Source organism: Streptomyces sp. NBC_01261 (assembly GCF_036226385.1).
Taxonomy (GTDB): domain Bacteria; phylum Actinomycetota; class Actinomycetes; order Streptomycetales; family Streptomycetaceae; genus Streptomyces.
Genome location: NZ_CP108463.1, coordinates 5662038 through 5892723 on the forward strand (window position 1 = coordinate 5662038; position 230686 = coordinate 5892723).

Genomic DNA, 230686 nt, shown 5'->3' on the forward strand with positions numbered 1-230686 from the left:
GCCCGTCACCCCGGAGGCGCGCGGCGCCCATCTGATGTCCCGGTTCGCCCCGCGCGCGTTGCGGGCGATGGCCCGCCTGGAGCCGCCGCTGTGACCTCCGCGCACGAACACCACGCGATCGCCCCGCGCCGGGTCGCCTTCGACTGGACGCGCACGCCTCTGCACTGGATCCCGGACGAGCCGACCGCCACCCACCTCATCAACGTGCTGCATCTGCTGCTGCCGGCGGGGGAGCGGTGGTTCGTGAAGGTCTTCAAGGAGAGCCTGCCGCTGATCAGGGACCCCGAACTCCTCGCGGACGTCAAGGGGTTCATGGGCCAGGAGGCCACCCACAGCGTCCAGCACGCGCACGTGCTGGACCATCTCGCGGCCCAGCGGCTCGACACCACGGACTTCACCCGGCACGTCGACTTCCTCTTCGAACGGCTCCTCGGCGCACGCCCGCCGCTCGGCGCGCCGGTACCGGAGCGGGAGTGGCTGCGCTTCCGGCTCGCGGTCGTCGCGGCGATCGAACAGTTCACGGCGGTACTGGGCGACTGGATCCTGACCGCGGAGGGCCTCGACCGGGCCGGCGCCGACGAGATCATGCTCGACCTGCTGCGCTGGCACGGCGCCGAGGAGGTCGAACACCGAGCGGTCGCCTACGACATGTTCCAGCACTGCGGCGGCCACGGCCTCCCCCGCTACGCCCGCCGCCTCGCCGGCATGGCGGTCACGGCTCCCGTGATGCTCTCCCTGTGGGCCTGGGGCACGGCCTACTTGATACGCCACGACCCCCAACTCGCCCGCCGCGTCCGCTACTCGCTCGCCGAACACAACAGGGCCGTACGCAAAGGCCTGTTGCCCACCTGGCGCTCACTCGGCGCGGCCGTCCCCCGCTACCTGCGCCGCTCCTACCATCCGTCCCGGGAGGGGTCGTTGAACCGGGCGGTGGAGTACCTGCGGAGGTCACCGGCGGCACGGGCGGGGGTTGCGTGAGGTCGGGGACGGGTGGGGCCAGGTCCGGTTCAGGCTCCGGCTCCCGCTCCGCTTCAAGTCCCGCCCCCAACCCCGCCCAGAACCCCGGCCCCGTCCCCAACCCCGGCCCCCGCGAAGCCGCCTACCGCATAGAAGACCTCGCGCATCTCAGCGGCGCCACCGTCCGGACCATCCGCGCCTACCAGGACCGCGGTCTGCTCCCCCGGCCCGAGCGGCGGGGCCGGGCCAACGTGTACGCCGACGTCCATCTCGCCCGGCTCCGGCAGATCGCGGACCTGCTCGACCGCGGCTACGGCCTGGCGTCCATCAAGGAGTTGCTTGACGCCTGGGACACGGGCCGGGGGCTGGGCGGGGTGCTCGGGCTGGCCGCCGAGGTGGACGGGCCGTGGACCGACGAGCAGGCGGTGCGGATCTCCCGTGCCGAGCTGGAGCGGCGCTTCGGCGGCAGCCCGGACGACGCGGCCGTCGCCGAGGCCGTCGAACTCGGCGTGCTGGAGCCGGTCCCCGGAGACCCTGACTCCTTCCTCGTGCCGAGCCCCCAAGAGCTGGCGGTGGCCGTCGAGTTGTACGCCTCCGGGGTCCCACTGCCCGCGATCTCCTCCCACCTGCGGGAGTTGAGGGTCCAGGTCGAGCACATCGCCGCCCGTTTCCTGGAGTTCACCACCGAGCACGTCTTCGCCCGCTACCTCGACGGTTCGCACCGTCCGACCGACGCGGACGCGACCGAAGCGGCCTCGCTCGTACGACGACTGCGGCCCCTCGCGCAGCAGACGGTGGACGCCGAACTCGCCCGGGCGATGCGGCTGTTCGCCAACCGGTCGCTTCGCCGACACCTCGGCGCCGCCGAGTCGTCGCGGCCCGTGTCCTCGTCACGTTCCGTGGCCGTGCCTGAGACGACAATGCGGGCCGTGGAGGGGTTGGTCGGGCCGGAGAAGGCGGGCGAGTTCATCGCGCTGGCGGCCGAACGGGAGCTGCGGGCAAGGGCGTTGGATGCGCTCATGCCAAATGGTGTACCCCCAGGCGATCTTGACGAACAGGGGTGACATGACAGGGAGTTGTCCACAGAAACGCCAATTCCCCTGTGGATAACTACAGTTGGTTGTGGATCAAACATCGGCCGCAAAATAAAGTGCGTGATCCACGTCTCTCCCGTCATGCTGACCGGATGGATGAAAGACGCACCGTGAAGGTGTCGAAGTACCTCTCCAAGCATCTGCGCCACCAGCCCGAGCGGATCGGGCTCACCCTCGACGAGGCCGGCTGGGTCGAGATCGACACGCTGATCGCCGCCTGCGCCGCACACGGGTTCCGGTTCGACCGCGCGGAACTCGACCACGTGGTGGCCACGAACGACAAACGCCGCTTCGCGATCGAGGGCACCCGTATCCGCGCCAGCCAGGGCCACAGCATCGAGGTCGACCTCGGACTGCCCCCGGCCACCCCTCCGCCGTACCTCTTCCACGGCACGGTCGCCCGCAACCTGGACGCGATCCGGGCCGAGGGGCTCCGGCCCATGAACCGCCACGCCGTCCACCTCTCCGCCGACCGGGAGACCGCGACCCGCGTCGGCGCCCGCCGCGGCCGCCCCGTCGTGCTCTCCGTGGACGCGGGCGCGATGCACAAGGACGGCCATGTCTTCCGGGTCAGCGAGAACGGGGTCTGGCTCACCGAGTCCGTACCCGTGCGGTATCTGCGGTTCCCCGCCCCTCACTGACCCCGCACGGCCCGAGGAGTACCGCCCCGGTAGGGCCCCGGCCGCGCCACCCCCGGCATGATCAGCGATATGGACCACTTCCCCAGCACCGAGGCCGCCGTCACCGCCCTCCGCGCCATCGCGTCCGAGTACGCGCGGGAGATCGAGGTCACCCATGACATCGGCGCCGACCAGACCTCCCGCCGCACCTCCGCGGGCTTCGGCGTCACCACGGACCCGGACGGTTCACTCCCGCACGAGGCCTTCGCCGAGTTCGGCGGACTGCCCCGGGTGAGCGTGCGGCTCTATCCCGAGGACGACGCGCTGATCACGATCGAGGGAATCGACTGCCCCGACATCGCCCGCGACGACGTCCCCGCCTTCCTCCGCTCCGTCTTCGACGGCCACGCCCACGTCAAGGCCCGCCGTTTCCCGCCCAGTTGCAACCTGGTCGTCCCGCTGCCCGGCGACCGGACGCACAAGGAGTGGATCTCGATGATCGCGCTCACGCCGTGGCTGAACAGCCGCATACGGTGACGGTTTCACGTGAAACACGGACAGCCGCATAGCCTGGGAATCATGAGCCTGCGCCTGAGCACCGTGATCCTCCCGTACCGCCGCTGGAACGAGGGGAGCCGCGAATCCTGGCAGCGCGCGGAGCAGCTCGGCTTCCACACCGGCTTCACCTACGACCACCTGTCCTGGCGCACCTTCCGGGACGGCCCGTGGTTCGGTGCCGTACCGACGCTGACCGCCGCCGCGGCCGTGACCGAGCGGATGCGTCTGGGCACCCTCGTCACCTCGCCGAACTTCCGGCACCCGGTGACCCTCGCCAAGGAACTCATCTCGCTTGACGACGTCTCCGACGGGCGGGTCACCCTGGGCATCGGCGCGGGCGGCACCGGCTTCGACGCCACCGCGCTCGGCCAGGAGTCGTGGACCCCGCGTGAGCGTGCCGACCGGTTCGGGGAGTTCGTTCCGCTGCTGGACCGGCTGCTCACCGAGGACTCGGTGTCGTACAAGGGCGACTTCTACTCGGCGCACGAGGCGCGCAACATCCCGGGGTGTGTCCAGCGGCCCCGGCTGCCCTTCGCGGTGGCGGCCACCGGACCTCGTGGGCTGAAGCTCGCCGCCCGGTACGGACAGGCGTGGGTGACCACCGGCGACCCAAAACTGTTCGAGAACGGCACCCCTGAGCAGTCGGTTCACGCCATTCGCGGCCAGGTCGACAAGCTGGCCGACGCCTGCGCCGCGATCGGCCGGGACGCGGCCGGGATCGACAAGATCCTGCTCACCGGGTTCACCCCGGACCGCGGCCGTCCGCTGGAGTCCCTCGGCGCCTTCGTCGATTTCGCGGGCCGGCACCAGGAACTGGGCTTCACCGACCTCGTGATCCACTGGCCCATCCCGGACTCCGACTTCGCCGCGGACGAGAAGATCTTCGAGCAGATCGCCATGGAGGCTCCGACACAGCTCCGCTGAGTCCGGCACTGCGGCTCGGCCGGGATCGGGGAGTGCAACGCCCCTGGTAGGGGCGTTAACCACTCACCTGTGCACTCTCCCGCACAGTCGTGCGGACATATGCGGGAGAATGGCCCGGTGACCTCAGCTACTCGACAGCCCGAGACCCCGGCCTCCGCCGTCCCGCCACGGCTGATCGCCACCGACCTGGACGGCACCCTGCTGCGCGACGACAAGTCGGTGTCCCCCCGCACGGTGGCGGCCCTGGCGGCAGCCGAGGAGGCGGGTGTCGAGGTCTTCTTCGTCACCGGCCGCCCGGCCCGCTGGATGGACGTCGTCAGCGACCACGTCCACGGCCACGGCCTGGCGATCTGCGGCAACGGCGCCGCCGTGGTCGACCTGCACGGCGGCCCCGGCGCCCACCGCTTCGTGAAGGTCCGCGAACTGGCCCGGGAGAACGCCCTCGACGCCGTACGCCTGGTGCGCGAGGCGGCGCCCGGGACGGTGTACGCGATCGAGCAGACGTACGGCTTCTACCAGGAGCAGGCGTATCCGAAGCTGCACATGGAGATACCCGACAGCCTCGCCACCGCCGAGAAGCTCCTCGCGCCGGACGCCCCGGGGGCCGACGAGCCGGTGCTGAAGATCCTCGCGTTCCACCCCGAGCTGGACCCGGACGTCTTCCTGAACCTCGCCCGCCTCGCCCTCGGCGACCGCGCGAACGTCACCCGCTCCAGCCCCAGCGCCCTGCTGGAGATCAGCGGGCCCGGCGTCTCCAAGGCCAGCACCCTCGCCCTGTGCTGTGCGGAGCGCGGTATCGCGCCCGAGGAGGTCGTCGCCTTCGGGGACATGCCGAACGACGTCGAGATGCTCACCTGGGCGGGACAGTCGTACGCGATGGGAAACGCGCACCCCGACGTGCTCGCGGCGGCCTCCGGGCGGACCGTCGACAACAACGAGGACGGTGTGGCGGTCGTGATCGAGCGGATGCTGGCCGAGCGACACCTGCTCTAGCCGACGGAGACTCCCCGCTGGGCGAGCCAGGGCAGCGGATCGACCGCGGATCCCATGTCCGGGGTGACCCGTACCTCGAAGTGCAGATGTGGGCCGGTGGAGTTGCCGGTCGTGCCGGACTGGGCGATCCACTGGCCGGTGGTGACGCGGTCCCCCTGGTCGACGGTGACGGCGGCGAGGTGGGCGTACTGCGTGCAGTAGCCGCCCGGGTGCTCGATGACGATCTCGATGCCGAAGGCGCCCCCGCAGGAGACCCGCACCACGCGGCCCGCCCCGGCCGCCCGGACCGGCGTGCCGATGGGGACCGCGAAGTCCTGGCCGGTGTGGCGGTTCGCCCAGCGGGAGCCGCCGCTGCCGAAGCCCGCGGACAGTTCGGCGGTCTCCACCGGCGCGACCCACGGGCCGGTGACCCGGTTCGGCGGCTGGTCGAGGCGGACGGCGCCCCGGCAACTGCCCGCCGCGACCGAGGCGTCCGCCTGGCCCTGCAGCTGGCCGCGCGCCTCTTCGAGTCTCCGCTGGATGTCCTGCTTCAGGTCGGCGAGTTCGGCGTTCCGCTTCTCCAGCGTCCGCCACGCCGACGCGGCCTTCGCCTCGTCACCGGCGAGCCGCACCTCGGCCCGGTGACTCCTGCCGATCGCGTTGCCCACGGCCAGATCCGCCTGGGAGAAGACGTGCTGATCGCGCATCAGATCCTCGGGGCTGTCCGCGAGGATGATCCGGGCCGCCATCGGGACACCACCGCCGCTGCGGTACTGGGCACGGGCGATCCGGCCCAGGTCCTCGTGCAGCCGGGCGATCTCCCGCCGTTCGCGCTCCAGTTGACCCTCGACCCGCTGGGCGCGGACCCGTTGCGCGTCGGCCGCCTGCCGCCCCGCCTCGTACCGCTGCGCCGCGACGGCCGCGTCCAGGTACAGCCGCGCCACCTCCGCGCCGGCACCGGCGGCGGTGTGGGTGTCGTCGTCGCCGGGGCGGGCCGCCAGCACGGCGAGCGCGCACAGCAGCACCGGAACGAGCAGCGGATGACGGCGAGATGAGCGCATGTCAGCGATCGTGACCCGCGCGACCGACGAGGGCCCTGTTCAAGTCGTACGCATGGGGGACGCGTTGCTGCGAACGGCTCAGCGGGAACCATGGCGGGCGGGTGTCTGACCGGGCTCAGCGGAAGCCATACCGGACGGGTGTCCGACAGGGCTCAGCAGAAGCCGAACCAGACAGAGTCCCGCCAGAGCCCAGCAGAAGCCGAACCCGACATCCCGACCGGAGCCCAACGGAAGCCGAACCCGACAGGATCCCGCCGGAGTCCAGCGGAAGCCGCACCGGACACAGTCCCGTCCGGGGCTCAGTGGGGCGCCTGCCACACCACCGTCGTGCCGCCGCCGTCCTCGCCGATGCCCGGCCCGTACCAGCTGTCGCCGCCCAGGGATTCGGCCCGCCGCTTGAGGTTCTGCAGGCCGCTGCGGCGCCCGCCCGCCGGGATGCCGACGCCGTCGTCCGCGACGGTGAGCCGTACGCCGGGCCGACCGTCCGGCAGGGTCGCGGTCGCGTCGACGACGACCTCGATGCGCGCCGCCTCCGCGTGCCGGAACGCGTTGGAGAGGGCCTCGCGCAGGGCGGCGATGAGGTTCTTGCCGGTGAGGTCGCCGACCGTCGTGTCGACCGCGCCGACGAAACGGTGCCCGGGCTTGAAACCGAGCGGCACGGCCGCCATGTTGATCTCCCGCAGCACCCGCGTACGCAGCCCGGAGGGCGCCTCGGCGGGGCCCTGCTGGAGCGCGAAGATCGCGGTGCGGATCTCCTGGATGGTGACGTCGAGTTCGTCGACGGCGTTGGCCACGCCGTGCCGCACCTCGGGGACGAGCGACCCGCGCTGGGCGCTCTCCAGCATCATCCCGGTGGCGAACAGCCGTTGGATGACCAGGTCGTGCAGGTCACGGGCGATCCGGTCGCGGTCCTCGTACACCGCGAGCCGCTCCCGGTCGCGCTGCGTCTCGGCCATCATCAGCGCGAGCGCGGCCTGCGAGGCGAACTGGATCGCGAGGGTGCGCTCAGTCTCCGTGAACGGCCGCTCGCCCTGCGCGCGCGGCGTGACCAGGGCCCCCAGGACGCGCCCGCCGCTCTGCAGGGGCAGCGCCATGATCGGCCCGTACTCACGCGCGAGGGCGCTGAGCATCCGGGGATCGGTGGCCGCGTCCGCCACGAACACCGGCCGTCCGTCGAGGAGTTGCGCGATGACCTCGCTGTCCGGCGCGACGACCCTGCCTAGCTGGTCCGACGGCTGCTCCGAGGACACGGCGACGATCTCCATGCCGCCCTCGGCCGCGGGCAGCAGCACGATCCCGGCCGCCGAACCGGACAGCCGACGGGCGCGTTCCGCGACGACCTGCAACGCGTCCTCGGCGTCCCCGCCGGACAGCAGCGCGGTCGTGACGGCCACCGACCCGTCGATCCACCGCTCGCGCTGCTTGGCGGCCTCGTACAACCGGGCGTTGCCGATCGCGATACCGGCCTCGGTCGCCAGCACCCGGACCATGTTGACGTCGTAGTCGTTGAAGAGGTCCCCGCCGCGCTTCTCGCCCAGATAGAGGGTGCCGAAGACCTCTCCCGAGACGCGGATGGGAACGCCGAGAAAGCCGCGCATCCGTGGGTGGTGGTCGGGGAATCCCCAGGACCGCGGGTCCTCGGTCACATCCACCAACCGCACCGGCGCCGACTCCCGGACGAGCGCGCCGAGCAACCCCTTGTGCCCGTCGGGGAACCGCCCGATGCGCCGCGCGGTCCCCGCGTCGACCCCGTGGAAGACGAAGTCGGCGAGCGCGTCGCCGTCCTCGTCGACGACGCCGATCCCCGCGTACCGGGCGTCCGTCAGCGTGGCCGCCGCCTCGCAGATCCGCTCCAGCGTGGAGTGCAGTTCGAGCCCGCTCCCCACGGAACGCATCGCCTCCAGCAACTGCGGCACGCGCACGGCCAGTTCGGCCGAGAGTCCCGGGGAGGGCGGCGGCGGGGGATCAGGACGCGGGGCGGCTGACATACCCCGAGCCTAATTAGTACTCTTTATCCCGGAAAGTCGAGCGGTTCGACCACTGGACCCCTAACCAGCCGCCACCAACAGCTCCGACGCCGCCTCCCGCTCCGCCATCCCCCGCAACGGCCCCTCCACCGAGGCCAGTCCGGCGTACGGTCCCCGCTGCACGACCCGTCCCTCGTCCAGCACGATCACCTCGTCCACGTCCTCCAGGCCCGCGAGCCGGTGCGTGATGAGCAGTGTCGTACGGCCTTCCGTGGCGGCCAGGAGATCGGCGGTGAGCGCGTCGGCGGTCGCCAGGTCCAGGTGTTCGGCGGGCTCGTCGAGCACGAGCACCGGGAAGTCGGCGAGCAGCGCGCGAGCGAGCGCGAGCCGCTGCCGCTGTCCGCCGGAGAGCCGGGCCCCGTGCTCACCGACGAGGGTGTCGAGGCCGTCGGGCAGCCCGTCGGCCCAGTCGAGCAGCCGGGCACGCTCCAGCGCGGCCCGTAGTTCGTCCTCGGTCGCTTCCTTCTTCGCGAGGAGCAGGTTCTCGCGCACCGAGCTGTCGAAGAGGTGCGCGTCCTGCGCACACAGCCCGACGAGCCGTCGTACGTCGTCGCCGTCCAGGGCGTACGCGTCCACGCCGGCCAGCGTGTACGAACCCGCGTCCGCGTCCAGGAAGCGCAGCAGCACCTGCGCCAGCGTCGTCTTGCCGGACCCGGAGGTGCCGACGACGGCGACCCGGCGGCCCTTCTCCAGCGTCAGGTCGAGCCCGGCGAGCGCGTCCCGGTCCTGCCCGGTGTGCCGGGCGGCCAGTCCCTGTACGACGAGCGGGAAGGGTGTCGCGGGTGCCTGGCGGGGCCGCTCCGGTTCCCATACGGGCTCGGGGGCGTCCAGCACCTCGTAGACGCGCTCGGCGCTCTTGCGGACCCGCTGCCGGTACTGCACGGCGAGGGGCAGTCCGAGGACGGCCTCGAAGGCGGCGAGCGGGGTGAGAACGACGACGGCCGTGAGGACACCGCTGAGTCGTCCGGCGGCGACGGCCTGGGCGGCCACGAGTGCGGTGGCGGCGACGGTCAGGCCGGAGATCAGCGCGGTGAGGCCGTCGCCGAGCGCGGTGGCGGTGGCGGCGCGGGAGGCGATCCGGGTGAGGGTGCCGTCGGCCCGCTTGGCCTCGGCGGTGCGGGCGGGCAGCGCGCCGGCGACCGTCAACTCCGCGGTGCCGGTGAGCAGTTCGGTCACGCGGGTGGCGAGCACTCCGCGGGCGGGGGCCAGTCGCCGTTCGGCACGGCGGGCCACGGCACCGGTCACGAGGGGGACGCCGACGCCGGCCGCGAGGAGGCCGACCGCGAGGGCGGCACCGGCCTCGGGGAGCAGCCAGGCCGTGAAGCCGACCGTCGTGGCGGATACGGTGACCGCGACCCCGGCGGGCAGCAGCCAGCGCAGCCAGTAGTCCTGGAGCGCGTCCACGTCGGCGACGAGCCGGGACAGCAGATCGCCGCGCCGGGTGTCGCGCAGCCCGGCGGGCGCCAGCCGTTCAAGGCGCCGGTAGACGGCGACCCGGGTGTCGGCCAGCATCCGCAGCACCGCGTCGTGCGACACGAGCCGCTCCGCGTACCGGAACACGGCCCGCCCGATCCCGAAGGTCCGGGTCGCGGTCACGGCCACCATCAGGTACAGCACGGGCGGCTGCTGCGAGGCCCGCGAGATCAGCCATCCCGAGGTGCCCATGAGCCCGACGGCACTGCCCAGCGCGAGACTTCCGAGCAGCAGCGCCAGGGCGAGACGCCCACGCCGGGCACCGGACATGGCACGGACCCGGGCGAGGACGCCACCCGTGTGGGCCGCGAGCCGTGTCTCGGGCTCGTCGGGAGCTACGGAACCCACCGACGCCTCCGACGAGACCGGGTTCGTATCGGCGAGTGTCGGCGCGGCCTGCCCGTGGATCGCGGCCACGCCCTCCGTCACCCGCACCACCCGGTCCGCGACCGCCAGCAGGGCCGGTCGGTGCACCACGAGCAGGACCGTCCGCCCCACCGCCAGCCGCCGTACCGCCTCGACCACTTCGGCCTCGGTCGCTCCGTCCAGCGCGGCCGTGGGTTCGTCGAGGAGCAGGACGGGCCGGTCGGCGAGGAAGGCCCGGGCGAGGGCGAGCCGTTGCCGCTGCCCGGCGGACAGCCCGGCCCCGTCCTCGCCGAGCGCGCTCCTGATGCCCTCGGGCAGCGCGTCCACGAAGTCCAGGGCGCCGGCATCGGCCAACGCCCGCCGTACGGCGGTGTCGTCGGCGTCGGGGCGGGCCAGCCGTACGTTCTCGGCGATCGTCCCGGCGTACAGCTGCGGCCGTTGCGGCACCCAGGCGATCCGCGCCCGCCACCGTTCCAGGTCGACGTCGGTGAGATCGACTCCCCCGACGCGCACCCGGCCCTCGGTGGGCCGTACGAACCCCAACAGGGCGTTCAGCAAAGTGGACTTGCCCGAGCCGCTCGGGCCGACGAGGGCGACCGTCTCTCCGGGGTCCACGGTGAAGGACGTCTCCGATACGGCGTCGGCGGACCGCCCGGGGTACCGGACCGTCACGTCCTCGAAGGCCAGGGCGTCCGACGGCACTTCGGTGGTGCCTGAGGCCGGTACCGGTGTCTCCAGTACCGAGAAGATCTCCTCGGCTGCGGCGAGGCCCTCCGCCGCCGCGTGGTACTGCGCGCCCACCTGACGCAGCGGCAGGTACGCCTCGGGTGCCAGGACGAGGACGACGAGACCGATGTAGAGGTCCATGTCGCCGTGGACGAGGCGCATGCCGATGGTCACGGCGACGAGGGCCACGGAGAGCGTGGCGAGGAGTTCCAGGGCGAAGGAGGAGACGAAGGCGATCCGCAGGGTCCGCATGGTCGCCTGCCGGTACTCGCCGGTGATGCGCCGGATCGAGTCGGCCTGCGCCTTGGCCCGGCCGAACACCTTCAGGGTCGGCAGCCCCGCGACCACGTCCAGGAAGTGCCCGGAGAGCCGCGACAGCAACTGCCACTGGCGGTCCATCCGGGACTGGGTGGCCCAGCCGATCATCACCATGAAGAGCGGGATGAGCGGCAGCGTGCCGACGATGATCGCCGCCGACACCCAGTCTTCGGTGACGATCCGCGCCAGCACCGCCACCGGAACGACGATCGCGAGGCCCAACTGCGGGAGGTAGCGAGAGAAGTAGTCGTCGAGGGCGTCGACACCTCGGGTGGCGAGGGCGACCAGCGAACCGGTCCGCTGCCCGCTCAGCCAGCCCGGGCCCAGGTCCACGGACCGCTCCAGCAGCCGTCGCCGTAGCTCCGACTTCACGGCGGCGCTGGCGCGGTGGGCGGCGAGTTCGGTGAGCCAGGAGACGAGGGCGCGGCCGACGGCGACCGACGCCAACAACAGCAGGGGAGTGCCGAGTTCACCGACGGACATCCGGTGCTGGAAGGCACCGACCACGACCTCGGCGATGAGCATCGCCTGCGCGATGACCAACAGCGCCCCGACGGCACCCAGGCCGACGACCGCCATCAGGAAGAGGCGAGTGGCGCGGGCGTACCGGAGCAGTCGCGGGTCGATTGGTTTCACGTGAAACACACCCTCTTCTCGGGAGGTCCCGGCTTCTCAGTGGGTCCCAACGGGGCATGTTTCACGTGAAACATGCCCCAAGTCGGACTCAATGCTCGAACTAGGAGCGCAGAGTCAGTGCGCGGCTTCGGCGATGTGCTGCGTGCCGATCCGCTTGCGGAACACCCAGTACGTCCAGCTCTGGTAGAGCAGCACGATCGGCGTGGCGATCCCCGCGCACCAGGTCATGATCTTCAGGGTGTACGGGCTCGACGAGGCGTTGGTGACCGTGAGGTTCCAGTCCGGGTTGAGCGAGGACGGCATGACGTTCGGGAAGAGCGACAGGAAGAGCATCGCGACGGCGACCACGATGGTGAGGCCGGAGAACGCGAACGACCAGCCCTCACGCCCGAGTTGGATCGCCCCCAGCGCCGCGACCAGCGCGACGACGGCCACGACCAGCGCGACCAGACTCTTGCCGTCACCACTGTCGACCTGAGTCCAGATGAGGAAGGCCAGCGCCAACAGGGCGGTGACTAGGCCGACTTGGAGGGCCAGCTTCCGCGCCCGCACCCGGATGTCCCCGACGGTCTTGAGTGCCGTGAACACCGCGCCGTGGAAGGTGAAGAGCGTCAGCGTGACCAGGCCGCCGAGGATGGCGTACGGGTTGAGCAGGTCCCAGAAGGTGCCGACGTACTCGAAGTTCTTGTCGATCTTCACGCCGTGCACGATGTTGCCGAAAGCCACGCCCCACAGGAACGCGGGGAGCAGCGAGGTCCAGAAGATCGCCGTCTCCCAGTTGCGCTGCCAGTTCTCCTCGGGCCGCTTCGCGCGGTACTCGAAGGCGACGCCCCGGACGATCAGACAGACCAGGATGATCAGCAGGGCGAGGTAGAAGCCGGAGAAGAGGGTGGCGTACCACTCGGGGAAGGCGGCGAAGGTCGCGCCGCCGGCGGTGAGCAGCCAGACCTCGTTGCCGTCCCAGACCGGGCCGATCGTGTTGATCAGGACCCGCTTCTCGGTGCGGTCGCGGGCGAGCAGCTTGGTGAGGATGCCGACCCCGAAGTCGAAGCCCTCCAGGAAGAAGTAGCCGGTCCACAGGACGGCGATGAGGACGAACCAGACGTCGTGCAGTTCCATGACTGTTGCAGCTCCCTCGGCCTAGTACGAGAAGGCCATCGGCTTGTCGGCGTCCTGGGAGTCGCCGCCGATCTTCGTGGGCGGGTTGAGGTCGGCCTCGGTGAGTTCGGGCGGGCCGGCCTTGACGTACTTCGCGAGCAGCTTGACCTCGATGACGGCGAGGACGGCGTAGAGCGAGGTAAAGACGATCATCGAGGTGAGGACCTCGCCCTGGGAGACGCTGGGGGAGACCGCGTCACGGGTCTGGAAGAGGCCGTAGACGACCCAGGGTTGGCGGCCCATCTCGGTGAAGATCCAGCCCCAGGAGTTGGCGATGAGAGGGAAGCCGAGGGTCCAGATCGACACGAGCCAGTAGAGCTTGGTGAGTTTCGGGCCGAGGGCCTTCTTCTTGAAGAGGACGACGTTCGGCACTTCGTCCTCGGCGACCCGCAGATGCTGGGGCAGCATGAACTTCTTACGGGTCAGCCAGAGTCCGGCCAGGCCGATGGCGAAGGACGCCATGCCGAAGCCGATCATCCAGCGGAACGCCCAGAAGGTGACGGGGATGATGGGCCGGTAGTCACCGGGACCGTACTTGGCCTGCTCGGCCTTGTTGGTGTCGTTGATGCCGGGGACGTACGAGCTGAAGTCGTCGTCGGCGAGGAAGGACAGTATCCCGGGGATCGACAGCTCGACGCTGTTGTGACCCTTGCTGACGTCGCCGTAGGCGAAGATCGAGAACGGCGCGGAGTCCTGGCCGTCCCACAGCGCCTCGGCGGACGCCATCTTCATCGGCTGCTGCTTGAACATGACCTTGCCGAGGGTGTCGCCGCTGACGGCGGTGAGCAGACCGGCGATGGCGACGGTGATCAGGCCCAGCCGCAGCGAGCTCTTCATCACCGCGATGTGCTTCTTGCGGAACAGGTGGAAGGCAGCGATGCCGACCATGAACGCGCCACCGGTCAGGAACGACGCGGAGAGCGTGTGGAAGGCCTGCGCGAGTGCGGTGTTCTGGGTCAGCACGTGCCAGAAGTCGGTGAGTTCGGCACGGCCCTTCGCCTTGTTGATCCGGTAGCCGACGGGGTGCTGCATCCACGAGTTGGCCGCGAGGATGAAGTACGCCGACAGGATCGTGCCGATCGAGACCATCCAGATGCAGGCCAGGTGGATCCGTTTGGGCAGCTTGTCCCAGCCGAAGATCCACAGCCCGATGAAGGTGGACTCGAAGAAGAACGCGATCAGCGCCTCGAAGGCGAGCGGGGCCCCGAAGATGTCACCGACGAACCGCGAGTAGGCGGACCAGTTCATGCCGAACTGGAACTCCTGCACGATGCCCGTGACGACACCCATGGCGATGTTGATCAGGAAGAGCTTGCCCCAGAACTTGGTGGCCCTGAGGTACTTCTCCTTCTCCGTACGCACCCACGCGGTCTGCAGCCCGGCCGTGAGAGCGGCGAGCGAGATCGTCAGGGGGACGAACAGGAAGTGGTAGACGGTGGTGATGCCGAACTGCCATCGCGCCAGTGTCTCCGGCGCCAGAGCCAATTCCACGTCGTCAGTCTCCTTACGTCGCCGTGGTACAGCGGCAGTTTGCCCCTTTTGTCGCACACATCATGGGACGAACCGGGACACGCTTGTGAACGCGTTCACATTCACAAGCTATTATGACGTACGGATTTTCGACAGAGGAAGGGGGGTCCCACTCGGAGGCCCATTACGGAGGGGGGTCCCCTTGAGGCAACCCCCCTGACGTCACTCGTTACGAACCCTCACTTCGGCAGGCGTGACGAACCACACCGCCGGCGAATGCCGGAGCGGCTCCGCGGCGACGGCTAGAGCTCCTTGCGGAACCCCTCCGCCACCTTCAGGAAGATGTCGTTGCCCTCGGTCTCCCCGATCGTGATCCGCACGCCCTCGCCCGCGAACGGCCGCACCACCACGCCCGCCTGGTCGCAGGCCGCCGCGAAGTCGAGCGTGCGCTCCCCCAGCCGTAGCCACACGAAGTTGGCCTGGGTCTCCGGGACCGTCCAGCCCTGGGCGCGCAGCGTGCCGGCCACCCGGGTGCGCTCGCCGACCAACGAGCCGACGCGGCCGAGCAGTTCGTCCTCGGCGCGCAGCGAGGCGACCGCCGCGTCCTGCGCGAGCTGGCTCACGCCGAAGGGCACGGCCGTCTTGCGCAGCGCCGCCGCCACCGGCTCGTGGGCGATCGCGAAACCGACCCGCAGCCCGGCGAGGCCGTAGGCCTTGGAGAAGGTCCGCAGGACGCAGACGTTCGGCCGGTCGCGGTAGAGCTGGACGCCGTCCGGCACATTCATGTCGCGGATGAACTCGCGGTAGGCCTCGTCCAGTACGACCAGCACGTCGCCGGGCACCCGGTCCAGGAAGCGCTCCAGCTCGGCCCGCCGTACGACCGTGCCCGTCGGGTTGTTGGGGTTGCAGACGAAGATCAGCCGGGTGCGCTCGGTGACGGCGTCGGCCATCGCGTCCAGGTCGTGCACGTCGCCCGGGGTCAGCGGCACCTGCACGGCCGTGGCGCCGCTGACCCGCGTGATGATCGGGTACGCCTCGAAGGAGCGCCAGGCGTACATGACCTCGTCGCCGGGCCCGGCGGTCGCCTGGATCAGCTGCTGGGCGACGCCGACCGAGCCGGTGCCGGTGGCCAGGTGGGAGACGGGGACGCCGAACCGTTCCGCCAGCTCGTTCATCAGGCCGGTGCACGCCATGTCGGGGTACCGGTTGAAGTTCAGGGCCGCCGCGGTGACGCTCTCCATCACGCCGGGCAGCGGGGGGTACGGGTTCTCGTTGGAGGACAGCTTGTAGGCCACCGGACCGTCCGCCGAGGCAGGCTTGCCCGGCTTGTAGGTGGGGATACCCTCCAGCTCGGCGCGCAGCTTCGGGCTCGTCTCGCTCACCGCAGTCCTCCTTGTGACCACCACCGGCACCACCGGCTATCAATACTGCTCACCTTATGAGGATTCGCCGCCGGGGCGAACAGGTCCGGCGCGGGTGAGCGGTCACCGGCGTACGGGGAACGCGTCATCGGCGTACGGGTGAGGAACCATCGGCGTCCGTGTGAGCGACCTCGCGGATCCGCGCGAGCAGTCGCCGGGTGTCTGCGTGAACAGTCGCCGGGTGCCCGTCAGGAGTCCGTCCGGATCGCCCCACGTGTCACATCCGCATCAGGGGCAACACCGTACGAAGGCGTACGAACCGGGGGCGCGCTGTACATATATCTATGCGCCGGTAGCTCGCGCCGTGGCGCGCATCCCTCGTGCAGGTGAGTTGAGACCTCTTCGAAACATGGGGGGCTTGGCAGGCCCATGCGCGCCGACAAGTCACGTAATGCCATCGCATCGTTTAACTGACTTTGTTTCTAAGGTAGTTGACGCCTTTTGACCTTGCAGAAACGTGCCTGTCAACGCGTGCATATGCGTCCGCACTACCCCACCGCATGAGCCCTACTATCGGCTCGCCATGACAGCAGCAGGGAAGCACCAGGTGAGCCGCGCGGAAACCTCTCGTCGAGGAAGCCGGCCGGGCCGGGCGGGAATCAGAGACGTGGCCGCCGCGGCCGGAGTCTCCATCACGACCGTCTCCGACGCCCTCAACGGCAAGGGCCGGCTCCCGGACGCCACCCGACGCCATGTCCGCGAAGTCGCCGACCGGCTGGGCTATCGGCCCTCAGCGGCGGCTCGCACACTCCGTACCGGCAAGTCCGGCCTCATCGGCCTGACCGTGACGACGTACGGGGATGAACCTTTCACCTTCACCGAGTTCGCGTACTTCGCCGAGATGGCGCGGGCCGCCACCTCGGCCGCGCTAGCCCGCGGCTACGCCCTCGTGATCCTCCCCGCGACCTCGCGCCACGACGTGTGGTCGAACGTCGCCCTGGACGGCACGGTCGTCATCGACCCGTCCGACCAGGACCCGGTGGTCAGCGAGCTCGTCCGGCAGGGTTTACCGGTCGTCTCCGACGGCCGCCCGGCCGGCTCGCTCCCGGTGACCGCCTGGGTCGACAACGATCACGAGGCCGCGGTCCTGGGCATCCTGGACCACCTGGCCGATGCCGGCGCCCGCCGGATCGGCCTGCTCACGGGCACGAGCACGGACACGTACACGCACCTCTCGACGACGGCATACCTGCGTTGGTGCGAGCGGGTGGGCCAGGATCCGGTGTACGAGTCCTATCCGGCGCACGATCCGTGCGCGGGGGCCGTCGCCGCCGACCGGTTGCTCGCCCGACCCGACCGGCCCGACGCGGTCTACGGCCTGTTCGACCCCAACGGCACGGATCTGCTGGCGGCGGCCCGTCGCTACGGCATGCGGGTGCCGGAGGATCTGCTGCTCGTGTGCTGCAGCGAGTCCACGGTGTACGCGAACACCGAGCCGCCGGTCACCACGCTGTCGCTGAAGCCGCGGCGGATCGGTACGGCGGTGGTGCAGCTCCTCATCGACGCGATCGAGGGGGTCGAGTCCGACCTGCCGATCGAGCAGGTGATACCGACGGAACTGATCGTGCGGACGTCGTCCCAGCGACGCCCGCCGAGGACGACGGTGAGTCCGCCTCGGTCGCCTGAGGGGAAGTAGGGGGGCCGGGGTTACCCCGGGGGCAGGGGCTGTGCTGGCGCCGGTGTCGGTGTCGGTGCTGTTCCGGTGGGTGCGGGATTCGGGGGCCCGGAGTTCCGTCGGGGGCAGGGTGAGGGTGGGGTCGGTGCCGTCCAGGTGGGTGTGGGCTCGGGCCGGGCGACGGTGACGGGGTGAGGGTGTCCTGGGTTGCGTCGGGAGCCGTGGTCGGACGGAAGCGGGGGCCGCCGGGTTCGCTTCGGGCACGGTGACGGGATGACGGGGTACCGGGCGGGCTCGGGGGTTGGTGGCGGTCGGGGCGGTGCCTGGGCTTCCCCAGGGTGGCGTGGTCGAGCAGGCGGAAGCGGGGCCGGGTGCGCTCCGGGGTCCGTGGACGGGCGCGGACGGGGGCTGAGTTGCTCCGGTCGCTGTGGACGAGTGGGCGTAGTAGCGGTGCCCGTAGACGGGCGGAAGCGAGACCGGACTTGCTCCGGGTGCCCGTGAAGTTCGGTGCCCACGCGCCCGTCCAGTTCCGCGTCGGGCGCCCGGCGTCGAGACCCGCCTCGGGCGCCGTCGCAAGCGGAACGGGGTCGGGACTCCCACCCGCCGCCCCGGTCCGGCCGAGGCAGGACCCGGAGTACGCGCACCGGGTGCCCCGAGCGCGGCCGAAGCGGTACCGTCAGGCGCCATGGGGCTGGCCGGAGCGCTACCGGGGGCTCCCCTCGGCCCGCAGCCCGCAGGACCCCCTCAAGTGCCCGCGGCGGGCCGAACGGCGCCGGGACTCCACCCGGCGCCGGGCCGGGGCCGACAGGGCGGGCGGTGAGGCATGCGCCCTCCCGGGCAGGGCTGGCGGCGGGGCCCGTACCGGCGCCGGGCAATCGGTCAGTACCGGGGCGGGACTGACGGTCGTACCGAAGCTGGCAGGGCGGACTGCGGAACCGGCACCTTGGCGGGCAGGGCGCTGTGGGTACCGGCAACGGAACGGGCGCCCGTCAGAGCGCTGGGCGCGCGGTCGACACCGGTGCCTGGACCGACGGTCCGGCGATGAGACCGGCAGCGCGGCGGGCAGTGCGCATACCGACCACCGCCAAAGCACAGGCACCCCAAACCCCGCGCCCCGCGCCCCGCGCCCCGCGCCCCGCACCCGCACCCGCACCCGCACCCGCACCAACCCGATATCGGCACCGAGTCAGGCAACCGGTACCACGGCCAAACAACCGACCACCAACCACGCCGGACAGGCAGCCCCCGCCGCCCCGGATCAGCCGGCCCCCACCAGCCCCACCCAAGCAACCCACACCGCCTGCCCCGAACAAACCCCGCCCCACCAACCCCACACAAGCGCCCCGCAAAGCCCAGTACCCCGCAGAGCCCCTACTCGCCCCACGCACCCGCAGCCGCCGACGAACCGGGAGCGGGTCGTGGCGGTACGGCGCAGCCCGCCGCGTACCCGGCACCAACCCGTTCAACTGCGACAACACCAGAGGGGCGCAACAAGCGACGGGCTCGCCGTACCGCCACGACCCCGACCCCACCCACACACCTGCGGGCGACCCCACCCCGACCCGCCCTCACCCACACACCCGCGGGCGACCCCACCCCGACCCGACGCCCCATCACCCCGCCCAAGCGATCGCCCCCGCCCCCAACCAGCCAGACCCCCACCACCCCCGACCCCCGCACCCCCACGCACCCCACCGCAACGAACAACCACCAACGATTTCCAGCCGCCCAACGGCGCGAACCAACCCCCGCCCACCCCCCGTCAAGCAGAAGGCCACCAGCCGAACCCCTGCCCAATCGGGGCGAAAGCCGCGGTGGGCCGGAGTCCTGGTCCGATTCAGCACCCCTGGGTCATCACATGGCGCGATCCGCATTCCTATGATGGGCCCACGACACCGCGGGCCGCTGCGACCAGGCAGTCCGACGCGGTGCAGCTGCGGCGCGATGGTGGAGGGGTCGATGACTCAGGGGGCCGGTCAGGGACCCGAGACGGAGCGGACGGCGACGTTGCGCGACTTCCGGGTACCCGCGTACGTCCACGAGACCGGTCCGTACGCCGACAGCGCGCAGCCAGGCGAGACCGTACGACCCGACGAGGAGGCCTTTGACGAGGCCTTCGACGAGGTCTATCCGCAGGGCTACACACCCACGCAGCGCGATCTGCCCGTCATCCGTCGGGGTGACACGGTTCAGGTCGCGGTGGACCCGGCGTCGGCGGCCGTCCCGCAGCAGACGGAGGGCCCCGGTCCGCTGTTCGTCGTAGGGGACGTACACGGCTACCTGGACGAACTGGTGGCCGCCCTGCGGGAGAAGGGCCTGATCGACGCGGCCGGCAGCTGGTGCGCGGGCGCCGCGCGGCTCTGGTTCCTCGGCGACTTCACCGATCGCGGACCCGACGGCATCGGCGTCATCGACCTCGTTATGCGACTGTCCGCCGAGGCCGCCGCGGCCGGCGGCTACTGCAAGGCGCTCATGGGCAACCACGAGCTGCTCCTGCTCGGCGCGAAGCGGTTCGGCGACACCCCCGTCAACTCCGGCGCGGGCACCGCCACCTTCCAGGCGGCCTGGCTGCTCAACGGCGGCCAGAAGACCGACATGGACCGCCTCCAGGACGTCCACCTGCAGTGGATGGCCCGCCTGGACGCCATGGAGCAGGTCGACGGCCACCTGCTCGTCCACTCCGACACCACCGCCTACCTCGACTACGGCGACTCGATCGAGGCGGTCAACGACAACGTCCGCGAGACCCTCACGCGCAACGACGCTGACGAGGTCTGGGACGTGTTCCGCAAGCTCACCAAGCGCTTCTCCTTCCGCGACGAGGGCGGCGCCGAGCATGTCCGTTCCCTGCTCGACATGTACGGCGGGACCCGGATCGTCCACGGCCACAGCCCGATTCCCTATCTCCTGGGCGACGTAGGGTCCGAGGACGGCGAGGACAGCGCGGGTCCCGTGGTCGAGGGACCGCACGTCTACGCCGAGGGACTGGCCATCGCGATGGACGGCGGCGTGACCATGGCCGGAAAACTGCTGGTCCAGCAACTGCCCCTGGATATCTGAGCGTTTATCGGGCAGTCGTCCCCTCCGGAGGACCGGCGGACGACAGCGCTGGCCAGGGGCCAATTTCTGGAAACCCCCTGTCACCGTGTGCCGTCGCCGCTCTACCATCGGCTTATCCGTAGCAGGCTCCCCTCCGTTTCTGCCCGACGGCTCGTTGGCATGCGAGCCCCAAGCCCTACGGAGCATCGGGGGATGCACATGAACAGCGTTCCGCAGCACCTGCACAGCGAGGACCGCCAGGAGTACGAGCGGATCCTCGACGAGGCGCTGCGCTCCGCCCCTACCCGCCCGGAACTGGCCGCTGTCGGCAAGCGGCTCAACCCCGAACAGCTGCGCACCATGGCGCTGAACGCCACCGCGCTCATCACGGCGGCCGCGGCGACCGAGTACCAGCACTATGTGAAGGTCCGCGAGGAACTGCGCCGGCCGGCGTCGTCCACCCCCTCGGCCGTCCACGAGACCGACTCCGCGGAGCCGGGCGGCGTGGGCGCGATGGGGCTCGCCACCACCCTGGGGGAGGCGGCCGAGGGTGCGGGCGCCATCGCCGTCGCCGCCGTCCTCACCCCCGTCCTCGCCGGCACGGCCGCGGCGATATTCCTGCTCGTGGGCTACATCCTCAAGATGCTCAGCCCCGAACCGGCGTTCGCCAAGACCATGCTCACCGCCGGCTGGGTGTTCGGCGCCATGACGGCCGCGGCGATCCTCGTCGCCGCCGTCGGCCTGCTGCTCACCGCCCTGCGCAACAGGCCCTCGCTCGACACCGGCCCCTACGGCGAGTCGGGCGGCGAAGTGGCCCGCGCCAGGGATGCCTGGCACGACGCCCTCCTGGAACGCGGCATCCTGCCGTTCCTCCAGGAGGCGCTCGCGGCGCCGAGCACGGCGACACTCCGCCGTACGACACCCCCGGCCCCGAGTCGCATGCCGAACCTCGGCTACGACAGCCCGGGCTTCTCCAGCCCGGACGACGGCCCGGAGCCGGGTCACCGCCCGAGCTTCTCCAGCCCGGACTTCAGCAGCCCGGACTTCGGGGGGCCCGAGCACCAGCCGGACTAGCCCCTCGGCTTGCGCCCCCAGCCAGGGGAGCGCAAGCCGAACGCCCGGTCACCGGGTGACCAGGTCACAGGGGCGGCCGAGTGCTGGGCGCCTCGAACGGCAAGTCCCCCAGGACACCCCGTCGGTAGGCCCTGCCGGGACTCCTCTCAGGACGCCTTCTCGGAGAGATCGATGACCGCGATGCTCTCGGCCTGCGCGACAGCCAGCCGCCGGCCGTCCGGGTGCAGGGCCGCGACGGGCGTCGGGATGTGGGTGATCCCGTAACTCCCCTCCCTGCTCGGCACCTCCACAGCCGGCCACTCCGCCATCGACGCCCCCGTCGTGACATCGATCAGCCGCGGATGCCCGTACAGCGAGACGAGCGTGTCACCCCGTGGGATCAGCGTGCCGATGCAGAAGTCGACCTTGTTGCGATGCACCCACCGCTTCCCGGAGAGCGACCACACGCCCAACTGCCGTTTGCCCAGGTCGTCGGTCTCCGCGCTCTGCTCCTCGTCGGCGAACTCCTCCCCGGTCGCCACCGCCACGCGGTCACCATCGAGCCAGCAGGCCGAGATCACCTCGGAACTGTTGCCCGGGTTGAAGGACGGCACGCCACGGCCGTCGAGCACGGCGGGGTCCCTCAACGCCCGGTCCAGGTCGAAGACTTCGACGATCCCGTACGGATGCCACACCCAGCCCGCCGACAAGAGATGAGTCCCGCCCGGAGACACCGCCAGCCGCGAGTGGAGGACGTCGTTCTGCGTACGGTCGCCGACCGTGAGCCGTTCGCCCGTTTCCGCGTCCTCGATCTCAAGCAGGTCGTACTGGTCCGGGCAGTGCACCAGTACCTCACGGCCGTCCGGCAGCACCCCGAGGGCGACCGGATAGTCGAAGTCCTCGGCGTAGTCGTCATTGCGCTCCAGCTCACGGACCGGCCGGTCGCCCTCCAGCAACAGTGCCCCGGTGCCCCGCTCGTCGTAGACCACGGTGAAGCGGCCGGACGGAGAGCTGACGCTCCGGTCGAAGGAATACCCATGATCGTCCGCGACCTGGCGCTCCACCCCATCGGGCCCCCACCGCCGACCACCCACGACATCGACCAGATCATCGCCGTCCCACGCCAGCGACTGCGCCTCGTCCGTCACCTGCAGAAGAATCACGGTCCCCATCCCCCAGTCTCCCAACCCACAACCCACAACCCAGCATCCCCCGGAGCGGTTCCACTCCACGGACGAATCTACGGGCGGGGGCAAACCCGTAGGCCGTAGGGGGGCCAGGTGCACCCCCCATCCGGAGGACAGTCCCATCCCCTCGCGCCGACAGATCCGGTTGGCTGGTGATCGTCACCGACCAGGAACCGAACACCGGGGGATACGACCATGCAGATGCCGTCGTCGAAGAAGACCGCCGCAACCGTGCTGACAGCAGCGCTCCTCGCCCTGGCCTCACCCCTGGCAGCGACCGCCGCCACCAGCGGACAGAACGCATCGACGCACACCTACAGCGAGGCCACGCTCCAGCACGACCTCGCAGCCGTACGAAAGGCCGGCGGCGGTGACGTGAACGTGCTGGCCAGGGTCGACGGCCCGAACGGCGCCCCGCTCATGGCCCGCATCGGCACCCGCACGGCCGACTCAACGGCCCCGATCCCCTGGAACGCGCACTTCCGCGTGGCCAGTACGACGAAGACCTTCGTGGCGACCGTCGTCCTCCAACTCGTCGCGGAGAAGCGCCTGTCGCTCGACGACACCGTCGAACACTGGCTGCCCGGAGTCGTCGCCGGCAACGGCAACGACGGCAGCCGCGTCACCGTCCGCGACCTCCTCCGCCAGACCAGCGGCCTGTACGACTACATCGACGACCCGGAGATCCAGGACGCGCTGATCAACCACTTCGACGAGAACCGCTACGACACCACCCCCACGGCCGACCTGGTCGCGGTGGCGATGAAGCACCGGCCGGTGTTCGTACCCCGGCCGGGCGGGCCCGCCCGGTGGGCGTACTCCAACACCAACTACCTGCTGGCCGGGATGATCGCCGAGAAGGCCGGCGGCGCGAGCTGGCAGGACCTGGTCGCGCACCGGATCATCGCGAAGCTCGGCCTGCGGAACACCTCCATTCCCGGGCTCAACCCGTTCCTGCCCGACCCCCATGTGAACGCGTATCTGACGATCGCCGACGGCAAGCGTCTCGACGTCACCGAGCACAGCTACCAGCACACCGCGGACTCCGGCGTGGTGAGCACCACCGCCGACCTGAACACCTTCTTCCGCGCCCTGGCCGACGGCCGGTTGCTGCCCGCCGAGCAGTGGCGCGAGATGCGGCAGACGGTCCAGCGCACCGACGACCCGGAGGACGTGGCCGAGATGCCCGAGGGCACCTACGGCCTCGGCCTCCGCAAGATCCCGCTGACCTGCGGCGGTTTCTACTACACGCACGAGGGCGACGGCCCTGGCGTCAACACCCGCCCCGCGGTGAGCGCGGACGGCCGGCGCGCGGTGACGGTCTCCATCACGACCACCACCGCATCCCCGGACCTGACCGCCCTCAACCGCGCGACAGGCACCCTCGTCGACCACGCCTTGTGCGAGAAGCCCGCCAAGAACTGACCGAGAGCCGAGCGGGAGCTGAGCAAGACCCGACCGAGAGCCGGGCCGGTCGCCGTCAGTCGGCGATCGGCAGGTACACCCGGTTGCCCGCCGCGGCGAACTCCTTCGACTTCTGCTCCATCCCGACCTCGATCTCCTCCCGACTCCCGCCGTGCTCACGCCGGATGTCGTGGGAGATCTTCATCGAGGACTTGATCAAACCGGACAAGTCAGCGTCGAGATCGTGGCTTGTGGGACGAGGAGTTCTCCATCTAGTCTCTGCCCCTCATTTCACGCCTCTGGGGGGTACATGCCAACGGCGAAACAGCTGACAAGAACACCGAGCGTCATCATGTTCGGGGCACTGCTGGCAGGATCGTTGTGTGTGAGCGCCTGCGGGACGGATCGGGAGTCGAGTGCCTCTGCCGGGACTCCGCGGGCAAACGCCTCCGTCCCGAAGACCGGGCGTCCCCTGAGCGTGAGCGAACTCAAGACCCTCACCTTCCGGGAGGGAGAGGTGCCCCAGGCGTACGAGGGTGCGATCCCCGTCCTCGACCGTAAGTCAAAGACCAGCCGCTCGACGTTCCCTCCGGTCTCGGACCCGGCATGCGAGCAGGTCTTGGACATCACCAACGCCGAGGGCGCGTCCTCTGTCGTGGATCAGATCTTCAATTGGAAGGACAACGTCCTCCCCGGCGGATCGACCCTCGCCGCATACAAGGGAGCGGAAGCACAAGCCACCTTCAACCGACTCGGCGAGGGACTCACAGCGTGCAGAACTTTCACTGGGACCAGCTATGCCGGCAAGTACCGATCGACGCTGGCAGTCGAGAGTTCACCTCGTGTCGGAGACAAGGCCGTGCGGTACAGACTTGAGTCTCCGATGGACGACGGCCGTGTCCGCCACGATGACCACGTGGTGGTCCAGGTGGGCAGCGCCATCGCATTATTCACCGCGACAGAAATCGACAAACAGGCAGCCTTCCCACCCGATCTGATCGCAAAGCAGGTCAAGCGCCTGCAGAACGCTCAACGGCAGTGAGCAGGAGGCGGTGCTCCGGGTGCGCCACACTGTGGAGCACCGCCCTCTCCCATCGTCAGTCGGCCATCGGCAAGTACACCCGGTTCCCGCTCGCCGCGAACTCCTTCGATTTCTGCAGCATCCCCTCAGCGACCTCCTCAGCCGTCGCCCCCGCAGCCGCCGTACCGCCGAACTGCGCTGTGATGCTTTGGCTAATCTTCATCGAGCAGAACTTCGGCCCGCACATGGAGCAGAAGTGCGCCGTCTTGGCCGGCTCCGCCGGAAGCGTCTCGTCGTGGAACTCCCGTGCCGTGTCCGGGTCGAGGGCCAGGTTGAACTGGTCCTCCCAGCGGAACTCGAAGCGGGCGTCGGACAGCGCGTCGTCCCATTCCTGCGCACCGGGGTGTCCCTTGGCGAGGTCGGCTGCGTGGGCGGCGATCTTGTAGGTGATGACGCCGGTCTTGACGTCGTCACGATTGGGCAGGCCCAAGTGCTCCTTGGGAGTGACATAGCAGAGCATGGCCGTGCCCCACCAGGCGATCATCGCGGCACCGATGCCGGAGGTGATGTGGTCGTACGCGGGCGCGACGTCCGTCGTCAGCGGGCCGAGCGTATAGAACGGAGCTTCATCACAGATCTCCTGCTGAAGGTCGATGTTCTCCTTGATCTTGTGCATCGGGACATGTCCCGGGCCCTCGATCATGGTCTGTACGTTGAAACGCTTCGCGATCGTGTTGAGTTCCCCGAGCGTCCGCAACTCCGCGAACTGCGCCTCGTCGTTGGCGTCCGCGATCGACCCCGGCCGCAGGCCGTCGCCGAGCGAGTACGTGACGTCGTAGGCGGCGAGGATCTCGCACAGCTCCTCGAAGTTCTCGTAGAGGAACGATTCCTTGTGGTGCGCGAGGCACCAGGCCGCCATGATCGAGCCGCCGCGCGAGACGATGCCGGTCTTGCGGTTCGCCGTGAGCGGTACGAACGGCAGCCGCACGCCCGCGTGGACGGTCATGTAGTCCACGCCCTGCTCGGCCTGTTCGACGACCGTGTCCTTGTAGATCTCCCAGGTCAGCTCCTCGGCACGGCCGTCGACCTTTTCGAGCGCCTGGTAGAGCGGCACCGTGCCGATGGGGACGGGGGAGTTGCGCAGCACCCACTCACGCGTGGTGTGGATATTGCGGCCGGTGGACAGGTCCATGACCGTGTCGGCGCCCCAATGGGTCGCCCAGGTCATCTTCTCGACCTCCTCCTCGATGGAGGAAGTGACCGCGGAATTGCCGATGTTGGCGTTGACCTTCACCAGGAACCGCTTGCCGATGATCATCGGCTCGATCTCCGGATGGTTCACATTGGCCGGCAGCACCGCCCGCCCGGCCGCGATCTCCTCCCGGACCACCTCGGGCGAAACCTTCTCCCGTACGGCCACGAACTCCATCTCCGGCGTGATCTCACCCCGTCGCGCGTAGGCGAGTTGCGTGACCGCCGTGCCGTCCCGCCCGCGCCGCGGCTGACGCGGCCGCCCGGGGAACACCGCGTCGAGGTTGCGCAGTCCACCGCGCGGTGATGTGTGCTTGATCCCGTCGTCCTCGGGACGGACGGGACGGCCCGCGTACTCCTCGGTGTCGCCGCGGGCGATGATCCAGTTCTCCCGCAGCGGCGCCAGGCCCCTGCGGACGTCGGTGTCGACGAGCGGATCGGTGTACGGGCCGGAGGTGTCGTACAGCGTCACCGACTGCCCGTTGGTGAGGTGCACCTGACGAACCGGCACCCGAAGATCGGGGCGTGAGCCCGCAACGTACCCCTTGTGCCAGCCGATGGACTGCTCGGCCTCCGTCGGTCCTCCGGCCGCCGTGGGCTGCTCGGTCCGCGCGAACTCCTCGCCCGGAATGGGCTGTTCGTCCTGGCTGAAGGCAGACGTGTGTGCGTCCTTGTTGGTCATGAGACCTACTCCCTACGCCGGCATTACCCGGTAACAGGTTCGGCGGTCGACGCAGCGGCTTCCGTCAGTCGATGTTTCATGTGAAACATCACTCGATTCAGGTGACGTTTCACGTGAAACAGCGCAAAGACGAAGGTCAGCGCCCTCTCAGCCCGGTGCTCCGAGCTCCCGCGTGTGCAAAGGTGACTCCACGCTAGCGTCATAAGTGGCGCGGTGAACAGTGGGCCTCCGGCGTTCTTGCGATGATCGGGCGGTGACCACCACACAGCAGCCCCCGTACCCGCCGACCGGGCCGCCGCATGGCCACGACCACGGGCCCGGCGACGACCACGGCTCGGGTGGGGACGGTGGACACGGCCCGGGTGGCGACGGCGGGCACAGTTCCGGGGCAGGCGGTGGAGGACACGGTCACTCGCACAGCCATGGCCCCGCGGCCCCCGTCTCCCGGCATCTGCGGAAGGTCATCGCGGCGATCCTGATCCCGTTCACAGTGGCGGTCGTGGTCGGCATGGTGGTGCTCTGGCCCGGCGGCGCCCCGTCGCACAAACGCACCGGGGTCGGTTTCGACCGGCAGACACAGCAGGCGACGGTCACCAAGGTCATCAGCGTGAGCTGCGCCTCGGTGAACGCCTCGGGTGGGGGCTCGACCGGCGACACCTCCACCGCCGAGGGCTCCTCTGCGGCACAGGAGGCGGCCGGCACCTGCAAGAAGGCCACGGTCACGGTCTCCACCGGCAAGGACAAGGGCCGTACGTTCACGGAGATCGTGCAGCCCGACCAGTCACGGCAGTTGCATCAGGGCGAGAAGGTCGTGGTCGCGTACGAACCCTCCGCGCCCAGGGACCTGCAGTACTCCGTCACCGATGTGAACCGTAAGTTCCCGATGGCACTGCTCGCCGGTATCTTCGCGCTGGCCGTCGTGGTGGTGGGCCGACTGCGCGGTGTCATGGCGCTGGTCGCACTGGCCATCAGCTTCATGATCCTGAACTTCTTCATCCTGCCCGCGATCCTGCACGGCTCGAACCCGCTGATCGTGGCGGTGGTCGGATCGAGCGCCATCATGCTCATCGCCCTGTACATGTGCCACGGGCTGTCGGCCCGAACATCGGTGGCGGTGCTCGGCACCCTGATGTCGCTGGTGCTGATCGGCGTCCTGGGCTCGGTGTTCATCGGCTGGGCCGCGCTGACCGGCAACACGGACGACAACACGGGCCTGATCCACGGGCTGTACCCGTCGATCGACATGAGCGGTCTGCTGCTCGCCGGCGTCATCATCGGTTCGCTCGGCGTGCTCGACGATGTGACGGTCACCCAGACATCGGCGGTCTGGGAGCTGCACGAGGCCAACCCCGCGATGGGCTGGCGCGGGCTGTACCGCGCCGGCATCCGCATCGGTCGCGACCACATCGCCTCCGTCGTCAACACGCTCGTCCTCGCCTACGCGGGCGCCGCCCTGCCCCTGTTGCTGCTCTTCTCCATCGCACAGAGCAGCGTGGGCGCGGTCGCCAACAGCGAGTTGGTCGCCGAGGAGATCGTGCGCACGCTGGTGGGTTCCATCGGCCTGGTCGCCTCGGTACCGGTCACCACGGCCCTCGCGGCCCTGGTGGTCTCGGCGGACCGACCGGGGCGCGAGGCGGGTGCGGCTGGATCGGGCTCGGCTGCGACAGCCGCGTCGGCCATGGAGACGCCGAGTGCCAAGCCCGCACCGGTGCGCGGCGGGAAGGGCCGGCGCCGCAAGCACTGAGACGTCGCAGGCGCTGATTGATTCACCGCAGGCACTGCGGCGGGCGGCGAGAACCGCCCCAGGGAGCCACGCAGAAGCGTTACTGCGGATCCCCGGACCGGCAGGACTTCAACCTCGACCGGGACCTTCAGAACTCCACAGGGCCCTTCAAGGCTCCCGGCGCTGTCAGTGGCTTCACGGCCCGTGCGGCTTCAGAGCCCGTGGCGAAGCGTTACGCCAACTCCCGACCCCGCCGCCGGCAGAACATCTCACCCCGCGCTCTGCTCCTCCGCCAGGATGCGGTCGAGCGCCTCGTCGAGGTGGGTGTCGAAGTCCGCGAGGGCACCCTCCTGACCGAGCGGAACCAGCCGGTCGGTGCGGTCGAGGAACGCCACGAGCGGCGCCGCGCCGGTGCGGAACAGCGCCTGGTCGCTGCCCACCTGAAGCCGGATCAGCACCTCGCCCAGCGTCTCGGGGTCGACGGGCTCGATCCGCACGTCGCCCTCCCCGCACGCCATGCCCACCCCGTCGATCAGCAGCTCCCGGCCGAAGGTCCAGGTCACCGGTGCGTCCCCCGGCAAATGGAAGGTCAGCCGCACGGCGTACGGATCGCACGTCTCGTAGCCCAGCTCGACCGGGATACGGAAGGAGAGCTCCTCGGAAACGAGGAAGCTCATCATGACCTCTGCCTGTACGGACTCGCGCATCGCCTATCCCGTCAACTGCCGTCGCTTGGCTGGGAATGATCCCCGTGACACTGAAGGAATATTGCTTAACGTACACGTTAGATCACAAGGAGTAAGTTTTCAGATACTGATAGAGAGCGCGAGCGACCCCAGAAGCCTGCCGACCTCGGTCTGCAACTGCCGTGCCGCGCCCGGCAGTCGGTCGGCCTGATGCGCGGGCAGGGACAGGGCCATCGTGGCGGCCGTTGCGCCGAGCGTGATCGGAATCGCCGCGCACACCGTCCCCAGCGCGTACTCCTGACGCTCCACCACCAGCTCCGTCCGCCGCATCCGGTCCAGGCGCCGCACCAGGGCATGACCGTCGCGCACGGTGTACGGGGTGAGGGACCGCACAGGGTAGCGGTCGAGGTGGTCGCGGCGGACGTCCTCGTCCAACTGGGCCAGCAGACACTGCCCGATCGCGTGCGCGTGCCCCGTCTCACGGAAGTCCGCCCACTCCTCGACCGCCGGACTGCCGGAGGTGTCGGAGACACACAGGACCTCGATCTCGCCGTCGCGGTACATCGCGTAGTAGACCGGTGCGCCGATCAAATCCCGCCACTGCGCCAACGCGTCGACGATCGTGCTGCGACGTTTCTCCTGCGCCCCGCTGCTGCTCAGCCGCTCGGCCGCCTCCCCGAGGAAGAACAGCCCCTTGTCTCGCCGGAGATATCCCTCGTGCACGAGGGTGCGCAGCAGGTGGTACGCCGTGGGAAGGGCGAGGCCGGTCTCGCGGGCCAACTGCTTGGCGGGGGCGCCGTGTTCGTGCCCGGCGACGGACTCCAGCAGGCGCATCGCCCGCTGGACGGAGCCGATGAGGGTGGCGGCGGACTGCTGCGGGCCGTCGGCCGTCGCGGAGCGCCGCCGGTCAGAGGCTGCGGCGAAGGGCTGCTGGTCGGTGGCCCTCGCGGAACGCTGCCGCGGCGGAGTCGGCACCGGGCGCTGCTGTACCACCGGCCTTGGCTGTGACACCGGGCGCAACGGTGGCACCGGCCCCGACCGTTCCACCGAACCCGGCTGAGCCACCGCACCGGACCGTTCCACCGGACCTGGCTGCGCCACCGGCCGCAGTTGTGCGGGGACCGCCACCGAACGCGGCCATGTGGGCGCGACGGGCAGGGTGGGGCGTGCATGTGGTTCTACGGGTGCGGTGTCAACCGTGGCCAAGGGTCACTCCCGGAGCGCGAGGGGGCAGCCCGTGCGGGGAACACGGGGAGGGGGTGCGCCGCCCGCGGGGTTCGTCCCCGCGTCGAATTCCGGACTTTAACCGCCCGTCACCGCCCGCAGACGGCCTGTCCGGGAAACTTCCCCCACCCGAGGGAACCGGTGATTCCTGTTACCGATCACCGGTCGCCCCCGCGGGACATCACCAGTCGCTGCGTGAGGAGGAACTCGACGTGAACTTCCGCACGACGTAGACCAGTCCGCCCACCAGGGCCACGAAGACCAGTGCCTTGAAGAGCAGTCCGATGACAAAGCCCACGACGGTCGCTATCAGCCCGCCGAACACGACCAGGGCGATGACCGGCACCGCGACCCACTTCACCCACCACGGCAGTCCCGCGAAGATCTCTCGCATTGTCCTCGTCCTGTACCTCTCCGCCCGTCGCTCGCACCGGGTCCGGTCTGTGTCCGGTACTCCCGTACCGGATCTCTGATGTCCTGCTCTCGATGCTAGGGCGGGCGAAGACGAAACGGGGGCCTCGCATCCCTTGTCCTCCCCTGACCGTTCCCCTAGGGAACCCTGAGACGCGGGTCAGGCTTCGGGTGGAGAGTCAGGCCTCCGGGGGCGAGAACACCACCAGCACCCGCAGGTCCTCGCTGATGTGGTGGAACTTGTGGGCCACCCCGGCCGGCACATACACGACGCTGCCGCGCGCCACCTGGGTGGTCTCCATGCCGACGGTGATCGCGGCCCGGCCGCTCACCACGAAATACACCTCGTCCTGGTTGTGCGGCTGCTGCCGGTCGTGCTCACCGGAGTCGAGCGCGTACAGGCCGACCGACATGTTCTTCTCGCGCAGGAACTGCAGGTACGCACCGTCGTTGGCGGCGCGCTCCGCCTCCAGTTCATCCAACCGGAATGCCTTCATCGCCCTCGTCCACGCTCGGAGTCGATCTCTTCTGTCACGATCAGACACATGAAGAATTTTCTAGTCAAGACGATCGCCAACGCGGGTGCCCTGGCGGTCGCCGTATGGCTGCTCGACAAGATCACCCTGACCGGTGACAGCACCTTCAAGAAGGTCTGGACGCTGCTCCTCGTCGCCCTGGTCTTCGGCCTGGTGAACTTCCTGGTCAAGCCGATCGTCAAGCTGCTGACCTTCCCACTGTTCATCCTGACCCTCGGCCTGATCACCCTGGTGGTCAACGCGCTGATGCTGATGCTCACTTCATGGCTGGCCGACAAGCTCGACCTGAGTTTCCATGTCGACGGCTTCTGGACCGCCGTCCTGGGCGGCCTCATCATCTCGGTCGTCTCCTGGGCGCTCAACGTCGTCCTGCCCGAAGGGGACTGAGCGCGCGATGACGTACCGCGTCAGCTTCGTCTGCACCGGCAACATCTGCCGTTCGCCGATGGCCGAATCGGTCTTCCGCGCGCGGGTGGCGGAGGCCGGGCTCGACGGCCTGGTCGAGGTCGACAGCGCGGGCACGGACGGCTGGCACGAGGGCGACGGCGCCGACCCGCGCGCCGTCGCCGTCCTGGAGGAGCACGGCTACGGCACCGACCACGTAGCCCGCCGCTTCCAGGCCTCCTGGTTCGCCCGCCTGGACCTCGTCATCGCCCTCGACTCCGGCCACCGCAAGACCCTGCGCCGCCTCGCCCCCACCGAGCAGGACGCCCAGAAGGTCCACCTGCTCCGCTCCTACGATCCCGACGCCGCCGACGACCTCGACGTACCGGACCCGTACTACGGGGGCCTGGACGGCTTCGAGGAGTGTCTTGAGATGGTGGAGGCGGCGAGCGACGGTCTGCTCGCCGTGGTGCGGAACGAAGTGGAGGGACGAGCGGTATGAGTGATTCCGCTGCAGACAAGGGCATAGGAGACGGCACGCGGGCGGTGCGGGCCGGTCTGCCCGAGCCGGTCAAGTACGAACCGACGCTCCCCGGGCCGGTGTTCGCCGCGCACTTCCATCTCCCGGGCGAGGCGACGGGCCCGTACAAGTACGGCCGCGACGAGAACCCCACCTGGACCCACCTGGAGCACGCGATCGGCGAGCTGGAGGCGCCCGGGCAGGACGGCGTCGAGACGCTCGTGTTCGCCTCCGGCATGGCCGCCATCTCGTCGGTGCTCTTCTCGCAGCTGCGTGCGGGCGACGCGGTCGTCCTGCCCGACGACGGCTATCAGGTACTGCCCCTGGTGCGCGAGCAGTTGGAGGCGTACGGCATCGAGGTGCGCACCGCGCCGACCGGCGGGGACGCCCAGCTCGACCTCCTCGACGGCGCCAAGCTGCTGTGGCTGGAGACGCCGTCGAACCCCGGGCTCGACGTGTGCGACGTACGACGGCTCGCGAAGGCGGCACAGGCGCGTGGCGCCCTCGTGGCCGTCGACAACACCCTCGCCTCGCCCCTGGGGCAGCGCCCGCTGGAGCTCGGCGCCGACTTCGCCGTGGCGAGCGGTACGAAGCAGCTCACCGGGCACGGGGACGTCCTCCTCGGTTACGTCGCCGGGACCGACGCCGCTGCGATGGCCGCCGTACGGCGCTGGCGCAAGGTCGTCGGCGCGATCCCCGGGCCCATGGAGGCCTGGCTCGCGCACCGCTCGATCGCCACGCTCCAGTTGCGCGTCGACCGACAGAACGCCACCGCGCTGGTCCTCGCCCAGGCCCTGCGCGAACGGGCCGACGTGACGGGGCTGCGCTATCCGGGGCTGCCCGACGACCCTTCGTACAAGATCGCCTCGCAGCAGATGAGGCGCTACGGGTGTGTGGTTTCGTTCACGCTGCCCACGCGCGCGCGTGCCGAGCGTTTCCTCGACGCGCTGCGGCTCGTGGACGACGCGACGAGCTTCGGCGGGGTGCGGTCCACCGCGGAACGGCGGGGCCGCTGGGGCGGGGACGCGGTACCGGAGGGCTTCGTTCGCCTTTCGGTCGGCGCCGAGGACCCCGAGGACCTGGTGGCCGATGTGCTGCGTGCGCTGGACGAGTCGGCGCGGTGACCGCTCTACGTACCGTCGGCCGGTGTCCGGCTACGCACGGCGGACGGTCCGAGCCTCCCCCCTCGTGGCTCGGACCGTCCTCGGTTCTCCGCGCGAAGAACCGCGCGCACAAGGCTAGTTGACTCTGTGTCAGTGTCCAATCACAGTAGCGACAGAGGCCTATCGACTTATTTATAGTTGGGCCCTGCCCAGGGCCGGAGGAAGGGTGGGGAAAGGAGAGTGCGTGCCATGGATCTGGCCTTGCTGCGCACCTTCGTGACCGTGCACCGGGCCGGCTCCTTCACCCGCGCCGCGGCTCTGCTCGGCCTCTCCCAGCCGGCGGTGACGTCCCAGATCCGCACCCTGGAACGGCAGTTGGGCCGCCCCCTGTTCCTGCGCCAGGCCCGTGGAGTCACCCCCACGACCATGGGCGACGAACTCGCGCACAAGGCCGCGCCCCATCTCGACGCCCTCGTGGAGATAGCCGAGACCGGGCCCGACAACGACGCCTCGCTGCGCACCCTGCATCTCGCCGGTCCCCCCGAGTTCACCGCCGAACGGGCGCTGCCCGCGCTCACAGAGCTGACCGGCGACGACGGCCAGGGCTTCGCGCTGCGCGCGTCCTTCGGGAACGCCGAGGAGACCCTGGAGGGACTGGCCGCCGGACATCATGATCTGGCCATCAGCACGGCCCGTCCGCGAGGTGCTCTGCTCACCGCGACAACCCTCTGCGACGAGGAGCACGTCCTGGTCGCCGCCCCGCACCGGGCCGATCAGATCTGCTCCGCGAAACTCGGCCCCAAGGACCCGCCCGTCCCTGACGACCTCCCCGTGATCGAGGTCCACGAGTCGCTGCCGTTCGTCTCCCGGTACTGGGCCTCCGTCTTCGACTCCCGCCCGGCCGCCCCGGGCACCGTGATCGTGCCGGACCTCCGCGCGGTCCTCGCCTGCGCGATCGCGGGCGCCGGGCTCGCGGTACTGCCCCGCTATCTGTGCGCCCTGGCGCTGAAACGCGGCGAGGTCGTCCCGCTTTACGAACCCGCGGTTCCGCCGCTGCGGACGTATTTCCTGGTGGTCCGCACCGGCACTCTCGCGATGCCGCACGTCGCCCGCGCCCACGAGTGGCTCCATCGTGCCGCCGCTCACTGGGGCTGACCAGGCACTTTGTCGCGGTTCCGCGGCGAACCCGCTGGTTCCACGTGAAACATCACGCTCCGAACCGTCAAGGTGACGTCTTGCGATGTTTCACGTGGAACCAGCCGGGCCACATTTCTCCCATGACCGTCCGACCCGTGGTCAAGCGCACCGCACGTGCCGTTCTCCTCGACGGCGACGCCCTGATCCTGATCAAGCGCACCAAGCCAGGTGTCGATCCCTACTGGGTCACGCCCGGTGGCGGGGTCGAACCCGAGGACACCACCGTCGTCGACGCCCTGCATCGGGAGGTGTACGAGGAGCTCGGCGCCAAGATCACCGACGTGGTGCCCTGCTTCGTGGACACCGTCGAGCACATCGGCGCGGACGCGGCCTCGACCGGCGTGAAGGTGCAGCACTTCTTCGTCTGCCACCTGGAGTCCATGGACCCGGCGCTGCGCCACGGCCCCGAAGTGGACGAGCCCCTCGGCGAGTACGAGATCGTCAGAGTGCCGTTCAACCGCGTCGGCATCGCGTCCGTCCACCTCGTGCCCCTGTCCCTGCGGCACTACCTGGACGGCAACATCGAAGGAGTCCTCGCGATGCACGCTCCCGACCTGGGCTGACACCTCCGGCACCGGGTCAGTCCCCGGCGGCCACCAGTTCCTCTACCGAGTCGTGCCGTATGCGCTCCGTCGGGATGCCGGCGTCCCGCAGGGCGTGGACACCGCTGCGGATCATTCCGGGCGGGCCCGAGACGTAGGCGTCGTACTCGTTCCACGGACCGTACGTGCGTATGGCGTCCGGGAGTTGGAGGTTTCCCTGCCGGTCGACGATCGGCCGGACCGTGAGCCACGGATGCGACTGCTGGAGCCGGAGCATCGTGTCGATGTCATAGAGGTCGTGGTCGGTGCGGGCGCCGTAGAACACCTCCACCGGTCGCCGCTCGCCGCGTTCGGCGACGTCCTCGACCAGTGCCTTGATCGGCGCTATGCCGGTGCCGCCGCCGACGCAGAGCAGTCCGCTGTCGGTGGTGTGGTCCACGGTCATCGAGCCGGTCGGCGGGCCGAGGCGGATGACGTCGCCGGGTCGGGCACGGTGCACCAGCGCGTTCGAGACCCAGCCCGCCGGGACGGCTTTCACATGGAAGGTCAGCAGCCCGTCCGAGCGGGGCGCCGAGGCGAAGGAGTAGTGCCGCCAGATCCGCGGCCACCAGGGTGTCTCCAGGCTCGTGTACTGCCCGGCGAGGAAGGGATAGGGCTGGTCCGGGCGGAGGGTGACGACGGCGATGTCCCGGGTCCTGAGGTCATGGGTGACGACCTCCGCGTGCCACCAGGCCGGGGCCCGCAGTTCGTCCGCGGCGGCCGCGTCGATCATGACCTGCGAGATCGTCGTGTACGCCCGTACCCAGGCCGCCTCCGTCTCGGCGTCCCAGACGGCCGAGGCGTACTTGTTCAGCGCACCGATGAGGCACTCACCGACGGCCGGGTAGTGCTCGGGCCGGGTGCCGTACTTGCGGTGCCCGCGGCCGAGGTTCTGCAGATACGCGACGAGGACCTCGGTGTTGTCGATGTGCTCGGCGGCGGTCAGCAGCGCCTTGAGCAACCGGTCCCGTTGGGTGTCCATCGCCGCCGGGAACAGCGACCGCAGATCGGGGTGGCGCACGAAGAGCAGCGCGTAGAAGTACGAGGTGACCTTGTTGGCCACGGGGCCGACTTCGGCCATCGTCCGGCGGATGAGTACGGCGTCCGGCGAGGCCTTCTCGGTGGCGGGGCCGGACGAACGCTGGGCGGGCACGCGTACCGGGGCGGGTGCCGAGGCAGCGGCGGCCCGGGCAGGCTCGGCGGCGGCTTGAGCGGGTGCGGCGGGCTGTGGTGCGGGAGGCGGGGGTGCTGCCAACACGGGGGCGGGAGCCATGGGCTGGGCGGGAGTTGAGAACTGGGCAGGGGACGAGGACTGCGGGGCGGTCACGGCCGCCGGTATTCGCTGCTGTGCGGGCGCCACGTCCCGCTGAGCGGCGTGGCCGTCCGCATGGGACGCGGCACCCTCACCCCTCGGAGCCAGCGGGGCGGGTGGCACCGCTGAGGCCGGTGGCGGGGCCGCTGAAGTCGGCGGAGCCGATGGAGCCATTGGGGCCGGCGGAGTCGTTGGGGCCGAACTCGCCGTGGGCGGAAGGTCTTTGCTCCCCGCCGCCGCACCCCTGCGGACCGGACGCAGCACGGCCGGACGCCGTCCCGCCGTCGTCCGACGCTCTTCGCCCGGAGGCACCTCCGGCTGCTTGCGCGGAGTGAACCAGCCGCCTCCGCCCGACGGGCCGTTGTCGGCCGACGGGGTGGTCGGAGCGTCCATGGTGTGCCTCGCCTCGAACATCTTTCGGTCGGTCTGCGCGCTTCCTCAGCCGGAAGCTGCCTGCTTCCGCGCGGACGGCTTACTTCTCCCCGTTCGGTCAAGCTGCCGATACAGCCATATCCAACCCACATTCCCACTGCGTACGGACAAGTATGGCGAGAGTGTGACATTGCCCGCAGTACTCTCACGCGGAGCCCAGCGCCGGACTGGAACCGGAGTCGACCCTACCGGGCCGTGCTCCGCGCACAAATGTCGCCTCGTTCCCCCGCGAACAGAGGGACGAGCGAACCATCGATTCCCTCAACTACCGGGCGCCGCGCACCAATTCGTAGGCATCCCACAGATCCCGCCCCTCATAGGAGTGGGTCGCAAGGCCCGACAGATGCTGATCCGCGTTGACCGCGACGGAGAGGGGCACGACACCGAACAGGTCCTTGTCCGACATCGAGTCGCCGTACGCGACGCAGTCCGCCCGCGTCACCCCGAATTCCTCACACAGTCGATCCGCGATCACCACCTTGGCAGCGGAGTTGAGGACTCCGGCCAGGTCCATGGACGGCGCGGTGAACGGCACGGCGGGAAACAGCGATCCGTGTGCCGCGTGGGCACCCCAGCCCGTGAGCCGTTCCACAAAGAAGGAAGGCGAGAGCGATACGACGGCGCAGTATTCGCCGGCGCTCCTGATCTCGGCCCAGACCTCACGGATCCGCGCCAGCCAAGGGGCCTCTTCGAAGGCTGCCGCCACATGCGCCTCGGTGAGATCCGCCCACAGCGTGTATACCCGGGTCGCATACTCCGGCGGTCCGATCAGCCCGGTCGAGATCGCCTGCTCAAGTTCCACCGTCTCGGATTCCAGGCCGAGTTGACGGGAGATCTCCAGGGGCGCGCTGGTTCCGTGCAGCAAAGTGCCGTCGAGGTCGAAGAGATGAAGTCTCGCCATGAACCACGAGGTTAGTGGGCGGAACTGTGACACCTTCCGCGAGGCTGCCGGATGCTGGCCGTTCGCCGGTGTTTCACGTGAAACATCCGGCTTCAGTGGGTGCGTTGTGCCGCTGATCACGACATGGCCAAAAGCACGTACGTCTCATCGGAAACAGGTGGACGCCGACAACGCACGTCAGACAGCCTGACCTGCGTGCCGACTCCTTCCCTCGCCGCTCTGCCCATCCGCCGGCTGACGCTCCGCGATCGTCTCGCCTGCGCCGACTTGTCCGAGGACCGGGGGTGGCCACGCGAGGAACACAAGTGGGGCTTTCTCCTGAGTGCCGGGAAGGGCTATGGCATCGACGCCCCCGAGGGCGGACTCCTAGCGGCATGCGTCACCACGGAGTACGGCCCGCAGGACCGCCCGGATCTGGTTGCCATCGGCATGGTCCTCGTCGCCGAGCGGTACGCCCGTCAGGGCGTCGGACGCCGCCTGATGCGCCACCTCATGTCAGAGATGGCCACCACACCACTGACTCTGTTCGCAACCCCGTACGGCCGCCCGCTCTACGAAGAACTCGGCTTCAAGGCGACCGGCCGGGCCGAGACGCTGCGCGGCCACTTCACATCTGCCGGACCTGAGTCCCCGATCGCCACCCGCGCGGCCACGGCCGGAGACCTCACCGGCATCCTGCGCCTCGACGAGGCGGTGTTCGGTACCGATCGCACGCCCCTCATCACCCGACTGCCCGCCTTCTCCGACCAGTTGCGGGTCGCGGAGGGGAACGGCCGGATCATCGGCTACGCGGCCGCCTGGCCCAACATGGACACCCAGGTCGTCGGCCCACTGATCGCACAGGACACGGAGACGGCGAAGGCCCTCCTCGCCTCCCTCGCCGTCCGCACCGACCGTCCCCTGCGCACCGACATCGACGTACGCCACGAAGACCTGCTGTCCTGGGCGAAGGAACACGGCCTCGTCTCCTCCGCCTTCAACTCCGTGATGACGTACGGCATCGCGGAACTGCCCGGCGACTGGACACGCCGCTTCGCCCCTCTGACGGTCGCAGCCGTCTGACGGTCTCCGGACACACAGAACGCCGGTTCCCGACCTACCTCGTCGAGAACCGGCGTTTCCATCCCCTGCAGACGTCAGACAAGCGCCTCTACGGCGGCCTGGGCGAAGCCGTGGTCCTGCGCGGGCGCGCCGCCACCGACCCCGATCGCTCCGATCAGCCGGCCGTCACGGTGGACCGGGATACCGCCCGCGATGAACAGCAGCGGCCGGTCGAGCGCGGTGGGCAGGGTGTGGAAGAGGCCTCCGGGCTGGACGGCGTCGACGAGGTCGGCGGTGGGCGCGTTCAACTGCAGCGCGGTGTACGCCTTGCGGGTGCTGGTCTCCCCGGAGATCAGCACGGCCCGGTCGTCCCGCCGGAAGGCGAGCAGATGGCCGCCCGCGTCCAGCACGGTGATGCTCACGGTGACCCCGGCGGCCTCCGCGGCGCGGCGGGCTTCGGCGACGAGCGCTTCGGCGTCCTGGATGGTCAGCGGGGCTACGGCGGTGATGGTGCTCATCAGTGTTTCTCCTTGCGGGTGTTGCTGTTCTGATGGTGGTCGGACAGCCGAGGTCGGCTGGTGGTCGGGTGGCCAAGGCCGGCGGGGATGCGCGGGGACGGCCCTGGCCCCGCGTCTCCCTGCTCCGGCCGGGCGGGGTCAGTGGTGGACGGCGGCCCGCTGCCCGTTCGGCGTACCGGCCGCGACGACGGCGCCGCGAGCGCTGGTGCGGCGCTCCAGGGCGGCCGAGAGGATCGCGAGGACCAGGGCGGCCGCGGCGAGGACGGCGCCGACCCAGTTCGGGGCGGTGTAACCGAAGCCGGCCGCGATGACGATGCCGCCGAGCCAGGCGGACAGCGCGTTGCCGAGGTTGAAGGCGCCGATGTTCACGGCCGAGGCCAGCGTCGGGGCGCCGTGTGCCTGGTCGAGGACCCGCTTCTGCAGTGGCGGCACGGTGGCGAAGCCCAGGGCGCCGATGAGGGCGATGGTGACGGCTGCCGCGATCTTGTTGTGCGCGGTGACCGTGAAGAGCGCGAGCACGACGGCCAGGGAGCTCAGCGAGACGTACAGCATGGGCATCAGGGCACGGTCGGCGAACCTGCCGCCGACGAGGTTGCCGCCGACCATGCCGAGGCCGAAGAGGACTAGCAGCCAGGTGACGGAGCCGTCGGCGAAGCCGGCGACGTGGGTCATCATCGGTGCGATGTAGGTGATGGCCGCGAAGACGCCGCCGAAGCCGAGGACGGTCATCGCCATGGCGAGCAGGACCTGGGTGTTCTTGAAGGCGGCCAGTTCATGCCGGAGCCGTACGCCCTCGGGCTTGGGCAGGTCGGGCACGAGCTTGGCGATACCGGCCAGGCCGATCACACCGAGGCCCGCGACGATGGTGAAGGTGACGCGCCAGCCGATGGACTGCCCGACGAGGGTGCCCAGCGGGACGCCGACGACGTTGGCGACGGTCAGTCCGGTGAACATCATCGCGATGGCTCCGGCCTTCTTGTCCGGGGCGACCAACTCGGCCGCGACGACCGAGCCGATACCGAAGAAGGCACCGTGGGCGAGCGAGGCGACCACGCGGCCGATCAGCATCACCGAGAAGCTGGGGGCGACGGCGGAGAGCAGGTTACCGACGATGAACAGGCCCATCAGCAGCATCAGCATCCGCTTGCGGGGGACCTTGGTGCCGAGCACGGTCATCAGCGGGGCGCCGATCACCACACCCAGCGCGTAACCGGTGACCAGCAGTCCCGCGGTGGGGATGGAGACCCCGAAGTCACCCGCGACCTGGGGCAGCAGGCCCATGATCACGAACTCGGTCGTTCCGATTCCGAAGGCCCCGATCGCGAGGGCCAGAAGCGCGAGAGGCATGTGGAGGTACCCTTCCCAGAAGATTGCAGGAGCTCTTTGCCTGCGTTCACAATAGTTGCAGACGCGGGCTATATGCAAGCGCGGACTATTTCATCTGTGCTCTATCCTGGGTTCAGCCGCTCCGGGACGGAGGAAACGCCAATGACAGCGACGGACCCCGCACTCACCGCCCTTGCCCAGGGCTGGTGCGCCCTCTCCTTGTTGCACGGAAGGATCGAGGCGCACATCGAGCGCGCCCTGCAGGCCAAGCACGACCTGAGCATGCGTGAGTACTCCCTGCTCGACGTGCTCAGCCGGCAGCACGACGGTGACGGAGGCCATCTGCAGATGCGGCAGGTCGCCGACGCGGTCGTCCTCAGCCAGAGCGCCACCACTCGCCTGGTCACCCGGCTGGAGAACCGAGGCCTGCTCGCGCGGTACCTGTGCCCGACCGACCGTCGGGGCATCTACACGAACGTCTCCGAGGCCGGCCTCGCGCTGCTCGAAGAGGCCCGCCCGACCAACGACACCGCCCTGCGCGAGGCACTCGACGCGGCGGCCACGAACCCCGAACTGGCGCCACTGGTCCGGGTCGTGGAGTCGATGAACGTGCCCGCTTAGGGGTCCGCCCCGCGTCCGCGCACCTCTGCCTAGGGTGTGGTCATGGGAGATCTTGAAATACGAGCCGCGGTCACCGAGGACGTCCCCGCCATCGTCGGCATGCTTGCCGACGACCCCCTGGGTTCCCAACGCGAGTCCCCGGACGACCTGACGCCCTACCTGGCCGCGCTGGACCGTCTGACCACCGACCCGAACCAGCACCTCGTCGTCGCCGTCCGCGAGGGCCGCGTCGTCGGCACCCTCCAGCTCACGGTCATTCCGGGGCTGTCCCGCAAGGGCGCCACACGCTCGATCATCGAGGCCGTACGCGTCCACGCGGACGAGCGGGGCAGCGGCCTGGGCACACAGCTCATCGAGTGGGCGATCGCCGAATCACGCCGCCAGGACTGCCAGTTGGTCCAGCTGACTTCCGATGTCACCCGCACCGACGCCCACCGGTTCTACGAACGCCTCGGATTCACCGCCTCACACGTGGGCTTCAAGCTCCCCCTCTGAAGAGACCTCTCCTCTGGAAGAGACCCCTCTTCCGAAGAGAGAACGAAACGTCCGTCCCGGCCGACAGCGGGAGGCGTCGTGTTTCACGTGAAACACGACGCCTCCCCGCCTACGGCGGCTAGCGGATCCCCCGCCATCCCTCCGGGTCCACCCCACCCGGCACGGAAGCGCTGTCGTCGTACGGCTGACGCGTGAAGACGAACGATCCGAGGTCCAGGTGGCTCAGGGACCCGTCCGGGCGTCGTACGGGCCGCAGGAGCTCTCCGGCGTAGTAACCCTCCAGCCCGGTCCAGGTGCCGTCACCGTTGGCCCGGAACCGCGAGCGGCGGCCGTTGCCGCCCAGCGGCTCCAGCGAGGCCCCTCCGTCGGCCGTCAGGCGCAGGGCGAACCCGTGCGTCCCCCAGTACCACTGCCCCGCCAACTCAAGCGCGGCAGTGTCGACTTCGGGCATCGGGCGCCATGGTTCAGGAATCCTCGGCTCGGCCTCGGCGACGATGCGGACGAGATCGGCTGCCACCGATGCCAGCAGCGGCCCGGAGGTGCAGTTGGCCAGTACCACCGCCGAGACGTCGTCCGTGAGGCTGATGGTGAGGCTCGCCAGGAAGCCGGGCAGCGATCCCCCGTGGCCGATGAGCAGCCGGCCGTCGCGACGCTGGACCTGCAGGCCAAGACCGTACGCGGAGCCGTCCACGACGTCGGAGGCCTCCGGCGGTGCCGCGGGGGTCCGCATCTCCCGCACGGACTCCGCACTCAGTACGCGATCGTCTCCATCGGCGAGGAACACGGCGAACCGCGCCAAGTCTCCGGTGGTGGACCAGAGTTGACCGGCCGACGCCATAAGGCCAAGGTCCTCGGATGGTTCCGGCAACATCACATCGGCCCAGGGATGCACCGCCCAGCCACCCGCGTGTGGTGCCTGCGGCTGAGCACTCGTACGGTCGAGGTCCAGGGGTTCGAGCACTTCCCGCCGGAGTACGTCCTCCCACGGAGCGCCCCGCAACTGCTCGACGAGCGCACCCAACACCGAATAGCCGGGATTCGAATAGTGGAACCGACGGCCGACCGGATGCAACGAGGGCTGCTCACCCAGCACATCACGGAGTTCAGGACGCAGAGAACCCGGCGTCCGCTCCCACCAGGGCGCGGGTGACTCCGCCGCCAACCCGCTTGTGTGCGCGAGAAGTTGGGCGATGGTCGCCTCCCCCGCGCCGGTGCCGGGCAGATGCTTCTCCAGCGGGTCACCGAGGTCGAGGGCGCCCTCGTCGCGCAGCCGCAGGACCAGGACGGCAGTGAAGGTCTTGGTGATCGAGCCGATCCTGTACTGCACGTTCTCGTCCGGGCCGTGTCCGTCCACCGAGGTCCGCGCGCCGTGCCACACCGCCCGCCCGCCGCGCACCACCGTCGCGACCAACGACGGCGCCCGCCCCTCGGCCTGGGCCACGGCGATCCGATGCAACAGCGCCCGGCGGGTACCGGGGAGCAAGTCGTCCTGAGATGTCGTCATGCCCCCAGTCCATCCGGCGGGACGGCCGTACGTCGAGCACATTTCTCGGGACACGGCACCGGGTCTGCCCCCTATAGCCGCCCGGTCAGGTCTGCGCCATGTCCACGAAGCGCGAGTAGTGGCCCTGGAAGGCGACGGTGATCGTCGCCGTCGGGCCGTTACGGTGCTTGCCCACGATGATGTCGGCCTCGCCAGCGCGCGGCGACTCCTTCTCGTAGGCGTCCTCGCGGTGCAGCAGGATGACCATGTCGGCGTCCTGCTCGATGGATCCGGACTCACGCAGGTCGGACACCATCGGCTTCTTGTCCGTGCGCTGCTCGGGACCACGGTTCAGCTGCGAGAGCGCGATCACCGGGACCTCCAGCTCCTTCGCCAGGAGCTTGAGGTTTCGGGACATGTCCGAGACCTCCTGCTGACGGCTCTCCTGTCGCTTGGAGCCACCGGCCTGCATCAGCTGCAGATAGTCGATGATCACCAGCTTGATGTCGCTGCGCTGCTTGAGCCGACGGCACTTCGCGCGGATCTCCATCATCGACAGGTTCGGGGAGTCGTCGATGTAGAGCGGTGCGGACGACACCTCGGGCATCCGGCGTGCCAGCCGCGTCCAGTCCTCGTCGGTCATGGTGCCGGACCGCATGTGGTGCAGGGCGACCCGCGCCTCGGCGGACAACAGGCGCATCGCGATCTCGTTGCGCCCCATTTCGAGGGAGAAGATGACGCTCGGGAGGTTGTTCTTGATCGACGCCGCGCGAGCGAAGTCGAGCGCGAGTGTGGACTTACCCATGGCGGGACGGGCCGCGATGACGATCATCTGGCCCGGGTGCAGACCGTTGGTGAGCGAGTCGAGGTCGGTGAACCCGGTGGGCACACCCGTCATCTCGCCGCTGCGTGAGCCGATCGCCTCGATCTCGTCGAGCGCACCCTCCATGATGTCGCCGAGCGGAAGGTAGTCCTCGCTGGTCCGCTGCTCGGTGACCGCGTAGATCTCGGCCTGGGCCCGGTTGACGATCTCGTCGACGTCGTCGTCGGCCGCGTATCCCATCTGGGTGATGCGGGTGCCGGCCTCGACCAGGCGGCGCAGGACGGCGCGCTCGTGGACGATCTCCGCGTAGTACTCCGCGTTCGCCGCCGTCGGAACGGTCTGGACGAGCGTGTGCAGATACGATGCGCCGCCGACCTTGTTGATCTCACCGCGCTTGGTGAGTTCGGCGGCGATGGTGATCGGGTCGGCCGGCTCGCCCTTGGCGTAGACGTCGAGGATCGCCTGGTAGATCGTCTCGTGTGCGGGCTTGTAGAAGTCGTGGCCCTTGAGGACCTCGACCACGTCGGCGATGGCGTCCTTGGACAGGAGCATGCCACCGAGCACGGACTGCTCGGCATCGAGATCCTGCGGCGGCACGCGCTCGAAGGCCGAACCCGCGCCTTCCCACTCGCCGCCCTCCCTGCCACGGTCGTGCTGTTCGTCCCGGCCGCGGCCTCCGTCACCTCGTCGTCGGGAAGCGGGCAGACGATCACTGGGACCGCTCTCGGCCCACGGGTCGTCCAAGGGCTCGGAAATACTCACCGAGCCACCTCCTCCCGTCCGTCGAGCGGACCTCGCCGTGCCCCTTATTTCTACGGCACGGCACTGACAAATGAAGCGCCCAACTCCGGTACGGGCGCGTCGGTTTTGTGATGGTTCTCGGTCCGACGGACGGGGCGGGTACCGGTCCACCGTAGGCCTCTGGGCACCGTCAGCCAATCTGGTTATCCACAGGCCATGTGGACGACGGCCCGGATGCTGTGGAGAACCTGCCAAAACCTGTGCACGACCCGGTGGACAGCCCTGTGAACAAGCCCTCGCCACTTCCGCCGTAACTAATCTGACCTGCGCCTTTCCCATCCACCGGCTGTGCAGGAGAAAAACTTTCCACATCGGAACAAGATCGCTTCGAACAGTGCGCGAGAGGACACGAGGCGAGATCAGAGGTAAGGGTCACAAAGCAATTGCATCTCTTACCTGTGGACGATTAGATTAGTGCTCATGACACAGGCTCCCGCGGCCACCAGGGCCACCCGACGACAGCACGACCGAGAGATCGTCATGCTGGCCGTCCCGGCCTTCGGCGCACTCGTCGCCGAGCCCCTCTTCGTCATGGCCGACAGCGCGATCGTCGGCCATCTCGGCACGGCACAACTAGCCGGACTCGGCGTCGCATCCGCCCTCCTGACGACAGCGGTGAGCGTCTTCGTCTTCCTCGCCTACGCCACCACCGCGGCCGTCGCCCGACGCGTCGGCGCGGGTGACCTCCAAGCCGCCATCCGCCAGGGCATGGACGGCATCTGGCTCGCTCTGCTGATCGGCGCCACCGTCATAGCCGTCGTCCTCCCCTCGGCACCCGCCCTCGTCGGCCTCTTCGGCGCCTCGGACACCGCCGCCCCCTACGCGACGACCTATCTGCGGATCTCCTCCCTCGGCATCCCGGCCATGCTGATCGTCCTCGCCGCCACCGGAGTCCTCCGCGGACTGCAGAACACCAAGACACCGCTCTACGTCGCCGTCTCAGGCTTCGTCGCCAACGGCGTCCTCAACGTAGGGCTCGTCTACGGCGCCGACCTCGGCATCGCCGGTTCCGCCTGGGGCACCGTCATCGCCCAGTGGGGCATGGCCGGCGTGTATCTCGTCGTGGTCGTCCGCGGAGCCCGCCGGCACGGCGCCTCCCTCAGTCCGGACGCCGCAGGGATACGGGCCTCGGCCCAGGCCGGCGCACCTCTCCTCGTGCGCACGCTCTCCCTGAGAGCGATTCTCCTGATCGCCACGGCCGTCGCGGCCCGCCTCGGGGACGCCGACGTCGCCGCGCACCAGATCATCCTGTCCCTGTGGTCTCTGCTGGCCTTCGCGCTCGACGCCATCGCGATCGCGGGCCAGGCCATCATCGGCCGCTACCTCGGCGCGGACGATCCCACGGGCGCCCGCGCCGCCTGCCGTCGCATGGTGCAGTGGGGGATCGCCGTCGGAGTGGTGCTCGGTCTCCTGGTGATCCTTTCCCGCCCGCTCTTCCTTCCACTGTTCACCAGCGACCCCACCGTCAAGGACACTGCCCTGCCTGCCTTGATGATGGTGGCGCTCTCCCAGCCGATCTGCGGCGTCGTCTTCGTCCTGGACGGGGTGCTGATGGGCGCGGGAGACGGGCCGTATCTCGCCGGGGCGATGGTGGTGACCTTGGCCGTCTTCGCTCCAGTGGCCCTGCTCGTACCGGTCCTCGGCGCCGGACTGACCGCGATCTGGGGAGCGATGACCCTGATGATGACGGTGCGGATGCTGACGCTTCTCCTGCGGGCCCGTTCGGGGCGCTGGGTCGTCACGGGCGCGACCCGCTGACCGTTTCACGTGAAACACCGGTTTCACGTGAAACACCGCCTGCCACATCGTCACGTTTCACGTGAAACATGGGTGCCGGAGCGGCGTCCCTCAATCCGGCACACCGGCCCGACGTCCCGCCCTCCCGGACACAGCAGAGGGGCCGCACCCGTACGGGTGCGGCCCCTCTCTCAGCTGTGCCGAGTGCAGCGATCAGGCTGCGATGACCTCGATGTTGACCTTGGCGGCAACCTCGGGGTGCAGACGCACGGACGTCTCGTGGGCGCCCAGGGTCTTGATCGGGGCAGAAAGCTCGATACGACGCTTGTCGACCTCGGGGCCACCGGAAGCCTTGATCGCCGAAGCGATGTCGGCCGGGGTGACGGAACCGAAGAGACGACCGGCGTCGCCGGAGCGGACGGCCAGACGGACCTTGACGCCTTCGAGCCGGGCCTTCACGGAGTTGGCCTGCTCGATGGTCTGGATCTCGTGGATCTTGCGAGCACGACGGATCTGCTCGACGTCCTTCTCGCCACCCTTGGTCCAGCGGATAGCGAACTTCCGCGGGATCAGGTAGTTGCGAGCGTAACCGTCCTTGACGTCGACGACGTCACCCGCGGCACCGAGGCCGGAGACCTCGTGGGTGAGGATGATCTTCATTAGTCGGTCACCCTTCCCTTATCGCGCGGTGGAGGTGTAGGGCAGCAGTGCCATCTCACGGCTGTTCTTCACAGCCGTGGCGACGTCACGCTGGTGCTGCGTGCAGTTGCCGGTCACCCGGCGGGCACGGATCTTGCCGCGGTCGGAAATGAACTTCCGCAGCATGTTCGTGTCCTTGTAGTCCACGTACTGGACCTTGTCCTTGCAGAATGCGCAGACCTTCTTCTTCGGCTTGCGCACAGGCGGCTTCGCCATGGTGTATCTCCTGTGTGATCAAGAAGTGTGGGTACGACCCACCCTCGGCCCGAGGGCCTAGAAGGGGGGTTCGTCCGAGTAGCCGCCGCCACCGCCGCCACCGCTGGCGCCGCCGGAGTTTCCACCCCAGCCGCCGCCACCGCCGCCGCCCTGGTTTCCACCGGCAGGAGCGCTGGTGGCCCACGGGTCCTCGGCGGGAGCGCCGCCGGCCGGCTGACCGCCGCCGGAGTTTCCACCCCAGCCGCCGCCACCCTGGCCACCGCCACCGCCACTGCCGCCGCCGAAACCGCCGCCCTGGCCACCGCGAGCGCCACCGGCGGTCTTGGTGACCTTGGCCGTGGCACTGCGCAGGCTGGCGCCGACTTCTTCGACGTCCAGTTCGTAGACCGTGCGCTTGACGCCCTCACGGTCCTCGTAGGACCGCTGCTTCAGCCGGCCCTGCACGATGACGCGCATGCCTCGCTGGAGCGATTCGGCGACGTTCTCCGCCGCCTGACGCCAGACCGAGCAGGTGAGGAAGAGGCTTTCGCCGTCCTTCCACTCGTTCGTCTGGCGGTCGAAGGTGCGGGGAGTGGACGCGACACGGAACTTCGCGACCGCCGCACCGGACGGGGTGAAGCGCAGCTCGGGGTCGTCGACAAGATTGCCGACGACCGTGATGACGGTCTCGCCTGCCATGGGGGAACCTCTCGGCGGGTTTGCTGCTGGCTGCTTGGTGCTGCTACTCGAATCCCGAGATCAGCTGAGCTGGATGCTCAGTGGGTCTCGGGGCGGAGGACCTTGGTCCGGAGGACCGACTCGTTCAGGTTCATCTGGCGGTCGAGCTCCTTGACGACCGCAGGCTCGGCCTGCAGGTCGATGACCGAGTAGATGCCCTCGGGCTTCTTCTTGATCTCGTACGAGAGACGACGACGGCCCCAGGTGTCGACCTTTTCGACCTTTCCGTTGCCCTCACGGACGACGGAGAGGAAGTTCTCGATCAGGGGGGAGACAGCGCGCTCCTCCAGATCGGGGTCGAGGATGACCATCACTTCGTAGTGACGCATGTGGAACCCACCTCCTTTGGACTCAGCGGCCACGGTCGATCCGTGGCAGGAGGGTTGTGATGCGTAAGCAACAGTGTGTGCCAGTAAAACAGCCGCCACTGACATCGGATGCCCCTTGTGGGGATTCCGGGTCGTGACATGGGCAGACACCAGTGCAGAGGGTACAGAGTACCCGCACACCGGCTTCCGGTTGAAATCCGGTGGCGGAGAGCGTCAATCTGTACACATCGGGTGCGTCCGGCGCGACGATGCGCCGCCTTCCGCAGGAGGTGCCACATGGCACAGGCATTGCGACCCAACACCGCCGGTTCTCTCTTCGCCACCGACGGCAAGCCTCATCCGCTCCAGGACACGCTGCTCGCGGTGACCCTGGTGCTCGGGCTGACCGCGTTCATCACGGGCTTCTTCCACAACCTGCATCTGCTCAGCTCCTGGGCCGGTCTGGTGGGGATCCTCACCGGCGCGTACGGGCAGTGGATCTCCGAGACGACGAGGGAGCGCTTCGGCCTGATCCTGGGTCTCGGTGCCGCGGGCGTCGGATTCTTCCTCGGCATGGCGCACGGCGGCCTGTTCGGCGGCGTCATCAACTGAGGAGCCGGAGTCCGCGGTCCGAACTCCGGGTAAAACAGCACGGAACGCCTTGGCGGCCAACAGGCCGAGGCGAAGGTTGCATACGCCCAGTCGGGGCGCTCGTAAGGCGCAGTAGGCTTCGGCGCGAGAGCCGGAGCCCCTGTACCCATGGGGACACCCCAGCCCGAGGAGCGCCCCGAATGAGCCTGACCCTGAGGACCATCAGCCGTGAGCAGCATCTGGCATTCATCCAGAGCCTGCCCTCGGCGAGCCACATGCAGGTCCCGGCCTGGGCTGACGTGAAGGCGGAGTGGCGCTCCGAGAGCCTCGGCTGGATCGACGAGAAGACCGGCGAGCTGGTCGGCGCGGGCCTGGTCCTCTACCGCCAACTCCCGAAGATCAAGCGGTACTTGGCCTATCTGCCCGAGGGCCCGGTCATCAACTGGTTCGCGCCGAATCTGGACGACTGGCTCCAGCCGATGCTGGCCCACCTCAAGCACCAGGGCGCCTTCTCGGTGAAGATGGGCCCGCCGGTCATCATCCGGCGCTGGGAGGCCGTCTCCATCAAGGCCGGCATCCAGAACCCCGATGTGAAGCGACTGCGGGACATCGAGGCCGACTTCATCGAACCGCGCGCCTTCGAGGTGGCCGACAAGCTGCGCCGCATGGGCTGGCAGCAGGGTGAGGACGGCGGCGCCGGCTTCGGCGACGTCCAACCGCGCTACGTCTACCAGGTGCCGCTGGCGAACCGTTCTCTCGAAGAGGTCCACAAGAACTTCAACCAGCTGTGGCGCCGCAACATCAAGAAGGCCGAGAAGGCCGGTGTCGAGGTCGTCCAGGGCGGTTACCACGACCTTGAGGAATGGCAGCGGCTGTACGAGATCACCGCGGTGCGCGACCACTTCCGGCCCCGCCCGCTGTCGTACTTCCAGCGCATGTGGACGGCCCTCAACACCGAGGATCCCAACCGGATGCGGCTGTACTTCGCCCGGCACGACGGGGTGAACCTGTCGGCGGCGACAATGCTCGTGGTCGGCGGGCACGTCTGGTACTCCTACGGCGCCTCCGACAACATCGGGCGTGAGGTCCGGCCCTCGAACGCGATGCAGTGGCGGATGCTGCGCGACGCCTACGCGCTCGGCGCCACCGTCTACGACCTGCGCGGCATCTCCGACTCGCTGGACGAGACCGATCACCTCTTCGGTCTGATCCAGTTCAAGGTGGGCACCGGCGGGCAGGCCGCCGAGTACCTCGGCGAGTGGGACTTCCCGCTCAACAAGCTGCTCCACAAGGCGCTCGACATCTACATGTCGCGCCGCTGACCTCACGGTCCTCGCTTCGATAACGTCGACAGCTTCCATACTTCTGATACACCGCAGCCACCCGAAAGGTTCCAGGTCCGGTCATGGCGCTCACGCTCTACGTCGACACCGCGCGCTGGCGGGCGCATCACAAGCACGTTGCCGGGCAGTTCCCGGGGCTCGTCCCGGTCTGCAAGGGCAACGGCTACGGCTTCGGGCACGAGCGGCTGGCGGAGGAGGCGACGCGGCTCGGCGCGGACGTCCTCGCCGTCGGCACGACGTACGAGGCCGCCCGGATCAAGGACTGGTTCGGCGGTGACCTGCTGGTGCTGACGCCGTACCGCCGCGGCGAGGAGCCCGTTCCGCTGCCGGACCGGGTGATCCGCTCGGTGTCGTCCATCGACGGCGTGTACGGCCTCGTGGGCGCCCGTGTGGTCATCGAGGTGATGTCCTCGATGAAGCGCCACGGCGTGAGCGAGCAGGAACTGCCGCAGCTGCACTCCGCCATAGAGAACGTGCGCCTGGAGGGCTTCGCCATCCACCTCCCGCTGGACCGCACCGACGGCTCGGACGCCGTCGAGGAGGTCATCGGTTGGATGGACCGCCTGCGGGCCGCCCGGCTGCCGTTGCACACGATGTTCGTCAGCCACCTCAAGGCCGAGGAACTCGCCCGGCTGCAGCAGCAGTTCCCGCAGACCCACTTCCGGGCCCGTATCGGCACCCGGCTGTGGCTCGGGGACCACGAGGCGACTCAGTACCGCGGTGCGGTCCTGGACGTCACCCGGGTCTCCAAGGGCGACCGCTTCGGCTACCGGCAGCAGAAGGCGGCCTCGGACGGCTATCTGGTGGTCGTGGCGGGCGGTACGTCGCACGGGGTGGGCCTGGAGGCCCCCAAGGCGCTGCACGGCGTCATGCCGCGGGCCAAGGGCGTCGCCCGCGCCGGCCTCGCCACGGTCAACCGGAACCTTGCTCCGTTCGTCTGGGACGGCAAGCAGCGCTGGTTCGCCGAGCCGCCGCACATGCAGGTCTCGATCCTGTTCGTACCGGTGGAGGCGGCCGAGCCGAAGGTGGGCGAGGAACTGGTGGCCCATCTGCGGCACACCACCACGCAGTTCGACCGCATCGTGGATCGCTGAGCCCTTCTGAACAGCCGAAAGGCCGTACACGGAACCTTCCTGTGTACGGCCTTTCGCTTGGTCGCTCCGTGTCCGGTCGACGACTGTTCGCTCAGAGCGAACGGTCGGCCGGCTCCTCGCTGCCCCACTCCACCTGCGGTCCGTCGAAGGGTGCGGCGTGCCGCCCGGGACGGGCCGCGGCCCCGAAGACGAAGACGTCCTCCGCCCTGTCGAGCACCCCGCCCGAGGGGTCGTCGTCGCCCGCCAGGCGCACCACGTCCCGCTCCGGCATGAGGATGTCGCGCACGATCACGGCGCACAGGTAGAGCGTGCCCAGGATGTGCAGGCCGATGGCCCAGTGGTAGCCGTCGGTCGGCAGGCCCTTGTGGGCGTCTCCGCTGGTCGTGTACGCGAGGTAGAACCAGATCCCCAGGAAGTACGCCACCTCGCACGCCTGCCAGATCAGGAAGTCCCGCCACTTCGGCCGGGCGAGCACCGCCAGGGGAACCAGCCACAGCACGTACTGCGGCGAGTAGACCTTGTTGGTCACGATGAACGCCGCGACGATCAGGAAGGCCAGCTGGGCGAAGCGCGGCCGGCGCGGAGCGGTCATCGTGAGCGCCGCGATGCCCGCGCAGCAGAGCAGCATCAGCAGCGTGGCGAAGGTGTTGACGGTGTCGGTGCTGAGCGGGTCGCTGGAGTTCTGGGCGAGGATCAGCCAGAAGGACCCGAAGTCGACGCCCCGTTCCTGACTGAACGTGTAGAACTTCGACCAGCCGTCGAAGGCGAAGAGCATCACCGGCAGGTTGACCGCCAGCCAGGCGACGGCAGTTCCTCCGAGCGCCTTCCCGAAGTCCCGCCACTTGCCCGCGCGCCAGCAGAGCAGGAACAGCGGGCCGAGGAGGAAGACGGGATACAGCTTGGCGGCCGTGGCAAGGCCCAACAGGACGCCGAACGCGAGGGAACGGCCCCGCGACCACATCAGCATCGCCGCGGCCGTCAGAGCGACCGCCAGCAGGTCCCAGTTGATGGTGGCGGTCAGTGCGAAAGCGGGTGCCAGGGCGACCAGCAGACCGTCCCAGGGCCGACGAGCGTGCGTACGGCTGACGCAGACGACGATGATGGCCGCGCAGACCATCAGCATTCCGGCGTTGACCATCCAGTACCACTGTTCCTGGTGCTGGATGCTGCCGCTGCCCGGCGTGAGCCAGGCGGCCACCTCCATGAACACGCCGGTCAGCACCGGGTATTCGAGGTACTGCATGTCACCGGGCAGCTTGTCGAAGTACGGCACGAGCCCGTCGGCGAAACCGCGGCCCTGATACAGGTGCGGGATGTCCGAGTAGCACGCGTGTGTGTACTGCGAGCTGGCCCCGAAGAACCAACCGCTGTTGTAGCAGGGCGCCTTCTGGACCAGGCCAAGGGCGAACATGCCGATCGCCACCAGCGCGACGACCCGTACGGGAGTCCACCAGGACATCCCCAGGAGAGCGCGCCGGCCGATGGGGCCACCGATCAGTTCACTCCCGGCGGCGGCGACCTCGTCGTCCTTGGTCGGCCGTACCGGATCCGGCTCGTGCACGCTCGTGGGCGTCAGTTCTGCACTGGGCATGGGGCACATCCTGCCGTACGGACCTGGGTGTACGCCGAGGGCCGCCGCACCTCGTGGATGCGGCGGCCCTCGTTTCACGTGAAACATCCGGTGAAGGGCGTTTCACGTGAAACACCCTTCATGAGCGATATGGCAGCTAGCCGGTTGCGCCTCCGAAGATGCCCCCGTTGTCGCCACCTCTACTGGTGCCACTGGATTCCGTAGCAGTGGCCGTGTCCGTCGGAGTGGACGTCACCCCTCCGTCGGTGCCACCGTCGTCGCTGCACTGCCAGCTGAACCGGCAGGACTCGGTGGCCGAAGGTGTCGAACTCGGCGTCTCGCTGGGCGTCTCGCTCGGTGTCTCGCTGGGCGTCTCACTCGGCGTCACGACAGGCGTCGGAGTGGGAGTCGGGGCCTCGTCCTCGTTCGACACCTTGTCGATCTTGGTCGCGTCCGGGAAGCCGAGGTCTGACTTGCCCTTCAACGCGCCTTCCATGTACTCGGTCCAGATCGACGTCGGAATGTCACCACCGTGGATGGACGCCACCCCTGCCGTGCCGTTCATGGAGAGCAGTTCGGCGTCCTTGGGGTTCTCCCTGAACATCGCGATCGATGTCGAGAGCTGCTGGGTGTAGCCGACGAACCAGGCCGACTTGTTGCTGTCGGTGGTACCGGTCTTGCCGGCCGCAGCACGGCCCAGAGCCTTCGCGCTCTTGGCCGTACCGTTCTGGATGACGTTCTCCAGCGTGTTCGTGACGTTGTTCGCCACGTTCTCCGGAATCGCCTGCTTCGCGACCGGCTTGGCGAAGCCGGACACCGGCTGTCCGTCCTGCTTGACGGCGGTCACCGAGTACGGGTCCGCCTGCTTTCCCGAGGCGGCGAACGTCGCGTAGGCGTCGGCCATACGGATCGCACTGGGAGTCGACGTACCGATGGCGAAGGACGCGTTGAGATCTCTCGCCATACTGTCGCCCAGGATGCCCGCAGACTTGGCGACATCCCGCACCTTCGTCATCCCGACGTCCATACCGAGCTGCACGTACGGCGTGTTGATGGACTGCTCCATCGCCTTGCGCAGCGTGATGTAGCCCCAGGGATAGTTGCTCTCGTTGTTCTGGTAGAAGATCGAGCCGTCCTTGTTCAGGACGTTCGTACCGTCCTGGTTCTGGACCTTGAGATGGTCGTCGCCGTTGTACTTGCTGAGCGGCGAGATACCGACGCCGTCGGTCTTGTACGTGCCGTACTCCATGGCGGCGGCGAGCACGAACGGCTTCCAGGTAGAACCCACGGGGACACCCGAGGTGTCGGCGTTGTTGGTGAAGTGGCCGTTCTCGTAACCGTCACCGCCGTAGAGGGCGACGATCGCTCCGTCCTTGGGCACCACCGACGCCGCGCCGAACTGGACGTACTTGTCCAGATTGCGCTTCTTCGGGTCGATGCGCTCCTTCTGGACCTTCTTCACGGCCGCGCTCAGCTCGTTGACCTTGTCCTTCTGGAAGGTCGTGTAGATCTGGAAGCCGCCCTGGTCGAACTGGGTCTGCGAGATGTTCGAGTGGTTCAGGACGTACTTCTTGGCCGTGTCCACCAGGTAGCTGATCTGGCCGGTCATGCCCTTGGTCGCCTTGAGCCCCTGGGGCATGGGGTACTTCTTGATGGCCGTCTGGTACTCGGCGTCCGTGATGTGTTTGTCGTTGTGCATCTGCTCCAGGATCCAGCCCCAACGAGCCTCGGAGCGCTTGCGGTTGGCATCGGAAGTCGCCGCGGGATCGATGTTCGTGGCACCGATGGGGTCGTAGTACGTCGGGCCCTTCAACAGGGCCGCCAGGAAGGCGCACTGGCTCGGCGTCAGCTTGACCGCGTCCACGCCGTAGTAGGTCTGCGCGGCGGCCTGTATGCCGTACGCGCCGCGGCCGTAGTACGAGGTGTTCAGGTAGCCCTGCAGCACCTGTTGCTTGCTGAGCGACGTCCCCACCTTGATGGAGATGAACATCTCCTTGAACTTACGGGTGACCGTCTGTTCCTGGCTCAGGTAGGTGTTCTTGACGAACTGCTGGGTGATCGTCGAACCACCCTGCGTCTGACCGCCCTTGGCCATGTTGGCCAGGGCCCGGGCGATACCCATGGGGTCGACGCCCGAGTCCGAGTAGAAGCTCTTGTTCTCGGCCGAGATCACCGACCACTGCATGGCCTGGGGAATCTGGGCGATGGTGATGTTCTGACGGTTCGCCCCGGTGCCCGTGGCGACCATCTGGTCGCCGTTGGACCAGTAGTAGACGTTGTTCTGCGACTTGGCCGCGTCGTTCTCGCTGGGGATCCCGACCATCGCGTAGCCGACGCCGACCGCGGCCACCAGGCTGCCGAAGAAGAACAGGCACAGGCCGGAGACAAGCTTCCAGGAGGGCATCCAGCGGCGCCATCCGTACTTGTCGAAGCGCGGATAGTCGATAAACCGCTTCTTGCCGGACGCGGGAGCGCGTCCTCTGCCCCGGCCGGGCCCGTTCGGGCCGCCGGGACCTTGGCCGGCGGGCTCTCTGCGACGGCCGCCGCTTCTCTGGGCAGCCTTGCGTGCTTCGGCGCGGCTGCCGTACTGGCGCTCCTCACCCCCCGGCTCTGCGGGGTTCGACCCATAGGAGTCGGAGGGAGACCCGGTGGTGGCGCCTCGCGGTGCCGCGCGGCGGCCGGAGGTCGGTCCGGACTGGCCGCGTCGGTCCGCGGCACGTCCGCCTCCCTGCGGCTGCGGCGGTTTGCGACGGTGCTCGCTCATCGAACGATTACTCCTCGGGCAGGCGCATCCGTGCGCGCCTGGAAACGGCGGCTGGTTTCCGGTCCCCCCGAAGTACGGATGTGGTCGGTTCTGCATTCATCCGTACCGCACCGGGGACGTCGACGCCCCCACGCGTCACTTGGTTCCCGGTGGTGTGCATGCCGCACAGACTACGCACCGTCAAAACCTGCTTAGCCCCGAAGTTCACCCCAAATCAGGCAACTTGATTCCAACGAATCAGTGATGTGACGCCGCTCACCATCTCCCCACTTGTCGCATCCGGAAGGCCGTTCTATCGTCTGGATGTATCGAGTCGATACATCAGCTCGGCATAAAGGCCGTCACGGCCGGACCACGGACAGGAAGGGGGCGACGATGAGCAAACGCTCCGGCATCCTTGAGTTCGCCATCCTCGGCCTGCTCCGCGAATCCCCGATGCACGGCTATGAGCTGCGCAAACGACTCAATACGTCACTCGGTGTGTTCCGTGCGTTCAGCTACGGGACGCTCTACCCCTGCCTCAAGACGCTGGTCGCCAACGGCTGGTTGATCGAGGAGACGGGAAACACCCCCGAGGACGCCCTCACCGCCACCCTCGCCGGACGTCGCGCCAAGATCGTCTACCGGTTGACGGCGGAAGGTAAGGAGCACTTCGAGGAACTGCTCTCGCAGACGGGGCCCGACGCGTACGAGGACGAACATTTCGCCGCTCGTTTCGCCTTCTTCGGGCAGACGTCACGCGACGTACGCATGCGCGTACTGGAAGGTCGCCGCAGCCGGCTGGAGGAGCGCCTCGACAAGATGCGCACCTCCCTGGCGCGGACCCGGGAGCGCCTCGACGACTACACGCTTGAGCTGCAGCGCCACGGAATGGAGTCCGTGGAGCGCGAAGTGCGCTGGCTGAACGAGCTCATCGAGAGCGAGCGAGCCGGACGGGACCTGAAGGGTCCCGCCTCCGGCGGCTCCGCTCAGCAGGACAGCACATCTGGGGAGTCGGGCGGCCTGCCCCGGCTCGGGGGCGCCACCCCCGGGCCGGATCCGTCCGACGAAACCACCACATGAGGTCCAGTCAGGGCCTCACCTCGCACACACAGGGAGCAACCGGAATGGGTTCGGTTCGCGTAGCCATCGTCGGCGTGGGCAACTGCGCCGCGTCACTGGTACAGGGCGTCGAGTACTACAAGGACGCCGACCCGGCGGCCAAGGTGCCCGGCCTGATGCACGTCCAGTTCGGCGAGTACCACGTCGGTGACGTCGAGTTCGTCGCGGCGTTCGACGTCGACGCGAAGAAGGTCGGCCTCGACCTCTCCGACGCCATCGGTGCCAGTGAGAACAACACCATCAAGATCTGCGACGTCCCGAACAAGGGCATCACGGTCCAGCGCGGGCACACCCTCGACGGCCTGGGCAAGTACTACCGCATGACGATCGAGGAGTCCGACGAGACTCCGGTCGACGTGGTCCAGATCCTCAAGGACAAGCAGGTCGACGTCCTGATCTGCTACCTGCCCGTCGGTTCCGAGGACGCGGCGAAGTTCTACGCCCAGTGCGCCATCGACGCCAAGGTCGCCTTCGTCAACGCCCTCCCGGTCTTCATCGCCGGCACCAAGGAGTGGGCGGACAAGTTCACCGAGGCCGGCGTCCCGATCGTCGGCGACGACATCAAGTCGCAGGTCGGCGCCACCATCACGCACCGTGTGATGGCGAAGCTGTTCGAGGACCGCGGTGTCCGCCTTGAGCGCACGATGCAGCTCAACGTCGGCGGCAACATGGACTTCAAGAACATGTTGGAGCGCGACCGCCTGGAGTCCAAGAAGATCTCGAAGACGCAGGCCGTCACCTCGCAGATCCCGGACCGCGACCTGGGCGAGAAGAACGTCCACATCGGCCCGTCGGACTACGTCCAGTGGCTCGACGACCGCAAGTGGGCCTACGTCCGCCTCGAAGGCCGCGCCTTCGGTGACGTCCCGCTGAACCTGGAGTACAAGCTGGAGGTCTGGGACTCCCCGAACTCCGCGGGTGTCATCATCGACGCCCTGCGCGCCGCGAAGATCGCCAAGGACCGCGGCATCGGCGGCCCGATCCTCTCCGCGTCGAGCTACTTCATGAAGTCCCCGCCGGTCCAGTACTTCGACGACGAGGCCTACGCGAACGTCGAGAAGTTCATCAAGGGCGAGGTCGAGCGCTAGGACCCGCCACCGGTCCGTTCGTCGAGGGTCCCCGGGCATTGCGCCCGGGGACCCTCCTCGTATGTGAGGCTGTGCCCATGGCCGTCGTCCGTGACCTGCGCATCCTCCTGCGCTTCCAGGGCTTCCGGCGCCTGCTCGCCGTACGCCTGCTCTCCCAGGGCGCGGACGGCGTCTACCAGGTCGCACTCGCCGCCTACGTCGTCTTCTCCCCGGAGAAACAGACCTCGGCCACCGCGATCGCCTCCGCGATGGCGGTCCTGCTCCTCCCGTACTCCCTCATCGGCCCCTTCGCCGGCGTCCTCCTGGACCGCTGGCGCCGCCGTCAGGTCTTCCTCTACGGCAACCTGCTGCGCGCCCTGCTGGCCGCGGCCACCGCCGTCCTGATGCTGAGCCACGTCCCGGACTGGCTCTTCTACGTCTCCGCCCTGTGCGTCACCGCCGTCAACCGCTTCGTCCTCGCCGGCCTGTCCGCCGCACTCCCGCGCGTGGTCGACGACGAACGTCTGGTCGTCGCCAACTCCCTTTCCCCCACGGCCGGAACCCTGGCGGCGACGCTGGGCGGCGGTCTCGCCTTCCTCGTACGGCTGCTGGTCGCGGACACCGACGCGGCGGTGGTGCTGCTGGGAGCGGCCCTCTACCTCTGTGCTGCCCTCACGTCCTTGCGCATGGCCCCCGAACTCCTCGGCCCCGACCGCGCGTTGACCCACCCCCGACTGGCCACAGCGCTAGCCGGCACCGCCCGGGACCTGACAGCGGCCGTACGGCATCTCGCCGCCCCACAACGCCGGGAAGCGGTCTGGGCTCTCGCCGCGATGACGCTGATGCGCTTCTGCTACGGCGCCCTTACCGTCCTGCTGCTCATGCTCTGCCGCTACGCCCTCTCGTCGACCCCGGACGACGGACTGCGCCTGCTGGGGCTGGCGTTGGGGGTGTCCGGCGCCGGCTTCTTCGTGGCGGCCGTGGTGACGCCCTGGGCCGCTGGACGACTCGGCCCCGGCCCCTGGATCGCCGTGTGCGCCGCGGGCGCCGCCCTCCTGGAACCGGCCCTCGGCCTCCCCTTCACCACCGCCCCCATGCTGGCGGCAGCGTTCGTCCTGGGCCTGACCACACAGGGCGCGAAGATCGCCACGGACACGATCGTGCAGTTCTCGGTCGACGACGGCTTCCGCGGCCGCATCTTCTCCGTCTACGACGTGCTCTTCAACGTCGCTTTCGTCGGCGCCGCCGCGATGGCCGCGCTGATGCTGCCACCTGACGGCCGCTCGACGGTGCTGGTGCTCACCGTGGCCGTCGTCTACGGAGCGGTTGCTGTGACTATGGCCCACTTTGAGCGCCGGACAGTGTCACATCACTGATACGGACCCGCTCCGGGCCGCAGCGGTGTCAGTGGGGGCAGGTAGCTTACGGGCGTCTTATTTCGCATCATGCCGCACGCCAGACCATGGGTCATGCCGTGTGCCATGCGTCCACGTTCCAGGGGGGACCCCAGTGACTACTCCGCCGCCTCAGAGCCCGAACCCATACGCCCAGGACCCCAACCCGTACGCCCAGGACCAGCCGCCCTACGGCCAGCCGCAGACGCCGGCGCCGTACCCGCCGCAGGCTCAGACTCCGGCCCAGGCCCAGGCTCCCTACCCGCCGCAGGCCCAGGCGCCGTACCCGCTTCAGGGCGGCTACCCGCAGCAGCCCGGCCAGCCCGGCTTTCCGCCCCAGGGCGGTCCGTACGCTCCGGTCCCCCCGCAGCCGAAGCGCAAGTTCAGTCCCAAGATGATCAGGCTCGGCGTCATCGTCCTGATCGCTGCCGGCGCGGCCATCTTCAGCTTCATATCGAGCCAGGACGACGCCGACACCGCAAAGGTCGGCGACTGCATGCACCGCGGCAGCACCAGCGACACCAACCCGGACCTTGAGGTCGTGAAGTGCAGCGACTCGAAGGCCGAGTACACGGTGCTCGCCAAGATCAGCGGCAAGTACTCCGAGTCGGAGGCCAACGCCAAGTGCACTGCGGCCGCGAAGGACTTCCAGTACTCGTACACCGAGAGCGGTGACGGCAGTAACTTCCTGCTCTGCCTGAAGGACTACTCGAAGTAAGGCAGATGTGGCGAGGGGCGGTGTCTCATGTTTCACGTGAAACACCGCCCCTGCTGCTGTCCGGGGGCATGTTTCACGTGAAACATGACCCCGTTTCACGGCCTCAGCTCTCCGAGGCCCACCACTCCTTGAGCGCGGCCACCGCCGCCTCATGTTCCATCGGCCCGTTCTCCAGCCGCAGTTCCATCAGGAACTTGTAGGCACGGCCGATGACCGGCCCGGGGGTGACGCCCAGGATCTCCATGATCTGGTTGCCGTCGAGGTCGGGACGGATCGAGTCCAGCTCCTCCTGCTCCTGCAGCTGGGCGATGCGGTCCTCCAGACCGTCGTACGCCCGGGACAGCGCGGCGGCCCTGCGCTTGTTCCGCGTGGTGCAGTCCGAGCGGGTCAGCTTGTGGAGGCGGCCGAGGAGCGGGCCGGCATCACGGACGTAGCGGCGGACCGCCGAGTCGGTCCACTCGCCGGTGCCGTACCCGTGGAACCGCAGGTGGAGTTCGACGAGCCGTGAGACGTCCTTCACGAGGTCGTTGGAGTACTTGAGCGCCAGCATGCGTTTCTTGGTCATCTTCGCGCCGACCACCTCGTGATGGTGGAACGAGACCCGGCCGTCGTTCTCGAAGCGACGGGTGCGCGGCTTGCCGATGTCGTGCAACAGCGCGGCGAGGCGGAGGGTGAGGTCGGGGCCGTTCTCCTCCAGCTCGATCGCCTGCTCCAGAACGATCAGCGTGTGTTCGTAGACGTCCTTGTGCCGGTGGTGCTCGTCGCTCTCCAGGCGGAGGGCGGGAAGCTCGGGCAGGACGTGGTCGGCGAGTCCGGTGTCGACCAGCAGGGCCAGCCCCTTGCGGGGGTGCGCGGAGAGGATCAGCTTGTTCAGCTCGTCCCGCACCCGCTCGGCCGAGACGATCTCGATCCGCCCGGACATCTCCGTCATCGCCGCGACGACCTCGGGAGCGACCTCGAAATCGAGCTGTGCGGCGAAGCGCGCCGCCCGCATCATCCGCAGGGGATCGTCCGAGAAAGACGCCTCGGGAGTGCCCGGGGTCCGCAGCACCCGGGCCGCGAGGTCGGCGAGGCCGCCGTGCGGGTCGATGAACTCCTTCTCCGGGAGCGCGACAGCCATCGCGTTCACCGTGAAGTCGCGCCGGACGAGGTCCTCCTCGATGGAGTCGCCGTACGACACCTCGGGCTTGCGCGAGGTGCGGTCGTACGCCTCCGACCGATAGGTGGTCACCTCGATCTGAAAGCGTCGATCGACGTCTCCGACGCGGGCGTCCTTCTGCACTCCGACCGTGCCGAAGGCGATCCCGACCTCCCACACGGCGTCCGCCCACGGCCGGACGATCTTCAGTACGTCCTCGGGGCGGGCATCCGTCGTGAAGTCCAGATCATTGCCGAGCCGTTCGAGCAGCGCGTCCCGAACCGAGCCGCCGACCAGGGCGAGAGAGAACCCGGCCTCCTGGAAACGGCGGGCAAGGTCGTCGGCGACGGGAGCCACCCGCAGCAGCTCGCTCACCGCGCGGTGCTGCACCTGGCTCAGGGCACTGGGGTTGTCTTCGTTGGCGTTCGGCACAACAGAAAAGGGTACGTGGCCCCGGCCACCGCGAGCGCCTCCATTAAATGTGCACGGACACGTCCGCCGATACCAGCGCAAGCACTGCCCTTGCGACGTACCCCAGCGCTCCCCTATATACGGACACATACGGGACGGTCCGCCGCTGTTCTCCGATCTTGTGGACCAGTCCGCGGCACTTCCCCTCAGCGCGCATCGTTACCATGCGTGGACGCACATTGCGACGACCACTGACGATGACGAGGGACGGGCGAGCGCGTGGCCGAGGCGGCAGACTTCCAGGGGACGAGTCCCTCACCTGCCCGCCGGTGGCTGCGGCGCACCGGCGTACTGCTCGCCGGGGCGCCTCTGCTGGCCGGCCTCCTCCAGCTGTCCGCAGTCGCGCCCGCCGGTGCGGCCGAGCGGACGGCGGCGAAGGCCGCCTCCGGCTCGCAGACGGTGTCCATCTCCCTGGACACGCTCAGCCCCGGCATCCCCACGGACGGGGACACCCTGACCGTCTCCGGGACGGTGACCAACAAGGGCAAGCAGGCGATCACCGACGCCCATGTGGGCCTGCGCCTGGGCCAGGCGCTGAGCACCCGTTCGGCGATCGACAGCGTCGCCAAGCGCACCGACTTCATCCAGGGCGTCGACGGCTCGGAGGTCGGCGACAAGTACACCGAGCAGTTCTCCAAGCTCACTCCGGGCGTCGCCGAGCCCTTCACCCTCTCCGTGCCGGTCGACAAGCTGGATCTCGGTGACGACGGCGTCTACCCGCTCGGTGTCTCGCTGTCCGGCCAGACCTCGGCGCAGCCGTGGGAGCAGGTGCTGGGCATCCAGCGGACGTTCCTGCCGTGGCAGCCCGACGAGGCGGACACGAAGACGAAGACGACGTATCTGTGGCCGCTCGTCTCCGGTGTCCACATGACGGCGCAGACGGGTTCCAACGAGCAGCAGACGCCGGTCTTCCTGAACGACGACCTGGCCAAGGAGATCGCTCCGGGCGGTCGCCTCGACCAGATGCTGTCGCTGGGCAGGGATCTCGACGTCACCTGGGTGATCGACCCGGACCTGCTGGCCTCCGTCGACGCGATGACCCGCAGCTACAAGATCCAGGGGGACGGCGGCACCACGACGACGGGCACCCACCAGGCGGTCGCCAAGGCGTGGCTCGCCGAACTGCAGTCCGCGGTGGCTGACAAGGAGGTCGTAGCCCTCCCCTTCGCCGACCCGGACCTGGCGTCCCTCGCCCACAACGGCACCAGCGTCACCGGCTCGCTGAGCCACCTCAAGGACGCCACGGACGTCGCCGCGAGCACCGTGGAGACGGTGCTGCACGTGACGCCGAACACGGACTTCGCGTGGCCGGTGAACGGCGCCGTGGACCCGTCGATCATCAAGGTCGCCACCTCGGCCGGCGCCGACAAGGTGATCGCCCGCAGCGACAGCCTCCAGGAGACCGGCAGCCTGTCGTACACGCCCTCCGCGGCCCGCCCCATCGGCGGCGGTACGACGGCGGTGGTCGCGGACGCACGGCTCTCCACGGCGTTCGAGGGCGATCTGACGAAGGCCGGGGACGCCACGCTCGCCGAGCAGCAGTTCCTGGCCCAGAGCCTGGCGCTCGACCTGCAGACGGACAAGCAGCGCAGCGTCGTCGTCGCCCCGCAGCGGATGCCGACCGGGAGCCAGGCCCAGACGATGGCCGAGGCACTGACGACCCTCCAGGGCAGCACCTGGAGCGAGTCGCAGGATCTCGCCGCGGCGGCCAAGGCCAAGCCCGACCCGAGCGCCACCACGAAGATCCCGTCGTCCTCCTCGTACCCCTCCTCGCTGCGCAGGCAGGAGCTGCCGAAGTCGGCGTTCGAGCAGATCGCGGCCACCCAGGACCGGCTCGACAACTTCCGGGTGATCCTCACCGACGAGTCCCGGGTCGTGACCCCGTTCGGGCGGGCCATGAACCGTGAGATGTCCACGTCGTGGCGGGGGCAGGCGGGCGAGGCGGCGAACTTCCGCCAGAGCGTGCTGAATTACCTCGAAGACCTCACCGACCAGGTGAAGCTGATCGACAAGTCCGAGACCAAGCTCTCGGGCCGCAGCGCCACGATCCCCGTGACCGTGCAGAACAACCTGGTGCAGGGCGTCGAGCACCTGGTGCTGCGCCTCACCTCGACGAATCCCACGCGGCTGAAGATCGGCGGCAAGGCCTACTGGGAGCAACGGGTCACGGTCAACGGCGGGCACAGCCAGTCCGTGAAGTTCAGCACGTCGGCGAATGCCAACGGCAAGGTGGGCGTGATCGCGCAGCTGTACACGGAGGACGGCCAGGAGTACGGGCAGGCCGTCAACTTCGATGTGAAGGTCACCGAGGTCACGGCCACCGTCATGCTGGTCATCGGTGGCGGCGTCCTGCTGCTCGTCCTCGCCGGCTTCCGGATGTACACGCACCGCAAGCGTGCCGTCGCCCGCCAGGCGGAGGAAGAGGGCCCCGACGGACCCGACGACGAGGCGGCCGGGGAACCCGACGGCCCGGAGAACCCCGAAGGCCCCCAGGACCGTCTCAAGGAGGAGTCCGGCACTCCGTCCCGGGCAGACGACCCGGGGCACCCGAGTGACCCGACACCGGACACCGCACCGGAAAGCGCCGACCCGTCCGGCACGGGTGAGAGAGTGGACCGTTGAGCGATGTCGTGGCCGGTGGGCCCGGGGACGATGAGGTGGGGTAACCATGAACGCGCCGTACGACGGTGACCGCGGTCAGGGCGCGGGCGGCTCGGGCTACCCCGAGGGCCCGCCGCCCGAACACGGCCAGGTGCCGCCGCAGCCCCCCGCGGACATGTACCTCCAGGACGCCTACGACCAGGACCCCTACCGGGCGCAGGACCTCTCCGCCCAGGACCCGGTCGCCGAGGCGCTCTACGACCGTGCCGCCCACCCCCCGCCGCCTCCGGGCACGTACCAGCCGCAGCCCCCGCTCTACGCCCAGCCGCCCCAGTCCCCGTACGCCCCCGACCCCCGCGTCTGGGCGCAGACCCCGGCACCCGAGCCGGAGGGCCCGACCCAGTACCTGCCGTACGGCGACGACGCCCGGACGACCCAGTTCGTGGGCGTGGACGACCTGGTGACCGGGGCCGGCGAGGAGCACCACGAGCCGGACGCCTTCGCGCATCTCTTCCGGGACCAGGGCCAGGGCGGCGGACGTCCGCAGACGGACTCCCCGGCGGTCCCCGGCCCGTCCCCGGCCCCACCCTCGGGCCAGGCGCCCCCGGCGCCGATGTCCGACGCCACGATGCAGCTCACTCCCACGGCACCGGCGCCCGCCGCCGCTCCCAAGAAGAGCGGGAAGGCCTCCGGCCTGCTGAAGTCGAGTGCCGTGATGGCGGCGGGCACGATGGTCTCCCGCCTGACCGGCTTCGTCCGCTCCGCGCTGATCGTCGCGGCGCTGGGCACGGCTCTCCTCGGCGACACCTTCCAGGTCGCCTACCAGCTGCCGACGATGATCTACATCCTGACCGTCGGCGGCGGCCTCAACTCCGTCTTCGTGCCGCAGCTCGTGCGCGCCATGAAGGAGGACGACGACGGCGGCGAGGCGTTCGCCAACCGTCTGCTGACCCTGGTCATCGTGGCGCTCGGAGCACTGACCGCGCTGGCGATGTTCGCGGCGCCGCTCCTGGTCCGCCTGCTGTCGGTGAAGGTCGCGAACGACCCCGCGGCCGACAGCGTCGCCATCACCTTCACCCGCTACTTCCTGCCCTCGATCTTCTTCATGGGCATCCACGTGGTGATGGGCCAGATCCTCAACGCACGCGGCAAGTTCGGCGCGATGATGTGGACCCCGGTCCTCAACAACGTCGTCATCATCGTGACGCTCGGCATGTTCCTCTGGGTGTACGGCACCTCGGCGGACTCGGGTATGGGCGTCCAGAACATCCCGCCGGAGGCCCAACGCCTCCTGGGCATCGGTGTTCTGCTCGGCCTGGTCGTCCAGGCGCTGGCGATGATCCCGTACCTGCGCGAGACGGGGTTCAGGCTGCGGCTGCGGTTCGACTGGAAGGGCCACGGCCTCGGCAAGGCCGCGATGCTCGCCAAGTGGACCGTCCTCTTCGTCCTCGCGAACCAGGCGGGTGCCCTCGTGGTCACCCAGCTCGCCACCGCGTCGGTCGCGGACACGAACATCGCCGGAACCGGATTCAGCGCCTACGCCAACGCCCAGCTCATCTGGGGTCTGCCGCAGGCCATCATCACGGTGTCCCTCATGGCCGCCCTGCTGCCGCGTATCTCGCGCTCGGCCGCCGAGGGCGACGGCGGAGCCGTCCGCGACGACATCTCCCAGGGTCTGCGCACGACCGCGGTCGCGATCGTGCCGATCGCCTTCGGTCTGCTCGCCCTCGGCATCCCGATGTGCACCCTGATCTTCGGCTCCTCGGGTACCGGCGCGGCCACCAACATGGGCTTCATGCTGATGGCCTTCGCCCTCGGCCTGATCCCTTACTCGGTGCAGTACGTCGTCCTGCGTGCCTTCTACGCCTACGAGGACACCCGGACGCCCTTCTACAACACCGTCATCGTGGCCACGGTCAACGCGGGTGCCTCGGCGGTCTGTTACTTCGTGCTCCCGGCCCGCTGGGCCGTGGTGGGCATGGCGGCCTCGTACGGCCTCGCGTACGCGACCGGTGTCGGCGTCGCCTGGAACCGGCTGCGCAAGCGGCTGAACGGCGACCTGGACGGCGCTCGCGTCATGCGGACGTACGCTCGGCTCAGCATCGCCTCCGTGCCGGCCGCACTGCTCAGTGGTGCGGCTTGCTACGGGATCGGTCATACGCTCGGCCAGGGGGTCGTCGGCTCGTTCGCCGCCCTCCTGGTGGGCGGTGCCGTACTGCTCGGAATCTTCTACGTCGCGGCCCGCCGCATGCGCATCGAGGAGCTCAACTCCCTCGTGGGCATGGTGCGCGGGCGCTTGGGGCGCTGAGGCGGGGGCACACGCACAACCATCGTCCGCCGCTGTGTGTCGTGCATAGCGGCAGACTGTGGGCACAATTGGTTTCGGCGTCGAACAGCGTGCAACGGATGGGGAGGCAGGAGCGACGGTGGCGGAACGGAGCACGGCTGCCGTCGACGTGGCAGACAACAGCGGCGACGAGCCGCTGACCGCCAAGGCGGACCAGTCCACGGCCGACGGGGTGGCCCAGAACCCGGAGCGGGACACGGAGAGCGACAAGGCACAGGGGAGCGGCGGGATCGAGGAAACCGAGAAGGCCTCGCCTCCCGAACTGCACAGCGGTCACAAGCTCGCCAGACGCTATCGCCTCGAAGAGTGCGTCACCCGTCTGGACGGCTTCAGCAGTTGGCGCGCGGTGGACGAGAAACTCCGCCGTGCCGTCGGCGTCCACATCCTGCCCGCGGACCATACGAGGGCCCGCTCCGTGCTGGCCGCGGCCCGTTCCTCGGCGCTGCTGGGCGATCCCCGCTTCGTCCAGGTCCTGGACGCCGTGGAGGAGAACGACCTCGTCTACGTCGTCCACGAATGGCTGCCCGACGCCACGGAACTGACGGCGCTTCTGGCACCCGGCCCGCTGGAGGTGCACGACGCCTACCAGATGGTCAGTCAGATCGCCTCGGCCATGGCCGCAGCGCACCGTGAGGGCCTCGCCCATCTGCGCCTGAACCCGAACGCGGTGCTGCGCACCTCGTCCGGCCAGTGGCGCATCCGCGGTCTGGCCGTCAACGCCGCGTTGCGCGGCATCAGTTCGGACACCCCGCAGCGCACGGACACGGAGGCGATCGGCGCCCTGCTGTACGCGGCGCTCACCCAGCGCTGGCCGTACGAGAGCGATGCCTACGGCCTGTCCGGGCTGCCCAAGGGCGTCGGTCTCATCGCCCCCGACCAGGTGCGTGCCGGTGTCCACCGCGGTCTGTCGGAGCTCGCCATGCGCGCGCTCGCCAACGACGGTGCCACGGCCTCCCGGCACGAGTCGGCGTGCACCACGCCGGAGGAACTGGTGAAGGCGATCGGCGAGATGCCCCGCATCCGCCCGCCGGAGCCCGCGTTCACCGCGCCGCCCGAGTACCAACGCACGACGTACCAACAGGGCACGTACGGCCGCCCGTCGCCGCCCGGTGCCACCCAGGTTCTGCCGCCCCCGCCGCCCCCACTGCAGAGCCGCACCGGCAAGGCCCTCAAGTGGGCCGTGTCAGCGCTGCTGATCGCCGCACTGGGCCTGGGCAGTTGGCAGCTCGCGGACGCGCTCATGGACCAGGGCAACAAGTCCGAGGACACGAAGCAGACGCAGACGACGGACGGGAACGACAAGACCGGCGACAAGACCAAGCCGGTCAAGACGCTCGCGATCCAGGGCGCCAAGGAGTTCGTGGCGAAGGGCGACCCGCAGCATCCGAACGACGTCGCCAAGACCTACGACGGCGACACGTCGACGTACTGGCGGACCTCCAGCTTCATAGGAGGCCCGGTGCTCGCGCCGTACAAGCCGGGCGTGGGCATCGTCTACGACCTCGGTTCGGTCCAGGACGTCTCCACGGCGACCATAGGGCTCTACTACAGCGGCGATCACACGACGGTGCAGCTCTACGCGACCAACTCGCTGTCGCCCTCCTCGCTGGACTCCATGACGCGGCTCGGTACCGTCACGACGACCGGGACCAGTGCCGCGGTGAAGGTCACCAAGCATGTGAAGAGCCGGTACGTTCTTGTCTGGCTCACCGCTCTGCCGCACGCGGCCAGCGACCAGTACAGCGACGCCGGCTACAAGCAGGCCATCACCGACGTGAAGTTCACGGGCTGACGTCTCACCGGAGGGGGAGGGGGTCCGATGGCGGAAGGCGCCGGATACGACGAGACGAGCGATCAGGATCTGCTCGCCCGCCATGTCGAAGGCGACCCGGACGCCTTCGGTGAGCTCGTACGACGGCACCGGGACCGGCTCTGGGCCGTTGCCCTCCGCACGCTGGGAGACCGCGAGGAGGCCGCTGACGCGGTCCAGGACGCCCTCGTCTCCGCCTACCGGGCCGCCCACACCTTCCGCGGCCAGTCGGCCGTCACGACCTGGCTGCACCGCATCACCGTGAACGCCTGCCTGGACCGCGCCCGCAAGGCAGCCTCCAGAAAGACGTCCCCGGTCGACGACACCGAGCGCCTCGAACAGCTCCTGGAACCGCACGAGTCGGCCTCGGCTCCCGCGGAACGCAACGACCTGCACCGCCAGCTGCTGGAAGCCCTGGGCACCCTCCCGCCCGACCAGCGCGCCGCCCTCGTCCTCGTGGACATGCAGGGCTACCCCGTCGCGGAGGCCGCCCGCATGCTCGATGTGCCGACCGGCACGGTGAAGAGCCGCTGCGCGCGCGGAAGAGCCAGACTGCTGCCGCTGCTCACCCACCTACGGCCGGAAAGAGCCGATGACGGCAAGGAACCGGGCGCAGGACGGAACCGGGCGCAGGGGACATCCGTCCCACCGGCAGCGGGACCTCGCGACGAGGGTCTCGAGGATGCAGGGCCGAGCGATTCAGCTGCTGTGAAGGGCGGAGGTGGGCGAGCGTGACATCCACGACAGACACGGCCGGACACCCGGACGTCGCGGAGATCTCCGACCTCACCGAGGGCCTTCTCCCGCCATACAGGGGAGCCGAGGTACGACGGCATCTGGACGAGTGCGAACTCTGTGCCGACGTCCACGACTCGCTGGAGGAGATCCGGGGTCTGCTGGGCAGCATGCCCGGCCCGCCGCGCATGCCCGCCGAGGTCGCGGGCCGTATCGACGCAGCCCTCGCCGCGGAGGCCCTGCTGGGCTCCACCGCACCCGAGTCCCTGGCCGCACCAACGTTGGTGAGCGCGTCCCGGGCCACATCGGGCGGGGACAGCGAGGACAGGGAACCCGCCGAGGCGCATGTTTCACGTGAAACATCGCCCACGGCGGCCCGCCCGTCAGGACACGCACACGCGGCGACCGGTCCCGGACGCAAGGATCGTAAGGAACACAAGAAGCAGACTCGCGGCGGACGTCGCGGGAGGATCGTCCTGGGGGCCGTGTTCACCGCGGCCGTTCTGGGAGCCGGTTCTCTGTTCATCCAGTCGCTGGGCGACCACACGTCGTCCGACGCGGCTCAGGGAAACGCGACCAGCTCTGCGGACACCTTCTCCAAAGGGAAGCTGGAGACCGAGGTCTTGAATCTCCTCTCCACCAAGTCGTCCACGAGTCAGGGCGCCAACAGTGCGAAGCCCTGGAACGTCGCGTCCGATCCCGGCGGCGCGGAGTCTTCCAGCAAGACTCCCAAAACCCTGATCGAACCGTCCGGCTCCATCCCGGACTGCATCCGGCAGGGCGTCGACCGCGGCCACACGGATGTCCTCGGTTTCAAGAAGGGCACCTACAACGGGACCGCCGCCTATCTCGTGGTGCTGCCCAACGCTTCCGACAACAGCCTCGTCACGGCCTACGTCGTCGACGCGGCCTGCGTGAGCAGCCAGACATCCACCCCTGGCAAGGTCCTTCTGACACGGTCGTTCCCGCATTCCTGACTCCGGGCTCCTCCTCTCCGTCCGTCATGGCGATTCCCTGCCGTGTGCCGTCTCCGTGCGCCCGGACACAGCGGGAATGCGGGCCCCGTAGGATCCGTTGGGTGGTGTGGAGGCTTCGACAGGAGACTCCCGCCGGTCGTACTGACGCAGTCCAGAGACGAGGAACCAAGCCGTGAGCGACGTCCGAAACGTGATCATCATCGGCTCCGGGCCCGCCGGCTACACGGCGGCGCTCTACACCGCGCGCGCGTCGCTGAAGCCGCTGGTGTTCGAGGGTGCCGTCACCGCCGGTGGCGCCCTGATGAACACCACCGAGGTGGAGAACTTCCCGGGCTTCCAGGACGGCATCATGGGCCCCGAGCTCATGGACAACATGCGCGCCCAGGCCGAGCGCTTCGGTGCCGAACTGATCCCGGACGACGTGGTCTCCGTCGACCTGACCGGTGAGATCAAGACCGTCACAGACACCTCGGGCACTGTCCACCAGGCGAAGGCCGTCATCGTCACCACCGGCTCGCAGCACCGCAAGCTGGGCCTGCCGAACGAGGACACGCTCTCCGGCCGGGGTGTCTCCTGGTGTGCCACCTGTGACGGGTTCTTCTTCAAGGACCAGGACATCGCCGTCATCGGCGGCGGCGACACGGCGATGGAGGAGGCGACCTTCCTCTCCCGCTTCGCCAAGTCCGTGACCATCGTCCACCGCCGGGACAGCCTGCGCGCCTCCAAGGCGATGCAGGAGCGGGCCTACGCCGACCCGAAGATCAAGTTCGTCTGGGACAGCGAGGTCGCCGAGATCGAGGGCGACCCCAAGCTCGCCGGCCTCAAGCTGCGCAACCTGAAGACCGGGGAACTCTCGGACCTGGCGGTGACGGGCCTGTTCATCGCGATCGGTCACGACCCCCGCACGGAGCTGTTCAAGGGCCAGCTGGACCTGGACGGAGAGGGCTACCTGAGGGTCGAGGCGCCCTCGACCCGCACCAACCTGACCGGTGTCTTCGGCGCCGGTGACGTCGTCGACCACACCTACCGCCAGGCGATCACCGCTGCCGGTACCGGGTGCTCCGCCGCTCTGGACGCCGAGCGTTTCCTCTCTGCTCTCGCGGACGAGGAGAAGGCGGAGCCCGCGAAGACCACCGTCTGACCTCCATCCTCCCCACCGCACGATCAAGTTAAGGAGCCCGCCGTGGCCGGCACTCTGAAGAATGTGACCGACGCTTCCTTCGACGAGGACGTCCTCAAGAGCGACAAGCCCGTCCTGGTGGACTTCTGGGCTTCCTGGTGCGGCCCGTGCCGCCAGATCGCTCCGTCCCTCGAAGCCATCGCCGCCGAGCACGGCGACGCGATCGAGATCGTCAAGCTCAACATCGACGAGAACCCGGCGACGGCCGCCCGGTATGGCGTCATGTCCATCCCGACCCTGAACGTCTACCAGGGTGGCGAGGTGGCCAAGACCATCGTCGGCGCCAAGCCGAAGGCCGCGATCCTTCGCGACCTCGACGAGTTCATCGCCGCCAAGTGATGTTTCACGTGAAACCGTGTTTCACGTGAAACATGAAGGGGCCGACTCTCCGGAGTCGGCCCCTTCGCGTTAGAGCGGTCGAAGCGCTGGTTCCTTCTGTACGGCTCCCAGCAACCGGTCGAGCGCCATCTCCACGTCTTCCTTCCAGGAGAGCGTCGTACGCAGCTCCAGCCTCAGCCGTGGATAGGTGGGATGCTGACGGACCGTCTTGAAGCCCACGGCGAGCAGATGGTCGGCGGGCAGGACGCAGGCGGCCTCTTTCGCGCGGGCATCACCGAAGGCCTCGATCGCCTTGAAGCCCCGCCGCAGCAGATCCTTGGCCACCGTCTGGACCATGACCCGGCCCAGCCCCTGCCCTTGGTAGCCCGGCATGATGAACGACGTCATCAGCTGTACGGCGTCCGGTGAGACGGGACTCGTGGGAAACGCCGTCGAGCGGGGGACGTAGGCGGGAGGCGCGTAGAGAACGAACCCCACCGGCACGTCATCGACGTAGACGACCCTCCCGCAGGAGCCCCAGTCCAGGAGGACGGCGGAGATCCAGGCTTCCTTCTCCACGGACGCCGTGCCCGCCTTTACCGCGGCTTGCCCTCTGACGGGGTCCAGCTCCCAGAAGACGCACGACTGGCAACGGTTGGGAATGTCCGGGAGGTTGTCCAGCGTGAGCGGTACGAGCCGACGCCCCATGAAGGCTGATCCTCGCTTCCTTCGCCCGCAGCGCCACGGGCGGCTGTCAGAGCGCTGTGTTCCCTGAGCAGACTGCCGACGAACCCGCCGATCGCCCCCAGGCCCAGACCCGCGCTCACCAGTCCGGTGCGGCTCACCGTTCGCATGGCCCCCGCCTCCCCTAAGAGGTGCTGCCAGGTTGATGCGCCATACCCGAACGCATCGTATCGATGATGCGATTGCATCGATACCGACAGAAAGCAAAGAGCGGGCCGCGTTCCGGTACACACCGGACACGGCCCGCTCTGCTGGTCGGACGGACAGGACGCCTGCCGTCGCCAAGACGGCTCAGGCCTCGTCCTCCGAGTCGTCATCGAGCAGACTCCGCTGCAGGACCGGCCCCTCACCCGGAGCCAGCGAACCGAGGATCCGCTCAAGGTCCTCCATCGAGGCGAACTCGACAGTGATCTTGCCCTTCTTCTGGCCCAGGTCGACCTTCACACGGGTCTCGAAGCGATCCGAGAGACGCGTGGCGAGATCGGACAGTGCCGGGGAGACCAGGGCGCCGGCCCGTGGTCCCTTGGAGCGCTGAGCCGTCTGGGGCCGCGAATCCATCAGGTGCACGATCTCCTCGACGGCCCGCACCGAGAGCCCCTCGGCCACGATCCGGTGGGCCAGCCGCTCCTGCTCCTCCGAGTCGTCGACGGAGAGCAGCGCCCGGGCATGACCGGCGGAGAGGACCCCGGCGGCGACACGGCGCTGGACCGAGGGTGAGAGCTTCAGCAGACGCAGGGTGTTGGAGACCTGCGGGCGCGAACGACCGATGCGGTCCGCCAGCTGGTCGTGCGTGCAGTTGAAGTCCTTGAGCAACTGGTCGTAGGCAGCTGCCTCTTCGAGCGGGTTCAGCTGGGCGCGGTGCAGGTTCTCCAGGAGTGCGTCCAGGAGAAGCTTCTCGTCGTCCGTGGCCCGCACGATCGCCGGGATCGCCTCCAGGCCGGCCTCACGGCAGGCCCGCCAGCGGCGCTCGCCCATGATGAGCTCGTAGTTCGTCGGGCCGATCTGCCGTACGACGACGGGCTGGAGGAGGCCGACCTCCTTGATGGAGGTGACGAGCTCTTGCAGCGCGTCCTCGTCGAAGACCTCACGCGGCTGACGCGAGTTCGGCGTGATGTCGTCGAGGGGCAGCTCGGCAAAGTAGGCACCGACGGGCGGCGCGGGCGTCTGCAGGATGCCGTACGACAGGTCCTCTGTCTCGTAGGAGACCGGCGGCAGCGTGGTGACCTTCGCCGCGGCCACCCCTCGGTCTCCGGTGATGACCGGAACAGCAGTCGGGGACGCGGAACCCATGGCAGCCGGAGCCACCGTCTTCTCCCCGGTCGGGGCTGCGGGGATCAGTGCGCCGAGCCCACGGCCCAAACCCCTCCGTCGCTCGCTCACTGGATACCCTCCACCATGCTCTGGTCGCTCTGAGCGCCGATGTGCGCATGCGGAGCGTCGTAGCTGACGCCCACACCCTTCAGCGCGATTTCCCTTGCTGCCTCAAAGTAGGAGAGGGCACCGCTCGATCCGGGATCGTAGGTCAGTACCGTCTGCCCATAACTCGGTGCCTCGGAGATACGGACCGAGCGGGGAATGCTCGTCCGTAGCACCTCGTCGCCGAAGTGACTGCGCACCTCGTCCGCGACCTGGGACGCGAGACGCGTCCGGCCGTCGTACATGGTGAGCAGGATGGTCGACACATGCAGGTTGGGGTTGAGGTGCCCCCGAACCAGGTCGACGTTGCGAAGCAACTGTCCGAGGCCTTCCAGTGCGTAGTACTCGCACTGGATCGGGATGAGAACCTCCGCGCCGGCGACCAACGCGTTGACCGTCAGCAGGCCGAGCGAGGGTGGACAGTCGATGAGGATGTAGTCCAGCGGCTGCTCGTAGGCCTGAATCGCCCGCTGCAGTCTGCTCTCACGGGCCACCAGGGACACCAGCTCGATCTCCGCACCGGCGAGATCGATCGTGGCGGGGGCACAGAAGAGACCCTCGACATCGAGGACCGGCTGCACGACCTCGGAGAGAGGCCTGCTGTCGACCAGCACGTCATAGATGGAAGGAACTTCCGCGTGGTGGTCGATCCCCAGTGCCGTGGACGCGTTGCCCTGCGGGTCGAGGTCGACCACCAGAACACGGGCACCGTGCAGTGCCAGCGAAGCGGCAAGATTGACGGTCGTCGTCGTCTTGCCCACCCCGCCCTTCTGGTTGGCGACGACCATGATGCGGGTCTGCTCAGGACGCGGCAGACCCTCGCCGGCACGGCCTAGGGCTTCCACCGCCAGTTGGGCAGCACGACCGATGGGAGTGTCGTCCATAGGGGGCGGTGTTTCACGTGAAACATCCTCCCCCATCGACTCGGTACGGGGACCGGGGACCGGATCGGTCATCGGTCCCGCGATGTTGGCGTCGGACCGCAAGGATTCACTCTCCTCGACTTCAGGCTCGCAATGAACAGAGCCTCCCATGTCTTCAGGGTCGTGAACCAGTGAGGCCTGTTGTTCTGTGGAGAATTCCACCTCTGTGGACAACTCCGTGCCCTCTCCGAGTGATCCGAGAGGCTTCCGGTCGCGGGGTTCGGCCGCGGCGCGGGTGCGACCGATGATGCCGTGTAGCAGTGAGCGACGTTTCACGTGAAACACGATGCACAGCCGCCGAGGCCGAACTGTCGACGACACTCCGGCATGAGTAGGTTTGGCAGCTTGTGTGGAGTAAGTCTCGTCGTCAGGACGGATCAGCGACGGGCTTCACGCGCTGGCACCGATGTACTTCAAGCGCTGAGACCGACCCGTCCCAGCGCTGACACAGCCTCAACGACGCCGACGTGTACGGCCCGTACGAGCCGCCTTGGCCCGCTTCGCCGCGAAACGAACCCCGCCGGGGCTCTCTCCGACCTCGACACGCACCACCGTGGACAGCGGATCGACGATGCCCTCGCCGACATGCAGGATGGACGTCTCCACGGCTCCGAGCTTGCTGAGTACGGTCCCCGCACTCTTGAGCTCCTCCTCGGCCGTGTCCCCCTTGAGGGCGAGCATCTCGCCGTAGGGCCGCAGCAGTGGGATGCCCCAGGTGGCCAGTCGCTCCAGCGGAGCCACCGCCCGGGCCGTCACCACGTGGACCGGCTGCAGGGTGCCCATGACCTCCTCGGCGCGCCCGCGCACGACGGTGACGTGGTCGAGGCCCAGGAGCTCGACGACCTCGGTGAGGAAGGTCGTACGGCGGAGGAGCGGTTCAAGGAGGGTGATCTTGATGTCCTCGCGAACCAGGGCCAGGGGAATGCCCGGGAGTCCGGCGCCGGAGCCGACGTCGCAGACCGTCACTCCGTCCGGCACGACCTCCGAGAGGACCGCGCAGTTCAGCAGGTGCCGCTCCCACAGGCGGGGCACCTCACGCGGGCCGATCAGGCCGCGCTGCACACCCGCGTCGGCGAGCAGCTCGGCGTACCGGACCGCATCGTCGAAGCGATCGCCGAACACCTCGCGCGCCTGCTCGGGCGCGGGGGGAAGCTCCGCTGCCTCCGTCACGGGGGACCGTCCTTCCGTACCGCAAAAGCGCATTGGGCGCTGACCACCAGGACCACCAGAACTACAGGACTATCAGGCTGACAAAGTTCGGCCCCGTCTGCTCAACAGACGGGGCCGGTACAACGCGGGGACCGATCAGGCGGGAAGCACGACGACGAAGCGCTGCGGCTCCTCGCCCTCCGACTCGCTGCGCAGTCCCGCGGCCTTGACCGCGTCGTGCACGACCTTGCGCTCGAACGGGGTCATCGGGTTCAGCTTCACCGGCTCGCCGGTGTTCTTCACGTCGGCCGCGGTCTTGGCACCCAGCTCGGAGAGCTCGGTGCGCTTCTTGGCGCGGTAGCCCGCGATGTCCAGCATCAGCCGGCTGCGGTCCCCGGTCTCCCGGTGCACGGCCAGGCGGGTGAGCTCCTGGAGTGCTTCCAGCACCTCACCGTCACGGCCGACGAGCTTCTGGAGATCACGGCCGCTGCTGTCGCTGATGATCGAGACAGCGGCGCGGTCGGCCTCGACATCCATGTCGATGTCGCCGTCGAGATCGGCGATGTCCAGCAGACCCTCAAGGTAGTCCGCCGCGATCTCGCCCTCCTGCTCCAGGCGGGACAGGGTGTCTGCACCCTCGGCAGCGGCGGAGGTGATGCCTTCCGTCACGGGATGGACTCCTTCTTTACTTCTTGGACGGGGACTTGGGCCGCTGCGGACCCTTGCGCTGTCCGGACTGGGCCTTGCTGCGGGTGCCGCCGGCAGGCTTCGGGGCGGGCTTCTTCGCGGCGGTGGCGGGCTTGGCGTCCTCGGGCTCGTCCGACTTGGTCAGCGAGGTCTTCGGCTCGTCGGCGTCGTCAGCCTCGTGCTCGGCGTTGTCGTCGGCCGCCTTCGCGGCGGCGGACTGGCGCTGGGCCTTGGTCTGCCGCTTGGGCTGCTGGCGCCGGGGAGTGGCTGCCGGGGTCGGCGTACCGTCCTCGGACTCCACAGCCGCGCTCTCGCCCTTGGCCACGGTGCCGTCCGGCTGGGCCACGAGGCCCACCTTGGTGAGGCTGTTGATGAACTTGCGCTCGAACTCGTTGCGATCACGGCCCTTGGAGACGATCGCCTTGACGATGGCCTTCTCACCCCGGCTGCGGGTCTTCTCGTGGTGCGTGACGTGCTTGGTGAGGCGCTCCAGGTAAGCGGCCTGGGCCTTGGAACCCGGGGTGGGGTTGTTGTGGATGACGTACATCTGCTGACCCATGGTCCACACGTTGGTGGTCAGCCAGTAGACGAGGACACCGACGGGGAAGTTGATGCCGAAGATGGCGAACATGACCGGGAAGACGTACATCAGCATCTTCTGCTGCTGCATGAACGGCGTCTTCACCGTGGTGTCGACGTTCTTCGTCATCAGCTGGCGCTGCGTGTAGAACTGCGACGCCGACATCATCACGATCATGATCGCGGTGACGACCCGGACGTCGGTCAGCGTGGCGCCGAGCGCCTCGACCTTGCTGCTGCCGTCGGTGAACTTCGCGGCGAGCGGGGCGCCGAAGATGTGCGCCTTACGCGCGCTGGCGAGCAGCGAGTCGTTGATGACGCCGATCGTCGAGCCCGTCGCGATGCCGTTGAGCACGTGGTACAGCGCGAAGAAGAACGGGGACTGCGCCAGGATGGGAAGGCACGAGGAGAGCGGGTTGGTACCCGACTCCTTGTACAGCTTCATCATCTCTTCGGACTGACGCTGCTTGTCGTTCTTGTAGCGTTCCTGGATCTTCTTCATCTCGGGCTGCAGGGTCTGCATGGCCCGGGTCGCCTTGATCTGCTTCACGAAGAGCGGGATCAGACAGATGCGGATCAGGATCACCAGGGACACGATGGACAGGCCCCAGGCCCAGCCCGTGTCGGGACCGAAAACCTTCCCGTACACCGAGTGGAACTGGACGATGACCCAAGAAACGGGTGTCGTGATGAAGCTGAAAAGACTGGCAATCGTGTCCACTAATCATGCTCCTTGGGCATGGGACGGTGTCTCTGCGGCCGGGCTCGAAGGACTCAGCCCTTCAGTGGCCGTTTCGGCGGCGGAGGTCCCGCCCTTGTCTGCGCGCCGTGCGCCCCGCAGCATCTCGTGCCACCGCGGGCGCTTGCGCGGTGGGACATGGTCCACACCGCCGAGCGACCACGGATTGCAGCGCAGGATGCGCCAGGCCGTGAGCGCTGTGCCCTTGATCGCGCCGTGCCGGTCTATGGCCGTGTAGCCGTAGTGGGAGCACGACGGGTAGTACTTGCAGACCGGCCCGAGCAAGGGACTGATCGTCCACTGGTAGAGCTTGATCAGCGCCAGTAGTGGGTACTTCATCGCGCGCCCCCTCCCAGCAGCCGCTGAACGGCGGCATCCAGGTCTTGGGCCAGCTGTGCATGGTCGGCGTCGCCCGCTCCGGGCAGCGCTCGTACGACTACCAGGCTACCGGGGGGAAACAGGGCGACTCGCTCGCGCATCAGATGACGGAGTCTGCGCTTCACCTTGTTGCGCACCACGGCGCCGCCCACCGCCTTGCTGACGACGAAACCCGCACGCGTCGGGGGAGCGCTCTCCCCTGGCGCGTGCGGGTCCGTGGCACCGCTACGAAAGTGGACGACGAGAAGCGGGCGGCCGGCCCGGCGACCCCGTCGTACCGCGGTCGCGAAGTCCTCGCGCCGCCTCAGCCGATGCTCGGTAGGCAGCACGACGTCATGACCTGATCGGGATCAGGCGGACAGGCTGGCGCGACCCTTGCCACGACGGTTCGCGAGAATCGCGCGACCGGCACGGGTACGCATCCGCAGGCGGAAGCCGTGGGTCTTGGCACGACGACGGTTGTTCGGCTGGAAGGTGCGCTTGCTCACGAGGGGGCTCCAGAAATAAATCGGTGGTGGCGGGTGCCGTCCTGGCTGTCACCGTGCGCCCACGAGTAGCTCGCAGTTACGCCCGAGTGCACCGCTTCCCGATCACCTCGAAGCGATCTGTGCCCATCGGAGGCAGGCGGCAGCAGCCATCGACAACTCGACCTGGTCACGGTACGCGGGGCTACGCCATCCGGTCAAACCAGCGGTCACGAGGAGACACTATCCACAGGCTGGGGACAACAACTTGAACCGCACCCGTCGCCCTGACTACCGTGGCTGGACTCCGATTCGTTCCTTTGTCCCCCGCCCCACACCTTTTTCCCGAGCGCCCCACCCGATGTACATCCCGTCCCGTCCGCGAACCACACGTTCGTGGGACCCGTGAGAGAGCGTGCCCTGTGGCTGACGTACCTGCCGATCTTGCCGCAGTGTGGCCACGAGTGCTGGAGCAACTTCTCGGTGAGGGGCGTGGGCAGGGTGTCGAGACCAAGGACGAGCACTGGATCCGGCGCTGCCAACCCCTGGCACTCGTCGCCGACACCGCCTTGCTCGCCGTACCGAACGAATTTGCGAAAGGCGTGCTCGAAGGCCGCCTCGCCCCGATCGTCAGCGAGACGCTGAGCCGCGAGTGCGGCCGACCGATCCGCATCGCGATCACCGTCGACGACTCCGCCGGCGATCCCCCCGGCCCGCCGGCACCCCCCGCCCAGCCCCAGCGGCGCTACGAGGAACCCGAGCAGAGCCGGGACCCCTACGAGGGCGGCTACGGCCGTCATCGCGCCGAGCCGCTCCCGGGCGGCCCCGGCGACCAGCTGCCCACCGCCCGCCCCGCCTATCCGTCGGAGTACCAGCGCCCCGAGCCGGGCGCCTGGCCGCGTCCGTCGCAGGACGACTACGGCTGGCAGCAGCAGCGGCTCGGCTTCCCCGAGCGGGACCCGTACGCGTCGCCGTCGCAGGACCAGTACGGCCCGCCGTCCCAGGACCAGTACGGGGCACCGGCGAAGGACAAGTACGGTCCGCCTCAGGACTCGTACCAGTCGCAGCAGGACCAGTACGCGCCGCCGGCGCAGGAGTACCGCCCGCAGTCGATGGAGCGTCCGTCCTACGAGCAGCAGCGCGCCGAGTACGAACAGTCGCGGGCCGAGTACGAGAAGTCCCGCGAGCACTACAACCAGCGCGACGCGCGCCGCGACCTGTCCGACTCGCACTCCGGCCATGTGCACCGCGGTGGTCCGGGGTCGCCCGGACCGCTGGGCTCGAAGCCCGCGCCGGCGGCGGGCCCGGGTGAGCCGACCGCGCGCCTGAACCCGAAGTACCTCTTCGACACGTTCGTGATCGGTGCCTCGAACCGCTTCGCGCACGCGGCCGCGGTCGCCGTCGCCGAGGCGCCCGCGAAGGCGTACAACCCCCTTTTCATCTATGGGGAGTCGGGGCTCGGCAAGACGCACCTGCTGCACGCGATCGGGCACTACGCGCGGAGCCTGTATCCCGGCACGCGCGTGCGGTACGTCAGCTCCGAGGAGTTCACCAACGAGTTCATCAACTCGATCCGCGACGGCAAGGGCGACAGCTTCCGCAAGCGGTACCGCGAGATGGACATCCTTCTGGTCGACGACATCCAGTTCCTCGCGGACAAGGAGTCGACGCAGGAGGAGTTCTTCCACACGTTCAACACGCTCCACAACGCGAACAAGCAGATCGTGCTCTCCAGCGACCGGCCGCCCAAGCAACTGGTCACGCTGGAAGACCGGCTGCGGAACCGTTTCGAGTGGGGACTGATCACCGACGTCCAGCCGCCCGAGCTGGAGACCCGTATCGCCATCCTTCGTAAGAAGGCGGTGCAGGAGCAGCTCAACGCCCCGCCGGAGGTCCTGGAGTTCATCGCCTCCCGCATCTCGCGCAACATCCGCGAGCTGGAGGGGGCGCTGATCCGGGTGACGGCGTTCGCGTCGCTCAACCGGCAACCGGTCGACCTCGGTCTCACCGAGATCGTCCTCAAGGACCTCATTCCGGGCGGCGAGGACTCCACACCGGAGATCACGGCGACGGCGATCATGGGCGCGACCGCCGACTACTTCGGCATCACGGTCGAGGACCTGTGCGGCAGTTCACGCGGCCGGCAGCTGGTCACGGCCCGGCAGATCGCGATGTACGTGTGCCGCGAACTGACCGACCTCTCCCTGCCGAAGATCGGCGCGCAGTTCGGCGGGCGCGACCACACGACGGTCATGCACGCCGACCGCAAGATCCGCGCCCTGATGGCCGAGCGCCGCTCGATCTACAACCAGGTCACCGAACTGACCAACCGCATCAAGAACGGCTGACAGCCGCGGAGTTACGACACCAGAGCTACGACACCCAAGGGCGCCCCGGATCTCTCCCGGGGCGCCCTTCGGCTTGCCGGGAAGCGGTCGGTACGGCGCGCACGAAGGGGGGCCGGACGGCGCTTCTCCGGACGCCGGGAGCGGGCGCAGGGGAGTCGAAGAAGAGCGTCCCGAAGGTGTGCGGAGGTGTCAGAGGCGTCCGGAGACGATCCGCAGCCGTTTCCGGACCCGTTCCGGAGCCTCTCTTGGGCCTGTCCGAAGCCATTCCGAAGGTGCTCCGACGCGGTTCGCGGCCGATCCTCAGCCCCTCCGGGGGCGATCCAGAGCCGATCCGGCAGCCGTTCGCCGTCGTCTCAAACCCACGGACCGCGTCCCCGCTGTTCGAATACCCGCCGGGTTACGGCCGTCCTCCACAGATTCGGCGACTTTCTTCCGTCCACATCCTGGGGACTGTGAAGTTGTCCAGATCGTGTCCACAGGCGCGGCGGGTGCGGGACGATCAGACCAGGTCAAGTGCTTGTGGATTCGTGGACAAAAGATATCCACAGGCTGTGGACAGATCTTTGATCCCCAGCCTGTGGATCAAGTTGTCCACCGACAACCCACAGGCTGGGGCCGGTTGTCCCCAGCGATCTCCAGCTTCTCCACACCGCTGTCCACTGTTCGGCAACGCAACGCGCCATCTCACCGTGTCGAGTGAAAGGCGTCACACGAAGGTGCCGGGTTGGGCTGTGGGAAAGGCGGGTAAAGCTGGGGACGGCGCTGGGGAGAAGTGGCCCTCGGCTGTGCATGGGGTGTGCAGAACTTTCCGTTCTCCACAGAAACCCGAGGTTGTCCACCGCCGTCGCCCACAGGGCCGGTGGACAAAATTCCCGCCCTGAGCTGCGAAAACGCGGTTATCCACGGTATCCACAGCCCCTACTACTACTAGCAACTAGAGAGAGCTGGGAAACCGTTTCGAAGCGGGGCCTGTGCACAACTCTCGCTTCGTCGCCCGACAGCCCCTCGTCACGACTTGACCCCGATAGGCACCTACTGTCAGTGCCGTGCGTCAGACTGTTCCCCGATGTCCTTCCCCTCACAGGGACCGACGACACCGAGACAGACGACGAAGCCAGGCAGGCCGAGAAGCGCCGGCAACAGCAGGAGGCGGCAACAGTGAAGATCCGGGTGGAACGCGACGTACTCGCGGAGGCAGTGGCCTGGGCCGCACGCAGCCTCCCGGCCCGTCCGCCGGCGCCGGTCCTCGCCGGCCTCCTGCTGAAGTCCGAGGAGGGGCAGCTGAGCCTGTCCAGCTTCGACTACGAGGTCTCCGCGCGCGTGTCGGTCGACGCGGAGGTCGAGGAGGAGGGCACGGTCCTCGTCTCCGGCCGACTGCTGGCCGACATCTGCCGCGCCCTTCCCAACCGGCCGGTGGAGATTTCCACAGACGGTGTACGGGCGACGGTGGTCTGCGGCTCCTCCCGCTTCACCCTGCACACACTGCCTGTGGAGGAGTACCCGGCGCTGCCGCAGATGCCGGGCGCGACCGGCACCGTCCCCGGTGAGGTGTTCGCCTCGGCGGCCGCCCAGGTGGCCATCGCGGCCGGCCGTGACGACACACTGCCCGTCCTCACCGGTGTGCGCATCGAGATCGAGGGCGACACGGTGACGCTGGCGTCCACCGACCGCTACCGCTTCGCGGTCCGTGAGTTCCTGTGGAAGCCGGAGAACCCGGAGGCGTCCGCGGTGGCCCTGGTGCCCGCCAAGACGCTCCTGGACACCGCCAAGGCCCTCACGAGCGGCGACAGCGTCATCCTGGCGCTGTCCGGCTCCGGCGCGGGAGAAGGCCTCATCGGCTTCGAGGGCGCCGGCCGTCGTACGACGACCCGTCTCCTGGAGGGCGACCTCCCGAAGTACCGCTCGCTGTTCCCGACGGAGTTCAACTCCATCGCGGTGATCGAGACCGCCCCCTTCGTGGAGGCCGTCAAGCGCGTGGCCCTGGTCGCCGAGCGCAACACCCCGGTGCGGCTGAGCTTCGAGCAGGGTGTGCTGATCCTGGAGGCCGGTTCCAGCGACGACGCACAGGCTGTGGAGCGCGTCGACGCGAACCTTGAGGGCGACGACGTGTCGATCGCCTTCAACCCGACGTTCCTGCTGGACGGTCTGAGCGCCATCGACTCCCCGGTGGCCCAGCTGTCCTTCACGACCTCCACGAAGCCCGCGCTGCTCAGCGGCAAGCCGGCCCTGGACGCCGAGGCGGACGAGGCCTACAAGTACCTGATCATGCCGGTTCGCCTGAGCGGCTGAGAATCTGAGTCGGCTCGCCCTGGAGGACCGCTGGGCTTGTGGGGGTTATCCCCCACAAGGTCGCAGTATGCCGGTTCGCCTGAGCGGCTGATCCTGTACCGACGAGAACACCGCAGGTCGGGGCATACGGCTCGGTACTTCTGAGCGCGTATGCCCACAGGTGTGCATGACCGTCCGGGTCTAGGCTCGGACACAGGTACGCAAGTGCCTTCATGCCACGTCGCACCCTAAGGAACAACTGATGGAGCTCGGTCTCGTCGGCCTCGGCAAGATGGGCGGCAACATGCGCGAGCGCATCCGCCGCGCAGGCCACACCGTCATCGGATACGACCGCAACCCGGACCTCGCCGATGTCCACAGCCTGGAAGAGCTTGTGGGCAAGCTCAAGGGCCCGCGCGTGGTCTGGGTGATGGTCCCGGCCGGCGCCCCGACCCAGGCGACCGTCGACGAGCTGGCCGGGCTCCTGGAGCCCGGAGACGTCGTCGTGGACGGTGGCAACTCCCGCTGGACGGACGACGAGAAGCACGCGGCGGAGCTGGGCGCCAAGGACATCGGCTTCGTCGACGCGGGCGTCTCAGGCGGCGTCTGGGGCCTCCAGAACGGCTACGCCCTGATGGTCGGCGGAGACGCCGAGAACATCGCCAAAGTCCAGCCCGTCTTTGACGCGCTCAAGCCCGAGGGCGAGTTCGGCTTCGTTCACGCAGGCAAGGTCGGCGCGGGCCACTTCTCCAAGATGGTCCACAACGGCATCGAGTACGCCATGATGCAGGCCTATGCCGAGGGCTGGGAGCTGCTGGAGAAGGTCGACTCGGTGACGGACGTCCGCGAGGTCTTCCGGTCCTGGCAGGAGGGCACGGTCATCCGCTCCTGGCTGCTCGACCTGGCCGTCAACGCCCTGGACGGCGACGAGCACCTCGACAAGCTCAAGGGTTACGCCGAGGACTCCGGCGAGGGCCGCTGGACCGTCGAGGCCGCCATCGACAACGCCGTGCCGCTCCCCGCGATCACGGCCTCCCTCTTCGCGCGGTTCGCGTCGCGCCAGGACGACTCCCCGCAGATGAAGATGATCGCGGCGCTGCGCAACCAGTTCGGCGGCCACGCGGTCGAGACGAAGTAGTCCACAACGGCGAAGTAATCCACAGATCCGCAGATGCACGGGCCGCGGCCCGTGCATCCACAACCTGGGGGAGGTCGGCGAACGACCATGCACGTCACGCATCTTTCGCTGGCCGACTTCCGCTCGTACGCCGGGGTCGACGTCCCGCTCGACCCCGGCGTCACCGCGTTCGTGGGACCCAATGGGCAGGGCAAGACCAACCTCGTCGAGGCCATCGGCTATCTCGCCACCCTGGGCAGTCACCGCGTCTCCTCCGACGCCCCCCTCGTCCGCATGGGCGCCGAGCGCGCGATCATCCGGGCGCAGGTCAGACAGGGCGAGCGGCAGCAGCTGGTCGAGCTGGAGCTGAACCCCGGCCGCGCCAACCGCGCCCGCATCAACCGGTCCTCGCAGGTCAGGCCCCGTGACGTGCTGGGCATCGTACGGACCGTGCTGTTCGCGCCCGAGGACCTCGCCCTGGTGAAGGGTGATCCCGGGGAGCGGCGGCGTTTTCTGGACGAGCTGATCACCGCGCGGTCCCCGCGTATGGCCGGGGTCCGTTCCGACTACGAGCGGGTGCTCAAGCAGCGCAACACCCTGCTGAAGTCGGCCGCGTTGGCGCGGCGGCACGGTGGGCGGTCCATGGACCTGTCCACGCTCGACGTGTGGGATCAGCATCTCGCGCGCGTGGGCGCCGAGTTGCTCGCCCAGCGGCTCGATCTGATCGCCGCGGTCCAGCCCCTCGCCGACAAGGCGTACGAGCAACTCGCCCCCGGGGGCGGCCCGGTGGCCCTGGAGTACAAGCCGTCGGCGCCCGGTGAGGCACACACGCGTGAAGACCTCTACGAGCAGTTGATGGCGGCGATCGCGGAGGCGCGCAAGCAGGAGATCGAGCGGGGCGTCACCCTCGTAGGACCGCATCGGGACGATTTGATTCTCAAACTCGGTCAGTTGCCCGCCAAGGGGTACGCCTCGCACGGGGAGTCCTGGTCCTACGCGCTGGCGTTGCGGCTCGCGTCGTACGACCTGCTCCGGGGTGAGGGCAATGAGCCGGTGCTCGTGCTCGACGACGTGTTCGCGGAGCTGGACACGCGGCGTCGGGAGCGGCTGGCCGAGCTGGTGGCGCCCGGCGAGCAGGTGCTGGTGACGGCCGCGGTCGACGACGACGTACCGCATGTCCTGGCGGGGACGCGGTACAGCGTGGCGGAGGGGGCGGTGGAGCGCGTATGACGACGGACCAGCCCGCGGGCGGGGAACCCGCGCCCAAGAAGGCCGTCGAGCCCTCCGGCGTCGACCTCGCGCGCGTGGCGTTGCGCGCCGCGAAGGAACAGGCACGCGCGCGTGGGGACGCGGCGCAGCAGAAGAAGCAGGCGCGGCGCGGTGGCCTGCGCTCCGGCGCGCGCGCCGACGGCCGCGACCCGATGGCCCTCGGTGCTGCGATCAACCGGCTGCTGAACGAGCGCGGCTGGGAGACGCCGGCCGCGGTGGGCGGGGTGATGGGCCGCTGGCCGCAGATCGTCGGCGAGGACCTGGCCAATCACTGCGTTCCCGAGAAGTACGACGAGGACGAGCGGGTCCTGATCGTGCGCTGCGATTCGACGGCCTGGGCGACGAACCTGCGCCTCCTCGCCCCGCAGTTGGTGGCCCGGCTGAACGAGGACCTGGGGCACGGCACGGTGAAGCTCCTCAAGGTGAACGGCCCCGGTGGGCCGCCCCGTCGCTACGGTCCCCTGCGCGCTCCTGGCAGCACGGGTCCCGGCGACACCTATGGGTGACTGACATCACAGCGCGGGTTCCGGCGGGTGAACGGACGCGGTTGCGAATACCGACCTGACCCCGGAGTAGCAAAGGGTTGACACCCGGAAGCGCTGAGTGCCTCCGTGAGCCTCTTTGAGCCCCGTTCCGTATATGGGGAGTCGGGAGAGACCGGTTGAGGGCGGCACATGAGGACTCAGGTACCGGCAAACCCCCATCCATGTCGGCGCTACCGGTAGACTGGGAGCAATCCCGCCCCACTTGTGGGACAGACACCGAGCAACGCTGACTAAGGCTTACCAACGCAACACGCCGCAGCCGCTCCGGCCACCAGCCTGAGCCTGGCTTGTGCTGTGCCAGAAAGGGCGCTTCGTGGCCGATTCCGGCAACCCCAACGAGAACATCCCCTCCACCGACGCCGGCGCCAACGGCGGGGCTCACACCTCGAACGGCGAGGTCACCGCCTCGTACGACGCCAGCGCGATCACCGTCCTCGAAGGGCTGGACGCGGTCCGCAAGCGACCCGGTATGTACATCGGATCGACCGGCGAGCGCGGCCTGCACCACCTCGTGCAGGAAGTCGTCGACAACTCCGTCGACGAGGCGCTGGCCGGGCACGCGGACACCATCGACGTCACGATCCTTCACGACGGTGGCGTGCGCGTCATCGACAACGGCCGCGGCATCCCGGTGGGCATCGTCCCGTCCGAGGGCAAGCCGGCCATCGAGGTCGTGCTGACGGTGCTGCACGCGGGCGGCAAGTTCGGGGGCGGCGGTTACGCGGTCTCCGGCGGTCTGCACGGCGTGGGCGTGTCCGTGGTGAACGCGCTGTCCAGCAAGGTCGCGGTCGAGGTCAGGACCGACGGCTACCGCTGGACGCAGGACTACAAGCTGGGCGTTCCGACCGCCCCGCTCGCGCAGCACGAGGCCACCGACGAGACCGGTACGTCGGTCACCTTCTGGGCCGACCCGGACGTCTTCGAGACCACCGAGTACTCCTTCGAGACGCTGTCGCGGCGCTTCCAGGAGATGGCGTTCCTCAACAAGGGTTTGACGATCAAACTCACTGACGAGCGCGAGCTGGCGAAGGCCACGGCCGGTGCCGACGAGGCGGGTGCGGACGAGAAGGACGACGTCAAGACCGTCACGTACCACTACGAGGGCGGCATCGTCGACTACGTGACGTACCTCAACTCCCGCAAGGGGGACGTGGTGCACCCGACCGTCATCGACCTGGAGGCGGAGGACAAGGACAAGAGCCTGTCCCTTGAGGTCGCGATGCAGTGGAACAGTGGTTACAGCGAGGGTGTGTACTCCTTCGCCAACATCATCCACACGCATGAGGGCGGCACGCACGAAGAGGGCTTCCGGGCCGCGCTGACGTCGCTGATCAACAAGTACGCGCGCGACAAGAAGCTGCTCCGCGAGAAGGACGACAACCTCACGGGCGACGACATCCGCGAGGGTCTGACCGCGATCATCTCGGTGAAGCTGGCCGAGCCGCAGTTCGAGGGCCAGACGAAGACCAAGCTCGGCAACACCGAAGCGAAGACCTTCGTACAGAAGGCGGTCTACGAGCACCTCAACGACTGGCTCGACCGCAACCCGAACGAGGCCTCGGACATCATCCGCAAGGGCATCCAGGCGGCCACCGCGCGCGTGGCGGCCCGCAAGGCCCGTGACCTCACCCGTCGCAAGGGCCTCCTGGAGACGGCGTCCCTGCCGGGCAAGCTGTCCGACTGCCAGTCGAACGACCCCACCAAGTGCGAGATCTTCATCGTCGAGGGTGACTCCGCCGGCGGCTCGGCCAAGTCCGGCCGGAACCCGCAGTACCAGGCGATCCTCCCGATCCGCGGAAAGATCCTCAACGTCGAGAAGGCCAGGATCGACAAGATCCTGCAGAACCAGGAGATCCAGGCACTGATCTCCGCCTTCGGCACCGGAGTCCACGAGGACTTCGACATCGCCAGGCTGCGCTATCACAAGATCATCCTGATGGCGGACGCCGACGTCGACGGTCAGCACATCAGCACCCTGCTGCTGACCTTCCTGTTCCGCTTCATGCGGCCGCTGGTCGAGGCCGGGCACGTGTTCCTGTCGCGTCCCCCGCTGTACAAGATCAAGTGGGGCCGTGACGACTTCGAGTACGCGTACTCGGACCGTGAGCGCGACGCCCTGATCGAGCTGGGCAGGCAGAGCGGCAAGCGCATCAGGGAAGACTCGATCCAGCGCTTCAAGGGTCTCGGCGAGATGAACGCCGAGGAGCTGCGCATCACCACGATGGACCAGGAGCACCGCGTCCTCGGCCAGGTCACCCTGGACGACGCCGCGCAGGCCGACGACCTGTTCTCGGTCCTCATGGGCGAGGACGTCGAGGCGCGCCGCCAGTTCATCCAGCGCAACGCCAAGGACGTCCGCTTCCTCGACATCTGAGTCGGTCTCAGCTGACCGCATCAGGAAGGATCTTCACCAGCAATGGCCGACGAGAACACTCCCAGTACGCCTGAAGAGGGCGTCATCACCCAGCGCGTCGAGCCCGTAGGGCTTGAGACGGAGATGCAGCGCTCGTACCTCGACTACGCGATGTCCGTCATCGTGTCGCGAGCCCTGCCCGACGTCCGTGACGGCCTCAAGCCCGTCCACCGCCGCGTCCTGTACGCCATGTACGACGGCGGCTACCGGCCCGAGAAGGGCTTCTACAAGTGCGCCCGTGTCGTCGGCGACGTCATGGGCAACTACCACCCGCACGGCGACTCCTCGATCTACGACGCGCTGGTCCGCCTCGCGCAGCCGTGGTCGATGCGGATGCCGCTGGTGGACTCCAACGGCAACTTCGGCTCCCCGGGCAACGACCCCGCCGCCGCCATGCGCTACACCGAGTGCAAGCTGGCGCCGCTGTCCATGGAGATGGTCCGTGACATCGACGAGGAGACCGTCGACTTCACGGACAACTACGACGGCCGCTCCCAGGAGCCGACCGTCCTGCCGGCCCGCTTCCCGAACCTGCTGATCAACGGCTCGGCGGGCATCGCGGTCGGCATGGCCACCAACATCCCGCCGCACAACCTCCGTGAGGTCGCGGCGGGCGCCCAGTGGTGCCTGGAGAACCCCGAGGCCTCCCACGAGGAGCTGCTGGACGCGCTGATCGAGCGCATCAAGGGCCCCGACTTCCCGACCGGCGCGCTCGTCGTCGGCCGTAAGGGCATCGAAGAGGCGTACCGCACCGGGCGCGGCTCGATCACCATGCGCGCGGTCGTCGAGGTCGAGGAGATCCAGAACCGCCAGTGCCTGGTGGTCACCGAACTCCCCTACCAGACCAACCCCGACAACCTCGCGCAGAAGATCGCCGACCTGGTGAAGGACGGCAAGGTCGGCGGCATCGCGGACGTCCGCGACGAGACGTCGTCCCGTACCGGCCAGCGCCTCGTCATCGTCCTGAAGAGGGACGCGGTCGCCAAGGTCGTACTGAACAACCTCTACAAGCACACCGATCTGCAGTCGAACTTCAGCGCCAACATGCTGGCCCTGGTCGACGGGGTGCCGAGGACCCTCTCCCTGGACGCGTTCATCCGGCACTGGGTGGCGCACCAGATCGAGGTCATCGTCCGCCGGACGAAGTTCCGGCTGCGCAAGGCCGAGGAGCGGGCGCACATCCTGCGCGGCCTCCTGAAGGCCCTGGACGCCATCGACGAGGTCATCGCGCTGATCCGGCGCAGCGACACCGTCGACATCGCGCGCACGGGCCTGATGGGCCTCCTGGAGATCGACGAGATCCAGGCGAACGCGATCCTGGAGATGCAGCTCCGCCGACTGGCCGCCCTGGAGCGCCAGAAGATCATCCAGGAGCACGACGAACTCCAGGCGAAGATCACCGAGTACAACGCGATCCTCGCCTCCCCGGTCCGCCAGCGCGGCATCGTCAGCGAGGAACTCGCCGCGATCGTCGAGAAGTTCGGCGACGACCGCAAGACGATGCTGGTGCCCTTCGACGGCGACATGTCCATGGAGGACCTGATCGCCGAAGAGGACATCGTCGTCACCATCTCGCGCGGTGGTTACGTCAAGCGCACCAAGGCGGACGACTATCGCTCCCAGAAGCGCGGCGGCAAGGGCGTCCGCGGCACGAAGCTCAAGGAAGACGACATCGTCGACCACTTCTTCGTGTCGACGACCCACCACTGGCTGCTGTTCTTCACCAACAAGGGCCGCGTCTACCGCGCGAAGGCGTACGAACTCCCGGACGCAGGACGGGACGCGCGCGGGCAGCATGTCGCGAACCTGCTGGCCTTCCAGCCGGACGAGGCGATCGCCGAGATCCTCGCGATCCGCGACTACGAAGCGACGCCCTACCTGGTCCTCGCCACCAAGGGAGGCTTGGTGAAGAAGACGCCTCTGAAGGATTACGATTCGCCCCGCTCCGGTGGTGTCATCGCGATCAACCTCCGTGAGACGGAGGACGGTTCCGACGACGAACTGATCGGCGCCGAACTCGTTTCGTCCGAGGACGATCTGCTGCTGATCAGCAAGAAGGCGCAGTCGATCCGGTTCACTGCCACGGACGACGCACTGCGTCCCATGGGGCGTGCCACCTCCGGTGTCAAGGGCATGAGTTTCCGTGAGGGCGACCAACTTCTCTCGATGAATGTTGTTCGACCCGGTACGTTCGTGTTCACTGCCACAGACGGCGGGTACGCGAAGCGGACCGCCGTCGACGAGTACCGCGTCCAGGGTCGCGGCGGCCTGGGTATCAAGGCCGCCAAGATCGTCGAGGACCGCGGTTCTCTCGTCGGCGCGCTGGTGGTCGAGGAGACCGACGAGATCCTCGCCATCACGCTGTCCGGCGGTGTGATTCGTACGCGAGTCAACGAGGTCAGGGAGACGGGCCGTGACACCATGGGCGTCCAACTGATCAACCTGGGCAAGCGCGATGCCGTCGTCGGTATCGCTCGTAACGCCGAGGCGGGACCCGAGGCGGAGGAAGTCGTCGGCGACGAAGCCGTCGACGAGACCACCGAGGGTGTCGCGACCACCGGCACGGACGAGGGTGACGCACCCTCGGACGAGTAGCACGAGGAGAGAGTCATCGTGAGCGGAGCCACGGGCGCCGGATCGACCGGTACGGACACGGACGGCGGCGGCCGTGGCTCCGCCGCGAACGCGACAGATCCGCACACGACCCAACTGCGGGCGATCGACGTGAAGAAGACGGACGCGCACTCGCCCGACACGCATGGATCCCAGGGGGGAACTGTGACGGACACCCGAGGTCCGCAGACCCAGCAGCAGTCCGCTGGGGCGGGCCCGGCCGCGCCGGGCGCCAAGGCGCCGGCCCAGCCCGCCGCACCGGCCGCGCCGCCGGGTTCCCCCTTGCCGGGCGAGCGTCAGCCGCAGCAGACGGCGGGGCCGTACCACCCGCCGCAGGCCTACCCCACGCAGTCGCCCGCCGCCGCCCAGAGCGGTGCCGTACGCAGGCCGCGCACGGGCGCTCGGACCGCGCCGCGCACCCGCAAGGCGCGGCTGCGGGTGGCCAAGGCCGACCCGTGGTCCGTGATGAAGGTCAGCTTCCTGCTCTCCATCGCGCTGGGCATCTGCACGGTCGTGGCGTCCGCGGTGCTGTGGATGGTCATGGACGCGATGGGGGTCTTCTCGACGGTCGGCGGCACGATCTCGGAGGCGACCGGCTCGAACGAGTCGAACGGCTTCGACCTGCAGTCCTTCCTGTCCCTCCCGCACGTCCTGACGTTCTCCGGGATCATCGCGGTCATCGACGTCGTCCTGGCCACGGCCCTCGCGACGCTGGGTGCGTTCATCTACAACCTCTCCGCGGGCTTCGTCGGCGGCATCGAGCTGACGCTCGCCGAGGACGAGTGAGAAGGCGGACGACACGACGGGCGAGAAGCCGGGTGAACGCGGGTTGAAACCCCTGCCGACGGTCCTGTGACTATCGATTTTGGGACTGCCCGTGTCGTGCGCTAATCTTCAGGAGTCAGCGCGCGGGACACACTCCGCAAAGCGCGGCGGGGCTATAGCTCAGTTGGTTAGAGCGCATCCCTGATAAGGATGAGGCCACAGGTTCAAATCCTGTTAGCCCCACCAGCACGAAGACCCCCAACCGGTTGCGGTTGGGGGTCTTTGGCGTCTACGGGCAGGGCGATCAGGCCCGGCGGAATTTCGGTTGCCGTGTCCCCCTGGTGGCCGCTGATACTCGCCCATGAGCAGATTCGCCGAGGTCGTCGTGTTGGCCAGGGACGCACGAGACATCATGAAACCGCTGACCGAGCGGGACGAAAGCCGCCCGTGGACAGGTGAGTTCGTCGACGTCGGCCACGGCATGTTCGACGGCTGGGCCATCGAGTTCGTACGACGGAGCCGATGGGCCGGGCTGCTGGGGCACCTTGAGTCTCTGCCCTGGCCGTCGCCGCACACCGTTCAGGTGCTGATCCACGACGAGGAGGACGACTGCTTCGGCGTGTGGATGATCCATGACGGCCGGCTTGTGGAAGTGCCGTTGCCGCGCACCCGGCGGGACTTCTGGACCAATCACTACACGGGGGTGGTCGATCCGGATTGCCCCGGGATTCTGGTCCGCACGGACGGGCCGTTCGGTGGGGCCGGGGAAGGCTGAGCCGCGCGCACGCCGGAAGACCCCCGGCCACGGTGGGCCAGGGGTTCTCGGGGTCCTCTGTGTTGTCTCTGGAGCTTTGTACGCAAGTTCGCCGCTGTGTCAGAGAGGGCGGACGGTCGGGCAAGTCGGGCAGGTCGGGCAAGTCGGGTAGGGCCAGGGAGGCTCGCGGGCCTGGGTGTCGGCGCGCAGGTCAGTGCTGGAGGGGCCGGAGGCAGCGCTGGACGGGCCTGAGGTAGTGCTGGGGGGCTGGGCCTGAGGCAGTGCTGGCGGGGGGCCCGGAGTGCTGCTGGAGGGACTCCGGTCAGCGCTGGAGCGGGGCTCCCGGCTCGGCGTGGTCCGTCTCCGTCGCGTCGGCCGTCTCCGCGGTCTCGTCCGTGTCCGTCGGCGGGCGGTGGCGGCAGCTGGGGGACTTGCCGTGGGCCTCGGCGCGGATGCGTTGCTTCATCGTGGGGGGCAGCGACCTGGTGAAGGACCAGGGGGAGGCCGCCGGTGTCGTGGTCTCGGCGACCGCGCTGGTGCTCGCCGCCTCGGTCCGCGGAGTCGCGGCGGCGACCGTCGCGGTGACCGTGATGAGTCCGAGCGCCGTGCACAGTGCCAGGAAGCCGGTGACGAAGGCGTTCCACAACTTCTGGACCTTGAGCTGGGCCATGGCCCCTCACTTTCAGGTTGGGCGATTTGCGTACTTTCCTCATGATGTGTATGGGGGTCGCGAAGTGGTGGACCGACGCCCATGGCGCGTCGATGTTCTGATGAACACCACTCGGATGGGCGCAAGAGGCCACAAAACGGCCGAATATGCGCGAAAGAAGGGCGAAGTAACCCTCCGTGGGGATGTGATCACCCTCAGATCGGAGCGGTCGCGTCCGCTCCTACTGCGCTGTCCCGGGCGGGAGTTGACCCCGGACGCAGGTCACTGATCGGTCTCGGTCGGTGTGTATAGTCGGGCGACAGAGGTCCCCTACGTCAAGGAAAGACGAGGTCGCGCGGTGAAGAAGCTTCTCCTGGTCGCACTGGCCGCCATCGGCGGGCTCCTCGTGTACCGCCAGATCCAGGCGGATCGCGCCGAGCAGGATCTGTGGACGGAGGCGACCGACTCCGTGCCCACGGGTTCCTGAGTACCGAGAACGAGTTCTGATCAAGCCCCGACCGCCTGGCGGTCGGGGCTTTGTGTTGCGCCCCTGCCCCGGTGCGGGTACGGCCGCCACGACCCAGGCGTTTCGGACACGCGTCCGCATTGCCGGGATGCCACGCGCGCGTGCGGGGCAGGATGGGCCACGTCCGGAGCAACGACGAGGGGTGGCGCGTGATGGGGCGGCGTACGGCGTGGTGGCGGACGACGCGGGCACAGGGCGGCCGTACGCCCGTCGCCGGGGCCGTACGACGTGTCGTGGTCCTCGCCGCGGTCCTGTGCGCGACGGCCGCCCTCACGGACCGGCCCGCCATGGCGGCCGGGTCGTCCAGCTCCTACGGCTACGACAAGGGCGACCGGGTTGTCGACGGAGCGACCGGCATCGCGGACGCCGAAGACCTGAAACCCGGTGGGACGTACAGGAGTTCCCTCTCGAAGGGGGCCGGCGTCTACTACGGCCTTGATCTCGACGCCACGTCGAACGCCTATGTCTCCGTGACCGCCGTGCCTCCGGCGGGCACCACCGTCGCCGCCACCGACGGCATCAAGGTGTCGATGCGGAACGCCAAGGGTTCCGGCTGCACGTACCGGAGCGCCACCTTCGGGGCCGGCCGGAGTCCCCACCCCGTGACCGCTTGGGCCGTGCGGGAGGCGGGCAAGGCGCTGTGCAAGGGGAGCGGCAAGTACTACGTGCTCGTCGAGCGCGTCGACGCGTCGGATTCCTCGTCGGACACCTGGGGGCTGGAACTCACCGCGGTGTCGGAACCCGCGCTGGCCCAGGCCGGCGCGACCGACGCGCCCCAGGTCTGGGACTCCGCGTCGCCCGAGGCCGTCACGGGGGAGGCGCGGCGCCGTGCGGGCGGTTCGGGCTTCGCCGGGGCGGTCGCCGTCGGGCAGGGCGCGTGGCGGGACGACATCGGGCCCGGCCGGACCCTCTTCTACAAGGTGCCGGTCGACTGGGGCCAACAGCTGTCCGTCACAGCCGAGTTGGGCGCTTCGGACGGCGGCAGCGGCTATGTGAACCGCGCGCTGGACCTGGCGCTCTACAACCCCGTACGCGCCTCCGTCGACCAGGCCGGCCTCGGTTACCGGGGCAGCGAGAGGTCGGTGGCACTGGAGCCCCTGCCGCCCGTCGAGTACCGCAACCGCTACTCCGTCGTCGACCACGAGAACGGGATGCGCTTCGCCGGGTCGTACTACCTCGTCGTGCACCTCGACGCGCAACTGGCCGACGACTTCGGCCAGGGACCGTTCCCGGTGACCCTGCGCGTGCGCGTCGCCGGTACGGCGCACGGCGGTCCCGGGTACGCGGGCCGGCCCGAGCCCCGGAGCATCTTCGACGTCACCGCACAGGACCAGGCGGCGGCCGTTACAGGGAGCGCCGGGGGAAGCGGGGGAGGCGGGGGAGGCGGCGACTCCGCGATGAAGGTGCTCGCGGTGGCCGGGATCGGCGCGGGCACCGTGCTGCTGGCCACGCTCGGCGTGTGGACGGTGTCGGCCCGGCGTCGGGAGCGGGACCGGGTTTCGACGGCTGCCCTGTAGCCGCCCTGCCCCTTCCCCGGTTCGGATTCCCGGTTCAGATGCGGGTCAGCGCCCAGAACCCCACCGCGTAGCAGGCCAGCGCGAGCAGCAGGACCGGGATCGCCACCCTCGCCGGTGGCCCGGGACGCCGCCGGGCCCGCCTGCCGCGGTGCTGCGGAACCGGCGGGGCCGACAGTGGAACCTGCGGGACCTGAGCGGTGTATGAAGCAGTAGAGGGATCAGCACGCGGCTGGGGGGAGGACAGGACATGCGTGAGGTCGTGCGGGGAGGAGTACTGGGGCGAGGGGGACATCGGTGGCTGGTACTGGCCGCCCTGGTGGGGCTGGGCTGTCTGATGTGCGGCCTGGCGTTTCTGCTCCGCCTGCGCATGGTCCGCCTGTTGTCCGTACGGGGCCTGCGGGGGCGGCAGATGGAAGCTGCCGGTGTCCGACATCGGGGGCGGGGACAGGGAAGGGGGCGGGGAAGTCGGCCGGGCCGGAGTCGGGGTGGGAGTTGGGGGCGGCGTCGGCTGGGAGGCGATGCCCTGGCGTGGATCGACGGGTACGGAGTCCGTGCCGGGCCAGGCCGAGTCGAGACCCTCGCCGCTGACACTGCCGGCATCGCCGACACCCCTGACACCGGCCCCCAGGCCGTTCTCGGGTTCGGGAGACCTGGACGACGAGGGAGTCGTCGTCGACCCCGTGTCCACCCCGGAAGCCCGCTTCAGCGGACCCTCGGGCGCGAACTCCGAAGGCAGGGGCCCGATTTGGTCGAAGATCTCGATCAACTCGTCGTCGGGGCCGGGCTCGGGCAACAGCTCCGCGGCTGCGGCAAGCGCCTTGCGTGCCCCCGTGGCCGTCCGGAAGCGGGCCTGCGGATCTGGCTGCAACAGCATCGCCACGACCTGCCACAGCGCCTCGGGAATGCCCTTGGGCGCCCCCGGAGTCCCATGCTCCGCGAAGTACTGCAGCAGCGCCTTGGAGTCCGGCTTGGCCCCCTCCAGCAGATACAGCGCCACCAGTCCTACGGCGAACAGGTCGGCGGGGAAGTCCGGCTCCGCTCCCATCATCTGCTCGGGCGCGAGGTAACCCGGCGTCCCGACCACGAGGTTGGTCTCCGTCAGGCGTGCCTCGCCCAGCCGCATCGCGATGCCGAAGTCGGACAGGCGCAGGCGGGGGCGGGCCGTGCCGGTGGCTTCGAGGAGCAGGTTGGCGGGCTTGATGTCACGGTGCACGACACCTTCCGCGTGCACCGCGGCGAGACCGGAGAGGAGCTGGTCGAGCAGCGTGCAGACGAACGCGGGCGGCAGGGGACCGTAGTCGCCGATGAGGTGGACGAGCGAACCGCCGGCCACCAGATCCATGGTGAACAGGACCTTGTCGTCGTCGGCGGCCCAGCTGGCCGGTGCGAGGACATGGGGGTGGTCGATGCGCAGTGCCTGTTCCCGGACGAAGCGCAGCAGGGAGTGCGCGTCGCTCTGCTGCAGGACCTTGGCGGCCACATAGCGGCGACGCCGGTGGTCCCAGGCGCGCCAGACCGCGCCGACACCGCCGCGTCCGATCGGGTCGACCAGTTCGTACCGGCCGGCGAAGACCTCACCCATGGCTGTGCGTCGCTCCTCCCCCTTCGGCTACCTCGGTTGCTTCCCCCGGGACGAGCGATACAACTCCCCCTCACGGCAGTTCCTCATGGGACTCCCTCGCGGATGTTCCGCACGTGCTCCCGGTGAGCGGCACGACCCCCCTCGTGCACCCCACCGGCCGCGTGCCCGGCTGCCGAACCCCCGATCGGCGGCCGGGCCGTGTGGCTCAGCTCTGGTGGGACTGGTAGTGCGCGACCGCGTCCGAGGTGCGGCCGGCGCCGTACACCCGGAGGAACTCTGCCAGTTCGGGGTGGGTCGGGGCGAGGGTGTCCGCCGCGTCGATGATGTCGCCCGCGGCGGCCACCGAGCGCAACAGCGACTGGATCTCGCGGACGACCCGCTTGACCGTGGGCGCTCCCGAACTGCTCGTCGTGGTCGTGGTGTTGCTGAGCACCGAGCCCCCCTGGGACTTCTTGATCTCGTCCATGCGCTCGGTCGCCTCGGCCGCGCTCACGCTGCCGTCCGCGACCTGTCCCGCCAGGTCCTGCAGCAACTGCACCCGCTGGACCACCGCGGGATTGCCGATCTTCGCCCGCTGACCGCTCATCAGCTGGGACAACATCGGCGCGGACAGTCCCAACACCCCCGCGAGACGAGCCTGGTTGAGCCCAAGATCGTCGATGAGCTTACGGAAGAGCGCCCCCAAAGGCTCCCCGTACCAATTCCGCTGCAGCTCCCGCGCTCTGGCGGTGGCTTCCTGCTGTGCGGCGTCCATTGCGTCTCCCCATCGCTTCCCCAAAACCGCGGTTCGCTCTAGCGAACCACGCCGAGCATCTTACGGAGAGTGGTCGTTCACCGGGACCCCCAAATTTTTGCGAGATACCCGGGGTGACCCGGTACGCTGGTCTCCGAAGCCCGCCGGTGTGTGGTTCTGCCGGTCGGACGCTTCTCTAGCGGGGCCTTAGCTCAGTTGGTAGAGCGCTGTCTTTGCATGGCAGATGTCAGGGGTTCGACTCCCCTAGGCTCCACATCCCGCACCGGCCGGTCGCCCTCAGTGGCGCCCGGCCGGTGTTTCTTTGTGCCCAGGAAGTGACGTGCGTCACGTAAAGGGCGATTGTTCGTTGCAGTTGTTTGCGCAAATATCGATGCCGGGTGGAGTCGGGGGTCTCGGACCGGCTGTCGGCGCGATGTGGGGATGGCGTGCCCGTGTGTGCGGGAGGTGTGTGAGCTGGTGTGAATACGGACGCGTAATCAGGGGTGTGCGGTCCGTTAAGGGAGTCTGTGCGCTGCTTGTACACCTAAGGCGTTGCAAACGTCATCGCGGCAACTTGCGTAAATCAAGAAGTCAAGGGCGTTCGATCCGGCCCCGGGACTGTTCCACGTGAAACATCGCCGCGGGGCAGGAGACCCTCAAGTCTCCTGCCCCGCGGCGATGTTGACGGTGTGTCGGACGTCAGCGGTGTTCGTCGCTCTCGGCGGCCTCGTCCTGGGCCTGCTTGGCCTCGACCTCGGGGTCGAGCACGGCCTCGGGGCTGCCGTCCACCGAGGTGAGGTGTCCCGTCTCGGGCACCTCGGTCGCGGCGGGCGGTTCGACCAGCCAGTCGGGGTTGGCCTGCTTGTCCCACCACTTCCAGGCGGCGAAAGCGCCGCCCGCCAGGATGCCCACAACCGCCAGCCCCTTCGCGAGCCGGCCGGCCCTCGCCCGCCGCTCGTGCTTGCGGACCAGCTTCTGGATCTCCTTGGGCGAGACCTGGCCACGTAGCGCGGCGAACGCGGCCGCACCACGCGCGGCGGCCTCGTCCCTGACCGGGCCCGCGGCGGCGACCGCCTGCTCGATCCTCGGCCGTGAGTACTCGGCGGCCTGCTGGGCAGCCTTGCGGGTACGGACGGCGGCGTCCTGGGCGGCCTGGTCGACCTTCGGCGGTACATGGGTGCGGGCCTGTTCCAGGCGCGGCACGACGTGGGCGTCGTACTGGACGCGGGCCTGGTCCGCGGCCAGCGACACCTTGGGCGCGAGACGTACGCGTGCCTCATGGGCGTAGTACGAGGCCCTGTCCTTGGCCGTGTCGGCGTAGGGCGCCACCACTTCCGCGGCGTGCAGCACGCTGTCCTTCGCCGAACCGGTCGCGGAGCGCACGCTGTCGATGCGGGTCACGAGTTCCTCCTCCTCGGTGGCGTACGGTTCTTCGTCTATCCACCCAATTACGGATCATGCCTGTCAGAGAGCGGCGAGGCATGTGAGGGCGGGCATCCGGGTCACGATCACGTGCAATAACGGATGAATACGCGGGAACGGGGGGTTGTCATCGACAATGCCACGGATCCCCGTGCCATGCCCCTGTCCCGGACCCACTCGGCCGGTTTTCCGCAAGCGGATCCTGTGGAATTGCCCCGAGAGATGGCCGTCGGGCGACGGGGTGCGGCGAGCGTGCGAGGATCTGGGGGTCACAGGAAGACAACGGAAGGCAGATCGTGGCCGAGCAGCTCTACGCCACCCTGAAGACCAGCCTCGGCGACATCGAAGTCCGGCTGCTGCCGAACCACGCGCCCAAGACGGTCAAGAACTTCGTCGAACTCGCCACGGGTGAGCGGGAGTGGACCAACCCCACCACCGGTGAGAAGGCCGCGGCCAAGCTCTACGACGGCACGGTCTTCCACCGGGTGATCAAGGGCTTCATGATTCAGGGCGGGGACCCGCTGGGCAACGGCACGGGTGGTCCCGGCTACCAGTTCGAGGACGAGTTCCACCCGGATCTGCGTTTCGACAAGCCCTACCTGCTGGCCATGGCGAACGCCGGGCCGGGCACCAACGGCTCGCAGTTCTTCGTGACCGTCTCCCCGACGGCCTGGCTGACCCGCAAGCACACCATCTTCGGTGAGGTCACCGACGCGGCGAGCCAGAAGGTCGTGGACACCATCGCGGCCACCGACACCAACCCGCGCACCGACCGCCCGGTCAACGACGTCGTCATCGAGTCGGTCGTCGTCGAGACCCGCTAGGGCCGGACAGGTCCTGGGGCCGGACGGGCCCGGATCCCAGGGTTGACACCAGTACTTACCGCCGGGAACCAAACGCCCCGCTCGTCCGTAAGGATGGGCGGGGCGGTGCATTGCGTACGAAGGATTGAGGGGACCCCATGGACCAGGCGTCAGGCAGCCCGCAGGGCCCGGAGGAACAGCGGCCCCAGGATGCCCAGAGTCTGCCGGTCTGCTACCGGCACCCGGACCGCGAGACCGGCGTCCGCTGCACCCGCTGCGAGCGTCCGATCTGCCCCGAGTGCATGGTGAGCGCCTCTGTCGGTTTCCAGTGCCCCGAGTGTGTCCGCGGCGGCTCCGGTACGGGGCATGCCCCGACGGCGGCCCAGCCGCGCACGATCGCCGGGGGGACGGTGGTGGCGGATCCGCGGCTCGTGACCAAGATCCTGATCGGTCTCTGCGTCGCTGCGTATCTGGTGCAGCGGGTGGTGGGCGACCGCTTCACCGAGCACTTCGAACTCCTCGGCCAGGCGTACGTCCCGCTCTTCGGCTCCGTCGAGGGCGTCGCCGAGGGCCAGCCGTACCGTCTCCTGACCGCGATGTTCCTGCATGCCAGCCCGATCCACATCATCTTCAACATGATGAGCCTGTGGTGGATCGGCGGGCCTCTGGAGGCGGCCCTCGGACGTGCCCGCTATCTCGCCCTGTACTTCGTCTCGGGCCTCGCGGGCAGCGCGCTCACCTATCTGATCGCCGCCCCGAACCAGCCCTCGCTCGGTGCCTCCGGCGCCATCTTCGGGCTCTTCGGCGCGACCGCCGTCCTGATGCGCCGGCTCCGGTACGACATGCGGCCGGTCATCGCCCTGCTGGTGATCAACCTGATCTTCACCTTCGGCTGGGCCAACATCGCCTGGCAGGCCCACATCGGCGGCCTGGTCGCCGGTGTGATCACCGGGTACGCGATGGTGCACGCCCCGCGTGAGCGGCGGGCCCTGATCCAGTACGGCACCTGCGCGGTCGTACTGGTCGTCGTCGTGGTGTTGACGCTGATCAGGACGGCTCAGCTCAGCTGATATCAAACCGTTGTCCACAGTGCGTGGCGGATCTTGTGCATACCGTGGAGAACAGCTGTGCCCCCTGTCACTGACCCGTGTTTATGCAGGTCAGGCAGGGGGCGAACAGGCTTACGGTTGCCGGTGTGTCAGTCACACCAGCGTCAACGCCCAGTGGGTTATCCACAGATCGTCGTTCTTTTTCCCCAGGCCTGCTGTGGATACTTCTCTGGCCTGTGGATAACTCAGCGGAAAGTCGTGGGCAGAGCTGCGTTCACCGGGCGGTGGCCGCAGCTTCGCCCGCTGCTCGCGGTGCTACTTCCACTGTGTGGAGACGCCGAACCCGGCGGCGATGAAGCCGAAGCCCACCACGATGTTCCAGTTGTCCAGGCTGTCGATGGGCATGGAGCCGTCGGTGACGTAGAAGACGACGATCCACGCCAGCCCGATGACGAACATGGCCAGCATGACCGGAGCGACCCAGGCACGGCTGTTCAACTTGATGGCGGTCGCCGCTTTCGCCGGCGGCGGCGTGTAGTCGGCCTTCTTGCGGATACGTGACTTCGGCACGAGGGTCTCTCCTGTCGATGCGCTGCGTGGCCGCGCAGGGAACTGGGGCGGGCTCCGGGGCAGCGTACAAGGGGACACTGAGTGCTCCCCCGGGCGTCCGTTAGCGTAGTGCTTCCGCGGCGCCGAAGGAGATAAGGGTACGTTGAGCAATTCTGCCGACTCCCCCGGGACGGGTACCAGTCCCACCCGTATCCGCCGTTTCCGTCCCGTGCGGATTCTCACGGTGGCCGTCTTCGCCCTCGCGGGGCTCATCTTCTTCACCAGTTTCAACACGGCCAAGGGCACCAACATCCGTACGGACGCCTCCTTGCTGAAGCTGTCCGACCTCATCCAGACCCGCAGCCAGAAGAACGGCCGGCTGAACGACGCCAACGGGGTCCTGCGCGACGAGGTCGACGCCCTCCGTAAGGAGGACGACGGCAGCACCGGCGCCGACGGCAAGAAGCTCACGGCACTGGAGCGGACCGCGGGCGCGCAGCGGCTCAAGGGCAAGGCCGTCACCGTCACCCTGAACGACGCCCCGCCCAACGCCACCGCCAAGCTCCCCGGCTACCCCGAGCCGCAGCCCGACTACCTGGTCATCCACCAGCAGGACCTCCAGGCCGTGGTGAACGCCCTGTGGCAGGGCGGTGCCAAGGGCATCAAGGTCATGGACCAGCGGCTGATCGCGACCAGCGCCGTGCGCTGCGTGGGCAACACCCTGATCCTCCAGGGCAGGGTCTACTCACCGCCGTACAAGATCACGGCGGTCGGGGACCCGGGGAAGCTGCAGGCGGCGCTGACGGCGTCCAAGGCGATCCAGAACTACAAGGTGTACGTCGACGTCTACGGGCTCGGCTGGAAAGTGACCGACGACGGGACGGTGACTCTTCCCGGGTACTCGGGCACAGTGGATCTGCACTACGCGAAGCCAGTGGAGTAGAAGCCAGTGGAGTAAGCGGCCGTACGGGAGCTGCCGGTGCGCGTGATCGTCAGGAGCGTAAGCGAACTCTGCATCACCGTAGGCACCTTGATCGTCCTCTTCGTGGTCTATGTGCTGTTCTGGACCGGTGTGAAGGCCGATCGCACGATGAGCGACCAGATCCACCAGCTGCGGAACCAGTGGTCGCAGCAGACCGCGCACCCCAAGGCATCCCCCGCGCCGGCGTCCGCCGCCTCGCCCGCTCCGGCGAGACCGGCCGCGTACAAGGACGGCAGGCCTTTCGCGATCATGTACATCCCGCGGCTTGGTTTCACGTGGAACAAGCCGGTCCTTGAGGACACCGCCGTGAGCACCCTGGAGAAGGGTCTCGGGCACTACGCCGGCACCGCGCGGCTGGGGCAGGTCGGCAACTTCGCGGTGGCGGGGCACAGACGGACGTACGGCAACCCCTTCGTGAACTTTCCGAAGCTGCGCGTGGGTGACGCGGTGGTGCTGACGGACGGGACCACCTGGTTCACGTATCGGATCGACAAAGGGCCTTACAAAACCGTTCCCACCGACATTGAGGTGATCGATCCTGTGCCACGTAAGTCCGGGTACACGGCCTCGGGCCGCTATCTCACGCTGACCACGTGCGATCCGGAGTGGGGGCACAGCCACCGGCTGATCGTCTGGGCCCATCTCGACTCCACACAGCCTGTGGAGGCCGGGAAGCCGGACGCGCTGCGCCGTTAGTCTGGTGACGTACGGCGTGAGTCTGGTGCCGTGGCGCGACGGAAGGGACGGCATGTACGGCTGGATCTGGCGGCATCTGCCGGGCAACGTGTGGGTCAAGGCGCTCATCTCGCTCGTCCTTGCCCTGGCCGTGGTCTACATCCTGTTCCAGTACGTCTTCCCGTGGGCCGAACCGCTGCTGCCCTTCAACGATGTGACGGTGGACAACCAGTGAGTGCACGGATTCTCGTCGTCGACAACTACGACAGCTTCGTCTTCAACCTGGTCCAGTACCTGTACCAGTTGGGCGCCGAGTGCGAGGTGCTGCGCAACGACGAGGTGTCGACGGCGCACGCCCAGGACGGCTTCGACGGCGTCCTCCTCTCGCCCGGCCCCGGCACCCCCGAGGAGGCCGGCGTCTGCATCGAGATGGTGCGGCACTGCGCCTCGACCGGGGTTCCCGTCTTCGGCGTCTGCCTCGGCATGCAGTCGATGCAGGTGGCCTACGGCGGTGTCGTGGACCGAGCCCCCGAACTGCTGCACGGCAAGACCTCGCTCGTCGAGCACGAGGGCAGGGGCGTCTTCGCCGGACTGCCCTCGCCCTTCACGGCGACCCGCTACCACTCGCTGGCGGCCGAGCCGGGGACGGTCCCGGCCGAGCTGGAAGTCACCGCCAGAACGCACGACGGCATCATCATGGGCCTGCGCCACCGCGAACTGCCCGTCGAGGGCGTCCAGTTCCACCCGGAGTCGGTGCTCACCGAGCACGGCCACCGGATGCTGGCCAACTGGCTGGTGGAGTGCGGCGACCAGGGTGCCGTGGCGAGGTCGGTGGGGCTCGCCCCGGTGGTGGGCAGGGCCACGGCGTGACCGCGCTGCGCCCCGAGCGCGAGTCCGAGGCCGCGTACGGGGAGCAGCCGTACGCGCAGCCGTCGTACGGGGAACAGGGTGGGTTCGACCAGTGGCACGGCACGCAGGCTCAGGGCGCGTCCGGGGTGCCGTACGGACCGATCGACGAAGAGACCGTCGCGCTGCGGATAGTGGACCTCCCACAGGAGCGGACGGGCCACGGTCGGTCCATATCGGCGCCTGACGCCTCATCCGCCTCCTCTGCCACAGGAACCCCCACGGGTGGCCGTGCGGCCCGCAGAAAGGCCGCCAAGGGGCGGCACGGGCGTCATGGGGCCGGCGGAGCGGCGGAGGAGACCACCGAGACCTCGTCGGCAGCGGCCTCGTCCGGTGCCGGCGCGTCCCTCTCGCGGGTCGAGGCACGGCGGCGGCAGCGGGCGAACAAGCCGGGTGCCGCGGTCGTCGCGAGCCGGGCCATCGGCGAGGTGTTCATCACCACCGGCGTGCTGATGCTGCTGTTCGTCACCTATCAGCTGTGGTGGACGAACGTACGGGCGCACGCGCAGGCCGGCAGCGAGGCGAGCCAGCTCCAGAACGACTGGGCGAGCGGCAAGCGCGCGCCGGGAGAGTTCTCGCCGGGGCAGGGCTTCGCCATCCTGCACATCCCCAAGCTGGACGTGGTGGCGCCGATCGCCGAGGGCGTCAGCAACAAGAACGTGCTCGACAAGGGGATGGTCGGGCACTACAGCGAGGGCACCCTCAAGACCGCGATGCCGGACGCGAAGACCGGCAACTTCGCGCTCGCCGCGCACCGCAACACCCATGGCGAACCGTTCCGGTACATCAACCAGCTCAAGCCGGGCGACGAGGTCGTGGTGGAGACCCAGGAGACCTACTACGTCTACAAGATGACGAAGACGCTGCCTGTGACGGCGCCGAGCAACACCAGCGTCATCGACCCCATCCCCAAGGGCTCGGGCTTCACCAAGCCCGGCCGCTACATCACGCTGACGACCTGTACGCCGGAGTTCACCAGCAAGTACCGGCTGATCGTCTGGGGCAAGATGGTCGAGGTACGGCCGCGCAGCAAGGGCAAGCCGGATGCGCTCATCGAGTAAGGGCAGATGAACGTGGCAGCGACCACCGACGACACCGAAGAGCAGACCGACACGCCCGCCTCCCCGCCGGACCGCCCCCGCGGTACCGGCCCGGTCGCGACGGCGGTCAGCCTCTTCGGTGAACTCCTCATCACGGCGGGCCTGATCCTCGGCCTGTTCGTCGTCTACTCCCTGTGGTGGACGAACGTCGTCGCCGACCGCACGGCCGACAAACAGGGCGACAAGGTCCGGAACAACTGGTCCAAGGACGAGGACACCGGTCCCGGCGCCCTCGACACCAAGGACGGCATCGGCTTCCTGCACGTGCCCGCCATGAAGAACGGCGAGGTACTGGTCGAGAAGGGCACCGAGACGAGCGTCCTCAACGACGGCGTCGCCGGCTACTACACCGACCCGGTCAAGGCCGCCCTCCCGACCAACGGCAAGAACGGCAACTTCACCCTCGCCGCCCACCGCGACGGCCACGGCGCCAAGTTCCACAACATCGACAAGCTCAAGAAGGGCGACCCGATCGTCTTCGAGACGAAGGACGACTGGTACGTCTACAAGGTCTACGACATCCTCTCCGAGACCTCGAAGTACAACGTCAAGACCCTCGCCCAGATCCCCACGGAGTCCGGCAAGAAGAAGGCCGGCCACTACATCACGCTGACCACCTGCACGCCGGTGTACACGTCCCGGTACCGGTACGTGGTGTGGGGCGAGTTGGTCCGCGTCGACAAGGTGGACGGTGCGCGGACACCGCCGAAGGAGCTTCGCTGACGGCGGGGTCGTAGCGCACCGTCCCGTAGCGCACCGGACGTACGAAAGAGCCCCGGCACCCTTCTGAGGGTGCCGGGGCTCCGTCATGTCGTAACGGTGTGCCGCCTATCCGGAGTTGCCCCCGAAGAAGCCGCCGCCACCGTTGTTGTTGCCTCCGTTGCCGGTGCCCACGCTGGTGAGGGTGACCTGCGTGTTGCCGGGGTCGTCCACCTGGTTGCCCGAGCCCGGGTCCTGCTGGGTCACGATCGCGTTGTCGCCCTGATCGCTGTTGTCGGCGAACTGGATGTTGGTGAAGCCGTTCTGCTGCAGGATCTGCTTGGCGTTCGCCACCGTCTGGCCGACGACGTTCGGGACCTGGGTCTGGGAGACCTTGCCGATCTGGATGTTGACCGACGAGTTCTTGTCGACCTGCGTCCCGGCCGTGGGAGAGGTCGAGACGACCTTGCCGTTCAGGTTGTTGTCGGTGGTCGTCACCTCGGTGCAGTTGCCGACGAGGTTGTTCTGCTGCATCTGCGCCTTGGCGTCGTCACAGCTCTTGCCGCTGACGTCCGGGACCGTGGACTTCGCCTGGGCCTTGGCGACGGTCAGGGTGACGGTGGTGCCCTTCTGGACCTCGGCGCCGAGGGCGGGGTCCTGATCCAGGACGGTGCCGGGGTCCTCGCCGGACACCTTCTCCTTCTTCTCCACCTTGAACTGGTACTTGTCGCCGGTGAGCGTCTCGGAGGCGTCGTCGAAGCTCTGGCCCACGACACTCGGTACGACGACCTTCGGGGCGCCGGTCGAGACGACCAGATTGATGGTGTCGCCCTTGTTGACGTTGGTGTTCGGCTTCGGGTCCTGTGAGCAGACGCTGCCCTTCGGCGCGTTCTCGCAGGCCTTTCGGGTGGGCTCGGCCAGCTTCAGGCCGGAGTTGACGGCCATGCTCTGCGCGCTGGCGTAGGTCTGGCCGACGAAGTTCGGAGCCGCGAACGGTTTGTCCGCGCCCCCGTTCCCGCTGAACGCCCACTTCCCGATCAGGATCGCGCCCACCAGCACCAGGACCGCCGCCACGACCAGCAGGATCGTCGAAGTGTTCGACTTCTTCTTCTGCTGGCGGCGCCGGTCGGGGCGGTCGTCGTAGCCGAAGCCGCCGTCGTCCGGGTTCATGGGGGGCAGCATCGTCGTGGCGCCGGCGCCCGCGTCGGAGCGCAGGGCCGTCGTCGCCTGGTCGTCGCCGTAGCCGCCGTAGCCGACCGAACCGAGCGCCGCCGTCGCCGCGACCGGCTGGCCGTCGAGGCAGGCCTCGATGTCGATGCGCATCTCGTCGGCCGACTGGTAGCGGTAGTTGGGGTCCTTGACCAGGGCCTTCAGGACGATCGCGTCCATCTCGGGCGTGATCTCGCCGTCGAAGACGGACGGTGGCTGCGGCTCCTCGCGTACGTGCTGGTACGCGACCGCGACCGGGGAGTCGCCCACGAAGGGCGGCCGTACCGTCAGCAGTTCGTAGAGGAGGCAGCCCGTCGAGTAGAGGTCCGAGCGGGCGTCGACCTGCTCGCCCTTCGCCTGCTCCGGGGAGAGGTACTGGGCGGTGCCGATCACCGCGGACGTCTGGGTCATCGTCATGCCGGAGTCGCCCATCGCGCGGGCGATGCCGAAGTCCATCACCTTGACCTGGCCGGTGCGCGTCAGCATGACGTTGGCCGGCTTGATGTCGCGGTGCACGATGCCGGCCCGATGTGAGTACTCCAGGGCCTGGAGGATCCCGATGGTCATCTCCAGCGTGCGCTCCGGCAGCAGCTTGCGGCCGCTGTGGAGGAGCTCACGGAGGGTGGAACCGTCGACGTACTCCATGACGATGTACGGGATCGAGACCCCGTCGACGTAGTCCTCGCCCGTGTCGTAGACCGCGACGATCGCGGGATGGTTGAGCGAGGCGGCCGACTGGGCCTCCCGGCGGAACCGGGCCTGGAAGGAAGGGTCGCGCGCAAGGTCGACGCGCAGCGTCTTCACCGCCACCGTGCGGCCGAGGCGTGTGTCATGGGCGAGGTAGACCTCCGCCATGCCACCACGGCCGAGCACGTGGCCCAGCTCGTACCGGCCGCCGAGGCGACGCGGCTCTTCCATAGTTCCCTACCAGCCCTCTCCGTCGGTCCCGATCCGCACGGGTGTGCGGTCGGAGGCTAGCCGTCCGGGCCTACCGTACCCGGCTGGCTTTGTGTGACCTGGCCAAGCCCGTCACCCGATACAGGACCGGTATCGCAACGTGCACCGATGTGAGGGGGACGTGAGCGGAGTCACTTCTTGCTGTCGATGACCGCCTCCATAACGCTCTTCGCGATCGGGGCCGCGAGGCCACCGCCGGAGATGTCGTCACGGTTGGCCTTGTCGTCCTCGATGACCACCGCCACGGCGACCGGCGAACTTCCGTCGGCGTTCTTGGCGTAGGAGAGGAACCAGGCGTACGGGTTCTCGCTGTTGTTCTCGCCGTGCTGGGCGGTACCGGTCTTGCCGCCGACGGTGACGCCGGGGATCTTCGCGCTGGTGCCGGTGCCCTTCTCGACGACCGTCTCCATCATCGACTGCAGGATCTGCGCGTTCTTCGACGACAGCGGCTGGCTGAGCTCTTCCGGCTCGGTCTGCGCGATGGTGTCTAGGTTCGACGACTGGAGCTTGTCGACCATGTACGGCTTCATCAGCTTGCCGTCGTTGGCGACCGCGGAGGCGACCATGGCCATCTGCAGCGGGGTCGCGGCGGTGTTGTACTGGCCGATCGAGGACAGCGCGGTCTGCGACTGGTTCATGTTGTCGGAGAAGACCGAGGAGCTGGAGCGGATCGGCGTGAACTGCTCGGCGTCGAAGCCGAACTTCTTCGCCTCGGCCAGCATCTTGTCGTTGCCGAGGTCGGCGCCGATCTTGCCGAAGACGCTGTTGCAGGAGACGCGGAGGGCCTCGCGCAGGGTGGCGTTCTTGCAGGGCAGGTTGCCCTCGTTCTTCAGCGCGGTCGTGGTGCCCGGCATGATCCACGGCAGCGGCGAGTTCGTGGCCTCGTCGGCGGACGAGTACAGGTTGTTCTCCAGGGCGGCGGACGCGGTGACCACCTTGAAGGTGGAGCCCGGCGGGTAGGTCTCGCGCAGCGCCCGGTTCAGCATCGGGTCGTCCGGGTCGTACTTCTTCTGGAGCTTCTGCCAGGCCTTGGAGTCCGTGGAGGTGGAGTTCCCGGCGAACGACGAGGGGTCGTACGACGGGTAGGACGCCAGCGCCAGGATCTTGCCGGTGGACGGGTCGAGGGCGACGACGGCGCCCTTGCCGCCCTGCTTCTTGAGCCCGCTCCACGCGGCCTTCTGCGCGGCCTCGTTGAGGGTGGTGACGACGTTGCCGCCCGACTTCGCCTTGCCCGTGATCATGTCGAGGGTGTTGCGGAAGAAGAGCCGGTCGTCGGTGCCGGAGAGGATGCCGTCCTCGATGGACTCCAGCTGGTTGGCGCCGAAGGCCTGCGAGGCGTACCCCGTGACCGGCGCCCACATCGAGCCGTTCTTGTACGTCCGCTTGTACTTCAGGTCGTTCAGACCGCTGGTGCTGGTCTCGGTGGAGCCGGTGATCGGGTCGCCGTCGACGATGATGTCGCCGCGCGGTGTCGCGTAACGGGCGATCGTGACACGGCGGTTGTTGTCGTCGTCCTTGAGGCTGTCGGCCTTGACGTACTGGAGCCAGTTGTCGCGCAGCAACAGCGTCAGGACCAGGAGGCCGCAGAAGAGCGCGATCCGGCGCAGGGGCTTGTTCATGACGGGCGGACCACCTGGGTCATCTCGGCGTCGGGGCTGGGGGCCGGCGCGGGGGCCGGACGGCGGGCGGTGTCGCTGATGCGGATCAGGATGCCGATGAGCGCCCAGTTGGCGATGACGGAGGAACCGCCGTACGCCACGAAGGGCATCGTCATACCGGTCAGCGGGATCAGGCCCATCACGCCGCCCGCGACGACGAAGACCTGGAGGGCCATGCCGCCGGAGAGACCCACGGCGAGGAGCTTGCCGAAGGGGTCGCGGGCGGCGAGGGCGGTGCGGACACCGCGCTCCACGATCAGGCCGTAGATGAGCAGGATCGCCATGATGCCGGCGAGGCCCAGTTCCTCGCCGAAGGTGGCGAGGATGAAGTCGGAGTTGGCGGCGAACCGGATGAGGTCGGAGTGGCCCTGGCCGAGACCGGTGCCGAGGGTGCCGCCGGAGCCGAAGGCCCACAGGGCCTCCATCGACTGCGCGGAGTGGCCCGCGACGGTCTTGCTGAGCGTGTACTCCTTCATCGGGTCGAGCCAGGCCTGGACGCGCTGCTGGACGTGCGGTTCGAAGGTGGCCACGCCGACCGCGCCGGCCGCGGACATCAGCAGACCGAAGACGATCCAGCTGGTCCGCTCGGTGGCGACGTACAGCATGATGATGAACATGCCGAAGAACAGCAGCGAGGTTCCGAGGTCGGTCTCGAAGACCAGGATCAGGATCGAGATGAACCAGACGACCAGGATCGGGCCGAGGTCGCGGCCACGCGGCAGGTACAGGCCCATGAAGCGGCGGCTGGCCAGCGCGAGCGCGTCGCGCTTCACCATCAGGTAGCCGGCGAAGAAGATCGCCAGGACGATCTTCGCGAACTCACCCGGCTGGATGGAGAATCCGCCGACCGAGATCCAGATCTTCGCGCCGTAGATATTGGCGCCGAGGCCCGGCACGAGCGGCAGCAGCAGCAGGACGATGGCGCCGACCATGGAGATGTACGTGTAGCGCTGCAGGGCGCGGTGGTCCTTGAGGAAGATCAGGACGACGGCGAACAGTCCGATGCCCATCGCGGTGTACAGCAGCTGCCGCGGCGCCGCGTTGCCCGCCTGGTTGATGGACTGCAGCAGCTTCGACTGGTCGAGCCGCCAGATGATGACGAGTCCCATGCCGTTCAGCAGCGTCGCCAGGGGCAGCAGCAGCGGGTCCGCGTACGGCGCGAACTTGCGTACGGCCAGGTGCGCGACGCCGGCCAGCAGGCCGAGGCCCAGGCCGTAGCTCAGCAGCCCGGCCGGCACCTGGTCGTTGATGGCCAGGCCCACGTTGGCGTAGGCGAACACCGGGATGACGACCGCGAACACCAGGAGCGCCAGCTCGGTGTTGCGCCGGCTCGGTGCGCCGATGGAGCCGATCGTGGACGTGTGGTGCGACGGCGTGTTGGTAGAACTGCTCATCGTGTGACGGGGCCTCTCACGGCTTGCCTATTACTTGCTGCACTGCGAGACGACCTGCTGCTCTTCCTCCGAAAGGCTGGGACCGGGGCTGGGAGTCGCAGACGGGGTCGGGGACGGGGACACCGAGGTCGAGTTCGAAGGATTCGGCTTCGGCGTGGCCTTGGACGTGAGCGAGGTGCTGGTGGTTCCCGTGGTGCCACCGGGCTTGGTGGCGGCACTCTCGCGCTCGGACTCCTTCTTGCACGCGGAGGCCTGCACGGAGAGGTCGGCGATCTTCTTCTGGGCGTCCTGGAGACCGCCCTCGGCGATCGTCGCCCTGACCTGCTTCTGCTGGTAGGGCGGCAGGTACTTGAGTTCGATGTCGGGGTGGTCCTTCTCCACCTTCGACAGCGAGACCCAGGCGAGGTCCTGGCTGATGCCCCGGTACAGCGCCACGTGTTCGCCGTTGGCGCCGACGAAGTACTGCGTCTGCGTCCAGCGCCAGCCGCCGTAGAGGCCGCCGCCGATGACCGCGAGCGCGAGCACGGTGTAGAAGGATCTCTTGAACCACCTGCGGCCCTTGGAGGGCTTCACGAAGTCGTCGTCGGAGTAGTCCCCGAAGCTGCCCTCGGGGGCGTAGCCGGTGGTGTCGCCGGAGCCGGGCGGGCCGAACTCGCCGCCCCCGCCGTTCTGTCCGGGCACCTGGCGGCCGAGCCCGGAGGCGCGGCCGGCCGGGGTCTGCATGATGCCGTTGTCGTGCTGGTGGAGCTGGTTCTCGGCGACCGCGCCGACGATCACCGGGGTGTCCGAGAGCTGCGCGGCGAGGGTGTCGCCGGTGTCGAGGTCGAGGACGTCGGCGATGATCACCGTGATGTTGTCGGGGCCGCCGCCGCGCAGGGCGAGCTGGATCAGCTCCTGCACGGTCTCCTGGGGGCCCTGGTAGCTGGCGAGGGTGTCCTCCATCGTCTGGTGGGAGACGACTCCTGACAGCCCGTCGGAACAGATCAAGTACCGGTCGCCGGCGCGGACTTCACGGATCGACAGGTCCGGCTCGACGTGGTCGCCACTGCCGAGCGCGCGCATGAGGAGCGCGCGCTGCGGGTGGGTGGTGGCCTCTTCCTCGGTGATCCGGCCCTCGTCGACCAGCCGCTGCACCCAGGTGTGGTCCTGGGTGATCTGGGTCAGCACGCCGTCGCGCAGCAGGTAGGCGCGGGAGTCGCCGACATGGACGAGGCCGAGCCGCTGCCCGGTCCACAGCAGGGCGGTGAGCGTGGTGCCCATGCCCTCCAGCTGGGGATCCTCCTCGACCATCATCCGCAACTGGTCGTTGGCCCGCTGCACGGCGGTGCCCAGCGAGGTGAGGATGTCGGAGCCCGGCACGTCGTCGTCGAGCGAGACGATGGTCGAGATCACCTCGGAGGAGGCCACCTCACCGGCGGCCTGACCGCCCATCCCGTCGGCGATCGCGAGGAGACGTGGACCGGCGTAGCCGGAGTCCTCGTTGCCCTCGCGGATCATGCCTTTGTGCGATCCGGCGGCGAAGCGCAGTGACAGACTCATGCGCACCTCGCCCGTCGGCTCCGGGTACATCCGCACGGTGCCCACCCTCCGGTCGGGAGCGCGCCGGGGTCCGCCAGGCGGTCCGCCGCTGCGTGCTCGCTCCGCTCGCTCATTTTCGTACTACTTCCGCAGCTCGATGACGGTCTTGCCGATGCGGATCGGCGCGCCCAGCGGAATCGGTGTGGGGGTCGTCAGCCGGGACCGGTCCAGGTACGTGCCGTTCGTGGATCCGAGGTCCTCGACGATCCACTGGCCGTCGCGGTCCGGGTAGATCCTGGCATGGCGACTGGACGCGTAGTCGTCGTCCAGCACGATCGTCGAATCGTGCGCCCGGCCCAGGGTGATGGTCTGGCCCTGGAGCGCGACGGTGGTGCCGGTGAGGATTCCCTCACTGACGACCAGTTTGGTGGGGGCGTTACGGCCCCGCCGGCCGCCCCCGCTCGGCTGCTGCTGGCGCTGCTGCGGAGGTGCCGCCTGCCGGGCGGCCTGCTGCTGCGGTCGTCCGGCTTCCCGTCGCGAGCCGCGCTGTGTGACACGCGTTCCGAACAGGTCGCTGCGGATGACCTGCACGGCCACGATCACGAACAGCCACAGTACGGCCAGGAAACCCAGCCGCATGACCGTGAGGGTCAGCTCTGACATTGCCCCCGCTTCACCCTTCGGCTTGCCGGTAAATGATGGTGGTGCTGCCCACGACGATCCGCGAGCCGTCGCGGAGCGTAGCGCGGGTGGTGTGCTGTCCGTCCACCACGATGCCGTTGGTGGACCCGAGATCCTGGATCACCGAGGGCGTTCCGGTCCGGATCTCACAGTGCCGGCGGGATACGCCGGGGTCGTCGATCCGCACGTCGGCTTCGGTGCTGCGGCCCATCACCAACGTCGCGCGGGAGATCTGATGGCGGGCGCCGTTGATCTCCACCCAGTACCGCATCCGTGCGCCGGCCGCCGGGGCGGCGGGCGCGGACTGCAGGTACGGCGCCGAGCCGCGGCCGCCGGGCGGCGGTGCGGCCGGCATGGGCGGCGGGGCGCCGGCGGGCGCGGCGGCGGGCGGGTAGCCGTAGCCGCCGGGCCGTCCCGCGGCCGGCGGTGCCGCCGGTGCGGGGGTGCCGGGAGCCTGCTGGTTGGTGGAGGAGGCGAGCGTACGGCTGCGCACCCGGTACAGACCGGTGTCGAGGTCGTCCGCCTTCTCCAGGTGGACCTTGATGGGTCCCATGAACGTGTAGCGCTGCTGCTTGGCGTAGTCGCGCACCATGCCGGCGAGCTCGTCACCGAGCTGTCCGGAGTAGGGGCTGAGCCGCTCGAAGTCCGGCGTGCTCAGCTCCACGATGAAGTCGTTGGGTACGACGGTCCGGTCGCGGTTCCAGATCGTCGCGTTGTTGTCGCACTCCCGCTGGAGCGCGCCGGCGATCTCGACGGGCTGGACCTCGGACTTGAACACCTTGGCGAAGGTGCCGTTGACCAGACCTTCGAGGCGTTGCTCGAACTTCTTCAGGACTCCCATGGGGCACCTCCTCCGTCGTTGCCGCACTGGCTGTCGTACCGACCGCCGTGCCGGCTGTCGTGGTGATTGTCGGGCCGATTGTCGTGCTGACTGCCTTGGTACTGCTTACTGATCGTATCCACGCGCCGGTAAATCGGCTGGTTCCCCCTTGTCGGCCCGGTCGAACTCCTTCTGCCACTACTCCTGCCGGTACTCCTGCCCAGGATCGTAGAGGGGGCCGCAGACAAGTGTCCCGCACCTGACTGTGGACCTTGCCCGCCTCCTGGGGAGATGGCCGTTACCGGTACGAGGTTGATACGTGAACCGGTCCACGTTGGTACGTGGCGGGGGACGGGAGGTGTCCGGTGGGGCGGGGTGGGGTGTTTCGGAGGGGGCGGCGGGGGTCGGGGAGTGCGGGGAGCGGGTCGGGTGGGAGGCGCAGGTGGGAACCGGTGACCCCTGATGGGGGCCTCGCGGGGGGTGTCCCGCTCGGGGGAACGGGGGGTCCTGCCCAGGGGAAAGGGATGTGAATCCACCCCGTGCACCGTGCTAATCTTCTGCATGTCGGAAGGCGCCAGCCCCCTGGGGCAAGGGCCTGAGGACACACCCAATGCGCGGGTGGCGGAATAGGCAGACGCGCTGGATTCAGGTTCCAGTGCCCGAAAGGGCGTGGGGGTTCAACTCCCCCCTCGCGCACAGACAGAAGCCCCTCAGGTCTTTGATCTGGGGGGCTTCTTTGTGTCTGCGGTGGCTTCGGTGAGCGCCGGGTCTGGTGAAGTCTGGTGAGGACAATCACAGGTCGGCGGAGACCGGCGGAGGTGTGGGCTGACGGCGGGCGCGGGGTGGTGCGGCGGTCGGACGGTGTGGGTGGCAGGGTCGTGGTTCCTCGTCCGGCTGGGCCCGCTGCAGGACGAGTTCGTCGGTGGCTCAGGCCGGTGCTGTGGGGTCGGCTCCTGTCCGGACCTTCGAGTACAGCGTCGGCGGCATGACGGTGAGGATTCCGACCGGGTGCCTGTTCACGCACATCGTCCGAGGCGGCGGGAAGAGGATCACCTACCAGAACGCGGGCGTCGACTGCGCCTTCGTCGGCGCGCTGAGCAGCGGGTTCTGCAACTGGCGTATCGACTTCACGTATGCCGACACCAGCAACAGGACCTATCGGACGTCCCGAGGGCGAACCCGCCCCGAGTGCAAGATCGATCAGCAGCAAGGGCGGGAACAGTCCGGGGAGGCGCGACGGCGGTCGGCCGGGATCGCCGCATTCGTGGCGGGCCTTGTGGTGACTCTCGCCTTCTTCGCCTTCTGGCCCGGGCTTCCGCACGTCATCGACTGGGGGGCCATCGTCGTCGCGGTGCTGGTGGGAACGCTCGCCCGATGGATCTGCCAGTCCTGGATGGGGAAGAGGGACAAGGGGGGCGAGTGAGCTCCGGCACGGTGTCGCCGTATCCCCCGTATCCCCGCGCCGCCGTATAGCGGCAGTGCGGGGAACCATCCCGGCGCAGGCTTCCTTGACGTCCCGGTGATCGCCGCCTCGGGTGAGGACAATCACACGCTGTTCTCACCTGAGACGGAGACGGAGGTGGAGACCTAGGTGGGGGAAGAGGTCGAGGCCGTGTGGTGGGTCAGGCCGCGAGGCGTTCCGCCAGGGTCTTGGCCTTGGTGGCCGCGTCGCCGAGGGCGCGCTCGCGGGATGCCTCGTAGAGCGGGACCAGGTCGGCCATCGCCGGGTTCTGCGGGGCCATGGTCAGCTCCGGGACGATGAACTCGGCGTCCAGGCCGAGGGCGTCGACGAGGATCGCCTTCAGGTAGTTCTGGACGTAGTCGTAGCCCTCGCGCGGGGTGCCCGGCCCGTACGCGCCGCCGCGGCTGGCGATCACGACGGTCGGGATGCCCTTCACCTTCGAGTCCTCGGTGCCCGCGGTGCGGCCGATGAGGATCACGTTGTCCAGCCACGCCTTCAGGGTCGAGGGAATCGTGGCGTTGTACATGGGGGCGCCGATCAGCACCGCGTCCGCCTGCTCCAGCTCCTCTATGAGCTTCACGCGCTCGGCGAAGGCCGCCGCCTGCTCGGGCGTGTGCGTGGCCGGGTCGGCGAAACCGGCGGTGTGGGCGTGGACGGTGATGTGCGGAACGGGGTTCGCGGCGAGGTCGCGGTGGATCACCGTGCCCTCCGGGTGCTGTTCCTCCCAGGACGTGCGGAACGCGTCGGCCACGGCGCGGGAGGCGCTGGCGCCGGCGGGGAACACGGACGAGTCGATGTGCAGGAGCGTGGCCATGGGGGTCTCCAAGAGATGTCGAGCGACGTGCTGAGTGAGGTGTCGAGCGGGTGCCGGGCGCTTGCTGGGCGCAGCAGTCCCGTCGCGTTGCTCAGTAGCTAAGTTTTCGTACTCGACTATGAATAACACAGGTACTTACTTTTTTTCATCCCCGTACGGGAGGGCAGTACCCTGAGGGCATGGCGGTCGAGCAGAGTCACGGCACGGAGCAGTGCAAGAAGGTCGACGACGGCATCACCCGTGTCTTCCAGCTGTTCGGAAAGCGCTGGACCGGGCCGATCGTGGCCGTCCTGATGGCGCAGCCCGTCCACTTCGCCGACCTGCGCCGGGCGATCCCGGGCATCAGCGAACGCATGCTCTCCGACCGGCTCACCGAACTCGGCGCCGCCGGGCTGCTCGTCCGCGAGGTCGACGAGGGCCCGCCGCTGCGCGTCTCGTACCGGCTGACGGAGTCGGGGAAGGCGCTGGGACCGGCACTTCGGGAACTCGGCGCGTGGGCGCAGGTGCATCTGCGCGAGGGGTGGCAGTCGGGCGGGTGCTAGGCCGAGGCGGGGCGCAGTAGGCCGAGGTACGTGGTTCGGGGTGGGGCGGGCGGGACAGGTGCCGGGTTGGGCAAGGGCGCCGATCGCCGAGACTTCGCCTGCATCGCTGAGATTTCGCCGGCATCCCTGAGGCTTCGACGACGTCGACGAGGCCTTGATCGGCACCGGTGAGGGCTCGTTCGTCACCGGTGAGGCCTCGATCCGCACCGGTTTTCCACAGTCGCCGAGTTGTCCACAAGGTCTGACGTGTTTTCGCCGCCGGTTGTACGGTCGTCGCGAGTTGATGTTCGGACGAGCGCACGTGTGAGCGTGGGTGTGTGTACGGGGGAGGCGGTCGGCATGACCGAGGCCGGTATCGGTGTGGGGCGCAGGCTGCCCGGGGTGCGGGGGTTCGCCACGTGGCCCGTGGAGGGGTCACCCAAGGAAGAGGGAAAGGCGCTGCGGGCGAGCGTTCCGCGCAGCGCGCACGCCGCTCTCGACCCGGACGTTTCCCGCCCCGACGCGGTGACTGCGGTCGAGGAGTCCGGCCGCGGCCGCATCCCCGGGCTCACGCCGATACGGGTGGGCAGGATGGCGGCCACGCCCTTCGCGTTCCTCCGCGGTTCGGCGGGACTCATGGCCTACGACCTCGCCCGCACCCCCATGACCCGGATCGGCGCCCAGATCTGCGGCGACGCCCACGCGGCCAACTTCGGCCTGTACGGCGACGCCCGTGGCGGCCTGGTCATCGACCTGAACGACTTCGACGAGACCGTGCACGGCCCCTGGGAGTGGGACCTCAAGCGGCTCGCCGCCTCGCTGGTGCTCGCGGGCCGGGAGGCCGGCGCCGACGAGGACACCTGCCGTACGGCGGCGCACGGCGCGGTGGGTTCCTACCGCCGCACCATGCGACTGCTGGCCAAGCTGCCGGTGCTGGACGCGTGGAACGCCATCGCCGACGAGGAGTTGGTCTCCCACGCCGACGCCCGTGACCTGCTCGGCACGCTGGAGCGGGTCTCCGAGAAGGCGCGGGGCAACACCAGTGGACGGTTCGCGGCCAGGTCGACCGAGGCCGCCGAGGACGGCGGGCGCCGTTTCGTCGACGCCTCGCCGGTGCTGCGGCGGATCCCGGACGCGGAGGCCGCGGCGGTGGCGGCGTCCCTGGAGGAGTACCTGGACACGCTGTCCGAGGACCGCCTCCCGCTGCTCGCCCGGCACACGGTGCACGACGTCGCCTTCCGCGTCGTCGGCACGGGCAGCGTGGGCACACGGTCGTACGTCGTGCTGCTCCTGGACCACCGCGGCGAACCGCTCGTCCTCCAGGTGAAGGAGGCCCGCCCCTCGGCGCTGGTGCCGCACCTGCTGACCGCCGGGTTCGACGCACCGTCCGTGGCGCACGAGGGCCGGCGCGTGGTGCTGGGGCAGAAGCGGATGCAGGTCGTCAGCGACATCCTGCTCGGCTGGACGACGGTCGACGGACTCCCGTTCCAGGTACGGCAGTTCCGCAACCGCAAGGGCAGCGTCGACCCCGCCGCCCTCGCCGCCGACCAGATCGACGACTACGGCCGCATGACCGGCGCCCTCCTGGCCCGGGCCCACGCCCACAGCGCCGACCCGCGCCTGGTCGCCGGCTACTGCGGCAAGAACGACGAACTGGACGAGGCGATAGCCACGTTCGCCGTGGCCTACGCCGACCGGACCGAGGCGGACCACGCGGAGTTGGTGGGGGCGGTGCGGGCGGGGCGGATAGAGGCGGAGATGGGGGTGTAGGCGGTTGGGTGCGGGGTGCGGGGTGCGGGGTGCGGGGTGCGGGGTCCGGGGTCCGGGGTGCGGCGAGCGGCGGGCGGGGTGCGGCGGGCGGGAGACGGCTAACGGCTAGCCGGGAGCGCAGAGCCGATGCCCGCTGTGATCGCGGGCGGGGGAGCTGATCACTGCGAGGTACCTCGGGCCACTTGCCCTCGGACCTGCTGCCCTCGGACCACCTGCTCTTGGGGCGAGACCCGCACCGGCGACGCCATGACCCGCAGCTCAAAAGGCACTGCCGGCACAGCCGATGCCCCACCCTCGGCGAGGTCACTCGCCGTCCACAAGGCCCCAGCCCAACCGATGCCCCATAGCCCGTCGGGCCGTGGCCTACGCTGGGCGGGTGACGACCCCGGAAGCTGAGCAGTCCCAGTCCGCGCCCGTTGGTGAACCGGTGCCGGAGCAGACGGGTGCCGAGGTGCCGTCCGCCGCCGGAGCCGTGGCGGGTGACGGTTCCGCGAGCGACGGCGGCGAGGGCACCGAGGGCGGTGCGGCCGACGTAGGTGGCGCCGACGCCGGCCCGTCGGAGGCCCACCCGGCCGACTCCGCCCACCCGGCCGACTCCGCCCACCCGGCCGACTCCGCCCACCCGGCCGACTCCGCCAGCCCCGCCCAAGGTGCCGCGCCCCGGCCCGAGGAGCGGCTGGAGCGGGCCGTGCGCGCCGCCGAGCAGGCGTTGATCGAGTACGAGATCGCGGTGGACACCTTCCGCATCGAGGTCGAGAACTTCTCTCGGCTGCACCACCAGAAGCTCGGCCCGATGTACACCCGCCTCGACGAGCTGGACGCCCGGATCGCCGAGGCCTTGGCCGAACGCACCGGCAACCCCGAGGACATCCGCAAGGCGGACGAGGCGCGGGCCCGGGTGATGCCGATGCCCGCGGTCGAGGAGCTGTTCCACGGCTGGATGGACGGCGACGGCCTGTTCCCGGAGGCCGCGGCGATGCTCACGGACCAGCCGGTCCGGCCCCCGCAGCGGGTGCGCCCCAGCGAGGAGGCCCGCAAGCTCTACCGCGAGTTGGCCCGCAAGGCCCACCCCGACCTGGCGCAGGACGAGGACGAGCGCAAGCGGCGTGAGGAGTTCATCACCCGGGTCAACGCCGCCTACAGCCGCGGCGACGCCCCGTTGCTGCGCGAGCTGGCCGAGGAATGGGCGGCGGGACCGGCCCCGGTGGAGCGCGGCCCGAGCCCCAGCGAGGAGCTCTACGCCCGCCTCGAATGGCTCGCCCACCGCAAGGAACTCCTCACCCTCGTCGCCCGCGAACTGGAGGAGGGCGCCATCGGCTCCATGCTCCGGATCGCCCCGGACGACCCGGACCGTCTTCTCGACGAGATCGCCGAGCAGTTGCTCGCCCAGGTCTCCGAGCGGGAGGCCGAGCTGGCGAACCTGCTCGCGCAGCCGCACGCGTCGGAAGGTCCGTCGGGTAGCGTCGGGCCATGAGTTTCGGAACTGGTGTGCCCACGGTCGAGGTCGGAGACCTCAAGGACGGCGACTTCCTGCTGGACGTCCGCGAGGACGACGAGTGGCAGGCGGGTCACGCCACGGGGGCGCTGCACATCCCCATCAGTGAATTCGTCGCCCGGTACGGCGAGTTGACCGAGGCCGCGCCGCAGGACGGCAGAGTCCATGTGATCTGCCGCTCCGGCGGGCGTTCGGCCCAGGTCACGATGTACCTGGCCCAGCAGGGCATCGACGCCGTGAACGTCGACGGCGGCATGCAGGTGTGGGCCGCCGCGGGCCGGCCCGTCGTCACGGACGAGGGCCAACCGGGTTTCGTGCTGTAGCTGTAGCTGTAGCTGTAGCTGTAGCTGTAGCTGTAGCTGTAGCTGCAACTGCAACTGCGGTCCGCGCGGGCGGGGTTCAGCCCAGCGGATGGGCCGCGAGCAGATCCCCCAACGCCTCCTCGTGTGCCGCCGCCGGGCCGAGCGACAGCTCCAGGTGCTTGGCCCACGCGTGGTACCGGTGCAGGGGATATTCGGTGTCGGCGCCGAACCCTCCGTGCAGATGCTGCGCGGTCTGCACGACCCGTCGTACCCCCTCCGCCGCCCAGATCTTGGCCACGGCCAGGTCCGCGGCGGCGGGCAGCGTGCCCGATGCCCCCGAGGAGATCCGCCACGCGGCCTGCCACAGGGTGGCCTCCATCGCGCGCAGGTCGATGTAGCGGTCGGCGGCCTGCACGGCGACGGCCTGGAAGGTCGCGACGGGGAACCCGAACTGCTCGCGCCTGCTGGTGTATTCGCCGGTCATGCGCAGCACGGCGGTGCCGAGCCCGAGGGCCAGCGCGCAGGTGCCGGCGGTCAGCAGGTCCCGCAGCCACTCCCAGGCACCCTCGGCGTCGATGACGTCGACCCGCGCGATCGGCACGGATTCCAGGCGCAGTTCGCCGAGCCGCTCGCCCGTGGTGGAGATCTGCTCGGCGAGGACGACGCCCTCGCGGTCCGGGGCGACCAGCGCGAGGACGGTCAGGCCGGCGTCCGTGTGCGCCGGTACGACGACCAGGTCCGCGTTGTGCGCCCACGGCACCGCCGTCTGCACCCCGTCCAGCACCCACCGGTCCCCGTCCCGCCGTGCCGTCACGGCGAGTTCGGCCGGGTCGTGACCGGTACGGCCGTGCGCGGCGACGGTCAGCACGAGGTCGCCGCGGCCGGCCCGGGTGAGCAGGGCGGACCTCAACTCCTCGCCGCCGTAGGCCTGTACGGTCGCCGCGGCCGCGCTGCTCTCCAGGAGCGGCACCCTGGCCAGCACCTTCGCCGACTCCCGGAGCACCAGGCACAGCGCGATCGCGTCCAGACCCGCGCCGCCGTACGCCTCGTCGAGCAGCAGGCTGAGCAGGTCCGCCTCGGCGAGCCTGGTCCACAGCGCGCGGTCGAAGTCGTCGGCCACGGCGCCCGTGGTGTCGGCCGGACTGGGCACGCCGTCCGGTGCGACATCGGCGAACACCCCCGCCGCCGCCTCGGCCGCCGCCTGCTGCTCCTCGCTGAAGGTGAAGTCCACGGTCCCTGCCCTCCCGCACGCGCACACCGGCCAACAGCCGGGCGTCCGACCAGATCTGACGGAGCGTCAAGATAGAACAGGTTCTAGAAGAAGGGAACGGGTGCACCTCCGGGGTATGCGGTAGCGGTCGAGGGGGCGTTCGGTGTCCGGCCGCGGGGTCGGTGGACGACCGATCGTTCGGTTCGGGGATTCCATGGTGGGATCCGCCGAGGAGAGGTGTCAACGGCTGTGGATAACCTGCGGGCAGCCGCTGTGGACAACCTGTGCGGCCGGTGAGGCAGGGGACTGTGCCCGGGGCGTGCCCCTGAGTACCGTTCCGTGCGGCGCCGGGGAGTGGTAGGCGTGGAGCGCCACCGGGCCCCGCGGCCGGCCGGGCGGGCGCGGTGGACGGTGGCCGATGGACGGACGGGACTCGGAAACGGGGCGGAATGGACGCGAACGACGGAGGCTCGAACGCCCCCGAGGCGGGCGAGCGCACGCCTGCCTCCCCCGAGGGGCCACGCCCGCCTGCCTCCTCCGGCGGGCCGCACCCGCCCGCTGTCCCGGAGGACTCGCACCCGCCCGCTGTCCCGGAGGACTCGCACCCGCCCGCTGTCCCGGAGGACTCGCACCCGCCCGCTGTCCCGGAGGACCCGCACCCGCCCGCCGTCCCGGAGAACCGGCACCCGCCCGCTGTCCCGGAGAACCCGCACCCGCCCGCCGCCTCCGGGTGGCCGCGCGTGCCCGCCCAGCAGCCCCCTCAACCGCCCCCGCCCGAGCCCCGGCCGCCGGCACGGTCGCAGCCGTCGCACGACCCCGTGGACGCCCCCACCGCCGTCCCCGCGTATCCCGACGCCCGGATCGGTGTGGCCGCGCTGTCCCTGCGCTATCAGGTCGGTGCCGCGCTCGCGGTCGCGGTCGTCGCGGTGGCCGCCCTCGTCCATCTGGGGATGGTGTTCCTGCACGTCGCGCCGTCGAACACGGTGACGAAGCAGCACGGCAAGGCGATCGACGAGTGGATCTACCCGGAGTTCGAGCAGAACTGGAAGCTCTTCGCGCCGAACCCGTTGCAGCAGAACATCGAGGTCCAGGTGCGCGCGGATGTCCGTGGCGCGGACGGTACGACCCGTACGACCGGCTGGTACGACCTGTCGGCCGAGGACGGCGCGGCCATCGACGGCAATCCGCTGCCGAGCCACACCGAGCAGAACGAGCTGCGCCGGGCCTGGGACTTCCTCACCGCCACGCACGACAACGCCAACCGCCCGATCGGCCTGCGCGGCACGCTCGCGGAGACGTATCTGCGGCGCATCGTCGTGCTGCGCCTGGACCGGGACGACGCGGCCGGAAAGGGCGGTGCCGTCCAGCGCGTCCAGGTCCGCTCCCGCACCACCAACGTGCCCCCGCCCGAGTGGAGTGACGAGCAGGTGTCGACCACCCCCCAGTACCGCCTGCTGCCCTGGTGGGCGGTCCCGGCGGACGAGGCCGCGGGAGGCGTCCGGTGAACGGTTTCGCCCTGTCGGTGTCCCGAGGCATCGCCCGCGTCACCGAGTCGGCCCTGGGCCCCTACCAGAGCGCCGTGATCCGCATCGGCTTCGCCGGCACCTGGCTGCTGTTCCTGCTCCGCGAACTGCCCCACCGCCAGGAGCTCTACGGCCCCGACGGACCGTGGAGCTGGGACCTGGCCCGCCAACTGATCGCGGACAACGGCGCGTTCACCGCCCTGATGTGGTGGGACGGGCAGTTCTGGTTCGAGGCGGTGTACGCGCTGGCCGTGCTGGCGAGTGTCCTGCTGCTGCTGGGCTGGCGTACCCGCACGATGTCCGTGCTCTTCATGGTCGGCGTGCTGTCGCTGCAGAACCGCAGCGTCTTCATGGGCGACGGCGGCGACAACGTCCTGCACCTGATGTCCCTGTACCTGGTGTTCACCCGCTGCGGCCGGGTCTGGTCCCTCGACGCACGCCGGGCCACACGTGCAGGGGAGGCACGCGCGCGTGGGGAGTGGATTTCCGACCGGGTCGGGCCCGTCCTGTGGGTCGTCCTCGGAGCGGTGCTCGTCGCGGTGACCTCGGGGGGCCGGTTCGACAGCGAATGGTTCGTGCCCGCGCTCCTGTGGGGCGTCTGGCTGGCACAGGCCCTGTGGTGGGTCATCGGGCGGTACGCGAAGTCGTACGAGCCCCGGGTGCTGCTCGACATCGTCGCGAACGTGATCCACAACGGCGCGCTGTTCGTGATCGCGAGCGAGGCCTGTCTGATCTACGCGACGGCCGGCTGGTACAAGATCCAGGGTTCCCGCTGGCAGGACGGCACAGCCGTCTACTACCCGCTCCACCTCGACTACTTCTCCCCCTGGCCCGCCCTCGCGAACGTGCTGGCCGGCAACGGCACGATGGTCATGCTCGTCACCTACGGGACCGTGATCGTCCAGGTCGCCTTCCCGTTCACCCTCTTCAACCGACGCGTCAAGAACGTCCTGCTGGCCCTGATGATGGCCGAACACGCCGCGATCGCCGTACTCCTGGGCCTGCCGTTCTTCTCCCTGGCGATGATCGCGACGGACGCGGTCTTCCTGCCGACGTCGTTCCTGCGGAGACTGGGCGGCTGGGCGGCACGCGCGTGTGGACGGGTGTTTGCGGAGCGCGGCCCAGCCTCGCTCCCCGAAGGGGGCACCGTGCCGCTCGCCGACAGCGGTTCTACGGTGGCCTCCGCGTCCGGTTCCTCGACGGGTCCCGAAGGCGGCCACGAAGGCGCCCCCTCGCCGCGTCGGCGCCCCGAGGAGTCGGCCGTAGCCCCGGAGGACGCCGGCGCCCAGGAGAGCCCTGGCCCCGCGCCCCGGACGACCCCGAGCACGCCTACGTAGGGCCAGAGGGCGCGGTACGCCCACGTAGGCTGCACCCCATGACCGCCCCTGTCGCAGCCACCTGGCACCGGCTAGCCGAGACCTCCGTGCTGCTCGACGGATTTCACGCCCTCAAGCACGCGCTGCGCTTCGGGGCCGAGGTGCCGGTGGCGGTCGCCACGGACCGGCAGGCGGCCCTCGCCCTCGCCGACGAACTGGCCCCCGACGTACGGGACACCCTGGACGCGCTGCTGACCGAGGTCCCGGAGGACACCTACCGGTCATTCGTGTCCCGCCCGCACCCCACCGCGGTGGCCGCCCTGGCCGTACGCCCCGCGCGCGAGGGCAGTATCCGGAAGCTCGCGCACACGCCCCGCACCGCGCCCGTCGTCGTCCTCGACAACCCGCGCAACCTGGGCAACGCCGGGGCCGTGATCCGGCTCGCCGCCGGTTTCGGAGCGACCGGGGTGGTCACCACCGGGACGCTCGACCCCTGGCATCCGACGGTCGTGCGCGCGGGGGCGGGCCTGCACTACGCGACCGCCGTGGAGCGGCTGACCGTGGAAGAGCTGCCCCCGGGCCCGGTGTTCGCCCTCGACCCGGAGGGCGACGACATCCGGGGCCTCAAGCTCCCGGACGACGCCGTCCTCGCCTTCGGCTCGGAACGCAGCGGCCTGTCGGCCGAACTACGCGCCCGCACCGACCACTTGGTGTCCCTCCCGATGCGCCCCCAGGTCTCCAGCTACAACCTGGCGACGAGCGTGGCAATGACCTTGTACCACTGGAGCACTGGAGCGCCCTGAAGGGCCGCGGGGCTGTGTCGATGTGCGGCTCCGCCGCATGGGCGCGACCAGCCACAACGAACCGTCAGCCGCACAACAACCGCACCCCCCGAGCTCTTAGGCGTCCCGACGAACCTCAACAACCCGGAACCGGTTCGCGACAAACGCCCCATCACACAGCGCAGCGTTGGCCGCCGGGTTGCCACCAGACCCGTGGAAGTCGGAGAACGCGGCGGTCTGATTGACGAACACCCCGCCCGTCAGATTCAGCGACAACTGCGCCGCCTCCTCCAGGCAGACCTCCTCCACAGCCCGCTCGACCCCCTCGTCGGTGGTGTACGCCCCGACAGTCATCGCCCCCTTCTCACGGACCGTCCGCCGCAGCAGCTCGACCGCGTCGGAGGCCGAGTCGACCGCGACGGCGAAGGACACCGGCCCGAAGCACTCGCTCATGTAGGCCGCCTCGTCGTCCGGCTTGGCCCCGTCCAGCTTCACGATCACCGGCGTGCGGACGACCGCGCCCGGGAACTCCGGGTTGGCGATCTCCCGTGAGGCGAGGGCGACTTCACCGAGGCCGGCGGCAGCCTCCAGGCGGGCCTTCACGTCCGGGTTGACCAGCGCGCCCAGCAGACCGTTCGCGCGCGCGTCGTCGCCGAGGAGACCGTCCACGGACCGCGCGAGGTCGGCGACGACCTCGTCGTAGGACTTGGGGCCCTGGTCGGTGCCGATGCCGTCCCGGGGGATCAGCAGGTTCTGCGGGGTCGTGCACATCTGGCCGCTGTACAGCGACAGCGAGAACGCCAGGTTGGACAGCATCCCCTTGTAGTCGTCGGTCGACTCCACGACGACCGTGTTGACGCCGGCCTTCTCCGTGTAGACCTGAGCCTGTCGGGCGTTGGCCTCCAGCCAGTCGCCGAAGCCCGTCGACCCCGTGTAGTCGATGATCCGGATCTCGGGGCGGGTCGCGAGCGTCTTGGCGATGCCCTCGCCGGGACGCTCGGCGGCCAGCGCCACCAGGTTCGGGTCGAAGCCCGTCTCGGTGAGCACCTCGCGCGCGATCCGCACCGTCAGCGCGAGCGGCAGCACCGCGCGCGGGTGGGCCTTCACCAGGACCGCGTTGCCGGTGGCGAGGGAGGCGAACAGGCCCGGATAGCCGTTCCACGTCGGGAAGGTGTTGCAGCCGATGACCAGGGCGGTCCCACGCGGCACCGGCGTGAACTCCTTGTTCATCACCAGGGGATCGCGCTTGCCCTGGGGCTTGGTCCACTCCGCCGTGCCGGGGGTGCGGACCTGCTCGGCGTACGCGTACGCCACCGCCTCCAGGCCGCGGTCCTGGGCGTGCGGGCCGCCCGCCTGGAACGCCATCATGAAGGCCTGGCCGCTGGTGTGCATGACCGCGTGCGCGAACTCGTGCGTCCGGTCGCTGATCCGCTTGAGGATCTCGATGGAGACCACGGCACGGGTCTCCGCGCCCGCGTCCCGCCACGCCCGCTGCCCGGCGCGCATGGCCGGCAGCAGCACGTCGAGGTCCGCGTGCGGGTACGTCACGCCCAACTCGATCCCGTACGGCGACACTTCGCCGCCCACCCAGTCGTCCGTGCCGGGCTGGCCGAGGTCGAGGCGGGTGCCCAGGAGGGCGTCGAAGGCGGCCTTGCCCGCCGCCGCGTCCAGGCTGCCGTGCTCGCCGTAGGCCTTGGGGTGTTCGGGGTGGGGGGACCAGTACGCGCGCGTGCGGATCGCTTCCAGCGCCTGGTCGAGTGTCGGCCGGTGCCGGGCGATCAGCTCGGGTGCGGTCAGTTCGGCGGCCATGCGGGACCAACTCCTCGTTTCAAGAACTCGTCTGCGAGCTCATGACCTGGGCAGGAACAGGGAAAGGATCAGGGGCGGAAACAGGCGGTCAGAGTTAGAGTAACCGAACGATCGGTCGGGACAAGGGGGTCCGCCGCATCTGTGGAAAACCCTGTGCGGGAGGATCGCGTACATGACAGCACTGGACCTCAGCAGCCCCGTGGCCGTCGTCGGCACCGGCACCATGGGCCAGGGCATCGCCCAGGTCGCGCTGACCGCGGGCCACGTCGTACGGCTGTACGACGCCGTCCCGGGACGGGCCGGGGAAGCGACCGCCGCGATCGGCGCCCGGCTCGACCGGCTCGTCGAGAAGGACCGGCTCAGCGCCGCCGACCGGGACGCCGCACGCGCCCGGCTGCTGCCCGCCGAGGCCCTCACCGACCTCGCGGACTGCGCCCTGGTCGTCGAGGCCGTCCTGGAGCGGCTGGACGTCAAGCAGCAGCTGATGCGCGACCTGGAGGACATCGTCGGCGAGGACTGTCTGCTCGCCACCAACACCTCGTCCCTGTCGGTGACGGCCATCGGCGCCGCCCTGCGCAACCCCGGCCGCTTCGTCGGCCTGCACTTCTTCAACCCGGCCCCGCTGCTGCCGCTCGTCGAGGTCGTCTCCGGGTTCGCCACCGACGTCACGTCGGCCACGCGCGCGTACGAGATGTCCCGCGCCTGGGGCAAGACCCCCGTGGCCTGCGCCGACACCCCCGGGTTCATCGTCAACCGCATCGCCCGGCCCTTCTACGCCGAGGCCTTCGCGGCCTACGAGGCACAGGCCGCCGACCCGGCCACCATCGACGCCGTCCTGCGCGAGTCCGGCGGCTTCAAGATGGGCGCCTTCGAACTGACCGACCTCATCGGGCAGGACGTCAACGAGTCCGTCACCCACTCCGTGTGGCAGTCCTTCTTCCAGGACGTGCGCTTCACGCCCTCGCTCGCGCAGCGCCGCCTGGTCGAGTCCGGTCGTCTCGGCCGCAAGACCGGGCACGGCTGGTACGACCACGGGGACGACGCCGAGCAGCCCGAGCCGCACACCGCGGAACCGGCCCAGGCGCCCGCGTACGTCGTCGTGGAGGGTGATCTGGGCCCCGCGGCCGAGCTGGCCACGCTGATCCGCGAGGCGGGCATCGTCGTCCGCGAGGAGGACGAGGACCACGGCACCCGCATGGTGCTGCCGGGCGGCGGTCAGCTGGCGCTCGCCGACGGACAGACCTCCGTGGAGTTCCGGGACGTCGTCTACTTCGACCTCGCCCTCGACTACCGCCGGGCCGGCCGCATCGCCCTGTCCGCCTCCCAGGACACCGCGTCGGGGACCCTCTCCGAGGCGATCGGCCTCTTCCAGGCGCTGGGCAAGAACGTCAGCGTCGTAGGGGACGCTCCCGGGATGATCGTCGCCCGCACGGTGGCCCGGATCGTCGACCTGGCGCACGACGCCGTCGCCAAGGGCGTCGCCACCGAGGAGGACGTCGACACCGCGATGCGCCTGGGTGTCAACTACCCTCTGGGTCCGTTCGAATGGAGCCGCAGGCTGGGCCGCAGCTGGGCCTACGACCTCCTGGACGACCTGCACCTGCGTGATCCGTCGGGACGGTACGCGCCGTCCCTGGCGCTCTACCGCCACGCGTACGCCACCGAGAAGCGGGAGGGCACCCCATGACCACCGCCAAGCGCGACACGTACACCCCGGAGACCCTGCTCGACGTCGCCGTCCAGGTCTTCATCGAGCGCGGCTACGACGGCACCTCCATGGAGCACCTCGCCAAGGCGGCCGGTATCTCCAAATCGTCGATCTACCACCACGTCACCGGCAAGGAGGAACTGCTCCGCCGCGCGGTCAGCCGCGCCCTGGACGGCCTCTTCGGGATCCTCGACGAGGAGCACGCGCGCGTGGGGCGTGCCGTGGAGCGGCTGGAGTACGTCGTGCGGCGGATGGTCGAGGTGCTGACCTCCGAGCTGCCGTACGTGACGCTGCTGTTGCGGGTGCGCGGCAACACCGACACCGAGCGGTGGGCGCTGGAGCGTCGGCGCGACTTCGACCACCGGGTGGCCGACCTGCTGAAGGCCGCGGCGGCCGACGGCGATCTGCGCGGTGACGTGGAGGTACGGCTCGCGACCCGGCTCGTCTTCGGGATGATCAACTCCGTCGTGGAGTGGTACCGGCCCGACGGGCGGGGCATGGGGGAGCGCGAAGTGACCGACGCGGTGGCCCAGTTGGTGTTCTCCGGGTTGCGCGCCCAGAGTCAGGGCTGAGCCGCCGCGGGCTCTCGGGCCGGGTCAGCCCTGGGGCTCCAGGTCCTCCTCCTCGAAGACCAGCAGGGTGCGCGTGCTGAGCACCTCGGGGATCGCCTGGAGCCGGTCGAGGACCAGCTCGCGCAGCGACCGGTTGTCCAGGGTGTGCACCAGCAGCAGGACGTCGAAGTCCCCGCCCACCTGCGCGATGTGCGAGGCCCCCGGGAGCAGCCTCAGCTGCTCGCGGACCGTGCGCCAGGAGTTCTGCACGATCTTCAGGGTGATGTACGCCGACGTGCCCTGACCCGCGCGTTCATGGTCGACCCGAGCGCCGAAGCCGCGGATGACGCCGTCCTCGATGAGCCGGTTGATCCGCGCGTAGGCGTTGGCGCGGGAGACGTGCACTCGTTCGGCGACCGACCTTATCGAGGCGCGGCCGTCCGCCTGGAGCATCTGCAGGATGTCCTGATCAATGGCGTCGAGCGGGCGCGGGGGCGGCAGGGCGTTGCCCGCCTCCGGGCCTTCGGCCATTTGTTCAGGTGCCATGTCCCCCCGCCTCTCTACCATGGACGTACTGCGTTCATTTCAGGTTGTGGAGAACCGTTTGTCCACAGCCTGGAGGTGCCTGTAGCCAAAATGTGCCGACGACCGAACAATCGGTAGGGAGGCGCGGCACGTCCGACGCGCCTCTTCGAGCCACTCCCCCGAGGAGGTGCCGTCATGACGGTCATGGAGCAGCGGGGCGCGTACCGGCCCACACCGCCGCCCGCCTGGCAGCCGCGCACGGACCCCGCGCCGCTGCTGCCCGACGCCTCGCCGTACCGCGTGCTCGGCACCGAGGCCGCCGCGCAGGCCGATCCCGCGCTGCTGCGCCGGCTCTACGCCGAGCTGGTGCGCGGCCGCCGGTACAACGCGCAGGCCACCGCCCTCACCAAGCAGGGCCGGCTCGCCGTGTACCCCTCCACCACCGGCCAGGAGGCCTGCGAGGTCGCCGCCGCGCTGGTGCTCCAGGAGCAGGACTGGCTCTTCCCCAGCTACCGCGACACCCTCGCCGCCGTCGCCCGCGGCCTCGACCCCGTACAGGCCCTCACCCTGCTGCGCGGCGACTGGCACACCGGCTACGACCCGCGCGAGCACCGCATCGCCCCCCTGAGCACCCCGCTCGCCACCCAGCTCCCGCACGCGGTCGGCCTCGCCCACGCCGCCCGCCTCAAGGGCGACGACGTGGTCGCGCTCGCCATGGTCGGCGACGGCGGCACCAGCGAGGGCGACTTCCACGAGGCGCTGAACTTCGCCGCCGTCTGGCAGGCCCCGGTCGTCTTCCTCGTCCAGAACAACGGCTTCGCGATCTCCGTCCCCCTCGCCAAGCAGACCGCGGCCCCCTCCCTGGCCCACAAGGCCGTCGGCTACGGCATGCCCGGCCGCCTGGTCGACGGCAACGACGCGGTCGCCGTGCACGAGGTCCTCGCCGACGCCGTACGGCACGCGCGCGAGGGCGGCGGTCCCACGCTCGTCGAGGCCATCACGTACCGCATCGAGGCCCACACCAACGCCGACGACGCGACCCGCTACCGCGGCGACACCGAGGTCGAGGCCTGGCGGGCGCACGACCCGATCGCCCTCCTGGAGCACGAACTCACCGAGCGCGGGCTCATCGACGAGGACGGCATCGAGGCCGCCCGCGACGCCGCCGAGACCATGGCCGCCGAGCTGCGCGCGCACATGAACCAGGACCCGGTGCTCGACCCCATGGACCTGTTCGCCGACGTGTACGCCGAACCCACCCCCCAACTGCGCGAGCAGCGCGAACAGTTGGCGGCGGAGCTGGCGGCCGAGCGGGAAGGGACGCACTGATGACCACCGTCGCCCTCAAGCCCGCCACCATGGCGCAGGCCCTCACGCGCGCGCTCCGCGACGCCATGGCCGCCGACCCCGCGGTGCACGTCATGGGCGAGGACGTCGGCACCCTCGGCGGCGTCTTCCGGGTCACCGACGGACTCGCCAAGGAGTTCGGCGAGGACCGCTGCACCGACACCCCACTCGCCGAGGCGGGCATCCTCGGCACGGCGGTCGGCATGGCGATGTACGGCCTGCGCCCGGTCGTGGAGATGCAGTTCGACGCCTTCGCCTACCCGGCGTTCGAGCAACTGATCAGCCACGTCTCCCGCATGCGCAACCGCACCCGCGGCGCGATGCCCCTGCCGATCACGATCCGCGTCCCCTACGGAGGAGGCATCGGCGGCGTCGAGCACCACAGCGACTCCTCCGAGGCCTACTACATGGCGACCCCGGGCCTGCATGTAGTCACACCCGCGACTGTCGCCGACGCCTACGGCCTGCTGCGCGCCTCCATCGCCTCCGACGACCCCGTCGTCTTCCTGGAGCCCAAGCGCCTCTACTGGTCGAAGGACACCTGGAACCCCGACGAGCCCACCCCCGTCGACCCGATCGGCAGCGCGGTCGTACGCCGCCCCGGCCGCAGCGCCACGCTCATCACCTACGGCCCGTCCCTGCCCGTCTGCCTCGAAGCCGCCGAGGCGGCCATGGCCGAGGGCTGGGACCTCGAAGTCGTCGACCTGCGCTCCCTCGTCCCGTTCGACGACGAGACGGTCTGCGCGTCCGTACGGCGCACCGGCCGCGCCCTCGTCGTCCACGAGTCGGGCGGCTACGGCGGCCCCGGCGGCGAGATCGCGGCCCGCGTCACCGAGCGCTGCTTCCACCACCTGGAGGCGCCGGTGCTGCGCGTCGCCGGGTTCGACATCCCGTATCCGCCGCCGATGCTGGAGCGGCACCATCTGCCCGGCGTCGACCGGATCCTGGACACCGTGGGCCGGCTTCAGTGGGAGGCGGACAACTGATGGCGCAGGTGCTGGAGTTCAAGCTGCCCGACCTCGGCGAGGGCCTCACCGAGGCGGAGATCGTGCGCTGGCTGGTCGAGGTCGGCGACGTCGTCGCCATCGACCAGCCGGTCGTCGAGGTCGAGACGGCCAAGGCGATGGTCGAGGTGCCGTGTCCCTACGGCGGTGTCGTCACGGCCCGCTTCGGCGAGGAGGGCACGGAACTGCCCGTCGGCTCCCCGCTGTTGACGGTCGCGGTGGGGGCGCCCGCATCCGATGCGGGGGCCGATGCCGAGACCGAGACCGAAGGCTCCGGGAACGTGCTGGTGGGCTACGGCACGGGGGCGCCTCCGGCGCGGCGGCGGAGAGTACGGCGGCTGGCGGCGGACGTAGTGACGTCGGTGGCGGACGCCCCTGCCCCCGCCCCGGCTCCCGGCACAGCTGAGACCGGCGGTCGTGGCGACGGTCCCGTACCCGTGATCTCACCCCTCGTGCGGCGGCTCGCGCGCGAGAACGGCCTGGAACTGCGGGAGTTGACGGGTTCCGGGCGGGACGGGCTGATCCTGCGGGCGGACGTCGAGCAGGCGCTTCGTGCCACGGCGACGCAGGAGGCGACAGCCCAGGAAGCGACACTCCTTCCTCCGACCACACTGCCCTCGACGACGCTTCCCCCGGCCACGCTCCCCACCCCCGCGACCATGACGTCCCCCACGACCGACGGAGTCACCCGCACCCCCCTCCGCGGCATCCGGGGCGCCGTCGCCGACAAGCTGTCCCGCAGCCGCCGGGAGATCCCCGACGCGACCTGCTGGGTGGACGCCGACGCGACGGAGTTGATGCGCGCTCGCGCTGCGATGAACGCCGCCGGTGGGCCCAAGATCTCCGTGCTCGCCCTCCTCGCCAGGATCTGCACGGCCGCGCTGACCCGGTTCCCCGAGCTCAACTCCAGTGTGGACATGGAGGCGAGGGAGATCGTCCGGTTCGACCGGGTCCACCTCGGCTTCGCCGCGCAGACCGAACGCGGGCTCGTCGTGCCCGTCGTACGGGACGCGCACGTGCGCAACACGGAGGCGCTGAGCGCGGAGTTCGCCCGCCTGACCGAGTCGGCCCGGACCGGGAGCCTGACGCCCGGGGACCTCACCGGCGGGACCTTCACGCTGAACAACTACGGGGTGTTCGGCGTCGACGGTTCCACGCCGATCATCAACCACCCCGAGGCGGCCATGCTCGGCGTCGGCCGCATCGTTCCCAAACCCTGGTTGCACGAGGGCGAGTTGGCGGTACGGCAGGTCGTCCAGCTCTCGCTCACCTTCGACCACCGGGTGTGCGACGGCGGCACGGCGGGCGGTTTCCTGCGGTATGTGGCGGACTGCGTAGAACAGCCGGCGGTGCTGTTGCGCACCCTGTGATCACGGCGGCGCGGACAAGTTCCCTGTGATCAGAGCGGGACGCATACTCGGGGGGTGACCGCGCACGAGCCCCCCGACACCCCCGACACTGCCAACGGCTCCGCGCCGGGCGCCACCGGGTCCGCGTCGGGTGCGGTTGTCGCCGTCCCGGGTGCCGCCGTGGCCGTGCTCGGTGGCGGTGCGAGCGCGCCGGGTATCACCGGCTTCGCGCCGGGTGCCGCCGATGCCGTATTCGGTGAGATGCCCGGCGGGGTGCGGGAAGCCACGCCTTCGGTCACCCATGCCGTCCTGCCCGGCGGGGTGCGGGAAGCCACGCCCGCCGTCACGCCCGCCGTCTTGCTCGGCGCGGTGCCGCCCGCTCCGCCCGGGACCGCCGCCGACGGCCCGCCCGGCGCCGTACTCGATGCCATGCCCGCCGCCGAGCGGGACGCCGCTTCCGGGGCAGCACACGCCGTCCTGCCCGACGCGGCGCCAGCCGCCCAGCCCAGCGCCAACCTCGATGTCCCGCACGGAGCTGTCCTCTGCGTCGCACCCAGCGCCGGCCTCGACGCGCTGCCCGGTGTCGGCCTCGGCGCCACACCCAGCGCAGGACCCGACGTCCCATCCCGTGCCGCCCCCGACGCCCAGCCCGGTACCGACCCCGACGTCCCACCCAAAGCCAACCCCGGCGCCGCCCCCGACTCCCCGCCCAGGACCTCCCCCGACACCCCCCACGACGCCATCGTCCTCGCCGGCGGCGCCGCCCGGCGGCTCGGTGGTGCTGACAAGCCCGGTCTACGGGTCGGTGGCCGCGCTCTGCTCGACCGGGTGCTCGGCGCTTGTGGCGATGCCGGTACCACGGTCGTCGTGGCCGATCCGAGGCCCACCGCACGGCCGGTGTGCTGGGTGCGGGAAGAACCGCCCGGCGCGGGTCCGGTCGCCGCGCTCGGTGCCGGACTGTGCCGCGTCACCGCCGAGGCCGTCGTGGTTCTCTCCGCCGACCTGCCGTTTCTCGAAGTGGCCACCGTACGGCGGCTGTTGACCGCTCTGCGGAGCAGTGGTGCCGAAGGGGTGCTGCTCACCGACGCCGACGGGCGGGATCAGCCGCTCGTGGCCGCGTACCGCGCGTCGGCGCTCCGTCGGGAGCTGGCCGCACTTGCCGACGAGCACGGCAGTCTCACCGGGCTGCCCCTGCGCCGGCTGACCGGCGCGCTCGAACTCACCCGCGTCCCCGACCCCGTCGCGTCCTTCGACTGCGACACCTGGGACGACCTCGCCACCGCCAGGGCACGCATCAGGGAGCATGGCCACGTGTTGGATGAATGGATTTCCGCAGTCAAGGACGAACTGGGCATCGACCTGGACGTCGACACCGGCATCCTGCTCGACCTCGCCCGCGACGCAGCCCACGGGGTGGCCAGGCCCGCCGCACCGCTGACCACCTTCCTGGTCGGTTACGCGGCGGCGCAGGGCAAGGGCGGCCCGGAGGCTGTCGCCGAGGCGGCTCGCAAGGCGGTGGCCCTCGCGCTGCGCTGGGCCGACGAGGACACCGCGGAAGCCCCGTCCGATGCCAAGCCCGACGCCAAGCGCGATGCCAAGCCCGATGCCGACGGTGACCCCACCTCCGGTCGCAAGGCCGACGCCCCCGGGTCCGCCCCTGGTCCGGACGTCGCCGGATGAGCGCGCGCGGTGTTCACGCCGGCGGGCACGCCCAGGACGCCGAGGATCTCCTCGACGTCGAGGAGGTTCTCGCCCTGGTGAACGAAGGCAGCACCGGCTCCGGCGACCCCGCCGTGCCCCCACCCTCGGCCTCCCCCTCGCACGCGCCGCAGGGCACCCCCCGCACCCCCCGCAAGCCCGGCACCGACCAGCACAAGGCCACCCCCTGGCCCGAGGCCCGCGCGATCGCCGGGCGCGCCGCACGCACCGGTTCCCGCCGGGCGCCTGTCTCCGTGGCCCTCGAATCGGCCCTCGGACTCGTCCTGGCCGCGCCGCTCGTCGCCCTGAGCGACCTGCCCTCGTTCGACACCTCCGCGATGGACGGCTGGGCGGTCGCGGGCCCCGGCCCCTGGGCCGTACGCGAGGACGGGGTGCTCGCCGGGCACGCGGAGTCGGAGCCGCTGAGCGACGGCGAGGCCGTGCGGATCGCGACCGGCGCACGCGTTCCCGCGGACGCCACCGCCGTCATCCGCAGCGAACACGGCCGTACCGACGACAAGGGCCGGCTCCACGCGGCCCGGGACGTCGGACACGGCCAGGACATCCGTCCGCGCGGCCAGGAGTGCCGTAGCGGCGACCATCTGCTGCCCGGCGGCACGCTCGTGACCCCGGCGGTGCTCGGCCTCGCCGCGGCCGCCGGGTACGACACGGTCACCGTCGTACCCCGCCCCCGGGTCGAAGTCCTCATCCTGGGCGACGAGTTGCTCACCGAGGGGCTGCCCCGGGACGGGTTCATCCGGGACGCGCTCGGGCCGATGCTGCCGTCCTGGCTGCGCGCGCTCGGTGCCGAGGTCACCGCGGTGCGCCGGCTCGGCGACGACGCGAAGGCGCTGCACAAGGCCATCACGGGCAGCACCGCCGACCTCATCGTCACCACCGGCGGCACCGCCTCCGGCCCGGTCGACCACGTCCACCCCACCCTGCACCGCATCGGCGCCGAACTCCTCGTGGACGGCGTGAAGGTACGCCCCGGCCACCCCATGCTGCTGGCCCGCATCAAGGACGACCAGCACCTCGTCGGCCTGCCCGGCAACCCGCTCGCCGCGATCTCCGGCCTGCTCACCCTCGCCGAACCGCTGCTGCGGACCCTGTCCGCACGCCCCGCCCCGGAGCCGTACGCGCTGCCCCTCCAGGACGCGGTGCACGGGCACCCGTACGACACCCGGCTCATCCCCGCCGTGCTGCGCGGCGACTCTGCCGTGCCGCTGCGCTACAACGGCCCGGCCATGCTGCGCGGGATCGCGGCGGCCGACGCGCTCGCGGTCGTACCGCCGGACGGTGCGCGGCAGGGACAGCCGGTGGAACTCATCGATCTGCCCTGGGCAGCCGCCGGGATCGGGGTGTGTTTCACGTGAAACAGTCGGGCCATGATGCGATCGCCCGCCAAGCGGACGAACATCTCGTGACCCATCGGGTGGAACTCCCGAAGAAAGTGGTCGAGCACCCCTTTCAACAGGTCGCCAAACGGCTGTCCATCGCGCTGTTCCTGCTGGTCGCGACGGCGTTGATCGTCTATGTCGATCACGAGGGCTACAACGACAACTCGGACGGTTCGGTCGACCTGCTCGACGCCTTCTACTACGCCACGGTCACCCTCTCGACCACCGGCTACGGCGACATCACCCCGGTCAGCGACGGCGCCCGGCTCACCAACATCCTCGTCGTCACGCCGCTGCGCGTGCTGTTCCTGATCGTCCTGGTCGGCACCACCCTCGAAGTCCTCACCGAACGCACCCGGGAGGAATGGCGTTTGAACCGTTGGAGGTCCACCTTGCGGGATCACACCGTCGTCATCGGTTTCGGGACGAAGGGGCGGTCCGCGATCCAGACCGTGTGCGCGACCGGGCTGAAGAAGGAACAGGTCGTCGTGGTCGACCCGAGCGGCAAGGCGATCGAGGCGGCGAGCAGTCAGGGCTACGTCGGAGTCGTCGGGGACGCCACCCGCAGCGAGGTCCTGAAGCGCGCCGAGGTGCACAGGGCACGGCAGATCATCATCGCCACCCAGCGCGACGACACGGCCGTGCTGGTGACCCTCACGGCCCGGCAGCTCAACCGCGGCGCGAAGATCGTGGCCGCCGTGCGCGAGGAGGAGAACGCGCCGCTGCTCAAGCAGTCCGGCGCCGACGCCGTCATCACCAGCGCCAGCGCGGCCGGCCGTCTGCTGGGCCTGTCCGTGCTCAGCCCCGCCGCCGGCATGGTCATGGAGGACCTCATCCAGCAGGGCAGCGGCCTCGACATGACCGAACGCCCGGTCATAAAGGCCGAAGTCGGCAAGTCGCCGCGCGACACGGACGACCTGGTGGTGAGCGTCATCCGCGGGCACCGGGTGCTCGGCTACGACGATCCGGCCATCGGCACCCTTCAGCTGACCGACCGGCTCATCACGATCGTGCGGGTGTCACCGGGTTCGCAGGTCGCGCCGGACACCCGGCCGCTGCCGGAGTGACCCGCCTCCGACCGCCGCCTCGGTGGCCCGCCTTCGGTGGCCGGCCGTGGGGCGAGGAGTAGCGTCGGCCCCATGCATGCGATCACGATTTCCGAACCTGGTGGGCCCGAGGCACTGGTGTGGGGCGAGGTCCCCGATCCGGTCGCCGGTGAGGGCGAGGTACTGGTCGAGGTGGTGGCCAGCGCCGTCAACCGGGCCGACATCATGCAACGCCAGGGCTTCTACGACCCGCCGCCCGGCGCGTCCCGCTACCCCGGCCTCGAATGCTCCGGCCGGATCACCGGGATCGGCCCCGGGGTGTCCGGCTGGTCGGTCGGCGACGAGGTGTGCGCGCTGCTCGCGGGCGGCGGTTACGCCGAGAAGGTCGCCGTTCCGGCCGGGCAGTTGCTGCCGGTGCCCGCCGGCATCGACCTGAAGCAGGCCGCCGCGCTGCCCGAGGTGGTCTGCACGGTGTGGTCGAACGTCTTCATGGTCGCCCACCTCCGCCCCGCCGAGACACTCCTCGTGCACGGCGGCTCCAGCGGCATCGGCACCATGGCGATCCAGCTCGCCAAGGCCGTCGGCGCGAAGGTCGCCGTCACCGCCGGCACGAAGGAAAAGCTGGACTACTGCGCCGAGTTGGGCGCCGACATCCTCATCAACTACCGCGAGCAGGACTTCGTCGCCGAGATCCAGCAGGCCACGGGCGGTGCGGGCGCCGACGTCATCCTCGACAACATGGGCGCCAAGTACCTGGACCGCAACGTCCAGGCCCTCGCCGTCAACGGGCGGCTCGCGATCATCGGGATGCAGGGCGGCATCAAGGCCGAGCTGAACATCGCCACGCTGCTCGGCAAGCGGGCCGCGATCAGCGCGACCTCGCTGCGGGCCCGCCCGCTCGGCGAGAAGGCGGCCATCGTCGCCGCCGTACGCGAGCACGTGTGGCCGCTGATCGAGGGCGGTCACATCAGGCCGGTCGTCGACCGGGAGCTGCCGATGAGCGAGGCCGGGACCGCGCATCAGGTGCTGGAGGACAGCGGGCACATCGGAAAGGTGCTGCTCGTCGCGCCGTAGGGCCGGACTGTCCGCCGTAGGCCCGGCAGTTCCTAACTACGGCGCACCCGGAGGCCGATGAAGGCGAGGCCCAGGCCGAGTCCGATGAGGATCAGGCCGCTGCCCAGCGGCAGGATCCGCAGCACGGGCTCGGCGGGGTCCTCGGCGTGGGTGACGGTCTGGCGCACGGGCTGGAGCGGCGGGGAGGTCGGCACGGGTGCCGCCTCCTGGGAGGACGCGGAGTCGGCGGGCGCGGGAGTGGCGGAACCGGCGGAACTGTCCGAGTGGCTCCCGTCGCCGTCCCCTGTCATCCCGGCTGTGTCATCGCCGTCGCCCCCGCCTCCGCCCCCGCCTCCGCCTCCGCTTTCGTCCTCGTCCGCGGTCGGCCCCGCGGTACGTCCCGGCCGTTCCCGCCCTTCGCCCGCCTGGCTGCCGGCCCGGGACGGTTCGGCGGAGGCACGGGCGGGGTCGGGACCGGCGGCAGGCCGCAAGGCGGAGGCAGGCGCCGTAGCGGAGTCCGTGGCCGAGGCCGAGGCGGACGGGGACACGGGTGCCGTGACCGCGACGCGACCACCCCCGACACCACCGGCGCTCGCACCGCTTCCGGCCTCCACCCCGTACGCCGGAACACCCCCGCACGGACTCACCACCGCGCCCGTGCCCAGCACGAGCAGCAGTCCCGTTGTACGCAGCCATGGAGTCACGTCCGTGACCCCCTCCCGAGCCGAGGCGGCAAGATCGACGCAACCAGCGTCACACCGGGTGCGCGCTCCGGCACTCCGGGTTCGGCCATGCGGAAACGGTCGATCACCCTTCGAGGGGGGGGGCACCACAGTGGTGAGGTGTACGAGTGCGAGAGAATGGCGGCATGGAGATGCCGAGGAACGAAAGGTCACCGGAGAAGCCTCAGATCCTGGTCGTGGGACAGGACGGGATGGCGCTAGGTGGCACCGGGGACGAGGACTCCCGCGAGATCCCGGTGACGGAGATGGTGGAACAGCCGGCCAAGGTCATGCGGATCGGCAGCATGATCAAGCAGCTTCTTGAGGAGGTGCGTGCGGCTCCCCTCGACGAAGCCAGCCGGGCCCGGCTCAAGGAGATCCACCGCAGCTCCGTGAAGGAGCTGGAGGACGGTCTGGCGCCCGAGCTGGTCGAGGAGCTGGAGCGGCTGTCGCTGCCGTTCGCGGACGACGTGACGCCGAGCGACGCGGAACTGCGCATCTCGCAGGCCCAGTTGGTGGGCTGGCTGGAAGGGCTGTTCCACGGGATCCAGACCACGCTGTTCGCCCAGCAGATGGCCGCGCGGGCGCAGCTGGAGCAGATGCGCCGGGCGCTGCCGCCGGGCAGCGGCGACGGTGCCGAGGAGGGGCAGCCGGGCGGCGGTCGCGTGGGCGGCCCGTACCTGTAGGGCCCCGGGCCCGTATCTGTAGGACCCCCGACCCGCACACGAGCCCGTACCGACATGACAAAGGGGCCCGGCAGCCGATGCTGCCGGGCCCCTCCACATCACCGGGGTCGCGACGGGTCGCTCTCCGGCGTCAGGACGGGTTGCCCGTGGACACGCCCAGCTGGATCTGGGGCATGTCCTTGGGGTCCACGTCCGTGCCGGCCGCCGGGAACTGGTCCATGACCGTGCCCTGGCCGTACGTGTTCTCGTCCTCGGACTTGACCTTCACCTTCCAGCCCGCCTCGCGGAGGCAGGCCTTGACCGAGCTGACGTACTTGAACTGGAAGTCCGGGACCTGGATCTTGCTGGGGTCGTTGTACGACTCCTCGGGCTCCGTGCACGCGGTCGTCGCGATCGTCTTCGACGTGTCGCCGTCGCGGTGCCCCTCGACCGCGGTCGCCGAGGTGCTCGCACTGCTGTCGCTGCCCTTCGCGTCGTCGTCGCTGCCGTTGTTCATCGACAGGGCGACGATCAGCGCGCCGACCGCGACGACGGCGACGACCGCGGAGCCGATGATCACCGGCTTGTTGCTCCTGCCGCCTCCCCCGGAGGCCGGCGTCGGGTGCTGCGGGGTCAGGTTGTACGGCGGCGGGGTCGAGATGCCCTGCTGCCCGAACCCGACCGGGTGCTGCGGCTGGTACCCCGCCTGTTGCGGATAGCCGTAGGCCGGGGCGGGCGCGGGCGTGCCGCCGTAGGGACCCGGCTGGTACGGCGTGTGTACGGGGCCGGTGGGGGCCGGGGCCCCCTGGTCGACCGGCGGGAAGACCGCGGAGCCGACGCCCGCGCCGCTCTGCGCGGGCGCGCCCGGCACGATGCTCGGGGCGGCGGCCTGGAGCGAGGACGCGACGCGCAGACACTCGTCGCGCATGGCCTCGGCGTTCGGGAAGCGCTCGTTCGGGTTCTTCTTCAGCGCGCGGGTGATCAGCGCGTCCACGCCCGGCGGCAGGGAACGGTTGATCGAGGAGGCCGCGACCGGCTCCTCCTGCACATGCGCGTACGCGATGGCCAGCGGCGAGTCCGCGTCGAACGGCAGCCGCCCGGTGACCAGTTGGAACAGCATGATGCCGACCGAGTACAGGTCGCTGCGCGCGTCCACGCCCCGGCCGAGGGCCTGCTCCGGCGAGAGGTACTGCGGGGTGCCGACGACCATGCCGGTCTGCGTCATCGAGGTGACACCGGACTGCATGGCGCGGGCGATGCCGAAGTCCATGACCTTGACGACCCCGCGCTTGGTCATCATCACGTTGCCCGGCTTGATGTCCCGGTGGACCAGGCCCATCTCGTGGCTGATGTCGAGGGCGGCCAGCACGTCCGCGGTGATCTTCAGCGCCTTGTCGGCGGGCATCGCGCCGAACTGCCGTACGTCCTCGTCGAGTACGGAGCCGAGCGGGCGGCCCTCGACGTACTCCATGACGATGTACGGCATCGTCGTGCCGTCGAGGGCGTCCTCGCCGGTGTCGAAGACCGAGACGATGTTGGTGTGGGTGAGCTTGGCCACGGCCTGGGCCTCGCGGCGGAAGCGCTCGCGGAAGGCCTGTTCCCGGCCGAGTTCGGTGTGCAGTGTCTTGATCGCGACCTGGCGGTCGAGCACCGAGTCGTACGCCAGGTGCACCGAGGCCATGCCGCCCTCGCCGAGCAGGTCGCGCAGTTGATAGCGGCCACCTGCGAGCGCGCGCCCCGCATATCGGCCCTGTGCGCCGTCCTGACTCATGTCCCGTGTCCCCCATCGGCGCCGGCTCAGTGATCGAAAGTGCCATTCCCGGCCAAGTCTGCCGGAGGGCACTGACACGTCAAGCGCGGTGCCCGATCCGTGACCGTACGCGAAGGAAGAGTCGTGGAAGCGTTACAGGTGCTGTACCGGCGGTACACAGAATTTGCACGACGCCCCGTGATACCGATTTGATGATCGGTCCGTCTCCGGACGATTCCGGCACTGATCCCGGACCGGAGGCTTGCGCCGAGCCTGTAGCGTGGCCGACGGAGACCGTGACAACACCGCGCGCACCGCGGGCAGAAACGACGGCGAGGACTGATGGCACAGCAGCACGCTCAGGGCCCGTCCGACCCCGAGGCGGCTGGCGGCGGAATGTCGGACGCACCGGAGCTGTGGGGTAACGGCGGACTGGTCGGCGACGGCCGGTACCGGCTCACCCACAGACTGGGCCGGGGCGGTATGGCCGAGGTTTTCGCGGCCGAGGACGTACGGCTCGGGCGCACGGTCGCGGTCAAGCTGCTCCGCTCGGACCTGGCCGAGGACCCGACGTCCAAGGCCCGCTTCACGCGCGAGGCCCAGTCGGTGGCCGGCCTCAACCACCACGCGATCGTCGCCGTGTACGACTCCGGCGAGGACTACGTGGGCGGCATGTCCGTGCCGTACATCGTCATGGAGATCGTCGAGGGCCGCACGATCCGCGACCTCCTCCTCAACGCCGAGGCGCCCGGGTCCGAGCAGGCCCTGATCATCGTCTCCGGCGTCCTGGAGGCGCTCGCCTACTCGCACCAGCACGGCATCGTGCACCGCGACATCAAGCCCGCGAACGTGATCATCACGCACAACGGCGCCGTCAAGGTCATGGACTTCGGCATCGCGCGCGCCCTGCACGGGGCGTCCACGACGATGACGCAGACCGGCATGGTCATGGGCACACCCCAGTACCTCTCCCCGGAGCAGGCGCTCGGCAAGGCCGTCGACCACCGCTCCGACCTGTACGCGACGGGCTGCCTCCTCTACGAACTCCTCGCGCTGCGGCCCCCGTTCACCGGCGAGACGCCCCTGTCGGTGGTCTACCAGCACGTCCAGGACATCCCGGTCCCGCCGTCCCAGACGTCGAACGGCGTCTGCCCGCCGGAGCTCGACGGCCTCGTCATGCGCTCCCTCGCGAAGGACCCGGACGACCGTTTCCAGACGGCCGAGGAGATGCGCGGGCTCGTCCAGTACGGCCTGCAGATGCTCTACGACCAGGGCGGCCACACCGGCACCTGGAACACCGGCCCGGTGACCGTGGCCAACGGGCAGGGGACCCCGCCCGGCGGTTTCGCCGGTACGACCGTGATGCCCCAGGACTCCTCCGGCACCACGCAGATCCCGCAGCCGATCCTGCCGGGCGGTTACGGCAACGGCGACGACGGCGGCTTCGAGGGGCACGGCAACCAGGGCAGCGGCCGCGGCAAGCTGTGGATCCTCGCGGTGCTCGCGGTGATCGCCATCGCGGCGGGTGTCGCGCTGGCACTGAACACCACCGGGAACGGCAGCGGCGGTTCGGGCACCACGCCGTCGCCGACCACCTCGCAGACCGCGACCGACGACACGGCCACCGAGACGCCGAGCGACGACGCGACCGCCTCGCCGTCCGACACGGACACGGACGACAGCGGCACGACCTCCGGTTCGCAGTACACGCCGACGTCGAAGCCCTCGTACACCCCGACGGAGTCGGCCACCGAGAAGCCTTCGAGCACCCCGTCCGCGACGACCTCCGAGGAGCCGTCGGACACCCCGTCCGCGACGACCTCGCCGGACCCGACGGACACGGGCGGCACCGGCGACGACGGGGGCGACGACGGCGGCGGCACCGTCGCGGGCGCCCTCGGCGGCTGACCCGGCCCGGATCACCGGCACCGAAGCACTCACGCGCGCGTGCGCCCCGTAACAGGGGTCCACGCGCGCGTGCTGTTTTTCGCTGCCCTGGGGGCGCCCTCCCCTTTTCGCTGCCTTAGGGGGCGCCCTCCGCGAACGCCTCGCACACAGTGTCGTACTCCCTGGTCCACCACACGGCGAGCGCCGACGCGGCCGGGAACTGGGGGTCCGCGCGGGTGTCGCCCCGCTCGTAGTGCCAGCGCAGCATCCAGAAGTCGTTGAGCCGCTCCCACCACACCCGGTGCACGGCGGCGGCCAGTTCGGCGGTACCGGCGCCCGCCGAACGCCGGTACGCGTGCGCGTACGCCCGCACCTTGGGCAGGTCCAGGGCCCCGTCGGGCCGTACGAAGAAGATCGCGGCGGCGCGTACGGCCTCCTCCGCGCGGGGCTGGACGCCGAGGCGGTCCCAGTCGACGATCGCGGCGGGGGCGTCGCCCTTGTAGAGCAGGTTGAACGGGTGGAAGTCCCCGTGCACCCACCCCACGGAGGCCCCGCGCGGCGGCCGTCGGTCCGCGTGCCGCTCCAGCAGCTCCCGGCGTTCCAGGAGCCGGTGGCGGGCCAGTTCGTCGAAGGCGTCGGCCGGTCGGTGCCGGCGGACGTGCCCGAGGAGGTCGTCGATGAGGGCGAAGGTGTCGGCGGGGTCGGCGCCCGGCGCGCACTCCTCCCGGCGCCCCGGCATGACCCGCTCCAGGCTCGCGTGGACGACGCCCAGGAGCGCGCCGAGGCGTCCGCACTGACCGGTGGTCAACTGGCCGCCGTGGCGGTGCCTGCCGTCGATCCAGGGGTGCAGGGCGTAGGCGTGCCCGCCGACGACGGCGACCGTACGGCCGTCGCGGGCGGGCAGTGGGGGAGCCACGGGGACGCCGAGGTCGGCCAGCCGCCGGGTCGCGGTGTGCTGGCGGGCGATCGCCGCCGGGTCCGCGGTCTCGGGGTCGAAGTGGTGCTTGAGGAAGTAGCGGCCCCGGGTGGTGCGGAGCCGGTAGCCGCGGTTCAGCAGGCCCTGCTCGACGGGTTCGCAGGTGACGGCGGACCCGGCGGCGTACTGGCGGAGGAGGGCGCCCAGCGGGGGCGCGTGGGGCACGGGGGGTGGTACACGTAAGGGCGGCACGCGGCCGATGCTAGGGCACGGGATGCGCCCTTGAGCTGCGGTTTGTCACAGAAAGTCACCGCTCGGTCGTCGATGGTCGCTTTCGGTCACAGGATGGGCCCGAAGTGCCGTTCCAGACCGCCGTCCGCCGAGTGCACGGTGCTCAGCTGCGGCTCGATGCGCAGATAGACCGGCTCGTACGACTCGCCGTCCACCGTGGCCGGCGCGGGGCCGAAACGTTCGACCTGGTCGGCCGTCGGGTCGTAGCTCTCGCACGCGCCCACGACCTGCACGGACCACAGCCCCTCGCCCGGCCCGGCGGAGCCCAGGTTGTCCGCTCCGTAGGCGACGACGCTGCCCACGCACGCGTGGTGGTAGCCGTGACTCCGGGGCATGCGCAGCAGCAGCCGGCCGTCCTGCACGATGTGGCTGGCGAAGGCCAGGAAGGGCAGCGCCCGGAGGGTGGTGGCGACCCTGCCGTGATCGGTGCGGGAGAGCAGGTCTACGGCGAGTTGTTCGGCGCCGGGGCGTGCGTCGAGGGACATAGGAACACTGTCGGCCGCACCGCATGCCCAGGGGAGGGGTCTTTGGTCCCTAATGACGCTGCTGCTCGACCTGTCTCCGCGCAACATACGCAGCCGCCTGCGAGCGCCGCTCCATACCGAGTTTGGAAAGCAGACTCGACACGTAGTTCTTGATGGTCTTCTCCGCGAGGTGCAGCCGCTCGCCGATCGCCCGGTTGGTGAGCCCCTCCCCGATCAGGTCCAGGATCCTGCGCTCCTGGTCGGTGAGGGACTCGAACCTGTCGTCCTGCTGCGGGCCGCCGTTGCGCAGCCGCTCCAGCACCCGGGCGGTCGCCACCGGGTCGAGCAGCGACTTGCCGGCCGCGACGTCCCGTACGGCACTCAGCAGCTCGTTCCCCCGGATGGCCTTCAGGACGTACCCGGAGGCGCCCGCCATGATGGCGTCGAACAGGGCCTCGTCGTCCGAGAAGGAGGTCAGCATCAGGCACTTCACGGACTCGTCCCGCGCGCGGATCTCGCGGCACACCTCGACCCCGCTGCCGTCCGGGAGCCGCACGTCGAGAATCGCCACATCCGGGCGCACGGCCGGGATCCGCACCAGCGCGTCGGCCGCCGTGCCGGCCTCGCCGACCACCTCGATGTCGGTCTCGACCGAGAGCATCTCGTGGACACCCCGGCGGACCACTTCGTGGTCATCGAGGAGAAATACGCTGATTTTTCCGTCTCCGGGCACGCGGTAAGTCTCACATACGGCCTCTTCCCGTGCCCGAGGTGAGCGGGATAACGTGCCGTTGTTCCGGCTCCCTGCAAGGCTGTGACCAGGACTTGTTCCCGACTTTCGCGATTTACTTGGAAATCCAAGCAAAATCGCAGGTCAGGAGGGGTTTCACAGAATTGTGGAGCACTGGGTAACGTGCCTTTTGCAGGGCGCTCGCCGGGGCACCTGTCACGCCTGCTCCCGACGAACCGCACCCACCCTGTGCGTCCGTGGGGCGCAGGTGAGCCGCACTGGCACCCGGCGAACCCGGGGAGCCGGACCGACGGAGGAGCACACGTGACCGTGGAGAGCACTGCCCCGCGCAAGCCGCGACGCAGCGCCGGAAGCAAGGCCAAGGGCGCCGACCCGGACCTCGTCCAGCTGCTGACGCCCGAGGGCAAGCGAGTCAAGAACGCGAAGACCGCCCCGTACGACAAGTACGTCGCCGGCATCACCCCCGATGAGCTCCGCGGCCTGTACCGCGACATGGTGCTCACCCGCCGCTTCGACGCCGAGGCCACCGCCCTCCAGCGCCAGGGCGAGCTGGGCCTGTGGGCCTCGCTGCTCGGCCAGGAGGCCGCCCAGATCGGCTCCGGGCGGGCCACCCGGGAGGACGACTACGTCTTCCCGACCTACCGCGAGCACGGCGTCGCCTGGTGCCGCGGGGTCGACCCGACCAACCTGCTCGGCATGTTCCGGGGCGTCAACCACGGCGGCTGGGACCCGACCACGAACAACTTCCACCTGTACACGATCGTCATCGGCTCGCAGACCCTGCACGCCACGGGCTACGCGATGGGCGTGACCATGGACGGCGCCGACAGCGCCGTGATCGCGTACTTCGGGGACGGCGCCTCCAGCCAGGGAGACGTCGCCGAGTCGTTCACCTTCTCCGCGGTCTACAACGCCCCGGTCGTGTTCTTCTGCCAGAACAACCAGTGGGCCATCTCCGAGCCCACCGAGAAGCAGACCCGCGTCCCGCTCTACCAGCGCGCACAGGGCTACGGCTTCCCGGGCGTCCGCGTCGACGGCAACGACGTCCTGGCCTGCCTCGCGGTCACCAAGTGGGCGCTGGAGCGGGCCCGCAACGGCGAGGGCCCGACGCTCGTCGAGGCGTACACGTACCGCATGGGCGCGCACACCACCTCCGACGACCCGACCAAGTACCGGGCCGACGAGGAGCGCGAGTCCTGGGAGGCGAAGGACCCGATCCTGCGCCTGCGTACGTACCTCGAAGCCGCGCATCACGCGGATGAGGGATTTTTCGCGGAACTCGAAACAGAGAGCGAAGCGTTGGGCAGACGAGTGCGCGAAGCGGTCCGTGCCATGCCGGACCCGGACCGGTTCGCCATCTTCGAGCACGTGTACGCGGACGGGCACGCGCTCGTCGACGAGGAGAGGGCCCAGTTCGCCGCCTACCAGGCGTCGTTCGCGGACGAAGAGGGGGGTAAGTGACATGGCGGAGACCGCGATCTTCAAGAACCTGCCGCTGGCCAAGGCGATCAACGAATCGCTGCGCGCCGCCCTGGAGTCCGACCCCAAGGTCCTCATCATGGGCGAGGACGTCGGCAAGCTCGGCGGCGTCTTCCGCGTCACGGACGGCCTCCAGAAGGACTTCGGCGAGCGCAGGGTGGTCGACACCCCGCTCGCCGAGTCCGGCATCGTGGGCACGGCCATCGGCCTCGCGCTCCGCGGCTACCGCCCGGTCGTGGAGATCCAGTTCGACGGCTTCGTCTTCCCGGCCTACGACCAGATCGTCACCCAGCTCGCCAAGATGCACGCCCGCTCCCTGGGCAAGGTCAAGCTCCCGGTCGTCGTCCGCATCCCCTACGGCGGCGGCATCGGCGCGGTGGAACACCACTCGGAGTCCCCGGAAGCCCTGTTCGCGCACGTCCCGGGCCTGAAGATCGTCAGCCCGTCGAACTCGTCGGACGCCTACTGGATGATGCAGCAGGCCATCCAGAGCGACGACCCGGTGATCTTCTTCGAGCCGAAACGCCGCTACTGGGACAAGGGCGACGTCAACACCGAGGCGATCCCCGACCCCCTCCACAGGGCCCGCGTGGTCCGCGAGGGCACGGACCTCACCCTCGCCGCCTACGGTCCGATGGTGAAGCTCTGCCAGGAGGTCGCCGACGCGGCCGCCGAGGAGGGCAGGTCCCTGGAGATCCTGGACCTGCGCTCGGTGTCCCCGCTGGACTTCGACGCGATCCAGACCTCGGTGGAGAAGACCCGCCGCCTGGTCGTGGTCCACGAGGCCCCGGTGTTCTTCGGCTCCGGCGGCGAGATCGCGGCCCGCATCACGGAGCGCTGCTTCTACCACCTGGAGGCCCCGGTGCTGCGCGTGGGCGGCTATCACGCCCCGTACCCGCCGGCCCGCCTGGAGGAGGAGTACCTGCCGAGCCTGGACCGGGTGCTCGACGCCGTCGACCGCGCTCTGGCGTACTGAGGAGAGGGCCGTGACGACGATGACAGAAGCGTCCGTACGCGAGTTCAAGATGCCGGACGTGGGCGAGGGCCTCACCGAGGCCGAGATCCTCAAGTGGTACGTCCAGGTCGGTGACACCGTCACCGACGGCCAGGTCGTCTGCGAGGTGGAGACGGCGAAGGCCGCGGTGGAACTGCCCATCCCGTACGACGGGGTGGTGCGCGAACTCCGCTTCCCGGAGGGGACGACGGTGGACGTGGGGACGTCCATCATCGCGGTGGACGTGTCCGGGGGCGCGGCTCCCGAGGAGACCCCGGCCGCCCCCGTGCAGGAGGAGGCGAAGCCCGCGGCTCCGGCCCGCACACCGGTCCTGGTGGGCTACGGCGTCTCCACGGCCGCCACGAAGCGCCGTCCCCGCAAGGGCGCGGAGATCCCGGCCCAGGAGGCGTCGGCGGCGGTCCAGGCGGAGCTGAACGGCCACGCGCCAGAGCCAGTTGTGAAATCCCGCCCCCTCGCCAAGCCGCCGGTGCGCAAGCTGGCGAAGGACCTGGGCGTCGACCTGGCGACGGTGACCCCGTCGGGCCCGGACGGCGTCATCACCCGCGAGGACGTGCACGCGGCGGTGGCACCGGCCCCGGTGCAGGCGCAGCCGCAGGCGTCTGAGCGGGTGGCGCCTCCCACGCCTTCCCTGCCTGTCGCGGACTCGACGCGCGAGACCCGCATCCCGGTCAAGGGCGTCCGCAAGGCGACCGCGGCGGCGATGGTCGGTTCGGCGTTCACGGCACCGCATGTCACGGAGTTCGTGACGGTGGACGTGACGCGGACGATGAAGCTGGTCGAGGAGCTCAAGCAGGACAGGGAGTTGCAGGGCCTACGGGTCAACCCGCTCCTGCTGATCGCGAAGGCCCTCCTCGTCGCCATCAAGCGCAACCCGGACATCAACGCGTCCTGGGACGAGGCCGCCCAGGAGATCGTCCTCAAGCACTACGTCAACCTCGGCATCGCGGCGGCGACCCCACGCGGCCTGATCGTCCCGAACATCAGGGACGCCCATGCCAAGACACTGCCCCAACTGGCGGAGTCACTGGGCGAGTTGGTATCGACGGCGAGGGAGGGCAAGACCTCCCCGGCGGCGATGCAGGGCGGCACGGTCACCATCACCAACGTCGGCGTCTTCGGCATCGACACCGGCACACCGATTCTCAACCCGGGCGAGTCCGCGATCCTCGCGGTCGGCACGATCAAACTCCAACCCTGGGTCCACAAGGGCAAGGTGAAGCCCCGTCAGGTGACGACGCTCGCGTTGTCCTTCGATCACCGTTTGGTGGACGGGGAGTTGGGCTCGAAGGTGCTGGCTGACGTGGCGGCGATTCTGGAGCAGCCGAAGCGGTTGATCACCTGGGGGTAGTGGGCGGGGGCCGCGCGTCTCTGTGAGCTGGGGATGCGCGGCTCAGTTCTGGTCTGCCGGGTTCCCGTAGTCGGCGCGCGGCGTGGTCAGCCGGTCGGCGACGAGCGCGAGCCAGCCGCTGGGTGAGTACGGCGTCGGTGGGTCGACCTCCATGCCCAACTCGGCGACGGCGAGGGCGTAGTCGGACTCGTCGAGGTCAAGGGCGAGGAGTTCCTGGAGTTCGCCCGTGAGGCGGGCGACGAGGTGTGGATCGGTCGCGGTGCGGTAGTCGTCGGTCGCCGCGTCGTGGTCGTCGAACTCGTCCGGCATGTCCTGGGAGAACCAGCCGCCGAGGAACTGGCCGAGTTCGGGGAAGCGGGCATGCCATTCCCAGTGGGTGGCGGGAGCGGCCGGGGGCGGGACCTCGCCCTCCTCGACGCTGTGCTTGACGTGATCGGCGAGGCAGTACAGCCACTGCTGGAGCTCGGCCTCGGGGAGCCCCACGTCCGGGATGGCGTAGAACTCGCCCAGCCGCAGGCGGAGTCGGCCCGGCGGATTGCCGGCGTACTCCCGTAGCTGCCGCTCCGCGACGGCGAGGGCCCACGGTCGGCTCTGCCAGGTGTGGCGCAGGTAGGCGACCAGTGCGTCGCTCGGCCTGTCCGGGGTGTCGTCGGCCGGCTGCCCGGCGTAGGCACGGATCACCTGGTCCAACTCGCCGTAGCGGCGGTCGTGTTCGAGGGGGCTCAGGGGCACGGGGATCAGCCTCTACGGGTCGTCGTCACAGGTACATCGGAAACGTGGCGTGGACGGCGAAGCCGTGCGGCCGGGACGCGTCCCGCTTCAGGATCACGCGGGCCGCGTGGACATCGACGGGGTCTCGCCCGGCCAGCATCATCGCCTGGAGCAGGACCCGGCCGACCGGCTCGGGGCGGGAGGGCCACGTCGCCTCGATGGTCAGACGGGGGCGGGTGGACTGGGCCAGCCAGCGGTGGATGGCCTGTTCGTTGGCGGTGACGGTCTGTTGGGTGGCCCATTGGGCGGTTTCTCGGTCGGGGTAGGTGGCGGTGCGGGTGCGCATGCCCAGGCTCCTGCCGGTGCGAATCACGCGGAAACCCAGTGCGGCGGGTGCTCTTCGCGCATATGGGAGGTGAAGGTCTCGACGATGAGAGGCAGCCAGTCCGACCAGGCGAGGGTGCCTGATCCCAGGCCGTTTTCGACTTCGAAGAACCGGTGCAGTGATTCCTCGCTGTGGAAGATGGCCAGTGCTTCCGTGCACTCTGCCACGAGAGGCGGGAGGCACCACAGACAGATGGGGTGGCGGTGGCATTCCTCGATGAAAAGGAGGAGTCCCTCGGACTCGGTCATGTCGTCCTCGGTGGCGATTCCGTCCTGGCCGTAGTAGTTCGCCAGGAATTCGCTCAACTGAGGGAAACGGGAGGCGAGTTCCGGGCTTGTCGGGACGGCTCGGGAAAGTCTGGCCACGAAGCCCGATTTCCAGGACTCGGTGTGCGTGGCGATACCCCGCAGTACCGTCCATGGTTCCTCCGTCTCCCACCCCGTCGCCATCTCTCTCAGGTCGTCGGGCACCACCGTGGGGCCGACGGAGCCCGGCTCCAGGGCGTCGGCCATCAGACGGACCTCGGCGGCGACCTCGTAGAGATTCCTTCCGCCTCTCTCGCCCGCGAGCCACAGTGACCGCAGCGTCGGCTCCAGCGCCGCCGCGTGTTCCGCGACCGGATCGGGGGCGCGATGACGGAACGCCGACAGGAGCGTCCGCGCTCCTGAGAAGCGGAAGTAGTTGATCGTCTCTTCCTCAAGCATGCTGTTCCGTCGTTCCTCAGGTGTCTGTGGGCGTGGAGGTGATGAGCGTGAACGGTGGATCCATGCCCGGGGCGGGTTTCACTCGGATCTGCACGCCGTGGGACTGGACCACGTTCGGGTCCCGCTGCGAACCGAGTGCTTGCTGGTACTCGTTCTTGGTGATGCTGCTGCCTGTCACCGGGCCTTGGGAATCACGGTAGGTGAAGGTCCTGCTCGCCTGCTGATACGGAGGCCCGCTGTTCAGGTAGTCCCTGATGGCGTCCTGATTCTTGTCGATGGTCAGCTGCGTGAACTTCTGGGCGTCAGCCATATTCTTGAAGGTGGATGCCGCGGGGATGTTGGTCTGGTCGCGCAACCGCTGCACGAGCTGTGCGTCGGTTTTCCCGATGTGTTTGTCGACGCCGTGCGAGTTGTCGATGTATTCCTGGTTCGCCAGATCGAGCGGATATCTGTGGTTTCCCGCCGCGTCGTTCGGCACGGTCCACTTGTGTTCCTTCTTGAAGTCGTTGAGCGCACGCGCGCCGAAGGCCTCGGCCCTGGCCTCCTCCGCGTCGAACGTGGGCGCGCTCCGGAGCGCCTCGTCCAACTCCCAGTCCAGTTCGAGGAGTTTGGTACCGGCGTCGCTGAAAGCCTGCTGGTAGATCTCGACGGCCTTGTCCGCGGCCTGCCGGTCCATGTGCCTGCGGAACGCCATCACAAGCTCGCCGAACATGTCGGTGGCCGCGAGTTTGAACAGTTCCAGCGGGTCGAGTCCGGTCGTCAGGTCCACGACCATCCCGTTGGCCGCCGTCTTGGCGAGGTTCTCGGTGGTCGTCCGGCAGGTGCGCACGACCTGGGCCAGGTCGTCGCAGGTCTTCTGGACGGTGTCGGCGGTGTGGTGCAGCACCTCCAGGACCGGGCGGCGTTGCGCGGGCGCCACCGTTGCCGAGGTCTTCCAACTGCGGCCGCCCTGCTGCGCGATGTCGCCCTGCGCGTCACGGTTGCGGCCCCAGGCGGTGGTCCCCCAGATCGCCTGGCAGAACGACTTCATCGCGCCTTGCCACTCGCTGTTCCCCTGCGGATCGGTCATGTAGTCGATGGCGGCGGTGAAGTTGTCGCCCGCCTTCAGCACGGTGCCCGCCGCCTCCCGCCATGCGGTGGCCATCCCCTTGAGGTCGTCGTCGCGTGCGCCCGGGGTGATCTCGTGGGTCTTGCCGAGGTTGAGCCCGTACTCGACGGCGGGCCGGATGACGTCCGCGAGGAAGTCCGGGATCTCACCGAGCGCGCCGGAGATGGCCCAGGAGTCGGCGTCCTCGCCCGTCCCGGACCACTTGATGTCGTTGATCTTCCCGTAGTCGGGCTGTCTGTCGATGACGGCCGGAGGGGTGCGGCGGGGCGGCGGTCCGTACATACCGCGTGAAGACCAGTCCGCTGCTTGGTAGTTGTTGGCGGTCACGGTCAGGCCGACCGCGACACCGCCGACGCTCAGCACACTGGTCGCCCAGACTTCGACGAACTTTCCGGCGATCTGCGTGTAGGCGTTGGCGAAGGAGTCCGGGCCCCATCCGGTGCCGGCCGACTGGCTGTACTCGTTGAGTGCGCCGACCAGCCGGGCGGCTCCCCTGTCGTAGTCGAACTGTCCGTCGCGTACCACCGCCGACGAGTAGTACAGGTGTGGCGGCTGTACGTCGAAGCCGCCGTCGGCGTTCGGTGCGGCCGTCTTCAACTGGTCCCGTTCCGCCTGGCGTTCGGCATCGCCGGGCCGCTCTGCCATCAGCCCGCTCCCCAGCCGCGCAGCACCGCCCGGTGCGCCGCCGCGTAGTTCGCGTGACCGGTGGTGACGTAGGCGTGCAGCCACTTCTGCGCGGCCTGCAGATCCTGTGCCGAGCGGTCCCACTCGTCGAGCTTCTGGACGAAGACCTCGCGGGCCTCGCCCTTCCACGACAGGACGACCGGTTCGGCACGGTCGTAGAGGTCGTCGAGTTTGGTGTTGAGCTGCTTGAGGATGTCCTCCAGCTCGGCGGTGAGGTCGTGGAGCGTGGCGAAGGAGACGGTTATGTGGTCGTCGGCGGAGGCCCCGGTCGACATGATCCCCCTGGATATCGGTCGGTAACTACGACTGGGAAATGGGCACTTGACGGCTCGCGGGCGGAAGGACCAGAAGGGTCAGAAGGAGTCGAGGCTGCTGCGGGGAGGCGGCGCCGGCGTATCCCCTGCCGTCTTCACGTCGGGCGTGGACAGCTTGTCGACCTCGCTGCCGACGTCGACCTGGATCGTCCGCATGTGCTCCAGCACGTCGATGTCGTTCGCGGAGAAGCCGTCCCGGCTCATCCGCACGGCCTGTTCCAGCAGCTTCATCACTTCGCGGATGCGTACGGCGTCCTCGGTGGCCGCGCGGTGGAACTCGCGGTACGCCGTCGCCGCCGGGCCGCGCCAGCCGGCTTCGACGCGGTCGACGATCGCGTCCATCCGTCTGACCTGCTTGTCGAGGTGGTCCTGCATGTCGTCGAGGTCACCGGCGAGCTTGGTGAGGTCGGTGGAGGTGACGTGCAGGTCGGGGCCACCGCCTCCACCTCGCGTTCCACCTCCGCCCGCACCGATTCCAGGCACTGTCATGCCGTATCCCCGTCCCCGTCTCCGTCACGTCGGCATCACATGTCACTTGCGGTTGCAATGATCCTACGGTCGACAGGGATTTCGGAAGCCTTCAATTCGGCGTGGGGCGGGCTCCGTTGGTTTTTTCGGGATGTCCAACTCCGCCCAGGCGGTCTTGCCGACGGTGAGCTTCTCCACGGCCCAACGGGCGGCCGGCGTAAGGACGATGAGGAGACCTCGGCCGAACTGGTCGTCGGGGGTGGCGGTTTGGGGGTGTACACCCCGTACCCGATCGCCCTGGAGGACATCGCGACTGGGGTCCGTACCTGGCAAGGCGCCTTTGTCCCGGGCCTGTCGCAGACCTCGGACCATGCACGGGCCCTCGCGCTCGGCACCCGTGGGCAGTTGTGGGTGAGGGGGCGTTGCGTCAGCCCGTCGGCGGCCGGGAGGTCATGCGGGTACAACTGGCGCGTCTGGCGGAGGTGGCCCGCCTGCCCGACATCAGGCTTCAGGCCCGTGGCTGGAGAGCGAGGCCGACGCCGCGCGCAACATCCCCACCGCCATCGCCGTCCGGGACTCCAAGGAATCCGGCGGGCCGGTACTCCAGGTCGCTCCCTCGGTCCGGGCCGCGTTCGCGGTGCAGGTGGGGGTCTCCTCCGCGGAAGTGTGACACTTTCTCACCGAGTGTCACACTTCCGCGCCTCACCCTCCCGAGCACCGAGGCGCGCCCGTGCGCCGCCGGACTACGACGAAGGGCCCGCCGCTGGCATGCGGCAGGTCCCCGGTGCTGATGAACAGCAAGCTGACTGGACGTCAGCCGATCGTCGCGAAGCCGTAGTTGAGCAGCTTCGTCGCGTCCGTCGAGCGCTGGGTGACCGAGGACGACGCGAGGACCGTGCCGATGACCGTCTTGCCGTTGCGGGTGGCGGCGAAGACGAGGCAGTACTTGGCCTCGGGGCCGGAGCCGGTCTTCACGCCGATCGTGCCGCTGTAGCTGCTGAGCAGGGTGTTCGTGTTGGTCCAGGCAGCCATCGTGCGGGTGCTGCCGGTCTTCGTGATCGTCTTGGCCTTGTACGACTTCGTCTTGACGACCGTCTTGAACGTGGCGTTCTTCATCACGTTGCTGGCGAGCTTCGTCAGGTCGCGCGGCGTCGAGTAGTTGTTGCCGTTGCCGATGCCGTCGAACGAGTCGAACTTGGTGTTCGTCAGGCCGAGCGACTTCGCCGTCGAGTTCATCTTGCCGATGAACGACTTCACGCGCGCGGCCCGCGTCGAGCCCGCGCCGTACTTGTCGGCCAGCGCGTACGCCGCGTCGCAGCCCGACGGCAGCATCAGGCCGTAGAGGAGCTGCCGGACGGTGACCTTGTCGCCGACGATCAGGTGGGCGGAGGAGGCGGTGTTGGCGACGATGTAGTCGCTGTAGGCCTTCTGGATGGTGACCTTGGCGTCGAGGTTGAGGTTCGACTGGGAGAGCACGACCTTCGCGGTCATGATCTTCGTGGTGGAGCCCGTCGACCGCTTGGTGTCCGCGGCCTTCGTGTAGAGCGACTTGCCGGTGGCGTTGTTCATCACAAAACCGCCCGCGGCCACGATGGTCGGCTTCGTGACGGCCTGCGCGGGTGCCGCGGTCAGGGCGCCGGTCGCGAGCACGGCGCCTGCGGTCACGGTGACCGCGGCGGCTCTGCGGAAGCGGCTGCCCTTGATGCCGGTAATGGCAGTAATCAACTGAGGTACCCCGAATACGTTGAATGCCCCTGAGGAACGGCCCAGTTGGAGGGGGGAAAGAGAGGGCCGCACGTGTGTGACACGTAAGTAGCACAGAAGGTTGTGCGGTTGCTGGGCCGGGTTCCCCGAATGTGTGAAACGCCCCCGAGAACCGGCCGCGGAAATGCACCTCCGTAGACGCACGCCGGGCCCCGTTCGGTTCCGTCCGGATCCTGGACGCCCGTCCTCATGCGTACGTGTTGTATCTATGCTGTCCTCATGCCGTTCGCGTCCCCCGCTCCGTCCCTCGCCAGCACCGATTCCGCCCCTCTCGCCGTCAAGCAACCCCCCGCCGCCGACCGTGTCTACGCCCACGTCAAACAGGGTGTCCTGGACCGGCGTTACGAAGGCGGAACCCTGCTCACCGAGGGCGAGTTGGCCGAGGCCGTCGGAGTGTCACGGACCCCCGTGCGCGAGGCGCTGCTGCGCCTGGAGGTCGAGGGGCTGATCAGGCTCTACCCGAAGAAGGGCGCCCTGGTCCTGCCCGTCTCCTCGCAGGAGATCGCGGACGTGGTGGAGACCCGGATGCTGGTCGAGCAGCACGCGGTCCGCAAGGTCGTACCGGCGTCGCCGACCCTCATCGCCCGGCTCGAAGAGCTCCTCGACCGGCAGAAGGAGCAGGCCGCCGCGGGCGACCTGGCCGGCGCCGCCGTCACCGACCGCTGCTTCCACGCCGAGATCGTCCGCAGCGGCGGCAACGAGATCCTCTCCCGCATCTACGACCAACTCCGCGACCGGCAGCTGCGGATGGGCGTCGCCATCATGCACTCGCACCCCGACCGCATCGCCAAGACGCTCACCGAGCACGCGGCGATCCTCGACGCGCTGCGCACCGGCGACGCCGAGGCCGCCGCCGGGATCGTCCACCAGCACGTCGACTGGTTCTCCCACCTGGCTCGGGGCGAGGTCCGATGAGCAGCGGTAGCAGCAGTGGTTCCAGTTCCGCCCTCTCCCTTCCCGGTGATCCGCCCGGTGGCCGCCGCGCCCTCGCCGTGTGGGGCATCGGCGTCTCCGTCTACTTCGTCGCCGTCATCTTCCGTACGTCCCTCGGGGTCGCGGGGCTCGACGCGGCCGAGCGGTTCCACGTCAACGCCTCGGCCCTGTCGACGTTCTCGATCCTCCAACTGCTGGTCTACGCGGGCATGCAGATACCCGTCGGCCTTCTCGTCGACACCCTCGGCACCAAGAAGGTGCTGACCATCGGGGTGGTGCTCTTCACCGCCGGCCAGCTCGGCTTCGCCTTCTCGCCCTCCTACGGCACCGCCCTCGCCTCCCGCGCGCTGCTCGGCTGCGGTGACGCGATGACGTTCATCAGCGTGCTGCGGCTCGGCACCCGCTGGTTCCCGGCGCGGCGCGGCCCGATGGTCGCCCAGCTCGCGGGCCTCGCGGGAATGGCCGGAAATCTCGTCTCCACCCTGGTGATCGCGCGCCTGCTGCACGGCATCGGCTGGACGGCCGCCTTCGCGGGCAGCGCGCTCGCAGGGGTCGTAGTCCTCGTCCTGCTTCTTCTGTTCCTGAAGGACCACCCGGAGGGCCACGAACCGGCCCCCTTCCCGCACCGCGGCGCGGCCTACGTCCGCCGTCAGATCGCCGCCTCCTGGCGCGAACCGGGCACCCGCCTCGGCCTCTGGGTGCACTTCACCACCCAGTTCCCGGCGATGGTGTTCCTGCTCCTGTGGGGCCTCCCGTTCCTGGTCCAGGCACAGGGCCTGTCCCGCGCCACCGCCGGCGAACTCCTCACCCTCGTCGTCCTGTCGAACATGCTGGTCGGCCTGGTCTACGGCCAGATCGTCGCCCGGCACCACACCGCGCGGCTGCCGCTGGCGCTCGGCACGGTCGGCGCCACGGCGCTGGTGTGGGCGGTCACGCTCCTCTACCCCGGTGACCACGCGCCGATGTGGCTGCTGATCGTGCTGTGCACGGTGCTCGGTTCCTGCGGGCCCGCCTCGATGCTCGGCTTCGACTTCGCCCGCCCGGCCAACCCGCCGGAGCGTCAGGGCACCGCCTCCGGAATCACCAACATGGGTGGTTTCGTGGCCTCGATGACGACCCTGTTCCTGGTCGGCGTGCTCCTCGACGCGACCGGCGACAACTACTCGATCGCCTTCTCGGTGATCTTCGTCCTCCAGGCGGTCGGCGTCAGCCAGATCCTCCGGCTACGGCGCCGGGCGGCCCGCCGCGAGAGCGAACGGCTCGTGGCGAGCCGGGTGGAGACGGTCCACGTGCCGGCGTAGCCCTGCCGGGGTGGAACGGGTGACGGCTGCTGGTGTCGCCCGGTGCCCCGTCGCCAACTGCCCCTTCTCGCACCGCTCTCACACGACTTTCTTACGCCGGTACGAGGGGTATGAGGGACAGGCGGAGGCGTCGGGCAGCCACATGGCGGCCAACTCGGCCGGGGGCGGAGGGCGTTGCCGGAACCCCGCGTTGATCGCGCACACTCCTGCCGGCGACTCCTCGACGACCCGAACCGAACTCGCCCTGCCGTCCCGCCGGTTCGTGATTCCCGTCCCGCTACTTCGTGACCGTGAAGTTCCGCAGTATCGAAGCCGACAGCTCCGGATCGCCGTCCGCCTTGACCTTGTCCGACACCGAGTCGACGGTGACCCGCCCGCAGGCCAGCCGGACGTACGTCTCCCAGTCGAGGATCAGGGTCGCGGCGGGGCCGAGCGCGGGGGCGGTTTCGAGGGTGCCGCGGCCCTGGATGTCGACGCGGATCGTACGGAGGAACTCGATCGGGCCGTGCACGTCGAAGACGACCGCCGAACTGCGCGGGGCGCCCGAGTCGTCGGCGACCACCTTCGGGAGCGCGGCGAGGAGCACGTCACGGGCGACGTGGGCGCCGGGTGAGTCGAGGTTGCCGGGGCGGCCGAGGGCGGCGCGCAGGTCCTGCTCGTGCACCCAGATGTTGAACGCGTGGGTGCGCATGGACTCTTCGAGCGTGACCTCGGTGCTGACGTGGCCGCGCACCTTCCGGCCGGGTTCCCGCGACTCGTTGCGCAGTTGCCGGTTGCGGCGGATGATCGTGTACTCCAGCTCCGACGTCATCTCCGGCGCCGTGTGGTGGCGGCGTACGTCGACCTGCATCTCCATGTAGCGCTGGTGCTCGTTGCTGACGTGGTAGAGGTCGCGCGGGAGGGTGTGGATGGGGCGCGGGTCGCCGAGCATCTCGTTGTCCAGCCCGATGACATGGGAGACCACGTCACGCACCGACCAGCCCGGGCACGGCGTCCGTCGGCTCCACTCTCGCTCCGGGAGGGGCATCACCAGCTCGGATATCGCTTCGATGGAGTGGGTCCAGGCGTCGGCGTAGGGCTGGAGAGTGGGATGCAGACTCACGGAACGGGACCCCTCGGCGGTCGGTACAGGTCGGGTGGCGGGCGGCGTTGCCAGCGGGAGGTGGCTGTCGGCGGCGTCTTGAAACTTCCCCAATTCTCGGCTGCGCTCGAATCGGGGGGACCCCCAAGTTACGCTGCTGTGAGACACCCCGGCAGTGCTTTCGTGTGACGATCGTAGGCCTGTGTGAACGGCTCGAATGCCAGGACGGTGGTAGTGTGCGCGCCTCTCTCCTTCAAATCGCCGTAGAAGAGGGCGAATCGGCCGATTCTCGCCGGGTTCGGGTGGCGTCCCTCGTCCGTGACCAGGCCGGTGCCGACCTCGTCGTCCTGCCGGAGCTGTGGACGACCGGTGCGTTCGCCTACGAGCGGTTCGCCGAGGAGGCGGAGCCTCTCGAAGGCCCGACCTACGAGGCGATGGCCAAGGCGGCGAGCGACGCGGGCGTGTGGCTGCACGCGGGCTCGATCCCCGAACGGACAGCATCTGACAGCGGCTCCGCCGCGGGCTCGGGCCCCCTCTACAACACGTCCCTCGTCTTCTCCCCCTCCGGTGAACTGGCCGCCGCCTACCGCAAGATCCACCGCTTCGGCTTCGACAAGGGCGAGGCCGTGCTGATGGGCGCGGGCAGCGAGCTGGTGACGGTCCGTCTGCCTCGGACGACCCTTGGTCTTGCCACCTGCTACGACCTCCGTTTCCCCGAACTCTTCCGCGGCCTCGTCGACGCCGGCGCCGAGACCCTGGTCCTCCCCGCCGGCTGGCCCGAGCGCCGCCGCTCCCACTGGACCCTGCTGGCCCAGGCCCGCGCGGTCGAGAACCAGTCCTTCGTCCTCGCATGCGGAACGGCCGGCACCCACGCCGGAGTTCCCCAGGCGGGTCACTCGATCGTGATCGACCCCTGGGGCGAGGTCCTCGCGGAGGCGGGCGCGGGGGAGGAGATCCTGACGGTGGACTTCGACCCGGGGAAGGTCGCCGTGACCCGGGAACAGTTCCCGGCGCTGAAGGACCGGGTGCTGGGGCTGGAGCGTCCGCGGGGCGCGAGCTGAGCGACAGAATGAACAGAACGAACAGGACGGACCCTGGCCGCACTTGAGCGCCTGCGGCGGAGTACCCGCAGGGCCGCCGACCAGGACGGTCCCCGAGCCCCGGCAGGCCCCGGATCCGCCGGACAGGCCCTAGTCCTCCCGCTCCTTCTCCGCCAGGTGGATCACGCAGACCGCCACCGCGATCAGCAGCGCCGCGTCCGCGTCCTCCCGGACGATGTCGACGCCGTAGGTCTCCCGGATGTGGAGCCAGCGGCGGGAGATCTGGGCGAGGAGTTCGCCGTCGTAGTCGACGCCGAACTCGCGGTCCAGGATCTTGCCGCTGACGTCCAGTTCGGTGCCGTCGACCAGGGACACCTTGTAGTGGTTGCGCAGCAGGGAGAACCGCTTGTGTCTGATGGTCGCCAGGGGCTCACCGTCCCGTTCGATGACCATCGTGTCGCGCAGGGCGAGCATCTTCTTGTGGATGTCGATGAGCACGCGCCCGTGCGTGTCCTTCAACTCGAAGGTGTCCCGGATGCGCATGGCCTTGCCGTCGACCAGGAACACCTTGTTGCCGTTCTGGTCCTCGATCCAGTAATCCTCACCGAAGCCGAGGATCCGATCGCGTACGAGGAATCTCATGACATTACGGCTTCCCCGGCAGCCGGTCCGAAACGCCGCCGATAGGCCGACGGGCTCAATCCGGTCTCCTTCCGCAGCCGTACGCGCAGGTTCGCCCCGGTGCCCAGACCGCACCTCGCCGCGACCACGTCGAGCCGTTCCTCCCCGCGCTCGATCAGCCGGCACGCCAGCGCCACCCGCTCCCCGGTCAGCCAGGCGAGCGGCGTCGTCCCGAGCTGCGAACGGAAGCGTCGGTGCAGGGTCGCGGGGGAGACGGCCGCGCGGGTGGCCAGTTCGGCCACCGTCAACGGCTCGCCCAGCCGCTCCTGCGCCCACGCGAGCAGCGGCGCGAGCGACTCGTCGGGCACATCGGGCAACGGCCGCTCCACGAACTGCCGTTGTCCACCGTCCCGGTGAGCCGCGAAGACCAGCCTCCTGGACACCGCGTTGGCGATCTCGGCGCCATGGTCCCGCCGTACGACATGCAGCCCCAGGTCGAGCGCGGCGGCGCTGCCGGAGGCGGTGAGGATGTCGCCGTCGTCCACGAAGAGGACGTCCGGTTCGAGCCGCACGCGCGGGTGCAACATGCGGAAACGGTCGGCCCACATCCAGTGCGTGGTCGCCCGGCGCCCGTCGAGCAACCCGGCCTCGGCGAGCGCGAAGCTCCCGGTGCACAGGCTCATGACACGGGCCCCGCGCGCGTGGGTGCGCCGGATGGCGTCCAGGACGGCGGCCCCGCGCGGTACGACGTTGTCGGGCCGCCCCGGCACGACGAGGGTGTCCGCCGTATCCACCGCGTCGAGACCGTGCGCTCCGGTGAGGGTGAAGAACCCGTGGTTCATCCGCACCTCACACGTGGGCGTGCACACCAGGACCTCGTACAGCGGCCCGGGGAGCCCGAGTTCAGGCCGGGGCAGCCCGAACAATTCGGTGGCGACACCGACCTCGAAGGGATTGGTGCCTTCGTCGACGATCACGGCGACCCGGTGCGGACGGGTGGGCGGGCGCTGAGAGGATCCTTGCGGCATGTGCGATTCCTAGCACTCGTCCGCCGGATACGACACCCCGCACGCTGACCTCATGGAACCCATCGCGCTCTCTGCCGCCCTCGCCTCCTTCACCGACCGGTGGAGCCCCCGCATCGTCACCACCGTCAACGACTACGACGTCCGCGTCGCCAAGGTCGAGGGCGAACACCTCTGGCACACCCACGACCACACCGACGAGTTCTTCCTGGTCCTGGAAGGTGAACTGCACATCGCCCTGAGGGAGCCGGCGGGCTCGGGCGAGCGCACGGTCGTCCTCCCCAAGGGCTCCGTCTTCACGGTCCCGCGCGGCACGGAACACAAGCCCTACGCCCCCGTCCCCAGCGAGATCCTCGTCCTCGAACCCACGGGCACCCTCTCGGTCGGCGACCACCACGAGGAGGTCCCGGACCACGTGGACGCCACGACGGGGCACGCGCTGGCGTGACTGTCAGTGGGGGGTGGCACTCTTGATCCATGACCGACGCATCCCCGGCACCCGCTCCCCGACGAGCCCGCGTCCGCGCCCCCCAGCTCACCGGCAAGGGCGGCTGGCTGAACACGGGCGAGAAGCAGTACACCCTCGCCGACCTGCGGGGACGCATCGTCATCCTGGATTTCTGGACCTTCTGCTGCATCAACTGTCTGCATGTTCTGGACGAACTCCGTGAGCTGGAGGAGAAGCACCGGGACACGGTGGTGATCATCGGGGTGCACTCGCCGAAGTTCGTGCACGAGGCGGAGCATCAGGCGGTCGTCGACGCGGTGGAGCGGTACGGCGTTGAGCATCCGGTGCTCGACGACCCGGAGTTGGCGACCTGGAAGCAGTACGCCGTCCGCGCCTGGCCGACGCTCGTCGTCATCGACCCGGAGGGGTACGTCGTCGCGCAGCACGCGGGCGAGGGGCACGCGCACGCCATCGAGCGGCTGGTGGCGGAGCTGGAGACCGAGCACGCGGCGAAGGGGACGCTCCGGCGCGGAGACGGGCCGTATGTGGCACCCGAGCCGGAGCCCACCGTGCTGCGTTTCCCGGGCAAGGCGATCGCCCTGCCCGGCGGCACCTTCCTGGTCAGCGACACCACCCGGCACCAACTGGTCGAGCTCGCGGCCGACGGGGAGAGCGTCGTACGGCGGATCGGTTCCGGGGCGCGCGGCTTCGGTGACGGGACCGCCGACTCCGCCACCTTCAACGAACCGCAGGGGCTCACCCTCCGAGAGGACGGCTCCGTCGTCGTCGCCGACACCGTGAACCACGCCCTGCGCCGCCTCGACCTCGGCACCGGCGCCGTCACGACCCTCGCCGGTACGGGCCGCCAGTGGATGCAGGGCGAGCCCACCTCGGGCCCGGCCCGCGAGGTCAGCCTCTCCTCCCCGTGGGACGTGGCCGAGTGGCAGGACAGGATCTGGATCGCCATGGCGGGCGTCCACCAGCTCTGGGCCTACGACCCCGCCACCGACACGGTCTCCGTCACCGCAGGCACCACGAACGAGGGGCTCGTCGACGGACCCGGCCCCGAGGCCTGGTTCGCCCAGCCCTCCGGACTCGCCGCGACCGCCGACCGGCTGTGGCTGGCCGACTCCGAGACGTCCGCCCTGCGCTGGGTGGACCCCGACGGGGCCGTCCACACCGCCGTCGGCACCGGCCTCTTCGACTTCGGGCATCGTGACGGATCCGCCGAACAGGCGCTGCTCCAGCACCCGTTGGGCGTCACCGCGCTCCCGGACGGCTCGGTCGCGATCAGCGACACGTACAACCACGCCCTGCGCCGCTACGACCCCGCGACCGGCGAAGTCACCACGCTGGCCACGGACTTGAGGGAGCCGAGCGACGCCGTGCTCGTCGGTGACGAGATCCTGGTCGTCGAGTCGGCCCGGCACCGGCTGACCCGGCTGCGCCTGCCGGAGGAGGCGGTGCGGGTCGAGTCCGTCGCCCATCGCACCCGGCGCGCGGCCACCGAAGTCGCCCCCGGCGAGCTGGAGTTGGACGTCATCTTCCAGGCCCCGGCCGGGCAGAAGCTCGACACCCGCTACGGCCCCTCGACCCGGCTGCTCGTCTCCGCGACCCCGCCCGAGCTGCTCGTCGGCGGGGAGGGCGCGGGCACGGACCTGAACCGCATCCTGACGCTCAACCCGGCCGTGCCGGAAGGCGTGTTGCACGTGTCGGCCATGGCGGCCTCGTGCGATGAAGACCCGGCCGGGGGTACCGACGGGTCGAAGACTGGGGGAGGGTACCCCGCCTGCCATGTCCACCAGCAGGACTGGGGCGTCCCGGTCCGCCTCACCGAGGGCGGGGCGGACCGGCTCCCCCTCGTGCTGGCCGGCATGGACGACCGAGGCGACGGGGCCGACCAGGACGCCTGACACGGGGCCCATAAAGACACCCGGATATCGGGAGAGGGCCCGGGGCTGCCTCTCCCCGGGCCCTCAACTGCACGAAGTCTTCACGAGGTTCGCACAATCGCGCACCGCGCAGCACGTCATGGGTTGCTCATGTTTGGCTGTTTATGTCCCATGCGGGGGATTCGACCCGAGTGTGGACTACGCCCAGGTATCCACCGCCGAGGGATCCGGTCAGGCGGGGCTCAGGCGCCGTAGCCACCGCGGTAGCCGCGCGTCTCGTCGTCCTCGACGACGGTCGTCTGACCCGGTATCACCACGCGTCGGCGCCGGGCCATGCTGGCGAAGGTCACGACCCCGATCAGCCCGACGATCATGAGAATGACCCCGACCAGGTCGAGATTGACCCCCTGCATGTGCCAGTCGGTCGCGAACGTGAGGATCGCGCCGACGGCGATGAGGATGATGCATCCGCCCAGGCCCATGAGTGTCGCCTCCCTGTCCGGTCCGGTCGGCCCGGTCCGCCTCCGGGTACCCGGGAAGGCAACACCCATGCGCCACAGGGGAGTTGACTAACCCTCCAGAAACGCCACCAGCGCGTTGGCCAGCAGGTACGGGTCCTGGTCGCCGCAGAGTTCGCGGGCGCTGTGCATCGAGAGGATCGCCACGCCGATGTCGACGGTCTTGATGCCGTGCCGGGCCGCGGTGATCGGGCCGATCGTCGTGCCGCACGGCATGGAGTTGTTGGAGACGAAGGTCTGGAACGGCACGCCGGCCTTCTCGCAGGCCGAGGCGAACACCGCGCGGCCCGAACCGTCCGTGGCGTAGCGGTTGTTGACGTTGACCTTGAGGATCGGACCGCCGTTGACCCGCGGGTGGTGCGTCGGGTCGTGCCGCTCCGCGTAGTTCGGGTGCACCGCGTGACCGGTGTCGGAGGACAGACAGACGGTCCCGGCGAAGGCCCGCGCCCGGTCCTCGTACGACCCGCCGCGCGCGAACACCGAGCGCTCAAGGACCCCGCCGAGCAGCGGCCCGTCCGCGCCCGTGTCGGACTGCGAGCCGTTCTCCTCGTGGTCGAAACCGGCGAGCACGGGGATGTACGGCAGGTCCTCGCGGGCGGCGGCGGAGGCGAGCGCGGCCACGCCGGCGTGCAGCGACAGCAGGTTGTCCATGCGCGGACCGGCCACCAGGTCCTGGTCGCGGCCCAGGTAGGCGGGCGCCTCCACGGAGTGCGTCATCAGGTCCCAGCCGGTGACCTCGCCCGGCGCGAGCCCCGACTCCTCCTCCAGGAAGGCGATCAGGTCGCCGTCGTGGACGTCGTCGCCGAGGCCCCAGATCGGCTGGAGGTGCCGCTGCTTGTCCAGCTTGAGCCCGTCCGCCGACACGGAACGGTCCAGGTGGATGGCGAGTTGGGGCACCCTGAGCAGCGGCCGGTCCACGTTCACCAGGCGGGTCGAACCGTCCCGCAGGGTCAGCCGGCCGGCGAGGCCGAGATCCCGGTCGAGCCAGGAGTTGAGCAGCGGTCCGCCGTAGATCTCGACGGCGACCTGGCGGAAGCCGTGCGCGCCGGTGTCGGGACGCGGCTTGACCCGCAGGTTCGGGGAGTCGGTGTGCGCGCCGACGATGCGGAAGGGGGTGTGGGGGGCCGCACCTTCGGGGACGAACCAGGCCACGATCGCGCCACCGCGCAGCACGTACTTGCCGCCGCTCGTGCCGTCCCAGGCGTCCGTCTCGGCGACCTGCCTGAAGCCCGCCTTCTCCAGCCGCTCGGCGGTGTTCGCCACGGCGTGGTACGGCGTGGGACTCGCCGCCAGGAAGGTCAACAGGTCGTCGGTGTGGCCGCGGTCGAAGCGGGATGGTTCGCTCATGGGATTCACCTTAACGACGTACGAGGGCCCGCCCCCGGCGTCGGGAGCGGGCCCTCACAAGGGCGATGTGGGGTTTCGCGAAGCTGTACCGGTGTTGTCCTGGAACGTGTTCCGCGGTCGCCTAGAAGGCTGCCTCGTCCAGCTCCATCAGGTCCAGTTCTACGCCCTCGGCGACCTTGCGGGCCAGGGTGAGGCCCGGCAGAACGTTGGCCGCGAAGAACTTCGCAGCCGCGATCTTGCCCGTGTAGAACGGCTTGTCCTTCGCGGAGGCCGTCTCCAGTTTCTCGACGGCGATCGCCGCGCCCTTGAGGAGCAGGTAGCCGACGACGACGTCGCCGGAGGCGAGCAGCAGGCGGGTGGTGTTGAGGCCCACCTTGTAGATGTTCTTGACGTCCTGCTCGGTCGCCGCGAGGTCGGTGAGCATCAGTCCGACGATGGCCTCCAGCTCGACGGCCGCCTTGGCGAGGTGCTCGCGGGCGCCCGCCAGGTCCTCGCCGCCCGTGCCCAGCGCGAGGAACTTCTTGATGTCCTCGGCGAGGGAGTTGAGGGCGGCGCCCTGGTTGCGGACGATCTTCCGGAAGAAGAAGTCCTGGCCCTGGATCGCGGTGGTGCCCTCGTACAGGGTGTCGATCTTGGCGTCCCGGATGTACTGCTCGATCGGGTACTCCTGGAGGAACCCGGAGCCGCCGAAGGTCTGGAGCGACTGCGCGAGCTGCTCGTAGCCCTTCTCGGAGCCGTAGCCCTTGACGATCGGCAGGAGGAGGTCGTTGAGCGCGTGCTCGGTGGACGTGTCCTCGCCCTCGGCCTCCTTGACGGCGATCGCGTCCTGGATCGACGCGGTGTACAGCACCAGGGCGCGCATGCCCTCGGCGTACGCCTTCTGCGTCATCAGCGAGCGGCGCACGTCCGGGTGGTGCGTGATGGTGACCTTGGGCGCGGCCTTGTCGCCGAAGGCCGCGAGGTCGGGGCCCTGGACGCGCTCCTTGGCGTACTCAAGGGCGTTGAGGTAGCCGGTCGAGAGCGTCGAGATGGCCTTCGTGCCGACCATCATGCGGGCGAACTCGATGATCCGGAACATCTGGCGGATGCCGTCGTGCTTGTCGCCGATCAGCCAGCCCTTGGCGGGGTGCCGGTCGCCGAAGGTCATCTCGCAGGTGTTGGACGCCTTGAGGCCCATCTTGTGCTCGACGTTGGTGGCGTAGACGCCGTTGCGCTCGCCCAGCTCGCCGGTCTCGACGTCGAAGAGGAACTTCGGCACGAGGAAGAGGGAGAGCCCCTTGGTGCCGGGGCCCGCGCCCTCGGGCCGCGCGAGCACGTAGTGAAGGATGTTCTCCTCCATGTCGTGCTCACCGGACGTGATGAAGCGCTTGACGCCCTCGATGTGCCAGGAGCCGTCGTCCTGCTGGACGGCCTTGGTACGGCCCGCGCCGACGTCGGAACCCGCGTCGGGCTCGGTCAGCACCATGGTCGAACCCCAGGTCCGCTCCACCGCGAGCCGCGCGATCCCCTTCTGTACGTCGTTGCCCTCGTCGTAGAGGATCCCGGCGAAGGCCGGCCCGGAGCAGTACATCCACACGGCCGGGTTCGCGCCGAGGATCAGCTCGGCGTACGACCAGATCAGGGAGGGCGGAGCCGTCGTACCGCCGATGGCCTCGGGCAGCCCCAGCCGCCAGTACTCGGACTCCATGAAGGCCTTGTAGCTCTTCTTGAAGGAGGCGGGCACCGGCGCGGTGTTCGTCTCCGGGTCGAAGACCGGCGGGTTGCGGTCGGCGTCGGCGAAGGACTCCGCCAGCTCGTTCTCCGCGAGGCGGGTCAGCTCCGCCAGGACGCTCTTCGCGGTGTCCGTGTCCATCTCCGCGAACGGACCGGTTCCGTACAGCTTGTCGCGCCCGAGGACCTCGAAGAGGTTGAACTCGATGTCGCGGAGATTCGACTTGTAGTGCCCCATGGCGACGACTCCGTAGAAAGATCCGTAGAGATATGTACAACGAGACGTGTACTAAGCAGTAGCTACGATGATGCTACCCGTCGGTAATAAGACGCAACCCCAAGCCGTCCATCTGTGACTCGTTACTCTTGCGGGCATGTACGGCTACGACCAGAACGTGGGTGCCCAGCAGGGGTACGTCCCGCCCCAGCAGCAGATGGCCGGCGGCGTGGGCGGTTACGGCCAGCAGCCGCCGCTCTATCCCGAGCCGTCCCCGCCCTCGCTCGCGGACGCGGTGCGCGCGTTCACCACCGGGCAGATGGCGGCCGAGGACTTCCAGCAGGTCTTCGCGACCTCCAAGGTGTACTGCCCGCGCGGCGACAACCCGGGCTTCCTCGCGCTCCACAACACCCAGCAGCCGGTGATCCCGATGTTCACCTCGCTCAAGGAACTGCGCCGTTACGCCGGCAAGGAGTCCAAGTACTTCGTGATCACCGGCGCCGAGGTCATCGACCTGCTGCCGACGGGCTACGGCTTCGTCGTCGACATGGAGGGCGAGCACCGGATGGTGTTCGACGCGAAGGCGGTCGAGCAGATGGTGGAGTTCGCGATGCGCAGGATGTACGGCTGAACACTCACGACGCACGGCCGACGTCCATCGCCCCGTCACACGGAATGCCCGGAGGGAATGCCCTCCGGGCTTCTTCTGTTGTGGGGTAGCAGAAAGTTCAACGCTCAACTAAACTCGACGCACAAGGAGGTCCCGACATGCCTGCAGTGACCGTAGAGAACCCGCTGACCCTGCCCCGCGTGGCCGCGCCGGCCGACGCCGTGGCACGTCCCGTGCTCGCCGTCTCGACCGCGCCCAGCGGTTTCGAGGGTGAGGGCTTCCCGGTGCGCCGCGCGTTCGCCGGGATCAACTACCGCCACCTCGACCCGTTCATCATGATGGACCAGATGGGTGAGGTGGAGTACGCGCCGGGCGAGCCCAAGGGCACCCCGTGGCACCCGCACCGCGGCTTCGAGACCGTCACCTACATCATCGACGGCGTCTTCGACCACCAGGACTCCAACGGCGGTGGCGGCACCATCACCAACGGCGACACCCAGTGGATGACGGCGGGCGCGGGCCTGCTGCACATCGAGGCGCCGCCGGAGTCGCTCGTCGTGTCCGGCGGGCTCTTCCACGGCCTGCAGCTGTGGGTGAACCTCCCGGCCAAGGACAAGATGATGCCCCCGCGCTACCAGGACATCCGCGGCGGCCAGGTCCAGCTGCTCACCACCCCCGACGGCGGCGCGCTCCTGCGCGTCATCGCCGGTGAGCTGGACGGCCACCAGGGTCCCGGCATCACGCACACGCCGATCACGATGATCCACGCGACGGTGGCACCGGGTGCGGAGGTCACGCTGCCCTGGCGCGAGGACTTCAACGGTGTCGCGTACGTCCTGGCGGGCAAGGGCTCGGTCGGTGCGGAGCGGCGCGCGATCCACATGGGCCAGACCGCGGTCTTCGGCGCGGGTTCGTCCCTGACCGTCCGCGCGGACGAGCAGCAGGACGGGAACACCCCGGACCTGGAGGTCGCGATCCTCGGCGGCCAGCCGATCCGCGAGCCGATGGCGCACTACGGCCCGTTCGTCATGAACACCCGCGAGGAGCTCCAGCAGGCGTTCGAGGACTTCCAGAAGGGCCGGCTGGGGACGATCCCGGCCGTGCACGGGATGGGTGAGGGCGGCCTGTAAGCCTCACCGGAGCGGAAGTAACCGGAGCGGAAGTACCCGAAGCCCCGTCCAGGTCTGGACGGGGCTTCGGGCTTGCCGGGCTCGTCGGCTTGGTTCCGGGACCGGGCGGTGCTCAGATCCATGTCGAGAACGTGCCCCCGGCTCCGTCCCAGGGGCATCAGCGGGTAGCGCGGGGAGCCCCGGGAAAAAGGGAGTGGATCAGCATGGCGATTCAACGCATGGACAACGTAGGCATCGTCGTCGACGACATGGACGCCGCCATCGCGTTCTTCGTGGAACTCGGTATGGAACTGGAGGGCAGGGGGGAGGTCCAGGGCCCCTTCGCCGACCAGTGCACCGGACTCGACGGCGTCCACTGCGACATCGCGATGGTCCGGACCCCGGACGGCCACAGCCGCCTGGAACTGGCGAAGTACCGCAGCCCCGAGGCGACCGGCGCCGGTCCGCGCGACCGGCCGCACAACATCCTGGGCACCCACCGGGTGATGTTCGCCGTCGACGACATCGAGGACACGGTCGCCCGCCTGCGCCCGCACGGCGCCGAACTCGTCGGCGGGATCGCCCGGTTCGAGGACAGCTACCTCCTCTGCTACGTCCGCGGCCCGGAGGGCATCATCGTCGGACTGGCCGAGCAACTGGGGTGAGGCCCGCACGTCCGATCGCCACGTCAAGGGGCGAGGGACGTGTCCTCCGCGCACACCGGTTCCTCCTCGACCGGTTCGCGCAGGAACGCCGAGAGCAGCATCGCGAGCACCGGCACCGTGGCGAGTACCGCGAGGGCGCCTCGGGGACCGTAGTGCGTCGCGATGAGGCCCAGCACGGGCATGAACAGTCCGCCGGCGCTCATCGCGAGGCCGAGGGTGACGCCGGCGGCGGTGCCGGGGCGGCTGGGCAGGTAGTCCTGGCCGAGCTTGATGAGGACGGCGAACGGGATGTTCGAGATCAGGCCGACCAGCAGCGCGAGGGGCAGCGCGGCGTACCTGTCGTCGCAGATCAGCATGAGCCACAGGGCGGGCAGCATCGCCGCGTTGCCGATCTGGACGGTGCGCACCATGCCGACGCGGTCCGCCAGCCGCCCGCCGAGCAGCGTGCCGGCCACTCCGCCGCCGAGTTCGAGTGTCAGGGCGAGACCGCCGAGGCCGCTGCTCGCCTCCAGGTGGCGGATCCAGTACAGCGAGATGAAGGTGTTCAGCCCGGTCGAGATGGTGGACCGTACGACCTCGACGGCGGTCAGGGCCGCGAACCGGCCCGGCCGGTCCCTGCCCCGGCGCCGGACCGCTCCGACCGCCGTGGCGGATGCGCGGTCGTGGTGGCGGAACAGGACGAAGCCCATGAGGACGGCGGGTGGGACGAAGAGGGCCGTGGCGCTCATCCCGAGGGTGTCCAGGGCCGGTGTGACCAGTGCCGGGGCGACGAAGAAGCCGACGCTGCCGCCCGCGGCGAAGTAGCTCATCGCGGTGGCGCTGCCCCCGGCCGCGCGGCGTGCGTCGCGGCCCGCGGGCGGGTGGAACATCGCGATACCGACACCGGCCGTCAGCAGGAGGGCGAAGACCAGCGGGTAGGAGGGCGTCAGTCCGGACAGGCCCGCCCCGACACCCGCCATGGTGACCCCCAGCGGCGACATCCAGCGCAGCCGGAACCGGTCGGCGAGCAGGCCGATCGGCACCTGCGGCAGCGCGCTGCCGAGCGTCGCCGCGAGCGCCAGCCCCGAAGCCTGCACATAACTGAAGTCCCGCTGCAGCACGAAATAGGGGACCGCGGCGGGTACGAGTCCCTGGTAGAAGTCGTCGACCGCGTGGGCGCTCGCCCAGATCCGCATCCGGCGCCAGTGCCCGGGCGGACCACCCGCCTCACGGGGAGTGTCTGTTTCCTGGATGGCTGTCACGCATCCACGATGGGCGGGGACACCCCGGGCGCGCTTCCCGTATTCTGCCTATCCATGTCGCAGATCCGCCACGAGCCCGTCACACCGACCACCACCCGGTTCCTCGGCGGCGGCGAGACCATCGCCCGCCACCGCCACGACGACCACCAGCTGATCTACGTCAGCTCGGGCGTGCTCGCGATCACCACGGAACACGGCTCCTGGATCGCCTCGGACGACCGCGCCGTGTGGATCCCCGCGAACACCTGGCACGAACACCGCTTCCACGGCCGGAGCCGCTTCCACACCATCGGCTTCCCCGCCCGCGGCAGGACGCCCCTGCTCGACGCCGAACGCCCCACGGTCATCGCCGTCGACCCTCTGGTGCGCGAACTGCTGATCGCGCTCGCCGGCACCACCCTCACCCACACCGAGAACCGGCACATCGAGACAGTGCTGCGCGACCGGCTGCGCCGTGTGACGGCCGAGCCCGTCGCCCTGCCCGCGGCCCGCGACCAACGGCTGGCCGACGCCTGCCGCCTCGTCGAAGAGGACCTGCACGAGCCCTGCACCCTCGCCCAGCTTGCCGACCGTGTGCACACCAGCGAGCGCACCCTCTCCCGCCTGTACCGCGACGAGTTCGGCATGACCTTCCCGCAGTGGCGCACCCGGGTCCGGATCTTCACCGCGATGGTCATGCTCGCCGAGGGCGCCACGGTCACCGACACCGCCCACGCCTGCGGATGGGCGACGACCAGCGCCTTCGTCCAGACCTTCGCCCGGACGGCGGGCATCACCCCCGGCACCTACCGCGCGGGCATGGACGGACCGCGGCGGGAGCCGTGAAGGCCTGACCCGCCGTCACCCGGGCGGCCCGTCCCGCCGGGCCCGCCCGCCCGACGCGTGATCGGGTGGGAGCGTGCAGCTACTCCCCGTTCCCGTACGGCGGTTCGCCGCCTGGTGTGCCGTCCTGCTGCTGGTCTCCGGGGTCGGCTACGTCGGGATCCGGCTCTGTGCCGAGTTGAAGACCGCGGTGACGCCCGTGCTGCTCGCGCTGCTCGGGACCGCGCTGCTCGGGCCGTTGTACAGGCGGTTGGTGAAGGCCAAGGTCAATCGGTCGGTGGCCGCCGGGGTCACCTGTGTCGCGGTCGTCGCCGTGGTCGGTGGGGCGGTGTACATCGTGGTGGCCGCGCTGATCGACACCGGGGACCAGATCGTGTCCTCGCTCAAGGACGCGGGGAACTCCCTCGCCGACCACTTCGGGGCCGCCGGCACCTCGGTGGACGACCTCGCCTCCAACGCCAAGGAACTGCTCACCAAGTTCGGCGGTACGGCCGCCTCGAACGTCATCAGCGGGGTCAGTGTCGTCGGCGAGACCATCGCGATGGCCGTCCTGGCACTGCTGCTCGTCTTCTTCTTCCTCCGCGACTCCGACCGTGCCGCCGGGCTCCTGCGTTCGCTCGCCCCGCGCGACAACGCCGATCTCGTCGAGGCCATGGCCCGCCGTGCCTTCGAGGGCGTCGAGGGATTCATGCGGGGGACCACCGTCATCGCCCTCATCGACGCCCTCTGCATCGGCATCGGGCTGCTCGTCCTGGACGTGCCGGGGGCGTTCGGCCTGGCCGCGCTCGTCTTCGTCGGGGCGTACATCCCCTACCTCGGCGCGTTCCTCTCCGGGGCCGTCGCCGTGCTGGTCGCGCTCGCCGACCGGGGTGTCGTCATCGGGCTGTGGGCGCTCGGGGTCGTCCTCGCCGTGCAGGTCCTTGAGGGCCATGTGCTCCAGCCGATGATCCAGAGCCGGACCGTGCAGATGCACCCGGCGGTGGTGATGATCGCGATCACCGCGGGCGCGTCCGTGGCCGGAATCCTCGGCATGCTGCTCGCGGTGCCGCTGACCGCCGCCGCCTTCGGGGTCGTCCACGAACTGCGGGAGCGTTACGCGTCCCAGGACCCGAACTCCGAGACGCCGGCCGGGCCTTCACCCGCCGTGTCCCCGTCGCCGTCGGACTCGTAGAGCTCGAACCAGATGCTCTTGCCCTCGCCCCTGGGGTCCACGCCCCAGGTCTCGGCGAGGAGTTCGATGAGGAGCAACCCCCGCCCGGAGGACGCCAGTTCACCGGGGTGCCGCTTGTGCGGGAGGTCGTCGCCGGCGTCCGTGACCTCGACCCGCATCCGCCGCTCACCGGCCTCGCCGGTCACCTCGGCGGTCAGCAGGGCGTCGGCGTCGGTGTGGACGAGGACGTTGGTGAGCATCTCGGAGACGAGCAGGACCGCCGAGTCGACCTGGTCGGCGCCGGTCCAGTCGTGGAGGAGTTCGCGCAGCTGCTGGCGGGCCACCGCGATCCGCTCGGGCTCGGCCTGCGCGACCGTGAGCACCGTACGGCGGATCTTCGGGGGGACGGCCGTCGTGTCGCCGCAGCCGCAGGCCTCGCCCTCGCGGGACAGCAGGAGTACGGCTATGTCGTCCTCGCGGCGGTCCGCGAGCGGGCCGGTGGTGTGGTGCGAGGAGGGCCCGTGGACGGCCTGGACGAGCGCGTCGGCGAGTTCCTCCAGGTCGCCCCTGTGGTCCTCCAGGATCGTCCGGATGCGCTGCCAGCCCGTCTCCAGGTCGTGGCCGCCGGTCTCGATCAGCCCGTCCGTGCACATCAGCATGGTCTCGCCGGGCTCCAGGGCGAGCGTGGTCGTCGGGTAGTCGGCGTCCGGGTCGATGCCGAGCGGCAGTCCGCCCGCCGTGGACCGCATCAGCACCGTCCCGTCCGCCATGCGTATCGCCGGGTCGGGATGGCCGGCGCGGGCGATCTCCAGGACCCCGGTCGCCGGGTCGGCCTCGACGTACAGGCAGGTCGCGAAGCGCGGGTCGGCCTTCTCCGCGTCGCCGTTGGTGATGCCGTGCAGGAAGCGGGACGCGCGGGAGAGCACGGCGTCCGGGCGGTGGCCCTCGGAGGCGTAGGCGCGCAGGGCGATGCGGAGCTGGCCCATCAGTCCGGCGGCGCGCACGTCGTGGCCCTGTACGTCACCGATGACGAGGGCGATACGGCCTCCCCCGGGCAGCGGGATCATGTCGTACCAGTCGCCGCCGACCTGGAGCCCGCCGCCGGTCGGGATGTAGCGGGCGGCGACGCTCATGCCCGGGATCTCCGGGCCCAGCGTGGGCAGCATCGAGCGCTGGAGGCCGTCGGTCAGTTCGCGCTCGGACTCGGCGACACCGGCGCGGGACAGGGCTTGCGCGAGCATACGGGCGACCGTGGTGAGGACGGACCGCTCGTCGGGCGTGAAGGCGACCGGGTAGGTGAAGGCGGCCATCCAGGCGCCCATCGTTCGCCCGGCGACGGTCAGGGGCAGGAACGCCCAGGACTGCCGGTGGAAGTGCTGGGCCAGCGGCCAGGTGACCGGGTAGCGCTCCTTGTACTGCTCGGGCGTGGACAGATAGACGGCACGGCCCGTCCGTACGACCTCGGCGGCCGGGTAGTCCGTGACCATCGGCATGTGCGAGAACGGGTCCTCGTCGCCCGGCTGATGCCCGTGGTGGCCGACGATCGTCAGCCGGTCGCCGGACACCCCGAACACCGCGAGGCCGTCCGGTGAGAAGCCCGGCATCGACAGGCCCGCCGCGACCCGCAGCACCTCCGCCGTGGACCGTGCCTCCGCGAGCGCCCGGCCCGCGTCCAGCAGGAACGCCTCCCGGGACCGTCGCCAGTCACCGGTGACCGCGGTCCGCCCGGCCGGTGTGCCCGGCGTGGGCTCGGTGACCTCCTGGAGGGTGCCGATCAGCTCGTACGACCGCTTCTGGGGGTTGTAGGACGGCTTGGAGCGGCTGCGGACGACGCGGATGACCCGGCCCCGCTCGTCCATGATCCGGATGCGGACCTCGGCGAGGGTGCCCTCGGCGACGGCCAGCCCGACGACCCCCGTGATCTCGTTCCAGTCCACGGGGTGGAGTCGGGCCCGTGTCTGGGCCTCCGTGAGAGTGGTCTGTTCGGGGGGCAGCCCGAGCAGCCGTGCGGCCTCGGCGTCCACCGTGACCAGCTCCGAGGCGGTGTCCCAATGCCACAGACCGGTCGCGAGGGCGGCGAGTACCTCCCCCACGGCGGGCAGGGGCTCACCAGTGCGCATTGCCCCACTCTAAGAAGAGGAGATCGAAACCTGCCACCGAGGGAGCCCGGAGTTAATGGTGGGGAGGCGATCTGTGGGTGGCCGGTACCCTTGGGACGTCCGGGCTCCGGCCCCGGATGTTTCACGTGAAACACTCCCCGATCCGCGAAGGCTGGATGAACGACGATGCATCGGTACAGGTCCCACACCTGCGGCGAGCTCCGCGCCTCTGACGTCGGCACCGACGTCCGGCTGAGTGGCTGGCTGCACAATCGGCGCGACCTGGGTGGCATCCTCTTCATCGATCTGCGCGATCACTACGGCATCACGCAGCTCGTCGCCCGCCCCGGCACGCCCGCGTACGAGGCCCTCGACAAGGTGACCAAGGAGTCGACGGTCCGCGTCGACGGCAAGGTCGTCTCCCGCGGCACGGATAACGTGAACCCGGACCTGCCGACCGGTGAGGTCGAGGTCGAGGTCGGCGAGGTCGAGCTGCTCGGCGCCGCCGCTCCGCTGCCCTTCACGATCAACACCGAGGACGGGGTCAACGAGGAGCGGCGCCTGGAGTACCGCTTCCTGGACCTGCGCCGCGAGCGCATGCACCGCAACATCATGCTGCGGTCCTCGGTCATCGCCTCGATCCGCTCGAAGATGGTCGCCCTCGGCTTCAACGAGATGGCCACCCCGATCCTCTCCGCGACCTCCCCCGAGGGCGCGCGCGACTTCGTGGTCCCCTCGCGCCTGAACCCGGGCAAGTTCTACGCCCTTCCGCAGGCGCCGCAGCAGTTCAAGCAGCTGCTGATGATCTCCGGCTTCGACCGCTACTTCCAGATCGCGCCCTGCTTCCGGGACGAGGACGCCCGCGCGGACCGCTCGCCGGGCGAGTTCTACCAGCTCGACGTCGAGATGAGCTTCGTGGAGCAGGAAGACGTCTTCCAGCCGATCGAGAAGCTGATGACGGAGCTGTTCGAGGAGTTCGGCGGCGGCCAGCCAGTCACCTCCCCCTTCCCGCGCATCCCGTTCCGCGAGTCGATGGTGAAGTACGGCTCCGACAAGCCGGACCTGCGCGCGAAGCTCGAACTCACCGACATCACGGACGTGTTCGAGGGCTCGGAGTTCAAGGCCTTCGCCGGCCGGCACGTCCGCGCGCTGCCGGTGCCGGACGTGGCGGCGCAGTCCCGCAAGTTCTTCGACCAGCTCGGCGACTTCGCGGTCACCCTCGGCGCGAAGGGCCTGGCCTGGGTCCGCGTGACCGAGGACGGCTCGCTGACGGGCCCGATCGCGAAGTTCCTCACGGAGGAGAACATCGCGGAGCTGACGAAGCGCCTGTCGCTGGCCCCCGGCCACGCGGTGTTCTTCGGCGCGGGCGAGTTCGAAGAGGTCTCGAAGATCATGGGCGCGGTGCGCGTCGAGGCCGCCAAGCGTGCCGGGCACTTCGAGGAAGGCGTCTTCCGCTTCTGCTGGATCGTCGACTTCCCGATGTACGAGAAGGACGAGGAGACCGGGAAGATCGACTTCTCGCACAACCCGTTCTCGATGCCGCAGGGCGGTCTGGAGGCCCTGGAGACCCAGGACCCGCTGGACATCCTGGGCTGGCAGTACGACATCGTCTGCAACGGCGTGGAGCTGTCCTCCGGCGCGATCCGGAACCACGAGCCCGACATCATGCTCAAGGCCTTCGAGATCGCGGGCTACGACCGTGACACCGTCGAGGAGCAGTTCGCCGGCATGCTGCGCGCGTTCCGCTTCGGCGCCCCGCCGCACGGGGGGATCGCCCCCGGCGTCGACCGCATCGTCATGCTGCTCGCGGAGGAGCCGAACATCCGCGAGACGATCGCGTTCCCGCTCAACGGCAACGCGCAGGACCTGATGATGGGCGCGCCGACGGAGCTGGACGAGACGCGGCTGCGCGAGCTGCACCTGTCGGTGCGGAAGCCGCAGCCGAAGTAGTGCCGAAGTAGCACGGTCCGGCCGCAGGTTTTCCTGTGGGAGGGGCTCGAAACCGGCGTCGGTTTCGAGCCCCTTTCGTATACGCACGGGATTCACAGCGCATTCTCATGTTCATGCCATGTCGGGCGCCCCTAGCGTCCCCGGCATGACGGATTCCCGAGTACCCCCCATGGATTCTCAGCCCCCCACGGACTCCGAAGTCCCGGCGGACAAGGGCCAGTTGGCACGCCGTACGGTCCTGGTGGCCGGCGGTGTGGCCGTGACGGCGGTGGGCGTCGCCGGAGCGCTGTCGGTGAACGCCTCGGCGCAGGAGAACGCCCCGCGTCCGCAGCCGCCGAAAGCGACCGCCTCGGGGGAGGCGTGCTACACGCTCACCTCCGAGCTGACCGAGGGCCCGTACTACATCGACGCCGACAAGATCCGCCGCGATGTGACCGAGGACCAGGAGGGCATCCCGCTCACCCTCGACCTCAAGGTGATCGACGCGGACACCTGCAGACCGCTGCGGAACGCGGCCGTGGACATCTGGCACTGCAACGCGACGGGCGTCTACTCGGGCTACGAGTCGACCGGCGGTGGCGGCCCCGCCCCCACCGGCGCACCGCCCTCGGGCACCCCGACCGGCACCCCGACGGGTGGTCCTCCGCCCGGCGGTGGCGGCGGACACCAGGAACCGACCGACGACGACCGCTTCCTGCGCGGCACCTGGCACACGGACCGCCACGGCCAGGTCACCTTCAAGACGGTGTTCCCGGGTTGGTACCAGGGCCGTTGCGTCCACATCCACGTCAAGGTCCACGTCGACGGCGAGTGGACGGACGCGGGCTACGAGGGCGGCCACACCTGCCACACCGGCCAGCTGTTCTTCGACGAGAAGTCGGTCGTCGCGACGTCGGTCCTGGAGCCGTACGACTCGAACACGGCGACCCGCACGACACTCACCGAGGACGGGATCTACCCCCAGAACGGCCACGAGGGCGGCCTGCTCTACCTCCAGTACGACAGGCGGCACATCGGGCGGGGCGTGCGGGGGCGGCTGACGCTGGGCGTGGCGCCGGACGAGACGAACGACGGGGAGGGCGGCGGGGGTCCGGGCGGCCCGGGTCCGTCGGCTTCCGCGTCGCCGTCGGCTTCGGCGAGCTGACCTGACGGACGCACGGCCTCATCCCGACCCCGTACGCCTCCCACGCCTCCCGCACCCCTTCCGGCTCACCGCCATGGAAACCTCGCAGCGGACGCACAGGAATATCGACGTGCCCGCACAGAGGCAGGGCGTGTCATGGACGTACGGGGTCGGATCCGCCCGGCCCGTGCACCGTGAAGGCCTGGAGGAAGCGATGGGATACGTCGTGCTGCTCGCACTGCTGTTGATCGCCGGGGCGGCGTCCGCCGTCGTCGTACAGCGTCGCCCGCACCGGGCGCGCGGCGACTCCGACCTGTCCGACCTGGACGCGGAGGTCGAGGCCAGCGGCTGGGTCCTACGACTCGGCGCGAGCCTGTCGGTCCCCGAGGCGAGGATCTGGGCGGGCGCCGGCGAGACGGCGACCCGGGCGCTGACCGACGCCGCCGAGTGCCACCGGGCGGCCGGTGTCCAGCTCTCCGCGGCCCACACGGCGGACGAGTACGCCAAGGCGTCGCGGGTGGCGAAGGAGGGCCTCGCCCATATCGCCACGGCGCGGGCGGCGTTGGGGGTGGCAGCCGTAGCGGTTTGAGGGTTGGGAAGGTTCAGCTGCGGCGGCCACGAGCGGCGTCCGCGGGCCTGAACGAGAGCCGGCTCACATTCAGGGCTGTCACATTCCTGGGGGCCCGTTCCGTCAGTGCTGTGTAGTCACCAGCCACGACAGAACAGAGGAGCTCACCATGAGTGCCCGACTGAACGCCTTCGCCAGTCCGCTCGCCGGCAAGGCCCTGAAGCACTTCGTCGCCGCGGGCAAGGTCATCGAGGACTCGACACTGCCCCGGGCCACGCAGGAACTCGTGAAGATCCGGGCGAGCCAGATCAACGGGTGCGGGTTCTGCACCGACATGCACACGAAGGACGCGGTCGCCGCGGGGGAGACGTCGGTACGGCTCAACCTCGTCGCCGTGTGGCGGGAGGCGACCGTGTTCAGCGACGCGGAGCGGGCCGCGCTGGAGCTGGCCGAGGAAGGGACCCGTATCGCGGACGCGGCCGGCGGGGTCTCGGACGAGGTGTGGGCGACCGCCGCCAAGCACCACGACGAGGAGCAGCTCATGGCGCTCGTCTCGCTGATCGCCCTCATCAACAGCTTCAACCGCATGAACGTCATGCTCACGATGCCCGCGGGCGACTACCAGCCCGGCCGGTTCGCCTGACCCGAGCCGGGCACCAGCGCCGCGTCCCGGGGCACGGCAACCGGACCCGCCTCCCACCACTTGTGACACGCCCCACTCCGGCTTTGCCAAAACAAAAGACTTCGGGCGCGGCCCCGATCCGTATTCCTGACTGTCCGTACCGCCGACGGGCGGTCCATGACACAGGAGGTACGGTGCGCTTTTCGCGGAACGCGACGGGAACGATGGTTGTGGGCGGTGCCCTCAGCCTGACCCTCGTCGCCATGGCCTATCCGGCAATGCTGGGCGTGACCACGGTCTCCAGCGCGCCCGCACGCGTGATCGCCAACACGCAGTGGGGGCCGCTGACCGAGGCGGACCGCGACTTCGTGGTCAAGGTGCGCGCGGCAGGGTTGTGGGAGTACCCCGTCGGCCAGATAGGACTGAAGAAGGGGGCGAGCCCGGCGGTCATCACCGCGAGCAAGCACCTCATCGACGGGCACGCGGCGCTGGACTCCACGGTCCGCAAGATCGCGCCCATGCTCAACATCACGATCCCGAACCAGCCCAGCCCGCAGCAGCAGGGGTTCATCAACACCCTGACCGGCGACAGCGGCAAGCAGTTCGACACGGACTTCGCCAACATCCTGCGGGTCACGCACGGTTCGATCTTCGCCACCATCGCGAAGATCCGCGGGACCACCGAGAACACCCTGGTGCGGATCCTGGCCAACCAGGCCAACGCGACGGTCCTGGACCACATCACGGTGATGGAGGACACCGGACTGGTCAACTTCAGCCAGGTCCTCTTCCAGGAGACGACCCCGCCGAAGCTGCCGGCCGTGGACCTGACCCCGCCGCCCCCGGCCGCCGGTCAGCCGGAGGTGGTGCTCACCCCGCCGGTGAACAGCACCACCCAGCCGCCGGTCCTGCCGGGCGAGGCGTCACCCAGCTCCACCCAGACCCCGACCGTGGGGTGAGTGCGCCACCGAGCGCGCTACGCCCCCAGCCACACGGTCGTGTCAGGCCCCAACTCACCACCCCCTGCCGCCGGTTCGCTGCTCAGCAGCACCTCCCCCGGCGGCAGGGCGACCGGCACGTCCGACAGGTTGGTGACACACCGCCAGCCCGCGGAGCGCGTGAAGTGCAGCACTCCGGGTTGACTGTCCGGAGCCCAGGTCAGCGACTCCCCTTCGAGCAGCTTGCGGCGCAGCCGCAATGCCGTGCGGTAGAGCTCCAGGGTCGAGCCCTCGGTCCCGTCCTGTGCCTCGACGGCGTACGACGCGAAGCTCGCCGGCTGCGGCAGCCACGCGGGCCCCGACCCGAAGCCGTAGGACGGACCGGCCGAGGTCCACGGCAGGGGTACCCGGCAGCCGTCGCGGCCCTTGTGGGTGTGGCCCTGCTGTTCCCAGATCGGGTCCTGGAGTGCCTCGACGGGCAGGTCGGCGACCTCGGGCAGGCCGAGTTCCTCGCCCTGGTAGACGTACGACGAACCGGGCAGCGCCAGCATCAGCAAGGTCGCGGCGCGGGCCCTGCGCAGGCCTGCCGCCGTATCGACCGGCGGGGTGCGGCCGTTCGACAGGAGCCAGGTGTTCGGGTCCGTGCCCGGGGGCAGCATCAGGCGCGAGGCATGTCGTACGACGTCGTGGTTGGACAGCACCCAGGTCGCCGAGGCGCCTGCCGCGCGGGCCGTGGCGAGCGAGCCGGTGATCACCCCGCGGAGTTCGGCCGCGTCCCAACCGGCCTCCAGGTACTCGAAGTTGAAGGCCTGGCCGAGTTCGTCCGGGCGGGCGTACAGGGCGCGGCGGGCGGCCGGTACCCAGGCCTCGGCGACCGCCATGCGGGGCGGGGTGTAGGTGTCGAGGACCGTACGCCGCCAGTCGCGGTAGATCTCGTGGACCTCGTCGCGGTCGTAGTAGGGGTGGCTGCCCGGCGGGATCGAGTCGAGGACGTCCTCGGAGTTCGCCGCGAGGGGGCCCACGTCGCGGAGCGGCTCGGTGAGGTCCTTTGCGAGCGCGTGGGCGACGTCGACGCGGAAGCCGTCGACGCCCCGGTCGGACCAGAAGCGGAGCGTGGTGCGGAAGTCCTCCCGCACCTCCTCGTTGTCCCAGTTCAGGTCGGGCTGTTCGGGCGTGAAGAGGTGCAAGTACCACTGTCCGTCGGGGAGTTGCTTCCACGCGCTGCCGCCGAACACCGACGGCCAGTCGGTGGGCGGGAGTTGACCGTCCGCACCCCGTCCGTCCCGGAAGACGTAGCGGTCGCGGGCGGCGGAACCGGGCGGGGCGGCGAGTGCCTCCTGGAACCAACTGTGCAGCCGGGAGGTGTGGTTGGGCACGATGTCGACCATGACCTTCAGGCCCAGCCGGTGGGCCTCGGCGACCATCGCGCCGAAGTCGTCGAGCGTGCCCAGGCGCGGGTCCACGTCACGGTAGTCGCCGACGTCGTAGCCGCCGTCGGCGAGTTCGGACGGGTAGAACGGGCTGAGCCAGAGCGCGTCGACGCCGAGGGCGGCGAGGTGACCGAGGCGCTGGGTGATGCCCTTGAGGTCCCCGAGTCCGTCGCCGTCGGCGTCGGCGAAACTGCGCGGATAGACCTGGTAGACGACGGCTTGCCGCCACCAGTCCGGGTCACGGGAGGACAGGTCGGTCACGTGGTCTCCTTATGAATTCCCGCTGCGCTGGCGGAAGTTGACAGTCAACTTCCGGTGGACCCACGATGTGCACACGCTGTGGCGCATGTGACCAATGGGCCCGGTGTTTCCTTCGCTGCTCAACCCCTCCACTCCTTGTCAGGCCAAGATGGGATAAGTATGTCCATAGCGAGTCGTGTCACTGTGCGTCGCCTGTTGGGGACGGGCGCCGCCTCCCTCGCCCTCGCCGCGGCATCCGTCGGCGGTGCCTCCGGCGCCTGGGCGCACGGCGGTGGCGGTGACGGCTGGGAGTCCGGTGGCCACTACCGGCCCGGCTCCGGCGCCGGCACGGTCACTGAGACCGAGGGCTGCCAGTTCTCGCTGAACGGCACGGACTTCTTCCCCTCCGTCAAGGTCGACGACCAGAACCTGAAGCCCACCGACGACGGCAAGATCCACATCAAGGTCCGCACCGCCGGCGACGCCTCCACCTGCACCGCCTCGCTCGCCTCGTACATCGCCCACGGCCCGACCTTCGCCACCTCCGGCCGGCAGGTCTTCGTCGACTTCGACACGGTGACCGTGAAGAAGGGCCAGACCGACTCGCTCGACATCGCGGTGCCGGACGAGGGCTGCTTCGCGCAGATCGACCTCTACCGCGGCGCGGTCAAGTTCGACGGCAACCCCGACGCCGGCGACGGCCTCGTCCACGGCGACCTGCCCAAGGGCCCCGACCACACGGTCATCAAGGACAAGCTGATCGCGGCCTGGAACGGCGGCACGAAGGACTGCACGAGCACCGAGTCCCAGCCCCCGACCCCGTCGGCCCCGGCCTCGGTCCCGCCGTCGGTCCCGGCGTCCACCCCGCCGGCCTCGCACTCCTCGACCCCGACCCCGAGCGCCTCCGAGTCCACCCCGGAGTCCTCCACCCCGACCCCGACCCCGACCCCGGCCGACTCCGAGTCGACCACTCCGGCGGCGGCCCCCTCGCCCAACGGCGGCGGTGGCGGCGACCTCGCGGAGACCGGCGGCGGCAGCAACACCGGCGCGCTGGTCGGCGGGGCGGCGGTCCTGATGGCGGGCGGGGCGGCGATCGTGGTCGCGACGCGCCGCCGGCGGGCTTCCCAGTCGTAACCCGCGAGAGCATGCGGTAAGCAGGACGCCGGGCCGGGACAAGATCCCGGCCCGGCGTCCGCCGTACCCCCACCTACCGTCCTACGCCTCGACCGTCTCCAGCCACAGCTTCACGTACCGCTCCACATCCACGTCCAACCCCACGTCCACCAGGGCCTGTTCGCGAGCGCCGTCATGGATCTCGGACTCGCCGTGGCGCGGACGCCGGTCGACGATCGTCTGTCCTCGGCTCGGCCCCGGGGCGAGGGAGACCTCGACCGGGAGGAGGCGGGTGGTGAGGCCGCCCGGGTCGGCGACCGCGCAGACCGCGCCCGCGTCGCCGAGGCCGCCGGTGGGGGTGGGGTCGCCGGAGGCGGCCGGATCGCGGTGGGCGAGGAGGTCGCCGGCGAGCTTCAGCCGGGGCTCCGAACTCCCCCGCAGCCGCCGCACATCGGCGGCCGGAACCTGCACCCGCTCGAACACGTCCAGCCCGTACATCGTGATCGGCACCCCGGCGGTGAGCAGGATCGCGGCCGCCTCCGGGTCGTGCCAGACGTTGAACTCCGCGACCGGCGTGGCGTTCCCGACGGCCACCGCGCCGCCCATGAACACGATCCGCTCGATGTTGTGGGTGACCTCAGGGAACGTACGCAGCAGCAGCGCGATGTTCGTCAGGGGTGCCGTCGGGATGAGCGTGACCGGGCTCGGCGACGCCAGGATCTCGCGGCGCAGCAGGGTCACCGCGTCCACGTCGACCGGCGTACGTGCGGAGTCGGGCAGCCCCATGTCGCCCATGCCGTCCTGCCCGTGGACGTGCGCCGCCGAACGCGCCGGCTCGATCAGCGGCCGGGCCGCACCCCGCGCGACCGGGATGTCACCGGCACCGGCGTGGTCCAGGACGATCAGCGTGTTCCGTACGACCTGGTCGACGTCGGTGTTCCCGGCGACACAGGTGACCGCGCGCAGGTCCAGGCCCGGGTGGCGGACGGCGAACAGCAGCGCCAGGGCGTCGTCGACCCCCGTGTCGCAGTCGATGATCACGGGGATGGGCTGACCGGTCACGGCAGGCTCCTCTCGGGGACGGTGCGGCGGATCAAGGCAGTTCGAGCAGTTCAGGACAGCTCAAGGTCGTTCAAGGTGACCTTACGCATCCGCCCACAGTGCGGTGCCGCGAGCCTCGACCCGCGCGCCGATGCGGTGCAGGAGTTCGGCGGGCGCCAGCGGCTCGATGCGCCGGCCGTCCCGCAGGCGTACGGCGACCAGGTCGTCGGCGGCTTCCCGTTCGCCGATCACGGCTTGGTACGGGACGAGTCGCGCGGCTCGGATGCGGGCACCGAGGGTGCCCTGGTCGGGGGCGGCCAACTCGGCGCGCAGGCCTCGCTGTTGGGCTCGTCGGACGAGGTCGTACGCCTGCTCCGCCTGCGCCTCCGACACCGGCAGCACCGCCAGCTGCACCGGCGCCAGCCACGCCGGGAACGCCCCGCCGTGCTCCTCCACCAGGTGCGCCACCGCCCGTTCCATGCTCCCGATGACGCTGCGGTGCACCATCACCGGCCGGTGTTTCGCGCCGTCGGCGCCGATGTAGTGCAGGTCGAAGCGTTCGGGCTGGTGGAAGTCGATCTGGACGGTGGAGAGGGTGGCCTCGCGGCCGGCCGCGTCCGCGATCTGGACGTCGATCTTCGGGCCGTAGAACGCGGCCTCGCCCTCGGCGGACTCGTGGACGACGCCGGAGGTGTCGAGGACCTCCTTCAGCATCGCGGTGGCCCGCCGCCAAAGGGCCGGATCCGCAACGTACTTGGCGCCGTCCCCCGGCAGTGAGAGCCGATGACGGGAGGCGCGGATGCCGAGGTCCGCGTAGGCGCGGGTGATGAGGTTCAGGGCGGTGCGGGCCTCCTCCACGGCCTGGTCCAGGGTGCAGAAGATGTGGGCGTCGTTGAGCTGGATGGCGCGGACGCGGGTGAGGCCGCCGAGGACGCCGGAGAGTTCGGAGCGGTACATGCCGCCCAACTCGGCGATGCGGAGGGGTAGTTCGCGGTAACTGTGTGAGCGGGACCGGTAGATGAGGGCGTGATGCGGACAGAGACTGGGCCGCAGTACGACCTCCTCGCCGCCGAGTTTCATCGGCGGGAACATGTCCTCGCTGTAGTGCGACCAGTGACCGGAGATCTCGTACAGCTCGCGCTTGCCGAGCACGGGCGAGTACACGTGCCTGTACCCGGCGGAGCGCTCCAACTCCCTTACGTACTCCTCCAGTTCGTGGCGTACGGTCGCGCCGTCGGGGAGCCAGTACGGCAGGCCCGCGCCCATCAGGGGGTCGGTGTCGAAGAGGTCGAGTTCGCGGCCGAGGCGGCGGTGGTCGTACATGGCGGGGTTCCTCGCTTTGCGGCTGGCGGGGCGAGGAATCCGGCGACGACGAAGCCCCGGGGCACTCGCCCCGGGGCTTCGACTCGGTTCAGCGGTCAGCGCGCCGGGACAGTCTCCGGCGTCGTCGTCCAGAAGGACGGGAACGGCTTGGCGCGCTTCACACGGCGGACGCTAGCAGCCGCACGAAAACTCCGGCCATCGATTTTCGGCTGCGGGCCGGTGGGGGCCGGTCGCGCAGTTCCCCGCGCCCCTTAAAGGCAGGGCGTCAACCCGTAGGCCGACTTCAGCGCCAACCCCCGGTGGTTTTTCGGGTGCGGCGCCGTAGGGGCTGGTCGCGCAGTTCCCCGCGCCCCTAGGGGGTTGGCGCGCGGGTTGGCCTCAGCGCTGATGCCCTGTCTTTGGGGGCGGGCGCTGGAGTCGGCCTCGGTGCAGACACCCAGTTTTTAGGGGCGCGGGGAACTGCGCGACCGGCTCCCACCGGGCCGGCACCCGCCCCACAACCGACGCCCCCCGTCTTTTAGGGGCGCGGGGAACTGCGCGACCGGCCCCCACCGGGCCCGCACCCGATCCACAACCCCCGCACCCCCACTCACCCGGACGGCCCGGCGCGCTGGTGAGCAGGCCTGGGCGATGGTGCCGTTGGGGGAACGATCCGGCACCCCGTCCCAGGAGGGACCCTCGATGACCCGCACCCCGGCCCTGATCCTCCTCGCCGCGGGCACACTGCTGACCGTGGCCGGCTGCGCGAACGAGGCCATCCTGCACACGGTGACGACCGCGCCCTCCCCCTCGGCCGTGCGGACGACCCCAGCCACCCATGCCTCCCCGGCCGCCGCCCCCGTCCTCACCCCGGCCCAGGCACAGGCCGCGCTGATCACGGACGCGGACCTGGGCGCCCCCTGGACCCCGACCCAGGGCACGGCGACCTGGCGGGACACCCTGCTGAAGGCGAAGACGAACGTCCCCGACTGCCAACGTCTCCTGGACGCCCTCTACGCCGACGAACTCCTCGGCACCCCCGCCACCACCCAGGCGGTGACCACTCTGGACGACACCGACGACGAGGCCCAACTCCGTTACCAGGTCGCCGCGTTCCCCCAGGCAGACGTGAACCGCACCCTGGACTGGCTCCGCACCCTCCCCCAGAAGTGCGCGAACTTCACGGCCACGACCACCCGCTCCGGCACCCAGACCGTGACGGTCACGGAAGCCACCCTCCCCACCGTCGGCGACGCCCGCGAGGGCCTCCACCTCACCCTCACCGGCACCACCCCCGAGGGCGACCGGTCCACCCTCACCCTCGACACCGCCGCCGTCCGCATCGGCGACGACACGATCACCGTCACCAACGGCGGCCTGGGGAACGTGCCGGTGGACGCGATGCAGCAGGGGCTCCAGATCGGCGCACAACGACTCACGGATGTGCAGAAGCAGGGGCGGGTACAGATCTAGGAACCGGACCTGTGTCAGTGCTCTGCGGCAAGATGACCGCCGTGGACACCGAGATACTCATAGACGTCTGGCAGCGGCTTCTCGCCGACCCTCGCAAGTCGTGGGTGCTGTTCGAGCGCGGCACGTGTGTCGTGCTGACCGCTCCGGAGGGAGACCTCGCCGAACAGGCCACCGAGCTTCTGAAGAAGTTCGGCCCGGTTCACGCCGGATCCTCGGCCGGGGACTTCGGAGTGATCGACCTCGAAGACGCCGAGGGATGGGTCGTGACCGGGCACCACAACGATGTCCTCACCTACGTCGGTCCTGACGAGCCCGGCGATCAGTCGGAGATCGCCGTCGGACTGCTCGGACGTGCCAAGCGCCATCGGGACGGCACCGAACTCCATGTCGTCCACGTCGAGGACAAGCGAGCCTCCTGAACCGAGTCGGCCTCAACGCTTGTCGTACGGGTCCGCCGGTTCCTTCACCTGCTTGACCACCGTCGCCTTGAGGATCGGCGGCCACGCCCCGTCCGTCCCCAGCTTGCCCTTGGGTACCCATACGCCCGTGGCCGTGACCCAGCTGTCGGTCTGCGGGGCGCCGTCCGCCTCGTCGCCGCGGATCTCGACCTTGCTGATCGTGGCGTCGGCCGCGCAGCAGGTGACGAGGAGGCGGGTGAGGTACCAGGTGCCGTTGGAGCCGTGGGTGACGAAGCCGGTCATGCGGAGGGTGCGGCCCTTGAGGGAGTGGCCGGTGTCGTAGATCGCGCGGGAGCTGTACTGGGCGACCGAGATGTCCAGCGGGTTCCCGGCGGGCAGCGCCGAGAAGGTGCCTGTGCCCTGTGCCGCCCGTTGGGCCTCCTCCCTGGACGCGCTGTACGAACCCAGCGCCGGGGGCGGGAAGAGCAGCAGGGCCAGGGCCGGGAGCGTCAACAGCCAGGCGATACGGGGGCCGCCGTGGGAGTGGGAGTGGGAGTGGCTGTGGGTGTTTTCCGCTTCCTCGCCCTCCTCACCCTCCTCGTCCTCCTCGTCCTCCTCCCCGTGCTCCTCCTGGTCCCTCTGCCGCATGCCCCTGACCGCCGCCGCGACCCCCAGCAGCATCAGCAGCACCCCGGACATGACGAGGTACGGCCTCAACGCCGCCTGCACGTACCGCAGATACAGCTCGCTGAAGAGGGAGATCCGTAGGACCGCGCCGCCCGTCAGCAGCAGCAGGACCGCCGAGCCGTAGCGCCTCACAGCAACCACCAACCCACCAGCGTGCTGCTGACCACCGCCACCAGCCAGGTCGTCGAGGAGAAGCGGAAGGCGAAGGCGCGGCCGAAGGTGCCTGCCTGGAGGGCGATCAGCTTCAGGTCGACCATCGGGCCCACCACCATGAACGCCAGTCTCGCCGCCGGGGAGAAGCCGCTCAGCGAGGCCGCCACGAAGGCGTCCGCCTCGCTGCACACGCACAGGACGACCGCGAGGAACGCCAGCAGGAGGAGCGACAGCCAGGACGAACCCGTGAAGACGGCCAGGACCGAGCGCGGTACGGCGATGTTGAACGTTGCCGCCGCCCCCGCGCCGAGGACCAGGAAGCCGCCCGCGTGCAGGAAGTCGTGTTGCAGGCCTGCCACGAACGCCTTCACGCCGATCGGGGAAGTGGCGGCAGCCTGCGTGCGCTTCGGGAGGCGCAGCCACTCCTCCTTGCCGAATCTCGCCCAGAGCCAGCCCATCACCACCGCCGTCGCCAGCGACGCGACCAGGCGGGCCAGCACCATCTTCGGCTGGTTCGGGAACGCGATCGACGTCGCCACCAGGACCACTGGGTTGATCGCGGGGGCCGACAGCAGGAAGGCCAGCGCCGCCGCCGGGGCCACCCCCCGTCGCATCAGGCTGCTCGCCACCGGTACCGACGCGCATTCGCAGCCGGGCAGGACCACCCCCGCCGCGCCCGCGATCGGGACCGCCAGCGCCTGGTTGCGGGGGAGGAGGCGGGTGAACACCCGTTCCGGGACGAACGCTCCGATCGCCGCCGACACCACCGTGCCCAGCAGCAGGAAGGGGACGCCCTGGACGGCGACCGCCGTGAAGACCGTCCACCAGGCCGCCACGGCCGGGGTGTAGAGGTCCATCGCCACCATCGGGCCGAGGACCGAGACCACCGTGGCGATGGCTATGAGCGCCGCGCCGCCCAGGACCGCGTAGACCATGGCGCGTACGGCCAGGCGCAGGCCGTCGACCACGGTCCGTTCGTTCTGCACCCGCACGCGCCTGTCTCATCCCGTTTCACACCACTACGGCTACGACTCGTCCGTCGCACGGTAACCGTCGGCGCTGTGCGGTATCCCCTATTTGTCAAAGAGGAGGCTGTGCGGGGGCCGGGCCCAGGGTCGTCGTGCCGGGGGCGGTGCGGTGGCCCAGGCCCGTGCGGTAGGCGTCGAGGGCCGCCTCCACCCGGCCGGTACGGCGCAGCAGGTCGCCGAGCATCCGGCACAGGTCGGCCAGGTCGCCGGCCGCGCCCGCGCGTTCCAGCAGGCTGAGGGCGCGGACGTAGTGCTCCTCGGCCGCGTCCGTGTCCCGGGAGTCCTCGGCGATGATGCCCAGGAGGCGGTGCGCGGCGGCGGAGTGCAGGGCGCCGCGTTCGGAGCTGAGGTCGCTGAGGACGTCGTGGAGGAGGGCGGCGGCCTCGTCGGACTTGCCGCGCTTGTGGAGTACGTCGGCCAGCTCGACGGCGACCTGACTGCTGTAGAGGGCCGCGCGCTTCGCCGTCAGCATGGCCAGCGCCTGTCTCAACTCGACCTCGGCGCGCTCCAGTTCGCCGTCCTGGGCGTAGACGTAGCCGCGCATCCAGTGGCAGTTGGCGAGTTCGGTACGGAACTGGAGCTGCCGGTACAGATCGGCGGCCTTGGCGAGCGAGGCGTCCGCCTCCGCTACCTTGCCCTCCGCTATCAGCGTCCGCGCCACCGACCTGTGCATACGGGCCAGCAGCGCCGGGTCCGCCACCTGCGGCGCCAGCGCGAGCGCCAACTCCGCCGCCTGGGCGGCCCTCGCGTGCGCGCCCATGTCCATGTACGGCCCGATCGCGCTCGCGTAGAGCAGCAGCAGGGCATCCGGGTCGTGCAGGCCGCCCCGGTTCAGCTCGTCGAGGGTGGACTCCAACAGGTAGACGGCGTAACGGAGTTCACCGGTGAGGTAGTGCGCCACCGCACGGCCACGGATGGCCGGGACGCGGGCCGGGAGCGGCTCGTCGGCCAGTCGCTGCTCGGCGCGCTCGAAGTGCAGGCGGGCGGCGGTCAGGTCACCGGTGTCGAGGCCGCACTCGCCGAGCCCGAGCAGTGCTATGGCCTCCTCGTCCGCCAGCCCCAGCGACACCGCTTCCTCAAGGAGGTCGGCGTACTGCTCGGTGGCCTCCTCCGACTCCCCTGTGGCCAGGGTGCGTTGGGCCTCGGTCAGGCGCAGGCGGAGTTCGGTGGCGAGATGGGCGGGCCGGCCGGTCGCCAACTCCTCGTAGGCGACGCCGAGTCGCTCGGCGAGGTGGCGCAACGCGTCGTCGGAGGGGCGGACCCGGCCGGCCTCAAGCGTGGAGATGTACGCGGGCGTGTAAGCGGGCTCGGCCAACTGCCGCTGAGTGAGCCCGCGTTCGTGCCGCAACTGCTGGACCCTGCGCCCGATGACTTCCGGGTCGTCCCGTCTCACCATGCGTTAATCATGCCAGTAAGCCGACTTACGGACTGGCCAGTAACTCAGTTACATGGAGAGCGAGTTGATGAAGTCCTCGAAGTGGGCGCGGTTGACGGTGACAACTGCTCCGCCGGGGTTCTTGGAGTCACGGATCGCGACGCAGGGGGCACCGGCAGCGACCTCTACGCAGTCACCGCCGTTGGTGCTGCTGAAGGACGACTTGCGCCACTCCACCGTGCCGATGGGGGCGCACTCCACGCACTCACCGCCGTTAGTGCTGCTGTAGCTCGACTTCCGCCACGTCTGTCGGCCGGTCCCCATAACGTTCCTCCATCACGCGCGCGATCAGGTCGGCTGAGTCCTCCACCGAGAGGGCGCAGGCTTGCAAGCGAGCATATCCAACCGAACGCTCCTTGATGACTTCTGGGTTGGCGGTCATGTGGCCCTGGTCGTAGCCCTCGGAGTAGTGGATGTCGGGGTCGTCGTCGAAGCGCAGAAGGGTGAAGGAGCCCAACAATCCGGTGTGCACGCCCACAGAGAATGGGATCACCTGGATGTTCACCCAGGGGTTGGCACGAAAGCTCACCAGACGGGCGAGCTGCTTGCGCATGACCTCATGGCCGCCGACCTCGCGGTACAGCACGGCCTCGTCGAGGACGACCCACACGGCGGGCGGCTGCTCCTTGTCCAGAATGCGCTGCCGTTCCATGCGCGCCGCGACCAACTCCTCGACGCGCTCCGGTGCTTCGACGGCCACCAGTGCGCCCGCGTACTCCGGCGTCTGGAGAAGGCCGTAGATCACCTGGCACTGATACGTGGAGATGTACGCGGCCTTCCCCTCCATCTCCGCGAACGCCTGGAACCAGTTGGGGAGTTGGCTGCGCAGAACCATGCCGATCATGCGGGTGAAGGACCCGTCCGTCATGAACGCGGCGTCGAGGCGTTCGGAGAAGTTCCGGGTCGGGACCTTCTGGGCCGTCTCGATCTGCCCGATGAGCGAGCCGGTGCAGTAGAGGATCTTGCCGAGGCCCTCCAGCGTGAGACCCGCCGCCTCCCTCAAACGACGGCATTCGTAGCCGAAGTAGTCCAACGGGGATGCGCTCGGGTCGAGTTGGCGAACGTGGACCATGCGACAGTCACCTCCGAGTAGTTACCGGCCTGTCGCCGAGAGTAACTACTTGACGCCGCCTGGGTGATGAGAATCACGAACTCTCCATAACGCTCGTAACGTACGGTGGAGAAATGTCCCCTTTGGTCAAGATCAGCGACTCGTACGCGCCGCGCTTCGCGGAGTTCGCGTTCGAGCCCGCCTTCGTGGCCGCCGTGGACCAGCACGTGGCTGAACTGCGCGAACGCCTCGCTGCGGGCGGCCCGGATCTTTCGCCCCCGCCACCGGACCGCGCCGACCTCACGGACTACGCGCTCGGGTTCCTGGACGCGCTCGCGGAACTGGACTGGCGCGAGCCGGTCGGCCACGACTACGCGGTGTGCAGGCTGACCGCCATCAGCTGGCTCGTGCACCGGCACGGGCTGCTCCCCGAGCAGCGCCACGGTGACTGAAAAAGGGTTTCCGGTGACTCAACTCGCCCTGAAGCCCTTCCCGTTGCGCACTCCGACCCTCTAAGTTAGGCACGCATTAAGCGTGTTTAATTCGCTACTGTCGCTGCTGTTGCCGTCGCTGTCACTGTCGTTGCGAGGTAGGTATGTCCGCGCGTTACGTCAGAGGATTCTGCGCCGCCGTCATCGCTGTCGCCGCCCTGATCGGAGCGGCGAACGCGAGCCCGGCCAAAGCGGCCGAGCCCGGTCCGGCCCACGAGGCCACGCGGGTTCTGCATCTCCACGCGGCCCCGTAGGGCTGCCCACGGATCTCCGCGGATCTCTACAGATCCGCGCAGGTCACATGCCTGACGACCCCGGCATGCCCGACGACCCGGGCATGTCCCGTCGTCCGTCCGTGCCCATGTCCGTCCCCATGTCCGTGCGCTCGCGCACCGGCTGGTTGGTCATCGCGTCCTGGCGGCCCGACTGGTAGGCGGTGAGGCTGCCCCGGGCGTTGGTGGTCTCGCGCTCGGCGGCCATCAGCATGCGTTCCATGCGCTGGCGCATCGGGGTGATCATGCCGCCGCCGACGCCGACGATCAGGATGCCGGCCGCGGTCGCGAGGGCCGCGTAGAGCACCGGCTGGGTGACCGAGGTGGCGATGCCCGCCTGGCCGAGGGCCGCGATCACGCCGAGCGCCATGATGCAGGCCCAGACGACGGTCGCGAGCATCTTGCCGTACGACATGGACGAGAGGGCGCTGCCCACGATGCCCCGGACCGCGTTGGCGATGGCCATCGCGACGACCACCAGGACGACGGCGACGATGCCGCGCGGGAGCCAGGCGACGATGCCGTTGATCATCGTGCTGACCGGGTTGGAGCCGAAGACGCCGAGCGCGAGCTGGAGGGTGATCAGCATCAGCGCGTAGTACACGATCTTGCAGACGATGCCGGTCATGTCGTACTTGGAGTCCCTCAAGTACCGTTCCGTACCGGCCCGTTCGGAGAGTTTCTCCGAGCCGACCTTGCGCAGCACCCGGTCCAGGACGCGGGCGATCATCTTCGACACGAACCAGCCGATGGCCAGGATGACCAGGAAGCCGATGAGTTTCGGCACGAACTGCGCGACCTTCGACCAGGCGTCGTTCAGCCCCTGGGTGAAGTTGATGGCGAGGGTGGCTTCGGGAACAGCCATGAGCGGCACTTCCTTCGGTGGGTCCTAGTGGGTACTACCGGCCCCCTTGTTTCGTATCCATCAGTGGATCAGTGCCGCGCGGGCGTGGCCGCGTGAGCTGGGCCGTACGGGTGAGTGGCATCCGGCCCGCATACGCTGCCCCCGTGACCACTTCCCCCGCCGCGCGCATTGCTCTGGAGCTCACCGCCGACCTCCCGGTCCCCGACCTGGAGGACCTCTACCGGGACCTGCACCGACACCCCGAGCTGTCGGGCCGCGAACACCGCACCGCCACGAAGCTCGCCGAGCGCCTCACCGAGGCGGGCTACGACACCGTCGAGGGCATCGGCGGCACCGGTGTCGCCGCGGTGCTCCGCAACGGCGACGGCCCGACCGTGCTGCTGCGCGCCGACATGGACGCGCTGCCGGTGCAGGAGGAGACCGGGCTGTCGTACGCCTCCTCGGTCCCCGGTGTGATGCACGCCTGCGGGCACGACCTGCACGTGACCTGGCTGGCCGGTGCCGCGCGGGCGCTGGCCGCCGGGCGGGACGCCTGGTCGGGGACGCTGGTGCTGGTGGGGCAGCCCGCGGAGGAGACGGGTTCCGGCGCGGCGGCGATGGTGGCCGACGGCCTGTACGAGCGCGTCCCGCGGCCGGACGTGCTGCTCGCCCAGCACGCGGCGCCGGGACCGGCCGGGTTCTACCCGCACGTGCCCGGCCTGATCATGTCGGCCTCGACGGACATCGACATCGTCGTCCACGGTCTCGGCGGTCACGGCTCACGCCCCGAGGCGACGGTCGACCCGGTCGTCACCGCCGCATACCTGGTCACCCGCCTGCAGACGGTCGTGTCCCGGGAGATCGCGGCCCGCGATTCGGCCGTCCTGACCGTGGGCCGTATCGAGGCGGGCACCCGGCACAACATCATCCCGACCGAGGCCCGGATCTCCCTCAACCTGCGCACCCAGTCCGACGACGTGCGGGAGCGGATGATCGCCGCGATCCGCCGTATCGCGTCCGGCGAATGCCTCGCCGCGGGCTGCCCGCGCGAGCCCGAGGTGACCATCGGCACCAGCCTCCCGACGATGGTCAACGACGCGGACACCGACCGCCGGATCGGCGCCGTGCACACCGAGGTGCTCGGCGCGGGCACGGTCTTCGACCCCGGCCCGGCGACGGGCAGCGAGGACTTTCCCCTGCTGGTCCCCGAGGGCGTCCCGTACTCCTACTGGTTCGTGACGAGCACTCCGGCGGACGTGTGGGACGCGGCGCCCGGCACGGACCTGATGGAGAAGTTCCATGCCGTGCCCAGCAACCACAGCCCGAACTTCGCGCCCGACCTGGTGACCGTCGCGCCGGGCGTGCGGACCCTGGTGTCGGGCGCGCTGGCCTTTCTTACCGGCTGACTCAGTTGGGCAGAGCCTTCTTCAGCGCGGTGTCCAGCCTCTTCGCCAGTGTCGCGTCGCTCGGCGGGTCGTCCCGGAACAGGGGGCCCAGCTGTGCGGTGAAGGTCTGTGTGAACGCGCCGTAGAGCGGGGTGCGCGGGCGCTGAACCGCCCTGCGCAGTGCGGGGAGCAGGGTGGTGCGGGCGTACGCGGGGCGGCCGGCCGCGTCGCGGGGCATGCGGTCGGTGGTCTCGCCGGTGGGGGAGGCGGACGGCGTCGGGGCGGTGCCGACGCCGCAGGTCACGTTGTTGTCCTGGTAGGCGGAGGTGCGGGTGGCCGCGAACCCCGCGTCCAGCAGGCAGCGTTCGCTCTGCCTGCCGGTGAGGTACTTGATCAGCTCGGCCGCCTTGGCCGCCCGCCCGGACGACTCGGTCACCGCGAGGTTCTGCCCGCCGAGCACCGCACGTCCCGGCAGCGGGGCGACCCCGAGCTGGTTCGCGGCGAACGACTGGTGGAGGGTGCGGTAGGCGTACGGCCACTGCCGCAGGAACTCCGTCCGGCCGTCCGCGAAGTCGCCGAGCGAGTCGGCCTCGTCGGACTTGAAGGCGTCCGGGAGGGTGTACGAGGGGTCGGTGCGGCTGCGGAGTTCGGCGATCCCGGCCGTCAACTTCCCTACGGAGGCGTCGTAGTGGCCGTTGTCGTCGGTCAACTCGAAGTTCGGGTCCGCCGACGCGAACGCCTCGATCGCGTTGACCGTGCGGCCCTCGTAGGCGCCCAGCTGGGTGGTCCAGCCGGCGACGTCGGGCAGGGCCTGCTTGACGGCGCGGCTCAGTTCCTGGAGCCGGGCCCAGCTGATGCCCTGGTTCAGGTCGGGCTGCGAGACGCGGGCCTTCTTCAGGAGATCGGTACGGTAGTAGAGCAGTCCGACATCGCTGTTGAAGGGCGCCGCGTACACCTTGCCGTCCCAACGGGCCGTGTCCGCGACGGACTTGATGACATCGGCGTCGACCGTGCCGTCGGGCAGCGGGCGGACGAGGTGCGCGGCGGCGAACTCCGGTACCCAGGTGACGTCCAGGTTGACCACGTCGTAGTCGGCGCTCCCGGACTGGAGGGCGCCGAGGAGCTGGCTGCGCTGTTCGTCGGCATTGCCGGGGAGTTCGACCAGCCGGGCCCGGTAGCCCGAACCCGCCTTCTGCTGCTGCCTGTTCCAGGCGTCGATGAGCTGCTCGCGGATGCCGCTCTTGCCGGTGACGTCCCGGCCGCTGGCCACCACGATCTCGCCCGGCCCCTCGTCGGCGGCCGGCCCGGCCGAGGTGTGGCCGCCGGTGCAGCCGGCGAGCAGCAGCAGGGTCAGCAGTGCCGCGTACCGCCGTCGGGCCATCAGTCCTCCCCCGTTCCGGTGCGCGCGACCTCGTCGTGCAGGCCCGCGCCGAGGTCCGTGTCGGCGTCCAGGCAACGGCCGCCGCTCGCACCGGAGATCCGCTCGTCCGGCTTGCCCTTGTCGCAGCCGCCGCCCACCAGCGACACCATGGCCACCGGCACCTTCACCGACCGCGCCTTCGTCAGTACGGCGTCCAGTCTCGCGCCGGTGAGCCGGTTGTCGTCCTCGTCGTCGGTGACGTAGACGATCAGCCGGGGCCGGTCGTCGTCGGCGCCGCGCTCGGCCATGTAGTCGAGGGCGGCGAGCAGCGCGGTGTGCGGGTCGGCCTGGGCGTCCTGGACTCTGATCTTGTCGATGGCTCTCTCGGCGGTGTCGCGCTTGTGCGGGCCGAAGGGGAGCACCGCCTTGTACGGCGCGTGGGTGTCCAGCCCGGAGACGCCCCACACCCCGTAGTCGTCCTGGCCGCTGAGTCCGCCGAGGGACTGCTTCACCAGGCCGGGGCCGCCGCTCGGGCCGTCCCAGAGGGCGCCCATCGAACCGGAGTCGTCGATCAGGAAGAGCACGCGGCCGGGGCCGTCGGCGTCGCGGTAGCCGGTGAGCGCGGCGTCCATGGCCTGGTGCTCGACGTCACTGGTCGGCAGGTCCGCCGGGGTGGGGTCCACGCCGGTGCCGGGCGAGCGGGGGTCCAGCAGGTCGCGGTCGCCGCCGGCCGAGCGGAAGCCGTCCGCCGCGAACACGGCCCGGCCGCCGCTCCCGGCGAGCCACCGGTGGAAGTCGTCGGCCGCCGTGTCCCGCGCCTCCCGGTCCCGGTCCGCGCCCTGCCAGCCGACGCGGACGAAGGCCGGTTCGATACCGGCCGTGTCGTCCGGGTACTCGGCGACCCGGGCCACCCGGGTCGCGCGGTCGCAGCCGACCCCGCTCTTCAGCAGGAACTCGGGGACCAGGGCGGCGGTTCGGCGGTCCACGGTCGAGTCGTCGGGCAGCGTGCACAGCAGGTCGGCGGCCGTGGGCGCGGGCGGCCCCGGCGAGCGCACCAGGCCTTCCGCGCTGCCCGCGTCCGCCCCGTGGTAGAGCCCCATGGTCGCGAGGAGTGCCGCGTCGGTGAACTCCGGGTCGGGGCGGCTCACTTCGGCGTCCGGGGCCCGCCCGCGCAGCACGGTGACGAGTTCGTTCAGCCGCAGCCCGGTCCCCGAACTTCCCTCGGCCGCAAGGCCCTTGGGCACGGCGAGCACCAGCGGCGAATAGGCGAGCGGCTTGGCGTCCGAGGTCAGCGCGACGACGGAGTCGATGTCCTGGTGGGCGGTCACCCGGGCGGTGTCGGCGACCGAGGCCGGGATCCAGATGTCCGGCTGCGGGCCGATGTCGCGCTGCGGGTCGGTGTCCTCGCCGCTGGGTTCCTGCCAGGCGTCCGACTGGCGCTGGAGCGCGGTGACGACATCGGCGGAGCCCGCGCTGTAGACGGTGATGCCGCTGCGGCGGCAGCCGTCGCCGGTGGTGTTCGCGTCCGAGGTGAGATAGGCGTCGGCGGCCGAACGGACGGTGGACTCCAGATCGGGGTCGGTCAGCACCCGCAGTTCGAGCGGCGGACCGCACGAGGGCGTGGCGGCGGCGAGGGTGTAGATGCCGTACGACCCGAGTCCCAGGGCGGCGAGGGCCAGCACCAGGGTGATCCGGGTCGCGGTCCGCGGCAGCGTCCCCCACCGCCCGAACCACCCGGCGACGACACCGCCGCACCCCCGCAGCACGCCGAGCAGCGCGTCCCGGCCCCGCCGTAACGCGGACGGCCCGCGCTCGGGACCGGCGGCCCTCCGCACCGGAGGATCAGGCCGCTCCCCCCGCACCGGCCGGGCCGACAGCAGCACGTCCTCCTCGGGCTCCCACCGCCCGCGCGGCTCCCAGGGGTCACCGCGCACGGTCCTGTACCCGTCCCGGCGCATCAACTCCCTCACCTGTCGGGAGAGTTCGACGAACCGCACCTCGCCGTCGCGGTCAAGGAGCCGGACGAGCCGCTCGGTGAACGGCGTCGGGCCCGTGCCGTCGCCCGCGTCGATCCGGTGGTTGGCCTGCACGCTCAGCTGGAGCAGCACACGGCGCTTGTCGCGGAAGTTCTCCCAGATCCAGCCGGCGTTCCCGGCGAAGCAGCAGTCGAGGACCACCACGATCCGCTCGGCACGGCCGGCGGCCAGCATGGTCAGCATCGTGGTGACCATCTCCGCGCCCGGGAACACCGCCTGGCCGCCCGCGACCACGCTCGCGTTGCGCATCTGGAGGAACAGTTCGTCCCCCGCCGCGGTGATCGCGCCGTGCCCGGCGAAGTACACCAGGAGCAGTCCCTCGGCCTCCTGGGCGGCGGTGCGCAGCGCCCGGTCGAAGTCGTCCAGCGTCGGCGACCGCAGCACCCGCACCTCGTGGTCGCCGAACACCCGGCCCCTGGGCAGCACGTCCCGCAGCAGGTTCAGGTTGTGCTTGACGGCCGGGAGATCACCGGGCACACCGAACGGCGGCACGGTGGTGTCGTACTCCGAGACGCCGACGAGCAGCGCCCGGTTGACCTTCCCCCGCGGGTCGAAGTCGGACACCGGGCTACCCGTTGCCGTCGGAGGACACCACGTCCACGTCCACCTGCGGCGGCTCTCCGTGCTCGACTTCCCGACGGTTGTCCCGCCAGGCCACGACGGCCCGTCTGATCTCCTGCACGAGCTGGTTGAAAACAGGCGCGGCAGCCGAGCTGACGAGCGCCACCACGATCTCCGAGCCGACCCCCATCGGCGCCCCGGGCTCGATCTCGCTCGACCGCGCCTCACTGATCCGCAGGGCGCCCGCGCGCACCCGCTCCTCCAGCGGTTCCTCCCGCGCCAGCCACGCCATCAGCGCGCCGACATCACGCGCGTCCGCGGTTCCGTCCAGCCGTAAGCGAATTCTTTGGTCGGCCACGCCATCCCCCTCAGCCCTGACGCACCATCATGGCACCGCCGTTGACTCCAGGGGAGGGAGATGCGGGGAGCTTCACGAGTCTTCACGAGGTGAGCGGCTGTGACTCCAACTGCCCCAGCTGCTTCCGCACATGATCCAGAGCACCCTTTCGCCGCCCCGGCACGAGCCCCCTCAACTCGGCCAGCGCGAGACCGAGTTCACGGGCGGGAACGGGATCATGAATCCGCCCCCACTGATGATGGGCTCGATCCACAGCGGCTTCGACGGCAACGGTCCCAGACGCCTGCCCCGCCGCGAGCCGAGCCCCCGCCACCGCGAGCCAGGCCCGACAGCTCCGCACCGGATCCCCCGCCAACATCGCCAGATCGGCCCGCACTTCGATCCAGTGCAGCGCTTCTTCGGAACCCCGGCCGTGCGCCCGCACAGCGGCTTGCTCGTGCTCGGCGGCGAGGGCGTCGGCGTCGGCGTGCCGACCGGCTTGGACGGCATCCGTGATGGCGCCATGGGGGTCGGCATTCTGATGCCGGCCCGGGTTGTCTCGATTCAGGCCGACATCGGTCAACCCGTCTGGGGGTCCCCCCTCTGGGGGAGTTCGAGGACGATGCCCCTTCAGGGCCGATGGGGGTCTGGGGGCGTAGCCCCCAGGGATGCCCGCCCCAACGCTCCCCGGCGCCGCAAGCACCACGTCCGCATACCCCTCCGCCCCCAGCCGCCCAACCGCCTGCTGATGCAACTGGTCCACCGGCGGACGCCACCCGCTGCGCAGGATCGTCGCGACCGCCTTCATGTACGAGGGGACAGCCACGCTGCGCCGAGCGGGAGGCGGGGCGACCCGACCGTAAACCGCGTTCGTGCGGCCGGAGTCGAGTGGGTGGGCCCGCAGCCACTGCCAGGTCTCCGCATCCGTGTGCAGGTCGAGCAGCAACGTCGTCGTCCCGGGTGCGCGCAGGCGCAACTCCTCCCGGAACCAGGCCCAGGGGAACGCGGTGTAGCGGACGGTCGCCGGGGTCGTACGGGCCAGAGCCAGGTGCGGAAGGTGCTGTTTCCGGTCGAGTTGGAGCTGGCCGGTGACGAACACGGTCAACGGACCCGGTGCCGTGGCGGCGGCCCGCAGCCGGGTCAACACGGCCTGCGGCTCCAGCGGGTCGGCGAGTTCGACAACGTTTGCGGTGTCCGTGCCGGACAGGACGGCGGGGTCGACGGCCGCGAGGACGGGGAGTACGGAGGCCGCGTCCACCAGCCGGCCCCTGCCGACCGGCGAGGCCGCGAGCAGCAGCACCGTTCCAGGCATACGCCCACCCCCGAACCGTCGAACACAGCGATCACGTCATTCACTTCGTACCTCAGCACCGTAACCTCTGCCCAACCTCTGCTGCTGCAAAGGGTGATGTCAGGACCGCCGTACCGCGAAGACCGTGGTGTCGTCGGCGAGATGCCCGCCGCTGTGCCGCAGGGTGCCGTCACGGACGTAGGCGACGAGGCGGGACGGTTCCGCGATGCCCGGACCGGCCGAAACGCCTTCCGCGACGCGGGACTTGAGCGGGTAGAAGACGCCCGCCCCGTCCCGCGCCTCCGTCACCCCGTCGGTGACCACGAGCAGGGTCTCACCGCGCGCGAGGCTGATCCGGAGCGTCGGCGGCGGCCCGTCCATGCGGGCCAACTCGCCCAGTCCCAGCGGGAGTCCGTGCCCTGGCGGCAGGGACCGTACCCCGTGCGGGCCGACCACCAGCGGGGGTTCGTGACCGAAGTTGACGACCTCGACGGTGTCCGGTTCGCCGACGGGGAAGCTCAGCAGGATGGCTGTCGCGAACCGGTCGATGCGGTCGTCGTCCTCGCGGTCGAGCGCGGCGAGATGCAGCCCGTGCCGGTGGATCCGGGTCTCCAGCCGCGCGGCGACCGTCGCGAGCTCCCGCTCGTGGTACCCCGCTTCGCGGAACGTGCCGAGCAGCGCCGCCGCCGCCTCCACCGCGTTGAGCCCCTTGCCCTGGACGTCACCGACCAGGGCGCGGGTGCCGTGCGGGCCGGGCTGGATGTCGTAGAAGTCGCCGCCGACCCGGGCGAAGGCGTCCGCGGCGAGGTAGACGGCCGCGTGGTCGAGGCCGCCCCAGCCCGGCGGCAGCGGGCGCAGCAGCGTACGGCGGGTGGTCTCGGCGACGTCCCGCATCCGCAGCATGCGGCGCTCGCCGCGGACCCGGACCACACAGGCCAGGACGGCGAGGGCGCCGCCGACGCCGACGAGGATGAAGTCGGGCAGCCCGGTCTGGTACTGGCGCGGCCAGGCGTGGTCGGCGAGGACGTAGGTGGCGAGGCCGAGCACCGCGAACACGGCCGTGCCCCGCACCCCGCAGATCGCCGCGGCGATCCCGGGCACGAGCACGATCCACGAGACGGTCCGGAACTCGCCGCCGGTCCACCAGTCGACCACCAGGATGCTGATGAGCACCAGCAGCGGCGGTATCCAGGCGACGCTCCGCCCGCGCACCCGCAGCAGATGCTGCCGCCGGATCGCGTCCGGGTCCCCGGCGCGGGGCAGCCGGTCGAGCGGGGAGCGCCCGGAGTCGCCGTGGCGCACCAGCCTGAACCCCGTTCCACGACGGCGCACGACCGTTAGTACGCGACCGACATCCGGCCGCGCGGGTGGGCGGGCCGCTCCAGCTCGTCGACGAAGGCGACCGCGTAGTCCTCGGCGCTGATGAAGCTGCGGCCCTCGTCGTCGGTCATGAACTGGTCGCCGTCGACACGGAAGCGGCCGGTGCGGGCGCCGGGGGCGATCTCGGCGGCGGGGGAGACGTACGTCCAGTCAAGACCGTCGTCGAGGCCGTCGTCGAGCGCGCGGTAGTAGGCGAGGACGTCGCGGTGGGCGCGCGCCTCCGGGAGGTAGGCCTCGGGGAAGCCGGGCTGGTCGCTGAGGGCCTGCCCGGGGGCGACCTCCAGGCCGCCGGCGCCGCCGACCACCAGGAGCCGCCCGACACCGGCCGCGCGGACGCCCGCCACGAGCGCCTCGTTCAGGGCGAGGAAGGGGCCGCGCGGGTCGCTGCCGTCACGCGGCGCCGCGCACGCGGAGGCGACCGCGTCGGCGCCGCGCGCGACCTCGGCCACCTTCGCCGGGTCCGTCGCGTCGGCCGCCGCGGCGGTGATCCCGGGGGCGGGCGACCGGCCGGAGCGGCTGACCGCCAGGACCTGGTGGCCGCGGGCCGACGCCTCCGTCGCGATCCGGCCGCCGACCATGCCGGTGGCGCCGAAGAGTACGAGCTTCATGCGCCCCAGCGAAACACGCTGCAACGGAGGCCGCACGCCGACTTGCCACCGCCTCCGCCGGGGTGTGCATTGGTAGTACGGGGAGAGAGAGGAGTGCTCTCATGGCTCATGCGGCACCCACGCCCGGCGGAATGACCGGCCCGGGCACCATCGGCGGCCCGAGCGGAACGACCGGCCGGGGCACATTCACCAGCAACCTGCCCGACATCTTCGACGCACGCGTCCACCGCGTGGCGAAGATCGCGATCCCGGTCGTCCTGGGACTCGTCTACGGCTACTGGGCGGCGGCCAACCGTCGCAGCGGTGGCCCCATCACCGGCTGGAACCTCCTGTTCGGCTTCGTCACGGCGCTCGCGTTCATCGTGCTGTGCCTGGCGGTGGCCCGGTTCGCGCCGCTGCTCAAGCGCGAACTGCACTCGCTGGTCAAGTCCGGCTTCGCGGGCGCGGCACTCGGCTTCCTCTACAGCCAGACCGGCGAGAGCGTGCTGCGCTCCGCGGCCATCGGTCTGGCGACCACGGCGGCCGTCTTCCTCGTCTTCTTCTACCGCTACTACACACGCGAGGACGGAGAGGGCAACCGCATCCGCTGACCCGACACGGCAGCAACACGTGGGCCCCGGCACCGAATTGGTGCCGGGGCCCACATCCGTTCCCGCTACGATCCCTTCGCCACGGCCGCTCTAGGGCGCCCAGCTCCAGATGCCGCCGCCGGTCGACGAACCGGAGGCGCTCCAGCTCCAGGAGCCCGAGGCGCTCGACCCGGAGGCCGACGTGCTCCACGAGGACGAGCTGTTGTCGTTGTTCCAGCCGGAGTTGTCGCCGCCCCAGTTGGAGTTGTTTCCGCCGTCCTTCCAGCCCGGACACGGGTCCGAGCAGGACGGCACGCCCTGGCCGCCGGTGTCGACGAACGCGGCGCTGGCCCAGGCCTGCGCGCCGACGAGCCAGTACCAGTCGGGGTTTCCGTTGACGCTCTGTCCCCTGACCACGCATTGGACGCGGTCCTGACTGCCGGGTGAGAGCGCGTCGACGACGGGTGAGTGGGTGGTGGGCGACTCCCGCACGTTCAGTTCCGTGCGGGACACGATGGTGCCCCAGATCGGACTGCCGCCACCGCCACCACCGCCATGTCCTTCGGCGTACGTGGTCGGTGCTGCCGCTGCCGTGGTGCCCGCCGCCGCGACGGCGAGAGTGCCACCGGTGAGCAGGGCCGCGGCCAGAGTCCGCAGGGCCGGAGTGGTGCGCATGTTCGGCCTCCTTCTCCCCAGCTCCAGGAAACACCCGTTCGGGTGAAGCCTCCACCCGAGAGCGGACTCCCCAGTTCCGCCAAGGGTTCCGGGGCCACCCCCACCCATTCGGTTTGACATCTAACCCATATGCAGTCAAAAAACCCCAACCCGCTCGCACACGACGCCCCCCGGCCGTGTCCTGAGGAGGTGCCCCCACCTCTCCGGAGCGCCCTGTCGGCCGTCCTCGTCGCCCTCTCCTGCCTCCTCACGCCCTTCGGCGCGCTGGCGGCCTGGGCGGCGTACGGCCTGACCGACTCCGGCCGCTACGTCACGACGATGGCGCCCCTCGCCGCCGACCCGGCCGTACGGGACGCGATCGCGGACACGGTCGGCGCGGGCATCCTGCGCGAGGTGCGGATCGGCGGGATCCAGGTCGGCGGAGCCAGGGTCGGCGGGGTCCGGATGAGCGCGACCCAGGGCGTGATGGCGCCGTTCGTGCACGACGCGGTCCGCTCGTTCACGAAGACCGCGGCCTTCCGCGTGGCCTGGGACGAGGGCAACCGGGTCACGCACGACGCCGTCCTGAACGCCCTGCGGGACGAGGGACGGTCCGGCACCGTCACCGTCGACCTCGCCCCCGTCACCGCCAGCGTCAAACACCAACTCGCCCACGAGAACCTCCCGTTGGCGAACAACATCCCCGTCCAGCACACCCGGGTCGAGGTTCTCCCGGCCGGTGAACTGGGCCCGCTCCGGAGGGAGTTCCACGTGCTTGAGGTCGCCGGCTTCTGGCTCCCCGTGGCCGCCGCCGTCTTCGCCGTCACCGGCATCGCCGTCGCCGTGCGCCGCCGCCGCGCGATCACCGCGACCGCGCTCGGCACGGCCCTCGGCGGCGCGCTGCTCGGCCTCGCGCTCGCGATCGGCCGCCACTTCACCGTCGCCGACCTGCCGGCCGAGCTCTCCGGCGCGGCGGGCGGCGCGATCTACGACGCCCTGACCGCGACCCTGCGCAAGGTCGCCTGGCTGCTGCTGGGCGTGGGCCTGACGGTGGCCGCGCTGGCCTGGCTCACCCGATACGCCCGCCCCGTACGGGAGTTCCTGCTCCTGCGCCTGCTGCGAGAGAGGCGAGCGTCCGCAACGCCCGCCGCAGATCGGGCACAGCAGCCGACGCAAGCCCAAGTCTGACCGCGTCCGGGGTCACCTTCGGATCGACGCCGAAGGCGGTCCCGGGCGTGACGGCGATCCCGTGCGCCGCCGCGGCGGCGGTGAAGGTGTCGGCCCGCCACGGCGCGGGCAGCTCCCACCAGGCGTAATAGGCGAGCGGATCGGCCCGTACGGCGAACCCGCCCAACTCCTCGCCCACCAGCCGCTGTCGGGCCGCCGCGTCCGCCCGCTTGGCCGCGACCAGCCGCCCCACGGTCCCGTCCCCCATCCACCGCACCCCCGCCTCCAGCGCGAACCGCCCCGCACTCCACCCACCCGACCGGATCGCGGAACCCACGGCCTCGACCCGCCCCTCCGGCACGACCAGAAATCCGACGGTGAGCCCCGGCGCGACCCGCTTCGACAGCCCGTCCACGACATGCACGAGCCCGGGCGCGTAGGCGGCGAGCGGCGCGGGGGAGTCCGGATGAAGGAACGACCAGATCCGGTCCTCGACGACGGGCAGCCCCAACTCCCGCACGACATCGGCGATCTCCCGCTTCCGCGCCTCGCTCGTCGTCACGGAGGTCGGATTGTGGAGCGTCGGCTGGAGATAGAGCGCGGAGAGGGAAGCGGTCCGATGCGCGGCCCGCACCGACTCCGGACGCGGCCCGTCCCCGTCCGCCTCCAACGCGACCAGCGTGACCCCGAGCCGCCCCGCGATCTCCCTGACCAGCGGATACGTCAACGGCTCGACCCCGACCCGGCCGCCCGGCCGGACGAGGGAGGCGAGGGTCGCGGCGATGGCCTGCCGGGCGTTGCCGCTGAAGAGGATCCGGTCGGGGGCGGGCCGCCAGGTGGGGGTGGCCAGCAGATCGGCCGTGGCCTCGCGCGCTGCCGCGGTGCCGGTCGTGGCCGCCGGGCGCAGGGCCTCGGTCAGTACGTCCGGGCGGAGCAGCGGCGCGAGGGCGGGGGCCAGCAGCTCCGACTGGCCGGGCGCGGAGGGGTAGTTGAGCTCCAGGTTCACCGGGGCGCTGGTCGCCGCCTCGACGATCGCCTGCCCGTACGGCCCCGCCGCCGCGGCCCGCACGAAGGTGCCGCGGCCGACCTCCCCCACCACCAGCCCCCGGCGCCCGAGTTCGGCGTAGACCCGCCCGGCCGTCGACCCGGCGATCCCGCGCTGCCGGGCGAACACCCGCTGCGGGGGCAGCTGTTGACCCGGCCGGAGCCGTCCGGAGGCGATGTCGTCCGCGACACGGTCGGCGATGCGCCGGTAGTCGCCCATGGAGCCACCCTCTCTACGTCTCTCGTCCTGACACATTGCACCGAGAGCAAAGATTTTATTGCACCGAGGAGTCGGGCGGACCTAGGGTCGATCACATGCCACCCCTTACTTCCCCATATCTCCCCCTTGTCCTCATCCACGGCCACCCCTTCGACCACACGATGTGGACCCCGCAGACCGAGGCGTTCGCCCCCGCTCGCCGGGTCGTCGCCCCCGACCTGCGCGGCTACGGCAGCTCTCCCGCGCCCTTCACCGTCACCCGTTTCTCGGACTTCACCACCGACATCGAGGCCCTGCTGGACGAGCTGGAGGTCGAGACATTCGTGCTGGCCGGACTGTCGATGGGCGGCCAGATCGCGATGGACTGCTACGCCCGGTTCGGCGACCGCGTCCGGGGTCTCGTCCTCGCCGACACCTTTCCGTCGGCGGACACCCCGGAGGCCGCTCGTACCCGCGAGGCGACGGCCGACCGTCTCCTCCGCGAGGGCATGCGCGGTTACGCCGACGAGGTGCTGGAGCGGATGGTGGCGCCGTCCGCTGACCCGCAGGTCAAGGCGCACGTCCACCGCATGATGACGGCCACCGACCCCGGGTCCGCCGCGGCGGCCCTGCGCGCCCGTGCCCAACGCCCCGACTACCGCGACCTGTTGACCCGGGTGACGGTCCCGGCCCTGGTGGTCGTGGGCGCCGACGACACCTACACCCCCGTCTCCGACGCGGAGGCGATGCACGCGGCGCTCCCCGACTCCACGCTCCGGGTGATCGAGGGCGCGGCGCATCTGCCGAATCTCGAACGCCCGAAGGAGTTCAACGAGATGCTGGGGGAGTTCCTGGCACACGTGGGATGATTCGGACATCTACGTCCACCGGCGGAAGGTAACCCCTTGGGCACCGCGACCACCGAGTGGACCGCCGCCGACTTCGTGCCCGAACGCCATCGCACGCGCCGCTTCTGGCGATGGTGCGCCGGGCTGCTGTTCACCGGCGTGAGCGTGGTCGTCGGCTGCCGTACGGCGGACACGGACGCCATCACTCCCGTCCCCCAACTCCTCGCGTTCCTGCCCTGGTTGCTGGCCCCGACCGGCGCCGGCCTGTTCCTCTCCCTCTTCAGCCGCTGGCGACTGGGCCTGGTCTGGGGGGTCGCGCTGCTGGGTCTGCTGGCGTGGTTCATCGAGCCGTACGGGAAGAGCGGGGACCCGAGCGGCCCGGCGATCGCCGAGTTCCGCGTCCTGACCTCGAACGTGGAGTTCGGGCAGGGGACGGGCGCCCTGGTGCCGGTGATCCGCCGGGAGCGGCCGGACGTGGTGTTCGTGGAGGAGTGCGAGTACACCTGCCAGGCCACGCTGCGAAAGGAGTTCGGCACCGAGTTCCCGTACCGGCAGGCGGTGGCGGCGGCCGGCTCGCACGGGTCGGTGATCCTGAGCCGCTTCCCGCTCAAGGGCACGAAGGGCGTCACCGGCACGATGGGCATGCCGGGCGCGGTGGCCGACGTGGCCGGTCATTCCGTACGGCTCCAACTGGCGCACCCCATGCCCCCGTTGCCGAACCAGGTCGGTCTCTGGCGCCGCGAGCTGGGCAGGCTCCGCACCTTCGCCGCCGCCGATCCCACCACCCCCACCGTCCTGGCCGGAGACTTCAACTCCTCCCAGGACCACGCGGCCTTCCGCCGCATCCTGGACACCGGTCTGCGCGACGCGGCCCGCATGGCCGGGCACCCCCGCACCCCCAGCTGGCCGGAGAGGTTCGCCCCCACCTTCGGCACCCAGATCGACCACGTCCTGCTGTCCCCGGACTTCTCCGCGAACAGCGCCCGATTCCTCGACATCGCCGACACCGACCACCGCTCCCTGCTGGTCGACATCACACTTCACCAGCACGAATAAGGAGAGGGGCCGCTCATAATGGGCGCATGTCCCGCGAGTTCCCCATCGGCCTCACACCCCCCGACTGGCTGGTGAGGAACCTCCAACCCCAGCAGGCCCCCCTCAACTGGCCGGCCATCGCCCGCGCCGCCATCGCGATGTCCCTCCCCTTCACCATCGGCCTGGCCGTCGGACAACCGGCCTACGGCGCCCTCGCCTCCATGGGCGCCCTCTCCGGCGTCATCGGCGACACCGCCGACGCGTACCGCATGCGCATCCTCAACATCGCGATCCCCCAGCTCTTCGGCGCGATCGGCGTCACACTCGGCTCCGCGGTCTACGGCCACGGCTGGTACGCGGTCGCCGCGCTCACCGGCATCGCGCTCGTCTCCGGGATGATCTCGACGATCGGCGCGGTGGCCTCCGTATCGGGCCTGCTCCTGCTCCTCAACTCGGTGATCGGCGCGGGACTTCCGCTCCCCGGCGCATGGTGGCTGGCCCCCGCCCTGATGTCCGGCGGCGGCCTCCTGGTCCTCCTCCTGGCCCTGCTGGCCTGGCCGTTGCGCTCCGGCGTCCCGGAACGATCGGCGGTGGCGAACACCTACCGCGCCGTCGCCGACCTCCTCGCGACGTGCGGCGACGACCCGACGGCGGCCTACGACGCGGCCCGCCAGGCCGTCACCCAGTCCCTGAACCAGTCGTACGACCTGGTCCTGGCCCGCCGCGCCCGCGCCCACGGCCGCAGCCCCGAACTCACCCGCCTGCTGGCCCAGTTGAACGCCATCACGCCCGTGGTCGAGGCAGCCCCCGCGGTCCACCAGTCCGGCCGGCCCCTCCCACCCGAGATCCGCGAGGCGGTCCGCCACCTGGCCCACGCCGTGGAGACGGGCTACACCGGCCCGATAGGCCTCGACCTCCCCACCCCGACCGGCGAGACCACCCGCGCGGTCGACCACGCCCTGCGCCACGCGGCGGAGGTGGTCACCGCCCCGGACGTCGACCCGAGGGGCATCGACGACCGCCTGGGCCGCCCGGCGGCACTGCGCATCCGCACGGCGAGGGCGGCGCGGAACGTGTTGCTGTCCTCGGGCTCCTGGCGCTACGGCCTGCGCCTGGCGGTCTGCATCGGCCTGGCACAGGTGCTGGTGTCGTCCCTCCCCGTCCCGCGCTCGTACTGGGTGGCCCTGACCATCACCTTCGTCATGAAGCCCGACTTCGGCTCGGTCTTCTCCCGGGCGCTGCTGCGCGCGCTCGGCACGGTGGCGGGACTGGTGATCGCGGCGGCGGTGCTGTCGGCGGTACCGAGGGGTTGGTGGGACGTCCTGGTCCTCCTCGTCCTGGCCCCGCTGATCCCGGCCCTGACCCCGCGCGGCTACGGCTACCAGACGATGGCGATCACCCCGGTGATCCTGCTCCTCTCCGACGTCCTGAACCACCAGGGCACGGCACTGCTGCTCCCCCGCCTGGTGGACTCCCTGATCGGCTGCGGGATCGCGCTGGTGGCCGGTTATCTCCTCTGGCCGGAGAGCTGGCACACGCGGGTGGGGGACCGGTTGGCGGAGGCGGTGGCGGACACGGCGGGGTATGTGGAGTCGGCGTTCGGCACAACCACCCCCGTGGCGGCGGAGGCGGACCCGGCGGCCCGTGCCCGCATGCGCCGCCGTCTCTACCGCGATCTGTCCGTCATCCGTACGGAGTTCCAGCGCGCCCTCACCGAACCCCCGCCCACCGGCCGCCTCGCCGCCGGCTGGCTCCCGCTGGTCGTGGCCGTGGAGCGGATCGTCGACGCGACGACGGCGGCGCGGGTACGGGTGAAGCACGGAGCACCACCGCCGTCCCCGGCCGAGGTGACCCAAGTAGTGCTACAGCTCCGGGAGTTGGCGGCGGGCGTACGCGAGTCGGAGGTGCTGGTGGAGGTCCGTACGGATCTGACGGGCCCGGTGGAGAGTGTGCTGGAGCCGTTGCGGCAGGAGGTGGCGGCGGCACGGGCGATCGCGTCGCCGCACTGAGGCACCGAACGGAGGGACAGAACCCAGGCACAAACAGGCAGGTGAACGGGTGAGCGAAGTGGTGGCTGAAACAGGGGGTGTTGACGAGACGCGTCTCATGCGCCTCGCCCATGCCTAAGATCGCCGTCCGAGGCCGCTAACCTTACGTGTCCGTCCTGGCCAGGGATTGACGGCTTCAACTCACGCGAAGGGTTGCGCACATGGGCATTCTCACTCTCCTGCGGAATGCGTTCGGCAGGTCACGCAAGGAGCGTGCCGCCGAGACAGAGAGTGCGGAACGCACTCCTTCGCAAGAGCAGCAGACCACGGTAGCCGCGGAACCGGACGCGAAGCTCCCGTCCCCCTCCACGGAACCCGACCTCACCTCGCCCCCGAAGCAGTCACCCACGGCAACGGCCACGGTCCCGGAACCCCGCCCGTCCTCCACCCTGGACGACGACGAGCACGAACTCGTGGCCCTGGCCTTCGACAACGTCTCCGTCCCGAAGCCGGCGACGTCGGTTGAGGGAGCGGAGGGTACCGGGGGTGCGGGCGAGCGGGAGCCGGGGGGGACGACGGAGGTTGTCGCCGAGCCGACGGTTGAGGTTGTTGGGGAGCCGGCGGCCGAGGTTGTTGCTGAGCCCGTGACCGAGGTGGCCGTTGAGCCGACGACGGAGGCTGTCGCCGAGCCGGCCCCTGAGGCTGTCGCCGAGCCGACGGGTGAGGTTGTCGCTGAGCCGGCGGCCGAGGTTGTTGCTGAGCCTGTGACCGAGGTCGCTGTTGAGCCGGTGACTGAGGTGACTGGTGAGCCGGTGACTGGGGCTGTTGCCGAGCCCGTGACCGGGGTTGCTGTTGAGCCGGTGACTGAGGCTGTTGTCGAGCCAGTGACCGAGGTCGTGGTTGAGCCGGTGACTGCGGGTGTTGTTGAGCCGGTCGCGGAGGCGGAGCCGGTTGTTGAGGCGAGGACTGAGGCAGAGCCTGAGCCTGTGGCTGAGGTGGCGCCGGAGGCAGGGGCCGAGGTTGAGCCGGTCGCGGAAGCCGAGTCGGTTGCCGAGGCTGAGGCGGGAGCCGCGCCTGCGGCCGAGGTAACGCCGGAAGCGGAGGCCGAGCCGAGCGCTGAGCCCCAGGTGGAAGCCGCGCCTGCGGTTGAGGCGACGCCGGAAGCGGAAGCTGAGCCGGTCGCGGAGGCCGAGCCCGAGGTCGAGCCGGAGGCACTCGCGGAGACCGCCCCCGAGGTGGAGCCGACCGTCGAGCCGGTGGCCGACGAGGTCGTCACCCCCGAACCCGTAGCGGAACCAGTCGCCGCGGACGCAGACGCAGACGTGGACGCGGCCGTACCCACCCCCCTTGCCGCGGTCGCCGACGGCGAGGACGCCCCACAGGGGCCACCCGCACCCGACGACGAGACCGTCACGGGCGGTGCGGGTGGGGAAATCATCGAGGCCGATGGCGCAGCCGAGGTCGTAGGGACCGGCTCCGCCGCACTCGCCCTCTCCAAGGCCAACCTCACCGGTACCCGAGCGAAGCTCTACCTCGTCCTCGACCGCTCCGCGAGCATGCGCCCGTACTACAAGGACGGTTCCGCCCAAGCCCTCGCCGACCAGACCCTCGCCCTCGCGACCCACCTGGACCCCGACCCCACCCCCACCGTCCACGTCGTCTTCTTCTCCACCGAGGTCGACGGCACGACCGACCTCACCCCCACCTCCCCCGAGAACGCGGTCGACGAGGCCCACGCAGGCCTCGGCCGCATGGGCCGCACCAGCTACCACGCCGCCGTAGAAGCCGTACTCACGCACTACGACAAGAACGCCACCCCCGGCACCCCCGCCCTCGTCGTCTTCCAGACGGACGGCGCCCCGGACGCGAAGACCCCGGCCACCCAGTCCCTCACGGACGCCGCGAAGTCCCACGCCTCCGTGTTCTTCTCGTTCGTCGCGTTCGGCGATCACGAGAACAAGGCCTTCGACTACCTCCGCAAGCTGAAGACCGACAACACGGCCTTCTTCCACGCGGGCCCGACCCCCCTGGAGCTCACGGACGCGGAGCTCTACGACGGCGTCCTGATCGACTGGCGCCCGTAACCCCAGAGCGGTACCCGCAGGACCATGTGCCGCCCGCTCCCACCCCGTAAAACGGGAGGCGGGCGGCACACCCATGTCGGCTACGATTTCAAGGTTCGCAAGACGCGTTCGCAAGACACGGAACGCACCAGCCAGACCGACCTGGGAGCAGCCCCCCGATGGCTCGACACCTCATCACCAGCGCCCTTCCGTACATCAACGGGATCAAGCACCTGGGCAACATGGTGGGGTCCATGCTCCCGGCGGACGTGTACTCCCGCTACCTCCGCCAGCGCGGCCACGACGTCCTCTACATCTGCGCGACGGACGAACACGGCACCCCGGCCGAGCTGGCCGCGAAGGAGCAGGGTCTCCCCGTAGCGGAGTTCTGCGCGCAGGCGCACGACGCGCAGAAGGCGGTCTACGACGGCTTCGCGCTGGCCTTCGACTACTTCGGCCGCAGCTCCTCCCCCCAGAACAGGGAGATCACGCAGCACTTCGCCCGCCGCCTGAACGAGAACGCCTTCATCGAAGAGCGAGCCATCCGCCAGGTGTACTCGCCCACCGACGGCCGTTTCCTCCCGGACCGCTACGTCGAGGGCACCTGCCCCCACTGCGGCTACGACAAGGCCCGCGGCGACCAGTGCGAGAACTGCACCCGGGTCCTGGACCCCACGGACCTGATCAACCCGCGCTCGGCGATCTCCGGCTCCACGGACCTGGAGGTCCGTGAGACCAAGCACCTCTTCCTCCTCCAGTCGAAGCTCCAGCACGAGGTCGAGGAGTGGGTCGCGGCCCACGAGGAGGAGTGGCCGCAGCTCGCGTCGTCCATCGCCCGCAAGTGGCTCACCGAGGGCCTGCACGACCGCGCGATCACCCGCGACCTGGACTGGGGCATCCCGGTCCCCGCCGACACCTGGCCCGAGCTGGCGGCGGAGGGCAAGGTCTTCTACGTCTGGTTCGACGCCCCGATCGAGTACATCGGCGCGACGAAGGAATGGTCGGACGCGGCCCCCGCCGGTGAGACGCGCGACTGGAAGTCCTGGTGGTACGAGAGCGACACCGGCGAGAACCCCGTCCGCTACACGGAGTTCATGGCGAAGGACAACGTCCCGTTCCACACGGTGATGTTCCCCGCCACCCAACTCGGCGTACGCGAGCCGTGGAAGAAGGTCGACTACGTCAAGGCCTTCAACTGGCTGACGTACTACGGCGGCAAGTTCTCCACGTCCCAGAAGCGAGGCGTCTTCACCGACCAGGCCCTGGACATCCTCCCGGCGGACTACTGGCGCTACTTCCTCATCGCCAACGCCCCCGAGTCCGACGACTCGTCCTTCACCTGGGAGCACTTCACGGCGACGGTCAACAAGGACCTGGCCGACACCCTGGGCAACTTCGTCAACCGGGTCCTCTCCTTCTCGAAGAAGCGCTTCGGCGACGAGGTCCCGGCGGGCGCGGTGGCGGGCGAGGCGGAGACGAAGCTGGGCGAGCAGATCGCCGATCTGGTGGCGGAGTACGAGACCCAGATGGAGTCCCTCCAGTTCCGCAAGGCCGCGGCGGCACTCCGCGCCCTGTGGTCGGCCGGCAACTCCTACCTGGAGGAGAAGGCCCCCTGGCTGGAGATCAAGACCGACCCGGAGGCCGCGGCCCTCACCCTCCGCACCGCGATGAACCTGATCCACCTCTACGCGGTCGTCTCCGAACCCTTCATCCCGTCCTCCTCGGCGGCGATGCGAGCAGCGTTCGCGCTCCCCGCCGACACGGCGACCTGGGTGTCGTCGGAAGAGGCGAAGTCGCTGACCTCCGTCCCCGCGGGCACCCCCTTCACCGTCCCCCCGGTCCTCTTCGCCAAGCTCACGGACGAGGACCTGGAGACGTACAAGGAGCGCTTCGGCGGAGACCAGGCCTGACCCGGTGGCGAAAGGGGCGCTGCGGCGCGGACCGGGGATGAGCCGATGACGTACTACGTCACCACCCCCATCTACTACGTCAACGACGCCCCCCACCTCGGCCACGCCTACACCACCGTCGCCGCCGACGTCCTCGCCCGCTGGCACCGCCGGCGCGGCGAGGACGTCTGGTTCCTCACGGGCACGGACGAGCACGGCCAGAAGATCCTGCGCACGGCGGAGGCGAACGGCGTGCCCCCACAGGAGTGGGCGGACCGCCTGGTCGAGGAGTCCTGGAAACCCCTCTGGGCCCATCTCGGCATCTCCAACGACGACTTCATCCGCACCACCGAGCGCCGCCACACCGACCGCGTCCAGGAGTTCGTGCGGGACCTGTACGACAAGGGCGAGATCTACAAGGGCGGTTACGAGGGCCCGTACTGCGTGTACTGCGAGGAGTACAAGCTCCCGGGCGAGCTGGTCGAGGCGGAGGACGGCACCAAGCTGTGCGCCATCCACCGACGCCCGGTGGAACTCCTCAAGGAGGAGAACTACTTCTTCAAGCTGAGCGAGTACGGCGACCGTCTCCTCGCCCACTACGAAGCCCACCCGGACTTCATCCAGCCCGCCTCGGCCCGCAACGAGGTCGTGAACTTCGTCCGCCAGGGTCTCCAGGACCTGTCGATCTCCCGCTCGACCTTCGACTGGGGCGTCAAGGTTCCCTGGGACGAGTCACACGTGATCTACGTCTGGGTGGACGCGCTCCTCAACTACGCGACGGCCGTCGGCTACAACGAGAACCCCGAGAAGTTCGAGGCGACCTTCCCGGCCGACGTCCACCTGGTCGGCAAGGACATCCTCCGCTTCCACGCGGTGATCTGGCCGGCGATGCTCATGGCCAACGGCCTGCCGCTGCCGGGCCGGATCGCCGCCAACGGCTGGCTCCTGGTCGGCGGCGAGAAGATGTCCAAGTCCAACCTGACCGGCATCGGCCCCGAGACCCTCACCGCGCACTTCGGCGTGGACGCCTACCGCTGGTACTTCCTGCGCGCGATCGCCTTCGGCCAGGACGGTTCCTTCTCCTGGGAGGACTTCACCGCCCGCTACACCAGCGAACTCGCCAACGGCTACGGCAACTTGGCGTCCCGGGTGACCGCGATGACGGCCAGGTACTTCGAGGGCGTCCTGCCCGCGCCGGGTGAGGAGTCCGAGGCCGAGCGCTCACTCAAGTCCGCTCTGCTCAGGGCGACTTCGGAGGCGGACCGCCGTATCGGCGACCAACTCGACTTCCAGGGCGGCATCCTGGCCGTCTTCGACTTCGTCCGGCAGGTCAACGGCTATCTGACCGACCAGGAACCCTGGAAGGTCGCCAAGTCCGACTCCCCCGAGGCCCGCACCCGCCTGGCGACGATCCTCTACACGGCCGCGGACTGTCTCCGCGCGATCGCGATCCTCCTGGAACCGGTCATGCCGGAGACGTCGGAACGCCTCTGGGACTCCCTCGGCGCCTCGACGTCCTTGGGCGCGCTGAGGGACCAGCGGGTCCGGGACGCCTCCGTGTGGGGTGCGCTTCCGCCCGGCTCACCGGTGACGAAGGGCGCGGTGCTCTTTCCGCGTCTCGATGACCGTACGGACTCCTGACCGAGCACGCTGAACGTGTCCTCCGCCCGGTCCCGCCGCGCCGCCAACTCCCAGGCGCCGTAGGCGATTTCGTCCGGGTCGAGGGTCCGGTCGCCCACGTTCCCGAACCGCTCGGGACCGCCCGTCACCAGCCGACTTCGAACCGCAGGACCTCGTCACCCTGATCTGGGCGATGTCCCAGGTGATCCGGGAGCCGATGGAGACGGCGCCCGACGCCTGGCGCCGCTGCCTGGCGTTCTTCCTCGACGGTCTGCGGGCCGGTGCGGCGCACCCGATCGAGGTGCCACCCTTGACCCAGGGGCAACTCGGCGAGGTCGCACGGTCTCGCTGACCGACCCCGTCGTAGACGTGTTCGCGCCAACCCGTAAGGTTCCGCCATGGCAGTCCCCGAGGTCATTCCGATCGCCTACGAGCCGAATCAACGCAGCGGCGCCGTCGGCCGCTACGCGGACGGCCAGTTCCTGGCGTCGGTCACCTACGCGTTCCCCCAAGGCTTCCGTCCCGACGACGGCTGGGAAGAGCAGAAACGTCTCTACACGGTGCTCCACACCTTCGACGCCGCGGGCCGCTACCGCGACTCGGAGATCTGGTGCGCCGGCACCTGGGCCGAGCAGCAACGCGCCCCGCACGGCGACGATTCGGTTCTCTCCCAGGCCCGCATCCACCTGGCGAAACTGCTCCGCGCCCTCCCCCGCCGCAGTTACACCGACATCGCGATCCGCCCCTTCCAACGGACCGTCGACGGCGTCCTGTTCGGCCTCCTGGTCGAGGAGGACGAGGAGGGGAGCTGGGCCGAACTGTTCCCGGACCGGCACTGCTTCGGGCCGCCGTGGGACGGCACGTACGACAGCTGAGCCGCAACTCCCTTGCACCTGGCTGGTGTTCTCGCTTCGGCAGATGCAAGGGCGGCTCGTTGCTCGCTGATTCCTAGGACAGGACGCCGGCGCCCGTGGTCGTGGCGAGTTCCGTCGGCAGGTTCTTGGCGGAGGTCTCCAGACCGGCCGTGAGGGTCGGCGTCCAGTTCACGGTGGTCTTCAGCTTCTTGGAGTTGGCGGCGTTGTAGGCGGCGACGAGGTCGGTGGCCGTGCCGTTGACGAGGTTGCCGCCGCCCGCGATGGACCCGGTCCCGTCACCGCTGAACAGCTTGGCGACCTTCTGACTCGCGGGAATCCTCCAGTAGTTGTCCTCGGCGACGACCTGCGCCTTGGCACGGGAGTTGACGCTGTACTGGAGGACGTACCCGTTGAGGTTCGTGGTGTCGTAGAAGTTGTTGTAGATGTGGATCTGTCCGATCCGGGCCAGCGGAGCCCGCTGCACGATCCCCTTCCACACGTTGTGGTGGATGGAGACGCGCAGCTTGCCGACGCTGTCGGTGTCGCTGCTGCCGATGAGCATCGTCTTGTCGTGGTTGGTGAACTGGTTGCGCTCGACGGTCACCAGGTCCGAGCCCTTGGTGATGTCGAGGTCGCCGTCGTGGATCTGGTACTGGCGCCCGTAGTACGTCGGGTCGGAGGTGTCGAGCCCGGGCGCGTCGGTGAACGTGTTGTGGTCGGCCCAGACGTGCGTGGCACCGCGCAGCGTGACCGCGTCGTACTGCGAGTTCCAGTTGCCGCTGTCCCCGTCCGTCGGGTCCCACTGCGGGAAGCAGTCCTGGGTGGCGGCGAAGGTCAGGTTCCGCACGATGACGTTGTCCACGCTCTGTATCTGCAGCATCCCGCCGGTGATCCCGGCCTTGGTGCCGGGCACGCCCACGACGGTGGTGTTGGCCGGCACCCGGAAGATGATGTTCTTCCCCTGCTTGGCCTGCGCTGCGGCCCGCGCCTTCTCCTGCGTCCCCGAGGGCAGCTTGGAGGTGCCGTACGTGGACGGGTCGAAGGCCTTGAGGTACGCGGCCAGCGAATAGCCGGTCCCGGAGGAGTAGTCGGCGCAGCTCACCTTCTTCCCCGAGTCGTCGGTGTTGGCGTCGATCGTCCCCTTGATCTTGACGATCCGCGGGGTGGTGTCACCGGCGGACCCCAACGCCTTCACGAGCTGCGCGCGGGTGCTGACGGTGAAGGTGTGGGCGGCGTCGGCCTTGGCGCCGCCGGTGGTACCGGTCCCGGACGACGCCCAGCCGTCCTTGGCCGCGAGCGTCTGGTGGTACAGGTCGACGGCCGCGGTGGTACTGGCCGCGTTCGCGTTGAGCACGAGGATGCCGGCGCCGATGCCCGCGGCGGCGGCAGCGGCGGTGACGACGATCGTGCGGCGCTTGCGGACGGAGCGGCGGTGGGAGGGGGAGGGAGTGGGGGTGGGGGCGGGTGAAGCGGTGGCGGCCACGGGGGAGTCCTTTGGTGCGGTGAGGGGTTACGACTCCTCAGTGGCCGTGCGGATCAGGAAGGTTGCCGCGGCCCGCCAACTTTCCTGATCGTGAGCACAGTTAACGATCTACGAGGACGCGGATGCCGATGCGGATGCGGATGCGCTCGGCTGGGTGTCCGTGCTGTCGTGGGTCTCGTCCGGGGCGACGCCCATCGTCAGGTGGGCGCGGACACCCTTGGCGATGCGCTTCTTGTCGTAGTCGAGGTAGAGCAGGCCGCCTTCGTGGCCGTTCTGCGGGTAGATCGTGTCCTCTGTGAGGGTGGTGCGGGTGGTGGTGTTCGTGGAGTACGGCGTCACGGCGGCCGACGCGAGCACGGACTTCTCGTCGAAGAAGAGCTGGCCGGTGTGGCAGGTGTGCCCGCCCTCATAACCGGCGTCCGTCCATGTCCCGTCCACGTGCACCTTGACGTGGATGTGGACGCAACGGCCCTGGTACCACCCCGGGAACACCGTCTTGAAGGTGACGTAGCCGCGCTTGTCGGTCTTCCAGGTACCGCGCAAGTACCGCTCGTCGTCGGTCGGTTCGGAGTGGCCACCACCGGTTCCGCCGGAGGGGGCGCCGGACGGGGGCTCCCCGGTGGGGGTACCCGAGGGTGTGTCGGTCGGCGTACCCGAGGGCGCGTCGGTGGGGGCGCCGCCACCCCCACCGCTGCTCATCGCCTCATACCCGGAGTAGATGCCGAGCGCGCTGCAGTGCCAGATGTCGACGGCGGCGTTCCGGAGCGGCTTGCAGGTCTCGGCGTCGATCACCTTGAGGGCGAGGGTCAGCGGAATGCCCTCCTCGTCCTCGGTGATGTCCTGCCGGATCTTGTCGGCGTCGATGTAGTACGGCCCCTCGGTGGTCTCCGAGGTGAGCGTGTAACACGTCTCGCCGCCGCTCGCCTTGCTCTTCCCGGGCGCGGTCGGGCTCACCCCATCGGCAAAGGCACTCGCGGCGAGTCCGCCACCCACACCGACCGCGACGACGGCGGCCCCGCCCGCGACGACGACCTTGCGCCGGGTCAAGTCCCGTTTGTGGGCGGGGGATTGGCTACGCGGTTGTTCCGGCGACTGTGCTGTTTCGTTTCCCGTCATGCCCGGACGGTAGGTAAGAGGCCTGTAAGAAGCATGGGTGTGGGCTGTGGTTTCCCATGAATCCTGAAGACGTCTCCTCAGTTGGAGCGGGTGCGCTGCTCGCGTATGCGGTGGAGGAGGGCGGCGAGGGTGATGGGGGTGAGGGGGAGCATCCGGGTAGGTGATTCGCTCTCTCGGAGGAGCAACTCGCCTTCACTGTCGGCTAGTTCCACACATTCGTTGCCCGCCGCGCCACCGGAGTACGTGGACTTCTGCCACTGGATCACGGCTACCGCTCCTTCCGTTGTCGTGGGTCGGCTCCGAGATGGCGCAAGAGTCCGACGAGCCCGGTGCAGGTGACGGAGAGTATTCGGGTGGGATCGTCGCTCTCTCGGAGGAGCAACGCCGCGCTGGCGCAGGCGAGTTCGACACAGGAGGACCCGTCCGAGCCGCTTGAGAAGGTGGACTTTTGCCACTGGATCACGGCTACAGCTCCTTGGTGAGACGGTGGACGAAGTCCCGCGACCGGGCGGGCTCCAGCGATGCCGACTCCACTTTACGGAAGAGTGTTCGCATCGCCTGAAGCTGCGCGGCCGCATCCACGAACGCCGCTCCGGACGGGGTGTCCTTCTGTACGGTGTCCAGCGCCGGTACGCGTCCGCCTCCGTAGAGCAGCGCAGCACTCGCACCCCCGAACCCGTCGACGTCGAACGGGATCACGCGCACGGTGACACCAGGGCGCTCGGACTGCCTTAGCAGTTGGTCGAGTTGAGCCCGGGCCACGCGCCGATCGGCGACCCGTGTCCGCAGGACGGACTCGTGCAGCACAGCTGTGTACGGCGACTCGCCGTCTCTCGCAAGGGCCGCCTTGCGGTGCATACGGTGCGCGACTCTCGCCTCCAGTTCGCTCGCCGGTAGTTCCGGCCGCCAGTAGGTGAAGACGGCACGTGCGTAGTCCTCGGTCTGCAGGGGCCCTGTGACATGCGCGGTACCGATCTCCTGGACGAAGGTCGCGTGGTACTCCAGCTCCGCCAAGTCCAGGAATGCTGGAGGGAGGATGTCCCGGTACTCCTCCCACCATCCATCGACGCGCTCCGTCGCCATCTCCACGAGCGCGTCGATCAACTGCGTGTCCGTGCAGGTGTATTGAGCCGCAATCCGCCGAACTCGCGCCTCGCTGACACCCGCGACCCCCGATTCGATCTGACTCATCGTCACCGAAATAGTGCCTAGCGACTCCGCTGCCTGACGTGCCGTAAGACCCGCCGCCTCGCGCAGCCTGCGCAACTCCCGCCCTAGCCGACGCTGTCGAGCCGTGGGCTGCTTCCGTGGCACCTGCACCTCCCTGCCTCACCACATTGGGTGACCAGGTTACGACAACAGGTTGCGCCATACTAACTTTATTCTCTACCGTCAGTGACGCGACGCACACCCTGCGGAACGCCGGGACCCCGGAAGCGCACCGCCCCGCCATGCCATGCCGGCCGCGACAAGCCACCGCCCGCCGCCCCGGCCGCCCCCTGGGAATACACCCTCACCATCCCCCACGACCCCCGCTCGGTCACCGTCTGCCGCCGCACCCTTCGCCTGATCCTGACGATGCACGGACTGATCGGCCTCGTCGACACCGCCGAACTCCTCGCAACGGAGCTGGTGGGCAACGCCGTTCGCCACACGGAGGGGCCCGCCGCGCTACGGGTCTCCTGGGCGCCCAGTGTCCTCCGCATCGGCGCCTGGGACGCGAACCCCGAACCCCCGGAACCCCCGAACGAATTGACCGCGATCACCGATCTGGAGGAGGGGCGCGGCCTCGCCCTGGTCAAGGCCTGCGCCGACCTCTGGGGCTGGCAGCCCCTGTCCAGGAACGGCCACCGGGGCAAGTACGTCCGGTGCGAACTGGGCCGCTCGACCCCGCCCCCAACGCCCTTTCGTTGACGGAATGTTGACCGGTGTATGGCACAGCATTGGCGAACCCCCGCTATACGTTCGGCCCCATGCCACCACTCCCCCCACACCCCCAGCAGCGGGCCCGTCAGCAGGCCCCCCTCCCTGTCCTCCCATACCGCAAGCCCACCAAGGGCCGTGACTACTGGGTGCTGAACGACGTGCTTCCGGATGTGGATGCCGTACGGGAGCGGTGTCTCGCGAAGGACGACTGGGTCAAGGGGTATCCGTACACGTCGGAGACCTGGCCGGGGCTGCGCACCATGCCGGGGCTTGAGCCGGCCGAACTGGGGCGGATCGAGCGGCTGGTGAAGCAGGCGATCGGGGTCAAGGAACTGTGGGTGGAGAAGGCGCCCGGCGGTGGGACGCTCAACCACAACTGCATCCAGGTCGTGGGGAAGGGCGAGAGCGAGCCCCGGCCGCACACCGACTCGCGCGCCCTGTGCCGGTATGCCGCCGTGCTCTACCTCAACCCCTCCGTGCCGAAGGACTGCGGGACCAGTTTCTACCGGCAGCATCTCCCCGGTGGACGGCTCGGTGGCAACGTCGTCCAAGCCCCGCACAACAACCTCGTCGAGGCGCTGGGGACGCGGTTCGTGGCGCCCGACGCCTTTGAAGAGGACGTGCGCGTGCCGCACAAGTACAACAGCCTGCTGCTCTACCACGCCAACCTCGTGCACAGCGCGACCGGTTACCACGGCAGCTCGCTGGAGGAGAAGCGGATGACCGCCGTCTTCTTCTGGATGGCCTGAGTACCGGGCGGTCCGAGTACTGGGCCGTCTGGCCCCGACACCTCTGTTTCTACGGCGACTTACGGCACCTTTCTCCGCTCCGTCAGCGCCGCCCCGGACACCATCCCCACCGCGATCGCCGTGACGATCGTGACCAGCTTCAGGAGGTCCCGGAAGCCCTCGATGACATGCCCGCCCGCCAGTGTCGTCAGGCCGCGCATGCCGAGGGAGCCGACGGTGAGGGTGAAGAAGCCGGGGAGGAGCAGGACCAGGCGGGGTGGGCGGTGCTCGGAACGGGCCAGCAGTGTCGCCGCCGCCGACAGCACCGCCGCCGCCACGAACGTTCCCCCGACCTCCCCCACCAGCTTCGTGAACAGCGACTGCACGCCCACCGTGACGTAGACGAGGGCGAGCAGCGGCCAGTACAGGCGGCGGGGGACGGCGAAGGCCAGGACCGTGCCCGCCGTGAACACGATCCAGCCCAGGAACAGTGCCCAGCGCGCCATGTCGGAGTCCGCCGCGATGTCCCAGAGGGAGTGCGTGGAGGTGCCTGTCGCGAACACGCCCAGCATCACGCCCAGATAGAGCTGCACCAGCAGGAACACGGCGTAGACGAGGCGGATCGCGCCGGTGGTGATGAGGCCGGCGGCCAACTCGGCGGTGGCCGCGCTCAGATAGTCGCCGGGGACGAAGAAGAAGAGGGCGGGCAGCATCAGCAGCACCGGGCCGCCGTGGGACGGTTCGCGGGCGAACACCTCAAGGGCCACCACGGAGACGACCGTTGAGACGACCAGCGGCAACACCTTCGCCAGGCGCGGGAGTTGGTCCGCCGTGATCGCCAACGCCGCCGCGATCGTGGCCAGTACCGCCGTCGACCCGACCTCGTACCAGGTGGGCTGCATGAGCGGGGCGAAGCCCAGTGAGAACAGCACGATGCCGAGGAGCTTGAGCGGCCAGGGGTAGGGGGCGGGGGCGCTCTCGATCCTGGCGAGCCGTCGGTCCGCCTCCGGCACGCTCAGGCGGCCCTTCTCCACGTCCGTGAGTAGGGGTTTCAGCGCGGTGACCTGGTCGAGGCGGAACACCTCGGGGAAACCGCGCACCGTCACGGTCCGCGTTCCGCCCCCGGCGGTCACGGTGAGCGCCGCCGCGTCCGGGACCAGGAGCAAGGACGCCTCGCCGCCCAGGGCCCGGGCCGCCGACCGCACCGACTCCTCGATCAACTCCGCGCCCTCACCGCTCGATCGCAGGAGCAGTCGGGTCAACCGGGCCAGGAACGTGGTGAGTTCGTCGAGTGCGGCGGGGGCCGCGCGCTGTCGCTCCACGACCACCTCCCTCACCGATCGCCGACCCAGCACACCTCTTGCGCAGAAATGTGACACTCAGGGCCCCGAGTGTCACATTTCCTCGGAACCCACCCCCAGCCTGGACGGTCCCCGCCCGCCCGGCATCTCGGCCCCCGGCCCTCACCCGAACGGCCCACCCGACCTGCGTTCGCCCCGGCCCCCGCCGAGTCTGGCCACACCACCTGAACGCCATCCCAGGGAGGGCCCGTGGCCTCGATGGACGTCCCCGCCGACCTGCCGAAACCGGTGCCGACGGCGCGCGCGACAGCGAGAGCGCGGCCCGCGCCCACCCTGACCTGGGTCACCCTCGCGCTGATGACGACCTCCTCGGTGGCCAGCCTGCGGGCCGCCCCGACGATGGCCGTGTACGGCCTGGCCTGCGTGTTCCTCTACCTCGCCCCGGCGGTCGTGTTCCTGCTGCCGACCGCGCTGGTCTCGGCGGAACTCGCCTCCGGCTGGAGCGGCGGTGTCTACCGCTGGGTCAGCGAGGGGCTGACGAAACCACTCGGATTCCTCGCCGTGTGGTGCCAGTTCGCGATGACGATCTTCTACTACCCGAGCCTGCTCGCCTTCGTCGCGAGCACCATCTCGTACGTCATCGACCCAGCCCTCGCCTCCAACGGCCTCTACACCGCGATCGTCATCATGGTCCTGTACTGGACGGGTGTGTGGGTGTCGTCCCGTGGGACCAAGGCCCTTGCGGGACTGTCCAGTTGGGGACTCATCATCGGAACTCTCATACCGGGCACCATCCTTGTCGTGCTCGGCATGGTCTTCCTCTCCCAGGGCAATCCGTCGGCCGCGCCGATGACGTCCAGCCATCTGCTGCCCGAGTGGACGGGCCTCGCCAGCCTGGTCCTCATCGTCAACAACTTCCTCTCCTACTCCGGCATGGAGATGAACGCCGTCCACGTCTCGTCGCTGAAGGACCCGGCGAAGGAGTACCCCAAGTCGATGTTCCTGGCGATGGGGTTGGTGCTGCTCATCTTCATCCTCCCCGCCCTGGCGATCAGTTGGGTGGTGCCGTCCGACCAGACGAGCCTCACCGCCGGTGTGATGCAGGCGTTCAACGCGTTCTTCTCGTACTTCCACATCGGCTGGATGACCCCGATCGCCGCCGTGATGCTGGTCTCCGCCTCGCTGGGCGGCATGCTCACCTGGCTGGCCGGACCGTCCAAGGGCCTGCTGGAGATCTCCCGCAGCGAGGGCTATCTCCCGCCGTTCCTGCAGAAGTTGAACCGGTTCGGGGTGCAGCAGAACATCCTCGTCACCCAGGGCGTCGTCACGACCGTCATCGCCCTCGGGTACGCGCTGCTCCCCAACGTCTCCAACGTGTACTGGATCTTCTCGACCATCACGACGCAGGTGTACCTGATCGTCTACCTGTTGATGTTCGTCGCCGCGATGAGGCTCCGGAAGACCCAGCCCGACCACCCTCGCGGCTATCGCGTCCCGGCCCTTCATCTCCTGTGCACGGTAGGTCTGTTGGCCTCGGTCGCCGCGCTCGCGATCGGCTTCGTCCCGCCCTCGCAGTTCGGCGGCGGCAGCGTCTGGTCGTACGTCGGGATCATCGGCGGCGGTCTGGTGATCCTCGGGCTGCTGATCCCGTGGGCGTTCCTCAAGTTCCGTAAACCCTCGTGGCGTACGACCGCGCGGGCGGAGGACGGGACGACGGCGGGTGATGTCGCATGAGCCCCACCAGGTTCGCCTCCGAGCACCGGTGGATCTACGTCGGCGCGATCGTCCTGCTGGTCGCGCTCGCCGTCGTCGGCGTCATCCAGTACGACAGCGTGAAGACCACCAACAAGGCCACGGACAAGGCGAATCAGCTCGCCGACGCCGCGGTGGCCGCCGGCTATCCCCGGCCCGAGACCAAGACGATCGCCCGCGCGCTCGGCACCGACGGCGGGATCGTCTGCAAGGACCCCGGCAGTGCCCTGAAGTCGGCCCTCTGGAAGATCAATGTCTCCAACGGGGCCGCGTTCGTCGGCCAGCGCCCGGTCATCGGCGACACGGCCGCGCTGCGGGCCGAGGCCAAGATCCTGGAGATCTACTGCCCGGACAAGCTGCACAAGATCCAGGACAAGATCGACGACCTGAAGACCGACGACACGGTGAGGCAGTGATCACGATGACCGAACTCGCGTCCCGTATCGCCGGGTTGATGCCTCGCGCGCAGGCCGACCTCACCGAGCTCGTCGCGATCCCGTCCGTCGCCGACCCCCGCCAGTACCCGCCCGAGGAGTGTCACAAGGCCGCCCGGTGGGTCGCCGACGCCTTCACCGAGGCGGGTCTGCGGGACGTGCACCTCGCGGAGACCCCGGACGGCAGCCACGCCGTGATCGGCCACCGCCCGCCCCCGCCCGGCGCCCCGACCGTCCTCCTCTACTGCCACTACGACGTCCAGCCCCCGCTCGACGACAAGGCGTGGACCACCCCGCCCTTCACGCTCACCGAGCGCGACGGCCGCTGGTACGGACGCGGCACCGCCGACTGCAAGGGCAACATCGTCATGCACCTCACCGCCCTGCGCGCGCTCGGCGAAGACCTCCCGGTCGGGCTGAAGTTCGTCGCGGAGGGCTCGGAGGAGCAGGGCACGGGCGGGCTTGAGCAGTACGTCGCCCAGCACCCGGAGAAGTTCCTCGCGGACGCGCTGCTGATCTGCGACACGGGCAACGCGGCGGTCGGTGTCGGCACGGCGACCACGACCCTGCGCGGGCTCGCGAACGTCGTCGTCACGGTCAACACCCTTGCGGGCGAGGTCCATTCGGGCATGTTCGGCGGCCCGGCACCCGACGCGCTCGGCGCGCTCATCCAACTCCTCGGCTCGCTCCGCGACCCGGAGACGGGCGCCACGGTCGTCAACGGCCTGGACTGTGAGGGGACTTGGGAGGGCGTCGGCTACGACGAGCAGCAGTTCCGTACGGACGCGGGAGTTCTGGACGGCGTACGGCTGACCGGCACCGGAACCGTCGCCGACCGCCTCTGGTCCCGCCCCGCCGTCACCGTTCTCGGCATCGACTGCCCGCCGGTCGTCGGCTCCGCCGCCGCCGTACCGGCGACCGCCCGCGCCCGCGTCAGCCTGCGCGTCCCGCCGGGCACGGACCCCGGCGCCGCCCGCGAGGCACTCACCAAACACCTGACGGACGCGGTCCCTTGGGGTGCGAGGGTGACGGTCGAGACGGAGGGCACCGGCTCTCCGTTCCGCGCGGCCACGGACGGCCCGGCGTACACCGCACTCGGCACCGCGATGGAGCGGGTCTACGGCAAACCCCTCGCCTTCCTCGGCCAGGGCGGCTCCATCCCGCTCTGCAACGTCCTCGCCGAGGCCTACCCCAGCGCCGAGATCGTCCTCATGGGCGTCGAGGAACCCCGCTGCCTCATCCACGCCCCGAACGAGAGCGTCGACCCTTCGGAGATCGAGCACATGGCGCACGTAGAGGCGCTGTTTCTCCGGGAGTTCGCGAAGTCCCGGCGGCACCAGGGGAGTTAGTACCGCAGCGCCGTGCCGACGTCCGCCTTCACGCCGCCCGACAGCTTGCGGTTGCTGCGGGCGGTCGCCGTAGCGGACTTGTGGGACGGGACGTCGGAGACGGTGACGACGACGGTGTCGAGGAGATTGCCGCCGTCGTCCTTGAACTCGACCTGTACGGCGAAGGACCTGGCCGAGCCGTCGGTGTTGCCGACGGTGACCTCGACGGTGCTGCGGCCGGCCGAGTCGGTGGTGGGGGTGCCGAGTCGGACGGCGTCCTTCGCGTCGGCGCCGTTCTTCACGTTGTCCAGCTTGCGGCCGGCCTCGGCGGTGGCCGACGCGATCGCGCCGGTGGCCTGGGCGCCGACGGACGCGACGGCGGAGGCGGCCCTGCCGGCGACGGAGGACGGAGTGCTGTCGTCAGAACAACCGGTCAACCCGGCCAGACCGGTTAGGCCCAGGGTGACAGCTGCCGCCACCCGCACCGCACCGCGCCTGTTCCGGGCCATGTCGCCTCCATGAGTGTCGGGTCGCCCCTCAAGCCGTCCCTCCAGTGAAGGGCCGATGCGGTACGGCCGCATGCCGGCGTCACCCGAACGGCACCGCACTGCTCGCGGCCCCGGGGCATCGGGGGTGCGCTGGCAGTCACACGCGCGGAGGAGGCAGGGGTGACGGAACTCGACCGGCTGCGGGCGCGGGTGGCCGAACTGGAGGCGGAGCGGCGGCGGGGACCGGGACGCCGGGTGCGTTCGCTGGTCGCGATCCTGCTGGTCGTCGTCGGATGCGTCCTCGCACCGCTCGGCGTCGTGGCCGCGTGGACGGCGGACACGGTCGGGGACACGGACCGCTATGTGGCGACGGTCGCGCCGCTCGCCTCCGACCCGGACATCCAGAACGCCGTCGCGAACCGGGCGACGTCGGCCGTGATGGACCACCTCGACCTCACCGCCCTGCTGTCCGGTGCGGCGCCCGACCAACGCCCGTTGCTGGAAAAGGCGTTGGGGGCGCTGGGGGGCTCCCTGGAGGACTCGGTCCGCGCCTTCGTCCACGACAAGGCGCAGGCGGTCGCCGCCTCGGACGCCTTCGCCACGATCTGGAAGGACGCCAACCGCCGTGTCCACAGCACGGTGGACAAAGCCCTGACCGGCAGCGGGGGCGGCGCGGTACGGCTCGACGACGGCGCGGTGACGCTCGACGTGGGCCCGGTCGTGGACCAGGTGAAACAGCGGCTGGTCGACGAGGGGATGACGGTCGCCGGAAAGATCCCCGAGATCCACACGTCGATCACGCTGCTCAAGAGCGACGACCTGACCAAGTACAAGACGTACTTCCGTCTCCTCCAACTCGCCGGTACCTGGCTGCCGTTGGTGGCGGTACTGCTGGTCGCGGCGGGTGTCCTGCTGGCGCGACGGCGACGGCGCGCGCTGGTGACGGGCGCGCTGGGCGTCGCCGCCGCGACGGCTCTGCTGGGCATCGCGCTACGGATCTTCCGCGCCGTCTACCTGGACGCGCTCCCGGCGGGAGTGTCACCGGCGGCGGCCGGCGCGGTGTACGACGCGCTGACCCGTTTCCTGCACACGACCGTGCGGATGGTCGTGGCGCTGGGCGTGGTGGTCGCCCTGGGCGCCTGGCTGACGGGTCCGGGCCGCCGGGCCGGTCTCGTACGACGGCTGTGGACGTCCGGGATCGGGGCGGTGCGGGCGGTCGCCGACGGGGCGGGGCTGCGTACGGGACCGGTGGGACCGTTCGTGCGCCGGTACCGGGCGTGGATCAGCTGGGTGCTGGTGGGCGGAGCGCTGCTGGCGTATCTGCTGTGGTCCCATCCGACGGGGTGGGTGGTGGTCGGGCTGGGGCTGGCGGTGCTGTTCGGGCTGGCGGTGGTGGAGTTCCTGGCGACGGAACCGGGGCCGGGGCCGGAACCGGGGGCCGCGCCGGGTGTCACCCGTTCGGCGTAACTCCCCTGGTGGAGGGGTTGCCGCGGCCGGATGGTCGAAGCACCACACACCACAGAGAGGTGGGGTACGGCCATGACCCAGCAGCCGCACTCGACGCAGCAGCCGCACTCGCCGTCCGCCGGCGACCAGGAGCGGCCCCCGGCCTGGAACGACTCCGGCCAGGCGCCCGGCACCCGAGGCCACGTCCCGCCCCCGCCCGGCGGCGGCCTCGCGATGGGCGGCGCGGTCTTCGCCGGCGTCCTGATGCTGATGAACGGCGTCATCGCCATCCTCCAGGGCATCTCCGCGCTGGCCAAGGACGACGTCTACACCCGCGTCGGCGACTACATCTACAGCATCAACCTCACCGGCTGGGGCGTCATCCTGATCTGCCTCGGCGCCGTGGGCGCGATCACCGGCTGGGGCATCCTCCGGGGCATGAGCTGGGCCCGGGTCTGCGGCATCGTCCTCGCCAGCCTCAGCGCCATCCTCCAGTTCATGTTCCTCCCGTACGCGCCGGTCTGGTCGGTCATCATGATCGCGGTCGACGTGTTCGTGATCTGGGCACTGGCGGCGTACAGCCCGGCGCGGGCCGGAGCGCAGCAGTAGGGCGGCGCGGGGCGCCGGAGGTTCTTACGAAACACGGACGTCCGGCGCCCGGAACCGGTGCGGGGAGGCATCGGCGGGGGGTGGGGTGCGACGCTGGCCCCATGCAGCAGTCGTACGAGAAGGTCGGGAAGGCCGAGGGGACGGTCGGCGCCCGGGTACTGGTCGTCGACGACGACCCGACCGTCGCCGAAGTCGTCTCCGGGTATCTCGACCGGGCCGGGTATGTCGTGGAGCGGGCCGCGGACGGGCCGGACGCGCTGGCCCGGGCCGATGCGCACTGGCCCGATCTCGTCGTGCTCGATCTGATGCTGCCGGGGATGGACGGGCTGGAGGTCTGCCGGCGGATGCGGGGACGCGGGCCCGTACCGGTGATCATGCTGACCGCTCGCGGGGACGAGGACGACCGGATCCTGGGCCTGGAGGTCGGGGCCGACGACTACG

The 230686-nt window shown here is 69.7% G+C and carries 209 protein-coding genes, 3 tRNA genes and 2 pseudogenes (2 of these 214 only partly in view); 120 read left to right on the top strand and 94 right to left on the bottom strand.

The window, feature by feature from the left end:
• The 7 genes from OG226_RS24955 to OG226_RS24985 all read left to right on the top strand — a co-directional run.
• A protein-coding gene (locus OG226_RS24955; protein WP_329350080.1) for an SDR family oxidoreductase crosses the window boundary here: on the top strand, positions 1-94 show its 3' portion. It extends 1664 nt beyond the left edge of the window; the window shows 94 of its 1758 coding nt (coding positions 1665-1758); its start codon lies beyond the left edge, outside the window; it ends in the stop codon at positions 92-94.
• Complete coding sequence (locus OG226_RS24960) at positions 91-978, top strand: metal-dependent hydrolase (RefSeq protein ID WP_329350081.1); 888 nt, start codon at positions 91-93, stop codon at positions 976-978. The genes OG226_RS24955 and OG226_RS24960 overlap by 4 nt, the downstream gene beginning before the upstream one ends.
• Before the next feature lie 128 nt (positions 979-1106).
• Positions 1107-2021: a MerR family transcriptional regulator gene (locus tag OG226_RS24965; protein ID WP_329353499.1), complete on the top strand. Its 915-nt coding sequence runs from the start codon at positions 1107-1109 to the stop codon at positions 2019-2021.
• Positions 2022-2143: 122 nt separating this feature from the next.
• Positions 2144-2692 (top strand): RNA 2'-phosphotransferase, encoded by a 549-nt coding sequence (locus tag OG226_RS24970; RefSeq protein WP_328681579.1) that lies wholly within the window; start codon positions 2144-2146, stop codon positions 2690-2692.
• 69 nt (positions 2693-2761) lie between these two features.
• Positions 2762-3208: a hypothetical protein gene (locus OG226_RS24975; protein WP_329350082.1), complete on the top strand. Its 447-nt coding sequence runs from the start codon at positions 2762-2764 to the stop codon at positions 3206-3208.
• 42 nt (positions 3209-3250) lie between these two features.
• The gene (locus OG226_RS24980; protein ID WP_329350083.1) at positions 3251-4153 is read left to right on the top strand and encodes an LLM class flavin-dependent oxidoreductase; all 903 of its coding nucleotides are present in this window, start codon (positions 3251-3253) and stop codon (positions 4151-4153) included.
• A gap of 99 nt (positions 4154-4252) precedes the next feature.
• A complete protein-coding gene (locus OG226_RS24985; RefSeq protein ID WP_328681571.1) occupies positions 4253-5146 on the top strand; it encodes a Cof-type HAD-IIB family hydrolase in 894 nt (297 codons plus the stop codon).
• Here OG226_RS24985 and OG226_RS24990 read toward each other — a convergent pair.
• The 6 genes from OG226_RS24990 to hisC form a co-directional block, all read right to left on the bottom strand.
• On the bottom strand, positions 5143-6186 hold the full coding sequence (locus OG226_RS24990) for a M23 family metallopeptidase (protein ID WP_329350084.1): 1044 nt from the start codon (positions 6184-6186) through the stop codon (positions 5143-5145). The two genes, OG226_RS24985 and OG226_RS24990, sit on opposite strands and share 4 nt — an antisense overlap.
• Before the next feature lie 299 nt (positions 6187-6485).
• Positions 6486-8174, bottom strand: coding sequence for a sensor histidine kinase (locus tag OG226_RS24995; RefSeq protein ID WP_329350085.1), 1689 nt, complete (start codon positions 8172-8174; stop codon positions 6486-6488).
• A 60-nt stretch (positions 8175-8234) separates the two neighbouring features.
• The gene (cydD, locus tag OG226_RS25000; protein WP_329350086.1) at positions 8235-11732 is read right to left on the bottom strand and encodes a thiol reductant ABC exporter subunit CydD; all 3498 of its coding nucleotides are present in this window, start codon (positions 11730-11732) and stop codon (positions 8235-8237) included.
• Positions 11733-11846: 114 nt separating this feature from the next.
• Complete coding sequence (cydB, locus tag OG226_RS25005; protein ID WP_329350087.1) at positions 11847-12851, bottom strand: cytochrome d ubiquinol oxidase subunit II; 1005 nt, start codon at positions 12849-12851, stop codon at positions 11847-11849.
• Positions 12852-12872: 21 nt separating this feature from the next.
• The gene (locus OG226_RS25010) at positions 12873-14381 is read right to left on the bottom strand and encodes a cytochrome ubiquinol oxidase subunit I (RefSeq protein WP_328681561.1); all 1509 of its coding nucleotides are present in this window, start codon (positions 14379-14381) and stop codon (positions 12873-12875) included.
• Between the two features lie 281 nt (positions 14382-14662).
• Positions 14663-15742, bottom strand: a complete 1080-nt coding sequence (gene hisC / locus OG226_RS25015) for a histidinol-phosphate transaminase (protein WP_328681559.1) — start codon at positions 15740-15742, stop codon at positions 14663-14665.
• Positions 15743-16304: 562 nt separating this feature from the next.
• Between hisC and OG226_RS25020 the strand changes: the two genes are divergently transcribed.
• The 3 genes from OG226_RS25020 to OG226_RS25030 all read left to right on the top strand — a co-directional run bounded on the left by OG226_RS25020 (position 16305) and on the right by OG226_RS25030 (position 21509).
• On the top strand, positions 16305-17417 hold the full coding sequence (locus tag OG226_RS25020) for a LacI family DNA-binding transcriptional regulator (protein WP_078622773.1): 1113 nt from the start codon (positions 16305-16307) through the stop codon (positions 17415-17417).
• A gap of 1923 nt (positions 17418-19340) precedes the next feature.
• Positions 19341-20456 carry a metallophosphoesterase gene (locus OG226_RS25025; RefSeq protein ID WP_328681556.1) on the top strand — a complete coding sequence of 372 codons (1116 nt, stop codon included), beginning with the start codon at positions 19341-19343 and terminating at the stop codon, positions 20454-20456.
• 192 nt (positions 20457-20648) lie between these two features.
• Positions 20649-21509: a hypothetical protein gene (locus OG226_RS25030; protein ID WP_328681553.1), complete on the top strand. Its 861-nt coding sequence runs from the start codon at positions 20649-20651 to the stop codon at positions 21507-21509.
• Between the two features lie 146 nt (positions 21510-21655).
• Here the strand turns inward: OG226_RS25030 and OG226_RS25035 are convergent, their stop codons facing one another.
• Positions 21656-22660 (bottom strand): hypothetical protein, encoded by a 1005-nt coding sequence (locus OG226_RS25035; protein ID WP_328681551.1) that lies wholly within the window; start codon positions 22658-22660, stop codon positions 21656-21658.
• Between the two features lie 210 nt (positions 22661-22870).
• Between OG226_RS25035 and OG226_RS25040 the strand changes: the two genes are divergently transcribed.
• Positions 22871-24100, top strand: a complete 1230-nt coding sequence (locus OG226_RS25040) for a serine hydrolase domain-containing protein (RefSeq protein ID WP_329350088.1) — start codon at positions 22871-22873, stop codon at positions 24098-24100.
• Positions 24101-24155: 55 nt separating this feature from the next.
• Here OG226_RS25040 and OG226_RS51610 read toward each other — a convergent pair.
• Positions 24156-24359, bottom strand: a pseudogene (locus OG226_RS51610) (phosphomethylpyrimidine synthase ThiC); the annotation flags it as partial.
• Positions 24360-24557: 198 nt separating this feature from the next.
• Between OG226_RS51610 and OG226_RS25050 the strand changes: the two are divergent.
• A complete protein-coding gene (locus tag OG226_RS25050; protein WP_329350089.1) occupies positions 24558-25121 on the top strand; it encodes a hypothetical protein in 564 nt (187 codons plus the stop codon).
• 55 nt (positions 25122-25176) lie between these two features.
• On the opposite strand, the gene thiC is transcribed toward OG226_RS25050, so the two are convergent.
• Positions 25177-27033, bottom strand: coding sequence for a phosphomethylpyrimidine synthase ThiC (gene thiC / locus OG226_RS25055; RefSeq protein ID WP_329350090.1), 1857 nt, complete (start codon positions 27031-27033; stop codon positions 25177-25179).
• A 253-nt stretch (positions 27034-27286) separates the two neighbouring features.
• On the opposite strand from thiC, the gene OG226_RS25060 reads away from it, so the two are divergent.
• The gene (locus tag OG226_RS25060; RefSeq protein ID WP_329350091.1) at positions 27287-28777 is read left to right on the top strand and encodes a YibE/F family protein; all 1491 of its coding nucleotides are present in this window, start codon (positions 27287-27289) and stop codon (positions 28775-28777) included.
• A gap of 248 nt (positions 28778-29025) precedes the next feature.
• Here the strand turns inward: OG226_RS25060 and OG226_RS25065 are convergent, their stop codons facing one another.
• The 4 genes from OG226_RS25065 to OG226_RS25080 form a co-directional block, all read right to left on the bottom strand.
• Positions 29026-29463 carry an SsgA family sporulation/cell division regulator gene (locus OG226_RS25065; protein WP_328681540.1) on the bottom strand — a complete coding sequence of 146 codons (438 nt, stop codon included), beginning with the start codon at positions 29461-29463 and terminating at the stop codon, positions 29026-29028.
• Positions 29464-29562: 99 nt separating this feature from the next.
• Complete coding sequence (locus tag OG226_RS25070) at positions 29563-30417, bottom strand: IclR family transcriptional regulator (protein WP_329350092.1); 855 nt, start codon at positions 30415-30417, stop codon at positions 29563-29565.
• Between the two features lie 430 nt (positions 30418-30847).
• Entirely contained in the window at positions 30848-31060 is a 213-nt protein-coding gene (locus OG226_RS25075) for a DUF5326 family protein (RefSeq protein ID WP_328681535.1), read from the bottom strand.
• 196 nt (positions 31061-31256) lie between these two features.
• Complete coding sequence (locus OG226_RS25080; protein WP_262060822.1) at positions 31257-31574, bottom strand: cupin domain-containing protein; 318 nt, start codon at positions 31572-31574, stop codon at positions 31257-31259.
• Positions 31575-31622: 48 nt separating this feature from the next.
• Between OG226_RS25080 and OG226_RS25085 the strand changes: the two genes are divergently transcribed.
• The 5 genes from OG226_RS25085 (at position 31623) to OG226_RS25105 (ending at position 35380) form a co-directional block, all read left to right on the top strand.
• Positions 31623-32000, top strand: coding sequence for a phage holin family protein (locus tag OG226_RS25085; protein ID WP_329350093.1), 378 nt, complete (start codon positions 31623-31625; stop codon positions 31998-32000).
• A gap of 7 nt (positions 32001-32007) precedes the next feature.
• Positions 32008-32499 (top strand): low molecular weight protein-tyrosine-phosphatase, encoded by a 492-nt coding sequence (locus tag OG226_RS25090; RefSeq protein ID WP_328681530.1) that lies wholly within the window; start codon positions 32008-32010, stop codon positions 32497-32499.
• Entirely contained in the window at positions 32496-33641 is a 1146-nt protein-coding gene (locus OG226_RS25095) for a cystathionine gamma-lyase (protein WP_329350094.1), read from the top strand. Before OG226_RS25090 ends, OG226_RS25095 begins: the two co-directional genes overlap by 4 nt.
• Before the next feature lie 228 nt (positions 33642-33869).
• Positions 33870-34775, top strand: coding sequence for a LysR family transcriptional regulator (locus OG226_RS25100; protein ID WP_329350095.1), 906 nt, complete (start codon positions 33870-33872; stop codon positions 34773-34775).
• A 122-nt stretch (positions 34776-34897) separates the two neighbouring features.
• Positions 34898-35380: an NUDIX hydrolase gene (locus OG226_RS25105; protein ID WP_327402822.1), complete on the top strand. Its 483-nt coding sequence runs from the start codon at positions 34898-34900 to the stop codon at positions 35378-35380.
• A gap of 16 nt (positions 35381-35396) precedes the next feature.
• Here the strand turns inward: OG226_RS25105 and OG226_RS25110 are convergent, their stop codons facing one another.
• A complete protein-coding gene (locus OG226_RS25110) occupies positions 35397-37103 on the bottom strand; it encodes a globin domain-containing protein (protein WP_328681523.1) in 1707 nt (568 codons plus the stop codon).
• Between the two features lie 304 nt (positions 37104-37407).
• Positions 37408-38043, bottom strand: a complete 636-nt coding sequence (locus OG226_RS25115) for an HAD family hydrolase (protein ID WP_329353501.1) — start codon at positions 38041-38043, stop codon at positions 37408-37410.
• Between the two features lie 195 nt (positions 38044-38238).
• Here OG226_RS25115 and OG226_RS25120 point away from each other — a divergent pair, with 195 nt between their 5' ends.
• Positions 38239-39105: a GNAT family N-acetyltransferase gene (locus tag OG226_RS25120; RefSeq protein ID WP_329350096.1), complete on the top strand. Its 867-nt coding sequence runs from the start codon at positions 38239-38241 to the stop codon at positions 39103-39105.
• A 74-nt stretch (positions 39106-39179) separates the two neighbouring features.
• Here OG226_RS25120 and OG226_RS25125 read toward each other — a convergent pair whose 3' ends face one another.
• Both OG226_RS25125 and OG226_RS25130 read right to left on the bottom strand, forming a co-directional pair.
• Positions 39180-39602 carry a GlcG/HbpS family heme-binding protein gene (locus OG226_RS25125; protein WP_329350097.1) on the bottom strand — a complete coding sequence of 141 codons (423 nt, stop codon included), beginning with the start codon at positions 39600-39602 and terminating at the stop codon, positions 39180-39182.
• 138 nt (positions 39603-39740) lie between these two features.
• The gene (locus OG226_RS25130; protein WP_329350098.1) at positions 39741-40949 is read right to left on the bottom strand and encodes an MFS transporter; all 1209 of its coding nucleotides are present in this window, start codon (positions 40947-40949) and stop codon (positions 39741-39743) included.
• A 141-nt stretch (positions 40950-41090) separates the two neighbouring features.
• On the opposite strand from OG226_RS25130, the gene OG226_RS25135 reads away from it, so the two are divergent.
• On the top strand, positions 41091-41549 hold the full coding sequence (locus OG226_RS25135) for a MarR family winged helix-turn-helix transcriptional regulator (RefSeq protein ID WP_329350099.1): 459 nt from the start codon (positions 41091-41093) through the stop codon (positions 41547-41549).
• Positions 41550-41591: 42 nt separating this feature from the next.
• Entirely contained in the window at positions 41592-42044 is a 453-nt protein-coding gene (locus OG226_RS25140; RefSeq protein WP_329350100.1) for a GNAT family N-acetyltransferase, read from the top strand.
• A gap of 118 nt (positions 42045-42162) precedes the next feature.
• Here the strand turns inward: OG226_RS25140 and OG226_RS25145 are convergent, their stop codons facing one another.
• Complete coding sequence (locus OG226_RS25145) at positions 42163-43548, bottom strand: serine hydrolase domain-containing protein (RefSeq protein ID WP_329350101.1); 1386 nt, start codon at positions 43546-43548, stop codon at positions 42163-42165.
• Between the two features lie 85 nt (positions 43549-43633).
• Positions 43634-45112, bottom strand: coding sequence for a replicative DNA helicase (gene dnaB, locus OG226_RS25150; RefSeq protein ID WP_026150108.1), 1479 nt, complete (start codon positions 45110-45112; stop codon positions 43634-43636).
• 459 nt (positions 45113-45571) lie between these two features.
• Here dnaB and OG226_RS25155 point away from each other — a divergent pair, with 459 nt between their 5' ends.
• A complete protein-coding gene (locus OG226_RS25155; protein WP_328681505.1) occupies positions 45572-46909 on the top strand; it encodes an MATE family efflux transporter in 1338 nt (445 codons plus the stop codon).
• Between the two features lie 192 nt (positions 46910-47101).
• Here OG226_RS25155 and rplI read toward each other — a convergent pair whose 3' ends face one another.
• The 4 genes from rplI to rpsF form a co-directional block, all read right to left on the bottom strand.
• Positions 47102-47548 carry a 50S ribosomal protein L9 gene (rplI, locus tag OG226_RS25160; protein WP_327402812.1) on the bottom strand — a complete coding sequence of 149 codons (447 nt, stop codon included), beginning with the start codon at positions 47546-47548 and terminating at the stop codon, positions 47102-47104.
• A gap of 18 nt (positions 47549-47566) precedes the next feature.
• Positions 47567-47803: a 30S ribosomal protein S18 gene (rpsR, locus tag OG226_RS25165; RefSeq protein ID WP_006381652.1), complete on the bottom strand. Its 237-nt coding sequence runs from the start codon at positions 47801-47803 to the stop codon at positions 47567-47569.
• 57 nt (positions 47804-47860) lie between these two features.
• Positions 47861-48481 carry a single-stranded DNA-binding protein gene (locus OG226_RS25170; protein ID WP_329350102.1) on the bottom strand — a complete coding sequence of 207 codons (621 nt, stop codon included), beginning with the start codon at positions 48479-48481 and terminating at the stop codon, positions 47861-47863.
• Positions 48482-48558: 77 nt separating this feature from the next.
• The gene (gene rpsF, locus OG226_RS25175; RefSeq protein WP_006604399.1) at positions 48559-48849 is read right to left on the bottom strand and encodes a 30S ribosomal protein S6; all 291 of its coding nucleotides are present in this window, start codon (positions 48847-48849) and stop codon (positions 48559-48561) included.
• Positions 48850-49125: 276 nt separating this feature from the next.
• Here rpsF and OG226_RS25180 point away from each other — a divergent pair, with 276 nt between their 5' ends.
• The 3 genes from OG226_RS25180 (at position 49126) to OG226_RS25190 (ending at position 51856) form a co-directional block, all read left to right on the top strand.
• Positions 49126-49440 carry a hypothetical protein gene (locus OG226_RS25180; RefSeq protein ID WP_328681447.1) on the top strand — a complete coding sequence of 105 codons (315 nt, stop codon included), beginning with the start codon at positions 49126-49128 and terminating at the stop codon, positions 49438-49440.
• Positions 49441-49619: 179 nt separating this feature from the next.
• Positions 49620-50741: a peptidoglycan bridge formation glycyltransferase FemX gene (femX, locus tag OG226_RS25185; RefSeq protein WP_328681445.1), complete on the top strand. Its 1122-nt coding sequence runs from the start codon at positions 49620-49622 to the stop codon at positions 50739-50741.
• Between the two features lie 83 nt (positions 50742-50824).
• Positions 50825-51856: an alanine racemase gene (locus OG226_RS25190; RefSeq protein ID WP_328681443.1), complete on the top strand. Its 1032-nt coding sequence runs from the start codon at positions 50825-50827 to the stop codon at positions 51854-51856.
• Between the two features lie 91 nt (positions 51857-51947).
• On the opposite strand, the gene OG226_RS25195 is transcribed toward OG226_RS25190, so the two are convergent.
• Together OG226_RS25195 and OG226_RS25200 are read right to left on the bottom strand one after the other, a co-directional pair.
• Entirely contained in the window at positions 51948-53447 is a 1500-nt protein-coding gene (locus tag OG226_RS25195) for a glycosyltransferase family 87 protein (RefSeq protein ID WP_329350103.1), read from the bottom strand.
• A 136-nt stretch (positions 53448-53583) separates the two neighbouring features.
• On the bottom strand, positions 53584-55830 hold the full coding sequence (locus tag OG226_RS25200) for a transglycosylase domain-containing protein (protein ID WP_329353504.1): 2247 nt from the start codon (positions 55828-55830) through the stop codon (positions 53584-53586).
• Positions 55831-56565: 735 nt separating this feature from the next.
• Between OG226_RS25200 and OG226_RS25205 the strand changes: the two genes are divergently transcribed.
• The 4 genes from OG226_RS25205 to OG226_RS25220 all read left to right on the top strand — a co-directional run bounded on the left by OG226_RS25205 (position 56566) and on the right by OG226_RS25220 (position 60470).
• Positions 56566-57252 (top strand): PadR family transcriptional regulator, encoded by a 687-nt coding sequence (locus OG226_RS25205; protein ID WP_329350104.1) that lies wholly within the window; start codon positions 56566-56568, stop codon positions 57250-57252.
• 44 nt (positions 57253-57296) lie between these two features.
• Positions 57297-58379 (top strand): inositol-3-phosphate synthase, encoded by a 1083-nt coding sequence (locus OG226_RS25210; protein ID WP_327402805.1) that lies wholly within the window; start codon positions 57297-57299, stop codon positions 58377-58379.
• Between the two features lie 77 nt (positions 58380-58456).
• Entirely contained in the window at positions 58457-59734 is a 1278-nt protein-coding gene (locus OG226_RS25215) for an MFS transporter (protein ID WP_329350105.1), read from the top strand.
• A gap of 133 nt (positions 59735-59867) precedes the next feature.
• Positions 59868-60470: an LppU/SCO3897 family protein gene (locus tag OG226_RS25220; RefSeq protein ID WP_328681435.1), complete on the top strand. Its 603-nt coding sequence runs from the start codon at positions 59868-59870 to the stop codon at positions 60468-60470.
• Positions 60471-60573: 103 nt separating this feature from the next.
• Here the strand turns inward: OG226_RS25220 and OG226_RS25225 are convergent, their stop codons facing one another.
• Positions 60574-62040: a CCA tRNA nucleotidyltransferase gene (locus tag OG226_RS25225; protein WP_328681433.1), complete on the bottom strand. Its 1467-nt coding sequence runs from the start codon at positions 62038-62040 to the stop codon at positions 60574-60576.
• Positions 62041-62298: 258 nt separating this feature from the next.
• Between OG226_RS25225 and OG226_RS25230 the strand changes: the two genes are divergently transcribed.
• From OG226_RS25230 to trxA, 7 genes are all read left to right on the top strand, one after another.
• Entirely contained in the window at positions 62299-64701 is a 2403-nt protein-coding gene (locus OG226_RS25230) for a DUF6049 family protein (protein WP_329350106.1), read from the top strand.
• A 46-nt stretch (positions 64702-64747) separates the two neighbouring features.
• Complete coding sequence (murJ, locus tag OG226_RS25235) at positions 64748-66988, top strand: murein biosynthesis integral membrane protein MurJ (RefSeq protein WP_328681429.1); 2241 nt, start codon at positions 64748-64750, stop codon at positions 66986-66988.
• 118 nt (positions 66989-67106) lie between these two features.
• Positions 67107-68819 (top strand): protein kinase family protein, encoded by a 1713-nt coding sequence (locus tag OG226_RS25240; RefSeq protein WP_328681427.1) that lies wholly within the window; start codon positions 67107-67109, stop codon positions 68817-68819.
• A 27-nt stretch (positions 68820-68846) separates the two neighbouring features.
• Positions 68847-69572: an RNA polymerase sigma factor SigM gene (gene sigM, locus OG226_RS25245; RefSeq protein ID WP_329350107.1), complete on the top strand. Its 726-nt coding sequence runs from the start codon at positions 68847-68849 to the stop codon at positions 69570-69572.
• Positions 69569-70549: an anti-sigma factor family protein gene (locus OG226_RS25250; protein WP_329350108.1), complete on the top strand. Its 981-nt coding sequence runs from the start codon at positions 69569-69571 to the stop codon at positions 70547-70549. Before sigM ends, OG226_RS25250 begins: the two co-directional genes overlap by 4 nt.
• Positions 70550-70721: 172 nt before the next feature.
• On the top strand, positions 70722-71690 hold the full coding sequence (trxB, locus tag OG226_RS25255; protein WP_329350109.1) for a thioredoxin-disulfide reductase: 969 nt from the start codon (positions 70722-70724) through the stop codon (positions 71688-71690).
• A gap of 42 nt (positions 71691-71732) precedes the next feature.
• Positions 71733-72068, top strand: coding sequence for a thioredoxin (trxA, locus tag OG226_RS25260; RefSeq protein WP_328681417.1), 336 nt, complete (start codon positions 71733-71735; stop codon positions 72066-72068).
• 69 nt (positions 72069-72137) lie between these two features.
• Here the strand turns inward: trxA and OG226_RS25265 are convergent, their stop codons facing one another.
• The 9 genes from OG226_RS25265 to rpmH form a co-directional block, all read right to left on the bottom strand.
• Positions 72138-72755, bottom strand: coding sequence for a GNAT family N-acetyltransferase (locus OG226_RS25265; protein ID WP_328681416.1), 618 nt, complete (start codon positions 72753-72755; stop codon positions 72138-72140).
• Between the two features lie 327 nt (positions 72756-73082).
• Positions 73083-74171 (bottom strand): ParB/RepB/Spo0J family partition protein, encoded by a 1089-nt coding sequence (locus OG226_RS25270; RefSeq protein ID WP_329350110.1) that lies wholly within the window; start codon positions 74169-74171, stop codon positions 73083-73085.
• Entirely contained in the window at positions 74168-75241 is a 1074-nt protein-coding gene (locus OG226_RS25275; protein WP_078652772.1) for a ParA family protein, read from the bottom strand. The genes OG226_RS25270 and OG226_RS25275 overlap by 4 nt, the downstream gene beginning before the upstream one ends.
• A 342-nt stretch (positions 75242-75583) precedes the next feature.
• Positions 75584-76300, bottom strand: coding sequence for a 16S rRNA (guanine(527)-N(7))-methyltransferase RsmG (gene rsmG, locus OG226_RS25280; protein WP_328681412.1), 717 nt, complete (start codon positions 76298-76300; stop codon positions 75584-75586).
• A 135-nt stretch (positions 76301-76435) separates the two neighbouring features.
• Entirely contained in the window at positions 76436-76948 is a 513-nt protein-coding gene (locus OG226_RS25285) for a Jag family protein (protein WP_328681410.1), read from the bottom strand.
• A gap of 16 nt (positions 76949-76964) precedes the next feature.
• The gene (gene yidC, locus OG226_RS25290) at positions 76965-78266 is read right to left on the bottom strand and encodes a membrane protein insertase YidC (RefSeq protein ID WP_328681408.1); all 1302 of its coding nucleotides are present in this window, start codon (positions 78264-78266) and stop codon (positions 76965-76967) included.
• A 3-nt stretch (positions 78267-78269) separates the two neighbouring features.
• On the bottom strand, positions 78270-78623 hold the full coding sequence (gene yidD / locus OG226_RS25295; RefSeq protein WP_019073355.1) for a membrane protein insertion efficiency factor YidD: 354 nt from the start codon (positions 78621-78623) through the stop codon (positions 78270-78272).
• Complete coding sequence (rnpA, locus tag OG226_RS25300) at positions 78620-78991, bottom strand: ribonuclease P protein component (protein WP_078532680.1); 372 nt, start codon at positions 78989-78991, stop codon at positions 78620-78622. The genes yidD and rnpA overlap by 4 nt, the downstream gene beginning before the upstream one ends.
• Before the next feature lie 21 nt (positions 78992-79012).
• The gene (gene rpmH / locus OG226_RS25305; RefSeq protein WP_006381191.1) at positions 79013-79150 is read right to left on the bottom strand and encodes a 50S ribosomal protein L34; all 138 of its coding nucleotides are present in this window, start codon (positions 79148-79150) and stop codon (positions 79013-79015) included.
• Positions 79151-79548: 398 nt separating this feature from the next.
• Between rpmH and dnaA the strand changes: the two genes are divergently transcribed.
• The 10 genes from dnaA (at position 79549) to OG226_RS25355 (ending at position 93239) form a co-directional block, all read left to right on the top strand.
• The gene (gene dnaA, locus OG226_RS25310) at positions 79549-81474 is read left to right on the top strand and encodes a chromosomal replication initiator protein DnaA (RefSeq protein WP_328681401.1); all 1926 of its coding nucleotides are present in this window, start codon (positions 79549-79551) and stop codon (positions 81472-81474) included.
• Between the two features lie 1158 nt (positions 81475-82632).
• Complete coding sequence (dnaN, locus tag OG226_RS25315) at positions 82633-83763, top strand: DNA polymerase III subunit beta (RefSeq protein WP_019073352.1); 1131 nt, start codon at positions 82633-82635, stop codon at positions 83761-83763.
• Positions 83764-84004: 241 nt separating this feature from the next.
• Entirely contained in the window at positions 84005-84880 is an 876-nt protein-coding gene (gene gnd, locus OG226_RS25320; protein ID WP_329350111.1) for a phosphogluconate dehydrogenase (NAD(+)-dependent, decarboxylating), read from the top strand.
• A gap of 87 nt (positions 84881-84967) precedes the next feature.
• Positions 84968-86089 (top strand): DNA replication/repair protein RecF, encoded by a 1122-nt coding sequence (recF, locus tag OG226_RS25325; protein WP_328681394.1) that lies wholly within the window; start codon positions 84968-84970, stop codon positions 86087-86089.
• A complete protein-coding gene (locus tag OG226_RS25330; RefSeq protein WP_328681392.1) occupies positions 86086-86634 on the top strand; it encodes a DUF721 domain-containing protein in 549 nt (182 codons plus the stop codon). Before recF ends, OG226_RS25330 begins: the two co-directional genes overlap by 4 nt.
• Before the next feature lie 352 nt (positions 86635-86986).
• Positions 86987-89047, top strand: coding sequence for a DNA topoisomerase (ATP-hydrolyzing) subunit B (gyrB, locus tag OG226_RS25335; protein ID WP_328681390.1), 2061 nt, complete (start codon positions 86987-86989; stop codon positions 89045-89047).
• Between the two features lie 42 nt (positions 89048-89089).
• A complete protein-coding gene (gyrA, locus tag OG226_RS25340; protein WP_328681388.1) occupies positions 89090-91681 on the top strand; it encodes a DNA gyrase subunit A in 2592 nt (863 codons plus the stop codon).
• 18 nt (positions 91682-91699) lie between these two features.
• Positions 91700-92485 (top strand): DUF3566 domain-containing protein, encoded by a 786-nt coding sequence (locus OG226_RS25345; protein ID WP_329350112.1) that lies wholly within the window; start codon positions 91700-91702, stop codon positions 92483-92485.
• Positions 92486-92633: 148 nt separating this feature from the next.
• Positions 92634-92710 (top strand) — tRNA-Ile (locus OG226_RS25350).
• Between the two features lie 115 nt (positions 92711-92825).
• A complete protein-coding gene (locus OG226_RS25355) occupies positions 92826-93239 on the top strand; it encodes a hypothetical protein (RefSeq protein ID WP_329350113.1) in 414 nt (137 codons plus the stop codon).
• A gap of 301 nt (positions 93240-93540) precedes the next feature.
• Here the strand turns inward: OG226_RS25355 and OG226_RS25360 are convergent, their stop codons facing one another.
• Positions 93541-93888, bottom strand: a complete 348-nt coding sequence (locus OG226_RS25360; protein ID WP_329350114.1) for a DUF6344 domain-containing protein — start codon at positions 93886-93888, stop codon at positions 93541-93543.
• 337 nt (positions 93889-94225) lie between these two features.
• On the opposite strand from OG226_RS25360, the gene OG226_RS25365 reads away from it, so the two are divergent.
• Entirely contained in the window at positions 94226-94354 is a 129-nt protein-coding gene (locus OG226_RS25365) for a DLW-39 family protein (protein ID WP_003999697.1), read from the top strand.
• A gap of 152 nt (positions 94355-94506) precedes the next feature.
• On the top strand, positions 94507-95910 hold the full coding sequence (locus tag OG226_RS25370) for a hypothetical protein (protein ID WP_329350115.1): 1404 nt from the start codon (positions 94507-94509) through the stop codon (positions 95908-95910).
• A gap of 34 nt (positions 95911-95944) precedes the next feature.
• Here OG226_RS25370 and OG226_RS25375 read toward each other — a convergent pair whose 3' ends face one another.
• Both OG226_RS25375 and OG226_RS25380 read right to left on the bottom strand, forming a co-directional pair.
• Positions 95945-97492: a serine/threonine-protein kinase gene (locus tag OG226_RS25375; RefSeq protein WP_328681358.1), complete on the bottom strand. Its 1548-nt coding sequence runs from the start codon at positions 97490-97492 to the stop codon at positions 95945-95947.
• Positions 97493-97697: 205 nt separating this feature from the next.
• Positions 97698-98246, bottom strand: coding sequence for a helix-turn-helix domain-containing protein (locus tag OG226_RS25380; protein WP_019055167.1), 549 nt, complete (start codon positions 98244-98246; stop codon positions 97698-97700).
• Positions 98247-98426: 180 nt separating this feature from the next.
• Here OG226_RS25380 and OG226_RS25385 point away from each other — a divergent pair.
• Positions 98427-98499 (top strand) — tRNA-Ala (locus OG226_RS25385).
• Between the two features lie 425 nt (positions 98500-98924).
• Here OG226_RS25385 and OG226_RS25390 read toward each other — a convergent pair.
• On the bottom strand, positions 98925-99626 hold the full coding sequence (locus OG226_RS25390; RefSeq protein ID WP_329350116.1) for a DUF5324 family protein: 702 nt from the start codon (positions 99624-99626) through the stop codon (positions 98925-98927).
• A 317-nt stretch (positions 99627-99943) separates the two neighbouring features.
• Here OG226_RS25390 and OG226_RS25395 point away from each other — a divergent pair, with 317 nt between their 5' ends.
• Entirely contained in the window at positions 99944-100471 is a 528-nt protein-coding gene (locus tag OG226_RS25395; RefSeq protein ID WP_329350117.1) for a peptidylprolyl isomerase, read from the top strand.
• 137 nt (positions 100472-100608) lie between these two features.
• Complete coding sequence (locus tag OG226_RS25400; RefSeq protein WP_329350118.1) at positions 100609-101520, top strand: rhomboid family intramembrane serine protease; 912 nt, start codon at positions 100609-100611, stop codon at positions 101518-101520.
• A gap of 294 nt (positions 101521-101814) precedes the next feature.
• Here OG226_RS25400 and crgA read toward each other — a convergent pair whose 3' ends face one another.
• On the bottom strand, positions 101815-102069 hold the full coding sequence (gene crgA, locus OG226_RS25405) for a cell division protein CrgA (RefSeq protein WP_033285718.1): 255 nt from the start codon (positions 102067-102069) through the stop codon (positions 101815-101817).
• 142 nt (positions 102070-102211) lie between these two features.
• Between crgA and OG226_RS25410 the strand changes: the two genes are divergently transcribed.
• The 6 genes from OG226_RS25410 to OG226_RS25435 are packed head-to-tail and all read left to right on the top strand — an operon-like array spanning position 102212 to position 106434.
• Entirely contained in the window at positions 102212-102991 is a 780-nt protein-coding gene (locus OG226_RS25410) for a DUF881 domain-containing protein (RefSeq protein ID WP_328681345.1), read from the top strand.
• A gap of 36 nt (positions 102992-103027) precedes the next feature.
• On the top strand, positions 103028-103726 hold the full coding sequence (locus tag OG226_RS25415) for a class E sortase (RefSeq protein WP_329350119.1): 699 nt from the start codon (positions 103028-103030) through the stop codon (positions 103724-103726).
• Between the two features lie 16 nt (positions 103727-103742).
• Entirely contained in the window at positions 103743-103940 is a 198-nt protein-coding gene (locus OG226_RS25420; RefSeq protein WP_026150117.1) for a hypothetical protein, read from the top strand.
• Positions 103937-104575 carry an aminodeoxychorismate/anthranilate synthase component II gene (locus tag OG226_RS25425; protein ID WP_328681339.1) on the top strand — a complete coding sequence of 213 codons (639 nt, stop codon included), beginning with the start codon at positions 103937-103939 and terminating at the stop codon, positions 104573-104575. The genes OG226_RS25420 and OG226_RS25425 overlap by 4 nt, the downstream gene beginning before the upstream one ends.
• Positions 104572-105672 carry a class E sortase gene (locus tag OG226_RS25430; RefSeq protein WP_328681338.1) on the top strand — a complete coding sequence of 367 codons (1101 nt, stop codon included), beginning with the start codon at positions 104572-104574 and terminating at the stop codon, positions 105670-105672. Before OG226_RS25425 ends, OG226_RS25430 begins: the two co-directional genes overlap by 4 nt.
• 6 nt (positions 105673-105678) lie before the next feature.
• A complete protein-coding gene (locus OG226_RS25435) occupies positions 105679-106434 on the top strand; it encodes a class E sortase (RefSeq protein WP_328681336.1) in 756 nt (251 codons plus the stop codon).
• A 105-nt stretch (positions 106435-106539) separates the two neighbouring features.
• Here OG226_RS25435 and pknB read toward each other — a convergent pair whose 3' ends face one another.
• The 6 genes from pknB to OG226_RS25465 all read right to left on the bottom strand — a co-directional run bounded on the left by pknB (position 106540) and on the right by OG226_RS25465 (position 114668).
• On the bottom strand, positions 106540-108537 hold the full coding sequence (gene pknB / locus OG226_RS25440; RefSeq protein ID WP_329350120.1) for a Stk1 family PASTA domain-containing Ser/Thr kinase: 1998 nt from the start codon (positions 108535-108537) through the stop codon (positions 106540-106542).
• Positions 108538-108707: 170 nt separating this feature from the next.
• The gene (locus tag OG226_RS25445) at positions 108708-110195 is read right to left on the bottom strand and encodes a peptidoglycan D,D-transpeptidase FtsI family protein (protein ID WP_328681330.1); all 1488 of its coding nucleotides are present in this window, start codon (positions 110193-110195) and stop codon (positions 108708-108710) included.
• Positions 110192-111628, bottom strand: coding sequence for an FtsW/RodA/SpoVE family cell cycle protein (locus OG226_RS25450; RefSeq protein WP_328681327.1), 1437 nt, complete (start codon positions 111626-111628; stop codon positions 110192-110194). The genes OG226_RS25445 and OG226_RS25450 overlap by 4 nt, the downstream gene beginning before the upstream one ends.
• 30 nt (positions 111629-111658) lie before the next feature.
• Positions 111659-113197: a Stp1/IreP family PP2C-type Ser/Thr phosphatase gene (locus OG226_RS25455; RefSeq protein WP_329353506.1), complete on the bottom strand. Its 1539-nt coding sequence runs from the start codon at positions 113195-113197 to the stop codon at positions 111659-111661.
• Positions 113198-113287: 90 nt separating this feature from the next.
• Positions 113288-113809 (bottom strand): FHA domain-containing protein FhaB/FipA, encoded by a 522-nt coding sequence (locus tag OG226_RS25460; protein WP_019055182.1) that lies wholly within the window; start codon positions 113807-113809, stop codon positions 113288-113290.
• A 10-nt stretch (positions 113810-113819) separates the two neighbouring features.
• A complete protein-coding gene (locus OG226_RS25465) occupies positions 113820-114668 on the bottom strand; it encodes a DUF3662 and FHA domain-containing protein (protein WP_328681324.1) in 849 nt (282 codons plus the stop codon).
• 591 nt (positions 114669-115259) lie between these two features.
• On the opposite strand from OG226_RS25465, the gene OG226_RS25470 reads away from it, so the two are divergent.
• Positions 115260-115343 (top strand) — tRNA-Leu (locus OG226_RS25470).
• 289 nt (positions 115344-115632) lie between these two features.
• Positions 115633-116070: a hypothetical protein gene (locus OG226_RS25475; RefSeq protein WP_329350121.1), complete on the top strand. Its 438-nt coding sequence runs from the start codon at positions 115633-115635 to the stop codon at positions 116068-116070.
• Positions 116071-116269: 199 nt separating this feature from the next.
• Here the strand turns inward: OG226_RS25475 and OG226_RS25480 are convergent, their stop codons facing one another.
• Positions 116270-116923 (bottom strand): FMN-dependent NADH-azoreductase, encoded by a 654-nt coding sequence (locus OG226_RS25480; protein WP_328681317.1) that lies wholly within the window; start codon positions 116921-116923, stop codon positions 116270-116272.
• A gap of 179 nt (positions 116924-117102) precedes the next feature.
• Here OG226_RS25480 and OG226_RS25485 point away from each other — a divergent pair, with 179 nt between their 5' ends.
• The 4 genes from OG226_RS25485 to OG226_RS25500 all read left to right on the top strand — a co-directional run bounded on the left by OG226_RS25485 (position 117103) and on the right by OG226_RS25500 (position 121032).
• The gene (locus OG226_RS25485; protein WP_327402763.1) at positions 117103-117465 is read left to right on the top strand and encodes a winged helix-turn-helix transcriptional regulator; all 363 of its coding nucleotides are present in this window, start codon (positions 117103-117105) and stop codon (positions 117463-117465) included.
• Between the two features lie 339 nt (positions 117466-117804).
• Positions 117805-119214, top strand: a complete 1410-nt coding sequence (locus OG226_RS25490; RefSeq protein ID WP_329350122.1) for a DUF2252 domain-containing protein — start codon at positions 117805-117807, stop codon at positions 119212-119214.
• A gap of 376 nt (positions 119215-119590) precedes the next feature.
• Positions 119591-120688 carry a hypothetical protein gene (locus tag OG226_RS25495; RefSeq protein ID WP_329350123.1) on the top strand — a complete coding sequence of 366 codons (1098 nt, stop codon included), beginning with the start codon at positions 119591-119593 and terminating at the stop codon, positions 120686-120688.
• Between the two features lie 14 nt (positions 120689-120702).
• Positions 120703-121032, top strand: a complete 330-nt coding sequence (locus tag OG226_RS25500) for a rhodanese-like domain-containing protein (protein ID WP_043675918.1) — start codon at positions 120703-120705, stop codon at positions 121030-121032.
• 76 nt (positions 121033-121108) lie between these two features.
• On the opposite strand, the gene OG226_RS25505 is transcribed toward OG226_RS25500, so the two are convergent.
• Positions 121109-122242, bottom strand: coding sequence for an acyl-CoA dehydrogenase family protein (locus OG226_RS25505; RefSeq protein WP_329350124.1), 1134 nt, complete (start codon positions 122240-122242; stop codon positions 121109-121111).
• A 428-nt stretch (positions 122243-122670) separates the two neighbouring features.
• Between OG226_RS25505 and OG226_RS25510 the strand changes: the two genes are divergently transcribed.
• From OG226_RS25510 to OG226_RS25520, 3 genes are read left to right on the top strand one after another with little or no spacing between them, the layout of a single operon-like run.
• Positions 122671-123726, top strand: a complete 1056-nt coding sequence (locus OG226_RS25510; protein ID WP_329350125.1) for a DUF5819 family protein — start codon at positions 122671-122673, stop codon at positions 123724-123726.
• On the top strand, positions 123723-125081 hold the full coding sequence (locus OG226_RS25515; protein ID WP_329350126.1) for an HTTM domain-containing protein: 1359 nt from the start codon (positions 123723-123725) through the stop codon (positions 125079-125081). The genes OG226_RS25510 and OG226_RS25515 overlap by 4 nt, the downstream gene beginning before the upstream one ends.
• 38 nt (positions 125082-125119) lie before the next feature.
• Complete coding sequence (locus tag OG226_RS25520; RefSeq protein ID WP_329350127.1) at positions 125120-125863, top strand: TrmH family RNA methyltransferase; 744 nt, start codon at positions 125120-125122, stop codon at positions 125861-125863.
• 96 nt (positions 125864-125959) lie between these two features.
• Here OG226_RS25520 and paaN read toward each other — a convergent pair whose 3' ends face one another.
• Entirely contained in the window at positions 125960-127651 is a 1692-nt protein-coding gene (gene paaN, locus OG226_RS25525; protein WP_329350128.1) for a phenylacetic acid degradation protein PaaN, read from the bottom strand.
• A gap of 172 nt (positions 127652-127823) precedes the next feature.
• Here paaN and OG226_RS25530 point away from each other — a divergent pair, with 172 nt between their 5' ends.
• On the top strand, positions 127824-129338 hold the full coding sequence (locus tag OG226_RS25530; RefSeq protein WP_329350129.1) for a 3-hydroxyacyl-CoA dehydrogenase: 1515 nt from the start codon (positions 127824-127826) through the stop codon (positions 129336-129338).
• Positions 129335-129931, top strand: coding sequence for a TetR/AcrR family transcriptional regulator (locus OG226_RS25535; RefSeq protein ID WP_328681299.1), 597 nt, complete (start codon positions 129335-129337; stop codon positions 129929-129931). Before OG226_RS25530 ends, OG226_RS25535 begins: the two co-directional genes overlap by 4 nt.
• A 24-nt stretch (positions 129932-129955) precedes the next feature.
• On the opposite strand, the gene OG226_RS25540 is transcribed toward OG226_RS25535, so the two are convergent.
• Complete coding sequence (locus OG226_RS25540; protein WP_443044788.1) at positions 129956-130456, bottom strand: Lrp/AsnC family transcriptional regulator; 501 nt, start codon at positions 130454-130456, stop codon at positions 129956-129958.
• A 174-nt stretch (positions 130457-130630) separates the two neighbouring features.
• On the opposite strand from OG226_RS25540, the gene pdhA (OG226_RS25545) reads away from it, so the two are divergent.
• The 7 genes from pdhA (OG226_RS25545) (at position 130631) to OG226_RS25575 (ending at position 139353) form a co-directional block, all read left to right on the top strand.
• The gene (pdhA, locus tag OG226_RS25545; protein ID WP_329350130.1) at positions 130631-131764 is read left to right on the top strand and encodes a pyruvate dehydrogenase (acetyl-transferring) E1 component subunit alpha; all 1134 of its coding nucleotides are present in this window, start codon (positions 130631-130633) and stop codon (positions 131762-131764) included.
• Entirely contained in the window at positions 131764-132768 is a 1005-nt protein-coding gene (locus tag OG226_RS25550; RefSeq protein WP_329350131.1) for an alpha-ketoacid dehydrogenase subunit beta, read from the top strand. The genes pdhA (OG226_RS25545) and OG226_RS25550 overlap by 1 nt, the downstream gene beginning before the upstream one ends.
• Positions 132768-134156: a dihydrolipoamide acetyltransferase family protein gene (locus tag OG226_RS25555; protein WP_329350132.1), complete on the top strand. Its 1389-nt coding sequence runs from the start codon at positions 132768-132770 to the stop codon at positions 134154-134156. Before OG226_RS25550 ends, OG226_RS25555 begins: the two co-directional genes overlap by 1 nt.
• Before the next feature lie 720 nt (positions 134157-134876).
• The gene (locus OG226_RS25560; RefSeq protein WP_329353508.1) at positions 134877-135815 is read left to right on the top strand and encodes an NTP transferase domain-containing protein; all 939 of its coding nucleotides are present in this window, start codon (positions 134877-134879) and stop codon (positions 135813-135815) included.
• Positions 135812-137209 carry a molybdopterin molybdotransferase MoeA gene (locus tag OG226_RS25565; RefSeq protein WP_328681291.1) on the top strand — a complete coding sequence of 466 codons (1398 nt, stop codon included), beginning with the start codon at positions 135812-135814 and terminating at the stop codon, positions 137207-137209. The genes OG226_RS25560 and OG226_RS25565 overlap by 4 nt, the downstream gene beginning before the upstream one ends.
• Positions 137206-138300: a potassium channel family protein gene (locus tag OG226_RS25570; protein ID WP_328681290.1), complete on the top strand. Its 1095-nt coding sequence runs from the start codon at positions 137206-137208 to the stop codon at positions 138298-138300. The genes OG226_RS25565 and OG226_RS25570 overlap by 4 nt, the downstream gene beginning before the upstream one ends.
• A 72-nt stretch (positions 138301-138372) precedes the next feature.
• A complete protein-coding gene (locus OG226_RS25575) occupies positions 138373-139353 on the top strand; it encodes an NAD(P)H-quinone oxidoreductase (protein WP_328681287.1) in 981 nt (326 codons plus the stop codon).
• Positions 139354-139385: 32 nt separating this feature from the next.
• Here OG226_RS25575 and OG226_RS25580 read toward each other — a convergent pair whose 3' ends face one another.
• Positions 139386-139643 carry a hypothetical protein gene (locus OG226_RS25580; RefSeq protein WP_329350133.1) on the bottom strand — a complete coding sequence of 86 codons (258 nt, stop codon included), beginning with the start codon at positions 139641-139643 and terminating at the stop codon, positions 139386-139388.
• 557 nt (positions 139644-140200) lie between these two features.
• Between OG226_RS25580 and OG226_RS25585 the strand changes: the two genes are divergently transcribed.
• Complete coding sequence (locus OG226_RS25585; RefSeq protein WP_327402747.1) at positions 140201-140740, top strand: bacterial proteasome activator family protein; 540 nt, start codon at positions 140201-140203, stop codon at positions 140738-140740.
• Positions 140741-140870: 130 nt separating this feature from the next.
• Here OG226_RS25585 and OG226_RS25590 read toward each other — a convergent pair whose 3' ends face one another.
• A complete protein-coding gene (locus tag OG226_RS25590; protein WP_328681281.1) occupies positions 140871-142490 on the bottom strand; it encodes a protein kinase domain-containing protein in 1620 nt (539 codons plus the stop codon).
• A 375-nt stretch (positions 142491-142865) separates the two neighbouring features.
• On the opposite strand from OG226_RS25590, the gene OG226_RS25595 reads away from it, so the two are divergent.
• Positions 142866-144377, top strand: a complete 1512-nt coding sequence (locus OG226_RS25595; RefSeq protein ID WP_443067006.1) for a protein kinase domain-containing protein — start codon at positions 142866-142868, stop codon at positions 144375-144377.
• Between the two features lie 115 nt (positions 144378-144492).
• On the opposite strand, the gene OG226_RS25600 is transcribed toward OG226_RS25595, so the two are convergent.
• The 3 genes from OG226_RS25600 to OG226_RS25610 all read right to left on the bottom strand — a co-directional run bounded on the left by OG226_RS25600 (position 144493) and on the right by OG226_RS25610 (position 146760).
• Positions 144493-145497: a phosphotransferase gene (locus tag OG226_RS25600; RefSeq protein ID WP_328681279.1), complete on the bottom strand. Its 1005-nt coding sequence runs from the start codon at positions 145495-145497 to the stop codon at positions 144493-144495.
• Positions 145498-145610: 113 nt separating this feature from the next.
• Entirely contained in the window at positions 145611-146048 is a 438-nt protein-coding gene (locus tag OG226_RS25605; protein ID WP_328681277.1) for a pyridoxamine 5'-phosphate oxidase family protein, read from the bottom strand.
• Positions 146049-146097: 49 nt separating this feature from the next.
• Entirely contained in the window at positions 146098-146760 is a 663-nt protein-coding gene (locus OG226_RS25610; protein ID WP_329350135.1) for a response regulator transcription factor, read from the bottom strand.
• A 321-nt stretch (positions 146761-147081) separates the two neighbouring features.
• Here OG226_RS25610 and pdhA (OG226_RS25615) point away from each other — a divergent pair, with 321 nt between their 5' ends.
• From pdhA (OG226_RS25615) to OG226_RS25625, 3 genes are read left to right on the top strand one after another with little or no spacing between them, the layout of a single operon-like run.
• A complete protein-coding gene (gene pdhA / locus OG226_RS25615) occupies positions 147082-148239 on the top strand; it encodes a pyruvate dehydrogenase (acetyl-transferring) E1 component subunit alpha (protein ID WP_328681275.1) in 1158 nt (385 codons plus the stop codon).
• A 1-nt stretch (position 148240) separates the two neighbouring features.
• Positions 148241-149233, top strand: coding sequence for an alpha-ketoacid dehydrogenase subunit beta (locus tag OG226_RS25620; RefSeq protein WP_328681273.1), 993 nt, complete (start codon positions 148241-148243; stop codon positions 149231-149233).
• 10 nt (positions 149234-149243) lie between these two features.
• A complete protein-coding gene (locus OG226_RS25625; RefSeq protein WP_329350136.1) occupies positions 149244-150620 on the top strand; it encodes a dihydrolipoamide acetyltransferase family protein in 1377 nt (458 codons plus the stop codon).
• Between the two features lie 42 nt (positions 150621-150662).
• Here OG226_RS25625 and OG226_RS25630 read toward each other — a convergent pair whose 3' ends face one another.
• The 6 genes from OG226_RS25630 to OG226_RS25655 all read right to left on the bottom strand — a co-directional run bounded on the left by OG226_RS25630 (position 150663) and on the right by OG226_RS25655 (position 155015).
• Entirely contained in the window at positions 150663-151352 is a 690-nt protein-coding gene (locus tag OG226_RS25630; protein WP_329350137.1) for a contact-dependent growth inhibition system immunity protein, read from the bottom strand.
• A gap of 25 nt (positions 151353-151377) precedes the next feature.
• Positions 151378-151677 (bottom strand): RNase A-like domain-containing protein, encoded by a 300-nt coding sequence (locus tag OG226_RS25635; protein WP_329350138.1) that lies wholly within the window; start codon positions 151675-151677, stop codon positions 151378-151380.
• A gap of 23 nt (positions 151678-151700) precedes the next feature.
• Positions 151701-152420 carry a hypothetical protein gene (locus OG226_RS25640; protein ID WP_329350139.1) on the bottom strand — a complete coding sequence of 240 codons (720 nt, stop codon included), beginning with the start codon at positions 152418-152420 and terminating at the stop codon, positions 151701-151703.
• A gap of 16 nt (positions 152421-152436) precedes the next feature.
• A complete protein-coding gene (locus OG226_RS25645; protein WP_329350140.1) occupies positions 152437-154173 on the bottom strand; it encodes an RNase A-like domain-containing protein in 1737 nt (578 codons plus the stop codon).
• Complete coding sequence (locus tag OG226_RS25650) at positions 154173-154487, bottom strand: WXG100 family type VII secretion target (protein WP_329350141.1); 315 nt, start codon at positions 154485-154487, stop codon at positions 154173-154175. The genes OG226_RS25645 and OG226_RS25650 overlap by 1 nt, the downstream gene beginning before the upstream one ends.
• Before the next feature lie 78 nt (positions 154488-154565).
• Positions 154566-155015: a WXG100 family type VII secretion target gene (locus OG226_RS25655; protein ID WP_329350142.1), complete on the bottom strand. Its 450-nt coding sequence runs from the start codon at positions 155013-155015 to the stop codon at positions 154566-154568.
• 386 nt (positions 155016-155401) lie between these two features.
• Here OG226_RS25655 and OG226_RS51615 point away from each other — a divergent pair.
• A pseudogene (locus tag OG226_RS51615) lies at positions 155402-155473 on the top strand (hypothetical protein); the annotation flags it as partial.
• Between the two features lie 83 nt (positions 155474-155556).
• Positions 155557-155664, top strand: a complete 108-nt coding sequence (locus OG226_RS51620; RefSeq protein WP_443067007.1) for a hypothetical protein — start codon at positions 155557-155559, stop codon at positions 155662-155664.
• Between the two features lie 143 nt (positions 155665-155807).
• Here the strand turns inward: OG226_RS51620 and OG226_RS25665 are convergent, their stop codons facing one another.
• A complete protein-coding gene (locus tag OG226_RS25665; protein WP_328681257.1) occupies positions 155808-156719 on the bottom strand; it encodes a D-alanyl-D-alanine carboxypeptidase family protein in 912 nt (303 codons plus the stop codon).
• Between the two features lie 258 nt (positions 156720-156977).
• Between OG226_RS25665 and OG226_RS25670 the strand changes: the two genes are divergently transcribed.
• Together OG226_RS25670 and OG226_RS25675 are read left to right on the top strand one after the other, a co-directional pair.
• Complete coding sequence (locus tag OG226_RS25670; protein WP_329350143.1) at positions 156978-157673, top strand: GntR family transcriptional regulator; 696 nt, start codon at positions 156978-156980, stop codon at positions 157671-157673.
• Positions 157670-158992, top strand: a complete 1323-nt coding sequence (locus OG226_RS25675) for an MFS transporter (protein WP_329350144.1) — start codon at positions 157670-157672, stop codon at positions 158990-158992. The genes OG226_RS25670 and OG226_RS25675 overlap by 4 nt, the downstream gene beginning before the upstream one ends.
• A gap of 277 nt (positions 158993-159269) precedes the next feature.
• Here the strand turns inward: OG226_RS25675 and OG226_RS25680 are convergent, their stop codons facing one another.
• Positions 159270-160094 carry a maleylpyruvate isomerase family mycothiol-dependent enzyme gene (locus tag OG226_RS25680; protein ID WP_328681252.1) on the bottom strand — a complete coding sequence of 275 codons (825 nt, stop codon included), beginning with the start codon at positions 160092-160094 and terminating at the stop codon, positions 159270-159272.
• Positions 160095-160309: 215 nt separating this feature from the next.
• Between OG226_RS25680 and OG226_RS25685 the strand changes: the two genes are divergently transcribed.
• Positions 160310-161134, top strand: coding sequence for a carbon-nitrogen family hydrolase (locus OG226_RS25685; RefSeq protein WP_329350145.1), 825 nt, complete (start codon positions 160310-160312; stop codon positions 161132-161134).
• Positions 161135-161263: 129 nt separating this feature from the next.
• Here the strand turns inward: OG226_RS25685 and OG226_RS25690 are convergent, their stop codons facing one another.
• Positions 161264-161755 carry an LURP-one-related/scramblase family protein gene (locus OG226_RS25690; RefSeq protein WP_327402723.1) on the bottom strand — a complete coding sequence of 164 codons (492 nt, stop codon included), beginning with the start codon at positions 161753-161755 and terminating at the stop codon, positions 161264-161266.
• The gene (locus OG226_RS25695) at positions 161752-162762 is read right to left on the bottom strand and encodes a GlxA family transcriptional regulator (RefSeq protein WP_329350146.1); all 1011 of its coding nucleotides are present in this window, start codon (positions 162760-162762) and stop codon (positions 161752-161754) included. The genes OG226_RS25690 and OG226_RS25695 overlap by 4 nt, the downstream gene beginning before the upstream one ends.
• Positions 162763-162814: 52 nt before the next feature.
• Between OG226_RS25695 and OG226_RS25700 the strand changes: the two genes are divergently transcribed.
• Both OG226_RS25700 and OG226_RS25705 read left to right on the top strand, forming a co-directional pair.
• Positions 162815-163207 carry a cupin domain-containing protein gene (locus tag OG226_RS25700; RefSeq protein ID WP_329350147.1) on the top strand — a complete coding sequence of 131 codons (393 nt, stop codon included), beginning with the start codon at positions 162815-162817 and terminating at the stop codon, positions 163205-163207.
• Between the two features lie 29 nt (positions 163208-163236).
• Complete coding sequence (locus tag OG226_RS25705) at positions 163237-165120, top strand: thioredoxin-like domain-containing protein (RefSeq protein ID WP_329350148.1); 1884 nt, start codon at positions 163237-163239, stop codon at positions 165118-165120.
• Between the two features lie 221 nt (positions 165121-165341).
• On the opposite strand, the gene OG226_RS25710 is transcribed toward OG226_RS25705, so the two are convergent.
• From OG226_RS25710 to OG226_RS25720, 3 genes are all read right to left on the bottom strand, one after another.
• Positions 165342-165581, bottom strand: coding sequence for a DUF6458 family protein (locus OG226_RS25710; RefSeq protein WP_328681240.1), 240 nt, complete (start codon positions 165579-165581; stop codon positions 165342-165344).
• Positions 165582-165668: 87 nt separating this feature from the next.
• On the bottom strand, positions 165669-166964 hold the full coding sequence (locus OG226_RS25715) for a M18 family aminopeptidase (RefSeq protein WP_329350149.1): 1296 nt from the start codon (positions 166962-166964) through the stop codon (positions 165669-165671).
• 121 nt (positions 166965-167085) lie between these two features.
• The gene (locus tag OG226_RS25720) at positions 167086-168912 is read right to left on the bottom strand and encodes an acyl-CoA dehydrogenase (protein WP_329350150.1); all 1827 of its coding nucleotides are present in this window, start codon (positions 168910-168912) and stop codon (positions 167086-167088) included.
• A gap of 136 nt (positions 168913-169048) precedes the next feature.
• On the opposite strand from OG226_RS25720, the gene OG226_RS25725 reads away from it, so the two are divergent.
• The 3 genes from OG226_RS25725 (at position 169049) to OG226_RS25735 (ending at position 171275) form a co-directional block, all read left to right on the top strand.
• Entirely contained in the window at positions 169049-169522 is a 474-nt protein-coding gene (locus tag OG226_RS25725; RefSeq protein ID WP_019073480.1) for an SseB family protein, read from the top strand.
• 137 nt (positions 169523-169659) lie between these two features.
• A complete protein-coding gene (locus OG226_RS25730; RefSeq protein ID WP_078622785.1) occupies positions 169660-170631 on the top strand; it encodes a pirin family protein in 972 nt (323 codons plus the stop codon).
• A gap of 203 nt (positions 170632-170834) precedes the next feature.
• Complete coding sequence (locus OG226_RS25735; protein ID WP_328681228.1) at positions 170835-171275, top strand: VOC family protein; 441 nt, start codon at positions 170835-170837, stop codon at positions 171273-171275.
• A gap of 23 nt (positions 171276-171298) precedes the next feature.
• Here the strand turns inward: OG226_RS25735 and OG226_RS25740 are convergent, their stop codons facing one another.
• Positions 171299-172450, bottom strand: coding sequence for an MFS transporter (locus OG226_RS25740; protein ID WP_329353509.1), 1152 nt, complete (start codon positions 172448-172450; stop codon positions 171299-171301).
• A 120-nt stretch (positions 172451-172570) separates the two neighbouring features.
• Between OG226_RS25740 and OG226_RS25745 the strand changes: the two genes are divergently transcribed.
• Together OG226_RS25745 and OG226_RS25750 are read left to right on the top strand one after the other, a co-directional pair.
• Positions 172571-173341 (top strand): AraC family transcriptional regulator, encoded by a 771-nt coding sequence (locus OG226_RS25745; RefSeq protein WP_329350151.1) that lies wholly within the window; start codon positions 172571-172573, stop codon positions 173339-173341.
• 73 nt (positions 173342-173414) lie between these two features.
• Positions 173415-174509, top strand: a complete 1095-nt coding sequence (locus tag OG226_RS25750; RefSeq protein ID WP_328681224.1) for an AI-2E family transporter — start codon at positions 173415-173417, stop codon at positions 174507-174509.
• Here OG226_RS25750 and OG226_RS25755 read toward each other — a convergent pair.
• On the bottom strand, positions 174431-176608 hold the full coding sequence (locus tag OG226_RS25755; RefSeq protein WP_329350152.1) for a SpoIIE family protein phosphatase: 2178 nt from the start codon (positions 176606-176608) through the stop codon (positions 174431-174433). The two genes, OG226_RS25750 and OG226_RS25755, sit on opposite strands and share 79 nt — an antisense overlap.
• Positions 176609-176773: 165 nt before the next feature.
• Between OG226_RS25755 and aspS the strand changes: the two genes are divergently transcribed.
• From aspS to OG226_RS25780, 5 genes are all read left to right on the top strand, one after another.
• Entirely contained in the window at positions 176774-178537 is a 1764-nt protein-coding gene (gene aspS / locus OG226_RS25760) for an aspartate--tRNA ligase (protein ID WP_328681220.1), read from the top strand.
• A gap of 169 nt (positions 178538-178706) precedes the next feature.
• On the top strand, positions 178707-179681 hold the full coding sequence (locus tag OG226_RS25765; protein WP_329350153.1) for an intradiol ring-cleavage dioxygenase: 975 nt from the start codon (positions 178707-178709) through the stop codon (positions 179679-179681).
• A 109-nt stretch (positions 179682-179790) separates the two neighbouring features.
• Positions 179791-180249: a hypothetical protein gene (locus tag OG226_RS25770; protein ID WP_328681217.1), complete on the top strand. Its 459-nt coding sequence runs from the start codon at positions 179791-179793 to the stop codon at positions 180247-180249.
• A gap of 148 nt (positions 180250-180397) precedes the next feature.
• Complete coding sequence (locus tag OG226_RS25775) at positions 180398-180871, top strand: carboxymuconolactone decarboxylase family protein (RefSeq protein ID WP_328681215.1); 474 nt, start codon at positions 180398-180400, stop codon at positions 180869-180871.
• Positions 180872-181080: 209 nt separating this feature from the next.
• The gene (locus OG226_RS25780) at positions 181081-181809 is read left to right on the top strand and encodes a DUF4142 domain-containing protein (protein ID WP_328686418.1); all 729 of its coding nucleotides are present in this window, start codon (positions 181081-181083) and stop codon (positions 181807-181809) included.
• Positions 181810-181826: 17 nt separating this feature from the next.
• Here OG226_RS25780 and OG226_RS25785 read toward each other — a convergent pair whose 3' ends face one another.
• The gene (locus tag OG226_RS25785; protein WP_328681212.1) at positions 181827-183479 is read right to left on the bottom strand and encodes a glycoside hydrolase family 13 protein; all 1653 of its coding nucleotides are present in this window, start codon (positions 183477-183479) and stop codon (positions 181827-181829) included.
• A gap of 159 nt (positions 183480-183638) precedes the next feature.
• Here OG226_RS25785 and OG226_RS25790 point away from each other — a divergent pair, with 159 nt between their 5' ends.
• Positions 183639-184592: an LAETG motif-containing sortase-dependent surface protein gene (locus OG226_RS25790; RefSeq protein WP_329350154.1), complete on the top strand. Its 954-nt coding sequence runs from the start codon at positions 183639-183641 to the stop codon at positions 184590-184592.
• Between the two features lie 81 nt (positions 184593-184673).
• On the opposite strand, the gene OG226_RS25795 is transcribed toward OG226_RS25790, so the two are convergent.
• On the bottom strand, positions 184674-185633 hold the full coding sequence (locus tag OG226_RS25795; RefSeq protein WP_329350155.1) for a nucleoside hydrolase: 960 nt from the start codon (positions 185631-185633) through the stop codon (positions 184674-184676).
• Between the two features lie 81 nt (positions 185634-185714).
• Positions 185715-186935, bottom strand: a complete 1221-nt coding sequence (thrS, locus tag OG226_RS25800; protein WP_328681207.1) for a threonine--tRNA ligase — start codon at positions 186933-186935, stop codon at positions 185715-185717.
• 681 nt (positions 186936-187616) lie between these two features.
• On the opposite strand from thrS, the gene OG226_RS25805 reads away from it, so the two are divergent.
• A complete protein-coding gene (locus OG226_RS25805; RefSeq protein ID WP_329350156.1) occupies positions 187617-188387 on the top strand; it encodes a hypothetical protein in 771 nt (256 codons plus the stop codon).
• 32 nt (positions 188388-188419) lie between these two features.
• The gene (locus OG226_RS25810; protein WP_328686417.1) at positions 188420-188806 is read left to right on the top strand and encodes a hypothetical protein; all 387 of its coding nucleotides are present in this window, start codon (positions 188420-188422) and stop codon (positions 188804-188806) included.
• Positions 188807-188818: 12 nt separating this feature from the next.
• On the opposite strand, the gene OG226_RS25815 is transcribed toward OG226_RS25810, so the two are convergent.
• From OG226_RS25815 to OG226_RS25835, 5 genes are all read right to left on the bottom strand, one after another.
• Positions 188819-189604 carry a TIGR03943 family putative permease subunit gene (locus OG226_RS25815; RefSeq protein WP_329353512.1) on the bottom strand — a complete coding sequence of 262 codons (786 nt, stop codon included), beginning with the start codon at positions 189602-189604 and terminating at the stop codon, positions 188819-188821.
• A complete protein-coding gene (locus OG226_RS25820; RefSeq protein ID WP_328686415.1) occupies positions 189601-190560 on the bottom strand; it encodes a permease in 960 nt (319 codons plus the stop codon). The genes OG226_RS25815 and OG226_RS25820 overlap by 4 nt, the downstream gene beginning before the upstream one ends.
• Positions 190561-190705: 145 nt before the next feature.
• Complete coding sequence (locus OG226_RS25825; RefSeq protein ID WP_328681203.1) at positions 190706-192049, bottom strand: helix-turn-helix domain-containing protein; 1344 nt, start codon at positions 192047-192049, stop codon at positions 190706-190708.
• 48 nt (positions 192050-192097) lie between these two features.
• Entirely contained in the window at positions 192098-192289 is a 192-nt protein-coding gene (locus OG226_RS25830) for a DUF397 domain-containing protein (RefSeq protein ID WP_443066910.1), read from the bottom strand.
• A gap of 13 nt (positions 192290-192302) precedes the next feature.
• Positions 192303-193160, bottom strand: coding sequence for a helix-turn-helix domain-containing protein (locus OG226_RS25835; RefSeq protein WP_328681199.1), 858 nt, complete (start codon positions 193158-193160; stop codon positions 192303-192305).
• Between the two features lie 113 nt (positions 193161-193273).
• Between OG226_RS25835 and OG226_RS25840 the strand changes: the two genes are divergently transcribed.
• A complete protein-coding gene (locus OG226_RS25840; RefSeq protein WP_328681197.1) occupies positions 193274-193591 on the top strand; it encodes a DUF6401 family natural product biosynthesis protein in 318 nt (105 codons plus the stop codon).
• 336 nt (positions 193592-193927) lie between these two features.
• Here the strand turns inward: OG226_RS25840 and OG226_RS25845 are convergent, their stop codons facing one another.
• Positions 193928-194767 (bottom strand): mechanosensitive ion channel family protein, encoded by an 840-nt coding sequence (locus OG226_RS25845; RefSeq protein WP_328681195.1) that lies wholly within the window; start codon positions 194765-194767, stop codon positions 193928-193930.
• Positions 194768-194910: 143 nt separating this feature from the next.
• Between OG226_RS25845 and OG226_RS25850 the strand changes: the two genes are divergently transcribed.
• Positions 194911-196152: an amidohydrolase gene (locus OG226_RS25850; protein ID WP_329350157.1), complete on the top strand. Its 1242-nt coding sequence runs from the start codon at positions 194911-194913 to the stop codon at positions 196150-196152.
• Position 196153: 1 nt separating this feature from the next.
• Here OG226_RS25850 and OG226_RS25855 read toward each other — a convergent pair whose 3' ends face one another.
• From OG226_RS25855 to OG226_RS25880, 6 genes are all read right to left on the bottom strand, one after another.
• Entirely contained in the window at positions 196154-197512 is a 1359-nt protein-coding gene (locus OG226_RS25855; RefSeq protein ID WP_328681191.1) for an extracellular solute-binding protein, read from the bottom strand.
• On the bottom strand, positions 197512-200091 hold the full coding sequence (locus tag OG226_RS25860) for a substrate-binding domain-containing protein (RefSeq protein WP_329350158.1): 2580 nt from the start codon (positions 200089-200091) through the stop codon (positions 197512-197514). Before OG226_RS25860 ends, OG226_RS25855 begins: the two co-directional genes overlap by 1 nt.
• A gap of 4 nt (positions 200092-200095) precedes the next feature.
• A complete protein-coding gene (locus OG226_RS25865; protein ID WP_328681188.1) occupies positions 200096-200446 on the bottom strand; it encodes a hypothetical protein in 351 nt (116 codons plus the stop codon).
• 82 nt (positions 200447-200528) lie between these two features.
• The gene (locus tag OG226_RS25870) at positions 200529-201737 is read right to left on the bottom strand and encodes a hypothetical protein (RefSeq protein ID WP_329350159.1); all 1209 of its coding nucleotides are present in this window, start codon (positions 201735-201737) and stop codon (positions 200529-200531) included.
• Positions 201738-201836: 99 nt separating this feature from the next.
• Positions 201837-203018, bottom strand: coding sequence for a PP2C family protein-serine/threonine phosphatase (locus OG226_RS25875; RefSeq protein ID WP_329353514.1), 1182 nt, complete (start codon positions 203016-203018; stop codon positions 201837-201839).
• Between the two features lie 35 nt (positions 203019-203053).
• Positions 203054-203704, bottom strand: a complete 651-nt coding sequence (locus OG226_RS25880) for an NAD(P)-dependent oxidoreductase (RefSeq protein WP_328681184.1) — start codon at positions 203702-203704, stop codon at positions 203054-203056.
• A 101-nt stretch (positions 203705-203805) separates the two neighbouring features.
• On the opposite strand from OG226_RS25880, the gene OG226_RS25885 reads away from it, so the two are divergent.
• The gene (locus tag OG226_RS25885) at positions 203806-204294 is read left to right on the top strand and encodes a hypothetical protein (protein ID WP_328681182.1); all 489 of its coding nucleotides are present in this window, start codon (positions 203806-203808) and stop codon (positions 204292-204294) included.
• 90 nt (positions 204295-204384) lie between these two features.
• Here OG226_RS25885 and OG226_RS25890 read toward each other — a convergent pair whose 3' ends face one another.
• Positions 204385-204948, bottom strand: a complete 564-nt coding sequence (locus tag OG226_RS25890) for an SH3 domain-containing protein (RefSeq protein WP_328681180.1) — start codon at positions 204946-204948, stop codon at positions 204385-204387.
• Positions 204949-205137: 189 nt separating this feature from the next.
• Here OG226_RS25890 and OG226_RS25895 point away from each other — a divergent pair, with 189 nt between their 5' ends.
• Complete coding sequence (locus OG226_RS25895) at positions 205138-206115, top strand: hypothetical protein (protein WP_328681178.1); 978 nt, start codon at positions 205138-205140, stop codon at positions 206113-206115.
• Here the strand turns inward: OG226_RS25895 and OG226_RS25900 are convergent.
• Positions 205997-207358 (bottom strand): aminotransferase-like domain-containing protein, encoded by a 1362-nt coding sequence (locus OG226_RS25900; RefSeq protein ID WP_328681177.1) that lies wholly within the window; start codon positions 207356-207358, stop codon positions 205997-205999. The genes OG226_RS25895 and OG226_RS25900 overlap by 119 nt on opposite strands.
• A gap of 95 nt (positions 207359-207453) precedes the next feature.
• Here OG226_RS25900 and OG226_RS25905 point away from each other — a divergent pair, with 95 nt between their 5' ends.
• The 8 genes from OG226_RS25905 (at position 207454) to OG226_RS25940 (ending at position 217655) form a co-directional block, all read left to right on the top strand.
• Positions 207454-208206 (top strand): alpha/beta fold hydrolase, encoded by a 753-nt coding sequence (locus OG226_RS25905; RefSeq protein ID WP_329350160.1) that lies wholly within the window; start codon positions 207454-207456, stop codon positions 208204-208206.
• A gap of 36 nt (positions 208207-208242) precedes the next feature.
• Positions 208243-209241: an endonuclease/exonuclease/phosphatase family protein gene (locus tag OG226_RS25910; RefSeq protein ID WP_328681172.1), complete on the top strand. Its 999-nt coding sequence runs from the start codon at positions 208243-208245 to the stop codon at positions 209239-209241.
• Between the two features lie 26 nt (positions 209242-209267).
• Positions 209268-211229, top strand: a complete 1962-nt coding sequence (locus OG226_RS25915) for an FUSC family protein (protein ID WP_329350161.1) — start codon at positions 209268-209270, stop codon at positions 211227-211229.
• 200 nt (positions 211230-211429) lie between these two features.
• Positions 211430-213292 (top strand): VWA domain-containing protein, encoded by a 1863-nt coding sequence (locus OG226_RS25920; protein WP_329350162.1) that lies wholly within the window; start codon positions 211430-211432, stop codon positions 213290-213292.
• Between the two features lie 158 nt (positions 213293-213450).
• Positions 213451-215181, top strand: a complete 1731-nt coding sequence (metG, locus tag OG226_RS25925; protein ID WP_328681166.1) for a methionine--tRNA ligase — start codon at positions 213451-213453, stop codon at positions 215179-215181.
• Between the two features lie 45 nt (positions 215182-215226).
• The gene (gene metG, locus OG226_RS25930) at positions 215227-216801 is read left to right on the top strand and encodes a methionine--tRNA ligase (RefSeq protein WP_329350163.1); all 1575 of its coding nucleotides are present in this window, start codon (positions 215227-215229) and stop codon (positions 216799-216801) included.
• Between the two features lie 172 nt (positions 216802-216973).
• Positions 216974-217132, top strand: coding sequence for a hypothetical protein (locus OG226_RS25935; RefSeq protein ID WP_328681161.1), 159 nt, complete (start codon positions 216974-216976; stop codon positions 217130-217132).
• Positions 217133-217178: 46 nt separating this feature from the next.
• Complete coding sequence (locus tag OG226_RS25940; protein ID WP_328681159.1) at positions 217179-217655, top strand: hypothetical protein; 477 nt, start codon at positions 217179-217181, stop codon at positions 217653-217655.
• A 73-nt stretch (positions 217656-217728) separates the two neighbouring features.
• On the opposite strand, the gene OG226_RS25945 is transcribed toward OG226_RS25940, so the two are convergent.
• From OG226_RS25945 to OG226_RS25965, 5 genes are all read right to left on the bottom strand, one after another.
• Positions 217729-219117, bottom strand: a complete 1389-nt coding sequence (locus tag OG226_RS25945) for a pectate lyase family protein (protein ID WP_329350164.1) — start codon at positions 219115-219117, stop codon at positions 217729-217731.
• Positions 219118-219225: 108 nt separating this feature from the next.
• Positions 219226-220233 (bottom strand): intradiol ring-cleavage dioxygenase, encoded by a 1008-nt coding sequence (locus tag OG226_RS25950; RefSeq protein WP_329350165.1) that lies wholly within the window; start codon positions 220231-220233, stop codon positions 219226-219228.
• A 77-nt stretch (positions 220234-220310) separates the two neighbouring features.
• Entirely contained in the window at positions 220311-220499 is a 189-nt protein-coding gene (locus OG226_RS25955; RefSeq protein WP_328681152.1) for a DUF397 domain-containing protein, read from the bottom strand.
• Positions 220500-220501: 2 nt separating this feature from the next.
• Complete coding sequence (locus tag OG226_RS25960) at positions 220502-220696, bottom strand: DUF397 domain-containing protein (protein ID WP_328681150.1); 195 nt, start codon at positions 220694-220696, stop codon at positions 220502-220504.
• Between the two features lie 2 nt (positions 220697-220698).
• Complete coding sequence (locus OG226_RS25965; protein ID WP_329350168.1) at positions 220699-221547, bottom strand: helix-turn-helix domain-containing protein; 849 nt, start codon at positions 221545-221547, stop codon at positions 220699-220701.
• A gap of 204 nt (positions 221548-221751) precedes the next feature.
• On the opposite strand from OG226_RS25965, the gene OG226_RS25970 reads away from it, so the two are divergent.
• On the top strand, positions 221752-222147 hold the full coding sequence (locus OG226_RS25970) for an ATP-binding protein (protein WP_329353515.1): 396 nt from the start codon (positions 221752-221754) through the stop codon (positions 222145-222147).
• 59 nt (positions 222148-222206) lie between these two features.
• Positions 222207-222908 carry a DUF6445 family protein gene (locus tag OG226_RS25975; protein WP_328681146.1) on the top strand — a complete coding sequence of 234 codons (702 nt, stop codon included), beginning with the start codon at positions 222207-222209 and terminating at the stop codon, positions 222906-222908.
• A gap of 59 nt (positions 222909-222967) precedes the next feature.
• Here OG226_RS25975 and OG226_RS25980 read toward each other — a convergent pair whose 3' ends face one another.
• The gene (locus tag OG226_RS25980) at positions 222968-224209 is read right to left on the bottom strand and encodes a threonine/serine exporter family protein (RefSeq protein WP_329350170.1); all 1242 of its coding nucleotides are present in this window, start codon (positions 224207-224209) and stop codon (positions 222968-222970) included.
• A 228-nt stretch (positions 224210-224437) separates the two neighbouring features.
• Between OG226_RS25980 and OG226_RS25985 the strand changes: the two genes are divergently transcribed.
• Genes OG226_RS25985 through OG226_RS25995 form a run of 3 tightly spaced genes read left to right on the top strand, consistent with a single transcriptional unit; the run spans position 224438 to position 227723 of the window.
• A complete protein-coding gene (locus OG226_RS25985) occupies positions 224438-225922 on the top strand; it encodes an APC family permease (RefSeq protein ID WP_328681142.1) in 1485 nt (494 codons plus the stop codon).
• A complete protein-coding gene (locus tag OG226_RS25990) occupies positions 225919-226356 on the top strand; it encodes a hypothetical protein (protein ID WP_328681141.1) in 438 nt (145 codons plus the stop codon). The genes OG226_RS25985 and OG226_RS25990 overlap by 4 nt, the downstream gene beginning before the upstream one ends.
• A gap of 5 nt (positions 226357-226361) precedes the next feature.
• Entirely contained in the window at positions 226362-227723 is a 1362-nt protein-coding gene (locus OG226_RS25995; protein ID WP_329353516.1) for a dipeptidase, read from the top strand.
• Here the strand turns inward: OG226_RS25995 and OG226_RS26000 are convergent.
• On the bottom strand, positions 227720-228211 hold the full coding sequence (locus tag OG226_RS26000; RefSeq protein ID WP_329350171.1) for a hypothetical protein: 492 nt from the start codon (positions 228209-228211) through the stop codon (positions 227720-227722). The two genes, OG226_RS25995 and OG226_RS26000, sit on opposite strands and share 4 nt — an antisense overlap.
• A 159-nt stretch (positions 228212-228370) precedes the next feature.
• On the opposite strand from OG226_RS26000, the gene OG226_RS26005 reads away from it, so the two are divergent.
• The 3 genes from OG226_RS26005 to OG226_RS26015 form a co-directional block, all read left to right on the top strand.
• Positions 228371-229657, top strand: coding sequence for a hypothetical protein (locus tag OG226_RS26005; protein ID WP_329350173.1), 1287 nt, complete (start codon positions 228371-228373; stop codon positions 229655-229657).
• A gap of 72 nt (positions 229658-229729) precedes the next feature.
• Positions 229730-230245: a DUF7144 family membrane protein gene (locus OG226_RS26010; protein WP_328681135.1), complete on the top strand. Its 516-nt coding sequence runs from the start codon at positions 229730-229732 to the stop codon at positions 230243-230245.
• Positions 230246-230346: 101 nt separating this feature from the next.
• Positions 230347-230686: the 5' portion of a response regulator transcription factor gene (locus tag OG226_RS26015; protein ID WP_329350174.1), read on the top strand. The gene runs 398 nt beyond the window's last position; only the first 340 of its 738 coding nucleotides appear in the window; it begins with the start codon at positions 230347-230349; its stop codon lies off the right edge, out of view.

Coding starts and splice junctions, on each gene's coding strand:
- OG226_RS24970 (WP_328681579.1), top strand. CDS start 2,144: ATGGATGAAAGACGCACCGTGAAGGTGTCGAAGTACCTCTCCAAGCAT.
- OG226_RS24975 (WP_329350082.1), top strand. CDS start 2,762: ATGGACCACTTCCCCAGCACCGAGGCCGCCGTCACCGCCCTCCGCGCC.
- OG226_RS24980 (WP_329350083.1), top strand. CDS start 3,251: ATGAGCCTGCGCCTGAGCACCGTGATCCTCCCGTACCGCCGCTGGAAC.
- OG226_RS24985 (WP_328681571.1), top strand. CDS start 4,253: ATGCGGGAGAATGGCCCGGTGACCTCAGCTACTCGACAGCCCGAGACC.
- OG226_RS24990 (WP_329350084.1), bottom strand. CDS start 6,186: ATGCGCTCATCTCGCCGTCATCCGCTGCTCGTTCCGGTGCTGCTGTGC.
- OG226_RS24995 (WP_329350085.1), bottom strand. CDS start 8,174: ATGTCAGCCGCCCCGCGTCCTGATCCCCCGCCGCCGCCCTCCCCGGGA.
- cydB (WP_329350087.1), bottom strand. CDS start 12,851: ATGGAACTGCACGACGTCTGGTTCGTCCTCATCGCCGTCCTGTGGACC.
- OG226_RS25020 (WP_078622773.1), top strand. CDS start 16,305: ATGACAGCAGCAGGGAAGCACCAGGTGAGCCGCGCGGAAACCTCTCGT.
- OG226_RS25025 (WP_328681556.1), top strand. CDS start 19,341: ATGGTGGAGGGGTCGATGACTCAGGGGGCCGGTCAGGGACCCGAGACG.
- OG226_RS25030 (WP_328681553.1), top strand. CDS start 20,649: ATGCACATGAACAGCGTTCCGCAGCACCTGCACAGCGAGGACCGCCAG.
- OG226_RS25035 (WP_328681551.1), bottom strand. CDS start 22,660: ATGGGGACCGTGATTCTTCTGCAGGTGACGGACGAGGCGCAGTCGCTG.
- OG226_RS25040 (WP_329350088.1), top strand. CDS start 22,871: ATGCAGATGCCGTCGTCGAAGAAGACCGCCGCAACCGTGCTGACAGCA.
- thiC (WP_329350090.1), bottom strand. CDS start 27,033: ATGACCAACAAGGACGCACACACGTCTGCCTTCAGCCAGGACGAACAG.
- OG226_RS25065 (WP_328681540.1), bottom strand. CDS start 29,463: ATGCGCGAGTCCGTACAGGCAGAGGTCATGATGAGCTTCCTCGTTTCC.
- OG226_RS25075 (WP_328681535.1), bottom strand. CDS start 31,060: ATGCGAGAGATCTTCGCGGGACTGCCGTGGTGGGTGAAGTGGGTCGCG.
- OG226_RS25080 (WP_262060822.1), bottom strand. CDS start 31,574: ATGAAGGCATTCCGGTTGGATGAACTGGAGGCGGAGCGCGCCGCCAAC.
- OG226_RS25085 (WP_329350093.1), top strand. CDS start 31,623: ATGAAGAATTTTCTAGTCAAGACGATCGCCAACGCGGGTGCCCTGGCG.
- OG226_RS25090 (WP_328681530.1), top strand. CDS start 32,008: ATGACGTACCGCGTCAGCTTCGTCTGCACCGGCAACATCTGCCGTTCG.
- OG226_RS25095 (WP_329350094.1), top strand. CDS start 32,496: ATGAGTGATTCCGCTGCAGACAAGGGCATAGGAGACGGCACGCGGGCG.
- OG226_RS25100 (WP_329350095.1), top strand. CDS start 33,870: ATGGATCTGGCCTTGCTGCGCACCTTCGTGACCGTGCACCGGGCCGGC.
- OG226_RS25105 (WP_327402822.1), top strand. CDS start 34,898: ATGACCGTCCGACCCGTGGTCAAGCGCACCGCACGTGCCGTTCTCCTC.
- OG226_RS25110 (WP_328681523.1), bottom strand. CDS start 37,103: ATGGACGCTCCGACCACCCCGTCGGCCGACAACGGCCCGTCGGGCGGA.
- OG226_RS25115 (WP_329353501.1), bottom strand. CDS start 38,043: ATGGCGAGACTTCATCTCTTCGACCTCGACGGCACTTTGCTGCACGGA.
- OG226_RS25125 (WP_329350097.1), bottom strand. CDS start 39,602: ATGAGCACCATCACCGCCGTAGCCCCGCTGACCATCCAGGACGCCGAA.
- OG226_RS25130 (WP_329350098.1), bottom strand. CDS start 40,949: ATGCCTCTCGCGCTTCTGGCCCTCGCGATCGGGGCCTTCGGAATCGGA.
- OG226_RS25135 (WP_329350099.1), top strand. CDS start 41,091: ATGACAGCGACGGACCCCGCACTCACCGCCCTTGCCCAGGGCTGGTGC.
- OG226_RS25140 (WP_329350100.1), top strand. CDS start 41,592: ATGGGAGATCTTGAAATACGAGCCGCGGTCACCGAGGACGTCCCCGCC.
- OG226_RS25145 (WP_329350101.1), bottom strand. CDS start 43,548: ATGACGACATCTCAGGACGACTTGCTCCCCGGTACCCGCCGGGCGCTG.
- OG226_RS25155 (WP_328681505.1), top strand. CDS start 45,572: ATGACACAGGCTCCCGCGGCCACCAGGGCCACCCGACGACAGCACGAC.
- rplI (WP_327402812.1), bottom strand. CDS start 47,548: ATGAAGATCATCCTCACCCACGAGGTCTCCGGCCTCGGTGCCGCGGGT.
- rpsR (WP_006381652.1), bottom strand. CDS start 47,803: ATGGCGAAGCCGCCTGTGCGCAAGCCGAAGAAGAAGGTCTGCGCATTC.
- OG226_RS25170 (WP_329350102.1), bottom strand. CDS start 48,481: ATGGCAGGCGAGACCGTCATCACGGTCGTCGGCAATCTTGTCGACGAC.
- rpsF (WP_006604399.1), bottom strand. CDS start 48,849: ATGCGTCACTACGAAGTGATGGTCATCCTCGACCCCGATCTGGAGGAG.
- OG226_RS25180 (WP_328681447.1), top strand. CDS start 49,126: ATGGCACAGGCATTGCGACCCAACACCGCCGGTTCTCTCTTCGCCACC.
- femX (WP_328681445.1), top strand. CDS start 49,620: ATGAGCCTGACCCTGAGGACCATCAGCCGTGAGCAGCATCTGGCATTC.
- OG226_RS25190 (WP_328681443.1), top strand. CDS start 50,825: ATGGCGCTCACGCTCTACGTCGACACCGCGCGCTGGCGGGCGCATCAC.
- OG226_RS25195 (WP_329350103.1), bottom strand. CDS start 53,447: ATGCCCAGTGCAGAACTGACGCCCACGAGCGTGCACGAGCCGGATCCG.
- OG226_RS25200 (WP_329353504.1), bottom strand. CDS start 55,830: ATGCCCTCCTGGAAGCTTGTCTCCGGCCTGTGCCTGTTCTTCTTCGGC.
- OG226_RS25205 (WP_329350104.1), top strand. CDS start 56,566: ATGAGCAAACGCTCCGGCATCCTTGAGTTCGCCATCCTCGGCCTGCTC.
- OG226_RS25210 (WP_327402805.1), top strand. CDS start 57,297: ATGGGTTCGGTTCGCGTAGCCATCGTCGGCGTGGGCAACTGCGCCGCG.
- OG226_RS25215 (WP_329350105.1), top strand. CDS start 58,457: ATGGCCGTCGTCCGTGACCTGCGCATCCTCCTGCGCTTCCAGGGCTTC.
- murJ (WP_328681429.1), top strand. CDS start 64,748: ATGAACGCGCCGTACGACGGTGACCGCGGTCAGGGCGCGGGCGGCTCG.
- sigM (WP_329350107.1), top strand. CDS start 68,847: ATGGCGGAAGGCGCCGGATACGACGAGACGAGCGATCAGGATCTGCTC.
- OG226_RS25265 (WP_328681416.1), bottom strand. CDS start 72,755: ATGGGGCGTCGGCTCGTACCGCTCACGCTGGACAACCTCCCGGACATT.
- OG226_RS25275 (WP_078652772.1), bottom strand. CDS start 75,241: ATGGGAGGCTCTGTTCATTGCGAGCCTGAAGTCGAGGAGAGTGAATCC.
- yidD (WP_019073355.1), bottom strand. CDS start 78,623: ATGAAGTACCCACTACTGGCGCTGATCAAGCTCTACCAGTGGACGATC.
- gnd (WP_329350111.1), top strand. CDS start 84,005: ATGGAGCTCGGTCTCGTCGGCCTCGGCAAGATGGGCGGCAACATGCGC.
- recF (WP_328681394.1), top strand. CDS start 84,968: ATGCACGTCACGCATCTTTCGCTGGCCGACTTCCGCTCGTACGCCGGG.
- OG226_RS25330 (WP_328681392.1), top strand. CDS start 86,086: ATGACGACGGACCAGCCCGCGGGCGGGGAACCCGCGCCCAAGAAGGCC.
- gyrA (WP_328681388.1), top strand. CDS start 89,090: ATGGCCGACGAGAACACTCCCAGTACGCCTGAAGAGGGCGTCATCACC.
- OG226_RS25355 (WP_329350113.1), top strand. CDS start 92,826: ATGAGCAGATTCGCCGAGGTCGTCGTGTTGGCCAGGGACGCACGAGAC.
- OG226_RS25360 (WP_329350114.1), bottom strand. CDS start 93,888: ATGGCCCAGCTCAAGGTCCAGAAGTTGTGGAACGCCTTCGTCACCGGC.
- OG226_RS25370 (WP_329350115.1), top strand. CDS start 94,507: ATGGGCCACGTCCGGAGCAACGACGAGGGGTGGCGCGTGATGGGGCGG.
- OG226_RS25375 (WP_328681358.1), bottom strand. CDS start 97,492: ATGGGTGAGGTCTTCGCCGGCCGGTACGAACTGGTCGACCCGATCGGA.
- OG226_RS25380 (WP_019055167.1), bottom strand. CDS start 98,246: ATGGACGCCGCACAGCAGGAAGCCACCGCCAGAGCGCGGGAGCTGCAG.
- OG226_RS25400 (WP_329350118.1), top strand. CDS start 100,609: ATGGACCAGGCGTCAGGCAGCCCGCAGGGCCCGGAGGAACAGCGGCCC.
- OG226_RS25435 (WP_328681336.1), top strand. CDS start 105,679: ATGAACGTGGCAGCGACCACCGACGACACCGAAGAGCAGACCGACACG.
- pknB (WP_329350120.1), bottom strand. CDS start 108,537: ATGGAAGAGCCGCGTCGCCTCGGCGGCCGGTACGAGCTGGGCCACGTG.
- OG226_RS25445 (WP_328681330.1), bottom strand. CDS start 110,195: ATGAACAAGCCCCTGCGCCGGATCGCGCTCTTCTGCGGCCTCCTGGTC.
- OG226_RS25450 (WP_328681327.1), bottom strand. CDS start 111,628: ATGAGCAGTTCTACCAACACGCCGTCGCACCACACGTCCACGATCGGC.
- OG226_RS25455 (WP_329353506.1), bottom strand. CDS start 113,197: ATGTACCCGGAGCCGACGGGCGAGGTGCGCATGAGTCTGTCACTGCGC.
- OG226_RS25460 (WP_019055182.1), bottom strand. CDS start 113,809: ATGTCAGAGCTGACCCTCACGGTCATGCGGCTGGGTTTCCTGGCCGTA.
- OG226_RS25465 (WP_328681324.1), bottom strand. CDS start 114,668: ATGGGAGTCCTGAAGAAGTTCGAGCAACGCCTCGAAGGTCTGGTCAAC.
- OG226_RS25475 (WP_329350121.1), top strand. CDS start 115,633: ATGACGGTGAGGATTCCGACCGGGTGCCTGTTCACGCACATCGTCCGA.
- OG226_RS25480 (WP_328681317.1), bottom strand. CDS start 116,923: ATGGCCACGCTCCTGCACATCGACTCGTCCGTGTTCCCCGCCGGCGCC.
- OG226_RS25485 (WP_327402763.1), top strand. CDS start 117,103: ATGGCGGTCGAGCAGAGTCACGGCACGGAGCAGTGCAAGAAGGTCGAC.
- OG226_RS25490 (WP_329350122.1), top strand. CDS start 117,805: ATGACCGAGGCCGGTATCGGTGTGGGGCGCAGGCTGCCCGGGGTGCGG.
- OG226_RS25510 (WP_329350125.1), top strand. CDS start 122,671: ATGGACGCGAACGACGGAGGCTCGAACGCCCCCGAGGCGGGCGAGCGC.
- OG226_RS25520 (WP_329350127.1), top strand. CDS start 125,120: ATGACCGCCCCTGTCGCAGCCACCTGGCACCGGCTAGCCGAGACCTCC.
- paaN (WP_329350128.1), bottom strand. CDS start 127,651: ATGGCCGCCGAACTGACCGCACCCGAGCTGATCGCCCGGCACCGGCCG.
- OG226_RS25530 (WP_329350129.1), top strand. CDS start 127,824: ATGACAGCACTGGACCTCAGCAGCCCCGTGGCCGTCGTCGGCACCGGC.
- OG226_RS25535 (WP_328681299.1), top strand. CDS start 129,335: ATGACCACCGCCAAGCGCGACACGTACACCCCGGAGACCCTGCTCGAC.
- OG226_RS25540 (WP_443044788.1), bottom strand. CDS start 130,456: ATGGCACCTGAACAAATGGCCGAAGGCCCGGAGGCGGGCAACGCCCTG.
- pdhA (WP_329350130.1), top strand. CDS start 130,631: ATGACGGTCATGGAGCAGCGGGGCGCGTACCGGCCCACACCGCCGCCC.
- OG226_RS25550 (WP_329350131.1), top strand. CDS start 131,764: ATGACCACCGTCGCCCTCAAGCCCGCCACCATGGCGCAGGCCCTCACG.
- OG226_RS25555 (WP_329350132.1), top strand. CDS start 132,768: ATGGCGCAGGTGCTGGAGTTCAAGCTGCCCGACCTCGGCGAGGGCCTC.
- OG226_RS25565 (WP_328681291.1), top strand. CDS start 135,812: ATGAGCGCGCGCGGTGTTCACGCCGGCGGGCACGCCCAGGACGCCGAG.
- OG226_RS25575 (WP_328681287.1), top strand. CDS start 138,373: ATGCATGCGATCACGATTTCCGAACCTGGTGGGCCCGAGGCACTGGTG.
- OG226_RS25580 (WP_329350133.1), bottom strand. CDS start 139,643: ATGACAGGGGACGGCGACGGGAGCCACTCGGACAGTTCCGCCGGTTCC.
- OG226_RS25585 (WP_327402747.1), top strand. CDS start 140,201: ATGGAGATGCCGAGGAACGAAAGGTCACCGGAGAAGCCTCAGATCCTG.
- OG226_RS25590 (WP_328681281.1), bottom strand. CDS start 142,490: ATGAGTCAGGACGGCGCACAGGGCCGATATGCGGGGCGCGCGCTCGCA.
- OG226_RS25595 (WP_443067006.1), top strand. CDS start 142,866: ATGTCGGACGCACCGGAGCTGTGGGGTAACGGCGGACTGGTCGGCGAC.
- OG226_RS25605 (WP_328681277.1), bottom strand. CDS start 146,048: ATGTCCCTCGACGCACGCCCCGGCGCCGAACAACTCGCCGTAGACCTG.
- OG226_RS25620 (WP_328681273.1), top strand. CDS start 148,241: ATGGCGGAGACCGCGATCTTCAAGAACCTGCCGCTGGCCAAGGCGATC.
- OG226_RS25635 (WP_329350138.1), bottom strand. CDS start 151,677: ATGCGCACCCGCACCGCCACCTACCCCGACCGAGAAACCGCCCAATGG.
- OG226_RS25640 (WP_329350139.1), bottom strand. CDS start 152,420: ATGCTTGAGGAAGAGACGATCAACTACTTCCGCTTCTCAGGAGCGCGG.
- OG226_RS25645 (WP_329350140.1), bottom strand. CDS start 154,173: ATGGCAGAGCGGCCCGGCGATGCCGAACGCCAGGCGGAACGGGACCAG.
- OG226_RS25650 (WP_329350141.1), bottom strand. CDS start 154,487: ATGTCGACCGGGGCCTCCGCCGACGACCACATAACCGTCTCCTTCGCC.
- OG226_RS25655 (WP_329350142.1), bottom strand. CDS start 155,015: ATGACAGTGCCTGGAATCGGTGCGGGCGGAGGTGGAACGCGAGGTGGA.
- OG226_RS25670 (WP_329350143.1), top strand. CDS start 156,978: ATGCCGTTCGCGTCCCCCGCTCCGTCCCTCGCCAGCACCGATTCCGCC.
- OG226_RS25675 (WP_329350144.1), top strand. CDS start 157,670: ATGAGCAGCGGTAGCAGCAGTGGTTCCAGTTCCGCCCTCTCCCTTCCC.
- OG226_RS25690 (WP_327402723.1), bottom strand. CDS start 161,755: ATGAGATTCCTCGTACGCGATCGGATCCTCGGCTTCGGTGAGGATTAC.
- OG226_RS25695 (WP_329350146.1), bottom strand. CDS start 162,762: ATGCCGCAAGGATCCTCTCAGCGCCCGCCCACCCGTCCGCACCGGGTC.
- OG226_RS25700 (WP_329350147.1), top strand. CDS start 162,815: ATGGAACCCATCGCGCTCTCTGCCGCCCTCGCCTCCTTCACCGACCGG.
- OG226_RS25705 (WP_329350148.1), top strand. CDS start 163,237: ATGACCGACGCATCCCCGGCACCCGCTCCCCGACGAGCCCGCGTCCGC.
- OG226_RS25710 (WP_328681240.1), bottom strand. CDS start 165,581: ATGGGCCTGGGCGGATGCATCATCCTCATCGCCGTCGGCGCGATCCTC.
- OG226_RS25715 (WP_329350149.1), bottom strand. CDS start 166,964: ATGAGCGAACCATCCCGCTTCGACCGCGGCCACACCGACGACCTGTTG.
- OG226_RS25720 (WP_329350150.1), bottom strand. CDS start 168,912: ATGGGGCACTACAAGTCGAATCTCCGCGACATCGAGTTCAACCTCTTC.
- OG226_RS25725 (WP_019073480.1), top strand. CDS start 169,049: ATGTACGGCTACGACCAGAACGTGGGTGCCCAGCAGGGGTACGTCCCG.
- OG226_RS25730 (WP_078622785.1), top strand. CDS start 169,660: ATGCCTGCAGTGACCGTAGAGAACCCGCTGACCCTGCCCCGCGTGGCC.
- OG226_RS25735 (WP_328681228.1), top strand. CDS start 170,835: ATGGCGATTCAACGCATGGACAACGTAGGCATCGTCGTCGACGACATG.
- OG226_RS25740 (WP_329353509.1), bottom strand. CDS start 172,450: ATGCGGATCTGGGCGAGCGCCCACGCGGTCGACGACTTCTACCAGGGA.
- OG226_RS25745 (WP_329350151.1), top strand. CDS start 172,571: ATGTCGCAGATCCGCCACGAGCCCGTCACACCGACCACCACCCGGTTC.
- OG226_RS25755 (WP_329350152.1), bottom strand. CDS start 176,608: ATGCGCACTGGTGAGCCCCTGCCCGCCGTGGGGGAGGTACTCGCCGCC.
- aspS (WP_328681220.1), top strand. CDS start 176,774: ATGCATCGGTACAGGTCCCACACCTGCGGCGAGCTCCGCGCCTCTGAC.
- OG226_RS25765 (WP_329350153.1), top strand. CDS start 178,707: ATGGATTCTCAGCCCCCCACGGACTCCGAAGTCCCGGCGGACAAGGGC.
- OG226_RS25775 (WP_328681215.1), top strand. CDS start 180,398: ATGAGTGCCCGACTGAACGCCTTCGCCAGTCCGCTCGCCGGCAAGGCC.
- OG226_RS25790 (WP_329350154.1), top strand. CDS start 183,639: ATGTCCATAGCGAGTCGTGTCACTGTGCGTCGCCTGTTGGGGACGGGC.
- thrS (WP_328681207.1), bottom strand. CDS start 186,935: ATGTACGACCACCGCCGCCTCGGCCGCGAACTCGACCTCTTCGACACC.
- OG226_RS25805 (WP_329350156.1), top strand. CDS start 187,617: ATGACCCGCACCCCGGCCCTGATCCTCCTCGCCGCGGGCACACTGCTG.
- OG226_RS25810 (WP_328686417.1), top strand. CDS start 188,420: ATGACCGCCGTGGACACCGAGATACTCATAGACGTCTGGCAGCGGCTT.
- OG226_RS25820 (WP_328686415.1), bottom strand. CDS start 190,560: ATGGTCTACGCGGTCCTGGGCGGCGCGGCGCTCATAGCCATCGCCACG.
- OG226_RS25825 (WP_328681203.1), bottom strand. CDS start 192,049: ATGGTGAGACGGGACGACCCGGAAGTCATCGGGCGCAGGGTCCAGCAG.
- OG226_RS25835 (WP_328681199.1), bottom strand. CDS start 193,160: ATGGTCCACGTTCGCCAACTCGACCCGAGCGCATCCCCGTTGGACTAC.
- OG226_RS25840 (WP_328681197.1), top strand. CDS start 193,274: ATGTCCCCTTTGGTCAAGATCAGCGACTCGTACGCGCCGCGCTTCGCG.
- OG226_RS25845 (WP_328681195.1), bottom strand. CDS start 194,767: ATGGCTGTTCCCGAAGCCACCCTCGCCATCAACTTCACCCAGGGGCTG.
- OG226_RS25855 (WP_328681191.1), bottom strand. CDS start 197,512: ATGGCCCGACGGCGGTACGCGGCACTGCTGACCCTGCTGCTGCTCGCC.
- OG226_RS25870 (WP_329350159.1), bottom strand. CDS start 201,737: ATGCCTGGAACGGTGCTGCTGCTCGCGGCCTCGCCGGTCGGCAGGGGC.
- OG226_RS25880 (WP_328681184.1), bottom strand. CDS start 203,704: ATGAAGCTCGTACTCTTCGGCGCCACCGGCATGGTCGGCGGCCGGATC.
- OG226_RS25885 (WP_328681182.1), top strand. CDS start 203,806: ATGGCTCATGCGGCACCCACGCCCGGCGGAATGACCGGCCCGGGCACC.
- OG226_RS25890 (WP_328681180.1), bottom strand. CDS start 204,948: ATGCGCACCACTCCGGCCCTGCGGACTCTGGCCGCGGCCCTGCTCACC.
- OG226_RS25900 (WP_328681177.1), bottom strand. CDS start 207,358: ATGGGCGACTACCGGCGCATCGCCGACCGTGTCGCGGACGACATCGCC.
- OG226_RS25905 (WP_329350160.1), top strand. CDS start 207,454: ATGCCACCCCTTACTTCCCCATATCTCCCCCTTGTCCTCATCCACGGC.
- OG226_RS25915 (WP_329350161.1), top strand. CDS start 209,268: ATGTCCCGCGAGTTCCCCATCGGCCTCACACCCCCCGACTGGCTGGTG.
- OG226_RS25920 (WP_329350162.1), top strand. CDS start 211,430: ATGGGCATTCTCACTCTCCTGCGGAATGCGTTCGGCAGGTCACGCAAG.
- metG (WP_328681166.1), top strand. CDS start 213,451: ATGGCTCGACACCTCATCACCAGCGCCCTTCCGTACATCAACGGGATC.
- metG (WP_329350163.1), top strand. CDS start 215,227: ATGACGTACTACGTCACCACCCCCATCTACTACGTCAACGACGCCCCC.
- OG226_RS25935 (WP_328681161.1), top strand. CDS start 216,974: ATGTCCCAGGTGATCCGGGAGCCGATGGAGACGGCGCCCGACGCCTGG.
- OG226_RS25940 (WP_328681159.1), top strand. CDS start 217,179: ATGGCAGTCCCCGAGGTCATTCCGATCGCCTACGAGCCGAATCAACGC.
- OG226_RS25950 (WP_329350165.1), bottom strand. CDS start 220,233: ATGACGGGAAACGAAACAGCACAGTCGCCGGAACAACCGCGTAGCCAA.
- OG226_RS25975 (WP_328681146.1), top strand. CDS start 222,207: ATGCCACCACTCCCCCCACACCCCCAGCAGCGGGCCCGTCAGCAGGCC.
- OG226_RS25990 (WP_328681141.1), top strand. CDS start 225,919: ATGAGCCCCACCAGGTTCGCCTCCGAGCACCGGTGGATCTACGTCGGC.
- OG226_RS25995 (WP_329353516.1), top strand. CDS start 226,362: ATGACCGAACTCGCGTCCCGTATCGCCGGGTTGATGCCTCGCGCGCAG.
- OG226_RS26000 (WP_329350171.1), bottom strand. CDS start 228,211: ATGGCCCGGAACAGGCGCGGTGCGGTGCGGGTGGCGGCAGCTGTCACC.
- OG226_RS26010 (WP_328681135.1), top strand. CDS start 229,730: ATGACCCAGCAGCCGCACTCGACGCAGCAGCCGCACTCGCCGTCCGCC.